The following is a 187,891-nucleotide window of genomic DNA, read 5'->3' as shown; positions in this document are numbered from 1 at the left end:
TTTAAAATCCTCCGAATAATGACGGCTCTTACGGATCTTTCCAAGACTTGCTTTCATAGTTTTCCACGTTTAAGTGGTCAACCTATATCAGGGACGTACAATCATTCATCATTCATCATTCATCATTAACCATTCATAATTACTAACCCACCGGTTTCCCCGCCTCCCCACCTCCCTATATCCCTACATCCCTAATTCCCACTTCCCCGTCTCCCTAAAAATTCCTAAGTTTAGACCACTCAAAGCCAAACCCTATGAAAAACTACCTTCTATTACTATTAGCTGCCTGTACGCTTACGGCAACCGCACAACAGAAGCAATCTTTTGACTATCTCGACGTTTTCGAACTTGAATATATTTCCGATCCACAGATCTCCCCGGATGGAAAACACGTGGTTTATGTCCGGAATTACTTTGACATCATGGACGATAAAAGAAAAGGGGACCTTTGGATGTACGATGTGGAGACTAAAGAGCACTACAAACTCACCCACGGAGCAGAAAATGAATACGGGGCGCGATGGTCTCCCGATGCTGATCGCATTGCATACATCAGCAGCACCGAGGAAGGCAGTGAACTTTTTGTTTATTGGGTGAATAAAGGCAATTCTGCCCGAATCTCCAGGCTGGAAAAAAGTCCGTCTTCCCTGAGCTGGTCTCCGGACGGACAATGGCTGAGCTTTTCCATGCTCGTGGAAGAGGCCGCCCCGGTGCTGGCAAAAATGCCGAAAAAGCCTAAAGGAGCCGATTGGGCAGGGGAAGCTCGTATCACCGACCGCCTCAAGCATGAGGCCGATGGCAGGGGCTACCTGTCTCCGGGCTTTAGTCACTTGTTCCTCATCCCGGCCAACGGAGGTACTCCGAGACAACTCACCTCCGGAAACTTTAATCATGGAGGGGAGGTTTCATGGTCGCCCGATGGAAATTCATTCTATTTCTCCGCTAACCGCAACGAAGATTGGGAATACGATTTTGTAAACAGCGAGATCTATCGCCTGGATCTAAACAGTGGAAATATTACCGCGATCACCAACAAAAAAGGACCGGATGAAAATCCGGTTATTTCTCCCGATGGGAAAACCATCGCCTTCAGGGGGTATGAAGATAAGGTTCAAACCTACCAGACCGAAGATCTGTTTGTAATGGACACCAACGGGGAAAACATCAGGTCCTTAACCGACGGGCTGGACCGGAGTGTCTTTGGACTTACCTGGAACAAAAAAGGAGATAAGATCTATTTCATGTACGACGACAAGGGAAACACGAAGATCGCCTATACCGACATGAAAGGAAACATCAAAACCATTTCCCATAACCTGGGAGGTACTTCTGTAGGACGACCCTATGGAGGAGGTTCATTTTCCATTTCCGACAAAGAGCGCATCGCCTACACCATGACCACCCCGGAACATCCCGCAGAATTGGCGCTTTCCGAAAATAAAAGCAATACTACTGTAAAGGTTTCCGACCTCAATGCAGACCTTTTGGGGCAAAGAACATTGGGCGAGGTAGAGGAAGTTTGGTACAAATCGTCTGTAGACGGCAGAGACCTGCAGGGTTGGGTGGTAAAACCGCCTTATTATGAGGAGGGTAAAACCTATCCCCTTATCGTGGAGAATCACGGTGGTCCCATTGCGAACTATGGTGATCGTTTCTCGGCAGAAATGCAGCTGTACGCGGCGGCAGGGTACCTGGTCTTCTATCCCAATCCGAGGGGAAGTACCAGCTACGGGGAAGAATTTGGGAACCTGCTTTATCACCACTATCCCGGAGACGACTACCAGGATGTTATGGACGGGGTAGATCACCTTATACAACAGGGCATCACCACAGAAGAGCAGCTATTTGTAACCGGGGGAAGTGCCGGTGGTATAATGACTGCCTGGATCATAGGCAAGAACAATCGTTTCGAAGCCGCGGTGGTAGCCAAGCCGGTGGTAAACTGGATCAGCAAGACCCTGACAGCAGATAATTATTACGGTTACGCCAATTACCGGTTCCCCGGACAACCCTGGGAAAATTTTGAAACCTACTGGAATTTCTCCCCCATTTCCCTGGTAGCCAATATTGAAACCCCGACCATGGTCATGGTAGGTATGGAAGACCTGCGGACCCCGCCAAGCGAAGCCAAACAGCTGTATCATGCGCTCAAGATCCGAAATAAGGAAACGGTGTTGGTCGAGATCCCAAAGGCATCACATGGTATTGCCGGGAAACCCAGCAACCTGATCTCCAAGATCGCTCATACCCTTGCATGGTTCGACAAATACAGAAAAGAGTAAGTGAGGAGTGAGGAGTGAGGAGTGATGTGTGATGAGTGATGAGTAACGAGGGTACGGGGGTACGGGGGTACGAAGGTACGCAGGTACGAAGGTACGCAGGTACGCAGGTACGAAGGTACGCAGGTACAAAGGTACGCAGGTACAGGGGTACGTAGGTACAGGGGGTACGGGGGAATAGCGTTACATAAGCTCGTATTTGGAGTTCATTTCAGGGATCTCGGTCTGAAAGCTGTACTTGTTTGCAATTGCGGTTTTCAATTCTTTGGCGGCCTCAGGTTCCCCGTGAACGAGAAAAACCTTTTCCGGTGCGGTCTCCAGGTCGCTTAACCAATCCAGTAACTCCCCCTGGTCTGCGTGGGCAGAAAGACTCTGAAGACATTCTGTCCTTGCCCGGACCACGTATTCTTTCCCAAAGAAACGCAGGGTTTTTGCACCTTCCAGAAGGTCTCTCCCCCGGGTGCCTTCGGCTTGGTATCCGGCCAGAAGGACAATGGTTTCAGGTTCGTCTATGAGTTGCTGAAGGTAGGTAAGTACCCTGCCTCCGGTGATCATCCCACTCCCTGCGATCACTACCTTGGGTTGTTTCCTGTCGATCACCCGCCAGGTATCCCTGTACGAATCGACCACCTCCACATAGTTAAGCATTTCCCCCAGCATGGCACCGTTGAGACGGTGCCAGTCGGGAAATTTAAAAAAACTGTCAAACACCTTATTGCTCATGGGACTGTCAATAACTACAGGAATTGCGGGTATCCTGTTCTTTTTATACAGTTGCCAGAAATAATACACCAGTAACTGCGCCCGTTCCACAGCGAAACTTGGAATGATCAAATTACCGCGGTGGTGCAATACCTCGTTCACCAATTGTATCAGGATATCCTCTACATCCTCATCCAGGTGTTCCCGGTCGCCGTAAGTGGATTCCATAATGATATAATCGGCCTTTACAGGCCGTTCCACAGGCCTTAGCAGCAGGTCGTTTTCCCGACCCAGATCTCCGGAAAACACGATGATCCTTCCAAATACTTCCAGCTCCAGCCATGTTGCCCCTAAGATATGACCGGCATAGTGATGTTTATACCTGATCCCGGGAGCCAGGTCTATAAAAACGCCCATAGGCTGAGGGTCGAGGTAATCGAAGGTTTGTTCCACATCCCTCTGATTGTAAAGCGGCAGGGCGGGATCGTGTTTGGAGTAGCCTTCCCTGTTGGCCTGGTCGGCATCTTCTTCCTGTATCTTCGCGCTATCTTCCAGGATGATCCTTGTAATGCTCAATGTGGGGGCCGTTCCATAGATCTTTCCTTCAAAACCCATTCGCACCAGCCTGGGAAGGTACCCGACATGATCGAGGTGGCCATGGGTTAACAGGACCAGGTCGATCGTTGAGGCATCGACCTCCAGGGGTTCCCAATTTTTATCACGAAGCGGCTTTTCCCCCTGGAATAACCCGCAATCGATCAGGATCTTCAGCTCCGGGGTTTCCACCAGAAATTTGGAACCCGTTACGGTTCCTGCTGCACCTAAAAACTGTATACTTACCTTTTGCTCCATCTTAACATTTACAAAGGTTCTTCATTTCATCCAGGATCTTTTCCTTACGTACCTCAGAAACCCCTGCATGATCCAGAAAAAAGGAATCCTCCAGGAGCTCCCTGCACAATACGATACCCTTATCCAGCAAAAAGTTCTTTTCTCTGGAAGTTAGAAGCGAGGATACCGTTAAGGGGTATAACCCCAGTCGGTCGATACGATCCCGGATGCTGTCACCTTCGGGATAGTCCCAGCTAAGCAGGTACATCCCCATACATTTCCCGTACTTCATTGCATCCAGGGTAAAACGCGTATTGGTTACCACCCAGATGGGTTCCAGCGTTTCCTCTTTATTCCAATGCTCCCTTATATCGAGATAGCGGGAGTGGATATAAAGCGGCACCTTTACATTGCAATTAATTCCCTGCTGTCCGTGAAATTTACATTCCACCAGGGTGAGCATTCCGTTTTTCCGGGCCTCTACATCTACTTCATGATTTACGCAATGCCCTGTAAAAATGACCCCGGTCCGGGTTTTATAGCCGGAATATTTGAGGATGGCTGCCACAAACTTCTCCAGCGGAAATCCCGTAGGGCCCAATTCGTAGATCGCTCTTTTAAGTTTATACCGCGAAGCGTATTCGGAACGCGATTGCTTGAGTAAGGCATAGGCCCGGTTATACACCTCCCTGGTAGTGATCCCTTCATAAACCTCATTGGCCAGCGTATTCAGGATCTTCTCAATAAGCGGGTCACCGGCCCCGGTTCGCCTGAGAGATGCTTTGATCTTGTCGAGAGAGAATGCAACCTGCTCTCCCGACGATTTGGTGATGAGTATATGACCGGCATCCACGTTGAGTTCCTTTTTCGCCCTTTATGAGGCATTATCAAAAAACTCCCGAACCAGGGCTTTTACCTGGTTCTCAGACATACTATCGGCCTTCTCCACTCCCCTTACACGGCTGGCCAGATCTTTTTGATGCTCCAGCAGGTAATTGTTGAATTTTTTATTGGTATCGGCCGGACCAAACAAAGCCAGTTGCCCGGCCTCCTTTAACTCCCCAGCTAGATTTTCAAAATACCGCTTCATCTGGTGCTTTTCCCGCTCCGTATATTTCCTGTCCTGAACCACGTCCTGAGGGCCCCATCTGGTCTTTGACCTGGAACCTCCCACCGCATTAAAATCTTCTACGTCACTTTCCAGGACAGTCATCTCTACCTCCTCGTCATTAAGTACAACGATCCAGGCTTTTTCCTTATCCATCCAAACTCCTACATTCTTCATATCCTTTGATTTTAAATTAATTATTGATGATGCATTACAAGCAGGGGTATCTTACTGTGGTATCCCAGTTCTTTCAGGGTTGATCTCTTAAGAAGACTTTCAAAGAAGGTATGCTTTCTGCTGATGATCCCTATAATATCTGTATTGGTATTCCCGACATATTCCATGATCGCCTGATCCACATGATCATTGTCCAGGGTGAAAACAGCCGGATCGCAGGCAGCGAGTTGCTCCTGAAGCCAGTCTCTGTTCTTTTTCTGTTTCTCATTTAGCCGCACCTCATCTGAGATATGAATGATGGTGATCTGTGCCTCATACCTTCCTGCCAGATCCCTGAAAGCGGCCAACTGGTCCGGTTTGGGCAGGTCTGTATGAGCGGTGGCCAAGGCGATCTTACGCGGTACTACCAACGGACTTGCTTCCGGGATGGCCAGCACAGCGGTTTCGGTTACCCTTTGCATGATGCGAACGGCATTACTTCCCAAAAAAATCTCCTTTGCTCCCGTTGCTCCCTGTGTTCCCATGGCTACTAAAAATGCTGGCTGTTCCTGTAACAGGGAATTAATGGCATCAGGGAGAAAATCATATCGTGTAAGAAGTGTATAAGAGCATCCGAACCCGTTATATTCTGATTGAAGCAGCGCCTTGAGAGAATCCAGTTTTCTTCTGCTATCCTCCAATTGGCGTTCCATTGCAGAGGTATCTGCCCGAAGCCCAAGGGTGGCGGCCGATGTATACACGTCAGCCCCGAAGGTATGCAGCAATACAAATTCCACTTCCTCCCCTAAAAAAAGGTTATGGCAATACCGTATTGCATGTAAGGCATTATCTGAGAAATCTGTTGGAATAACGATACGCTTCATAATTCACCAGTTTTAAACCACCTCCGGCATCACTAAAAAGGGAATTCTACTGTGAAAAGCCACCTTTTTGACCACCGGTTCCCTTAACAACTTGTCCAGGTTACTGTGCTTATTCTTTATCATGGCCAGCATGTTCACCTCTCCACTGGCCGTATAATCCTCTATAATATCACTCAGGAACTTATCCATGGGCATCTGCTGTTCCTCTACCGGGATCCCTTCCAATAATCTCAGCAATTCCTCCCTGTTCTTTTTCTGGTTCGACGTAAATTCATTCCCGTCATTTATATATAACAACGCAATACTCGACGTCGTCATCCTTGCCATAGAGGCCAAAGCCAATACTTCCTCAGCTTCAAAATTCCTTCTGAAATCATTGACAAAAAGAATTTTCCTCACCGGGACAAAGGAGTAACCTGCAGGCACCAACAGTACCGGACAGTCTTTCATCCTGTTGATCACCTTTACCGCGTTGCTCCCCAGAAAAACCTCCTTGAGCCCGGAAGCCCCGGTGGTCGCCATCACAATAAGATCGCCCTGCAATTCCAGTACACTCTGCCTGATCCCGTCGGTAAGGCTTTGGGCTGTTACAAATCCACGGTATATGTGAGGGTCTGCTTCATATTTCTTCTTTAATTCAAGAAGCATCTTGCGCATATCCTCCCTGGCTGCAGATTCGCTTTTCCGGTATTCCCTGGTCTCCGTATACTGCTTCCGCATGATCGCAAGCCCGGACCGGCTGAGACGGTAGGCGTGTATGATATGAAACTCACAGGCGTGATCATCAAATAATTTCGATGCGTATTCAATGGCCATGAGGGAAGATTCCGAGTAATCTGTAGGCAACAGGATCTTATTCATTCTTTATTTATTTAATACTTTCTCTTAATACCATAAAGGGGATCTCCACTTCAAAACCCAGGCTGTCTACATTTTGTCTTAACAGCAGCCGTTCCAGAAAGGAATGCTTCCGGTTGAGCATTACCAGCAGGTCATAGGGGCCTTCATCTATCATATCCTTAATGGCATCGGGCATATACCCCTCCTGAATCTCCAGGAAATCGTAATTGCAATCGGCCAGACGTTCATGCAGCACATATTTGTTGTGTTCCTGCTGCCGGGTCATTTCCCGGTCTTCCTGTACGTGCACTACATCCAGATGTGCATGATTATTCTTTAATAATTGCAGCAACGGTTTTAAAACCTCCTTGTCCGGAATCATCAGGAAATCATTTGGAAAAAGCACAGAAACCGGTTTTTTAAATGCGTAGGCACCCGGAATAACAATGAGGGGGACATCTATTTTTCGCATCATAAATACCGCATTAGACCCGAATAGAATCCTCTCGGCACCCGTAGCGCCCTTGGTACCCATGATCACCAGATCAATATCTTCCTTTTCACAAAGTTCCTTGACCTCATCTGTAAGAAGATTGAAGGCATAGTGCTGATGGTAGGTATGCTTGTCATTAGGGTATTCTTCCTTTACCCGCGCTACCGTATTTTCCAGTCCGCTTATGGTTGCCTGTATCATGGCGTCATCGATACCACTGTAGGCCGGTCCGCCAATGGCGTAATCCACACGGTAGAATGCAGGTACATAGGTATGTAAAAAATATAACTGGCATGTCTCATTTGCAAACAATTGCACGGCATAGGAAATAGCGTTCCAGGCATTGTCAGAGAAATCAGTTGGTAATACGATCCTTTTCATTATTTAGTGGTTTCAGGTTGATCAGGAAGATAGTACAAATAATAACCGCAAGACATGACAAACGTCAGTCAAAATGCGGAATATCAATAGCTTACAAGGAATCAATCACACTTTTAAGCCGCGAGGCCACTTCAGATGCAACGGCCTTCAGTTGTGGGTTGCCAACAGCGCTCATGGAGGCAACGGGGTCTACTGCCGACACTTCCACCTTGCCTTCCTCCCGCTCCTGAACGATCACATTACAGGGAAGCAAGACTCCGATCTTGTTCTCATGCTGCAAAGCCTTATGGGCAAAACCCGGATTACAGGCGCCAAGGATCCTGTATTTATAGATATCGGCATCCAATTTCTTTTTTAAGGTCGCCTGGATATCTATATCGGTAAGCACCCCGAATCCCTCTTCCTTCAGGGCAGAGGTTACCTTATCGATTACGGTCTCAAATGGGATATTCTTTATTTCTGTGGTGTAATAGTACATGTTTGAAGTATTCCTGGTTTGTCTCTTTAAATTTAATTAAAATAAAAACCTTAACCCACTCATTATTAAAAGAATATCCCGACACCTTACCAGTCCCTGCTTTTAAACAAAATGTAAAACCCCCTTTTCCTTACGAGAGGTAATGCTTAAATTTATAGTTGAAAATCAATTCATTATGAAAAGTAGTTTCAGTTCGATAATTAAGGGAGATACTCCGGTACTGGTAGATTTTTTCGCAGATTGGTGCGGCCCGTGTAAAATGCTGGCGCCCATTCTCAAAGAAGTCAAGGATGAGATGGGCGACAGCATAAAGATAGTTAAGATCGATGTTGACCAGAATTCTGAACTTGCAGCAAAATACCAGGTCAGAGGAGTTCCCACCATGATCCTTTTTAAGGACGGACAACTCAAATGGCGACAGTCCGGGGTACTACCCAAACAACAATTACTGCAAATTCTGGAACAACATCAGTGATATGTTCAGATCTTAAAGGTGATCACCGGTAATTCAGCGTGGTTGGCAAGGTCTTCCCCTATGCTGCCCATAAAGAAGTGAGAAATTCCCTTTCTTCCGTGGGTAGGAATAGCGATCAGGTCGGCCCCGACAGAATTACTGAAGTTATAGATCCCGTTTTCAATGGTATAATCGGAGTAATACGTCACCTTTGACAATTGGCTCAGATCCCCATTATCGGCCTCTGTAATAAATTCCTTAACCCGTTCCCTCATTTCTGCGGAATTCAGGAAATTCTGGTTAGGCAGGTTTACGTATAGCAAATGTACCTCGCTTTCAAAATCCTTAAAAAGCCGCATGGCCCGGCGATATGCGTGAATGTTCTCCTTGTCAAAATCACAGGCGAAAACCACCTTATCCATTTTAAAATCCGGACGATCCTTTTTGATTACCAATACCGGGAAATCACTGTTCCGAACTACTTTTTCGGTATTGGAGCCTACAAAGAAATCGTTCACCATACCTGTACCATGAGACCCCATAACGATAAGGTCGATACCATGCTCGTGAGCTACATTGTTTACCTCGGAAAAGATCTTGTAGTTCTGAATAAGTTCTTCCGTTTCGATGCCCTGCATATAATCCAGGCGCTTTAGATCGTCAAAACGCTTTTTAACCATCTTCATATAATAGATGGCCTCGGCACCTTCATTACTCTCATCCTTTCCTATAATGGCCTGGGAGATTCCCAGCATATGAAGCAAGTATAATTTCGCATGGTGTTGCTTAGCCAATTGGGCAGCCACTTTAAGGGCCTGAAGGGCATTTTCTGAAAAATCGGTAGGTACTAAAATTTTCTTCATGATTAAGTTCAAATAATTGGTTTAGGACTAAATTAATCTAAATTAGAAGTTTAAGTTATGATAAATATCATGAATAACCATCGCCTAATAACGGTAATTTAGGATCACAAAGCTTAGGATCATGAAATCCATCCTATGTTATATATTCATTATAGTGCTCTTATTTTCCTGCAAAAATAAGAGCGAGGGCATCTATCCGGATTCCGGGCCCCTAACCGAATCTGTCTATGCTACAGTTACGATAAAACCGGACAGTTTATACGAGGTATACGCTGCAGTTGCCGGAATTTTACAGCAAAACCTGGTAAAGGAAGGCGATACTGTAACAAAGGGGCAACCCCTTTTTCAAATCGTAAACAACACCCCTGTATTACAGGTAGAGAATGCCAAACTCAATCTTGAACTGGCCAGGAAGAACCTTCAGGGAGAAAACAATGTGCTGGATGAACTGGAAAATCAGATCCGGACAGCAGAACTGCAATTTCACAATGATTCGATCAACTTTTATCGGCAAAAAAGTTTGTGGGAGAAGAATATCGGTTCTAAAAATGCCTACGATCAAAAGCAGCTGGCTTTTGAGCTTAGTGCGAACCGGCTAAGCCTGCTCCTGCAGCAGTACCAGCGCACAAAGAGAGAACTGATCACCCACCTGGAGCAGGCCAGGAATAACTATGAGACCTCACGGATTTCCAAAGACGAGTATACCGTAACCTCCAGACTTAACGGGAGGGTCTATGCAGTGTATAAGGAACCGGGAGAATTGATCACCCAGCAACATGCCCTTGGAAATGTCGGGAGCGCCGGAAACTTTATCATTGAGATGATGGTAGATGAAAAAGACATCGTCAGGCTTGATACCGGGCAGGAAGTGGTACTGGTGCTGGACGCCTATGGTTCTGCCACCTTTACAGCAACCATCAGCCGGATCCTACCTGAAAAAAATGAAAGAAACCAGAGTTTTACCGTAGAAGCACTTTTCACCAATGTACCACCGCGATTGTACGCAGGCCTGGCCGGAGAGGCCAACATCATCATTTCCAGGAAAACGCAAACCCTTTCCATTCCAAGATCCTACCTGGTCAATGACAGCCTGGTACGCACCCCGGAAGGGATGCAAAAGGTAGAGACAGGCATGGAAAGTCTGGATCGTATTGAGATCCTTTCAGGGATCGAAGCATCCACCAGAATACTAAAACCGCAGTCATGATCAACTGGAAGGTCATCCTTGGAATTGCCCGTAAGCATCTTCTTTCGAAGTTCAAGAGCACGCTTACGGCCACCCTTGGGGTTACCTTTGGAATTACGGCCTATATTACCCTGGTAAGTTTTATGACCGGACTCAACGGGATGCTGGACGACCTCATTCTGAACCAGACCCCCCACATTCACATCTATAATGAAATACGACCCAGCGAGAATCAGCCCGTTACGCTCAGCAAGGCCCTGGAGCCCGGAGAACATATCGTAAGACATATCAAACCGCGTTCTGAAGAGCGCAATATCTACAACGGGATGCCCTTGCTGAAATACCTGAAAACGCAGCCCGAAGTACTGGGAGCCACCCCCAGGCTCAGCACGCAGATCTTTTACCTTTCCGGGTCTATTGAGCTCGGGGGCACCCTTACGGGAGTCGATATTCTGGAGGAGGTGCGCCTGTCCAGCATTAATGACTATATCATAGAGGGGCGCCCCCGGGACCTGAAAAATACTGAGAACGGCATTCTTCTGGGCGCCGGGCTGGCCAAAAAAATGTCGTTACGCCCGGGAGACCGGCTGCAGATCAGTACGGTTAAAGGAGAGATATACCCGCTTAAGGTGGTCGGATTTTACCAAAGCGGGATCGCCGACATCGACAACATTCAAAGCTATGTGAACCTGAAAACGGCCCAACGCATTCTTGGGGAAAACTCCGGGTATATCACCGACATCAATGTTAAACTTCAAAACCTGGAAAAGGCCCCGGTGATCGCCTCCGATATTGAGCGGCAGTTCCGGGTGGAAGCCAGGGATATCCAGGAAGCCAATGCACAATTTGAAACCGGATCCAACATCAGGAACCTCATCACCTATGCGGTGTCGGTAACCCTGCTTATAGTTGCAGGATTCGGGATCTACAATATCCTGAATATGCTCATCTACGAAAAAATGAATGATATTGCCATTCTCAAAGCCATTGGATTCACCGGAAAGGATGTGCAATCCATTTTTATGAGCCAGGCCCTGATCATCGGTTTCATCGGAGGAGCCAGCGGCTTGTTCTTTGGCTATATCCTCTCCCTGATCATAGACCGGGTTCCATTCAACACCGAAGCCCTGCCCACGATAAGTACCTACCCCATCAATTTTAACCCCTGGTATTATGTGGTGGGTATCGTCTTTGCCCTGGTATCGACCTTTTTTGCAGGGTATCTGCCCTCACGAAAGGCACGCACCATTGATGCCGTTAAAATAATACGAGGAAATTAACACCGGTATGGACCACGTTTTAAAAACTGTAAACATCAACAAGTACTTCCGGAAACCGGTAGATTTTCATGTGTTAAAGGATATCAACATGGAAATCAAAAGGGGCGAGTTTGCAAGTATCATGGGCAAGTCCGGATGTGGAAAAAGCACCTTGCTATACATCCTCTCTACCATGGATACGGATTACTCCGGGGAATTGTTCCTAAACGGCGGACTCATCACCGGCATGAAACACGAACAACTTTCTTACCTGAGAAACAAACATATAGGTTTTGTTTTCCAGTTCCATTATCTCCTGGGAGAATTCAGTGTTCTGGAGAACGTAATGCTTCCAGCCCGTAAGCTCGGCGACCGCTCAGAGCCGGAGATCAGGAAAAAAGCCATGGATATTCTGGAGATGCTCAATATCGGCCACCTGGGAAATAATCTTGCCCGAAGAATCTCGGGAGGAGAAAAGCAACGCGTGGCCATTGCCAGGGCCCTTATCAATGACCCCAGTATTCTGATGGGGGATGAGCCCACCGGGAACCTGGACAGTCATAATTCCGCCAACGTGCTCAGCATTTTTAAGAAGTTAAAACAAGAAAAAGGACTCTCCCTGCTTATCGTGACCCATGACGAAGATTTTGCCCGCGAAACAGACAGGGTGATCCATATGGAAGACGGCATGATTCTTCAATAATGACGAATGTCATACCACAAGACACTGACATGAAGTAACTTACAGGCTAAACAAGAGCTCATGGAAACTTTAATAAACAACGCCAACCTGCATTTTGAACACAAAAGCTGGTTAAATGAAATCGCATTCTGGCTCGACGAAACCCGGTCTTTCCAGAATCGGCTTGACGAGATCGAACAGCGGTGGACCAACGATATGGTCCTGGCTGAACTGGGGCAGTTTCAAAATCAGATGATCATTCACAAAGACCGGATCGTAAATCTTAAGGAAGAGATCGAAGCCCACGAACACGCTATTGCAGAAACCATTGACGAGGTCAATGAAGCGGTAGACCGCGTGGGATTTCGGTATCATATGGACATGCGGGAAAAAATGGAAACCGAGAGGGTAATGTTTCACGACCTGAAGAAGCGCTTCTTTTCCTTCCTTTCCAAATATATGTAAGCCGGATTCAGATGGTTAATCAAACCCTGGTAAGAGACGAACGGAGTTTCCTGGAGGGCCCTAAGCACTGGTTCAGGGAACTCCTGTTCACCTTCAGGGTTCAATATCATTTTATCAAGGGATTTCGAAGAATGCACTTTCTGGGACCCTGCGTAACGGTGTTCGGCTCTGCCCGATTTGAGGAGGGTAACCCCTATTACAAACAGGCAAGAGCCATAGGTGCCACGCTGGCAAAAATGGGATTCACGGTCATGACCGGGGGTGGCCCGGGTATTATGGAAGCAGCCAACAGGGGGGCCTATGAAACGGGAGGGTATTCTGTAGGATGCAATATTATCCTGCCTGAAGAACAGGAAGCGAATCCTTACCTGAACAAATGGATCGATATTCCCTATTTTTTTATCCGGAAATTTATGCTGATGAAGTATTCCTATGCCTTTGTGGTACTTCCCGGTGGCATGGGTACGCTCGATGAACTATTTGAAGCCCTGACCCTGATACAAAACCATATTATACAGCACTTTCCAGTGATCCTTTTCGGGACCTCCTATCACAGAGATCTATACGAACACATCCAGCTTATGGCCAGGGAAGACAGCATTGACCCTGAAGATATGAACCTGTTGTTCCTGACCGATTCCGTTCCCGAGATGGAAGAACACCTGAACCGGTATGCCATAGAAAGATTTGGTCTAAAAAAGCGACCCCATAAAAAGCACTGGTTATTCGGTGGGTGATCAGAAGTCTTCATAAAGTCGGAGCCGGTTTCTCAATTGCCGGATCTCTTCCTTCATATCGGTAACGCGCTCCAGTAAATGATGGATGGTATGTAAGCCTTCCTCATTAATGCCCAGGTCCTGATGAAGGCGCAGCATTCGTTCGAGAAACGGCAATTCTTCCACGGTTATAAAATCCTGGTTTCCCTCGCTGTAAAGGGTAATCAGATCGGCTTCGCATATAGAGATCACAAATGACCTTTCGATCTCATAGACCTCGCATAAACGCTGAATATTTATTTTGGTTTCCATGACTTCACACGTTTTAATTACAACCCGGTTTTCTCCAGTTCCTTAAACAGTTTTTCCTGTTCCGGGGTCAGTTGCTCAGGAATATGCACCTGATAGGTGATGAAAAGATCCCCGAACTGTCCGGACTTCTTATATATGGGAAATCCCTTCCCTTTCAGCTTTACACGTGTTCCGTTACCGGTACCCGGCTTCACACTGAGCTTCACTTTCCCGTCAAAAGTATCGGTAGTGATCTCCCCGCCAAGAACGGCTTTCGTAAGCGGAATCTCCACCTCCTTATAAAGATTGGCTCCCTCTCGTTTAAAAGGTGTGGTATTGTGAATCCGGAAGGTCAGATACAGATCGCCAGCCGGACCACCATTTACCCCGGGACCTCCATGCCCGTTGATCTTGATGGTCTGCCCGTCTTCGATCCCGGCAGGTACCGTGATCCTGATATTCTTTCCGTTTACAGTAAGGGTGCGCTTATGGGTGCTGAAGGCATCTCTCAGGTGAAGTTCCAGATCGGCGTTGTAATCCTGTCCCCGAAAACGGGTTTGCCGCTGCCTGCCGCCCCCAAAACCTCCACCCCCGAACATGGATTCAAAAAACTCAGAAAAGTCTTCTGCCCCTGCCCCGCTACCCGAGTAGGTAAAGGGACCTGACCCTGAGGAATACGACCGTTGTTGCCGGGCTTTGGCCTTTTCAAATTCCTCAGCATGCTCCCAGTCCTTTCCGTATTGATCGTACTTCTTGCGTTTTTCCGGATCGCTAAGTACGGCATGGGCCTCATTGAGCTGCTTAAATTTTACCTCAGCATCCTTATCATCAGGATTTACATCCGGATGGTATTTTCTGGCCAGTTTGCGGTATGCCTTCTTTATATCGGACGCTGTAGCCGATTTATCAAGGCCGAGCACTTTATAGTAATCAATGAACTCCATAATCTAAAAATCTGGATAGCAGTAATTTACCTCCCTTAAAATTAAGCAAGTTATACGGGGTATTCAAATAGAAAGAGTGCAGATTTCAGGGCCCCAGCAGGTGCTCCCTTCGTATCTCTTTAATGATCTCTCCAATCAATGAAAAAATATGCGCCTTAAGCATCCTGAACTTCTCATGGTGCTCCTGCATCTGAAGTTCCAGGTCACGATGTTCTTCCTTGACCCTGTCTTCCTTCTCGAATTCATTCTTCCCGTCCAGCAGAACGATCAGACGGTTGTTGTGAGCCGTTACATCCTCCAGGATCCTTTGGTTCTTTTGGCGGTTCTCTTCCAGTTCCTCTACAAGGTCCTTCCCCTGCCGAAAATGATCCTTGTTGGAAATCTTCATAAAATAGGTAGCCAGAAGGTCCTCAAAAAAATGGTGCTCACTGGTTATAAATTCCAGTTCGGACACCCACAATCTGGCATCTTCATGCATTTCGGCCCCGCTCTTCCATTCCTTCATTACATATTTTTTATCCGCTGCCATCTTCATATCTATTTACAAATTTCAATCCTTTAAATTACAGATTCGGAGCGGTAAAAAACATGACCTTCATCAACTTGACAAACAGGTCATTGGGGGGCATATCCAAAATGATCCATATGAAGTTCCCGATAGGTTTGCAGATCATCAATATCGCTAATGGGTTGATCGGTTGGATACAGGATGAGTTCCTCCCGGTTTTCTGAGAATAATTTCCTGGCTCCCCTGTCGCCTTCAAGGGTTGTAAGCGCCTGGATGTATGGCCCTGAGATAATGGCAGGAACACCGGCTTTTTCCCTGTATGCACAGGCGGTAAGATCTTTCCCGGAAAGCGCATGCGTACTGAGCATATCCCTTAGCATACCGGCATGCACGCCGGGCTGGTCTGCCAATACGATCATAACCCCTTTAATCTCGGGAAAATCCTCTACGATCCTTTCTATGGCAAAGGCGATGCCGGAACCCATTCCCAATTCCCAGTCGGGGTTTAGCAGGGGTATAAATCCGGTTACATCCACCTCTTCAAGAATGCGTTGCGCCCTGGCCCCTAACAGCAGGTACTTTCGTTGTATCGCAACATCAAGAACCTGTTCAAGCACGTGCCCCAACAGCGTTGTATCACCCCAGGGCAATAATTGCTTGGCCCTGCCCATCCGGCTTGACTCTCCTGCGGCCAGTACCAGGATAACCATATCTGTAGTATCTTCCCGTGGTGCCATTATATATATTTAATTACAGGTGCCAGCATTTTGTTCAGGATTCAGGGTTAGGAAATACGGGCCAGGTACGAGTTGATACCGCCCTCCAATTCATATAGAAATCCCGAATACCCCTCCAGGATCTCTGCAGCCTTCTTTGTTCGCACCCCCTGCTGACAGATCAGGCTGATCGAGCGATTTTCAGGGAGTTCATCCTTTCTCGCTTCCAACTCCCCCAAAGGAATGTTCACGGAATTCCCGATATGAAAGTCCTTGTATTCATCCGGGTTCCGCACATCGAGAAGAAAGTAATCTTTCGCACCGGTGAGTTCTTCCGGTTGCACAGCGGTGAGCTGAACACAGGAGGGCACATGATATGCCTCCCTGAGTGCGGTAATGGTCTTATAAGCCGGGTTTCTTCTGATCTTCATTTTTCGAAGGTCCATAGTAAACGTATCCAGCAGCAGCAGCTGTCCGCTCATTGCCTGGCCTACCCCGGTAATCACTTTGATCGCTTCCAGGGCCTGGAGGTTCCCTATAATTCCCGGAACCACGCCCAACACCCCATGGGTATTACAATCGGCAACAACGCCATCCGGCATTTCCGGGTACAGGCACCTGTAGGTTGGCCCACCCTGGTAATTAAAAACGCTCACCTGCCCCTCAAACCCGAAAAGTCCACCGTAAACAAAGGGTTTACCAAGAATTACACAGGCGTCATTCACCAGGTACCGGGTTGCAAAATTATCACTGGCATCCACTACGAGGTCATATCCTGAAATTATTTCCAGGGCATTTTCCCGGTCTAAGAAAACAGAATAAACCACTTTCTTAACCGTACTGTTCTGAAGTTCCAGGAAATTCCCAATCACCTCAGCCTTTTGCTTCCCAAGGTCCTTTTCGGTATACAGGGGCTGACGATGCAGGTTAGACAATGACACGGTATCGGCATCTACAATACCCAGTTGGCCGACCCCTGCAGCATTGAGATACTGCAAAACCGGTACACCGAGTCCGCCGGCACCGATCACCAAAACAGAAGCATCCAACAATTTTTGCTGGGCCTCCGGTCCAAAACCGGGAAGGGTGAGATGTCTGGCATAGCGTTCCATCATTATTTCAGGTATGAAGTCAGCACCTCCCTGTACTCTTCTTCCGAATTGGCATTAAACAATACCCGGTCATCCTGGGGATGCACCAGTTTGATGTCTGAATTGATCAGGTATTTCCTTGGACAGGTACCGTTTCCGGCGTCGAGGTACGCCATGGCCTGTTTCAGAGCGCGGGGTTCCCAGATAGCACAAAGGGGCTCAGGAAGCTCACTGCCCTGCAAGGCGTAGGCTGTTGCATATTTTTCCGGGTCTCTCATCGCAATAAGCTGTTTCAATGCCTCTTCATTTAAAAGAGGCATGTCACAGGCCACTACCAGCCACGCCGCATCTTCGTGCTTTTCATGGGCAGACAGTATACCGTTAAACGGGCCTCTGTATTTATTGTTATCGGCTATGACCTGGTATCCTGAAGCAACAGTATCGGTCTGATCGTCTCTGACACTTAGAAAGGTTCGGTCACAGACCCCTTCCAGTACCTTATACATATACTCGCGTTGGGGAATCCCGTGATAAGAAATGAGCCCCTTATCGTGCCCCATCCGGGAACTTTTTCCTCCGGATAATACCAGTCCGTAAATTTTATCTTTTGAAATCACTTTTTCCTCCTGATTTTTCCTCTAATTGAATATTGGTGATGTGTATATCATGCGAGAGTGCCTTACACATATCGTAGATGGTGAGGGCACTTACAGAGACTCCTGTAAGGGCTTCCATTTCCACCCCTGTCTTTCCGGAGCACTTCACCGTACATTCGATCTCCATACAGTTTTCTCCGGGCACAATATCTATGGAAATACTGTTTACAGGTAATGGATGACACATCGGAATAAGGGTTGAAGTCTGCTTAACACCCTGTATCCCGGCAATTACCGCTGTCTGTATGATACTGCCCTTCTTCCCTGCAAAACCGCTGTTCTTTAATTGCGTAAATACTTCCGGGGTAAAGACCACCCTTCCAAAAGCTTTAGCAGTGCGATCAGTATTCGCCTTATGGCCTACATCCACCATTTTGGCATTTCCATCCTTGTCAACATGACTAAGTGTTTTCTTCATCTGTTTATCTTCATCCAGAGGTCATTATTTGGTTAAAGCCCCCTTATGTGTATATGGAATTCTTAAAAGGCAATGTTCAGCCCCCGCTAACCGGGGGTATAAGGGCGATCTCATCCTGTGGCCGGATCACAGTATCCTCCCCTGCAAATTCATTATTTACCGCCACCTTTAAGGAAGTGATATTCCTTAAACCAGGGTAGCGTTCCATCAGGATACGTTTCAGCTCTCCCACATTTTCAGGCAGGGTTTCCTCACTCAAACTAAGGGTGACTCCTCCTATGATCTCCCGGGTAACCCCAAATAATAAAATATCATTCATATCTTTTCTTTCGTCTCCAGGTGCATTCCTGATTTTACTCAGGGAATTTCCTCCAGGGGCATGAATACCTAAGGTAAAATGCTGTTTGAATTTACTTAAAATTTAACCCATCCCACTGGCTTTTGCCATATTTTAACAATGTGTGGGCGGTCCTTACTCCATACTCCCATCAGCCTTTTACCTCAGACAGGGACGCTGATAATTCTTCCAGACTTTTCCCTTTGGTTTCAGGCATCATAAAGTGAACAAAGATGAGTTGGAGGACCATCATAAAGGCAAAGAACGCAAATACCGGTCCCGGACCTATGGCCGAGAACAACAGCGGTATTAAGGAGGGGATAGCAGCCGCGAGCACCCAGTGTACCGATGATCCGAATGATTGACCTGCTCCACGAAGGTGATTGGGAAATACCTCAGAAATAAACACCCATATCACTGCGCCCTGACCTATGGCGTGAGACGCGATAAAAAGAAATAAAAATATAGGCACGGCCATTCCGGTCCATTCTTTAAAAAATGCCAGGGCTACCAGGCTTAGGGAAATAATGTAGCCGATAGAGCCGAAATACATCAGCTGTTTTCTGCCCAGGCGATCGATCAGGAAAACCCCTAAAAGGGTAAACACAAGATTGGTTACCCCGATACCAATACTGCTTAGAAGGGCTGTACTTTCTCCAAGTCCCGCGGTTTCAAAAATTCTGGGAGCATAATACAGGAACGCATTGATCCCGGAAAACTGATTGAAAAATGCAAAGAGAAAAGCCAGTACTACCGGAAACCGGTATTTTTTCATGAAGATATGTTCCTTTACTGTCCCTCTGGAGGCCTCTTCCTGCCGGATCTCCCGAATCAGTTTCGAATGATCTGCAACGGGATCTATCATTTGGAGTACGGCCAGGGCTTCCTCGTCTCTGCCCTGGGTTAACAGCCAACGCGGACTATTGGGTACACGAAGCACCATCAGGAGGTAAATAAAAGCGGGTATCGCTTCCACACCCAGCATCCACCGCCAGGCATTCTCCCCTATCCCACTAAGCAGGTAGTTAGAGATAAATGCGATAAGAATTCCCAGAACGATATTAAACTGGTACAGGGCTACCAAACGCCCCCGGTCCTTGGCAGGAGCAATTTCAGACACATAGGCCGGTGCAGCAATGGTAGATGCCCCAACCCCCAGTCCGCCAAGGAACCGGAAAATCGCAAATATCACCGGATCGGTCGCCAGGGCCGAACCGAGAGCGGATACCAAATAAAATATACCTATCCAGACCAGGGTCTTTTTACGACCAAACTTATTGGCGGGATATCCTCCGAAGATAGCACCTGCCACGGTACCCCATAACGCCATAGACATGACCACAAGGCCGTGAAACGCATCGGAAGAATTCCATAAGGCCTGCAGTTTTTTATCGGCTCCCGAGATCACTACGGTATCAAATCCAAAAAGAAAACCCGCGAGAGCCACGGTAATAGACCAAAATATAAGTTTATTCATAAGCGGTAGTTTACCATACCCTGCTTATTTCAAAGATCTCCGGATTTTCGGGATTCTTTTCACTGGTAAAAAAATGGGTATAGGGTTGATTAGGAAATAATTGTTCTGTCATTACATACTGCCCTTTATTGAGGAAGATCTCCACTGAGGAGGCGTCAAGGATTATCCGCACCTCAAAAGAATGTTCGTCGGGTAAATTTGGTAGTAAAGCCTTATGAACCGTTTCAGAGAAGGAAGGGTCGAAGCTCACCCGGCCGCTGGCTGAGCGGTCTATCAATAACTCCTTCTTCCCGGCGTCCAGCAGGATGCGCAATTCCTCTCCGGCCTCATTATAGAAACGCCACTCCCGGTTTTCCAAAGTGGTTTCAAACCGCACCTCTGCCGCATTGAAATTTTCGTATTCATACGCTACACCGCCTGTGACGTCCTTCCCTTTTACTTCCACAGGTTTCAACAGGGACCGGAAGGACTCCACGGGATAATTCTTTAATTCATATTGCCCGTTTACTTTTTGCAGTGCCAATGTTCTCGGAAGGGTCATCGCACTTCGCCATACGGTTGTTGGGGTGGCCTGGGCATAATTCCAATTGCTCATCCATCCAATAAAAATACGATCCCCATCCGGAGTGTTATTGTAGGTAACCCCGGCATAGTTGTCTGCTCCCCAGTCGACCCAGCGGATGTCTTCCTGATCCGAGGTAAAGGTGGTTCCATCAAAATCCCCTACAAAATACTGGGTGGCAGAACCTCCGTTAGGCCCTCCCGGATTAATCGATATCAACAGCACCCATTTCTCTTCATCGCTGCCTTCCACCTTAAGCGGAAACAGGTCCGGGCATTCCCAAACCCCGCCATGTGCTCCGCGGTCGCGTCCAAATTCACTAAGATAGGTCCAGTTGATCAGGTCCGGCGAGCTGTATATCCGCAAATGATCTCCTGCCACAAGCAGCATCATCCACCTGGCCGAATCTTCATCCCAGTATACCTTTGGATCCCGGAAATCTTTAAACGTATCATTGGCGAGAACAGGGTTCCCCTGATATTTCTCCCAGGTATCTCCGTTGTCAAGGCTGTAGGCGATGCCCTGGGTCTGGTGGTCATTCCCTCCCAGGGGTTCCTTCTCCGGATCGTGATAGGTAAACACAGCTACCAGGGGCGCCTTCCCCCCTGAACCCAGTCCGCTGGTGTTATCGGTGTCGACAACAGCACTTCCTGAAAAGATATACCCCAGATCATCGGGATAGAGCGCTACAGGTTTATGTTGCCAGTGTATCAGATCCTCGCTTACCGCATGCCCCCAGTGCATCGGCCCCCAAACGATATCGTCCGGGTAATACTGGTAAAACAAATGATACACCCCCTGATGGTATACCAATCCATTCGGATCGTTCATCCATTTCTCCGGGGGGCTAAAGTGAAACTGAGGTCTGTATTGTTCGTTATAAAGAAGGTTATTTTCCATTGTGATCTCTGCAGAAGTTTCTTTTTTGGGTGGTTCCTGTTTACAGGATACGAAACCTAATACCATTATACTGCTCAGGAGTAGTTTTATACGGGTCATGATCTAGTATTTTTCCGGTCTTTCCAGGTCCATGGCCTTATGAACATCCAGGCTGGCCACAGAATCCACGATCATTTCCGGCTTAAAGGCGTAGTCGTTTATTTCCTCCCTTTTTGTAACCCCGCTCAGGGTAAGAATGGTGGTATACCCCAGCTGCACCCCTCCGAGAATATCAGTCCCCATGGTATCACCTATGATGATGGTTTCTGCAGCCTCCAGGCCGAGATACTTTCTGGCTGCCCGCATCATTACCGGGCTTGGCTTACCCACCGAAAAGGCCTGCTTCCCGGTAGCCTCCTCGATCATGGCAACCACAGCCTTGATCCCAAGATTCGACCATCCCTTCTTCTTAGGCGACGGATCCAGATTGGTGGCGATAAATTTGGCCCCGGAAAGGATCATATCCACCGCCGTATTGACCATCTCCAGGGTAAAATTGCGCCCCTCGCCCACCACCACAAAATCGGGTTTCTGGTTTACAAGGGTATACCCGTGTTGATGCAGGCTGGTAATAAGGCCGCCTTCCCCGAGAACGTAAGCGGTGCCGTTAGGATGCATAAACGAAAGGAAATATGCCGTTGCCATGGCGCTGGTATAGACATTCTTCTCTTCTACATCAATGCCCATTCCTGCCAGTTTGTTCACCGCATCCAGGGGCGTACGCTGACTGTTATTGGTCATAAACAGGAAAGGAATCTTCTCGTCCTGAAGGGTTTTAATAAATGTATCGGCTCCGGGAATCATTTTATCCCCGGAATAGATCACCCCATCCATATCAATTAAAAATCCCCTTTTCATATAAATTGCTTATGTTTCATCTACTTTTACGATGTGAAATTCTAATTTACAATAAATAATCAGTATCAATTGTAAAGATTTCGTACAAACACCGTCCTATTTGATAACCTGCACTTAAAAACATAATCACATTATGAGTAAGACTTATTATGATCCGGCCGACCAGAGAAAATTCGGTTCCATTACAGAATGGAGTGAGGAACTGGGAGAGAAGTTTTTTGAATACTACAATAAGGTTTTTGAGGAAGGGGCTTTAAGTGCCCGTGAAAAGTCATTGATCGCCCTGGCCGTTGCCCATGTAAAACAATGTCCTTATTGCATAGATGCCTACACCAAAGACGGTTTGCAGCGCGGCATTACCAAAGAGGAGATGATGGAGGCCGTGCACGTTGGGGCAGCCATAGAAAGCGGAGCCACCCTGGTTCACGGGGTACAGATGATGAACAAATACAATAAACTTTCGATGTAGTTTAAAGACAGATCCATGCCCACACAATCCTTAAAAAGAAGAAACAGTGACCTGGCAAACCCGATCCGGCAACTGGAATACCTCTCCGGGGGTATTTTTGCCGATGGGGAATTACCCACCTTCCGGGAATCACTCAAAAAATACGATCTGGGAGAATTGAAACCCGGAAAACTTGAGATCCTGCAGATCAACCTGGGGTATATGTGTAACCAGGTGTGTGAACATTGTCATGTAGACGCAGGACCGGATCGTAAGGAGATCATGACCCGGGAAACCATGGAGCAGTGCCTGGAGGTGCTCAGGTCTACCGGCGCCCATACCCTGGATCTTACAGGGGGAGCCCCGGAAATGAACCCGAACTTTCGCTGGTTCGTGGAAGAGGCCAACAGGATCGGTGTTCAGGACCTGATCGTAAGAAGTAACCTCACCATCATTAACGCCAATAAAAAGTATTACGACCTGCCGGATTTCTTCAAAGAAAATAAGGTTCACGTAGTATCGTCCATGCCACACTGGACACGCGGAAAGACCGACAAACAAAGGGGCGAAGGTGTTTTCGACCGAAGCATCCAGGCCCTGAAAGCACTCAATGAACGGGGCTATGGCATGCCGGAAAATGACCTGAAGCTCGACCTGGTTTACAACCCTGCCGGAGCCTTTCTACCGGCCAATCAGCAGGATATGGAGAAGGATTTTAAGAAGGCGCTGCTGGAAGATTTCGGAATACATTTCAATCAGTTGTTCGCCATTACCAACCTGCCGATCTCGAGATTCCTGGAGTACCTGATCGCCTCAGAAAATTACGAAGATTATATGTACAGCCTGGTGGAAGCCTTTAATCCCGGCGCCGCCGCCAGGGTCATGTGTACCAACACCATTTCCATAGGCTGGGACGGGTATCTCTATGACTGCGACTTTAACCAGATGCTGGACCTGAAGGTAAAACACCCCATAAAACACATTAGCGAATACCGGGAAGACCTGTTAAAAGACAGGGACATTATCATTTCTCAACACTGTTATGGCTGCACTGCAGGAGCAGGAAGCAGCTGTCAGGGAACCGTTGCCTAAATCCTGATCATGAGTAAAGAACTTCTTGTATTTGTAAAGAATCCTGTTGCCGGAAAGGTGAAGACCCGGCTGGGGCGTGATATCGGGGAAGAGGCCGCCCTTAAGATCTATCTGTATTTACTGCATCATACCCTGAAGGTATGCAGCAGGGTTAAGGTAAAAACAACTATTTATTTCTCTGAACACCTCAGCCAGGAGATCACCTCCCTTTACCCAGGCTTCAGCTACTGCCTACAGGAAGGAAACGACCTTGGGGAGCGCATGGAAAATGCCTTCAGGGATGCCTTCAGTCGGGGAACAAAAGAAGCCATTATAATAGGCAGTGACTTGTATACGCTTAATGAAAATGTCCTGACAGAGGGTTTTGAAACTTTAACGCAAAAGGATATGGTTTTAGGCCCTGCTAAAGACGGGGGCTATTACCTCCTGGGATTAAAACATATCCCAAGGGGAATTTTTGAAGAAAAAGCCTGGGGAACCGACACAATTTTAAAATCAACCTTGAATAACTTAAAAGGTTATGATGTAGCTTTGTTGGGGGAGTTGAATGATATCGATGTATTAGAGGATCTCATGGAATACCCCGAATTGCTAAAACTTGCAAAGTCTGAACAATATGGTAAAACAACTTGATGAGACCAGGGACTATTTAATCCAAAGAGGATTTGAAAATCCCGAGATCGGGATTGTACTCGGCACCGGACTGGGACAACTGGTGGAGGATATCGAGGATGCGATCGTCGCCCATTACAACCACATCCCGCATTTTCCGGTTTCCACCGTAGAATTCCACAAAGGAAAGCTTATTTACGGAACACTGTACGGGAAAAAAGTGGTGGTCATGCAGGGACGTTTCCACCATTATGAAGGTTACGATTTTTTTGAGATCACCTATCCGATACGGGCTATGGAGTCCCTGGGGGTGAAAAAGTTCTTTATTTCCAACGCCGCCGGAGCCATTAATCCCGACTTTAACAAGGGGGAGCTCATGATCCTGGACGATCATATAAACCTGCAGGCAGGGTCTCCTCTGGCATTTAAGGAAGTAAGCCTGTTCGGGGAGCGATTCGTCGACATGTATCAACCCTATGATCCCGACCTGTTAGAGGCGGCATTTAAGGTAGCAAAAGAGCATCATATCAAGTTAAACAAGGGGGTTTATGCAGCCGTAATCGGACCACAACTGGAAACCCGGGCAGAATACCGCTACCTGAAGATCATCGGAGCCGATGCCGTAGGTATGAGCACCGTACCTGAGGTGATCGTAGCCAATCAGCTCAAGGTTCCGGTTTTAGCCATATCCGTGCTAACCGACGAGTGCGACCCCGACAATCTTCAGCCGGTAAGTGTGGAAGAGATCATAGCCACCGCAAATAAAGCCGAACCCCAGATGATCAAACTCTTTAAAGAACTGATAAAAATTATCTGATGAGTTACCTTAAAACCACAGAAGACGTCTATAAGGAAGCAGCCCTGAAACCCGATGTAGGACTGTGCTGCACCACCAATCCTGTATGGGAGCTCCCGGGATTAAAGATCCCGAAGATCATGCAGGAAATGAACTACGGTTGCGGAAGCACGGTAAATGCTCGCGACCTGGTGAACAATCCCAAAATCCTGTATGTAGGAGTTGGAGGGGGAATGGAATTGTTACAGTTCGCTTACTTCTCCCGGCAAAAAGGAGGGGTTACCGGGGTGGATGTAGTATTGGAAATGCTGGAAGCCTCCCGAAAGAATTTTAAAGAGGCCGAGCAGTTGAATCCATGGTTTAAAAGCGAATTTGTAGATCTCAGAAAAGGGAATGCGCTGGACCTGCCCCTGGCGGACAGCTCAGTGGATGTGGCAGCCCAGAACTGCCTGTTCAACATCTTCAAGGAAAAGGAACTGCGACAGGCCATTGCCGAAATGTACAGGGTACTGAAGCCTCATGGCCGCCTGGTCATGAGCGATCCGGTTTGCGAGCAGGAGATGAATGAAAACCTGAGGGAAGACGAGCGGTTAAGGGCCCTTTGTCTTAGCGGAAGCCTCCCCCTGAACGACTATGTAAAAATGCTTACCGATGCAGGTTTCGGAACCATAGAGATCCGCGCAAAAAGACCCAACCGGGTTCTGGCACCCGGGCAGTACGATACCGAAGAACTGATCTATATCGAATCGGTAGAGGTGTGTGCCATCAAAGACCCCATGCCGGAAGACGGTCCCTGTGTATTTACAGGAAAGTCGGCCATCTATTTCGGAAAAGACGAATATTTCGATGATGGCAAAGGCCATGTCCTGTTGCAAAACCAGCCTCTTGCCGTTTGCGACAAAACCGCAGGTGCGCTGGAACGCCTGGGCCGGAATGACATCTTCCTCTCCCCGTCTACCTACCATTATGACGGCGGAGGGTGTTGCTGATATTGAAAGGAATACCTTTAGAAAACGACCATTATAGCGTATAAAACACCATCCATGCACGATTATCTCGAGATCATTAAAAATGCATATTCCGGTTATTTCGGGTACCTTATCGATGAGATCACCCGGTTTCACTGGTCCAATTATTTTTATGGGCTCATCCTGATATCCCTCCTGGTCTGGGGTCTGGAAATTGCATTTCCCTGGCGGAAGGATCAGAAGATCTTCCGGAAGGATTTTTTCCTGGATACCTTTTATATGTTCTTCAACTTTTTTCTACTCAACCTGATCGTGCTGATCGCCCTGAGCGAGGTGGCCGCCAAGTTCCTGAATGACCTCCTGGGGGTGATCGGACTTGAATTGAGCGACATCCAACTGGTGGATGTATCAAGCATGCCCATGTGGGCAGGGTTGCTGATCTTTTTCTTGGTGAGCGATTTTGTGCAGTGGAACACCCATCGCCTGCTTCACCGCGTACCCTTTCTCTGGAACTTCCACAAGGTGCACCATTCGGTCAAAGAAATGGGCTTTGCTGCCCACCTGAGATACCATTGGATGGAACCCGTGGTATACAAGAGTCTTTTGTATATCCCCATCGCCCTGATCGGAGGTTTTGCCGTAGAACAGGTAGCCATAGTGCACTTTACGGCTATTACCATAGGACACCTCAATCATGCGAACCTGGGCTGGGATTACGGCCCTTTAAGATACTTGTTCAACAATCCTAAAATGCATATCTGGCACCATGGAAAACAACTCCCTAACCGATACGGGGTAAATTTCGGGATCAGCCTGAGCCTTTGGGATTACCTCTTCAAAACCGACTACGTTCCTTATAACGGAAAAGACCTGGAACTCGGGTTTGAGGGAGATGAAGAATTTCCGGAAGACTTCCTCGGCCAGGAACTCTATCCCCTTGACATTCATAAAAAAGAAAACTCCTGAAATGCGCCTGCTGCTGGTCTTCCTGTTCATATCATCCACCTGGGCACAGCTACCGGACCACACCCTGTTTTCCCCAGTCCTGGAGGATCTCTTAAATGACAAGGGGCTCGTGGATTACCAAAAGTTGTCGACCCACCGGGAACCCCTGATCAACTACCTCAATGAACTTATCACCCACCCCCCAGGGAAAGACTGGAGTGAAGAAGAAGTGATGGCCTACTGGATCAATAGCTACAATGCCTTTACCCTGAAACTTATTGCAGATCATTATCCTGTAAAGAGCATCAGAGCCATTTCCAACCCATGGACCCGGGAGTTTATCCCCTGGAACGGTCGACAGATAAGCCTGGATTATATGGAACACCAGATTCTGCGAAAAATGAATGATCCCAGGATTCACTTCGCCATTAATTGTGCTTCTGTTTCCTGTCCGGTGCTTTTAGAAAAACCTTACCTGGGAAAATCCCTGAACGTTCAACTCGACCAGGCCGCTTTTAATTTTATAAATGATAAGGAACGCAACCACATCACCCCGGATCAGTTGCACCTTTCGAAAATCTTTAAATGGTTTCGAAAGGATTTTACTGGTGAGGGCAGTTTGTTGAAATTTATTTCGGATTACAGCAGTGTGGACATACATCCCGGGGCGGGAATCGATTATCTTGAATACAACTGGGACCTCAATGAACAATAAGATCTCAGTAATCATCCCCACCCTTAATGAGGCTTCAGGTATCAGGAAGCTGCTCCGGCATCTGGACGCACAATCTGGTTCCGGGCAGATTGAAGAGGTGATCCTCGCCGATGGGGGTAGTCGTGACATGACCTGCGACATGGCGGTAAATTACAGGGCAGACAACTTTAAAATTTTGGTTATCAAGGGGGACCGTGGACGCGCCAGGCAACAAAATCATGGTGCCTCCATAGCAAAAGGTACTATTCTGTATTTCCTGCATGCAGACTCCTTTCCTCCGGAAGGTTTTGACAACCGAATCCTTCAGGCTGTTGAACAGGGATATCATTCGGGATGCTTCCGGCTTAAATTCGATGAGGCCCATCCACTGTTAACCTTTTCCCAGTGGTTTACCCGCTTTAACTTACAGCTGTGCCGCGGTGGCGACCAGTCGTTGTTCATAAGAAAGGAGCTTTTCGACGCTATGGGAGGATTTAATGAAAACTTTGTGATCTATGAAGACGGAGAGTTTCACGACCGGATCTATAAGAATGGTACGCCTTTTAAGGTATTGAAACCCGCCATTACTACCTCGGCCAGGAGATACCGGGAAAATGGATTCTGGAATCTCCAATACCACTTTACCCGGGTACACCTCATGTACCGGATGGGGTATGGCCCGGAAAAAATTCATGAATACTACCTGCGAAACATCTGCTAACCTGGTATTTTCCTTTGACCTGGCCCATATTTGAGCTCTGGAAAAATTAATGCCCCGCTATTTAATTTTATCGGCCACCGGCGGCTGATAATCCTTAATACGACCCTGGTGAGGTCTATAGATCCTGAGAATTATATCGATATCCCCGTCCACCCGTGAAACAGGGAGCCAGTTCTCCTCTGGAACACCCTTCGGTTTTTCCGCTGCATTATTAATTTCTATTCCGTCCTGAGTTTTTAGCTTTATTCCCGTATTCGCTCCCACGCTGTATTCCCTGCTTCCAGGGGGTCAGATCTAATGACACATCAAGAGATCATACACAGGGCAGCACTGAAAAAAGTAATAGATTAGAAAGATCAGCCCTGATCTTCCGAACCAATAAATCCCGACCACTTGCCAAGGTAGGTGAGAAAGCGTTCTCCCACTCCTTCCTTTCTGAGCCAGGCCTTGGATACCGGAAGGGATACCGGACGGAATTCCGGGTTCTGCATGACCTGCTCCGGAAAATCATGATGCAGGATGGCCGACCGGCCAATGGTTACAAAATCGACCCCGGAATCCAGTACGCTTTGCACCTCTGATGCTCCGTAGATCTTACCTGCAACTGTAAGCTTGACCCCTCCACGATCGATCTCTGTAAAATAGTCCCGCAATAGTTTTTCTTCCCTGGCGGTATCGGCAGGATATTTAAATACGTCCCAAAGGGAAACATCGAGAAAGTCGGTATTCCCTTCTTTGATCAACCATTTACACACCTCAACGACCTCCCTGAGATCCATTCCGAATCGTTCGGGAGACAATCGCACCCCCAAAAGAAATTCGGGACCGCAGGCCTCGCGAATACCGTTGACGATCTCAAAGAGCAGTCGTGCCCGATTCTCTAAACTGCCACCATAGGCATCTTCCCGCGTATTGATCACGGCACTGAGGAACTGACACAAAAGATAGCCATGAGCCCCATGAACCTCCACCCCATCATAGCCGCAGGCCTTTGCCCTTTGAGCAGCAGCAATAAACTGATCCCGAACATCCCAGACTTCTTCCAGGCGCATGGCCCTTGCCTGGTGTTCGGCATTATCGGAAGGACACACCGGTTGTTCTCCGGTAAGTCCTCCATCACTGCGCATCCCGCCATGATGCAACTGTACGACGGCAAGACTTCCCTCATCTTTTATGGCACGGGCCAGTCTTTGATGCCCTTCCATCTGGGTATCCTCATAAATTCCCAATTGGCCCTGCCAGCATTTGCCATTGAACTTCACCAGGGTAGCGCAGGTCATCACCATCCCAAAACCACCCTGTGCCCGCATGGTAAGCCAGTGTAGTTCCGCTTCCGAAAGGGTGCCGTCTTCATGGCTCTGCGTATTGGTAAGTGGCGCCAGCATAAACCTGTTCTTCATCATCTTTCCGCAGGGAAATTCCAGGGAATTATCAACGGGACTCCTATGGGAGGTTGTAATCTTCATATGGTATTTGATAGCCGATTTCATCAAAACTAATGAAGATAAAAACCATGAGCAACCTCCTGAAGAACAAAGCCAAAGATCACGTTTAAAAAATTCGACCTGACTTCCTTCAATGGTTCATATTTTTAAATATTCAATCAGATTTTATACTACATTTACCTCATTAATTTTAGCATCGATCCGCGTCCTTATAAGAATGGTATCTTCTCCAATGTAATTGACAACCAGGGATCCCGAATCCCGGAATCCGGTTATTATTTAGCTTTTAAAACAGATCAATCAACTCACGAAATCCCAATGAATGCATCGGTAATCAGGATCGCTCAGAACATCAATCTGCGATCCTGTAAAGAAGTGATTAATGGCACCCTCCTGGTAAACGATGGCGACAAGTTATTCTACGCTATCGGAGAGGGACAATATTTATGCATGTTCAGGTATGGGGTCATCGGTTTTTTCGGAATCTCCGTACAGGAGGAGAAAGCGTTTGCAGACCAGGTAGTACCCTTTTGTACCCAGGTTTCTGAAGACCCTTTCAGGGAAGAGATGACCGTGGTGGTCACGGAGGAGACCGACCGGGTCGAGTTTAACCGGATCAGCCTGAAGAGTGCCGATCTTGGCGCCATCAAGATCGTAATGATCAACCTGGCGCATTCGGTGGTACTGGATGATTATACCCGGATCACCGAGAATCTCCTGGAAGACACCAATACGCATACCCGCTACCTGGAAGAAAAAGGGCGGATCAGTCTTAAAGGGAAAAAACTCATCCGCTATATTGCCAGGGTGATGAATATTAAGAACAGGATCGCAGAGAACCTCAACATCCTGGACAATTCAGACATTACCTGGGAAAATGAGCGATTGCACCGTCTGGACATGGAACTGAAGATCAATTTTGACATCAATGATCGTCACCGGTACCTGGAAGATCAGCTGGGCATTGTCAAGGAAAATCTGGAATTGTTTAAAGACATCATGCAGCACAGGGAAAGTACCATCCTGGAATGGATCATCATCATCCTTATCCTGATCGAGGTGATCGATACGTTCTGGCTTAAATTTTATTAGTATTTAAATGACATCAAAGAAGAAACTCCGGGTAAAAGCACCGGATCTGCACAACTTTCTTTTCGTTTCGCGCTATGGAGAATCGCTCGACCTTGCCTACGCAGTACAAAACGAGGGACACAAGGTGAAAATGTATATTGAAGAGTCCGGGTGCCGGGAGATCGGACTGGGTTTTGTTAAACGCACCACCAACTGGCAAAAGCATACCGACTGGGCCGATATGGTGGTTTTTGACTATACCGGGTACGGAGAGGAAAGTGAAGCCCTCAAGTCCTCAGGAAAATTGGTATTCGGAGGCAGTTCATATACAGACAACCTGGAACTCGACCGCAATTTCGGGCAGGAAGAGCTCAAAAGACACGGAATCCGCATCCTTCCATCACGAGAGTTCAACACCTTTGAGGAAGCGATCCAATTTATACGTAAACACCCCGATTGCTATGTTGTTAAACCTTCCGGAGAGACCCAGGAGCTCAAGCAGCTCCTTTTTGTGGGCCAGGACGATGAAGGGGCCGATGTGATCCGGATCCTCCAGGCATACGAACGCAGCTGGGGCAATGATTTCGGTACCTTCCAGCTTCAGAAAAAAGTAAAGGGTGTGGAGATCTCCGTTTCAGGATTCTTTAACGGAAAAGACTTTATAAGGCCATTAAATATCACCTTTGAGCATAAGAAACTCTTTCCAAGGGAGCTTGGAGTTTCAACAGGAGAGATGGGCTCCAGCATGTTCTGGACCAAGGATTCTCCCATATTTGACGCCACCTTGTCTAAATTTACACCCACCCTTCGCGCACAGGGGTTCATCGGTCATATCGACCTGAACTGTATTGTGAACGGGAATGGGATCTACCCACTGGAGTTTACCTCCCGATTCGGGTTCCCGCAGGTTTTTATTCAGCGGGCCGGGATCAATGAGGAGTTCGGACAACTCCTGCTTAAAGTCGCCCGAGGAGAAAACTTCACCATCAACGTTAAAAAGGGATTCCAGGTAGGCGCCTTTATTGTGGTACCTCCCTTTCCGTATGAAGACAAAAAGACGTTTCGACTGTTCTCTAAAGATGCAGTGGTTGTTTTTAAAAAGGATAAGAAAGAGGGGGTGCATCCCATGCATGTAAAACGTATCAATAATGAATGGCTCATTACGGGTGACACCGGAATTGCGGTCCTGGTAACCGGAACAGGGCTCACCATGAAGGACGCACAACGCATGATGCAGAACCGCATCAGCAATGTGATTGTTAATAACGGGTATTACCGGACCGATATAGGCGACCGCTGGCAGGAGGACTCCGACCGGTTGTGGTCATGGGGCTTATTATAAGATCGCTGTAAATGGAAACAATGGAGTTTACGCAACTTACCGGGAAAGAAGAGGTCAATACAGCATTTTCGCTGTATCCGGATGACTGGAAAGAAGTTCTGCTCCCGGTCTGGCCGGACTACGAGGGGACTGCCCGGGTATATGCGCTGTTACAGGGCCACCGCATTACCACCCTCGGGATCCTGTTTTATGAGAAAGCTCCGGAGATGGAGGCTTTTCCGGAAACCACCCCTCGCTATTTTAGCGAAGGAAAGCCCTATATCGGATTTTTATACACCCTCCCTTCATTTCGCGGCCGTGGCTATGCGTCTCTTTGGCTGAAGGAACTGAGGAATATCCTTCCCGGGACATCCTTCTGGTTAACGGTGGAAGACCAGGGGCTTATCCCGTTCTACGAAGCCAATGGCTTCTCCCTTGAGGGAAAGAGCAACACCAAGGAGGAATGGTTACTCCGGCTTCACTCCTGAAAAATTTTAACCCATAAAGCAAAAGCCCCGAAAAAACAGATTCCCGGGGCTTTTTTATGTGTTGAGATAGCAACAGATCAGGACAAGTGCTTCTTAAAAAACGCCATGGTTCTTTCCCATGCCAGTTCTGCAGCCTTCTCGTCATATCTTGGAGTTGATGTATTGTGAAATCCATGGTTTACATCCGGATATACAAAAGCTTCGTATGGCTTTCCATTCGCCTTTAATGCCTCTTCATAAGCAGGCCAGCCCGCATTTACCCGTTCGTCCAGTCCTGCAAAATGCAACATAAGGGGCGCGTTGATCTTATCGATATCCTCCTGGGGTTGCCCACCGTAGAATGGCACTGCTGCGGCAAGATCAGGTACTTTTACTGCCATCATATTGGAGATCCAGCCTCCAAAACAAAAGCCTACCACGCCAACTTTACCATTGCAATCTTCGTGATTCTTAAGGTATTCAAAGGCGGCTATAAAATCTTCGAGCATCTCATTGCGATCCCGTTCTCTTTGCATGGCGCGACCCTCATCGTCATTCCCCGGGTAGCCACCCAGGGGGGAAAGCGCATCGGGGGCCAGGGTGATGAACCCCTGCAGGGCGGCTCTTCTTGCCGTGTCTTCCACATAGGGATTTAAACCCCTGTTCTCGTGTACCACTACGATACCACCCAATTTCTCCTTATGCTCAGCAGGCTTCGAAAGCAGCCCCCGGATCTCTCCACCCCCTTTTTCGGAGGTATAGGTGATAAATTTTGAGTCCAGCTGCGGATCCTGGGCATTGGTAATAAGCGTGTTGGTGTAATCCGGCATGAGAAAGCTCATCAGGGATCCCACGGTGAGACCGCCAACGGCATATAAGCCCAGTTTTTCCACAAAATCGCGACGGGAAATCCGGTTATGAGCATAGGCATCATACAGGTCAAAAACTTCCTGTTTGATATCCTCCTTACGCAGTTTTTTCATGAAGGTATATGGTGTTTAGGTTATTAACGCGATCCGGGTTATCCTTTAAGGCTTCGCTCCTGCACAAAAGGCTGGTGGTAATGTCGTTTCCCAGTAGCTCTGTAAAGTGCGTTGGCCACAGCCCCCATGATGGGTGGAAATGGCGGCTCTCCCAACCCTGTAGGATCGATCTCATTTTCCACAAAATGCACATCGATCGCCTTAGGGGCCTCACTATTCCTGATCAGGCGATACCGGTCAAAGTTGCTTTGCTGCGGCTCTCCCTCTTTAAAGGTCATTCCGCTGTACATCGCATGACCAATGCCATCTACGATTCCTCCTTCTGCCATATTCACAGCAGCATCCGGATTCACCACGATCCCGCAATCAATAGCACAGGTTACCTTATCCACCACCGGCTTTCCACCTTCCATGGTCATGTCAAGCACCTGAGCTACGTAGGAATTGTGGCAATAGTAAGCCGAAACTCCCCGGTGTACTCCGGGCTGTTCTGTACTCCAGTTGGCCTTATCCTTAACCAGTTGCAGTACTCCTGCATAACGGGCCGCATCATAATCGTTTTCTTCTCCTACCGGCGATTTCTCGGCTTTGGCGAGCCACTCCAGGCGAAGGTCTATTGGATCTTTCCCCATTTCCTCGGCCACCTCATCCAGGAACGACTGTTCTGCTCCCGCGATAAAGTTAGATCGGGGAGCCCTGAAGGCGCCTATACTGATATTGGAGCCTACCTCCCAGGATTCTGCCAGGTAATTGTCTACAGCTCCGGCCGGGAAACGGTTGGCAAAGAGCGGACTCTCGGGAATACCCCCTGCCCTGACGTGGAATGCGGTCAGGTTGTTATTTTCATCAAACGCAGCCCGGTAAGTGGCCAGGTAGGACGGGCGATATACCCCGTAGGTCATATCATCTTCCCTGCTGTATACCAGCTTTACGGGAGCATTCATCTTTTTGGAGATCACAGCGGCTTCCACTAAAAAGTGTCCGTAAAGACGGCGGCCAAAACCACCTCCCTGCCGGGTCATCTGTATATCGATCTTCTCCAAAGGCAATCCAAGTCTGGCGGAAACTGACTTCTCCATATACTCAGGTGTCTGAATAGGTCCGATCAGCTTTGCCTCCTCATCGGTAACATGGGCAAAGAAATTCATAGGCTCCATGGTATTATGCGCAAGGAAGGGGCAGGAATACCTGCGTTCGATCACCCTGGCGGCATTCTTGAAAGCTGCCTCCGGATCTCCGTCCCGGCGTACCACTTTGGCCAGCTTAGCCCCCATGGTTTCCAATTTATTGTAATGTTCTGAAGTATTTTCCAATCCGGCCGGAACGATCTGTTCCCTGCCGTCATAGGCGTCCTTGTATTCTTCAAATGGTTCCCACTGCGCCTTCAGCGCTTTCTTGGCATTCATCACCTCCCAGGTGGAGGCTCCTACAACAACCACAAGCTCATCGAACACCGTGGCATCCGCCCAAAGCTTTGTATAATCGTCGGGATACACTTCAATACTAAAGACATCCTTAATGCCTGGCATGGCCTTTACCCCTTCTTCGTCAAAAGACTTGAGTTTCATTCCGAATGCCGGAGGGTGCTCGATCATGGCGATAAGCATTCCCTCTTCCTGGTAATCCAATCCGTACAGTGGTTGTCCGGTTACGATCTTTGGTCCGTCCACATTTTTACGGGAAGTTCCTATGATCTTAAACTCTGAGATTTCCTTTAGCTTTACCTCTTCCGGTACTTCAATGTTCACTGCAGCTGCAGCCATTTCTCCATATCCGGCAGTCTTTCCGCTGCCTTCATGTTTGATCTGACCTGCGTTGGTCGTGATCTCTTCGGCGGGTACACCCCAGGCCTGGGCTGCTGCCCCGATAATCATCTGCCTGGCCGTGGCCCCGGCCATCCTAAGACTTTGCCACCCCTGTCGGATCGACTGGCTTCCTCCGGCCAGCTGACGGGTAAATATATCTGTATTTAAGGGGGCCTGTTCCACGATCACATTGTTCCAGTCTACATCGAGCTCCTCGGCTACGATCATCGGCATGGAGGTTTTCACATTCTGCCCGATCTCAGGATTGGGAGACATAATGGTGACCACCCCGTTGTTACCGATCTTTAAAAATCCGTTGATCTCAAACCATTCATCCGGCATCTGCAATACAGCCTCTGCCTCTTCCGCATTCTTACAGGAAGCAAACCAGCTGAATCCCAGCATGAGTCCGCCGCCGGCCAATGCCGAGCTTCTAATGAATGATCTTCTGCCTATTTTTGTTCTTATGAGTGTCATTTTCAGTAATCTTTTGAAGTTAATGGATGGACCGTCCTATCAGGAATTCTGTGACTTATCAGCTGCAAGCCGGATAGCCTTCCTGATTCGTGTATAGGTCCCGCAACGGCAAATATTACCGCTCATGGTAGCTTCGATCTCCTCATCCGACGGATTGGGATTATGCTTCAATAGCGCAGATGCCTGCATGATCTGTCCGGCCTGACAGTAACCACACTGGTAGACATCCACCTCCATCCAGGCCTGTTGTACCGGATGATCGCCGTGCTCTGAGAGCCCCTCGATGGTGGTTATATTCTGTTCGCCTACAGAGGATACCGGGATCTGGCAGGATCGCACTGCCCCGTCGCCTATATGAACGGTACAGGCCCCGCACTGGGCAATCCCGCATCCGTATTTGGTGCCCACCAGTTTGAGATGATCGCGAAGCACCCATAGTAAGGGAGTTGCCGGATCAACATCTACCTGGGCTGTTTTACCGTTGATGTTCAGGTTATATGTTGCCATGATTGATTAAATTTTCCTGAATTTACAAAAATTTGATATAGCGGGGATTACAAAGGGAGAATTATTGGAATATCCCCCGCATCCCTGTATCCCCATATCCCTACATCCCTATATCCCTACATCCCCAAAAAATCCTATCTTTAATCCTAACCAATCCCTGATGCCATGAAAGTAAGAACCGGTCTGGACCTGCTCACCGAAAACACAGAACGCTGCGGTGAATTCAAAGGCAATGTTGCCTTGCTATGCCACAACGCTTCTGTTACCTCGCATCTTGAGCCAGCCGCCCTTGCCTTTAAAAGGTGTTTTGGAAACCGATTCGTAAAACTATTCGGGCCTCAGCACGGTTTCTCCACCGATGCCCAGGATAATATGATCGAAACCGACCACATTATCCACCCTTATCTCAACATCCCGGTCTATTCCCTGTATTCAGAAACCAGGGTGCCTACAGACTCCATGCTGGAAGGCATCGATCATTTCTTTATCGACCTTCAGGACATCGGCTGCAGAATGTATACCTACATATACACCCTCACCCTGATCCTGGAAAAATGCGCGGGGAAAGACATCGAAGTCATCGTCCTGGACAGGCCTAACCCCATAAACGGATCTGTAATAGAAGGAAATGTTCTCGATGAAGATTTTGCATCCTTTATTGGAAGACACCCAATTCCGGTGCGACATGGAATGACCATAGCCGAGGTTGCCCTCATGCATCAGAAGTACTGGACAAAAGTAAAGGCGAACCTTCGCGTTATTGAAATGTCGGGATGGAAGCGGGAGATGTATTTTGAGGATACCGGCCTCCCATGGCTACTGCCTTCCCCCAATATCGCCCGGCCCGAAAGCACCTTAACTTTTCCGGGCATGGTTCTTTTTGAAGGAACCAACCTGAGCGAAGGCAGGGGCACCACCCAATCCCTGGAGATCGCCGGACATCCGAAGATCGCCTCTTATGAACTGTTTGAGAAACACCTGGAAGACCGTTTTAAAGGATCAGGATTGCAGGGCATGGTCTTACGGCCCATAAATTTCATGCCGACCTTTCAGAAACATGCCGACCAGGTTTGTGGTGGATTCCAGTTGCATATTACCAACCGGAAAACTGCACAACCCTGGAGGGCCGGACAATTCCTGCTGAAAGAGCTGTATCATGTTCTTGAGGATGACTTCAGGTGGCTCTCGCCGCCTTACGAGTACGATTATACCCATACTCCGATTGATATCATAAACGGGACGGATCTGTTGCGAAACTGGGTGGAGCGAAACGGGCATATGGAAGAACTGGAGACATATGAAAAGGACCATGCCCCTTACCTGGAACAACTCAACTCCATTAAACGCTATTAAAAAAGATCATTATTATCCCCCTGCAGGGTCGGAGTTTCTGCGCTCTTCAGAATATGCGCTGCAGATGCAACCCCGGGAAGCTCATACTTGAAATAGTATTTCATGGTAAGGATTTTTCCCCTGTAGAAATCTTCCGGGTGACTGCCCGATCCTTCTTCAAGGGCCACCCCGGCATGAACAGCGGTTTCCAGCCATAACCAGGCGATCACACAGGTGCTGAAAAGCTCCATAAACACGGTGGCGTCGTAAAAAGTTCGTATTCCCCTTTTGTGGCAAAGGATGTCAGATGCTTAACAACCTCCTTAGCAGTTGCCACTGCTTCTTTTAACTGAAGGCTGTAAGCGTTCATGGTTTCCATTTCTGATGCCCGGGCAGTTGTAGTATCGATCAGCTCGAACAAGGCCTGTACCACCTTCCCGTCTTTCATCCCTATCTTTCTGCCAAGCAGGTCCAGCGATTGTATCCCGGTAGTTCCCTCATAAATGGAAAATATGCGAATATCCCGGAAATACTGTTGGAGTATAAAATCTGTACAATACCCATAACCTCCAAAAACCTGAAGCCCGTTGCTTACAGCCTTCATCCCCTTTTCGGCGGGCCATGTTTTGGTTACAGGGGTAAGCAGGTCCAGCAGATCCTTATATTTTTCGCGTTCCGATGCCTCCGGATGTGCCACAGAAAGGTCCTGGAATTTTGCCGATAACAGGACTAACTGCAGAGCGCCCTCCGCAACGGCCTTTTGCATGAGCAGCATTCGCTTTACATCGGGGTGATTAATAATAAGGGTCTGTTGTTCCTCCGGGTTCTTTTTACCGGTATCCCCCAATAGTCGGCCCTGGGGCCGCTCTTTGGCATAGGCAAGAGAAGCCTGGTAAGCGGCCATGGTAATGGCAGCAGCACCACGCCCTACAGCGATCCGGGCCTCGTTCATCATCAGGAACATATACTTCAATCCCTGATGGGGCGCTCCCACCAGCCAACCGCGACAATCCCCTTCGTCTCCAAAGGAAAGATGGGTGGTACAATACCCCTTTTGTCCCATTTTCTGGAAGTCACCAATGGTATTTACGTCATTAAAGGTCATCTCAGTTCCCTGATCAGGACGGTACTTTGGCACTACAAAAAGGGAAATGCCCTTAACCCCCGGAGGAGCCCCCTTGATCCGGGCCAGTAGCAGGTGTACCACATTCTCTGCCCCTTTGAAGTCGCCCCCGGAAATAAAGATCTTTTGGCCCTGGATGAGGTAATGATCGTTTTCAGGAATAGCAGTAGTAGTAATATCGGAAAGGGAACTTCCGGCCTGGGGCTCGGTAAGGCACATCGTACCGGTCCATTCACCGGTAAGCATCCTGGGGAAATAGGTTTCCTTTAGATGGGTATTTCCGAAATGCGAAATAAGGTTAGCGGCAGCCTGGGTAAGTCCGTGATAATTCGGGAGGTGATTATTGGCACATTCCTGTATCCATGCCGAGGCATGCACCAGGGTACCCGGTAATTGCATCCCTCCCTGATCATAATCGAAAGGTGCTGCAATGAGTCCCATGGCCCCGCTCTCCCGGATACATTTCTTTACCTGGGGGTGCACGATGATCTCCCCATCTTCATAATGCGCCGGATGTTCATCCATCTCCCGGAAATAAGGATAGAGCTCCTTGTCAGAAAAATCCTTAACCGCATTAATGAGCATGGTAACCGATTCCGTATCGTGATCCTGAAATCGCGGCAGCTTCAGAATTTCTTCCATCCCAAGCACTTCAAAGAGTAAAAATTCCAGGGTCCTTATATCTGTATATGTTTTCATTAGATCGTTATTTCTGATTCTGATGAGAAATGATCAGGGCGAATGCCCCATCACTGAGGCATTCCATCACTCTGAATACTCATGAATATCGCTGTTTCCCAATGCATTAAGTTAGACTTTTCTGATAACACAAGAGGATGTTCCCGATAATTAACCCATAATACCCTACATAACCAAAACAAAGGATGGAGCTCAAGGCTACTTTTGACCCTGTTTGTGTGTGTACCACCAATATCAACTGAACCTCCCTACGCCAATCCAAACCGCCAGCTACGAATTTATTCTACTTAACATTCCTTATTTTTCACAAAATATCCCTAGATTAGAAGTAAGCATCTGATATTCAGGACGAAATGAAAAATAGCAAACGCTCTCGGAAGAGGGAGATAATTCAGCCTGGCTGACAACCATAAAAAGTAAATGCAACTTAAAAATTTCAAAGGTCAACAGCCTAAACAGTTAATCTCTAGCCAAGGCAAAGGATGAAAAAATTTCCAAATGCATTCGTTATTATCATTATTGTAATCTTTTTTGCCTGGATACTCACCTATTTGATCCCCCAGGGGGAATATCAAAGGATCACTGATGAGGAAACGGGCATTACCCGTGTGATCAATGATTCCTACCAAACCACCTCGGCAGATCGGATAAGTGCCTTCGAACTTCTTCTCTCCATCCCCAGGGGCATTACGGGTCGCGCCAGCACCATCGTACTCATCCTTTTGATAGGAGGTGCTTTTTTTGTGATCGAGAAAACAGGTGCCTTTACCCAGGGCTTATCGGGGCTTATTCAAATTCTCAAAGGCAGGGAAGTCCTGGCACTGATCATGGTTTCGGCTCTTTTTGTCACCGCGGGAGCTACTATAGGTATGCAGGAAGAGCTAATCGCGATGATCCCTGTTCTGTTGCTCTTCGGTCGAAGCCTGGGTTACAATTCCTTTACGGTGATCTATATGAGTTATGGCTCTGCGGTTATAGGCAGTGCCTTTAGTCCGTCAAATCCCTTTGCCGTGGTCATTGCCCAAAGGGAAGCCGGCATACCCCTGCTTTCAGGTAGTGAATTGAGGCTGGTGGTATTACTTATTACTTTTGTGTTATGGGTACTCTACCTTACCTATTATGCCCGTAAAAACCGATTTAAAAAGATCCCGCTTTCCACCGAAGGAGACCGGATGCGTCCTGGTAGCAAAATAATTCTCGGACTAACTGCTATCACCTTCACGATTGTTACCTACGGCATGATAAAGCTGGATTGGGGATTTAATGAATTATCGGCATCCTTCTTCGGCCTGGGTATTGCTGCAGGCCTTATTGGTGGCCTGGGATTCAACAGAACCGGGGAATATTTTATTGAAGGATTCAGGGAAATGATCTTTGCTGCCATCCTCATCGGACTGGCCAACTCCATATCCCTGGTTTTAAAAGAAGGAACGGTGATCGATACCATCGTTTACCACCTGTTCACTCCGCTTGAAAAGCTCTCACCCGCTTTTTCCGGGGTGATCATGATGCTGGCGCAAAGTATACTGCATTTTCCATTGCCCAGCTACTCCGGACAGGCGGTGATGACCATGCCCATCCTGATCCCAATCTCCGATCTTATCGGACTCTCCCGACAGACCTGTGTGCTCGCATACCAGTACGGAGCGGTGCTTGCAGACCTTTTTGTACCTACCAACGGGGCATTAATGGCAGTGATCGCTATCGCCGGTATCCCATATAACAAATGGCTGAAGTTTATTCTTAAACCCTTGCTCATTACCCTGGCCGTGGGTGCGATCACCATCTTTGTTGCTGTAGCTATAGGATATCAATAGGGATACGGTGAAAAATTTCAGATGAAAGCTCATGAAAATTTCGGTTTTTGTTGACAAAAGCGCCTAAACCGTATCGATTTGATGACATTTTTCTCCATTTTTTATTTTCGATAAGCAATTCGCGGATTTTTTAAGTTCTTTTTAATCATATCCATTCTCCTTTGCATATAATTCCCTGAATTTCAAAAATTCCCGGGACCTCTTACCCATTCCGGATCTGTTTTTTAGTTTTGCCGGCTGAAAATGAGTTTAACATGATCTGCACACTGGAACAAAAAGGTATTGAAGAGTTGAATTCCACCAAGATTCTCCCACAAACCCCATTTTGGGGAAGGATCAAGAAGGAACAGGGATTTATTCCTGCTGCTTTTGAACTCACTGTTTCAAAAAGCCTTCTCGAGAGTGATGCAGAGCAGCTGTCAAAAAAAGGGGAAGACCTGCTGGTACTTATCAAGTACATCGACAGGGATACCTGCTATGCCTATGTGCCTTATGGCCCGAAAATGGAACCGGAATTCGAGAACCAGGGTGTCTTCCTGGAGCAGATCTCTGAGAATATCAAACCTCATTTGCCCGCCAATTGCATTTTCATCCGTTATGACCTGATCTGGCAAAATCAGTGGTCTGCCGAGGAAGAGTATTTTGACCTGCAGGGCAACTGGATCGGTCCGCCTCAAACCAACACCCAGGAATTCAGGGTTAACTACAAGACGCACAACTGGAACCTCAAAAAGAGCAGTAGCGACATCCTTCCTAAGAATACCTTTTTCCTCGATCTCACCCAGAGTGAAGAGTCGCTTATGGCCAATATGAGGTACAACACCCGGTATAACGTTCGTAAAGCACTCAGAAACGGGATTCAGGTGAGGGAATACGGGATCGAACATATAGCTTCCTGGTATAAATTGTATGAGGATACGGCATTACGACATAATATGCCTTTGCAGAACGAAGGATATTTTGCTTCCATCCTCAAGAACCAGGACAATCATAAAAAAGGGGTTACCATTAAAATGCTGATGGCCGAGCAGGACGGGAACTATCTTTCTTCCATGTTCCTGGTCCTTTCCGGAAACAGAGCCACTTACCTTTATGGCGCCTCTTCTTCAGGCCGCGGTAACATGATGGCAAGCTATGCCCTGCAATGGGAATCGATCCGGGTAGCCAAGGCATGGGGATGTACCGAATACGATATGTTCGGGTCGGCCCCCAACCTCAACCCTCACCATCCGCTTCACGGGGTACATATTTATAAAAAAGGATTCGGGGGCGACCTGTATCACCGAATGGGGTGTTGGGATTACCCGTATCACCAGGAACTGTACAATCAATTCAGGTTCCAGGAGCTGAATATGATGAATTAATTTCATCAATACCCCTTCTTTTATAAGTGACTGAAATAAAGGGAATTGTGTTATATTTAGAAGATAAACACTTCCCTGTATGAAATATACGTATGTACTATCCCTTTTTTCGTTGCTCTTCTGCATTAATTTTCTACATTCCCAAAGCTATGCAGACCCGGTAAAACGCTTTATCGCAGTTGATACTGCTGTAGTAGCCATAACCGGTGTAAAAATTATTGATGGAACCGGAAAGGGGGCCATCAGCGATCGAACCCTGATCATCCAGGATGAAATGATAAGGGATTTGGGGCATAAGGATTCCATTGTGATCCCGGAAGGAGCTCTGGTCATTTCCGGCGAAGGAAAAACGGTGATCCCGGGTCTGGTAATGATGCACGAGCACATTTTTTATTCCAATCCCTTTGAAAACTGGTTCAGTGTAGACCAGATGAGTTTTTCCTTTCCCAGGCTCTACCTGGCCGGAGGGGTTACTACCATGCGAACCGCAGGGAGCATTCAGCCGGAAACCGACCTCAACCTTAAAAAATGGATCGAAGCCGGTAAGATGACCGGACCGCGAATGGACGTGACCAGTCCGTTCATCGAACGGGAGGGCTATGAGATCGCTGAGCTCGGATTTGTGAGTAACCCGGAAGAGGTCAGGAAAATGGTGAGATTTTGGGCCGATCGTGGCGTCACCTCCTTTAAGCTTTACAATCATATCACCCGGGAAGACCTCAAGGCCTGTGTTGCGGAGGCTCATAAACTGGGCATGAAGGTTACGGGCCACCTCTGCTCCATTACCTATATGGAAGCCTCTAACTGGGGGATTGATAACCTGGAACACGGGTTCATGGTTTCCAGTGATTTTTTACAGGATAAAAAAGCCGAGGTATGCGATCCGTTCAAGGCTAGGGAAGCCCTTTTAAAACTTCCCGAAAACAGTCCGCAAATGCAGGAACTCATCGACCTCCTCATCAAAAACAAAACTGCGATAACCACCACCCCGGTGGTCATGGAACCCTATACCAACCACGAGATCATTCCGGGAGGCGGCGATGAGGCACTTGCCCCCCAGATCTTCGAAAGGGTGAAACAACAATACGACCGGATGCAGAACCGGGATTCTTCAAGTGTTGTCCTGTTCAGGAAGAACCTCTCCTGGTTAAAGCGTTTTTACGATAAGGGCGGACATCTTATGGCTGGCACAGATCCCACAGGTGCAGGTCGTACCGTTGCAGGTTATGCCAACCAGCGCACGGTCGAAATTCTGGTGGAACACGGTTTTCCGCTGGGCGATGCGATAAAGATCGTTACCCTTAACGGGGCGGCTTACCTGGATATGGCCTCCAGAACAGGGAGCCTGGAAAAAGGCAAATGGGCCGATCTCATCCTGATCGATGGCGACCTGGAAGAAGATATTCGCAATATCAGAAACATGGAACTGGTCTTTAAAAGCGGCGTCGGTTTCGATTCGGCAAAACTTTTTGAATCGGTGGAAGGCAAGGTGGGGATTAATTGAGTTTGGGTTTGAGGATGAGTTTGAGGATGAGTTTGAGGATGAGTTTGAGGATGAGTTTGAGGATGAGCTTGCCTGCCGGTGCGAAGCACGGTAGGTTTGAGAATGGAGAGTTTGCCATCCCTCATGGGAGAAAATCCTGCCGGTGGGCAACACAGCAGGTAGGGAATAAGAATTATAGATTATGAATTATAGATTACGGGGCTTTCATCCTTCTTCTCAGCGTAACCGCATAACGGGATAACCGTAAATCGTATAACCACTTAAAAAATGAAAGTTAAAATTGTAAGACCTTCAGACGGGCAGCACCTCAACGTGATCGGGGACCAGCAGACCATTCTGTTGACCGGGGAAGACACCAACGGACAATTCACCTCCCTGATCGAAGACAACCAACCCGGGATGCAATTACCCATGCATGTGCATGAAAACGAAGATGAGTACTTCAAAGTGATCAAGGGAGCGGTGGAGTTCACCGCCAACGGGAAAACAGAAACCTTAAAAGCCGGCGATTCCATATTTCTGCCCAGGGGTATTCCTCACGGATGGAAGATCGTGGGAGAATCCAATGCCGTGATGCACCTGGATATCTATCCGGCAGGACTGGAAAAGATGTTTAAAGAACTCAGCGATTTACCTCCCGGACCACCCGACCTGGAAAAGGTAGCCTCCATTTGCGGAAAATATGGGGTCAGGTTTGTTTAGCAGGCCCGGGTTTTTAAAAAACGGTACACCCAGGCACCTGAAAAGGACCTGGTATTCATAAGATCGAAAAAGAAGAAACTGTACGGGCATTTTGAGTTGCACCACCTTCCAAAATGCCCCGATGTACCTCATAGGCCCTTATTGTCCGAAATAACTTTTCTTATAGGCCAATCCTATCTCCTGCTCCATAAGCAGTACCTCCGGCTTGTCTTTACGAAGCCCCACCTGCCAGTTATTATAGATCTCCCAGGCTTCGCTTACGTACACGGGATCACCGAATTGTTCCTGCAGGGCTTTGCGAACCCGTTCTTCTTCCTGCTTCCCGGTAAGGATCCAGACGACATTAAGTTTATTATCCCCAAACCGGGCTTCCACCTTACGGGGAAATCCGAGGTAATCCACACCGAAACAATTTACCTGAAACTGAGCATTCGGATCAGAACCATCCAATTCCTCCCTTACGGTAAAGTCGCTGTGAGCCTCCATCCCGGACCTCAGGTCCTCATAAGGGGCTCCCATTGTTAAGAATTCCGGAATTCCTGTGTTCCCCACCTCTTCAATTTCTTGAGGACTGTCCTTTAAACAGGGATTATTCCATGTAAATAAATTAAGGTGTATGGCCTCCGGTGTAAGGATCCAGGCCACCTCTTCTTTGGTGTTAACGAACAATCCTGCATCCGGATACACTGCGTAATCCATATAGTAACTGGCCGTATCCTTCCGGCTGCTCATAAACACCTCCTCCACATTCCCGCGGATTTCAACATATTTCAGCCTGTTGTCTCCAAAGGTAAACACCGCACTTTCGAGCATTCCATATGAAGTATTCAGCTGCTTACATACCAGGTGATCCTCACGGTGTTCGGCCAGCGGGAAACGTACAGTTTCCGGGGTAATCATCTCCACCGAAGCCGCAATGCCTTCAAGGATTTTTTTGCAGCCGGATACCGAATCGTTTAGCTGTAAGTCATCAAAAACGGGAATCTCCTGAGCACAAATTCCGAGGGGAAGCAATACGAGTGCTAATAGAAATTTAATCTTCTTCATAGGTATAGAAATTGACTGGTGAATAGCATGTCTTTAAAGGTTGGTAAAAGAAAATATAAGGTAGATCAAGCTGATCATTTGCAATCTTCCTTCTTTCGTCCTCCTGCTTATTTTATATAAAGACTTCCAGACCTCCGAACTGTTACACCTGCACATTATTGCTTATCTTTGAAGTTCCCTAACCTCCTGATATACCCCTACCCTGTAGCCAAGTCAAAAAAAGAAAGTTATGAGTCAGTGTATCTGTACCAATTGCGACTGCAAAAAATGCAACTGCGGCGATTGCAGCAAGTACGATTGCCCCTGTGAGGTTTGTGAATGCAGCAAGTGCGAATGCTGCCGGGATGTAGCACATACCACGAGTGACCTTTAAGTATAACACCTGAGGAAAGCCCGGGTTCAGGAACCGGTGTGCTCTGGCCAGGCTAAAATGAACGCCTCCGGAAGTTTCCGGAACCATGGAAGTAAACGGAGTTTCAACTTCCACCATATTCCCATTCTCCAACTCAAACTCCTTGCTCAAACTCCATCTCCCAACTCAAACTCAAACTCCTTGCTCAAACTCAAACTCCATCTCCCTACTCCCTGTCCAGCGGATGATACCTTTCTTCCACCTGTTGCTCCAGGGCTTCGCGGGTAAATGGAATATCGCGCAGCTCATGATCTGTAAACATCTTCATCTGGTCATTGTAATGAGGCGAAGCTTCCTGTCCCTTGGCTGCACCATACTGATGAATTGCCCTGGACTGTTTGAGTCCGGTGCTGTCCCAGGCCACGAACATCGTATACCCGTCTCCTGCCTTTGCAACCATTTCCCCCTCTTCGTTGAGTCCGTCGGTATATACGGCCCTTAAAATATCCGGCCCTCCCGAAATGGGAAATTCCTTTTCTCCCCTCTGTAATTTCTGAATGTCGCCAAGGGCGATCGAAGTAGTGCCATAAAAACGCAAAAGATCATCCACCGCATTTTTGAAGGCTTCCACCAGCAATTCATCGGGAGCGTTCACATCAGAAATAAGAGGTTTCAGCGTAAGCAAGGCCAGGGCTGCTGTCTCATTTTTTTTACCTGTACTCAGGTCCCATCCGCGAAGTTGCTCCAGGGCAGCCCGGTAGGCAGGGGCCATCATTGCGTCCATATCCGACTGGGATAACCAGTACTGCAGTCTTTTTACCGGAGGGTATTCAGGATGATACCGCAGATCGTATTTCAGATCCACCAGATCCTCTTCCCCAATTATACTATCCCCGGAAGCGATGGCCTCGATCTGAAGAGATCGGTTGGTTTCCCTGGTTTCCAAACCCATGGTTTCCGAAAACGAGGCTGGTTGCGGATCGTCATCCCCGTCTGTAGAAGAGAACGGAGTGTTATTGGCATTATACACCAGTCCGCTCTCAGGGTTCACCGTTTTAGGCATTTTCCCGAAGGGCAGATACCCCTTCCAGATCAGCTCGGAACGATCGCCCGGAAGCACCGCATTCCAGTCCTCCCCTTCCGGTCGGTCCGGAAACATACCGTTGTAATAATGGGCAATATTCCCCTCCTTATCTGCGTAGATATAGTTAATGCTGGGCATGGCATTCATAGCCAGGGCAGACTCAAAGGCTTCCTGGTTTTTTGCCTTATTTATTCGATACATAAATTCCAGGGTACGCACTTCTCCCGCTCCGGCCCATTTAACGGCATAAAGGCCATGGTCTGTCTCCAGCACGGGTCCATGCTTCGAAATGAGGATCTCTTTCTCAAAGGTCCATCGCACCGGACCGAGAAACTTAACCAATATCTCTGCGGTCTTTTTCTGAAAATTCACCCATTGCCCATCCAGTTTATATTGCATCTCATTTTCAGGATTCACTTCTATCTCATAAAAATCGACCAGATCCGGCTTGTTTACGGTATTGGCCCATCCAAGATGTTCATTATGCCCATGAATAATTACAGGCACTCCCGGAAAGGTTCCCCCGGCCATATTAAGGCCTTCTTCAGAATGCAACCTGGCCTCATACCAGGCCACGGGTCCATCGAGGGGCTGATGGGAATTTACGAGCAACCGGGTGAATCCATCTTCCGACCGGTGGGGAGCAATGGCTATCCCCTGGCTCCCGAGAGGTGCCTTTTCCTCACTATTCCACATTAAGGCCGTTTCCCCATTGGTTTCCATACCTGACGGTTCCAGGGGCTCCATCATCTTCCCTAATGCACTGTCAAATCCATAGAACATCGGCGTCTTAAAGGTAAAACCTGCTACCACATCCCTTCCCGTTACGGGAAACAGGAAGCGCGACCAGATCCCGGGATGCTGGGCAGCGTACAGGTTGATTCCATCGGCAAAGGCCTCGGCAATGGTCTTTACGGAATCGGGCACCTCCTCCTCATACTTCGAATCTACCGCATCCCATACCCCCATGAAATTAACTACATAGTCTGTTTTAGCAGCTGTGTATCCGTATTTGGAGGCGATCCTTCCACGGGTAGCCAGCAAAACATCCTGAAGGGTCTCAAAATCGTCCTCACTTTGGGCATAGCCCATACCAAATGCCACATCGGTATCGGTTTTTCCGTAAATATGCGGCACGCCCAGGCTGTCCCTGAGGATCTCCACATTATAGGCAGCTGCTTTTTCAACGAATGCTCCCAGGTCGGGTTTCGAAGGAAGGGTAAGCAAAGCAACCAGGTAGATCAGAAGAAACACTCCGGAGAGGATGAGAAAAGGATAACGCAATTTTTTCATACCGAAAGATCATATTTGACCGGAAATTTAGGAATTATATGGTGTAACCCAACAATGCATGAACTTTGAAAAGACAAGTGCCACGGACAGCTCCGGATCTCAAGACTTCCGGCAAGTTCGGAGGACTTTCATAAATAACTGTTTATCATTACTTTTAAGTAATTATCCAACCTGTTGAATCCGGAAAAGCCATCACTATGAATAAAGCACTGCAAGCCATGATCGATAACATGCCTGAAAAAACAGGCCGGTCCTTAGAGGAATGGAAGAAGGTCCTGAAAGATCATTCCTTTGAAAAACATTCAGAAGCGGTAACCTTCCTTAAAGAAGAACACGGGGTTACTCATGGGTTCGCCAACACCATCGTTACCCTGTCCAATGAACAAGCTCCCAACGAAGTCGATCTCATTGCATACCAATACAAGGGCAGGGAAGGTTTATATCCCATTTATGAGGCCCTTATCGGGTTCGTAACCGGCCTTGGAGACGACGTAACGGTAACCCCGAAAAAGACCAGCGTAAGTATCATCAGAAAGCACCAGTTCCTGCTGATCAAGCCGGCCACCAAAACCCGTATCGACCTAGGATTCAAACTCAAGGATATTCCCGTTACCGATCGCCTGGAAGAATCCGGGCCCTTTGGCACCATGTGCACGCATCGGGTTCGGGTGAGCGATTTGAAAGATATCGATACAGAATTAAAGCAGTGGATCCAGCAGGCCTATGAGATGTCAGTCTGACCTCAAAATTTCGAAGTTTGTTCCCGGAATTTAATTGTCCATAGTTAAAAATGCAATTGCGTATTTTTAAAAGCCGGGAGTTTAATTTTATGCTCCACCAGACCCTTAAACGACTACCATGTTAAAAATTTTACGCAGCCTTCGCAAACAAATGCTTGACCAAAAAAAATTAACGAATTACCTGGTTTATGCCATCGGCGAAGTGATCCTGGTCGTGATCGGTATCCTTATAGCCCTGGCCATCAATAATACCCAGGAAAAAAAGAAGATCGCTGAAAAGGAAACCATCTATCTTTACGGCCTTCAAAAGGAATTCCAGACCAGCAGACAAAAACTGGAAACCCTGCTAAAGGTAAACCGGGAGAATTACCTGGGTGCCCGGGAGATCCTGACCCTGGTAAAGAATCCGGACGGTATTGCCGATGAAAAAGCGATCTCGAAACTGATCTACCGTTCATTTTCCAACGACATTGCCTTTAACCCTAACAATTCGCTGCTCATGGAGATGATCAATTCCGGAAGTCTCCGGGACCTGTCGGATCCAGAGTTGCGAAAAGCCCTGACTAACTGGCTGTCTACCCTTGAGGATATTGCCAAACAGGAAGCCGAACTTAAGGAACAAAGAGACCATGTGCTCGATATGGTGCGCACTAATGAACAAAGTCTGGCTGTAATTCTTTCGCAGGCAGGAGTTTGGGAAGACAAGCCTGGTCCCGATGATAAAGCTTCCCTGGAGAGTAATTTAAATTTATATCGGTCGAAGGCATTCGAGAACAACCTGATCTTTTTCATCCTTGCGGGAATAGCCACAGAAAATGCCCATTACCAGCCCCTGATGGAGGAATTGGAACATATACTAAACCTTATTGCACAAGACATCGAATAACCTTCAAAGCAATACCCATGAATGATCATAACGCTCCGAGAAGACGTTTTATTAAACAGGCAGGATTGGCTTTTGCATTCACAGCCCTTCTTCCGGATCCATTAAAAGCCCATTCCCTGAGCCTAACAGGTTGGCAGAAAAGAGCATCTCTTCCCTACCGCGTTCAGGAGATCTATTGTGCCGTGCTTCAGGGTAAGATCCATATGGCGGGTGGATTTATATTTACCCCAGGAGAGGCACAGGTTTCCAACGGTCACCTGAGTTATAACCCGGAAACCGATCTGTGGGATACCCTCACCCCCCTGCCGGAACCAAGACATCACCTGCAGCTGGCAGCCCATGACGGTAAGCTCTATGGCCTTGGAGGTTTTATTTCCAAAGGGGCCCATGCTACCTGGGTTATGCAGCAGCAGACCTGGATATTTAATCAGGCGAACAACCTCTGGGAGCAGGGAGCCAATGCCCCGATAGCGCACGGGGAAACCGTTGCTGCCTCTCTTCAAGACCGGATCCATGTAGTTGGAGGGCGCACTCCTAAAGGCACCTCCAATGCCACCTGGAATGATCATATTGATACCGCTCGGCACCTGGTATATCTACCCGACTCCGACCGTTGGGAGAATGCTGCCCCGGCCCCCACTGCGCGTAATAGTGCTGCGGGAGCAGTGATTGACAACAGGCTCTATATTACCGGGGGCCGCACCGTTTCCGGAGGAAATGCAAACACGCTGGAGGTATATGACCCCAGGGAAGACCGATGGCATACAGCCACCCCCATGCCTCAGGCGCAGGGCGGCCTTGCCGCAGCAGCAGTGGGTGGAAAACTCTATGCCTTCGGAGGGGAGTTTTTTGATAATGGCGGTGGGGTATATCCCCAATGCTGGATCTACGATCCGGAAAGGGACGAGTGGAACAAAGGCCCTGATATGCTGACCCCAAGACATGGATTAGCCGGCGCATCAATTGGCAACACCCTTTATGCCATTGCCGGAGCTAAAAAAGCCGGAGGCAATGAGACCTCGAATATCCTTGAGAGTCTGACGATTGGAGGGTGAGGTTGGAGTTGGAGTTGGAGTTGGAGCTTGCCATCCCTCACGGGAGGAAATCCTGCCTGTGCGAAGCACGGTAGGTTGGAGTTTGAGTTGGAGTTTGAGTTGGAGTTTGAGTTTGAGTTTGAGTTGGGAGATGATAACTTTACATCTTTTACGACTTCACGACTTTACTCATTTGCACCTTTGTAGCTTTGAAATTTGATATCTTTGCACAACTAAAAATAAGGGTTGCCTGATCTCCCCTTATTTAAAACCTCATTATACAAAAAACAATCCGCCATGTCTGACGAAATGAAACCCTGTCCCCAATGTGAGTCTCCCTACGGATATCTCAAGACCCAAGACCAGTACGCCTGTCCGGAATGCGGATACGAATGGGATCCCGCTGACGTGCCCGATGAAAATGAATTGGTGATCCTGGACTCAAATGGCAACCGCCTGGAAGACGGGGATGCGGTGATCGTGATCAAAGACCTGCCTGTAAAAGGGGCAAAGGGACCAGTCAAAGCAGGAACCAAAGTAAAAAATATCAAACTGGTGGAAGGCGATCATAACATCAGCTGCAGGATCGATGGCTTTGGGGCCATGGGACTGAAATCTGAATTCGTTCGCAAGGCTTAATTTGTTTATTTTACCAGGCAAAAAGGCTTTAGTACTTAGCCGAAGATCTTTGCAGTACCTCCATGTTCTTCAGAGGGTTTAAGTAATCATAATAGAGCAGTCTCAGGTAATTGGCCACCAAAAGTCGGTCTGCATACTTTTCAGACAAACAATCTTTGCCCTCTCCATCGGTCACAGTTAAAAGGATATACCATTTCCCTGTCCTGCTGGTGTAATTCTCCTCCAGAACCGGATCGATATCATTACTTTCCAGTACACCGTCTACAAGAACAGGGAAGAGGTTAAAGGTCTTTGTAGCCCGCTCCCGTTCAAATCCCGACAAATAATACACCTTACCATCGATCTCAAAAGGGATATTTACGAGGTGCTCTCCCCGGTGTTCCGGGTATTTATTCCGTAAATAATTTAAGAATACATCTGCGTCAAAAGGATCTTCGAACACCAGCGCATTCAACTTCGGCAGATCTCTTTTGAAGCGATTGGCTTTCACCAGTTTATTCCCATCGATATTTGGAGCCAGTGCATATGGAATACATGAGCTCATCAGTAATATAAAACCAAAGGAAATATACTTTACCATAGTAAGGAAATTAGTACCGCTTTCAGGTGGAATTAAAGTTAACAATAAACCATCAACACCGCGATCAAAACATCGCTTAAAACCCGATTTAACGATACCATACAACCCCGAAACCGGACTTCAGATAAGGGAATGAAGGCATTCCCGAAAATATTGAGTAACTTATTAGTACTGTAAACCGTCTACCGGTGGAACAACCACAAAAGCATAACAAATTCAACACCATACAGGGAGTTTTTATACCTACCCTGCTCACCATCCTGGGCATCATTCTGTTCCTGAGACTCCCGTGGGTTGTGGGAAATGCCGGGGTAGGCGGTGCCGTGCTCATCATCCTGATCTCCGTCTCGATCACCCTGTTAACCAGTTTATCCCTTTCTTCGATCATCTCCAACATCCGCATAGGTTTCGGTGGTGCTTTTTCCATCATTTCCCGATCTCTGGGCCTGGAGATCGGCGGGAGTATCGGCATTCCCTTGTACCTTTCACAGGCCATTGCCGTAGCCATGTATATTTTTGGTTTCCGCGAAGGATGGACCTGGATCTTCCCTGACCATCCACCCCTCCTGGTTGATATTGCCGTCTTTGCAGTAGTATTTGCAATTGCCTTCTTCAGTACGAAACTGGCATTTAAGATCCAATACGTTATCCTGGCCATTATCGTCCTGGCGATATCCTCCATCGTGATCGGTTTTTTCCTTGCTGACGATTACCAGCAACCGAAGATCATTGGCGATTTTGTTCAGGCGCGGGAAGGCGAGCTCATAGGGGCAAATTTCTGGATGGTCTTTGCCGTATTCTTCCCCGCCGTTACCGGGATCATGGCCGGTCTGAATATGTCGGGAGATTTAAAGAACCCCAGGAAAAGTATTCCCAAAGGCACCCTTTGGGCCGTAGGGTTAACCACCATTGTATATATCGTTTTGGGTATCATGGCCGCCTTTTTGGGAAATGCCGAAGAACTGGTGGAGAATTACACCTTCTTTATCGATCATGCATGGATACCCCTTATCGTACTTATCGGCCTTGCCGGCGCTACGTTTTCTTCGGCCCTCACTTCCTTTATAGGAGCCCCCAGGGTACTGGAAGCTATTGCACAAAAGAACATCCTGCCCTTTTCTGAAAGGCTTAAAAAAAGAAATAAGAGAGGCGAACCGGCTGCGGCCATTTTTCTTACCGGAGTCATTGTGCTGGCTGCCCTGCTCACCCGGGAGCTGAACCTGATCGCTCCCCTGATCACCCTATTCTTCCTGATCACCTATATGATGATCAACCTGGTGGTACTTATCGAACAAAGCCTTTCCTTGCCCAGCTTCAGGCCCACCTTCAGCATCCCCATTATCATCCCGCTGTTAGGCAGTGTTTCCTGCCTTTTTGTGATGTTTGTAGTAAATGCAGTATTCTCCCTGTTATCTATCATAACGGTTTTTTTTATCTATGCCTACCTGATGAGAAAACACCTGAACTATTCCGGAGGTTATGCCCGGAGCGGATTGTTTTCTGCCCTGGCCAAATGGGCAACCGAACGGTCTGTTTCCTTTTCCCAGCAAAATGAACCCCGCTCATGGCAGCCGGACCTGTTGGTCCCTGTGAGACAACCCCGGGAATTGCGCTCGTCCTTTCGATTGCTCTACTCTATCTTCCATCCCAAGGGTTCCCTGAAAGTGCTTGGTATTGGAACCGGTGGAGCCCTGGAAATCCTTAAAAAGGAAATCCCTCCTATCGTTCAAAAGATGAAACGATCGGGAGATTCGATCACCTATTCCTTTATCGAGAGCGATACTTTTGAAAAAAGTATCCGGATCAGCATACAGGCGTTGGACTCGGCCTATTTCAAACCCAATTCGGTATTCCTGCGTATTGATTCCAGGATCAGGGATCTCAAACCCTATGAAGAACTCATTAAACACCAGGTACATGAAAAAAGAGGGGTACTGCTTTATATCCCCTTTGCCCAGGTAGGCCTGGGGCTGGAGAAAACGATCAACCTGTGGTTACGCGATATTCCGGAGGACTGGGAAACCAAAAGAGAATTGGGAAATAACGACCTGGCCTTACTCATGGGACTTCTGCTGGAGGAAAACTGGAAGTCTGGACTCAATGTGATCGCCGAACTCAGGGAAGGCCAGACCACAGGCCAGGGGCAAACATTTTTGAATCACCTGAAGGAAAGCGCCCGCCTGCCAAAAAAAACAGGCTTATACCTGGTAAGGGAAAACACTCCGGACGTTTGGGAGCGGGTACCCCATGCCGACCTCAGCATTACCGCCTTCAGTACTGACACCCCTTTATCCAGGTTGTCTGCCATTGTGCGGAAACACCGTTCGTCATTTCTGTTTACTGCCGATTCCGGAAGGGAAAATGCGCAATTCTAAAAAACATGCCATCCTACTCCCCATCCTTATTGATTTTAAAAAGTTCAGGTTTTGTAACCTCCAGCGAATCAGGAAACCTTAGAAAATAATCCCCTAATTCCCGGTACATCTGTAAATGCCCCATGGTTCCAGTCCAGTCCCAAAGCGCGGTCACTTCATCCTCAGCGCTGTGAATCTGCCCAAAAGGTATGGGAGCAGCCCTTGTGCCATCAGGCAGCAGGTCTCCCTGCCAGAGGGTGATTGCCGGGACACCTCGTTCCAGGAAGGTCGCAGTATCAAACATCGTATTCATACTGTCTATCCAATCGGGCGATGCATACACCCACCCCTTATTTGCCAGGATTTCACACATTCGCTCCAGAAAATTAATTCCCTGCCTTGGAAAAATATAAAAGTCACTTCTAGGCCCTGAAACATTAAATCCATCAATATTCAGGCAAATAATGATCTCTTCTCGTGGAAAAACTGGATGATTCAAATAATAGCGACTTCCGTGAAGTCCGGATTCTTCTGCAGCAGTAGCAATAAAGACCATATTAAAAGGAGGTGGCTCCCCATTTGAATAGATCCTGGCCAGTTCTATCAGGGCTGCAACCCCTGCCGCGTTATCCCGGGCCCCGTTGAAAATGGAATCTCCCGTCGCTGTTTTTTTCCCTACCCCCAGGCCATCATAATGTGCTGTGAAAATTACAGACCTTTGGCTGGGGGAATTTCCCGGAAGATAACCCACCACATTCTGTTCGGGCACTTCCTGATGGGGGATGCGAAATTTCTGGTAGTACCCATCCTTTTCATAGGGCTCCAAACCGATCTCTTTAAATTTTCCTGCAATATAGGCCGCCGCTACCCCTAACCCTTTACTGCCGGATCCCCGGCCCATAAGGGAGTCAGAAGAAAGAAATACCGTATGCGACTGCATTCGTTCTTCTATCTGAGAATAAAGATTTTCAGGAGTCCTTAAGAATACAAGCAGGGCAATGCCTAACACGAGAACAGATTTCATAACTAGAAGACTTTATTATCTAAAGACCTGAAATCCTAACGTGCGTTGCAATAATGTAATAAACATAAAAAAGTATTCTTACCCTCACAGATCTCTCAAAACCGGATCCCGCCGGAATCTTTGTAGTTGGTATACATTTCAGGATACTGCTCGGTAAAAGTCTTCATGATAAATTCAAAGGGAACATCCTCGAAATGCCCGTAATCTTCCAGGTATTCCATGAACTGATCTCCCTGTTTGTTGAAGGCCTGTAGAAGCGCATCTTCCTCCCCGGTAAACTCCAGGGGAGCCACCCCGAATTTATCGCAGAGTTCCTTATTAAAGGTGGGGGATGCCTTTACCCACTTTTTCCCGTTAAAGACATCCACCATACCATGTGGTGCCAGTTCGTGACTCCCCAGAAGTTCGATGAGTCGTTCCACCGCGAGATGATTGGTGACCTTGGCAAGGTGGATCCGGGCCGGGATATGCAATGCCCTTAAAAAGGTGACCATGAGAATAGCCTTATCGATACAATGCCCCTCCTGCTTCCCCGCAATCGCACTTGCCCTGAAATCCTCCTTTTGAAAACTGATGTCATACGGATTGTAGCGCCACCCGTCACGAACCTTCAGATACACCGCCGCGATCTTTTCCCGTGTACCAGGCAAGGATTGGAAAGGAGACACGATGTCCGCGATCAGCGGATGATCGTAATTGATGTAATCGGTGGCTTCCAGGTTGTTCATGAGTTGCATTTTCCGGGTTTCATGGGTATACCGGCATTATATGCAGATACGCCAGTCCCTAAAGATAGAAAACAATATCCGTTATGCTGCAGGGTTGCGGGAAAGGCACAGCTAAAAAACGTACTTATTGGGGATCCCTTAAAATTGTTAAGGCAAATCGCCTGCAGGCTTATCACAAAATATTTATATTTGAGTAGCAATAAAAAATGTAACATGGCAGAGAAAAAAATCCAGGATAAAATAGACGCGGCCTTGCTCGATCAGCGCAAGGTATTTTTATGGGGACAGGTAGATGACAAATCGGCGAAACACGTGATCGACCGTTTGATGTACCTCGACTCCCTTTACCATGATGAGATCCAACTCATCATCAACAGCCCGGGAGGATATGTTACCTCCGGAATGGCGATACACGACACGATGAAAACCCTCAAGAGTCCTATTTCCACCGTTTGTACCGGACTCGCTGCATCTATGGGATCTATCCTGCTTTCGGCCGGAGAAAAGGGAAGGCGGTTCGTATACCCTTATGCCAGGGTGATGATTCATCAGCCCAGCGGTGGTGCCCGGGGCCAGGCTTCCAATATAGAGATCCAGGCCAGGGAGATCATCAAGACCCGGGAGATCGGAGCAAAGATCCTTGCCGAAAATTGCGGCCAATCTATGGAAAAGATCATGAAAGACTTTAACCGCGATTACTGGATGAATGCAGAGGAGTCTCTCGAATACGGAATTGTTGACGGTATTATGGAATAGCAGGTTACAACCCTGTTTTTAAAGAGGCGTACCTCAGGGTTCGCCTCTTTTTTTATACAGGTCGCGCACAACCTGCTGGGCAGGTTTATTCTGAATGGTAAACCGGTTATCCTCTGCCCCGCCTGCCCTCTTGTGAAAGGGGAACCATTTCCACAAAAAGCCACCGGCAAACCAATCTTCAAACCAGACCTCTTCTGCCATGGCTTTTATGGCATTGACCTGGGCCTGTAAATTTACAGACGTCAATTCCCTAGAACTGTCCCAGGGAGCCTTTGCATTAAAGTCGGTACTGCGATAGCCGTATTCTGCAAAGAGTATGGGTTTCCCGAACTTCAGCGCACAGTCTTCCAGCACTTCCTTGTGCCTGTCCCATTGTTCGCGAAGCTCTTCCACCGCAGGGGTTTTACTTTCAGATAGCGGGAAATAGGCATCCACCCCGATCAGGTCAAGATCATCCCAGAATTCGATCTTATCAAACTGGTCCCAATTTTCTGCATAGGTTAACTTACCGTGGTACACCTTTCTGACCTCCCGGATAAGTTTCCTGAAAAAATCCGGACGTTGCCTGGCAAAGCTGTGCAATTCGGTACCCACACAAAACATTTCCGCCTGCTCTTCTTCTGCAAGCACTGCATAGAACAGGATGAATTCCCGGTAGGCATTCTCCAACGCCTCCCAATCGACCTCCTTCTCCATCACCAGGTCTCCGGTAAAGTACCCCCTGCCGATCCATAAATGCGGCTTGACCATGACCCTGATTCCCTGCTGATGCAATTGTTCCACATACTGTCGCACCCCCGCATCCCGCTCTCCAAACCATTGCCTTGGGGTATTAAAAATGATCGCATTACTGTTTTCATCCCGAAGAAAACCATATGGCATCACCGAAGCGTGGGAGGCGTGGATATCCAGCAAAGGCGCTACCTCTTCCGGGCCAATACTGTCTCGCAGGGCCACATAGCTCACTCCGCGGATCTTCTCTCTGACCGCAAGATCTGCAGCACAGGAGCATAACATAACCGAGACAAGCATGAAAAAGTAAAGACGCATTGATCAGGAATTTAGACGATTCAAAATACAAAGAAGTTTAATAATACCACATAACGAAAATTCCCGTTACACGATAAGTTAGTATCTTGCCTCTCAACTTTGCTGTAACCACTTCACTCATGAAGAATATTGTAATCATAGGAAACGGAATAGCGGGAATCACAGCCGCCCGACATATCCGTAAGCTTAGCGATCATCATATCACGGTAATATCTTCAGAAACCGACTATTTCTTTTCCCGCACCGCCCTGATGTATGTGTTTATGGGCCATATGAAATTTGAACATACCCAGCCCTATGAGAACTGGTTCTGGGAGAAGAACCGGATCTCCCTGGTCAGGGACCGGGTCACGGAGGTTTTACCCTCACAAAACACCATTGTTCTTGAGAACGGAGGGGCTACTGCATTTGACACCCTGATCATCGCCACCGGTTCAAAACCCAACAAATTCGGCTGGCCGGGTCAGGATCTCAGGGGGGTTCAGGGATTGTATTCCAAACAGGACCTTGATCTGCTGGAAACCTATGCCCCTGATAACCGCCAATGTAAAAGGGCCGTGATCGTAGGGGGAGGCCTCATCGGGATCGAACTGGCAGAAATGCTGCACAGCCGGGAGATTCCTGTAACCTTCCTGGTGAGAGAAAACAGCTTTTGGAACAATGTGCTTCCCGAAGGCGAATCGGCCATGATCAATACCCAGATCAGGGAACACGGAATTGACCTGAGGCTCGATACCACCCTGAAGGAGATCCTGCCCGATAACCAGGGAAAGGTAAGAGCAGTGGTAACCGACAAGGATGAAGAAATACCCTGTGATCTCTGCGGGCTCACTGCCGGGGTCTCACCTAATATTGATTTTCTGAGATCCTCGGAGATCGAGACGGAAAAGGGCATTCTGGTAAACGAATACCTGCAGACCAATTTTGAGAACATTTACGCCATAGGAGATTGCGCCCAACTGCGGTCGCCTCAGAAGGATCGGCGACCGATAGAGGCTGTCTGGTATACCGGAAGGATGATGGGGGAAACCCTGGCTTACCATCTTTGCCGGAAACCTACGCCCTACCGCCCGGGGCCCTGGTTTAACTCGGCCAAGTTCTTCGATATTGAATACCAGACCTATGGGATGGTATCTCCGGGGACCTCAGCCTCAGAACACCACCTGTATTGGGAAAATAAAGAAAAGCAAAGGGCGATCAGGATCGCCTACCATCCGGAAACAGAAAGATTTATGGGCATCAACACCCTGGGCATACGCCTGCAACACCGCCAGTTTGATCATTGGCTCCGGAGTAATGCCAGGGTGGGCACAGTGATCGCCAATTTAAAAGAGGCAGGATTCGACCCCGAATTCTACCCCGACTTTTTAGACCAGGTCAAAGAAAAAACAGCTCAACAACTCAGCCGCAATTAACAAGAAATGGAAACCAAAACCTCAATGTCACTTTCAGCCAATCCACCTGCCTCTGTAAACCTGTTGCAAAAGATATGGGCCTTTACCGGGGTTTGCGCCCTTGGCATTCTGTTCCTGGCCGTTTTTAATTTTGAGTTCCCCAACAGACCGCTGTGGCTTGGAGCAAGTCTGGTATTACTCACCCTGAGCATCGTACTCTTCTCTTATGAGGAGTACAAGGGCCTGCCCGGGGGAATAAAAAATAATGGCGTTTGGACAAGTGCCCTGACCAATCGCGGACTATGGGGGTGGCTTCTCGGAATCGCCATTACTTTTTTTTACGTGATCCTTTACTTTTACCCACAATTCCTGGGGCTTAATGCAGAAGGAGACAATACAGGAGTGGTGGGTTTTTTCGACCCCTTGAGCAAAACCCTCAGTGGAAACCCCGCCAGCCAGTGGTTCGTATACGGAACACTTTATACCATTGCCATTTTGGCCTTTGGGATAAAGTTTTTATGGAAATACAGACACAACAGGTATGAGAAGATCAGAACCCTGAGCGTGATGTTCTTTCAGACCGCCTTCGCTTTCCTGATCCCGGAATTTATGGCGCGACTCAATACCGACAACTTCTCACTGCCCTACTATGACCTGAAAAATATCTGGCCCCTTAATTATTACAATTTCGAACAATACCGTATAGATCAGTTTCTCAATGCCGGAAATATAGGGCTTGCCCTGCTTATTTTCGGGATCATTTCGATATTCATCATCACCCCCATCCTCACCTACTACTACGGCAAACGGTGGTATTGCAGCTGGGTATGTGGCTGTGGCGGCCTGGCAGAAACCGCCGGAGACCCCTTCAGACATCTTTCGGATAAGAGCCTCTTTGCCTGGAAAGTGGAGCGCTGGGTGGTGCACAGTGTGCTGGTATTTGTAGTACTGATGACCACTGCCGTTGTACATTCCTATCTCGGGTATGACGCCCAAAAATACTGGCTGAATAAGGATGTATTTCTTATAGCCGTAGCCGTATTTCTTGGAGTGATCTTCGCCCTGATCTGGAAATTTAAAAAAGAAGAACTTCAGAAAGACGCCCAATACGGTGCCATCGGCTATCTCGCTATTGTTTTAGGACTTATTGCGATTCATTACCTGAGTGGGAGCAATGTATTTCTTTTCCAGGCCGAAACCCTTCGCAGTTGGTATGCCTTTCTCATCGGCGCCATCTTCTCCGGGGTTATTGGAACCGGATTTTACCCTATCTTTGGCAACCGCGTCTGGTGCAGGTTCGGATGCCCTATGGCAGCTATTTTAGGCCTGCAGCAACGCCTCTTTTCCCGTTTCAGGATCACCACTAATGGCGGTCAGTGTATTAGTTGTGGAAACTGTTCCACCTATTGCGAAATGGGTATCGATGTAAGGGCCTACGCCCAGAAAGGACAAAATATCGTGCGGGCCTCCTGTGTGGGATGCGGGATTTGCAGTGCCGTTTGCCCCCGCGGAGTGCTAAAACTGGAAAATGGTCCGCTGGAAGGCCGTATCAACAGTGACGACGTGTTAACCGGAAACGACCTGGACCTTCTGGACCTGATAAAAGAGCAAAGGAAGCATTAAAAAAACGACCCCGAAGCTATGGCAGTGATCAAGGTAATCATACCTGCCTACAATGAAGAGCGATCTATTGGTAAGGTTATTACGGATATTCCGGATATGGTAAACGAGGTGATTGTCGTGAACAACGGTTCTACAGACCAGACCTCCCTGGCAGCTGAGGCTGCCGGAGCCACAGTGCTCACGGAAGAACGAAAAGGATATGGCTATGCCTGCCTGAGAGGCATGGAACATGTGGAATTCTCGGAGGAGAAAGCTGATATTATTGTTTTTCTGGACGGAGACTATTCTGATTATCCCGAACAATTGCCGGAGCTCACCGAACCTATCCTCAATGGCTCCATGGATATGGTTATTGGATCCCGGGTAAGCGCCCACAGGGAGAAAGGTGCCATGACCCCACAACAGGTCTTCGGGAACCAGTTGGCCTGTACCCTGATGCGTTGGTTTTACGACGCCCGTTTTACCGACCTGGGCCCTTTCAGAGCCATACGGTATGAAACGCTCAAGTCGCTTCAAATGGAGGACAAGACATACGGATGGACGGTAGAAATGCAACTTAAGGCCCTGAAGAAAAACGTCCGGTACACCGAAGTGCCGGTGCGATACAGAAACCGGATCGGAGTTTCAAAGGTTTCCGGAACGGTAAAGGGAACCCTGATGGCAGGGTACAAGATCCTGGGATGGATCTTTAAATACAGTTTGACAAAATGATAGGGATTTTAGCACATATCGCAGTTTTCATTTATGGAACCGCCCTGTTTCTTATCCTGTTGTACAGCCTTGCCCAGCTCAACCTGCTGGTGAGCTACCTCAGACACCGGGAACAGAAAGAGCACATCCCAAAGTTTAATCCTTTTGATCCCACCCAGGTGCCCTTTGTAACGGTTCAACTTCCTATTTATAACGAAATGTACGTGGTAGAGCGGTTGCTGGACAACATCGCCCAACTGGACTACCCGAAAAACAAACTGGAGATACAGGTTCTCGACGATTCTACCGATGAAACCGTCGCCCTGTTACAGAAAAAAACAGCCGAGCTTCGGGAACAGGGTTTAAACATTAATTACCTCCACCGTACCAACAGGGAAGGCTTCAAGGCCGGAGCCCTGAAGGAAGGTTTGAAAACGGCCCGTGGCGAGTTCATCGCTATTTTTGATGCCGATTTCATGCCTGAACGCGACTGGCTCAGGCAAACTATCCCCTATTTCAGAGATCCAGGTATCGGGGTCGTGCAAACCCGCTGGGGGCACCTGAACAGAAATTATTCGACCCTCACACGTATCCAGGCCTTTGCCCTGGATGCACATTTCACCATAGAACAGGGCGGACGAAATGCCAACGGGCATTTTATCAATTTTAATGGTACTGCGGGGGTCTGGAGAAAAGCCTGTATCCTGGATGCCGGGAACTGGGAGGGCGATACCCTCACAGAAGACCTGGACCTGAGCTACCGGGCTCAGCTAAAAAACTGGAAGTTCAAATACCTGGAACATGTGGAAACCCCGGCCGAACTGCCCATTATCATTTCCGCAGCCCGTTCCCAGCAATTCCGATGGAATAAGGGAGGAGCGGAAAATTTCAGGAAATCGGTCCACCGGTTGCTTAAAACCCCAAACCTGAGTTTTACTACCCGGTTACACGGGATTGTGCACCTGCTTAACAGTTCTATGTTTCTTTTCGCCTTTATTGCCGCAGTACTGAGCTTACCGGTCATGCTGGCAAAAAATCATATCCCGGAGCTCGGGATCTGGTTCAAAGGCAGCAATATTTTTATGGTAAGTACTGTGATCCTGTTTATCTGCTATTGGTTTACCTATAAAAACATCCAAAAAGGCGGCCTCGGTGGTTTCCTCTCTTTTATCCCTATGTTCTTCACCTTTTTCGCCATCGCGCTGGGCTTTTCCCTGCACAACAGCTTCGCCGTGATCGAAGGCCATCTGGGTATTAAAAGCGAATTCATAAGAACCCCCAAGTTTAATATCGGGGAATTCTCAGGCAAGAACGTCACCAATAAATACCTGAACCGGAAATTGTCGGCCAACAGTTTCCTCGAGTGTTTTTTAACCCTTTATTTCATCTGTGGATTTACTATGGCATGGTGGCTTAAGGACTATGCTTTTATGATGTTTATGGGAATGCTGGCTTACGGTTTCGGGTATGTATGCCTAAACTCCATAACCTCCGGTAAATGAAACGCTTTTTCCAGGCCAATCACCTCCTCCTGTATGCAGCAGCAATAATTAGCCTGGTACTGTACTCCTTTTTCGGATATCACCTGGAACGAAGTGAATTCCTTAACCTGTGTAGTATATACTTCGCCCTCTTTGCTTTATTCCTTTTTTCCTGGAACATCGGCAGGGACTATTTCAAGGGCATGATGCTTGCCGGGATCCTGTTCAGGATACTCCTGTTGTTTTCTCTGCCGAATCTCTCCCAGGACTTTTACCGCTTTATCTGGGATGGAGAGCTCATGCTAAGCGGTATAAACCCCTACCTGCATACACCCACAGAACTTATAGAGACCCAAAAGCATAACATACCCTTTGCAAACAGACTTTATGAGGGAATGGGAATGCTAAGCGCCTCGCACTACAGCAATTATCCACCTGTAAATCAATTTTTTTTCCTGGTTGCCGCCCTTCTGGGAGGGACCACGCTTATGGGAAAGGTGGCGGTCCTTAAACTGGTGATGCTCCTGGGAGACCTGGGTGTGGTATATTTCGGGAAAAAATTACTGAGGCTTCTTAAAAAACCGAAGTCACTTATCCTGCTGTATTTTCTCAACCCCTTTATCATCCTTGAGATCAATGGCAATCTACACTTTGAGGGTGTCATGATGTGCTTCTTTCTTTGGGGGTTATGGCTGCTGTTTTCCCAAAGGTATACCGGTGCAGCAGTGATGACAGGCCTGTCCATTTCGGTAAAGCTGATCCCCCTGATCTTTCTGCCCCTGCTTATGATGTACCTTACCCGGGGAAGTTTCCTCCCCGCAAGAAAAGAATTCCTGCGTTCGCTGTCTTTTGGTGTGGTCTCCCTGGCGGTTTTCGGACTGAGCTTTTCACCTTTCTTTTCCTCCGAGAACCTTTCACATTTTACAGCTTCCGTAGGCCTGTGGTTCTCCACCTTTGAGTTCAATGCCAGCCTGTACTACCTGGTAAGGGAGGTGGGGTACTGGAATAAAGGGTACAATATTATTGGGAGTATAGCGCCCTGGATCCCTCTGCTTACCCTGATCAGCGTTTTAATCCTTTGTTTCAGAAGGGAAAACAAAACGCCTCAGGGCCTTATAACGGCTATGACCTGGGCCATTACCATCTACCTGTTTATATCCACAACGGTACATCCCTGGTACCTTACCACACCCCTGGTACTCTCCCTGCTCATCGATAAAAGGTATGTGTTGGTTTGGACTGCCCTGGTTATTCTAAGTTATTTCGCCTATAGCCTGGACCCCTATAAAGAATCGGCCGTATTGCTTATTATACAATACGGCCTGGTCTATTTTATGTTTATAAGAGAAATGATCCTGAAAAGAAAGATCAAAGCATTTTCAGGTTGATCACTTCCTGCTTGGAGAGTTTACGCCAGGTACCACGGGGGATATCTTTTTTGGTAAGACCGGCAAAAACCACCCTGTCCAGCATTACTATATTATACCCCAGGTGTTCAAAGATCCGCTTTACCACGCCATCCTTACTCCCGAACATCTTAAGTCCGATCTCTCTTTTATTCCCGGCATCGGTGTAGGTAACCTCTTCCACCTCTACCGGACCATCTTCCAGCCTGACTCCTTTCGCAATTTTTTCGAGGTCTTTTTCCTTAAGCGGCTTATCCAGTCCAATATGGTAGATCTGACGCAATTGGGTCCGCGGATTATTGAGTCTCTTGGTAAGATCTCCGTCGTTGGTAAATAGTAAAAGTCCGGTGGCACCTCTGCCCAGCCTTCCTATGGCCTCCGTGCGGGAGGAAGAGGCTTTTTTAACCAGGTCATATACGGTTGCCTTTCCCTTATCGTCTGGGGAAGCAGAGAATCCTTTGGGCTTATTCAGTAAGATATACTCCTTGCGCTCTGCCTTGATCAGCCTACCATCAAACTTCACCTGGTCCTTTTCAGGATTTACCTTGAATCCCATCTCAGTAATCACTTCCCCATTAACCTGCACATTACCCGACTGTATGTAGATATCGGCCTCTCTTCGGGAACAGATCCCACTATTGGAAATATATTTATTGAGGCGCATTTCATTAGATGCGAGCTGCTGGGATTTATTTTGTGGCTGGTTCTTCAAAGGAGCATTTCCCCTGCCGGATGCCGACTTATTCATCCTGCCTCCCTGGCGCCCGGAAAACCGGCCTTTATGACCACCCTGGCGTCCTGAAGATTTTTCATTTCCGCCCTTTTGCTGTCTGCTCATTTCGTTAAAAAATTTTTACAAAGATATGCGAAACAACACCAACATAAGAATAATTAGAGAAGCAATTAGATCCGGCGGTTACAGGAAGTCAAAAATCTCCCGAAACAGCGCAATAAACTCACCTGAAGCGATTTAATACCAGTCCCACATCAATGAGAAGAATACTGAAAACCCCTAATACAATGATGAATTTGAGAATGTTGTGAAGCATCAGGTATTGTACCCTGGACTCTGACCTCCACAGCATGATAAGAAAGGCCATTAACACAATCACACAGGCATAGAAAAAGTAATACATATGCCCGATCTCAAACTGCCGGATGAGCAACCAGGAAGGCAGGAGGGTAAGCCCTACCAAAAGGCTTATGATAAACTTGGAAGTTCTTTCCCCATAGATCACCGGTACGGTTTTGTACTGATACACGAGGTCGCCCTTCATGTTTTCCAGGTCCTTTACCATTTCCCTGATCAGAATCAGCAGGAAAAGAAACAGGGCATGGACAAAGATGACCAGGTCAAAGTTCATATAATAGATAAAAACCGCAAAGAAGGGAGTAATGGCCAGCATAGCAGAAACCAGATTCCCGAGAAGAGCCACCCTTTTTAATTTATGGGAATAGAACCAGATCCCGAAAATGTAGGCCGAAAAGAACAATACCGCCGAAAAGGAAACGTAACTGGCACAGATTACGGAGAGGAAATTAAGGATGAAATAGGTGGTCAGTTTAAAACGCTGACTTACCTGCCGGTCGAGAAAGGACTTCCGGGGCCTGTTGATCAGGTCTTTTTCTGCATCGTAAAAGTTGTTTATGATATACCCCGAGGCTATAGCAAGAGCCGAGGCCATGACCAGCGCCAGGAGATTAGGATCAAACAACACCTCTTTTGCAGGAATATCAGGAGACAGGATGTAAACAGAAGCAAGGTACTGAGCAAGTACTACCACCAAAACATTATATCCCCTGACCACCGAAAACAAGCTCAGCAGTTTTACCAGTAGGGTACGTTGTTTCCGGGTAAACATTAAGGGCGATCAGGTTTTAAAAGTGGTATACCACTTCCAGGTTGTAATCTTTGAGAGCTTTTCTCGCCTTTTCGATATCCTCCGTAAAACCTAAAATGTAACCGCCACCTCCGGAACCACATAATTTAAGATAGTAGTCGTTGGTTTTGATACCCTGCTCCCACAAGTTGTGAAACTGGGCCGGGATCATGGGCTTAAAGTGATCCAGAACTACGTGAGAAAGTTTTTTGATATTGCTGAACAAGGAATTCACATCCCCTTTCAGAAAGTCTTCTACACAGGCATCGGTATGTTTCACAAATTGATCCTTGATCATTTTGCGAAACCCTTCCTGCTTCATATTCTCCATAAAGATCTGTACCATAGGAGCGGTTTCCCCTACGATCCCGCTATCCAGCAAAAAAACAGCTCCTTTCCCGTTCAGGGTCTGGGATGGAATTCCCGTAGGTTCAATATTATCCTTGCTGTTGATCAGGATAGGCAGGCTCAAATAACTGTTTAAAGGATCCAGCCCGGAAGACTTCCCGTGAAAGAAACTTTCCATTTCTCCAAAAATAGTCTTCAGGGTGATCAGCTTATCCCGGGTCAGGTTTTCCAGTACCGTGATCTTATCTTCAGCGTATTTATCGTAAATGGCCGCCACCAGGGCACCACTGCTTCCTACGCCATATCCCTGGGGAATACTGCTGTCGAAGTACATCCCGCGGGAAATATCGGCCCTCATCCGACCGAGGTCGAAAGAAACGAGTTCCGGTTTATCGTGCTGAAGGGTATCCAGATAATCGGCAAATCGCTTTAATCCGGCATTGGACTTTGCTGCAAGCTCATCCAACTGCTCATCCACCTTCAACGCACCGTTATAAAAATTATAGGGTATAGAGAGACCTTTGGAATCTTTAATAATCCCATACTCTCCAAACAACAATATTTTGGAATAGAATAATGGCCCTTTCATAGCATTTTTAACTCAAATTTTGATGGGTTTGAGCTTTTCCCATTAGTTAAATATAATCAATATCAATAAGCAATTCAAAAATACCCTTAAAAAGGTAGCTGAACCCGGCTCCGGAACAACCTAAACCTGCAGCTTACAGCTGTTTGGCTCCTGTTCCAACCCGGTCGCAAATATACTGACCATGCTCACAATAACCAACCAACTCTGCCTCAATAAATTTCAGAACCTCCTCTTTTTCTGAAGCGGGGTACAACAGGTGGACATTGGCCCCTGCGTCCAGGGTAAAACAGAGTTTTGAGGTGTTCTCTTCCCTGAATTTCCAGATCCTGTTTATGATCTCCAGGGTATTGGGTTTCATAAGAATAAAATATGGTTGTGAACTCATCATCATGGCGTGAAGGGTAAGGGCTTCGCTTTCCACGATCCTAATAAATCCGTCCTGATCCCCGGCCGTAAGCACCTTCATAAGTTCGTCCAGGTTATGATGCGCCTGGCTAAACCGCGCATCTGCAAAAGGGTGACCGTGCATCAATCCATGTCCCACAGTGCTGCTCACCTGTTTCTGCCCCTTATCGACCAGCAGGATGGTATCCTGATATCCGGAAAACACGGGATGCATCCCGCCACGGTACGGAGTTCCGTACAGGTCTGAGCTCACAGGGATATTCCGATGTTCGCCCCAGCTTACCAGAGGACCTTCCAAACTTCTGCATGCACTTCCCGATCCCAGGCGTGCCAGAAAGGAGGCCTTTCTCCAAAAATATGCATCATCCATTTCCGGGAACAGGAATTTTTCCAGGCTCATCAAACACAGGGCCAGTGCACTCATCCCACTTGCAGAAGATGCAATTCCACTGGAATGAGGAAAACTGTTGGAAGTATTAATATCCATGGAATAGGATTCTAAAAATGGCATATAGGATGCAATTCGCTCCAGGAACTTTCCAATCTTGGGGTGAAATGACGGTTGTGGACTTCCTTCTAACAGTAACTGAAAATCAAATCCCTTGTCCGGTTTAGCCTTGAATTTCACGGTTGTTGTCGTGGCACAGTGGTCAAGGGTAAAACTGATGGATGGATTGGCAGGGATCTGTCCCTCTCTTTTCCCCCAATATTTTACAAGGGCAATATTACTGGGGGACTTCCAGGTACATTCATAGGATTCAGGAAATGCTTCCGGAAGGCCGGAAATAAAGTCATTTACCATACTGTTGGATTGAGGTTTGTGCAAATATAGATGAAATTCCGGGATGCCGGATAGCGGGGATACGGGGAGGCGGGGAAACGGGGAAACGGGGAGGCGGGAGGCGGGGATAAAGGCATACAGGGATACGGGGGAACAGGGAAGCAGGGAAGCAGGGAAGCGGGGAAGCGATGTGAGATTTCGAAAAACCGCTTTGGACACCCCAATTCCCATCCGGCAGATATCAAATATTTGATTATTTTAGTGATCACACCCATCACCTATGTCAAAAACTGTTACCCGCATACTCATCGCCGTTGCCGCTTGCCTCCTGGTAGGCTTTCTCTCAGGCTACGCTACCCAAAGCTCGGTAGACACCTGGTATACCACCCTGAACAAGCCTTCATTCAATCCGCCCAACTGGATCTTTGCGCCGGTTTGGACAGCGCTCTATATCGCCATGGGGGTGGCAGCAGGATTGGTATGGGCACGTGGTTTTTACCATAAATGGGTGCAGACAGCTTTGTATCACTTCGGATTTCAACTTATGTTCAACGCCCTATGGAGTATCGTGTTCTTCGGGTTTAAGCAGCCCTTCTGGGCCCTGCTGGTCATCATCACCCTGCTGGTGCTTATCGTTCTCACTATAAAGTGGTTTCGGGTGGTTAGCAAGGCTGCAGCATGGTTAATGGTGCCTTATCTGGCCTGGGTGTGTTTTGCCACTGTGCTCAATTACAACATCTGGGCACTCAACTAGGGAGCCTGTGCAATAGCCTTTGCAGCGATATAAGCTCCCGTCCAGGCATTCTGAAAATTAAAGCCTCCGGTAATCGCATCGATATTCAGGATCTCCCCGGCAAAGTACAACCCGGAGAATTTCCTGCTTTCAAAGGTTTTAAAGTCCACCTCCTTCAGGTCGATCCCTCCGGCGGTCACGAACTCTTCCTTAAAGGTACTCTTCCCATGAACATCCATGACACAATCGGTAAGTTCATCCACAAGACGGTTCATTTGTTTTCGGGAAAGATCGGCCCACTTAAGGCTCCTGTCTATACCTGAGGCTTCCACCAGGGACTGCCATAACCTTTTTGGCAGATCAAAGGTCTTACTGCGAAAAACGGTACGTTTTGGATTGGCTTCCATTTCTTCGCGTAGCAACTCAAGACAGCTCTCCCTGTTCTCAGGATACATCCAGTTCACGTGAATTTTGAAATGATAGTTCAGGGCGTTCAGGGCTCTTGCTCCCCAGGCCGATAAACGAAGAATCGCCGGCCCGCTCAATCCCCAGTGTGTTATAAGCACGGGGCCTTCGGCCTCGATCGCCGCTTCCGGGATACGGACCCCGGCAAACGAGCTCAATCCCATTAACCCCTGAATTCTCGGGTCTTTGATATTAAAGGTGAAAAGAGACGGCACCGGATCTACAATGGTAATCCCCATTTTGCTCAGCATACGCCACACCTTTTGACTGCTGCCTGTGGCAAGCAGGAGTTTACGACTTCTGAAGGTGCCACCGGCGGTATCGAGTTCCCAGTACTTTTCGAACTCCAGGACCTGGTTGACCCCACAATTGGTGATCACCTCTATCCCGAGTTTCCGGCACTCTTCCCGGAAACAATTGATGATCGATTCTGAAGAATCAGAAACCGGGAACATTCTTCCGTCCTCTTCGGTTTTGAGGGGCACCCCTCTTTTTTCAAAGAAGTCTACCGTATCACCACTGCAAAAGGTGTGAAACGGACCTCTCAATTCCCGCTCGCCCCGGGGATAGTTCCGGGCCAGTTCGTTCGGGATAAATTCGGCATGGGTAACATTGCAGCGTCCGCCACCGGAAATTCTGACCTTGTTCAATACATCCTTCCCCTTCTCCAGGATCACAAGATGTAAGGAAGGATCTTGTTGGGCAATCTGGATGGCTGCAAAAAATCCTGCAGCCCCTCCCCCTGCTATGATCACATCGTAGGTCATGTTTGTTGGTTTTAATCCATTACCCGGTCCGGATAATCTGTAATAATTGCATCTACCTCCAGTTCGAACATGCGTTCCAAATCCGGGAGCCTGTTTGCCGTCCAGCACCATACCTGGAGTCCAGCTTCCCTGATCTGTTTAACCGACTGCTCATTTAACAGGTGATGGTCTGCATTGATCGATAAAGCACCGAGTGTTTTTCCTTTTTCAATGGCAACTCCAAGATCGTTTTCAGTAAGCACCCCAATGGCCATCTCAGGATCCAGCGCTCTGTAGGTGTCCAGCTCTTTCCAGTTAAAGCTTGAGATCAGGATCTTATCGCGGCTCCAGTTGCTTTGCCTGTAAAAAGCGGTAAGCAGATCAAAAACCGGTCCGGCAGTTCCCTCGCCCTTCAACTCGATATTCAGCAAAACCTTTCCATCAAGTCGCTGCAAAACCTCTTCCAGGGTTGGAATGGGATATCGGCCCTTTACCCTTAATTTACGAACCTGCTCCAGGGTCTGGTCTTCGATCATCCCGTTGGCCCCGGTAAGGCGCCTCAGCTTTTCATCGTGAAAAACCACGATCTCCCCGCTTTTAATTCGGAACACATCAATCTCAATTCCATCCACCCCAAACTCAAGGGCCTTTTCTATAGATGCCATGGTGTTTTCGGCAACATGACCCTTGACACCCCGGTGTCCAATTATCATAGGCTTAGTTGTAAAAATGGCGGCAAAAATAAGCAACAAAACGCTAATTTTCAACACCTTAAAATACCCCATAGATTAAAAAATTGTTATCATTTAAAAGTGCATGGAATCGCATATACCTCCATCCTTAACAAACTGATTTACAACTACTAAAATAAAGAAAATTTCCTGAATATTGATAAGGCTTTTATTACATAAATTCCCTTCTGAAAAGTTCGGATAACCATCAAAGGACCTTCACCCGTGGAGCGTCTTCCTTTCCGGTGCGTTGGCTAAACGGGCGCTATCTACCGTAGCATCCTGAAGGGCGAAAAGAGAATGCGACACATACAAAAAACTTAAAAATCAAAAGATATTCTTTAAAACAAAAAGGAAGGCCGCAGCCTTCCTTTTCCCAACTTAAATTCCAATTCTTTTATTGAATTTCAAAAACCGCAGAGCCTAAAGGCGGAAGGATCATCTTTATGGAGACTGAGCCTCCTTCTGCCTGTAGCACCGAATTCCTTCCATTCAGTACATCTCTGGCAATTACCGGTCCTGAGGACTTTTCGAGAACGTCCCATGACCGGGCCAGTTCTTCGGGTATCCTGAGGACAAATTCCTTAGTTTGGTTTGCATCAAAATTACTTACGACAATCATTTGCTGATCTTCTGTCCAACGCGCGAAGCTATAGAGCCCGTCATCATATCCCAGGTCATGTTTTTCCAGGTTAAAAAGGTGCAGGTCCTGATAGGCCCCGGTAAAGGCAGGATAATCCGTACTGATATTGAGCAGTCGTTTATAAAAATCCCTGAGCCCTCGCTCTTCTTCAGACAATTGCCCCCCGTCATAAGCGCCTTCATTCACCCAGCGCTGATGGTGAGGTACGCCCACATAATCGAAGATGGAGGTCCTGGTTGGATCTCCGAATCCGGCATCTTCAGCTCCGGGTTCCCCTACTTCCTGTCCGAAATAGATCATGGTGGGAGACGTACTGATAAGTGCCGACACCACCATGGCAGGCTTCCCTTTTTGGGCGCTTCCTGCAAAATCCGGGCTGGCGATACGCTGCTCATCATGGTTCTCAAGGAAATGCAGCATATGATGCTCGATATCTTTAAGTCCCTCCTGTATGGCGGGAATATTCCTGGTGAGTCCCCTGTCCTGCAGGATATTCTTCAGGGTATCATAAAGTTCGACCTTGTCGTAGAGGTAATCCATTTTTCCAAGACGGATATAATCCCGGTAGAGCGCGGGCTGGTATACTTCCGCAAGGAGGAAGGCGTCGGGATTTTCCGTTTTAATCTGAGAGTTCAGGTAACTCCAGAATTCCACCGGAACCATTTCCGCCATATCAAACCGGAACCCGTCTACCCCCATCTTTGTCCAATACAAGGCTATATCCCGGAATTTCTTCCAGGAATCAGGAACAGACTTATCTTGCCAGAACGCAAAGTGTTCCTGGTATCCCTTACGGTCAAATCCTTCCGGAAGGGTATCGAAATCCTTAACCCCTTCCGGAGTTACCCCGTAATTGATCTTTACGGTTTCATACCAGTCATTCATAGATGGCTGAGTCTTCCTTGATCCGTTCCCGGTCCATTTGGCTGGATTTTCATCAAATTTTCCGTCGGCCATGGGGTGCGCTTCTCCCCCCAGAGGCTGGTACCCGTTTTCCCACTGAGGCACTTCGAAGGATTCGCCGGGGATATAATAAAAATTATTATCCCTGGAATAGGCTACCGACACATCGTCATCGGCCCCGAAGTCCCTGACCCCCTCAGGATTGGTTTTTCCCTCATAACTCCGGGCCACATGGTTTGGTACAATATCGATAAGAAGTTTTAAGCCGTTCTTATGGGTACGGTCGATAAGCTCCTTAAATTCTTGCAGCCGGTTTTCGGGATCCTCCGCCAGGTCCGGGTTCACATTGTAATAGTCTTTAACCGCATACGGCGATCCGGCCCTGCCCTTAACCACATCCGGATCGTCATTGGAGATATCGTAGGTGGTATAATCGGTGATCACTGCATGGTGAGGCACTCCTGTATACCAGATATAGGTGGCCCCGAGATCCCGGATTTCCTGAAGGGCTTTGTCTGTAAAATCGTTGAATTTTCCAACTCCGTTTTCTTCAATGGTTCCCCACGGCTTATTACGGGTATTGGTATTGCCGAATAACCGGGTAAACACCTGGTAAACCACTTCCTTTTGTCGTTCAGGTTTCATAGGTTCTTCCTGCTTTTCCTGCGATTCCGGGGCAGCTTGGCGGCATCCGCCCAGACCAAGAACCACACCCATTACCACGGGTATTATACGTTTCTTCATGTTAATTCTTAATTATAATGCTGTAGTCATGAGGAGGCACCGAAACGGTTTTTCCGAACACCTCTCCCGAGAATTCCTTATCCGTTTTATTAAAGATCACCGTTACCTCATCTTTAAGATAAGATCTTTTTATCGCCATAACCCGGTCCTGAGGCAGGCTTAATTCTGTGGTTCCGTAAAGCAATGCCATGTTCCCGGTGCGCATCTTCACCAGGTCACTAACCGTAGCCCTGAGGGCAGCTTCTTTATCGCTTAAACCTTTAAATTTCATCTGGCGGCGGTTGTCCGGATCATTACCTCCGGGCACTCCGTATTCATCCCCGTAATAAATACAAGGTACTCCGGGAATTACCAGGTTAAAGGCATGTAACATCTCCAGCCTTTTAAAAGCTGTCGAGTCGGAGATTTCGATATCCCGGGTCCAACCTGCGGCTTTAGCATCTTCATCGAAGCGCACATCCCCAGAGGCGTAGCTAATAAACCTGGCCCGGTCCTGGTTTCCGGTGATATTCCCCATCAAATGGTGACTTCCGAAATACTCCATACCCTGTTCCACCGCCCTTGCCAGGGCTCCGAAAGAAGAATCATCTTTTGCAAATGCCGCTACCGAGGCGTCGTAAAGATTAAAATCGAACTGGGCATCCAGCATCCCTGTGTTCACATAACTCCGGATCAGGTCATAGCTTCCGTAGGTCTCCCCGATCTGGTAGATCGGCCTGTCCACACGGCTTCTTACCTTATGGGTTAGGGTACGCCAGAAATTCTCCTGAATATGTTTGGTAGCATCGTGACGAAATCCGTCGAGCTCAAAATTCGTCACCCAGTAGGCAGCAGAGTCGGTCATTTTTTCCACTACTTCAGGCTGTGAAAAATCAAGAGTGGGTAAATGCGTATCAAACCAGGTGGTAAGACGGTGGTCGTCCCACCTCTCCGTATTCATCGAACCATCCGGCAGGTAAAGGGAGGTCGCCCATTCCGGGTGTTCCTTATAGAGGGGATGCTCTTTGTGTACATGATTGGCCACATAATCCAGGATCACATTCATTCCGTTTTCATGGGCCTTGGCAATCAGTTCTTTTAACACGGCTTCGTTTCCAAACCGGTAATCGATCCTGGTATTCGAAACCGGCCAGTACCCGTGATAGCCGGAAAACCGTGTATAAGGCTCCTTCCACAATCCGTAGGCCCCTTCCGTATTCTGGGTGATGGGCGATAACCAAATGGTATTAATACCCAGCTCCCGGAAATATCCATCATCGATCTTGTCTACTACCCCCTGAAGGTCGCCGCCGAAATAATTGGCAATGGGCAAAATAGTGTCATTATCCACCTTCCTGGTATTGGAAGGATCTCCGTCGCGAAATCGGTCTACCATCAGAAAGTACATGACCTGGGTATGAAAATCGGTCCGGCTAAGGTCTTCGGTATTGGTAACCACCTGCCCGTTCGCAAGGGGTATGAGCATATCGTTTGTCAACCCGTTTTGATCATAGGGATACACCCTTAAAAAACTCCTGCCCTCCCGGGTATGTTCAGGCAATTGGATCAGCACCTCCTTGTCTCCGACAGTTACCCGGTCTTCAGAAATGAGCTGGTTATCCAGGTAGACCAACACCCCCTCCAGAGGTTTATCGGCTCTCAGGGTAAGCTGCTTTCCTGTCAGGTTTGAAAATCCCACCAGGCCCCCGGTGGCTCCATTGCCAACGGTAAGGATAGAGTTAAATCCTCCGAAACCATTAGGCTGCCGGTTGGCATTCCCCGGATCGGTCATTTCCTGCCCGTCGGCTACAAAAAGATACTGGTGATCTCCGGGATAAAATACCGCTTTATATTGCCAGCTTCCATCCTTCCAGGTCATGGGGGAACGTTCCGGAACCCATCCGTTAAATGCGCCTTTTACCATAACCTGTTCATAGGTCTTTTCCGGGTCTTCAAAGGTAAAGTTCACCTCGGTGGCTGTACTTTTAAATACCGGAATATCATTGACCACTCCTCCCCTGGTATAGACCCTGAGGTTCGCTACCGGATGCATCCCTTTTGCTTCCGTTACCGTGAGTGCGGAGTGCGCCTCATTCCATCGCAGATCATACCCCTTGTTAGCAGCAACAGAGTCAATTTCACCCGGGCTGGTGAAATAATCCTGCATCACGATCACATTATTCTCCGGAGAGAGGTAAACCGGCGTAGCCAGGGATTCGATCACCGAATACTTATGTTCTTCCGCTGCCGGGGCACAATGGGTCATGACCAGACCAGCCAGAACCCCGCTAAACAGTGTATATAAATTCCTCATAAAAGTCTTTTACTTTAATTCCAGGATCATGGGGGTTTTCCCTTTTAACATGAGATAGCCTTCAGTAAGATCCACGGTAGATCCGGTAAGGACCTCCTCCCCAACTGTCGCCCTCTTCATCACCTCCGCAAACCTGTCAAAGTCAAGTCTGACCACATCAGGATTGTTATTGAGAATAACCATGACCTTTTCTTCATTATAGATTCTGAAGTACACATAAACGTCCTCCCAGGGCACAAAATGGATCATTTCGCCTTTGTGAACGGCCTCTGCGGTCTTTCGCCAGTTAAATAGTACCTGGCTGAAGAAAAGGTAAGCCGATTGTTTCCCCTTCCTGGTATCAGGGGTAAACGCATTATTCTTATCTCCTGCCCAGCCCCCGGGGAAATCTCTTCTGATATCGGCATCCCCTTTGGCCTTATCGCCCATCATGCCGATCTCGCTGCCATAGTAGATCTGGGGTATACCCCTGGTCGTGGCCAGCAGTGTCATAATAAGATTGTAATCCTCGAATTCAGGATACAGCTCATTGATACGCATGGTATCGTGATTTTCAGCAAAGACAAGGATATTATTGATATCAGGATACAGAAAATCATTCACAAAATTCTCATACACCCTGATCATTCCTTTGTTCCATGCGGCCTCTTCTCCAAACGCCTCTGTGATGGCATTATGGAGGGTGAAGTCCATTACCGAGGGCAGATGGGAATTAAAATTCTGGATAGCCCCCAGCTTACTGTCCTTTTGCCAGTAAGCGTTCTGTGCCTGATCGTGCATCCAGACCTCGCCTACGATATTAAAGTTGGGGTATTCATCCATAACGGCCTTGGTCCATGCAGCCATCCCCTCTTTATTTCCATAAGAATAGGTGTCAACCCGGAATCCGTCCAGATCCGCATACTCCACCCACCAGATCGCATTTTGCACCAGGTAGTTAAGCACCTTGGGGTTTCGCTGATTCAGGTCAGGCATACTTTTCACGAACCACCCATCTTCATTATACCGGGTATCGATCTGAGAGGCATGAGGGTCCATCTGCGTGGTCATGCGGTAATTGGTTTGTCCGTAACCGGGAAACTGGTGTATCCAGTCGTACTCCGGAAGGTCCTGAATGATCCAGTGCTGCAACCCCCAATGGTTGGTAACATAATCCTTGATAAGCTTCATATCCCTTTTGTGAAGCTCAGCGGCAAGGCGCCGGTAATCCTCATTGGTTCCGTAGCGCTTGTCTATCTGGTACACATCACTTTGGGCGTAGGTATGATAGGAATACACCGTATCATTATCCTCACATAAGGGGGTACTCCAAATGGCCGTTGCCCCGAGTTCTTTTATATAATCCAGATGATCGATGATCCCCTGGATATCCCCTCCGTGCCTGCCTCCGGGCAGATTCCTGTTGGCCCTCTCTATAAGATCGGGATGACTGTCGTTACCGGGATCGCCATTGGCAAACCTGTCGGGCATGATCAGGTAGATCAGGTCCGAAGAGTCGAACCCTTTTCTACCGGCCGATCCTTCCCTGCGGGACCTGAGTTCGTAGTCTACTGTATAGACCTGCTTCCCCTCCTGTTCCAGAACTATCGGGTACGTCCCAGGCTGCAGTCCTTTTGTTTCTAAAGTAATAAAAAGGTAATTCGGGTTTTCTGTCCGCTCCGTAGCAACTATAGTAAGCTGCTCTGAAACGGGTTCAAGAGCAGAAATTTCTTCTCCATAGACCAGAAGCTGGATCTCAGACCGGTGCATTCCGACCCACCAGTTAGGCGGTTCTACCTTTAACTGCTGCGAACAGGCCACGCCTGTCCACAACAGCAATAAGGCTTTAAGTAAATAAATTCGCATTTGGGATAGTATATAATGGTTTAAGCGGATACTGTTTTTTCAGGAGTAACCTCGAGCTTTTTACCATTCACCATCAACTGCATTGCCCCTCCTTTTTCGATCTTCACTACGGTTTCGTTTTGCTTCACTTCAACCTTAAGGATAGTATCCCTGAAATTCACTTTAAAGGAATAGGAATCCCACTGGGAAGGGATACGGGGTTCGAGCGACAGCATATCATTCTTAACCCGCATGCCTCCAAAACCTTCTACAATACTCATCCACGTTCCTGCCATAGAGGTAATGTGAAGTCCCTCGTGCACCTCCTTGTTATAATCGTCCAGATCCAGCCTGGAAGTTCTCAGGTAAAAGGTATAGGCCTGATCCATCCGGTTCAATACGGCGGCCTGAATGGAATGTACACAGGGCGACAGGGAAGATTCATGAACCGTGAAAGGCTCATAGAAGTCAAAATGCTTTTCAAGCGCTTCCTTACTGAAATGGTCTTCAAAGAAGTAGAAGCCCTGCAGGGTATCGGCCTGTTTGATGTATGGAGATCTCAGAATGTGATCCCATGACCAATGCTGGTTGATCGGACGCTGTGAAGGATCCAGATCGGCAACTTTTACCATCTCCTTATCCAGGAATCCGTCCTGCTGGAGGTAAACGCCATGCTCTTCCGAGTAAGGGAAGTACATATTTCCGGCTACCTTCATCCATTCGGCGATCTCGGCCTCGGTAAGTTTTGTTTTGGCAAGGATTCTCGAATGATCTGCACCGTAATCGGCTTTTACCCTGTCGAGTTGCTCCTTGGCGTATTCGATACACCATTTTGCAATGTAGTTGGTATACCAGTTATTGTTAACGTTGTTTTCGTATTCGTTTGGTCCGGTTACCCCAAGGATCACGTACTTATCTTTCTGAGCCGAATAGTTGGCCCGCTGATGCCAGAACCTGGCAATACCGATAAGCACCTCGAGTCCCATTTCAGGGACATAGCTGTAATCTCCGGTGTAACGCACGTAGTTGTAAATGGCAAAGGCTATGGCTCCATTCCGGTGGATCTCTTCAAAGGTGATCTCCCACTCGTTATGGCATTCTTCCCCGTTCATGGTAACCATCGGGTACAGGGCTGCACCGTTCTTAAAGCCGAGCTTCCCTGCATTCTCAATCGCTTTTTCCAGGTGGTTATACCTGTATTTGAGCAGGTTCCTGGCCACCTGAGCATCCTTGGTTGCCATGTAAAAAGGCAAACAGTAGGCTTCGGTATCCCAATAGGTACTTCCTCCATACTTCTCTCCGGTAAATCCTTTAGGTCCGATATTCAGACGGGCATCCCTTCCGAGGTAGGTCTGGTTAAGCTGGAAAATATTAAAACGAATTCCCTGCTGTGCCTTCACATCCCCTTCTATGGTAATATCGGCCATATCCCAGATCGCTCCCCAACTGGCTGCCTGCATATTCTTCAATTCCTCAAAACCGATCTCCACAGCCTTGTTCAACGCCTTTTCAGAGGCGCTACGCAAGGTGGCTTTGTCGTGGTTCAGGGAAGTTACATATCCTGCCATTTTAACCAGGGTCGCGGTGGTGTTTCTCAGCACCTTCGCCTTATAGGTCAGGCTTGACTTCAGGGCAGTACTTTCTGCTGCGGGTTCCTGGTTCTGCAATTTGCCGTCTACCATTAAGGCTGCACGCATTCCGGTACACACATGAAATCCGGTTTTCATGGTCATAGACATGACATAACCGTAATCCTTTTCGGTTCCGGCTTCATATACATCCCAGAACTTATCATCCCAGTTAGAGTCTTCATTGGTGATCCCTCCGTCTACATAAGGTGTAAAGGTGATCTCCGCATCCCCGTTCAAAGGCGTTACTTCGAATTTAATTGCACCCACCTCGTCGATATCAAGGCTCAAAAACCGCGTAGCACACACTTCGATCTCGGTACCGTTATTCAGAACGGCTTTAAAGCTTCTTTGGTACCACCCCCCCTTCATGTTCAGTTCCCGGCGGTAATCCGACACTTTTTTACAGGCATTGAGATCGAGTTGTTCCCCGTTAACCTGTACATCAATACCGATCCAATTTGGAGCATTGAGCACCTTGGCGAAATACTCGGGGTACCCGTTCTTCCACCAACCTACCCTGGTCTTATCCGGGTAGTATACACCGGCTATATAACTCCCCTGGAAAGTTTTCCCGCTGTAATGCTCTTCAAAGTTGGCACGCTGGCCCATGGCCCCGTTTCCGATACTAAACAAACTTTCTGACGACCGTACGCGATCGGGTTCAAAGCCTTCTTCAATTAAAGACCACTCACTTGGTTTGATATAATCCTGATTCATTTTACTTTAGGTTCTAGGTTAACAATAAATTCTGTGGAAAACTCGGTAAAGTTTCCAAAAACGTGATCGGCATGCCCCAGGTTCTCCGGGCTTCCGATTCCAATGGAGACCATGCCTGCATTATTTGCAGCGGTCACTCCGGCTTCGCTGTCCTCAAAGACCACACATTCTTCCCGGGCTACCCCCAGGTTTCCGGCAGCGATCACAAAAACTTCCGGATCGGGTTTCGCCTTTTTAACGCTGTTTCCGTCCACGATGGTGTCAAACAGATCGAACAGGCCGATCTTTTTAAGGATCCTGGGAGCATTTTTACTTGCCGATCCAAGTGCCACGGGATAGCCCTGGGATTTGATCTGCGTGATAAATGCTTCCACCCCCGGGAGAATATCTCCGGAGGTCATTTCCTCTACATAAGAGAGGTAATCGGTATTCTTTTCTGTGGTGAGTTTATCAAAATGGTCCTGGCTGATCTCCTTATCAGCCCAGGCCAGTATCTTTTTTAACGAATCGATGCGGCTCACCCCCTTCAATTGTTCGTTCATTTCTTCGGTAAGTTCAAGCCCGAGTTCATCTGCAGTTTTTTTCCAGGCCAGGAAATGAAAATGTGCCGTATCTACGATCACACCATCCAGATCAAATATAAATCCTTTCATATGCTATTTTTTTCATTCAGGGCTTTGGTGATGCGCCCTTTGTTTCAAATTCTTCATTATCGTCGACCTTAAGCGAAAGCAATCCGGCAAGTATCATGGAAAACCCACCGATAAGCAGGGCATAAACAGGTTGGCTCTCAAAAAATGTTGCGATCAGGAATCCCAGGATGGAAGCGGCTACCAATTGAGGGATCACAATAAAGAAGTTAAAAACTCCCATATAATACCCCATTTTCGAAGATGGCAGGGCTCCCGAGAGCATGGCATATGGCACAGATAGAATACTGGCCCATGCAATACCCACCCCGATCATAGGTAGTAGTTCAAGGTTAAAGAAGGTGGGGTCTTCCACAAAATAGACCCAGATAAGCCCCAGTCCTCCTAACAACAAAGCTACAAAATGCGTAAATTTTCTACTTGTTTTTTTGGCTAATAATGGCAATAAAAATGCTGCCATGGCTGCGATAAGATTGTAGTTGGCAAACATAGCCCCAACCTGGTTCGCCCCGGTATTATAGAGCTCGGAGGTGGTATCTGTTGTTCCGTAAATATGCTCGGTAACTGCCCCTGTGGTAAAGATCCACATGGAGAAAAGCGCAAACCAGGAAAAAAACTGTACCATCGCCAGTTGTTTCATCACCCTGGGCATGAACTGAAAATCATTCATGATGGTCACGAATCCATTGTCGGTTTTCTGCCGGGTCTGGTACCAGCCTGAAATGATCAGGGCCAGTCCGCCCAATCCCACCAAACCGAGCGACAATACATAAAGGTCTTTCTTGAGATCAAAGAGATACACGAGGTAGGAGAACGCCACTCCAATGGCAAGGGCGACCCCTCCGATAAGCTGATGCTTCTTTCCGTTACTCTGGTACCAGTCCCGGGAACGTTCCTCTTCCTGGTAGGTTTCATCTTCGCTTTCAAAAGAAGCGAGCTCTTCCGGAGAATATTCCCGGGAAAAGATCACCGTCCAGAGAACCGTGACGAAAAAAGCAGCACCTCCGATATAAAAGGAGTATTTTACAGAATCCGGGATCATTCCTTCAGGAGCGGTATTCGATACCCCCATCCATGTAAGTAACTGGGGTAAAAGGGAAGCCACATAGGCGCCAACCCCTATAAAGAACGCCTGCATAGCAAACCCTTTTGTTCGCTGCCTGTTAGGAAGGTTATCTCCCACAAAGGCCCGGAAGGGCTCCATGGAAACATTAATAGAAGCATCCATGATCCAGAGCATTCCTGCCGCAAACCAAAGTACCGGGGAATTCGGCATTACAAATAACGCCATAGATGCCAGAATAGCTCCCACTAAAAAATAGGGCCTTCTTCTCCCCAGGCGCGTCCACGTCCGGTCACTAAAATATCCGATGATAGGTTGCACGATGAGCCCGGTTAAAGGGGCGGCAACCCAAAGGATGGGAATATCCTCAATATCTGCACCCAAGGTCTGAAAGATCCTGCTGACGTTGGCATTCTGGAGGGCAAAACCCATTTGAATTCCCAAAAAACCGAAACTCATGTTCCAAATCTCCCAGAAACTTAATTTACGCTTTTTCATTATCGTAAGTGATTAATTATGACTACGATAAGCGCTACGACTTATCAAAACTTATAATAGGTGAGAAGTATAAGCATAAGTTTTGAGCCGCTAATATACAGGTTTTAAAGTAAAAACACTTTGATGCACGAAAAAACTATCGGGTAGATTCACGCAATTCCAGGGAGGTTTTGATCACCTCTGTACGGTAATGGTCTTCGGTTTCCCGCTCCTCCAGTTTATCGATAAGCATTTGTCCCGCCATGACCCCGATCTCAAATCCGTGCTGCACTACCGTACTTAAGGGCGGATTAGAGTACTTGGAAAGTATCCCATCGGTAAACCCGATCACCGCGATGTCTTCCGGCACCTTAAACCCCCGTTTAAGCGCCTCTCGCATGGCGATGATGGCAAACAGCTCATTAACTCCGAAAATGCCGTCAACCACCTGATACTTAAGAAGTTGATGGACCGCTTTTTCACACGCCTCTTCTCCATCCACTTTTACTACAAGGTTTTCGTTAAATGGTATTCCCGCGTCCTGAAGGGCATTCTGGTACCCCAGCGTACGCAATTTCCCGACACTCACATGATCTTCGGTGGTAATGATGGCGATCTTCCGACAACCCGTTGCAATAAGATGATTTACCGCATTATAGGCCGCCTGAGCATCGTCGATCACCACCTTATCGCAATAGATCTCATCGGCAACCCGGTCAAACATCACCAGCGGCATGCCCTGGTTGACCACTTCCCTCAGATGATGGTAGTCGCCTTTCTCCTGGGTTTCCTTGGATAAAGACATGATAAATCCGTCGATACTCCCATGAGCCAGCATCTCCATATTGACCACTTCCCTGGCAAAGCTTTCATTGGAAAGACAAACGATCACGTTGTATCCGTTGCTGTTGGCAACATTCTCGATTCCGCTGATCACCATGGTGAAAAAATGATGTACGATCTCGGGAATGATCACTCCGATATTCTTCGACTTTCTGTTCTTCAGGCTGATGGCAATATTGTTGGGCCGGTAATTGTAGAGTTTGGCAAAGGCCTGCACCTTCTCCCGGGTATCCAGGCTGATCTCTGAACTGTTGCGCAGTGCCTTGGAAACGGTGGATACCGAAACATCGAGTTCTTTTGCGATCTGTTTTAGGGTGACCTTCTTTTTCATAGTACCAATTTAGTTGATCCCGCAAGACTTTATTGCGATAATGGCAGAAAGATAACACCAGAAATAGCAATTCTCAAAAAGAAAAAAGTTTTTAACACGAAAACGTTTTCGCTCGAGTTTTAACTACGCAAACGTTTTCCTAACCTTCTCTTTACATACTTTTAGCCTTCGAGAAGTACTAGCATAACCATAGCACTAACACTAATTATTTAACTACTTATGAAGACAATGCAAAGATACATCACCATGTGCCTGCTGTTGCTCGGGTTAGTCGCCCATGCACAGGATACGGTAAGTGGTGTAGTAATGGAAGCAGGCTCGGGCATGCCTATGCCCGGGGTGAACGTGATCGTTAAAGGAACGACACGGGGAACTGCGACCGATTTTGATGGTAATTTTACCATAGAAGCCGGCACGGGCGATGTGCTGGTTATTTCCTATATCGGATTCGTTTCCCAGGAAGTAACCATAAACGGTCAACCCATCAGGGTAACCCTGTCTGAAGACGCCGAACAACTCGGAGAGGTTGTGGTGATCGGATACGGTACCGTTAAAAAAGAAGAAGCCACCGATGCGGTGGATGTGGTAACCACCGAAGACTTTAACCAGGGACCCATCGTATCTGCCCAGCAGCTTATCCAGGGTAAGGTAGCAGGGGTTTCGATCACTACAGGCAGTGGAGCTCCCGGAGAAGGATCCAACGTACTGATCAGGGGTATCAGCTCCCTGAGCCTGAATTCAAATCCACTTTTCGTAGTAGACGGCGTACCGTTGAATGACGGAGGAGTCGGAGGTTCAAGGAACCCGCTCAACCTTATCAACCCGAACGATATTGAGTCCATGAGCGTACTAAAGGACGCATCTGCTACTTCCATCTACGGTTCCCGTGCTGCCAACGGGGTGATCCTGATCACCACTAAAAAAGGTAAGGCCGGGGAGCTAAAACTGAATTACACCGGGATCACTTCGGTATACGAACCTGTAAATTATGTAGATGTGCTTACAGCAAATGAGTTTCGCGATGTGGTGAACACCTACGGAGATGCAGACGACATTGCCCGGCTGGGAAGTGCTTCTACGGACTGGCAGGACCTGATCTACGGTACTGCCTTTGGTGGAGACCACACGGTAAGTGCACAGGGAGGGATCTTCAACATTCCTTTCCGCGCATCTGTTGGTTACACCGACCAGGGAGGTATTCTTAAAGGGGATAACCTGGAGCGTATGACAGGTTCCTTTAACCTGCGTCCGCGATTGCTGGATGACAACCTTCTTCTGGAGTTCAACGCCAGGGTATCGCGCACCGATAATAAGTTTGCCAACCGGGGAGCGATCGGAGCCGCCAATTCCTTTGATCCTACCAAGCCGGTATACGATATCAATTCGCCTTTCTACGCCTTCACAGACGAGAATGGAAACGATGTGGGTTATTACACCTACCTGAATGCTTCAGGAACCCAACAGCTTAACCTGGCACCGACCAACCCGATCGCCCTGCTGGACCTGGTAAACGATCAGGCAACAGTAGATCGCTTTGTCGGAAACTTCAAAGTGGATTACAGCCTGCCATGGGCAGAGGGATTAACCGCTACCGTAAATGCCGGTTACGACTACTCCAGCAGTGAAGGGTTCAGTGAGACCCAACCTAATATCCCAACTTCGAACACCGGGTTCGACGGGTCCAGAAACGATTATACCCAGGAAGCCATCAACTCGCTTTTCGACGCCTACCTGACCTATAACCGCGATTTTGGAAGCAACAACCTGGAGGCTACTGCGGGTTACTCTTACCAGAAATTCGAGTTCGACAATTACTCCCTGAACACGGAGCGTATTCTCAAGGCCGATGGAAGCCTGGATGAAGAAGCTTCGATCAACCAGGAGTTTATCGACAAGTCGAGAAATGTGCTTCTTTCTTACTTCGGAAGGGTGAAATACGATTTTGACAACAGATACATCATTAAAGCTTCGCTTCGTGCCGATGCTTCCTCGAAATTGAATCCGGACGACCGATGGGGGTACTTCCCGTCTGTTGCTGCAGCCTGGAACATCCACAACGAGTCTTTTGCCACCGGAGGATTCTTTAACCAGTTGAAATTAAGAGTAGGTTACGGAGAGGTTGGTAACGTTAACGGTCTTGGAGATTACAACTTCCTTACCCGATACGTGGGAAGTACCAATACGGCCCAATACCAGTTCGGAAGCCAGTTCTACAACACCTTCCGTCCGGAACCTATCAATGAAGACCTGAGATGGGAAGTAGGTAGCACCTGGAACGCAGGTTTGGACTTCGCTTTCTTTAACAGCCGTGTGAACGGTTCGGTAAACGCCTACCTGAAGAAAACCAACGACCTGATCGCCAACACCATTGTTGACCCGTTCACCAACTTCGGGAACGTCATTCCTGCGAACATCGGAGATATGGAGAACAAAGGTATCGAGGTAGAACTTGGACTTACCCTCGTAGAAACTGAAAACTTCAGATGGAACCTGAATTACAACGTAGCCTTTAACGACAACACCATTACAAGGTTACCCGATACCCAGGATGTGGGAGGCATCTCCGGAGGGGTTGGAAATACCATCCAGCGCCACCAGGAAGGCATCTCTCCGTTCAGTTTCTTCGTATACAAGCAAATCTATGATGAAGACGGAAATCCGATCGAAGGTGCTGTTGCCGATATTAACGGAGACGGCCAGATCAATACCGACGACCGCTACTTCTACAAAGATCCTTACGCAGATGTGATCATGGGTCTTAACACCAGTATCAACTGGAAGAACTGGGATCTCCAGGCGGTTTCCCGTGCCAATATCGGAAACTACGCTTACAACAATATTGCGAGTACCTCTGCGATCAACAATGTGTTCCAGAACGATATTCTGACCAATACCCACTCTGAGATCCTCACTACCGGATTCCAGCAGTTTACCGAGGTGAATCTCATCAGTGATTATTATATTGAGAACGCCTCCTTCTTCCGACTGGACAACGTTACCCTGGGGTATACCTTCCAGGATGCCTTCTTTGGAAATCCGTTCCGTATCTATGGAGCTGCCAACAACCTGTTGGTGATCTCCAATTACAGCGGACTTGACCCGGAAATTACGGGAGGAATTGACAATAACTTTTACCCACGTCCACGAGTATTCGTTCTTGGGTTAAATCTTAATTTTTAAATAACAGGACATGAAAAGGATAAAATATTTAGTCTTAAGTTTGATAGCCGGTGGTATGATCACGGCCTGTCATAGTGACCTGGACCAGACGCCAATCGATCCGGACCTCTTTACCGAGATCGATGTGTATCAGAATATCGATGAGGCAAAATCGGCATTGGCCAAGGTGTATGCCTCCATGGCCCTCACCGGACAGCAAGGTCCTGCGGGCCAGGCAGACATTGCCGGGATCGATGAAGGGTTTTCACAGTTTACCCGTATGCTTTACAACCTGAACGAACTCACCACCGACCACTGTGTGGTGGGCTGGGGAGACCCTGGACTTCCGGACCTTCACGAGATGGACTGGGGAGCAGGGAACGACTTTACCGAAGCCATGTATTACCGCCTGGCCCAGGTAGTTTCTTTTTCCAATTCCTTTATCTCGAATGCGGGACAACTGGGTACAGAAAATGAAGAGGTGCGTTCTTTTATCGCAGAGGCCCGGTTTGTGAGAGCCTATGCGTATTACAACCTGATGGACCTTTATGCAAATGTGCCTTTGGTAACCGAGATTACCACCGAGTTACCTCAGCAAAGCAATCGGCAGGAGATCTTCGCCTTCCTGGAAAGCGAACTCACTGAGATCCAGGAAGACCTCAAACCTGCATTATCCAATGAGTACGGAAGGGTTGACCAGGCAGCTGCTCAGGCCTTACTTTCAAGAATGTACCTGAATGCAGAAGTATTTATAGGAGAGGCAAAATATACGGAAGCCCTTCAAAATGCCGAAGCTGTAATCAACAGTGCCTACAGCCTGAACACTAATGACGGAAACGGGAACGGGAACGCCTATGATGAGCTTTTCCTGGCCGATAATGATACCAACGGAGCCCAGAACGAGTTCATCTTTGTTTTGAACTTTGACGGGGTCAAGGGACAAACCTTTGGGGGGTCTACCTTTATGTGCCACGCCCCTGTTGGAGGAAGTATGGACCCTGCTTTCTTCGGTGTAAACGGAGGATGGGCAGGTTACCGTACCACAAAAGCCCTGGTGGAGAAATTTGATTATGCCGAAACCGCTACGGATGCAGATGGATTTCCGATCGCGTGGAGCGATGCCCGGGCGAACTTCTACACCGATGGCCAGAACTACGAGATCCAGACTATTGCCAACACTTTCGAAGATGGCTATGCCTTGATTAAATACAGAAACGTGGATGTTAATGGCAACCAGGGAAGTGATACTTCCGGAGATTTTGCCGATTCTGATATTCCGTTGATCCGTTTGGCAGAAATGTACCTGAACTATGCCGAAGCAGCCCTTAAGGGAGGTGGAGGGAGTCTTGGTACCGCCACTGCACTTATCAACGAGTTGAGAGATCGTGCAGGAGCTCCAAGAATAAGCCAAACCGAACTAAATGCACAATTTGTGCTCGATGAGCGTTCCAGAGAACTGCAATGGGAAGGATTCAGAAGAACCGACCTGATCCGTTACGGACAGTTTACCAGCGGAAGTTACCTGTGGCCTTTTAAAGGAGGAGCCCAGAACGGAAGACCTGTAGAGGATTTCCGCAAGATCTTCCCACTACCCAATAACGTACTTCAAATTAACACCAACTTAACCCAAAATCCAGGTTATTAAATTTATACATCATGAAAAAGGTATTTAGAACCATAAAATTATTGACCCTGGCCGCTGCCATGGGGCTAGGATTTAATTCTTGCGACAACGAGGATTACTTTGAAATTACTGCAATCACTCCCAGTGAGGACATCACCTTCACCAATAGCTTTGCCGAGCAATATCTGCTATCGCTACCTACTGCTAACAATGTAGCCGAGCGATTTGTGTGGAATGAACCCAATTTTGAAGCCCAGACACCTGTGAAATACATTCTCGAAGGGTCTGTTAATGCTGATTTTTCTTCCGTAGATTACAGCTCAGGTACTATTGAAGCCAATAACCAGGCGGTTATGGTAAGCAACCTTATCGCTATGTCCGAAATTCTCGGAGTTGATGGAGATCCTGCCACTACAGACGAAAACGGAAATGCCAACGACACCGGAATGGCTTATTTTAAAGTGACCGCGTTCGTAGGCGAAAATGGTGGAGCTAATACCATCACCAAAGAGTCTGAGCCGGTTTCCATCACTTTCAAAGTTCTGGAAGAAGGAGGAGAAGCTCCAATACCTACCATCGCTGTACCAGGTAACCACCAGGGCTGGAGTCCATCTAGTGCTCCTTTGCTGGCAGCTTCAGAAGCCGGAAAAACTGACTACCAGGGATTCGTATGGCTCGATGGAGGTCACAAATTTGTCGGACCTGATGCCGATGGTGCCTTTGACTGGGGTAACATTGATTGGGGTGACGACGGAACCTTTACCGGAAAACTGCTGGAACAGGATGAGAAGGATTGTATCGCTGAAGTAGCTGGCTACTATCTTGTTGAAGTAGATACCGATGCGCTTACATACAAAGAAACCCTGACTAGCTGGGGTATTATCGGAGAGGCAACTCCAACAGGATGGGACTCAGACACCGATATGACCTATGACAGTGAAACAGGAACATGGTCGATTACCATGGACCTTACTGCTGCAGCATTTAAATTCAGAGCAAATGACGGATGGGATATCAATGTTGGTGATAACGATGCAGACGGAAGCCTGGAGTTCGGAGGCTCAGACATCGTAGTAACCGAAGCCGGAAACTACACCATAACTCTTGACCTAAGCAATCCAAGAGCTTACACCTACAGCTTAACTAAAAATTAATCATATCTATTTTGAAAAAGGGCTGTTAAAGACAGCCCTTTTTTATTTTAATATGAAGATCTTATGAAGAAAATTTTACTCCTCTTTTTGTCGTGTTTCCTTCCTGCCTTTCTTATGGCCCAGGTACAGAATGCGACTGCCAGTATAGATCCACCCACCTTTAATGAGGATACAGAGATCACCATCACCATCTCCGATGTCGACGCCTCCCAATGGGGCGTATCCGATGTGTATCTTTGGATGTGGTCCTACGATGAAAATGATGCCAACTCCATCGACTCCCCTACCAACGGGACCTGGACCAATTCTAATGAGGCCCAGAAAATGACCGCCAACACCGATGGCACCTTTAGCTTTACCTTTACCCCTGCCACCCATTACAACCGAACGGGAATCGGACGCATCGGTTTTCTGGCCAAAGCCAAAGATGGCACGGGTGACAAAAAAACACAGGATTTCTATTCCGAAGTGGGAGGCTATCAGCTCTCTGTAACCAACCCCACGGGTAAGACCACAGAAGTCACCGCAGGAAGCTCAGTAACCATCGAGGCCGTGGCTTCCGTAAATTCCACATTCACCCTGAGTGCTAACGGCACCCAGGTAGATACGAAGTCAGGCATCACAGACTACGCTTACACTACTACCATAGATGCCACCACTAATTTCACCCTGGTGGCCACCGATGGCAATGAAACCCTTAGCGAAAGCTTTACCTATATTGTCCCTCCGGATGTGGTGGAAGAGGCCCTTCCAACAGGACTCAGTAACGGGATCAATTACGACCCTGCAGACGATTCAAAAGCCACCCTGGTGCTCTTCGCACCCGGAAAGAGCTTTGCGCATGTGATCGGAAGTTTTAACAACTGGGAGATCCGGGATACCTATCTCATGAAGAAAGATCCTGTCACAGGGCAGTTCTGGCTTGAAATTACAGGCCTTACTCCCGGTGAAAATTACAGCTTTCAGTACCTGGTAGATCTCAGCATCAACGTGGCTGACCCCTACTCGACCACCATCCTGGACCCTTTTAACGACCAGTATATTGACAACACCACCTACCCGGACCTGCCGGCCTACCCGGAAGGACAGAACGAAGCGGTATCCCTCCTGAGAACCGGGGATCCTGAATACAACTGGTCGGCAGCAACGCAAAACTTTACCCCACCGTCGAAATCGGACCTGGTGATCTACGAATTGCTCATCAGAGATTTTGATGAGAGACACAGCTTTGCCGCTGTCGAAGACCGCCTGGATTACCTGCAGACGCTCGGTGTAAATGCCATTGAGCTTATGCCGGTAAACGAATTTGACGGGAACGAAAGCTGGGGTTACAACCCTTCTTTCCACATGGCCCTGGATAAGTACTACGGCACCCCGGAAGCCTTTAAACAACTTATTGACGCCTGTCATGCACGAGGTATGGCTGTGATCATTGATGTGGTATACAACCACGCCACCGGACAGCACCCCTACGTACGACTCTGGAATTCCACCAACGGAACCACCAGCGGAGCGCCTTCACAGGACAATCCGTTTTTTAACACCCAGGCAAGACACAGCTACAGTGTATTCAATGATTTCGACCATTCTTCCGATTACACCAGGGATTATGTGAAACAAACCCTCCTTACTGGATCGAAGAGTACAAGATGGATGGTTTCCGATGGGACCTTACAAAAGGGTTTACCCAGAATTGCGGTGATTCCGATCAGAATTGCACCAACAGCACCCAGCAGGATCGCGTTGATGTGCTCAAACAATATGCAGATACCCAATGGGAAAAAGACGATGACTTCCTGGTTATTTTTGAACATCTCGGAGGTATCAACGAAGAAGAGCAATGGGCCGATTACCGGGTGGACGAAGGCAAGGGCATCCTGCTTTGGAACAAGATGACCGACCCCTACAATGAAGCTACGATGGGCTATAACGCCACCTCCAACATCTCCGGGGTGTCCTGGAAGACAAAAGGATTCAAGCAACCCTCGGCGATTTCCTACATGGAAAGTCACGATGAAGAACGCCTGATGTTTAAAAACCTGCAGTTCGGTAATTCATCCGGTACTTATAATGTAAAAGACCTCAACACCGCCCTCAACCGTATGCAAGCGGCGGGTGGAATGTTCTTTACCGTGCCCGGACCAAAGATGCTCTGGCAGTTTGGAGAATTGGGGTATGACATCAGCATCGACCAGGGCGGACGTACCGGGAACAAACCGATACTTTGGAATTACTTTGACGTTCCCCAGCGCAAGGCGATCTATGACAGCTGGAAAGACCTGATCAAACTAAGGATCGGAGAGCCCATCTTTGAAACCGAAGATTTCACCATGGCCGTAAGCAACAGCAATGGGATCAAACAGATCACCCTTACCGACCCCAATGCTGCCGGGGATGCCATTAGTCACGTTACCGTTATTGCCAACTTCGGCCTCACTGAGATCACCGTTACTCCCGATTTTGCAGAGACAGGCGCATGGTATGAGGTGTTGAAGGAAAACAAAAAATACGTGGTGGCAAGCCTGGATCAGACCCTGAAACTTGCCCCCGGCGAATTCCGACTTTTTGCCAATAATCCATCTACCTTATTCCCGGACAACAACATTCCGGATGACGATCATGATGGTGTTGCCAATGCCGACGACACTTGCCCCGACACTCCCCTGGGAGCAACAGTTGACCTCAACGGTTGTGCCGTATTTACCCTGCCTCAAAACAATTTCAGCATCTCCTCAAAAGGAGAAAGTTGCAGGGATTCTGATGATGGAAGTATTGCTGTCTCAACCACGCAAAACCTGGATTATACCGTAACCGTTAGCAGCACCGACCTCATGGTTACCGACAGCTTTACCGGAACCAGCTGGAGTATCGATATGTTACCCGCAGGGACCTATGACATCTGCTTCGGGGTAAACGGAGAACCCACGTATGAACAATGCTTTACGGTACAGCTCACCCAGCCGGAAGACTTGCTGGTAAGCAGTAAGCTAAACAAAGCCTCCGGGAACCTCGATCTTGAAATGAAAGGAAGCGAAAAATACATTATTACGGTTAACGGCTATACCTATGAAACCCGGGATGAAACCTTCAGACTTTCCCTGGAACAAGGATGGAATACCGTAAGTGTAAAAACCGCCCTCGCTTGCCAGGGCGAATACAAGGAGAACATTTTCGTAGGCGATGCGGCTATGGCGTATCCAAATCCGGCCAGATCTTTTGTAAACCTTGTTTTACCCACGAATACCAGGGTAAATTACCAGGTGTTTAACCTCCAGGGAAAACTCATGCAAAAAGGGGAGGTTGACGGGATGCTTTCACGCAACCCGCAGATCGATATAAGCAATCTTCCGTCAGGGCTCTACATGGTAAAGGTAGATGGTGCCAACCTGGAACAAACCTTTAAAATCGTAAAACAATGAAGTACCAAAATATCATCTCCATTCTGAACAAATCCTTCCCGGTTATTGCCCTGAGTGCTCTGCTTTCTTGTGGAGGCGGCGATTCGGAAAACCCTAAACCGGAACCGGTCCCTGATCCGGTGGCAGCCGTTCTCACCTTTCCGGCAAATAATGAGGTATGCTATGACGGAAACGTGATCTCTCCCACCCTGAGTGAGGTCACCTTTTCCTGGCAGCCGGCTGAACATACAGACAGTTACGAGCTAAAGGTGACGGACCTGAATACCAATACGGTGAAGACCTACCCGGTATCTGCCACCCAAACCACCGTAAGCCTGGAACGCGCCACCCCTTATAGCTGGGAGGTAACCTCCCTTGCAGGAAACACCAATGCAGAGGCCACCTCAGCTACCTGGAAATTTTACCTTGCCGGAGAAGGCATAACCACCTATGCCCCCTTTCCGGCAACCCTGGAATTTCCGGCATCAGGTAGCAGCCTTAATACCACAAAAGTAAACTTTGAATGGTCAGGAAGCGATGCCGACAGCCAGGCACTTTCCTATCAACTGTTCCTGGACAGTGTGGATGGCAAATCGGAAATGATCGCTGATACCGGTTCTTCTGAAAATTACGAAGTGAACGATCTGACCCCCGGAACCGAATACTTCTGGAGTGTGGCAACTACCGATACAGAGGGGAATACCTCCCGCTCGCAGGTCTATGTATTTAAAACAGAATAGCTTTAAGAAAATTCTTAAAAAAAGAATCAGAATAGACCAACAGTTAAAAATCTTCGATAAAAAGCAGCCCAAGGGACTTTCAATTGTGAAAGTCCCTTATTTTTAGGCGGTAGTGTTAAGAATTATTAAAAATGTTAGCATAATTTTATTATATTCACAACCTCTGCATGCCCTAAAATACCTACAACATTTCTGTTTAAGGTTTAAAAAGCATGCGGGAGCTAACTATTTGAACTTTAAATTTAACTGTATGAAAAACAATTTACTTAAAGGCTTGTTGCTTTTAGGGGCATTTATGTTTTTTGCCTTTTCACAAGCCCAAACTGTAAGTGGTACGGTTTCTGATCCAAATGGTCCTCTTCCGGGAGCTAACGTTCTGGTAAAGGGCACCACCATTGGAACACAAACCGATTTTGACGGTAACTACACCCTTGACAACGTCCCTTCAGACGGTGTGCTGGTGTTTAGTTACGTTGGTTTCATTTCCCGGGAAGTTCCGGTAAATGGCCAGACAACAATTAACGTTACCCTTCAGGAAGATGCCCAGGCATTAGACGAGGTAGTGGTAATCGGATATGGTACCCAGGCGGTACAGGATGCAACCGGCGCAGTAGACGTGGTTTCTTCCGACGACTTCCAGAAAGGGGTTATTTCTTCCCCCGAACAATTAATTCAGGGTAAAACTGCCGGGGTGCAGATCACCCAGAGCAGTGGTGAGCCGGGAGCTGGAGTGAACATCCGTATCCGGGGTTCTGCTTCTGTACGTTCTAACAACAACCCGCTGTTCGTTGTGGACGGTGTGCCATTGGCTGCAGACGATACCCAGAGTGGTGGTGGCGACCTTGGAGGTGGAGGTACCTCTGCCAGAAACCCATTAAACTTCCTGAACCCGAATGATATCGAGAGTATTTCGATCCTTAAGGATGCCTCGGCTACCGCGATCTACGGATCAAGGGGTGCTAACGGGGTTGTTCTTATTACTACCAAGAGTGGTAAAGCCGGAGAAGGCGGACGCTGGGAGGTAAACGCCAATATGGCTTACTCTGAGCCTGCGAACAGCTTCGACCTGCTCAACAGGGAGCAATATCTGGATGCTATCGCAGCCTACGGAGGAGATGCCGATGCCCAGGACTTTGGTTCTGATACAGACTGGCAGAAAGTAGTGACGCGTTCTCCACTTTCTCCGATCATGGACCTTGCATACTCCAACAACTACGGTTCCGGTAACATCCGAACTTCATTTGGTTACCAAAAACAGTACGGAGTTATTGAGAACTCTTCTCAGGAAAGAATTACAGGGAGATTGAATTTATCTCAACGCTTGCTAAATGATAAGTTAAAACTGGATTTTAACGGAACGCTTGCGCGAGTTAATGACGAACAACCCCTGATCACCAATAACGCAGGATCCCTGGGTGACTTACTTGGTGCCGCATATTTTGCGAACCCTACCTATCCGAACGATCCTACTTTCAATTCCGGGGCAGGAGACCTGAACCCGGCCAACCTTCTGGTTGCTTATCAGGATATAGGGAAAACCAACCGTGTTTTAGTAAATGCTTCTGCAGATTACGAAATCGTGGAAGGCTTAAATGCCAAGGTGATCTACGGATATGATTTCTCTAAATCAGACCGTTTACAAACTGCTTCTTCCGACATCATCGGATTCAATAACGGTACGCCTGGAAATGGTAGAGGTTCTTTATTCGAAGTAAACCAGATCAACCACCTTCTGGACGCTACCCTCTCCTATACCAAGGAATTTGAAAACTCTAAACTGAGTGCGTTACTTGGGTATTCGTACCAAAGTTTCCAACGTTACGGAAGCACCACATCCGGTTTTGGTTTCTCATCTTCAGAGCATGGAGACATGAGGGATGATCTTTACCAGGCTTCTGACCTGCTTCAGGGTCAGGTTTCCGGAAATTATCAGCAGATCATCAATTCTCCTGATCAGGACAACCTGGTGATCAACCGACTTTTCTCTGATACTGACCTGACCGCACCGAAACCAGGAGGATTCCCTATCCTGTCTTCAGGATACGATCAATTTGACTTTACAGATGAGTTACAGTCTTTCTTCGGAAGGGTGAATTACGATATTGCCAACAAATACTTGTTAACTGCCACCTTAAGGGTAGACGGTTCCTCAAGATTTGGACCAGACAATAAATATGCATGGTTCCCATCTGCGGCATTTGCATGGAAGCTTCATGAAGAAGATTTTATGGGTGACGCCTTCTCTAACCTGAAATTAAGATTAGGTTGGGGTAGAACCGGTAACCAGGATGGTCTGGGATACGGTAACTACCTGTTCCGCGAGCGTTATGCAGGAATCGGAATTCAGAACAACGGAAACATAGCCATCCCAGGTCTGGCCATTCAGGCATATCCTGATCCGGGTCTTAAATGGGAGGCTTCTACACAGTACAACATCGGTATTGATTTTGGTCTTGGACTGAACAGGCTTAATGGTACCATCGACCTGTACCGAAGAACCCTGACCGACCTTTTACTACGTACAGCAACCGCTGCTCCTGCATTCCAGGACTTTAACTTTACGAATCTTGACGCCAATGTTATTAACAAGGGTGTGGAATTTTCATTAAATTACGATATCTTAAGCAGTGAGGATCTGTTTTGGAATGTTGGATTTAACGTATCTTATAATGACAACATTGTAAAAGACCTGGAGGGAGTAAACATCCAGACAGGGGCGATTAACGGTAACGGACTTACCGGAGCCTTTGCCCAGTTGCTAACCAACAATGAACCACTTTACTCTTACTATTTAAGGGTATTTGATGGTTTTGATGCAGATGGTATATCCATCTATCCTGAGGGAGATGTTCAGAAAATTATCGGAAAATCTGCCCTTCCTGTATGGAACCTAGGTTTCAATACTTCCTTCTCCTGGAGAAACTGGAGTCTTGATGCCTTCATGACCGGACAATTCGGCCAGTATATATACAACAACACGGCTAATGCCTTCTTTACTGCAGGTATTATTGCCGGTGGTAAGAACGTAACAACAGATGTATTAACCAACGGAGAATCTCCGTTAAATGCACCTGATGTATCAACCAGGTTCCTTGAAAAAGGTGACTTCCTTAGAATGCAAACCTTGAGTCTGGGCTACGACATACCGCTAAGCGGAGAGGGATCTTTTGATTCCATGAGATTGTCGTTAACCGGGCAAAACCTGTTCGTGATCACCGATTACAGTGGTCTCGATCCGGAGGTGAATGTAGATAAAACGCTTAATAATGTTCCGTCTCTGGGTATTGATTACTCAAGTTATCCAAGACCAAGGACCATTTCTTTTGGCGTAAGTGCAACCTTTTAAAAAATTTGTAAAATGAAAAGACTTAATTTAAAACTATTATTCCTCTCACTCCTGGCGGTAGGACTTGGCAGTTGTACCGATCTGGAGATCGAGGAAACGGATTCCAGATTCGGTTCGCAATCGGGTGAGTTTACAGGTCTTGAAGATCCTCAGGGGTCTTTGGACAACATATACAATGATGTGCGTGGACAACTTGAAAACCAGGCTGACCTTTACGCGCTGGCAGAAGTGAGTACTGATGAGTTCCTGGTTCCTACCCGTGGGGTGGACTGGGGTGATAACGGGGTATGGCGTACCCTGCATTCCCACACCTGGGATGCCAACCACTCTTTTGTGTTGGCTACCTGGAACAATATGAACAGGAATGTAATTAATGCCACCGCGGTTATTGACTCCAGGAGTAACCCTACTGCACAACAGGCCGCCGAGGCGAAGTTCTTAAGAGCTTACAGTATGTTTTGGGTAGTAGACCTGTTCGGACAGGTTCCTTTCAGAAATCTTGATGACGCTGTAGATGTTCCGCCTATTGTATTAACCAGGGCAGAGGCTACAGATTTTATCATCAATGATCTTAGAGAGGCTATCCCGGATCTGCCTGCCGCTCCCTTTGGAGGGTCGGTTGCAGCCAATGCTGAAGCTGCAAAATTTCTTTTAGCCAAGGTACTGCTTAACAAGCATATTTTTACCGGATCCGGCACTCCCGACAACGGAGACATGGCGGAGGTGGTAAGCCTTGTGGATGAAATCGAGGCTGCAGGATTTGCCCTTTACGATGGCGATTACTTCTCTCTGTTTACGGATGAAGCCGACAGTGAAACCATTTTATTCACCACTTCCAGCGTTGGAAACCTGATGTGGAATGGTCTTCACTACAAGCAGAATTCACCGGATAACGAAGGTGGAGGATGGAATGGATTCTCTACCCTTGCTGAGTTCTACGATCTTTTCGAGGGAGATCCTAACATCAACGTTCCGGGATCGAACCAGGAAGATCGAAGAGGATTTGTACCTACTGACGGATCAAACTTAGGGATCGGATACGGATTCCTTATCGGACAGCAGTACGATGAAACCGGTACCGCCATGACCGACCGTCCTGGTAACCCACTGATCTTTACCAAGGAGCTTCCGGGCTTATTAGGTAACGATGAGCGTACTGGTATTCGTGTAATCAAGTATCACCCTGAGAATGGGGCTTTCGCAGGCCACAAGGTCATCTTCCGTTTCGCAGATGCTCATTTGATGAGAGCAGAGGCTAAATGGTATATGGGTGAAGATATCACTGCCGAGGTGAACGAGCTTCGTACCTTAAGAGGTGCAAGCGCACTTGGAAGTGTAGGAGCCCAGGAACTTCTCGATGAAAGAGGGCGTGAATTATACGCTGAGTTCTGGAGAAGAAATGACCTGATCCGTTTTGGTCAGTTCACCGCTCCGTGGTCATACAAGGAAATTTCAGGAGACAATACCAAAGCATTGTATCCGATTCCTGCAAATGCACTTACCTCGAATCCGAACCTCGTTCAAAACGAAGGATATTAGATCTTGAGTATATAAAGTAAAAAGAGGGCTTCATCGCCCTCTTTTTTATTTTATAAGATATCGATTTTTTTTAATCAGACACCCTGAGAATGAATCCCTCATTATGTATATTTTCAAGACTTACCGATGGATCCTTCTCCAGGTGCTTCCGCAGTCGGGTGATAAATACATTCAGGCTTTTCCTGTTGAAATAATCATTTTTTCCCCAGATGGAGGTAAGGATCTCCTTATGCCGGCTCACCTTATTGAGACGCTCCGTTAAGAACAGCAGCACTTCGTTCTCTCTGCTGGTTAGTCTGACCTCCTCCCCTTTCCAGATCAGCGACAAATTTCCCGGATCGTAAGCATACCCCCCTATTCTGTACTCCTGCTTCGTAACCGGCACTTCAGGTTTATTACCCACCAATCGAAGTAAATTATCAATTCGCACTACCAACTCTTCTTCATCCACCGGTTTTTTGAGGTAATCTATGGCGCCAAGGGAAAAACCCTTCAGCACGTCTATCTTAAGTGACCTCGCGGTCAGGAAAATAAAAGGCAGATCACTAAATTCTTCCTTGATCCTTCTTGCCAGGGAAAATCCATCCATTTCCGGCATCATAACATCCAGGATGGCCAGATCAAAGCTATGTCCTCCTAATACTTCCAATGCCTCCAGACCATTTTTAACCCAGGTAACAGTGAAACCTTTCATTCCCAGGTACTCCCTGAGCAGGTATCCCAGCGTCTGGTCATCTTCAACCAACAATATCGAAGCTTTATTCTCCATAATTATTTCAAAGGTAATTGTATTGTAAAAACTGAACCTGATCCGGGTTGACTTTCCACTGAAACCTTCCCGTCGTGCAGCTTAACGATATGCTTGACATAATGCAATCCTAAACCATACCCCTTTACCAGGTGAAGATCCCCGGAACCTATGCGATAGAATTTATTAAAGATCCTTTTCTGATCAGCCTCTGCGATTCCTATCCCATTATCCTCCACCCGGATCCAAGCGGTCTTTCCATTACACCGGTAGACCAGTTTCACCTTTCGCGGATCTTCAGAATACTTCCGGGCATTATCCAGCAGGGTATCTACAGCATTCTTTAAATGACCCCTGATCCCTTTGAGATCAACCTCCTGTTCCGAAATATCCATTTCAAAATGAATTCCTTCCAGTCTTGCTACACTTTCAAATTCTGCACCCACTTCTGTTACCATTTCCTGAAGGTTAAACTTCGTTTTCTGCAATACCTCCCCTTTCTCCTCCAGGCTGGCCAATTCCAGAACCCGGTCGATCTGCCCTTTTAACTTTTCCAGCTGCACTCTTATAATTTCCGCAACTTCTTTCTTGTTCACCTGCTCGCTCTCAGCCAGCAATTTGGTAGCCAGGCCGATGGAAAATACCGGAGTTTTTAATTCATGAGTAAGGTTATTGATAAATTCATTGGTAATGCTAATAAGCGACTGCTGCCTTAAAAACCCTTTAAGCACCCAAACAGTAACTCCAATGATGATAAGAATAAAAACAAGACCAGGGATGGTAAGCCCTCTTAACTGGGAAAGAAAATACGAATTCAGGTTCTGAAATTGCAATTCGAGCACCAGGTTTTCCCCGGTAACCTGTGGCAGGTACCCTTCCAGCTTCACCGGGAAAGACAAAGGCTTTTCAAAACCTCCGCTTCCCCTGGGAGAATGTAGGTACTCCACCGTGTCCCGATTTCGAAGCACATAGGTGTACGCGCTGTTGATCCCGTGTTTCACCAACACCTCCTTAAGGTAATCATCAAGAAAGTACCGGGAAGCATCCTGCACACTGTCGATACTCAGGTTAAAATAGGTGTCATCCTGAGCTACAGCCTTTCCCACCAAAAAACTCAGCTTATTCTCAGAAACCAAACCATCTTTTACATCGGTAACCACAGCCCCCATCTTCTCGTTAAACTGGACCGCCGCCAGGTTGAGTCCGATGCGCAGATACTGGTATTGTACATAAATGAGCCCTAAAACGGCAAGCACAAACAAGGTTATAAGAATATTCCTCAGCTTCATAGCCTCTAATATCCGTAAATTTTACCTGCCGGAATAAAGGTTTTTACCAATCGTTAACCTCATTAATCTTTCGTTAATCTTTTTGACCTATTATTAACCTCCATGCTTGCTGTATTGACCTATATTTACCATGGAGTTCAAATAGTTACAACAACCTGATTAAAAGCATAAGAAAAGCTAACCAATTCGTTAGCTTTTTTTTGTTTAATCCGTTAAGTTTGGATTCCCCAATCACCACCTTTCAGATCGGTCGTTATGACCGACACGGGGATGCAACCAAAAATGAGAACACTACTTATCCGACATATTTACCTGGTGCTAACCCTTGCACTCCTGGGCTGTAAGGAAGACCCTTCTGTATGGTCCTACCTGGATTCCCGGGAAACCGGAATTTCCTTTTCCAATTCGGTCAAAAACACCGAAGAGCTCAACATTCTCAATTACCTCTATTTCTATAATGGCGCCGGGGTTGCCGCAGCAGATTTTAATAACGACGGATTCATCGACCTGTATTTTACCGCCAATAAGAATAGCGACGCCCTGTATCTCAACAAGGGTGCGATGACTTTCGAGGAGGTTACGGATCAGGCCGGGATCAAAAATAACACCGGATGGACTACGGGGGTAGCCACGGCAGATGTTGACGGCAACGGATTTCCCGATCTTTATATCAGTAAAGTAGCCCCCTTGTCTCCCGAGGGAACCCACAACCTGCTTTACCTGAACCAGGGACCTGACGAGCATGGCATACCTGAGTTCCTCGAAGCCGCTGCTGCTTATGGCCTTGACTTCAAAGGATATTCCACCCAGGCCGCCTTTTTTGACCAGGACCTGGATGGCGACCTGGACATGTTCCTCCTGAATCATTCCGTTCATCCCAACCAGAATTACGGCCGGGGAACGCTCCGGGATATTCCCGACAGCCTTTCCGGAGACCGCTTTTTCAGAAACCACGATGGCTATTTCAGAGATGAGACTACCCTTTCGGGCATCCACTCTGGAAAGATCGGATACGGATTAGGCATCAGTACCGGCGACCTGAACCAGGACGGATATCCCGACCTCTATATCGGTAATGACTTTTTCGAAAACGATTACCTCTACATGAATCAGGGCGATGGCACCTTCAGGGATGTCAACCTGAATACAGAAGTTCTCGGTCACACTTCTCACTTCTCCATGGGAAATGCTATCGGAGACATAAACAACGACCAGCTGCCCGATGTCTTTTCGGTGGATATGCTCCCGGAAGATCTGACCACTTATAAGAAATCCGGCCTGGAATTTCCATACCAGATCTATTCGAACTACCTCAAAAACGGGTATCAACCGCAATTCATGCAGAATACCCTGCACCTGAATACGGGAAGAATACAATTTAAGGAAACCGCCCACCTCAGTGGGGTGGCAGCAAGCGAATGGTCCTGGAGTGCCTTGCTTGAAGATCTGGATAACGACGGATACCGCGATATCTTTATCACCAACGGCATCCCCGGAGCGACCAACGATATGGACTTCGTGAACTTTATCGCCAATGAAGAGATCCAGAAAAAGCTCGGGGCCGATATGGGGAAAGATGAACTGAATTTCATCCGCCAGCTGCCGGAGAAAAGAACCGCTAACTACGTGCTCCTGAATAACGGACAAAAAAGATTTTTAAAGAATCGCATCTGGAATCAACACCCGCCCTCATTCAGTAACGGAGCCATCACTGCAGATCTGGATAATGATAACGACCTGGACCTGGTAGTAAACAACCTCAATGAAGGTGCCTTTATCATCAGGAACGATCTGAACACCGGAAATTCCATTGCGGTAAAATTCCATGGGAAAGGCCGCAACACCATGGGTATTGGTGCCCGCCTCCTCGCCTATCTTCCGGACGGGAGAACACTGCTGGCCGAGAACTATACCACAAGAGGCTACCTCTCTTCCCAGCCGGCAATAGTGCACCTGGGTACCGGTCAACATACCGCCATAGATTCCCTGAGGATACTATGGCCTGACGGCAGTTCTGAGGTAAGACTCAACGTGCCGGTAAACACTCAAGTGCTTTTTAAACAGGAAAACGCTGTCAAACAAGGCTTTTTACAACCTGCATTACCACCTTCTCTTGTGCAAAAGGTTGATATTTCACTGGAATATGAACACATCGATCAGGGCAGCCTGGAATTCAACCACAACCCGCTGATACCTTTCGCATCCACCAACCTCGGGCCTTCGGTAGAAACAGGAGACCTGAACAATGACGGCTTAACCGACCTGTGCTTCGGTGGGGGTAAAAAACAGGAGACTACAGTTTATCTGCAGACCTTTGAGGGGGCATTTCAAAAAATGGAAATCCCTTCGTTTGAGGCTGATGCCATCTGCGAGGATACCGACCAGCTGATCTTCGACGCCAACGGCGATCATCAAAACGACATCCTTATCGTATCCGGGGGGAATGAGTTTAAAGCAGGAATACCTCTGCAGCCCCGACTCTACATTCGCAGCGGGAAAAATTTCACGAAAAAAGAAGATGCTTTTCAAAACCTGGAGCTGAACGCCTCTTCCGTGAGCAATGCCGATATTGACAGGGATGGCGACCAGGATATCCTGATCACCTCTAACCTGGTGCCACTGGAATTCGGGAAGACCCCGAAACAATACCTGCTAAGCAATGACGGGAAAGGCTACTTTAAGGATATCACAGACAGCTATGCTCCGGAACTGAGAGGGATCGGGAATATTCAGGACGCAGCATGGGAAGACCTGAATCATGACGGACTACCGGACCTGGTGGTTGCCGGTCACTGGGGCCCGATATCGGTATTCATAAATACGGGGAACGGTCTGGAATTACAAACCAACACCGGCCTTGAAAACGCTTCGGGATGGTGGAATACGGTAAAAATCGTTGACCTGGACCTGGATGGCGACCTGGATCTGGTAGCCGGGAACTGGGGAGAAAACACACGCCTTACGGCCTCAGCAGAAGAACCAATAAAACTATACCGAAAAGACATGGACGACAATGGCTCCATAGAAACCATCGTAAGCCATTTCTACCAGGGCGTTGAAACGCCATTCTCATCAAAAGATGAACTCGCAAAACAGATGCCTTTTCTGAACAAGAAATATTTGTCCTATAAAAAATTTGCCGAAGCCGGAATGGCTGAACTTTTTGGCAGGGAGCATCTCAACAATGCCGAGATAAGAGAAGTTAAGGAGTTACGCAGTTGTTATTTCATCAATAACGGGGAGGGAACGTTTTCTCTTAGGACGCTTCCTTTCGATGCCCAAACCTCCTGTATAAATGATATTGCGGTATCCGATCTCAATAAGGATGGTTACCCCGATCTCATCCTTACCGGAAACCTTTTTGAAGTGTCTACCCAGTTAGGCCGTGCAGACAGCAACCGCGGAACCCTGCTGATCAATGACGGGAAAGGAAACTTTATAGAAGGCGGAGACGCAGGCTTGCATGGCGCCATGAGAAAGATCGTTCCACTTTCCATTGGCAGCGAACCGTATTGGATCATTACCCGAAACAACCAAACACCTCTTTTCATAGAACCCTCAAAGTTGAAAAACTATGACCATAAAAAATAATATCATCCTGGCTGCAATAGCAGTATCACTGCTTTCCACTTCCTGTAATCAGGACAGTACGGCCGAAAAAGCCACTCCGGAAAACGAAAATACCCTGTTCTCGCTTTTGGGACCTGAGGCTACAGGAATTGATTTCTTCAACAAGGTGGAGAATCAAAAGAATTTCAATATTTTCAAATACCGTAATTTCTACAACGGAGGCGGAGTGGCCATAGGAGACATCAACAATGATGGCCTTGCAGATATCTATATGACCGCCAATATGGGGCCCAACAAACTCTACCTAAATAAAGGAGACCTGACCTTTGAAGACATTTCAGAGAAGGCCGGGGTACAGGGAAATAAACCATGGTCTACCGGGGTGAATATGGTAGATATCAATAACGACGGGTTACTGGATATTTATGTGAGCAATGCCGGAAACCTGGAAGGCAACAATCACGACAACGACCTCTATATCAATAACGGAGATCTCACCTTCACCGAGAAGGCAGAAGAGTTCAACCTGGCCAAAACCGGGTTTAGCACCCATGCCACATTCTTTGACTACGACAAGGATGGCGACCTGGACGCCTACATCCTGAACAATAGCAATATCCCGGTAAGCAGCCTTGGGTATGCCCATCAAAGAGATGTAAGGGCCCAGGACTGGGAAGGGGTGCCCTATATCTTCCGGGGTGTTGGAGATATGTTGTTACGCAATGACAACGGAAGATTTACCGACGTCAGCGAGGATGCAGGAATCTACGGTAGTCTCATCGGATTTGGCCTGGGGGTGGTTATCAGCGATGTGAACCAGGACCTGTATCCCGACATCTACGTGTCAAACGATTTCTATGAAAGGGATTATTTATACATCAACAACCAGGACGGCACCTTTACCGAAGACATCAAGAACTGGACCTCCCACCTTTGCCTTTCGGCAATGGGAGTCGATATGGCCGACATCAATAATGACGGGAATTCTGATATTTTCATTACCGACATGCTTCCGGAACCGGAGGAACGGGTTAAATCGGTCATGACCTTTGAGGGCTATAACGTATTTAAGCTGAAGCAAAGCAAGGATTTCTATCAGCAATATATCCAGAACACCCTCCAGCTTAATAACGGGAACGGCAGTTTTTCCGAGGTCGCTTATTTCAGCGGGGTTGCCCGTACCGACTGGAGCTGGGCCGGTCTTATTTTTGACATGGACAACGATGGGTTTCGCGATATCTATGTAACTAACGGGATCAATCACGACCTTACCGACCTGGATTTTGTTGATTTCTTTGCCAATGACATCATTCAGAAAATGGCGCTTACCGGGAAAAAGGAGGCTATTGATACCATTATCAATAAAATGCCCCGGGTTCCCATCCCGAACTACGCTTTCCATAACCAGGGCGATATTACTTTTAACAATGCTTCTGCAGACTGGGGTATGAATATCCCGAGCATGTCCAACGGATGCGCCTACGGCGATCTGGATAATGACGGAGACCTTGACCTGGTAGTCAATAACGTTAATATGGATGCTTTCCTGTTCAGGAACAATTCAGAGAAGCTCACCGGCAACCGTTATATAAAACTCGGGTTTAACGGTCCTGAAGGCAACACCTTCGCTATAGGAACCACAGTAAGATTATACTTTGACGGCAACCACTATATGCAGGAGTTGAATCCGTCCCGTGGCTTTCAGTCATCCATGGAATACGGTATGACCATTGGCCTGGGCAAAGCTGAAAAGATCGATTCGTTACGGGTGGTCTGGCCTGACGACAAAACCCAGCTGATCACCAATATTGAGCCTAACCAGAACCTCCTTCTGGAATACGACCAGGCAAAAGAGCAGTACAGGCCTGCAGATCGCCAGAACAAAACTCCGGGACTTCTGAACGAGGTGGAAGGACTGCAACTAGCATACCATAAGGAGAATGTTTACAACGATTTCGACTATGAGGGTCTGATCAGTTCCAAACTGTCGCAGGAAGGTCCGTCCCTCGCTGTTGGCGATATCGACAATGACGGAAATGAAGACCTGTTCATCGGTGGAGCTGCCGGGCAACCAGGCATGATCTATTTGCACAAGGCAAGCGGAAAGGTAACTCATGTACCCCAGCTAAGTCTTCAAAACGATGCTGCCCTGGAAGATACCGCCGCAGCTTTCGTTGATATTGACGGGGATGGCGATCAGGACCTTTTGGTAGGATCCGGAGGAAACCAGGTAGGGCAACAAAACACCTATGTAACCAGGGTATATGAGAATAACGGCAAGGGAAGTTTTTCCCGGTCTTCCATCACGCTTCCTTCCAGATACAAGAATATTTCGGTGATAGCCCCCTGCGATTTTGACCAGGATGGCGACCAGGACCTCTTTATTGGCAGCAGGAGTGTAGTAGGCACCTATGGGGTAAATCCGGATCACCTTTTCCTTGAAAACAAGGGCAATGGTGAATTTAACGATGTTACCGAAAGACTCGCCTACGACCTTAAGGATGCAGGTATGATCACCGATGCCAAATGGACCGATATAGACGGCGACGGAAAGAAGGATCTTGTTACTGTTTCTGAATGGGGGGCTGCCATGATCCTGAAAAATAATGGCAGGCGACTGTTTAAGGAAGAGAATAACCTCAGTGCCCTGACAGGCTGGTGGAACACGGTAGAATCTGCTGACCTGGATAAGGATGGCGACCAGGACCTGATCCTTGGGAACCGGGGTTCAAATATTATTTACCGTCCTTCCGAAGAATCTCCCTTGGTATTATACGTGAATGACTTTGACAATAACGGAACTATCGAGCAGATTCTTACCCAAAGGGTAGAGGGAAAAGATTACCCGATACACATGAAAAAGGAACTGACCGCCCAGCTGGTTTCCCTCAAAAAAGAAAACCTGAAAGCCTCGGATTATGCCACACGGTCTATAGATGAACTGTTTCCCGAAGACCTGATCAATAATTCCATAGTAAAGGAGGTGAATACCACCCAGACCCTTCTGGCGATAAACAACGGGAATGGAACATTTGAGATCAAAGCATTGCCATCGAGGGTACAACTGTCCTGCGTTTGCGGCATAAGTTGCGAAGACGTCAATAATGACGGAAACACAGACCTTATCATGGCCGGGAATAACTTTGAATTCAAACCGCAATTCTCCCGTCTTGATGCGAGCTACGGAAATGTCTTATTAGGTGATGGCCAGATGAACTTCACCTGGACAGATTACCAGAACAGTGGCTTTTTTGTAAAAGACGAGGTGAAACACCTGAAAATGTTCCGCGACAAGAACGGTCATCGTTACCTTGTAGCCGCCATTAATGATAATAAACCAAAAATATACCGCCTCAATGAAACGCTTTAAGCACAGCCCTTTTAATGTACTGTTCGCATCCATAGCACTATGCGTGTTCTCTTCCTGCGATTCAGACCAGGAGGTTTTCAGGGAGGTGACTGCTCAAAAATCGGGTATAGAGTTTTCCAATACCCTGACCCCTACAGAAGATCTGAATATCCTGGATTACCTGTACTTCTATAACGGAGGGGGTGTGGCGGTAGGCGACATCAACAATGACGGGCTGGCGGACATCTATTTTTCAGGAAACCAAGCACCAAATCGTCTGTACCTCAACAAGGGGGACATGAAGTTTGAAGATATTACAGAGACCGCCGGGGTTAGCGGAAACAGCAGCTGGAATACCGGTACGGTCATGGCCGATGTTAATGGAGACGGCCTGCTGGATATTTATGTGTGTGCAGTGGTGGGCCTAAAGGGACTTCGCGGTCACAACGAACTCTTTATCAATAACGGAGACAATACATTTACAGAAAGTGCTGCCTCCTATGGGCTGGACCTGGACACCTACAGTTCTAATGCAGCATTTTTTGATTACGACCTCGATGGCGACCTGGACATGTACCTGCTCAATCATGCGGTGCATACCCAGGAATCTTTTGGAAAAGCCAGTCTCAGGGAGACGTGGTCTTATGAATCCGGAGACAGGTTATTCCGAAATGATGGATCGCGGTTCACAGATGTAAGCCGGGAAGCTGGAATCTATGGCGGTGTAAACGGATACGGACTCGGCCTGGCCGTAGCCGATTTTAACCGGGATGGATACCCTGATATTTATGTGGGCAATGACTTTCATGAAGATGATTACTACTACCTAAATCAGGGCGACGGCACATTCAAAGAGTCCATGAAGGACTATTTCGGACATATCTCAAGATTCTCCATGGGGAATGACGTTGCCGATATCAATCACGATGGCTATCCTGACCTCCTGTCCCTGGACATGCTCCCGGAAGATGAAATACCCCTGAAGGCATCAGAGGGAGACGACAATGTGCAGATGCTTAAACTGCGTACGCAAACCCTGGGCTATCATTACCAGTTTACCAGGAATATGCTTCACCTGAACAGGGAAGGGGAATTCTTTTCTGAACAGGCCCTGATGTCCGGAATTGCTGCTACCGACTGGAGTTGGAGCGCATTACTGGAGGATTTTAACCTGGACACGGAAACCGATGTTTTTATCGCGAACGGCATCCCGAAACGACCTAACGATCTGGACTACATCCGCTATGTATCCAGTGATCAGATACAGAATAAGATCAGTAATACCTCCCTTGTAGATCAAAAGGCTTTAGACATGATGCCCTCCGGAAAGGTTCCCAATTACATTTTCGAAGGAAGTCGAAACCTGGAATTTAAGGACCGAACAGGAGCATGGACCCCAAAAAAAGACCGGATAACCACCGCTATTGCCATGGGTGACCTGGATAATGACGGCGACACCGACCTGGTATGGAACAACCTCAATGAACCGGCAGTGATCCTCGAAAATCAAAGTGCCGGAAAGGATAAAAACCATTACCTGAGCGTTGCCCTCAGCTTTGAAGACCACAACCCTTTTGCCGTGGGGGCCAAAGTTGTGGTATGGCATGACAATACCCTTTCCTACCGGGAATTATTTCCCGTAAGAGGTTTCCAGTCGTCCTCTCAATACCGGCTGAATTTCGGGCTGGGAGCATCAAACCGGGTTGACTCCCTGCAGGTGATCTGGCCAGACAACACCTCAGAGGTGGTGAGAGACATTAAAGCCGATCAGCTGCTTATGCTGACTGCAGGAAACCAACGGCAGCGCATGTCTTCCCGAAAACACAGGGGTGAGGTACTATTTGAAAGAGACAGCACCCGAACAGGTATTGCTTTTAAACATGAAGAAGACAACTACCTTGATTTTAACAGCCAAAAGCTTATCCCCTATCGCATTTCAGATCGTGGACCCGCTACAGCAGTTGGCGATCTTAACGGGGACGGACTGGAGGATATTTATTTCGGGTCTTCAAAATTTAATCCCGCACAGGTTTACCTGCAAACAGACAGCACCTATACCAGAAATACAACTATGGAGTTCCTGAAAGATTCGGTGAACGAAGAGGTAGCTGCGTTAATACAGGACCTTAATAACGATGGCAAAAACGACCTCTACCTGGCTACCGGGGGAGCGAATTTTTTTGGGAAAAGTGCCCCCCTGCTCGATCAGCTTTTCACAACCTCCGGGGATTCCCTGCAAAAGAGTCCTCTTCCGGAATGGTATTCAAATTCTTCCGTGATCTGCCCGTATGATTACGACAAGGACGGAGATACGGATATTTTTGTAGGTAACCAGGCCATCACCTACGACTTTGGAAACCTACCCTCTTCCCTGCTGTTAAACCAGGAAGACGGAACCTTCCATAAGGAGGAAATGGCACTTTTTGAGAAAGCCGGTATGATCACCGATGCCCTATGGCAGGATGTGAATAATGACGGTTGGTCGGATCTCATCGTTATCGGGGAATGGATGCAGCCCCGGTTCTTTATCAACCACCAGGGGAAACTTAAGGAAGAAGACCTGCTGGACACCCCCGTTTCGGGCTTATGGCAGAAGATCCATCCTTTTGATATCGATGGAGACGGCGATCAGGACCTGCTCCTTGCCAACTGGGGTACCAACTCCAAGTTCCAGGCTACGAAGCAATACCCGCTTCTGATGCATTATGGCGACCTTGATGGAAACGGCGCAACAGAAACTATTGTAAGTACCGCTAAGGAAGGGGCATATTACCCGCTGGAAAATTTTGATGAACTCGCATCCCAGCTGAACAGTCTCATGCGGAAATCCTTTCCCGATTACAAATCTTTTGCGGGGAAAACAACCGAAGAGATCTTCGGAAAGGCGCTTGATGAGTATGCTGCCACCCTTGAGGTAAACGAACTTCGTTCGGGGTACCTGCTCAACGAGAACGGAAGTTTCCGATTTGTTCCGTTTTCCCGGGAACTCCAGGAGTCGCCCCTGACCGCCTTCCTTACCTTTGACTTTAACGGAGACGGGAAAGAGGAGGTGCTCATAGGAGGGAATTACTTCGGAGTAAAACCTTATCACGGACGTTTTGACGGCTTTCCCGGCGCCCTGATCAGCAGTGCAGATGATGTGAAACTAACCCATACAACCGGCCTAAACCTCAGCGGCAAATCGGTAAGACACCTCAATATTATACGACTTAATAAACAACCCTTTCTATTGGTAACCGTGAACAACGGACCTGCAGAGATTTACCAGTTAAAAGCAATACAATCATGAAAAGACTATTTTACAGCATCCTGGCAGCATCAGGACTTCTTGTAGGAGCCTGTACCGAAGACCAACCGATCTCCATCAATGCAGAGCATCTGCACCAATCGGTGGAGCAGGTTACCGAGATCATGATACACGATATATTTTCACCTCCTGTGGCCAGCCGGATCTTTGCATATCCAAATATTACCGCCTACGAGATCATGGCTAAGAATACCGGGAACTATCCCAGCCTCTATCAGCAGATCGGGCATTTACCCGAGATACCTGTGAGCACTGACCCGGAGGTAAATGCAGAGCTGGCAGCTTTGATCGCACATATGGAGATCAGCAAGAGCCTGATCTTTTCGGAAGAGCGCATGGAATCCTTCCAGGACAGCCTTTACCACGTCTGGTCGGGCATGAATGAAGGAGAGTTCGCGGCCTCCAAAGCCTATGCCGAAGAGGTCATCGGGGTCATCAGGCCATGGATAAACTCCGACAATTACAAGGAAACACGTACCATGCCTAAATTCACCGTAAACAGTGAAGACCCTTCCAGGTGGCAGCCTACTCCGCCGGCCTACATGGATGGAATAGAACCGCACTGGATGAAGATACGCCCCCTGGTGATCGAATCTGCAGATCAGTTTAAGCCTGTACCTCCCCCGGCATTTTCTATGGAAAAAGACTCGGATTTTTACAAAGAACTTATGGAAGTTTATGAGACCGGGAATAGGATCACCGACGACAATTCCGAAGAAGTGGCCATCGCACAGTTCTGGGACTGTAATCCTTATGTATCAGTTACCCGCGGACACCTTATGTTCGCCACCAAAAAGATCACTCCCGGAGCACACTGGATAGGCATATGCAAGATCGCTTCCAGGGAGTCGGAACTGGATTTTGCAGCCACGCTTCAGGCCTACACCAAAACCTCTATTGCCATATTTGATGGCTTTATCAGCTGCTGGGATGAGAAGTACCGCAGCAATCTGATCCGTCCGGAAACGCTGATCAACCAGCACATCGATGAGAATTGGAAACCTATACTACAAACCCCGCCGTTTCCGGAATACACCAGCGGACATTCTGTGGTTTCCGGAGCAGCCGCTAAAACCCTCACCTCCATCTTTGGAGAGAATTTTGCCTTCGCCGATGATACCGAAATTCCGTATGGCTTGCCTGTGAGAAGTTTCAATTCTTTTAATGAGGCCGCAGAAGAAGCCGCTATCAGCAGGATGTACGGTGGGATTCATTACCGGGCCGCTATTGAAGTAGGCATCAAACAAGGCCGTGAGCTCGGTGACTTTGTAGTGAATAGACTAAACATGAAAAAAGAACAACCCCTGGCACAAAATCAGTAACCCCCTATGAAACGAGTTTTGCAGATCCTTATCCTGCTTTTTGGCATCTTTTTGGTCTGGTATTTTATCATCAAACCCAACGATTACAATATTCACTTTAAGGCTCAAACCAGTGCAGGTCTTGCGTATGATGAGCTCCTGAACTGGAGCGCCGTATCCGATCTTCCCGAGAGCTCTGCCATTAAAGACCCGGAACTGTACAAGGAACTCACCCAGGAAGTAGACCTCCATGGAGCAACCTATGTTTTAAACTGGACCATCACCAGGATCAACGATTCGATCACGGGAATAAATGCGGGAATCAAACAGCCCGGAAAATCCTTGATCAACAGGCTACTTATCCCCTTCAGCAATACCCGGTACGAAGAGCAAACCCTGGAACTGGTGAAGAACTACAAATAGTTTCTCGATGAAAGTATCAGGCAGTTTCATCTAAGTATCGAAGGAGAGACCCAGTCTCCCGGAAAATTCTGTGCCTGTACAAGGGCAAAGGCTACTCCGGAAAGGAAGGCCTTCCGAATGATGAGAGACTACAGCTACCTGAGCGGATTTATTGCCTCAGAAAACCTTACCCCCGATGGTTTTCCGATGATCAAGATCCGTGACTATGACGAAAAAAACAGGATAATTGAGTTTGATTTTTGCTTTCCCCTGGTGGAACAGGATTCGCTCCCGGAGAGCCCGGACATCTTTTTCCGAAGGATTGAACAAGCTCCTGCCCTGAAAGCAGTATACAACGGGGATTACCGTTTTTCCAACAAAAGCTGGTTTGAGTTGTTTGAGCATGCTGAGAAAGAAGAGATCCCTTTCAGCAAGACGCCCCTGGAGATCTATCACAACAATCCGAACATGGGAGGGGATGCCCTGCAGTGGACGGCCGAGATCTACCTGCCTATTGACAGGTCATGATCAGGCCGATTCCCGTTTTACCAAAGTGGTGCTCACAACCTCCTTGGTATATGGAGGCTCCTCATCACCCTCACTTTCCAGGCGATCGATCAATAACCGGGCAGCCCGCTCCCCGATCTCTTCCCCGTGCTGACTTACGGTAGTGAGAGAAGGACTGCTGCTTTTGGAGATGATCCCGTCTGTAAAAGCGATCACAGAGATATCCTCAGGGATCCTGTACCCCGCCTTTTGGGCGATCTTCATAGCCGACACGGCAAAGAATTCGGTTACAGCAAACACCGCATCCACCTCCTGGTCTCTGAAGAGGGCTTCCACCGGTTCGAATCCGCTGTAGAAATCCTCCAGCTTTAAGATCAGGTTTTCATCCAGGGCGATCCCGGCATCGAGAATGGCCTTTTTATAGCCTTCGGTCCGGAGTTTGCCCACACTGCCCATGTAATCAGGCATGGTAAGCATGGCGATTCGCCTTTTACCCTTTTCTATAAGATAATTTACCGCATCGTAGGTCCCCTTAAAATCATCGATCACGACCTTGTCACATTCTACCTGGTCGGTAACCCTGTCGATCATAACAACCGGCATCCCACGGTTGATCACCTCATTGATATGGTGAAAGTCCCCGGCTTTTTCAGTACCCTGGGAAAGGGCCATAATAAACCCATCGATGCTTCCGTTGGCAAGCATTTCCATATTGATCACCTCCTTCTCGAAGGTTTCGTTTGAAATACAAATGATCACGTTATACCCTCTTTGGGTAGCATACTTTTCGATACCAGTGGTAATGGAAGAGAAGAAAAAATGCTGGATCTCAGGCAGCACGATCCCAAGGTTCTTGGTTTTTTGATTCTTGAGGCTCAGTGCAATATTATTAGGCTTGTAATTATGTTCCCTGGCAAATTCCTGGATAATCTTCCGGGTCTTTTCACTGATTTCCGGACTGTCTTTCAGGGCCTTGGAAACTGTGGAAATGGAGACATTAAACCGTTTGGAGATCTCTTTTAATGTAATCTTCTTTTTCATCTTTCGTAAGAAAACTTTGGATTCCATCAAAAATAGGGTTTAATATCGAAATTGCTTTTAATTTTATAATGTTGTTTGTAATTTTTAGTGATGAAAACACATACCCTCGCACTTGGCATCACCCTCCTGATCTGGTGTTGCAAAACACCCCTTCCGGAACATCTGGAACTGCTTACCTATTTGCCGAAATCCATGGAAGAAAATTCAGGTATGGAGACCATTCCCGGTTCTCCCCTGGTCTGGTTTATCAATGACTCGGGGAATAAGGACCACCTGTACGGTATAAATCTTCAGGGGAAAATAGAGAAGGATTTCAACATCAAAGGGGCGAGTAATGAGGATTGGGAAGATCTCGCTGCCGACGAACAGGGCAACATCTACATTGCAGATATCGGTAACAACAACTTTAAAAGAGATCAGTTATATATTTATAAACTCCCTAATCCTGCTACCATATCCGGAGACAATATCGAAGCGGAAGAAATCGAGATCACTTATCCGGGACACGACAAAAACCAACCTTTTAATGCAGAGGCCCTTCTGTACTATAAGGATCGACTGTATATTTTCACTAAAAATGTAAAGAAAGACCAGGGTCCGGCCACCCGTTTATTTTCTGTTCCTGCTTCCCCGGGGAAGCACGAGGCTACTCTGATGGGCGATATCACCACCTGCAAGAATCAGGAAACCTGTGAGATCACCGCAGCGGATATCAGTCCGGACGGAAAAGTGCTCCTCCTCCTGGGATATGATTCCCTGTGGATCGCCCCCAATTTCCTGGAACAGGATTCCATCCCTCCCTTCCGGAGAATTGCATTGCAACACCGCACCCAGAAAGAGGCTGTTTGCTTCTTTGACAACCAAACCCTGTTTATCTCGGATGAACGCAACAGCACCGGAGGTGGCATCCTTTATCGCTACATCTCGGATCAGCTGAAAGCGGAAGTCGAATAGTAGAATTCCTGATGAGCAAACCATCCCTTCGGGAAAACTGTATGGATGAATAGACTAATGTGAGATCAGGGCATGACTCAAATGCTACAGGACCATCAGGTTACACCCCCGGATATCTGAATTATCAAACCGCCCAAGAACTTCGAATCCTTCCTCCTTTGCCCTCCCCAGGTCCTGGGTAGCTAAAAAGGAACAACTGTGAATATTGGCCAGGTCGATCACGTTGATTCCCCCGCCCCTGCCTTTGCCGAGGTAAGAAAAAGGGTCTTCCATATCTCTGACCCGTATCTGCATCCATGGTGGCGTATTAAAAATTCCATCGCCCTTAGAATATGCCTGGCTTAGCAGTTCGGTCATTCCATATTCCGAATGGATCTTTGACACCCCGAACCCCTGCTTCAGGATTCCGTGCAATTCATCCCGTATCAACTCTTTACGACGGCCCTTCATTCCTCCCGTTTCCATTACCACGGTATGCTTCAGGGAAAAATCAAAGGATTCCACCAGGTCCAGTAAGGCAAAGGAAACGCCAATGAGCAACACCTTCTGTCCTGCACTGTCCAGGGCTTTTAACAACCCGGCAAGGCCTTCCAGATCATTGAGAAAAAACCCACTGACCTCATGACCGGACTTTTCGATCATATCATTCACCATATAGATCAGGGAAGAACCGGTACGCTCCAGGTAAGAAGGAAGAAGGGCCAGCACTACATAATCCTTAACAGGGCCGTAAAAGTGTTCGAATCCCCGTCTGAAACTTTCTTCATACCAACTCAGGTCATGTACATAATGCTTACTGGTTTGCATTCCTGTGGTACCACTGCTGGAAAAGGTTTCGGCAACGTCGAGGTTTCCCCCCAGTACCCGGTGACTTTTAAAGAACTCTATAGGCATAAAGGGGATCTCCCGGACCTCTTGGATATCTTCAGGGGCGCGGTTCAGCAAATCACAGAATTTGCGGTAAACAGGATTATTACGATACTGAAACCGAAACACCTCCAGGGCTGTCCTGGTGAAATCAGCCTCGTCTTTTATGTTAAAAATGCTTTCCTTTTTCATGTACTGATCAACCTTGCAAAAGTAGCTAAAATAAAAAAGCACCCCGAAGGGTGCTCATTCATATTCTTTAAATGCCTGATCCTACAAGGTGGCGTCTTTCCAGCTCCATCCTGAGATATCAAGAGGTGTCCCGTTGGCGAATACATCATCTGTAGCATTCTGCACCGGATTCCCATCGATGATCACATTGGTAGTCGGGCCATCATTTGGCATATCCAGGTTGGTGTCATATCCTTCCACATACAGGTTGGAGAAGGTGGCCCCGGACTGCTTTTTGAATTGCAGGGCGAGTCCCCCAACACTGGAAACAGCGGTAAAGTTAACCAGCTGTGGATTGGCGTTATCTCCATCAGCCTCAACTGCGGTTGAAAAACCTGCAAGAGTATGACTTACATAGGTGTTCTCTACGGTTCCACTCCATCCTTCAGTCCAGTCAACTGCATCATCTTCCAGGTTCTCCAGGTAGATATTTTTAGCGGAAACCGTTCCTCCGAAGAATTCCACCCCATCGTCAGAACCGTTGTAGATGGCGATGTTCTCAACAGTGGTTCCGGACCCTACCGCATAGAAGGAGATCCCGTTATACTGTGACTCGGAGTTGATCTGTGCCCCTGTCCCGTAAAGTACGAGGTTTCTGATGCTACCTGAATTATCGGCGTCGTCATTCCCTCCGTAAAGGAATCCTCCGATCTCTGCCTGAACATCGGCTGCACCAGCGGTAGTGGTGGCATTACCACAAATTACAAGTCCACCCCAGTCTCCAGGATTTCCGTTTGCTGAAGCCATGATCACGGGATTGGTTTCGGATCCCTGAATATCGATGGTTCCGCCCTTAAGTACAGCAATATAAACTGCAGTACCGCCGTCACGGGCAGTGATCTTAGTTCCTGCAGGAATGGTTAGTGAACCTCCATCTGCGATGATATAAGAAGAGTTTAGTTCGTAAGAAACGGAAGCATCCAGGACCACATCTCCGGTCACAGTTCCCTGAAGAAGGTTTGCTTCAACTTCTCCGCGGTTAGCTACCCAGTCAAAATCGTTCACATCCACGGTAGGAGTAGTGGTATAGGTTTTTCCGGGATCTGCATTCTCTCCTTCGATCTTGATCACAGAAAGTTCTGCTTCGGTAGGATTCTGAGGATCTGCAGCATTCGGCAGATCTACAGAGGTATCGTATCCCGTTAGGGAAAGCCCGGTAATGGTTGCTCCGGACTGCTTCTTAAACTGAAGGGCAAGACCGCCGGTTTCAGATACCGCAGTAAAGTCGGTAATAGTTGGGTTTGCATTGTCTCCGTCAGCCTCAATAGCGGTAGAAAATCCTTCTATGGTATGGAGCACATAGGTATTGGTAACACCCCCGTCCCAGCCTTCGGTCCAGTCTACGGCATCATCTTCGTTATTCTCGAGATACAAATTGGTAATTGTCACAGATCCTCCGAAGAACTCCACCCCGTCATCAGCTCCGTTAAGAATGGCCACATTGGAGATCGACGTCCCGGATCCCACTGCGTAAAGGGAAAGTCCGTTATACTGTGATTCAGAGTTGATCTGGGCACCGGCACCTTCGATGATCAGGTACTCGATAGATCCGGAATTATCTGCCGGATCATCACCCCCGTACAAAAGTCCGCCTACCTCAGCAACCACATCAGAGGCTCCTGCCGTAGTCTGAGCGTTTCCACAGATCACCAGGCCTCCCCAATCTCCGGGAGTACCGTTCTGTGAGGTAAGCACCACCGGATTGGAAGCCGTACCCTGGATATCGATCATACCCCCTTTTTGAACAACAATATATTTGTCGGTACCTCTTTCTGAGGTTATGGTTGTTCCTGCAGGAATGGTCAGGGTAACCCCGGCCTCAACGCTAAGGATTCCAGTAAGATCGTAAGGCACAGTGGCGTCCAGGGTAAGGTCTTCGGTGACCTCTCCCTCTAATTCATTTTCGGCCTCAATGACCGGCGGCTCCGTTATGGTTCCTTCGTCGTCACTACACCCGACAACTGCAAAAGCAGCGAACAAAGCGGCAATTGCATTAATTTTAAGAAATGATTTTCTCATGATAAAAGATTAATTTGAAGATTAAGATTTATTGAATATTAATTAAGTTTAAAAGGTGTATTGAACGCCCAGGGAAAACACAGATCCGTTGGTATATGACCTCACGGTCTCCTCGGTCTCTATCCCGGTCATTCCTGGTTTTACAAATTGCGTTCTTCTGATATCAGGATTCAACAGGTTCAGTCCCCGGAACTGAAGGTTCCAGTGTTCTCCCAGTTGCTTTCCTAATACAAGGTCCAGGGTCACAAACCCTTTCTCAATGATCTCGTCATTATAATCCACAGCACTGTTCTGCTGATTAAGCGGTGCTCCCCCTAGGGAGAAGATCTTGTCTGAAGAATAGTTTGCGGTAAGGGCTGCAGTAAAAGGGTTTGCAGATTTAGCCTCAAAATTCAGGGTACTGTTAAAGATCCAGTCGGCCGCTCCCTGTAATCCGGTTTCGGTTTTTCCTTTGTAACGGAAGGTCTGGATAATTCTTCCTGAAGATTCATCCACAAGTTCCCTGAGATCCTGGCTGTGCCACATACGCGTAGCGTTCAGATTAAGTCCCAGATCAAAACCTGCCATTTCCTCTGCTGATTTTATCAGATCCAGGCGACTTTCGAACTCGAGTCCGTAAACCTCGGCCTGATCACTGGTGTTGAAGTAGGAAAAGATTCCTGAGGCCCCTCTGGTGATGGTTCTGTTGATCGGGTTCTCTATCTCCTTATAGAAGGCCGCCAGAGAGACCAGTTGGGTTGCACTTGGAAAATACTCCCATTTCAGGTCGTAATTGTAGTTGGTAGAGGCTTCCAGGTCCGGATTACCCCTTGTGATCTGCCCGGTTTGAGAAACATATTCGAAAGGAGCGATCTCCTTGAATTCCGGAAGGGTGATGGTACGGCTGGTCGCAAATCGGATCGCACTCTTCTCGCTGAAACTGTACTTCGCGTTAAAGCTCGGATAGATATTCTGGTAAGCCTTATCGCTCTCTCCCAAACGTCCGGGAATGTTCCCCACGTCATATCGCACTTTCAGATCGTCATCCTGGTAACGGAATCCAAGGTTAAAGTTCCATTTGCTCAATCCTACGTTCAGGCTGGTAAAAGCAGCAAGCGATTGCAGGTCGGCCTCATAACGGTCTACAGGCTGCACATTGAAATCAAGCAAGCCGTTGGCGAAATTAGACCGGATAAAAATGGCACTCAGATCGTCAATAGATGGAGGATTTACTGCATCGGTAAAGGCTTCTTCCACCCCATATACCTGGGAAACAAAGTTCCGTTCCTTATAACGGAAACTTCCTCCTATGGCAAGACTGATCTGTGTATCTTCTTCATCCTTGAATGTTATTACGTCTTTTAAACGGGCATTGTACTCATCATCCCCGATTTTCTGAAGCGACTTACGCTGCTGGAACCCTCCGGTTCTGGCCAATTGCACTTTTTCTTCATTAAAGTTTACCTCATTACGGATACGGTTAGGCTCATCGGCATCTACGCGGTTGTAACCCAATGCCCAATCGATCTGGTTGTTTTTAAACAAGGGGTGGGTACCTGATAATTGATTTACCCAGAGGCGGGTTTGTTTGATATTCTGATCGCGAATAAACTGAGACAATCCTTCCGCAGGGTTGGTCTCCTCAAAGATCAGTCCGGTACCGTCCCGCCCTGCCTCGTATACCTGATCTCTCAGGGTATTGATAAGCAGGGTATTGAATTTGATCTTATTGTTATAATCAAAGGCATAGGTAGCATCAAACAGCCCTGAAGTGGTTATATTCCGGTTAAATTCCGTCACATCGTTCAGGCTGTCATCCAGGAAGTTCTGATCGTATTGTTTGAAGATCCCCTCGCGGTACTGATGGGAGATGGATTGAGATCCGGCAAAAAACAGTTTTAATTTGTCTCCGATCTTTTTCCCGGCAGTTACTGCGATGGTCCCGTTGTATGGAGCAGACTCCTTTTGAGTATTCCAGGACTGATCAAGTATATTATTAAAGGTCAGGTTATCCTGGTTGTAATACCCCAGGGTAACATTGTTCTGCATTGGGGAGACCCTGAAATCTCCGGAAGCATTTGCCATAACGTTAGAGTTGGCGCCTCCTCGAAGACGTACGCTGAACTCCTGGTCACCTACCAGTTCTCTCGAAGAAATATCAACGGTTCCCGAGGCCTGGTCGGCATAATTCTCCACACTATAGGTTTTACTCACCCCCACATTCTGAATAACCCGGGTAGGGAACAATCCCAGGTCAATATTCTTTCTTTCCACATCATCAGAAGGGATGGGAAGTCCGTTCAGGGTCGTACTCAGGTATCGATCCCCCAGCCCGCGTATAAACACGTCACCGGAACCTTCTGTAGTGGTTACACCCGATATTTTTGTGGTAGCGGTTGCGGCATCCGACACTCCTATTTTCGTAAGCTGCTGCGCCCCGATACTCTCCTTGATCTCTACTGCTTTTTTCTGTTCCAACAACAAAGCGGTCTCTGAGTCGCGTCGTACCGTCGTGGTTACGACCACCTCATCAAGACTGACACTTCCTGCTCCCAGAGCGGTGTTCACTTCGGTTACTTTTCCGGCCTCAACCACTACATCGGGAAACTCCAGGGTTTCATAACCCACAAAACTGATCACCAGGGTATAGGTTCCCGGCGCTACATTGGCCAGCTCGAACAGCCCGTCAAAATCGGTTGTTGTTCCTTTGGCAGATCCGGCGATCTGCACGTTGGCAAAAGGTAAGGGTTCATTGTTCATTTCCTTGTCGAGGATCTTCCCGACTATAGAACCATTCTGGTCCTGGGCGAAATTTAAAGCGGAGCATAATAACGCCGCTAACAATAAAATACTTCTCATTACTTCGTTTTAAATTCTGCTGCAAATTAACAGCAGGATCACCGGCCTGATGTTACAGCCGGATTAAACTAAGACGGGATCATGTTACCTTTTTGTTATGATATTAAATGATTGTTAAGCGGGTTTGAGAATTAGTTTTATCTTTACTTTTGAGCAGAAATTCAACTATTAATCGTATGAAAAAGAAGGAAATAAAAATCCTTTTAGTAGACGATGAGCCGGATATCCTGGAAATCGTAGGCTATAACCTTTCTTCCGAAGGATATAACGTAAGTACCGCCGCGAACGGGGTGGAAGCCATTAGCAGTGCTAAGAAAGAAAAACCACACCTGATCATCCTGGATGTGATGATGCCTGAAATGGACGGTATCGAAACCTGCGAAAAGCTTCGGAATATCCCTGAATTGCAAAACACCATCATCACCTTCTTAACCGCCAGGGGGGAAGATTACTCCCAGGTAGCGGGGTTCGATGCGGGAGCAGACGACTATATCACCAAACCCATCAAACCTAAGGTACTGGTAAGCAAGGTCAAGGCCCTGCTTAGACGACTTAAGGAACAGGAGGAACAGGAAGATGATGTTGTAAAAGCCGGAGATATCATTATCAACAGGGACGAATACAAGATCATTCAGGACGGGAATGAGATCATTCTTCCCCGAAAAGAATTTGAGCTGCTTTCCCTGCTCGCTTCCAGGCCGGGTAAGGTATTCAAGAGAGAGGATATCCTTGACCAGGTATGGGGAAATGAAGTTGTGGTAGGAGGTCGCACCATTGATGTCCACATCAGGAAACTCCGGGAAAAGATCGGCGACGACCATTTCAAGACCGTCAAGGGGGTAGGCTATAAATTTGTACAGTAGGGCCGCTATTCTCCTGTACTGAATCCCTCTAAATTTCCCTAAATTTGAGGAAATCCCTTTTCTTTTGGCAACAAAACTAAAAAGATCATACCGGTTCGCACTGCGCTCCTCCGGCTATATTACGGGCCTGAGCAGTTTGCTGCTTGCCATTTTCCTGAGGGTATTCGATATCTTTAATCCGTGGGCCGTACTGGCGTTTGCCCTGGCCTTGTTTCTCATCTGCTTTTTTATCATTCAGATCAGGGTAGAGCATTTTATCTACAAGCGGGTAAAACGCATCTATGACGACGTCTCCCTTCTGGAGAAGGAAGACTTTCGCGACCAACCCGTAACCACCGATATGCAAACCCTGACCCGGGAGATTGAGCGCTTTGCCAACAACAAAAAGATCGAGATCGAAGCCTTAAAGATCCGGGAAACCTATCGTAAAGAATTTTTGGGAAATGTTTCTCATGAACTGAAGACCCCGCTGTTTACCGTACAGGGCTATATCGAAACCCTGCTTGACGGGGCATTAGACGACAAGGCGGTACGCAAGAAATACCTGCAGCGTGCAGCCAAGGGCGTAGAGCGACTTATCTACATCGTGCGGGATCTCGACATGATCACCAAACTGGAAACGGGAGACCTTCACCTGGAAAAGGAGGCCTTTGATATTGTGGAACTGGTACAGAACGTATTTGACATGATGGAAATGAAGGCGGCCAAAAAGAATATCAACCTCACCTTCGACATGAAATACACCAAGCCGGTCATGGTCTATGCCGACCGCGAACGCATACAGCAGGTGATTACCAACCTGGTGGTTAATTCGATCAAATACGGTAAGGAAGACGGAACTACCGAGGTGAGTATTGAAGACCTGATCAAAAACAAGGTCATCATCCGGGTAACAGACAACGGGGAAGGCATCCAGCAACAGAATATCCCGCGATTATTTGAGCGCTTTTACAGGGTAGACAAAAGCGGAAACCGGAAAGAGGGGGGCTCAGGCCTTGGGTTGTCTATTGTAAAACACATTATCGAAGCCCATAAGGAAAGGATCTATGTGGAAAGTGTCTTCGGAGTAGGATCTGAGTTCTCATTTACCCTGGAACGTGCCAAAGACATCAAAGATCCCGTCAGGGTCAAAAAGGGCGTTAAAACCGCCTAACCCTCTAAAGGTGGTCGTCCTGTCTAGCATTTCTATCTTAAATTCATCCTGGGTCGCAAAGGGAACAAGTCCCTGCTCTTCCATTCGCTGAGCCAGGTACTCCTGTTCAAATTGCCCCGGCGTCGGTATAAAAAATGCCTTTTTATCCAGTTTGGCGAGATCCATAATGGTGGTATACCCGGACCTGCATAGCACCAGGCTGCTCTTACTAAAGGCAACTTCCAGCTGTTCCGAGTTCATGAAATTATAGATACGGTTATGTCCCATGGTTTTAACCGTCTGCCTCTCCTCTACCTTTCCTCTGACCATTAGAATTTCCCCGACATAAGAGCGCAACTCCTCCATGAGCTTTTCTTCCAGCATGGTTCTCTGGGGCTCAGGTCCTGAAAGCAACACCAGGAGATCGTATTTTACCGGCAGGTTTAACTTCTCTAGCCGGCTTAACGGTCCCAGATAACGCACATTTTTAAAACCCCCGGAAGCATGTCCCAGCTCTCCGCTAAGGTTAGGTTCCCCTTCCACATCGGGAACCCAGCAAACATCGAATTTCGAGATATAGCGCTGATGAAGGGCAGTACTGATGGAACTGGTATTTCCGCTTAAAACATGGAGCTGATGGGTCATAAATACGCTGGGCACTTTTTTGGAATACACCCCAAGACGGTTGTCCGAGATAATTCCGTCGAGCGCCAGATAATCTACCAGTTTTTTTGTGTACTTATGTTCCTTGGCAATCGCCCTCAGGATCTTTGGAGAATCGTAAAGCAGTTTCCATTTAAAATATTTCGCTTTTTTGGCATATTCAATATCGTAGGCCGGCAATTCGACAAACTCCAGGTCCGGAAATTCATTCTTAAGCAATTCCAGAGCATCCCCATCGGAACCGATCACCGGATCAAAGCCATGCGCCTGCAATTCCCTGATCACCGGAATACATCGGGTGGCATGTCCGAGCCCCCAATTCAGGGGTGCAACCAGTATTCTTTTCATCTTTCTCATTTTATGTAAAGAAACCGCATTTTCAGAAGAGAAAGATTTACTTAATTTTGCCTTTAATTTAAATAATTGTTGTGGGGAGTAAGAACAAGCTTAAACGGTTCAGGGAAAACGAGACTTTTTCCAATGTTATACAGCCAAACAGAGAGGCTGTAGTATCCGATAACTTTGAATACAAAGGCAAATGGAAGGAGAAATACTTTAAGAACAATAACCCTGTTGTTCTGGAACTGGGCTGCGGTAAGGGCGAGTACAGTGTAGGCATGGCCAGGAAATATCCTCAAAAGAACTTTATAGGGATCGACATTAAAGGAGCCCGGTTCTGGAGGGGTGCCAAGACGGCCCTGGAAGAAGGACTCAGCAATGTTTGTTTTCTCCGTTCACAGATCGAACTTATCGATAAACTATTTGACCACCATGAGGTCGACGAGATCTGGATCACCTTCCCGGATCCTCAGATCAAGTACAAGCGTACCAAGCACCGGCTCACCAACGAAGACTTCCTTGACCGCTACCGGTGGATACTCAGACCTGACGGGGTAGTCCATCTGAAAACCGACAGCGAGTTCATGCACGGGTATACCCTTGGTCTTTTGCACGGCCTGGAAGAGGAGGTCCTGTATTCGAACCACAACGTCTACAAAAACCAGGGCAGCCCCGAAGAAGTTACCGAAATTCAGACTTTTTACGAAAAACAGTATCTTGAAGAAGGAAAACCCATCACCTATATCAAGTTTAAACTCAGCTAATGACCCATCTTATCATCCTGTTCTTCGCCACCTTCTCTGCAGCCCTTATGGGAGTGGTATTTCCGGGATTAGTCAATATTACTGCAGCGCGAACCGGATCTAAAAAAGGAAAACAGGGTGGAATCATCTTTTCTGCAGGGGCTTCGGCCACTGTTATGATCCAGGCTTATATCGGGGTCCTTATCTCCAAATACCTCTATAACAATCCTTTCGTGATCGATATCCTGCTTAAGATCGCCCTGGGTGTTTTTGCTTTTTTTTCGATTTACTTTCTGGTTACCGCCCGAAAGAACCAGGAAAAGAAAAAACGGGTAGTGGCGGTAAAAAGAAAGAACCTCTTCTTCAAAGGGATGCTGATCTCCTTTCTCAATGTGCTGCCTATTGCGTATTTCTGCGGACTTAATGCCGCATGGAAGGTTTCCGGATGGATCAAGTTCGAACTGCCCGATATCCTCACCTTTATCTTAGCAGCGGGTCTTGGTACCTTTGCCATGTTGTACATGTATGTATTTTACTTTGACAGGCTGGAATCCAGAACCGATTATTTTTCGAGATACTCCGATTATATTTTAAGCGCCCTGATGGGTGTACTGCTTATCATCACCCTGATCCGTCTGTTCTATGTCGAAGGCTAAACCCGATAAGGAATCCTTTTTTGAAAGGGTATACGAGGTTGTCCGGAAGGTCCCTTTCGGCAAGGTTACCTCATATGGGGCCATCGCCAGGTACCTGGGCGCTGCCGGAAGTGCACGCATGGTGGGCTGGGCAATGAACGCCTCCCATGGAAAAGAGGATGTACCGGCCCACCGGGTCGTAAATCGCAAAGGTCTGCTCACCGGAAAACATCATTTTGACGGCACCCGCCTTATGCAGCAACTGCTGGAGAGTGAGGGTGTGGAGGTTATCGATGACCAGATTCAAAACCTGGAACGTTATTACTGGGATCCATCAAAGGAATTAAACCCTTAGAAAATAGCTACTTACATCTCTTTTTTTCTTTAAATTTGCGCCGCCCTTTTCATAAGGAAACCCCTATTACCCGATAAACGCAATTGATACACCTGCTTTTATTATGTGACCTTTAAAGTGTATCTTTGCAATTTAGAATGAGTTTAAAAAAGAAACTTTAAAAATTGCCAGGAAAAGATTCCATGAAACTGAACAAGAAAGATATTATTGCCGCTCTTGAAACCATCTCAGCTCCCGGAGAGGGGAAGAACATGATCGAAAGCGGAGCTGTAACCAATGTGGTTTGTTTCGGAGACGAAGTGGTGGTAGACATCACAATAAACAACCCGAGTTTACAGGCAAAAAAGAAGACCGAAGTTGAGATCCTGAAAACCATTCACGATAAGGTTTATCAAAAAGCCAAAGTGAAGGTCAATGTCAAAGTGGAGGCCCCGGAGAAACCTCAGATAAAGGGTAAGTCCATTCCGGGCATCAAGAATATCGTTGCTGTGGCCTCAGGAAAAGGAGGGGTAGGTAAGTCTACCGTCACGGCAAACCTGGCGGTATCTTTAGCCAAAATGGGCTTCCAGGTAGGTTTACTGGATGCCGATATCTACGGTCCCTCCATGCCTATTATGCTGGATGTTGACGGACAACGGCCCCTTGCGGTTAACGTAGAGGGAAAATCAAAAATGAAACCGGTGGAGAATTACGGGGTAAAGATCCTCTCTATCGGGTTTTTCACCCAGCCCAACCAGGCGGTGATCTGGAGAGGGCCAATGGCGGCGAAAGCACTCAATCAAATGATCTTTGATGCCGATTGGGGAGAACTGGATTTCCTCCTCATCGATCTTCCCCCGGGAACTGGAGACATCCACCTGAGTATCATGCAGGCCCTTCCTATTACCGGATCGGTAGTGGTTAGTACTCCTCAGAATATCGCGCTTGCTGATGCTAAAAAAGGAGTTGCGATGTTCCAGCAGGAAAGTATCAATGTGCCCGTGTTGGGTATTGTTGAGAACATGGCCTATTTTACCCCGGAAGAATTACCGGACAACAAATACTATATATTCGGAAAAGAAGGCGCAAGGAACCTGGCCGCTGATCTGGAAGTGCCTTTCCTTGGAGAAATCCCCATTGTTCAGAGCATAAGGGAAGCAGGCGACTATGGAAGGCCTGCCGCCCTGCAAACCGCTACCCCGATGGAATCTGCCTTTGAAGAACTTACCCGGAATATCGTTCGGGAGGTAGTGCGCAGAAATGATCAACTTCCTCCAACCGAAGCAATAAAAATAACCACCATGGCCGGATGCGCTGCCGTTAACAAAAAATAAACATGACCTCTGAAGAAATTAAGACCAATGTAGAGAAAGCGCTTGATGAGATCAGGCCCTTCCTGCAGAATGACGGGGGAGACATTTCCCTGGTTGCCATTGAGGACGACAAGTTCGTAAAGGTAAGACTGGAAGGTACCTGCGTAGGATGCGGTGTAAACCAGATGACCCTTAAAAATGGGGTGGAGATGACCATTAAAAAGTATGCTCCCCAGATCGAACAAGTAGAGAACGTTAAGTAATTCAATACCCTGCTATGGAGGGCGCGTCCTGTCTGGATCTGAAAGTCCGTGGTTAACCTCCTTTGACCAGCCAGACCTTACAGGCCCTAAATGATTTATTTATGATTAAAACAGATATCTTAATTATAGGAGCCGGCCCAACGGGACTTTTTGCCGTATTTGAAGCCGGATTGTTAAAGTTGAAATGTCATCTTATCGATGCCTTACCTCAACCAGGGGGGCAATGTGCAGAGATCTATCCTAAGAAACCCATTTACGATATTCCCGGTTTTCCGGAAGTGCTGGCAGGCGACCTGGTGGACAATCTCATGGAGCAGATCAAGCCCTTTGATCCCGGGTTCACCCTTGGAGAACGTGCCGAAACCATCGAAAAACAGGAAGACGGCAGTTTTATTGTAACCACCAACAAGGGCACAAAACACCATGCCCCGGTGGTGGCTATTGCCGGCGGACTGGGTAGCTTTGAACCCAGGAAACCCCTGCTGGAGAATCTCGATAAATTCGAAGACAAAGGGGTGGCCTATATCATCCGGGACCCTGAGGTCTACAGAAACAAAAAAGTGGTTATAGCAGGCGGAGGAGACTCTGCACTGGACTGGAGTATTTTCCTGGCCGATGTGGCAGCAGAAGTAACCCTGATCCACAGACGGAATGAATTCCGCGGCGCCCTGGATTCAGTGGAAAAGGTGGAAGAGCTCAAAAAACTGGGCAGGATCAACCTGATCACCCCGGCAGAGATCACCTCTCTTCAGGGTGGAGATCACCTGGAAGGGGTTACCATTAGCAGGGAAGATGAGGAGATCTTCCTGGAAACCGATTATTTCATTCCCCTTTTCGGTCTTTCTCCAAAACTGGGACCTATCGGAAACTGGGGACTGGAAATCGAAAAGAATGCCATCAAAGTAGACAACACCCTGGATTACCAGACCAATATCCCAGGTATTTATGCCATTGGAGATGTAAACACCTATCCGGGTAAGCTTAAACTTATCCTTTGCGGATTCCACGAGGCCACCCTGATGTGCCAGAGTGCCTATAAGCGTATCTACCCCGATAAGCGTTATGTCATGAAATACACCACCGTGAGCGGGATCGATGGCTTCGACGGCAGCCGTAAGGAAGCCGAAAAGGCCGTGATCAAATCGATCAACTAAGCCCCGGTTTACAATATCCTTTCAAGCCCTGTTCATCAGGGCTTTTTTAATTACTTTTGCTTTTATTTTACAGATACTATGTCGGATATCAACATCAAGATCACAGACCGGGAAGGAAAAGTACATGAGGTGCTGGCTCCTACCGATATGGGCATGAACCTTATGGAACTCTGCAAAGCCTATGAACTTCCTGTGGAAGGCACCTGCGGAGGGATGGCCATGTGTGCATCCTGCCAGATCTATGTACATACCGATCATACGCTTCCCGAAATGAGCATGGATGAAGACCTGATGCTTGCCGAAGCTTTCCATGTGAAGAACAACAGCAGACTGGGATGCCAGATCCAGATCACAGAGGAGCTCGAAGGCCTGGAGATCGAGATCGCTCCTGAGGTGTAGCCCTAACCACCTAACGCGAAAGATCCTTAAAACGTTTGGGGTTATTGACTCTTCGCAACATCCGGAAGGGCAAAGGCGAGGATCTGGTTCCCTGACGGGGTCCCCAATTTTTCTCCTCCACAAGCCACTACGATATATTGGCATCCATTAACAACATAGGTGGCAGGGGTTGCAAATGCCGGTGCAGGAAGTTTATACTTCCATAACAAAGTGCCATTATGCCTGTTGAAAATCCGGAAGTAACCATCCCTGCTGGCCGCTATGATCAACAGACCATTCGCTGTTATTACTGGTCCGCCATAGTTTTCAGTTCCGGTGGGCTGAGCAACCGCCATATCGACCCGATCTTCCTCTCCGAAGGGGATCCTCCAGAGATACTCACCCGTATTCATATCTACAGCACTTAGCGTACCCCAGGGTGGAGAAATTGCCGGCAAACCATTGGCATCCAGAAATTTCCTGTACCCCATATGCCTGTATCTTTGACCTGTTCCCGGAGCTGGATCCTCACGGATCACCTCCTTTTTATCGCCCCCACTCTGACCTCCTATAAAAGCATACAGATCTGTTATCTCTTTATCCTTGAGCTGTGGGTATCCCGGCATCATTCCCTTTCCGGCAGTCAATAATTCACGGAAAGCATTTAAGGTGAATCCCCGGGAGACATCCTTAAGTTCCGGATAACCACTTTCGGGAATACCCTCCAGGGAATTCAGATGACAGGCTGCACAATACATTTGATACAGTTTCGCTCCCGAAGAGATCAAAGGACGATCCTCGGAGGCGAGGTCCTTCAGCTGATGTATCCATGCCATTTCATTGGAATTGATGTATAAGATCCCGTTTTCTGGGTCTGCTCCGGCCCCTCCCCATTCGGCTCCGCCATCATATCCTGGCAATAAAAGCACCGGAGAGGTATTTCCCGGCGCATACCACCGGCGATCTGTGGTTTTAAAAAAACGCAGTAAACTATCCCGGTCCGGAGCGTAAGGGCTGATATCATTTTCTGTAAGCTCATACGCCTGCCTTGCGAAAGGCCTGGGTTTCACGGGCCTTGGCTGAGTAGGCCAGCTCACTTCCCCCGACAGTTCGGAAACGGGCACCGGCTGTTCTTCCACCTCAAATAAGGGCACTCCGGTAACGCGGTCAAAGAGGAAAATATCTCCCTGTTTGGTGATCTGTGCCACTGCAGGAATCGGTTTCCCGTCCCGCTTCACTGTGATCAGGTTGGGAGGGGCCGGCAGATCCCGGTCCCAGATATCGTGATGGGTAAACTGGAAGTACCAGAGGAGCTTTCCGGTTTCTGCTGAAAGGGCTAATAAGCTGTTGGCATACCTGTTATCTCCCGGCCTGTCGCCCCCGAAAAAGTCAGGCGAAACACTCCCGGTGGGAACATATACGATACCCCTTGCCTGGTCAAGGGCCATTCCGGCCCAGCTATTGGCACCTCCGATACCATTATTCAGGTAGGCCTCCTTATTATCCCATGCCTCATAGCCCGCTTCTCCGGGATATGGCAGGGTATGAAAGGTCCATTGTATTTCCCCTGTTCTTACATCGAAAGCCCTGATATCACCGGGAGCTGCATCGGCACCTTCTCCCACCCTAACCGGCATGATGATAAGGTTCCTGTACAGGGTTCCGGGGGTGGTCGAAGCAATAAATTTATTCCTGGCCACTGCAGGCAATCCATTGTGAAGATCGATGCGCCCATTTTTTCCAAACGCATCTACAGGCCTTCCCGTTTGCGCATCCAACGCATAGAGATAAGGCCCCAGGGCCACCAGGACTCTTTCAGCACCGTCCTCCCCTGTCCAATAAGTGATTCCCCGGTGCGTACTGTGCCAGGTTTGGGTGGTATCTTCGAACCTCCAAATTTCTTCTCCGGTTGCCGCATCCAGGGCAAAGGGACTTACCCGGGCATCTACCCCAAAAAGCTTCCCATTTTGAATAACAGGATTCATCTGCATCTGTCCGCTATCGGGAGCATAATACCTCCATGCCACCCTGAGCTCCTCCACATTATCAGGAGTTATTTCTGCCAGGGTGGTATAGTGATTTCTGTCTGCTCCCCCGAGGTAAGACTCCCATGCCAAGGTGTTCCCCTTTTCTTCCATAGAGGTGGGGTTTGGCTGGCAGGAATGTAGCCCGGCAAGACAAAGGATAACGTAAAAGGTGGATTTCATATCAGTAGGTTTCGTATGCTGAAATATGCCTTGGGCCTTCCAAAAGATTTCTTTTTACCTGCAGATACCCTTCCTCGGTAGTATCAAAACTCCAGCGAATAAGGCTGAGCTCCCCCTCGGTTAGCTCCAGCCCGGTAATACTTCGCGGATGCACACAACTACCGTCGTTAAACAATGCCGGCTCTCCGGGCTCCGGAAAACGCGGGCGATGGGTATGCCCGATCACTGTGATCATATTGCCCCTGGAGGCGATCCATTTCTTGGCGCGGCGTTCTACCTTAAAAAGCTCCTTATTATTCTTAGCCGGACTGGTAGGATCGGAGATGCCAACTACCTGAAGAGGTTTCCACAACACCCTCACCATAAAGCGGGCCAAAGGCCACATTACATAATTAAACCAATCGGCCTGGTGGCCGTGAACCAGAAATATCTCCTTTCCGGTTACAGTGTGCTTCAGAATGATCGCTTCATGGATCTCCAGACCAGGCATAAATGGCTCCTCCATCCGGGTCTGAGGATTCAGCCAGTTCTCATAATGCTTTTTAACCACTTTAGGATTTTTATACACAATATCGTGATTGCCATAGAGCATATGCAACCTGCCCTGATCATAGAAATCCTTCATCAGGAAATAGATATTCTTATGGGCCTCAAACAAGTCTTTGAACCGCAGGTTTTCCCATAATTCATCCCCATCCCCAAGCTCGATATAGGTATACCCCCTTTTAAAATATTGTTTCAGGGCGTGATAATAGATGTTGCGCTTATTGGCAAATTCATCAGCGAAGCTGTTATCACCCCGATGACAGTCGCTAAAAAAAATGAACCGTGAAGTGTCGTCAAACGGAATGACCTTTGCGTTCTGATACGCCATGTTCATTCTTTTTATGGTAGACATTTGGCGAGTTATTTATTATGTGATTTCCCGATATTCAAGCTGAAATCCACTGGCAATGGAAAATCGCTATAAAAAGATCGGCTAAGACGAACATTCTTTAACAGAAAGATACAAAAGTTAAACCAGAGTATTTTTTCAAAATACAGGCGAAGGATATTTAAAGGATCAACCCCCCCATTCAACTCCGCACAACTTGCCGTTCGGGAATTGCATGGAGTTCACCATTCATGCATTTCACCGATAAAAACTCCATTTAAACCTTAATGACGGAAGTTTAAAAGTCCAGTTAAGACAAAGTATGCCTTATCACGTATTTTTGCAGTATGAAGAAAGCACTACTCCAGGAGTCGCCCCTGACCATGAAGATCAGCTTTAATTTGCTGATGCAAAGTTATGAAGTCCAGGTAAAGGAATCTTCGGATCCGGATGCGGTGAGTCATGCCAGAAAGGTACTTGCCCTTGGAGAAAAGTACCCGGAGCTAAGGGAGGGAATAACCGACCTGGAAAGACTACAGGAGTTAAAGCCTGAAATTGATCTTATCCTAAGGGATGCATTTAGTCCCATTTTAACACATAACGAGATCAAAACAGCGGGCATTCCATTTGAAGGGCTTACCTTCAAATCTTCCAGACGCTTTGATGCTATTATAGGTGACACTCCTGAAGAATTTGAACTCGATATCAGAAATATGCCGGAAGGGCATATTTACATCATGGCCTGCAGCGTCATTCTAAAGGCGCATTACGGGGTAGATGTACAGTTCAGAAGACCTTTGTACTTTGACATTCCCGATCGCAAGGGTGTTATGAAGCACTACCGGATCACCTACAATGCCGATTTCGTAGAACTTCATCCTACCGAAAACGCACGTGAACTCAGCCCAAAAGACATTGACGAACTCATTGACGGTTTTGACGATCTCGACCTCTGGAAAGAAAAATTCCCACCTGGAAGCTGGGTCTTTAAGGGGTTTGTGATCTCCAATTTGTTCGATGTTACCCTGGACAGCGCAATATCGGAATTAAAAACATGGTTACTAAATACCAATTCCAACCGGTTCATGGGATTGCAGATCTTTCAAAACATTTTTCAATCCCTATTCAATGTGGAAGACCTTCAGGTGGGATTCCTGAATTATGACGAAGACCTGGATGTCTTCGAGAAGGTCAACAAAGACACCCCGTGTTTCATGCTGCAGGGCGTTAACAAAAACTGTGAATCGGTCATGTGCCAGCGGTTCAGGGAGAACATCCTGAAAAGGCACGACTTTTTTGCCATATCAGACATTGAGAAATACTACCGTGTTTCCGGCCAGAAAGAGCCCTATGCCTCCTACTGGAAACAAGGTTTCAACAGTGTGATCCTGGCTCCCATTGCCCATAACGATACGCTTATAGGGGTACTGGAATTGCTTTCACCCCAAAAAAAGGCCCTGAACAGCGTGAATGCCAACAAGCTTATTGATGTGATGCCATTTATCGTTGCTGCCGGGATCAGGACCAAACAGGAAAAGAAGAATGAGATCGAAGCGGTCATCCAAAACGAATACACCTCACTTCACAAAAGCGTGCGATGGAAATTCGTAAAAGAAGCCAAGCGATACCTTCAGGAACAAAGAGAAGGAAATCCGGCTTCTCTTAAAGACATTACCTTTAAGGATGTCTATCCGTTATACGGCCAGATCGACATTAAAAACTCATCGGTGGCCCGTAACGATGCAGCCAAGAAGGACCTTGGCGACCAGCTTAAAGACCTGAAACTTCTTTTTAAGGAAGCATTTAACACCCAGGGACTACCCATTTACGAGGAATATATTTTCCGGATGGAAAAACATCTCAAAGAGATCAACAGCCATTTCAGAACCAACTCTGAACAGGTGATTTTCGAATTTATTCAGGACGAAATACACCCGGCCCTGGAGGCCGTGGAAACACTCAACAGCAGCTTAAAGAAAAAAGTAGAGGTATACCGGAGTCACCTCAATGAGCAGCTGGGATTGTATTATTCTGCGAGGGAACGGTACGATCAGACCGTAAAAAGGATCAACAAGGAAATGGCCAGGGTGATCGATCAGAAACACGAAGAAGCTTACCAGATGTTCCCCCACTATTTCGAACGTTATAAAACAGATGGGGTAGAGCATAACATTTATATAGGGCAGTCTATAGCCCATTCCAGAAAATTCACAGAGGTCTATCTACAGAACCTCAAGCTCTGGCAACTCCAGACCATGTGTTATATGGAAAATGTATACTACAACCTGAAACCGGAACTGGATATGGATCTGGACGTCACCTCTTTGCTTCTGGTGCACAATACCCCATTATCGATACGTTTCAGGATGGATGAAAAACACTTTGATGTGGATGGCACCTATAATGCCCGCTATGAGATCATCAAGAAAAGGATCGATAAGGCCTACATAAAAGGCAGCAAGCAGCGCATCACACAACCTGGAAAAATAACCATTATCTATTCGCAGAAACAAGACGAGATCGAATACCTCAGATACATACGCCTGCTTCAGTCTAAGGGGATCTTATCCAATGAGATCTCCCTGCATGAGTTGGAGGAACTTCAGGGTGTGAGTGGATTAAAAGCAATTTCTGCAGGAATGCTTTACACCAGGGAAACCGGGAAAGACCTGATGAGCTTTGAGGAGCTTATGAAAGAGCTATCCTAATCCAAAAATTGAGCCTGGTAATAAGTGTAACCAGTTCCAGAGGTTCAGGCCACGTAACGCGCATAAGCCAGGACAAAGGCAATAACCGATATAATGGTTCCGATGAGGAAAACGGTGTAGGTGGTACGCAATAATTTGTATTTGCGGGCGAGAACTTTTCCAAGATAGTACAGGTCCCTTGTCAGGGCCTCGTAGATATCATCATTGTTTCGGATCAGGTCATTCAGGGCCGCCTCGTACCTGTCGTATGGCATGCTGTAAAATGTACCGAAGAACAACAGGTTCACCTTCTTATCCTTCAGATCTTCTTCTGTAAAACGCCCTGTGGTTACATTGGGCCGGGTAGACATGATCGCGAAAATAATAGAGATCACGCTGAAAAGGAGCAACACCATCGTAGGTAACACCAGGAATTTATTGCTGGGGTTATCCAGTTTCGGGATCAGATTGGAAAGGGCCACCGATATAATAATGGCATTTACAGAAAGCAGGATGTTCGCCTTGGTATCGGCTATAGAACTCAGCCGAAGATGATTGTTCAGGGCAATCCTGTACATGGTTTGTACTCCGCGATCGGAATGCTGATATTTGTATTTGGCCTTAATCTTTTCTTTTTTCTCCCTTTTGATCTCCTTTTTTTGCTCTTCCAAAAGAGCCTTGAGATTTTCATCTTTACCTTCCTGCCAGTTCGCTGCAGCATAAGGGGTATAATAATGATGGCTTTTGGACAATAACCTGATATTTTCTGTACGCCAGTCCTTAACCGAATAATCTGCCTGCCCGGTAAGCTTGAGTTCCTGCCGTAACAATTCGGTGGTATCTACATAAGAGGGGCGGGATAGATGTGAACAATCGGCATCGCGAAGAATCTTTTGAGGAAGGGTTTCCGGGGTATTTCCCAGATCCGTCGCCATCACGATATCACACACATGAGCAATACGCTTCGGGCTAAATCCCGCTTTGCTCAGGTAATCCCTGGCTATCTCGCAGCTCCTGGCCTCATGCCCTAAAGCCGCATCTGCGTAACCGGCATCGTGGAACCACGCGGCCAGCAGGATATCTTCCTTATCGGCCTCCGTTAATTCCGGAGTGTTTTCAATAAGAACTTTCGTATTTTTAACTACCCGTTGCGTATGCCTCAGATTGTGATACAAAAAGTTCGGATCCAACTCTTCAGACAGGAGGTCTGTAATATAAGCTTCGGCTTTTTGTACGAGATCAGTCATGCAGATGGCAATTTAAAAGAGTTATAATATTACGAAATTATTAGATAAACCACTCCATGAATAAAGGTACTGTCCTGTTGTTCGCCGGACTATTCGTCCTTTTACTTTCCTGCGCTACCCATGAATTAAAGGTAAGCGAAACTGCCCTACCGGCGGCTACCGCAAACCAGACTCCGGTTAGACGGGTGTTTCTTCTTGGGGATGCGGGAAATTCAGCATTTGGAGAGCAAGCCCCCGGCATCATTGCCTTTAAGCAGGGTATTTCCCGTGCCGGTGCGAACGATATCGCCATCCTGCTGGGAGACAACATCTACGACAAAGGTATGCCCGGGAAAGGACACCCCCAGCGAGCTCTTGCCGAACATCGTCTGCGGGTACAACTGGAGGGGATGAAAGATTTTCCCGGTAGAATAGCCGTGATTCCCGGGAATCACGATTGGTATTTTGACGGCTTGGAAAGCCTCGAAGAACAACAGGAATTCGTTGAGCAATACCTTGATCGCAAAAACAGCTTTCTCCCTGAAAACGGATGTGGGTTAACAGAGGTTGATATCGATGATATGGCGCACCTTATTGTTATTGACTCTCAGTGGTTCCTTGCCGATTGGGATGAACACCCCACCGTGAATGACGATTGTGATATCAAAACCCGGAAACGCTTTTTTACTGAATTCGAGAGCGCCCTTAAAAAACAGGAAGGAAAAACGGTGATCATTGCCATTCACCACCCCATAGACACCTATGGACCTCACGGGGGATACTTCGCGGCAAATAAACATTTGTTTCCGTTCCAGAAAAAGATCCCACTGCCCGGAATAGGAAGCCTGATAGCCCTGTTGCGGCAAAACGGCGGGATATCGTCACAGGACCTTCAAAACAGCGCCTACAGGGATTTTACCAATCGGATAAAGACCATTATACGGGAAGCCCCTGTTAAGGCTGTTTTTGTTTCAGGACATGAGCATAACCTGCAATACATCGATGGTGGGTTTTACAGGCAGATCGTTTCGGGTTCAGGATCCAAAACCTCAGCAGCAAAACTCACCAACGAGGCCGATTTTACCTATGGCCAACAGGGCTATGCTGTTCTTGACTTGTACAAAGACGGCTCCTCCGCCGTTCATTTTTACGATCAGGGTTCCCCTGATACACCGGTATTCACTGCCGGGGTATACCAGAAGCGAAAGTCGGTGACTCCACTAACCCTTCCGGTTGCATACCCGGATTCCATTGCTGCTTCGATCTACAGCGAAGATGCCTACGAGGTATCAGACCTGCATCGCACTACCTGGGGTGAACATTACAGGGCCTTGTACGGAATAAAGGTAAAGGCCCCTGTTGGCAGGCTGGACACCCTTTACGGAGGGCTTACCCCCATACGTATGGGAGGCGGGCATCAATCTGAAACCCTTAGATTAAAAGATACCCTGGGACGGGAGTTTAATATGCGGGCCTTAAAAAAAAGCGGGGTTAAATTTCTGCAAACAGTAGTGCTCAACGATAAGAACCTGGGAACAGATGACCTTACCGGGACCCTTCCGGACCGGCTTCTGATGGATTTCTTTACTGCAGCCCACCCCTATGCGGGGTTTACCATACCCGTCCTGTCCAGGGCCGCCGGGATCTACCACACCAATCCGGAGTTGTTCTACATCCCCAAACAGGAGGCGCTGGGAAAATACAATGAGGCCTATGGCGATGCATTGTATATGATCGAAGAGCGGCCGGACGATGCGCACTCGGGCAACCCGAGTTTCGGGACTCCTGACCAGATTGAAAGTACCGACAAACTATTCGAAGAACTAAGAGAGGATGAAGAAAACCGCCTGGACGAAGCGGCCTACCTCAGAGCGAGGATCTTTGACATGCTTATTGGAGACTGGGACCGGCATACCGACCAATGGAGATTTTCTGAGTTTCATATGGACGACCAAAAGATCTACCGCCCCATACCCCGTGACCGCGACCAGGCCTTTTCCGACTTTGATGGTGCCCTGCTCTCCACGGCCAGAACCCTCTCTGCTCCTGCACGGATGGTCCAACGTTATGAACCCGAACTGAAAAATATCGAATGGTTCAATATTGAGCCTTTACCCATGGACCGCGTTCTGATACAGCAAAGTACACGGGAAGATTATCTCAGGGAAGCCAAACACCTTCAAGAAACCTTAACGGACGAGGTGATCGGGCAGGCGTTTGCCAAAATGCCAAGGGAGATCCGGGAACATTCCAGCACCGAGGAGATCATTCGCATTCTCAAGGAAAGGCGGGATGGATTACTGACTATTGCCAATGACTATTACGACCTGCTTTCGGAGCTTGTCGTGCTCCGGGGAACGGATAAAGATGATCACATCCTTGTGGAACGGATGCAGGACAAAAAAACCCGAATTCTCATCAGACGCATAAAGGACGGGGTTCCTGCAGACACCCTGGTCAATAAGGTTTTTGACGCCAGGGAAACCAGGGAGTTATGGATCTACGCCCTGGATGACGATGATGTAATTGAAGTAACAGGCAATTTTAAACCAGGAATACTTGTCCGCCTTGCAGGGGGACAGAACAATGATATTTATAAGATCGCCAATGGAAAAAAAGTAAAGATCTATGATTACCGAAGCAAGCCCAATACCATCGCCTATAACAAGGGAGCTTCTGTAAGGCTTACTGACCGTTATGATCTCAATCACTTCGATTTCAATAAAAACAAGAGCAACACCCCATCGCTCTTCCCTGCTGTTGGATTTAATCCGGATGCCGGTATCATCGTAGGGGCTGCATTCTCACTAACCAACCTGGGATTTGAAAGAAACCCTTTCACCAGCAAACACAATATCGGCGGGTTTTATCATTTTGCAACCGATGGATTTGAACTGAATTATGACGGGGAGTTCGCCGGAGTATTCAAGGCTGCTAATCTTATCGCAGGGACCCGGTTTACCAGTCCTACCTTCACCCGTAATTTCTTTGGCTTTGGCAGTAATACTGAAAACAACGGGGCGGAATTGGGATACGATTATTACCGGGTAAATATGAGCCGGATGAGCGCCTATGGGGGAATATCAGACCGATCCAAATACGGAAGTACCTGGAAGGCCGACCTGGCATTTGAAGCCTTCGAGATCGAAGAAAACAACGACCGCTTCCTGGACGACTATAACAACACTCCCGAATTTTACGACTGGAAGTTTTATCTAAGCCTCAACGCTGACTACAGTTTTGAAAATTATGACGAACCCTTGAACCCACGAAGAGGAATGCTTTTTAACCTGGCCACGGGATATATCGCTAACCTGCAGGAATCCGGAGAAGATGTTTACTATTTAAAACCAAGGCTTTTGATGTACCAGAATATCACTCCGGACAAAGCCCTTGTGCTTAAAACCAATATCGCAGCCCATTTGAATATTGCGAATGACCTTACCTTTTACCAGGCAGCAACCCTTGGGGGCAATACAGGCTTAAGGGGGTACCGTATCAACCGGTTCACTGGCAGAAATGCCCTTGTTTTCAACGGGGATCTCCGGTACAATTTTAAACCTTTCAAAACCGGATTTCTTCCCCTCCAACCCGGAATATATGGAGGGTATGACTACGGAAGGGTTTGGCACCCCAATGACCCGTTCAACAGCTGGCACGACTCCTGGGGAGGAGGGGTATATGCCGTAGCGGGAAAGATCCTTTATCTGGATCTCAGCTTTTTCTTCTCAGACGAAGACCAACGGTTCGGGTTTGGATTTGGGGTTAATTTTTAACGGGTAACCCGGTTTCTGCCCCATCCAGAGAGATCAGGTTCTTATTCTTCCAGTAGGCTTGAATTCCCTCTTCACCCAATTCTTCGGCCCAGGTACGAAGTTCTTCCCGTTCCCCCTGGTACTCCATAAACGGAACACCCATTCCACAAGAAGTTTGCACGAGATCAACTTCAACATCAAAGAGTTGCCGTGTACCTGCAATATCAGGGAAAAGACCGATATGCTCCTGGAATTCGCTATCACCGGGATGATAGACCCTTGCTTTACCATAGAGTCTTAGTATCATGGGAGCACCCTCAAAGGCACAGAACATGATCGTGATCCTGTTCTTTTGCAGTAAATGAGCCGCTGTTTCGTTACCGCTTCCGGTAAGATTAAGCCACATGACCCGATTGGGGCCCAGAACCCGGAATGCATCCATACCCTTGGGCGATACATTTACCCTGCCATCCTCCATAGCGGTTCCTGTAAAAAACAGCTTTTGCTTTGCGATAAAATCAGAGATCCTGGGCGTGATCTCTTTCAACTTCTTTCCCATAACCAAAATTTGCCTTAAAGGTAACTAATAATCAGACATTGCTTTTCTGCTGGGCGTAAAATGCATCTGCCTGCACCTGAAAGATCGCCCTTGCCTTTTCATGCTTGTAGGCAAAAAGCGCTTCGTCTTCCCGAAGGTCTTCATAGACCCGGTCGTTAATGGCTGCATCGGTGACCTGATGCTGCCTTCGCTGGTAGGCTTTTTGAGCTGCCCATACCCTTAGCGTTTCTTCCTGATCTTCCAGCTTCATATCGTATTCTCCCCTGGGGGCCAGTAATTTTGAAATAATGGGGGTGGTTTCTATGGCAAGGAACAAAAGAAAAATAAAGAATGAGGGAAGCCATGGGAGTTGGTCTAATGCATTCACCCGGGCCATAAGTCCATCAAACCCGTCAATAACAGGCTGGGTACTTCCTACCTTCCTTTCGTAATTCGCCTTCAGGGTCTTTATAGCCTGAAGCTTTTGTGCGATCCGGGCGTTATTGGTTAACCTCAGCGCCTGCAATTCGGCCAGGGCCGCATCGTGCTTCTCCCTTTTTTCCTTGTATACCGGACCCTTCCCGATCTTAAGGGTCCCTTCCCTTCCTTCAGCCTCAGCGATAAAAGTGGCATACAGGGTATTCACTTCCGCCTCCTTATCGGCTATTTCTGCTTTAAGAGCACGGACCTCTCCTTCCAGTTTTTCCATTTCAGGAAGGTATTGAAGGGCTAATTGCTCCCGGTTATCCAGGGTCATTTGATTTTTTTCCTCCAGCAGCACCCTGTCGATCTCCTTTTCAAAGATCTTTATTTCCAGAGGTTTTGAAATGACCACGGCAATGATCACAGCAAGAAGAAGCCGGGGAACAGCCTGGAGTACTTCCTGGTAAAACCGCTTTCTTTTCTTAAGGGTAGATACTATGAAGCGGTCGAGATTAAAAATGAGCAACCCCCAGACCAGGCCAAAGCCCAATGCGATCCAGGCGTTATCAAATACGGTAAATAGGGCGTAGGAGGCGGCAATAAAAGCCATGACAGCGGTAAAGAATACGGTGCCTCCGATTCCGGCTTGTTTGATCTGTTCAGTACCCGAGCATTGCTCCAGCAATCGGACATCTGCTCCTGAACACATCCAGAAGAATTTTTTTAACATAACTGCAGTTTGATTGATGAATGTACCCCTATATAACGCAGGCTACATCAAATTGTTACGCACAGTACTGTTAATTCTTATGAGATCCCCCGGGATTATTCCGAAGGATTAAAGGATTCATGAACATGCACCACTTTCCATTGTCCGTCCAGCTTCTTGAATACCGCGCTCCAATACCCGGCCACTGTTACGGTAGTGTCATTGGCAAGCTGCATTGCATTGGTGAATTCTGCCAGGTGCATGGCGGCATGGCGGTCCAGAACAACGATCTCTTCCGCAGTTAATTCCAAATTGGTGTTTTTTCGGGTCTCCATACCCTGGCTAAAGCCGTTCATGATCTGATCAAAACCCTTCATTTGCACTCCGTTCAGAAAAAACGTCGCACTATCTGATCGCCAAAAATCACGAAATAATTTTTCAGGATCATTCGTTTCAATCCCTTCGACAACCCCCTCCATATGCTTCATGATCTCCTGCCGTATTTGGGTAACCTCTTCCTGGGTAAGCATCTCAGGTTTCACCGTCGATTGTTCCTGACTGCAACTTCCCAAAAGCACTCCTGAAAGGATAAATAAGCCTAAAAATGTTCTGCGCATACTATAATGTATTGATGATTAGTGCTTTAAAAGTTACGAATCCAAGCGCTAATCTGCACCAAAATTAATGTGGATTACAAAAGAAATATAAAAAAAGCCCCGTTTGAAACGGAGCTTTCCTTATTACCTGTCCAGGGAGAATCCAGCCGGAGGATCGGTGTCCTTAAGATGTTTCACAAAGTAATCCCAGCGTTTCCTTGTCATATAATTGGTCATATCGCCGTAACCGTGCCGTTTATTTGGAAAGATGATCATATCAAAATCCTTATTGGCTTTAATCAGGGCTTCCACCACCAGCATGGTATTTGACGGATGCACATTATCATCCAATTGCCCGTGGGTGATCAAAAGATGACCTTTTAAACGATCTGCCATGAGTTGGTTCGCCTGGTCACTGTAATTGTTTATGCCTTCGGCATTTATTTCCAACAATCCCTGCCATTTTTCTCCCCAGTCGTCCTCGTAATTCCTGTTGTCGTGATTTCCGGATCCGGATACTGCCACGTCGTAAAAATCAGGATACCTAAGCAGGGCATCGGTAGAGGCAAAGCCACCTCCTGAATGGCCCCAGATCCCGATTCGGGTGGTGTCCATTGCGGGGTATCGCCGGGCCAACTGACGGATCATGGCTATGTTATCGGGTAGTCCGTTGTCGCCCATATTTCCATAATAGGCATCGTGGAAGGATTTAGATCTCCTGGGGGTTCCCATGGCATCCACCCCTACCACGATAAAACCTAATTCGGCCACGGCCTGCCTGTCGCTTCGGGTTTCGCGGAATGCATAATCGTTAACACTTCCCGACTGGGGTCCGGGGTAGATATAGTTCAATACCGGGTAGGTTTTATTCTTGTCGTAATTGCTGGGCAAGAACATGATCCCGTAGAGATCGGTTTCCCCATCTCTTGCCTTAACGGTAAATTCCACCGGGGCCATCCAACCTGCTTCAAGGAGTTTAGTGGCATCCGCCTTTTCGAGATCAGCAAGTTTATTTCCATCCATATCCCTGATCACAGAAACCGGGGGTGTCGCCACCGTTGAATAGGTATCCACCACGTATTTGAAATCCGGAGAAATTTGAAAATCATGATCGCCCTTCCCGGGAGTAAGACAGGTCATGTTTTCGCCTTCAAAATCCACCTTATACAGGTATTCATAGTACGGATTTCCTTCTTCTTTTCCCCCGGCGGTAAAGTAGATCACCCGGTTTTGCTCATCCACATGAACCACCTGTCTCACCTGCCACTCACCCTTGGTGATCTGATGCTTAAGCGCCCCGGATTTCAGGTCATAAAGGTAGAGGTGACCCCAATTGTCTCTTTCTGAATACCAGATCACCTCATTGCTGCTATCGAGAACGCTCCAGCACGCATCGCCAACCCCGGACTCGTAATAGGTGGGTACAGTTTCCTCCAGTACTTCACTTACTTTACCCGTAACAGGGTCTGCTATGTTCAGTTCTGCAGATTTATGATCTCTTGACGAGGATACAAAGGCCAGCTGAGACCCATTGGCATTCCATTCCACATCCAGAAATTCTCCTCCCCGACCTGCAATATGATCGGTAGTTGTAGAGCGCTGGTAATCGGGATCCATCTTCAGGCGTACCACCGTGGGTTGAGGCTCGAGATGCACAACCACTCTTTCGATCATAAAGACCGTACTGTCTCCCGGCAAGGGATACTTCCAGGCCTCCAGTTCGGGGTGGCCTACCTGCGTATTTACGAGGTACATTTCCTCCACACCCCGGGCATCCTGTTTGAAAGTGGCGATCTTTTTAGAATCAGGCGACCATTTTAACACTGCCTGGTCACTATGTGTCCAACCCGCATTGTCTGTAGCATAGCCGTAATTAACTGTGCCATCAAAGGTAAGCTGAGTCTCTCTCCCGGTCTCTATGTGACGAACCCACAGGTTATACTCCCTTATAAAAGCTGCTTTGGTGCCGTCTGGTGATACATGCTCATTTCGATTAACCCCTTTTGAATTTTCTTCCGATACGATCTCGCTCACCACTCCGGTTCCAGGGGTAAAACTGAATTTTCTTCCAAAGGTCTGGAAAACCACATCACCTTCAGGAGTTATAGAGATATTCCGGAAAGGCAAACTGTCTGCAATGATCTCTCTCCCCGTAATTCCGGACAAGCCCACTGCAAGCTTCGCATGATCAAAGGCAGGAGATTTTGTTTTGGTTCGGGTATTGAAACTTTTGAATTTCCTGCCCTCCGGTGTTTGTATCCTATAGGTGAAAAGGCTGTCTCCCATCCATTGTCCACCCTGTACTTCCTGATGAACCAGGTTAGACATTCGGGGGTACATGTAACGGGAAGCCCGCTGATAATCTTCAAGGGTTACCTTTTCCTCGGTGTTTTGTTCCGAGCAGCCGGTAAGCCCCCATAACAGTAATAAACCCAACAGGGTTCTCAGGGTTAATCTCATAGTTCAGGGTTTGAATTAAGTGGATCTGTCAAATGCCCTCAGGATGACAGCTCGGTAAAATATTTATAAAAATACGGAATGGTCTCAATGCCTTTCAGGTAATTCCAGATACCGTAATGTTCATTTGGAGAATGAATGGCATCACTATCCAGACCGAATCCCATAAGTATGGTTTTGCTTTTTAATTCCTTCTCAAAAAGAGAAACGATCGGGATACTTCCACCACTTCGCTGGGGAACAGGAGTTTTCCCGAAGGTTTGCTCATAAGCCTTACTCGCAGCACGGTAACCGTCACTGTCTATAGGCGTAACATAAGGGTAACCGCCATGATGGGGTTTTACCTTTACCTTAACTCCTGCAGGCGCAATAGATTCGAAATGATCCTTGAACAACCGGGTGATCTCTTCCCAGTCCTGGTCAGGTACCAGTCGCATGGAGATTTTCGCATAGGCCTTGGAAGGGATCACTGTTTTTGCGCCTTCTCCTGTATATCCTCCCCAAATTCCATTGACATCCAGCGTAGGACGGATGGAATTCCGTTCATTGGTAACATATCCCTTTTCCCCGTAGACATCTTCGATATCAAGGGCCTTTTTGTATCCCTCCAGGGAGAAAGGAGCCTTTGCCATCTCATCCCGTTCTTCCCTGCTCAGCTCCTGTACTTTATCGTAAAATCCGGGAATGGTAATATGGTTATCTTGATCCTGCAGGGATGCGATCATTTTTGAAAGGATATTGATCGGATTTGCAACAGCACCTCCGTAAAGACCGCTGTGCAGGTCGCGATTAGGTCCGGTCACTTCGACCTCTACATAGGAGAGTCCGCGAAGTCCCGTCGTAATGGAGGGGGTCTCTTTCGAGATCATTCCCGTATCAGAGATCAGGATCACATCGTTGGCCAGTTTTTCCCGGTTACGCTCCAGGAACCACCCCAGGCTTTCAGAGCCAACTTCTTCCTCCCCTTCGATCATGAATTTCACATTGCAAGGCAGGGTGTTGTTAGCAACCATATATTCCAGGGCCTTTACATGCATATACATCTGCCCCTTATCGTCGCAGGCCCCCCGGGCAAATATGGCACCTTCAGGATGCAATTCCGTAGTTTTTATCACTGGCTCAAATGGAGGCGAATCCCAAAGTTCGACCGGATCCGGCGGCTGTACATCGTAATGCCCGTATACCAATACGGTCGGCAGATTGGCATTGATCATTTTCTCTGCATAAACAATGGGATAACCCGGGGTTTCGCAGATCTCTGCATGATCACATCCGGCCTTTTCCAGGGCAGCCTTTACCGCCTCGGCCGTATTGAGCACATCTTCCGAATATGCCGGATCAGCACTTACCGATGGCATGCGAAGAAGTTCTATAAGTTCATCAATAAATCGTTGCTTGTGTGTCGAGATATACGACGTTATATTTTCCATGGAATGTCTGTTGTATTGCTCAAAAGTACAAAAATTGAAAATTTTATTATCGGTTCTTTGTAATATCAAAATTTGATTTATCTTTGCACCCACAATTCGCGGGTGTGGTGGAATTGGTAGACACGCTAGACTTAGGATCTAGTGCCGCAAGGTGTGAAGGTTCGAGTCCTTTCACCCGCACGAAAAGCTCTTCAGAACGAAGGGCTTTTTTTATGCCTTAAAATCAAAATATTCCTCATATCAAGGTGTAAAGGTTCCCCCGAGGCGTCGGGGCTTTTGTTTGGATGAAAGAGGAAAGACCCAAGAGGAAAGACAGTTCAACTGAAGGCAGTAGGCAAAGAAACAGAAACCCGGCAGAAGCCGGTAACTTTTATCACCTTCATCATTTGCATCATTTTCATTCAAAATCGGGCATCACCGTATTACTACATGACCATATCACTGCACCTCCTTCATAAGCATCAAAAGACATTTCTTGATTAATAGTTAGAGGAAGCATTCTCATGGAGTTCTTCTTGAATGATGCTATGGTTTTCTTGAGCTAAACCGTAAAAACTTGTAAATACAAAAACAGAGAAGTAAAGATTTCCGGTTCGTATCGATTTGATTCTTAGGATTACCTATTAGCTCCAAATTATATTTAGAGGCGGGTTTGAGCAATGGTAATAATGCTCGGAGGGATTCTATTAGAAGTCAAAATAAAAATGTGATCTTTTACGTCATAAATTATTAACTTGTTTTCCCCACGGAAAGAAAAAAAAACTGTTTTCGCAATCACTTAAGGGACTAACCAAGCATGTTTTCCAGAACGGGCGTATTGATTTAAACCTGAAAAATGCATAGAAGAAGTTTTATCAAACAAAAGGCGATGCTTGCAGCCTCTATCGGCTTGGGAGCTACCCAGCTCTCTGCAGCCGGCAAATCCTTTTTTGAAGTTAAAAACAATTCTTTCAACCTGAACTATGCGCCTCACCTCGGTATGTTTAAAAACTTAGCAGGCGACGACCCTATTGACCAACTTAATTTCATGGCAGACCAGGGATTCACTGCTTTCGAGGATAATGGAATGAAAATGCGGACTCCGGAGTTGCAAGAAAAAATGGCTAAAACCATGACCGAAAGGAATATCCAAATGGGTGTTTTTGTGGCACATGAAATATTTTGGAAAGAGCCCAACCTTACCAATGGTGATCAATCATTGAGAACAAAATTCCTCAAGGAGATTGAGGAATCGGTAGTTGTTGCAAAGCGGGTAAATGCGAAATGGGTAACGGTAGTTCCGGGCCACGTGGATTTGCAGATCAATCCGGCAACACAATCTGTGAATGTGATTGAATCTTTAAAAAGGGCTTGTGAGATCCTGGAACCCCATGGGATTATCATGGTCCTGGAACCACTAAATTTCAGAGACCACCCCGGTCAGTTTTTAACGGAAAGTCCACAGGCTCATGCCATCTGTAAGGCTGTAAATAGTCCTTCCTGTAAAATCCTTTTTGACCTCTATCACCAACAGATACAGGAAGGCAACCTTATACCCAATATCGATGCGTTTTGGGATGAGATCGCTTATTTTCAGGTAGGCGACAACCCCGGCAGAAAAGAACCCACAACCGGAGAGATCAACTATGAAAATGTCTTTAAACATATCTATTCCAAAGGCTTTAAGGGCATTTTGGGCATGGAACACGGCAACTCTTTAGAGGGAAAAGAGGGGGAAATGGCAGTACTCGAAGCATACAGGAAAAGTGATTCCTTTAAATTGGTGCACTAATCATTTAAATTGCAAAACCCCTATTTCAAATTACCACCTCATGATTCCAGGGAGGACCAGGATATCGAAGGTTCCCCCGAAGCGTCGGGGCTTTCACCCACACGAAAAGCGCTGCAGAACGAAGGGCTTTTTTATGCCTTAAAATCTTATTAACACTCATAACAAGGTGGGAAGGTTCCCCCTAAACCTCGGGGCTTGCTGATACCATAACCTGTGAAATACCTAAAATATCTCCTCCCCTTTACAGGGGGAGCTGTAAAGTCAATACACTGCAAATCACCCACCTGCTTTACTGTTTACTCAAAACATAAACACTCCTTATCGATTACATTAAAAACATAAATATTTATATATAAACAATATTCCACACTTTTGTATCGTAAGGAATCGCTAACACAAAAGACATGGATGTTATTATCAGTAAACTTCTCATTTCCCTGACGATCTTCGGACTTATTTTTCTGGCCCACCACCTGGGTAAAAAAACTACTTACAGCAAAGAAAATCTCGATCAGAACAGGGATGCTGCCTGATCATCCTGCTGTAATAATCCCGGATTAAAAGGCTAACTTCTACGTGGGTTGGAAAATACAAATCCGTTCATCTCTAACAGCCAGTTTCTCCGTTTCAGGAGCCTATCAGCCTTCAGAGCATTCCCGTCGGCTCAAAAAAGCTGTTAACATGCTAATTATTAAATATTTAGACGATATTCCCTATCTTTAAGGTATAATCCACATAACCGGAATTCCTTAAAGTGAAACTACGCATCCTCTTCCTTTCGCTCTGTTGTCATTTCATAGCCTTTGGGCAGCCCTCTGCCGATTCCCTTCACCTCCGGTTTGAACCGTATACCAGCTTGCGTTCACACTTCGCCATCATCGAAGATGAGGCGGAGTTTCAGGACAACGCCAGCCGGGTGGGCTTTACGGCAGGCGTAAAAACCACTTCCTCTTCCATAGAATTCTTCGGACATGTAGAGCTAAGCATTCGGTTAATAGAGAGTTCGGTTAATCTGAACACCGATTCCAGGACCTCCTCTGGTTTCGTGATATTAAACCGGGACCAGGAAAGCCAGGTGTTTGCCGCCAGACTGGGTTACCTGGGAGTTGATTTCGGGAGATACGGGCTGTTAACCCTGGGCAAGCAATGGAGCACCTATTACGATGTGTCAGGTATCACAGACCGTTTTAACGTTTTCGGAGGAACGGCCAGCAACACCTATGTAGGAGCTACCGACGGAAGTATAGGAACCGGACGGTCTGACCAGGCGATGATCTACCGAAACAGGATCGGAAATTTCAATATGGGGGTCCAGGTATTGTTCAGCAATACTCTTAACGACAATTTTGTAGATGGGTACGGCGCATCCCTCAGGTATTACCTTACCCCATTCATGAGTCTGGGCGCCGCCTTTCAGACGGCCATTATCAGAAACAGTCTTATTGAAAATACCATTGGATTTGACGGGGACCCTAAGTATTATTGTTTTGGTATACGCTACTTCAAGGACAATCTGATGCTGGCGGCGGTTTATGCGCAACAAAACAATGGAGATCTAACTACGGGAGATATTGACGAGGAAGAGTTTCCTACCGTGATCTATGATGACCAGGGGCTGGAATTGGCAGGAAAGTATTTCTGGAATAATTTCCGCTTTCTGGGCGGTATTAATTTTGAATGGCCGGATACAGCAGGTCTTCCTGTCAACGAAGATTTCGTCACCAGGGATTATATTTTTGGGGTGGAATATCACAGTTCAAAGTTATCCTATCTCTACGCAGAATATCGTGTAGAAAGCGGGTATGATGTCCAGGGAAAATCTCCTCCGGATGTCTTTACTATAGGCCTTCGAATAGACCTGTCGCATATCGGCGAGAAAACCATGGCACTCGATGACTGACTCCCGCCCGACATCCGTTCTGAAGCACCTGACCATTTTGTTAATGATCTTTTTGATTTGTACAGATATCCATGCCCAAAAAGAGACTTCTGAAGAGGATAAAGGGTTCAAATTTATCCCCATGCCCTACCTAAGCTACAGTAGAAATCTGAAATTCGAAATAGGCGCCCTACCCATGGTGATGTTCCCCCTGAGTAAAAAAGACACGATCTCTCCCGACTCGATGGCCGGAGCAGTACTTGTTTACACGACCAATGGGTCATTTTTCAGCTTTGCATTTTCCAGGTTATTCCTTGACCGGGACCGTTGGAGAATAACTTTGGGCCTGGGAACGGGAAATCAGAATTCGCAGACTTATATTGAATCTTTGGACATACCTCCGGGATTTTATGACTATGCCAGCCGGTTCAATATAATTCACCTGGGTGCTTTACGAAAAATCAGGGGTAAGATCTACGGAGGTCTTTCTTTCACCCATTCGGCCGGGAAAACCTCCTTTGAAGACAACATAAGGGCCCCAACGAACAACATCAATAATGGCATTAGCCTGATCATCAATTCAGATACCCGCGGTAATATCTATTACCCGAACCAGGGACACCTTCTGAATGTAAAATGGACGACTTTCCCTGAGTGGCTTGCCAATGACTCCCCTGCCAATCGCATCAATATCTCCTTTAACCGCTACCTGGGCCTGAAGAAAAACAACGATATCATTGCCCTACGCGGCACCATACAAGCGGGGTTAGGTGATATCGACTTTGAGCAACAGGAAGTGATCGGGCAGAAAGACATCCGGGGGTATTCTCTTGGAGAGTACCGGGGCGATGGAAAACTGGCCCTTCAGGGCGAATACCGGAAAAATTTTAAATCGCGCCTGGGCCTTGTTGGATTTTTCGGTCTTGCTACCCTATACGGATCGGAAACGGAGAGCCAGAACTGGCATCTTTATCCCGGTGTAGGCACAGGAATACGATACACGGCCTTTAAGAGAAACAATATGAACATTGGCCTGGATGCAGCTATTGGTGATGGCGACTGGGGCATCTATTTCAGAATAGGAGAAGCCTTCTGATACCGTATTTTTTTATTCCATGATTCCGAAATTCAGATCAATGTGGCATCATCCGAAATCGCTGGTAAGATTAACTTTCAAATTCCCTGAAGTTATTGACGCGCATCATAATTCATTGATTTATAAATCATTAACTTAGATGGCTTTAAATAAACGATCTAAAAAAATTCATACCTCATGAGTTACGAAAAGAACATTGGAGCCCTGCTGTTTGGAGCACTTGCAGGGTTTGGAATCGGAATCCTGTTCGCACCGCAAAAAGGCAGTGAAACCCGTAGAAAAATTGCCAGGAATACTGCAGCTGCCAAAGATAATATCTCATCTGAAGCGGTATACTTAAAAGATGCACTTCTGAGCAAAACCCAGGACTTAAGGGACACCCTAACGGGATCGATTTCTGATAATAAAAAATCCTTCGATGAAAGGCTAATCGCCCTGTTATCTGAGGCAAACTTCAAAACAGAAGATGTTATCCATAAGTTGGAGAAGCACCTGGAAACCCTTAAAAAAAATAAAAAGAAATTCCGCGGTGGTAAATCAGCCTGATACGCCTCCCCCAAATACAACAGCAGTCCTGCAATGCCTGTGGGGTTAACCCGTTTGTAAGATTATCATTAACCCATAGCCCAACCTCTGTCTTTAGGGAGTGTCTGGGTCCATGGGCGATATCCCCTTTTCATCGAATATGCACGGATGACCGGGCTTTATATGAGCATGTATCCTTCCTATCCTGAATACCCTTGCATAGGGTTCAGCTTTCCATTCCTCTACACTTCTTAAATCACTACAACCCGGTCCTTTCAAGAAAGAGATCAGTTTTCGGCACAGAAGAACCCAGATGGTCCCGCAGCAATCCGGAAGAGATACTTATGAGATCTCCATTCATCCCTTCAAAAATAAAATGCGGATAACCCTTGGTGCCCACGCTTAGTTCTGTTCCTGTAATAAGATCATAGAAATAACCCTTTTTCTGGTGAGGATAAGATGTTGAAAAAGCGTTTGTGGGATCGTTATTGGAGCCCAGGATCTTACCCTGACTCCTGCCAGCCCCATAGGTGAACACAGGAAATGAATAACTTCCTGTAACTTCAAAGGTTGCCTCATCAATTATGGTCTGATCATTGCCGTTTACGATCCGGTTCAGGCCGGGATAATAGTAGAGGTTACTCATAACCAAAGGCACCTCGCTCCGGGTCAGGGTTAACCCTCCCTGCCCATCCAGCTCATACTCCCTGGATGTTCCTTCATTCGGGTGCCCCACAAGAAACCTGCCATTGGCCAATTCCAGGACCCCATATGCTCCGAAGCTTTGAAAGGTGGCAAAATGCGCCTTACTGTCTGTAATAGTGAGCTGATCCTGCTGGTGGTCGAGGGCATAGATCAGGTTCTGGTCTGTGATGAGCCAGGTACCATTCCCGGTCACATGAAATTCCTGCACCCCGGAAATTCCAGGTTTCAGGGTATACTTTAATGCAAGGTTCGCAGGGTCATAGACCAGGAAATCACTCCCTTGAGGAAATATCAGTTCCTCGCCGGATGACGTCTGTATTATTTTCATATTCATGTCCGTGAAGATCTCCGGAACCACATCACTGCACACCGTTCTTGCCCCTGTCTGGTAATTATAAGCACAAAGTGAATATTGCCCATTGTCCTCCCTGCCATACAAATAAACAAGGGGCTGTGTTTTGCTTACTGCAACCTTAGTGATCGCAGTAAAGCCCAACAGCTCAGGACGGCTATACGCCACCTCCCAGCTGTGAAGTCCCATTTGCCATTGGGTACTCCTGTTCCCGAAAATATCTATCGCATAAACCGTATAAACCGGGTTTTTAAAATATGGTGGATCCGTATCTGTATAGCTCAAAGTGGTGCGTTCGGGAATCGTATCGATAATGACCTCCTGGTACCCGTAACCCGATCCGGAGGTGAAATTCCTGGCAGCAATCTCATAGTGTGAAAAATAATATCCCTTATAGGATTCCCATGACAGTGTAATGGCATTTCCATTAACCTCAGGCTGGCGCATTTGTACCGAGGCCACCGGAAACCCATTTGTATCCACAGACCTCAGTTCACTCTCGCCTAAGAGTCCCTCCGCAGTATACACCCTGAAGAAATAACACAATTCTTCGGCTGCAGGTGGATTCTCATCTATAAAATAATTGATCTCGCGCTGCGTAAGGGTTGCCACAAGGGTTGCATTCTCCTTAGCACACCCAACCGCACTTCGGTAGATCTCATAGCGTGAAAATTGATTTGGACCCCGGTACTCCTGCCATTCGAACCGGATCTTATCGAGGTGTTCCTGATAGGGATTACGGGCAAATGTCTCTGAGTAATAATCGCTGTCCAGGGGTTCATAAGGGTAAGCCGTGAGTTCAAAAATATCATCCTTACCATCTTCATCCAGGTCGAATTTCATTCTGAATATCAACTTTGAAAGGCCTTGTTCTACCACCACCATTTCTAATGTGCCCCCTGATGCATCATTGAGGGTGATCACCCCATCGGCATCCTTCCATTGAAATGCCGAAGACGTATAGGAACAATTGTACTCGTAATCCAGTACATAATCGCGATAGACCCCGTTTGCGTCGAACACAAAGAAGTCCCTGCCACACTCCTCACTGTTTTCAGGTACCGCTTCTCTCTGACCTTCCCACTCGATATAATGTATGGCCCAGCTACCGGAGAGCAGCGTCTTATCGACCTCTCCTACCCTGCCGGCATAAAAGGGATCTTCCTGAGGTGGCTCCCCATCATCCTTGAAGCAACCTGCAAGCAACAATCCAAGTATAAAAATGGTTGTCCAGTGTAATTTACGCAGGGCAAGCATGGCAGAAGTATTCATATTGAGGCATCAGGGTTTATATTCGAAGCGCCAAGTTACATAATTTGTAAGTGATTACGCAGGGCAAAAAAACCTCCCCTTCCGGCCATACAAGAAAGGACCCGCATCCCGATTCAGTATGGCATTCAGCAAAAAGCTCCCGAAAAGGGAGCTTTTTTTATTGTAAAAACTGATGCCTGCTGTTACCTGGAGGAGGTGAGCATTTCCTTAGAATCGTAAAATTTCTTTTTTAACCAAAAGGATACCCGTACCAAAAGGATCAGGGCCGGTACTTCCACCAACGGACCAATTACCCCGGTAAATGCCTGACCGCTGTTTAACCCGAACACTCCTATTGCCACCGCTATGGCCAATTCAAAATTATTGCCGGCTGCCGTGAAGGAGATGGATGCATTTTTCTCGTAGCTGGCACCCATGATCTTACTAACAAAAAAGCTTATAAGAAACATGACCGTAAAATAGATCACTAAGGGAACAGCTATGAGCAATACATCCCCCGGAAGCTCCACGATCAATTCCCCTTTAAGGGAGAACATCAGAACAATGGTAAGTAGTAAGGCAATGAGGGTCAGAGGCGATATCGCCGGAATGAATTTTTCCTTATACCAACCTTCACCCTTCAAAGGCTCTAAAATGGTCCGGCTAAGAATACCCAGGAGAAAAGGGATACCCAGATAGATGGCTACACTTTCGGCTATTGTGGCAATAGAGATATCCACAATGGCGCCCTCATACCCAAATAATGGCGGAAGTTTTGTAATAAAAAGCCATGCGTAGAAGCTATAGGCAAACACCTGGAAAATACTGTTTAAAGCCACCAGTCCGGCCCCGTATTCACTGCTCCCGTCGGCCAGGTCATTCCAAACCAATACCATCGCGATACACCGGGCAAGCCCTATCAGGATAAGGCCCACCATATATTCCGGATACTCTTTGAGGAAAACAAGGGCCAGCACGAACATTAGCACCGGGCCTATCACCCAGTTCAGCACCAGGGAAACGGAAAGCACCTTTACATCTTTAAACACCTTTGGCAACAACCTGTAATTCACCTTGGCCAGGGGTGGATACATCATCAGGATCAATCCTGCCGCCAGCAGATAATTTGTAGACCCGGAACCAAAACGCTGTATGCCTTCGGCAAAGGCCGGGAAAAGGTACCCGAGTCCTACCCCCAAAGCCATGGCCGAAAATATCCAAATGGTCAGGTTTCTATCCAGAAAGCTTAATTTCTTATTGCCCATAGGTAAAGTCACTTTTTAATTGATTAAACACCCAAAACATCTCTGTTGCGATCTGTTCACTACGCTCCTGATATTTACTTAATTTCTCAGGCGTATCGTCAAATTTTTTAGGATCTTCATACGTTACCGATACCCTGGCTGCAGCACCGGTAACCACCGGGCAGGCCTCACTGGCCTGGTCACAGGTCATAATGGCAATAAAGCCTTCTGCAGGGTTAAAGGTATGGTGATATTCTTTGGAGAAGCCAATAACGGCCGGTTGGTTAAAGCCATATTTTATACTGTATATAGGATTCTCCCCTTCACTCAGCCGGTCAATATGAAATCCGCTTTCCGAAAGCACCCCGGCCACAGAAAGGTACATGGCCGTAGCTTCGGTGCCTCCCGAATAACACCTGATATTCCTTCCGAATCCATAATAATAAGCTGCACATTGAGCCCACACCTGGGCCAGATGACTCCTGCGTGAATTATGCGTACAAATAAAATTCAGGTTAACTTCTCCTTCTTTCCGGAGCATGGCCAGCACATAATCCCTTAGTGTAAGCAATGCCTCCTTTCGATCTTCAGACACCTTCCCGGTATCGATATTTTCTATAAAATGCTGTAAAGGTTCAAATAGCATAAGTAGTGTATAAAGTCTTTAAAAGAATGTTATTAACAGCAGTCCTTGGTTTTTACTCCCCGCTTCAGGAATTGTTCTAAAAATGAGCTCATTTCCTGCCATCGATCAGCATCAATACAGTAACAAACACTGGTGCCTTCTATGGTTCCCTTGATGATCCCCAGCTGCTTAAGCTCCTTGAGGTGTTGAGATATGGTGGGTTGCGCCAACCCGATCTCCTGCACAAGGTCGCCACAGACACAGGAATTGATCCGGAAAAGATGCTCCAGAATAGCGATTCGGGCAGGATGAGCAAGCGCCTTTGCCATCCTTGCGAGTTTATTCTGATCGCCGGTAAAGATCTCTGTTTTTGTTAAACCCATAAATGAAATTTTTTTAAGATACCGCGAAGGGGAATGACACCCCTGCTCCTGCAAGGCTGTTTACGGCACTAATTACCATCCGTATTTAACACGATACTTAAAAATCTAATGATTGCAATATTACAATAAAAGCTGATTACCGGACACTCATAAAAACGGAAGTTTACCTAAACTTAACAGGGGGAAGTATATTAGAATTACTTCCATCAATTCTCTCCGAAGACCACCCGATCAAAATAATACGTGAACCCGAGAAGAATTCCTGCAGAGAAATAATTCGCCTCGGTAATGGTGATAGTTCCTGTTAACAGGTTATTTTCTCCCGGGTTCCCAAAATTACCCCGTTGCTCATAACTATCGTCTTTCCCGCTACTCAACAGGAGCCCCATACTCATACTGGTTCTTTCATTTTTCAGGGTAACCCCCGTAGTCACGTGATAAATATCCCAGCTGCTGATAGTGGTTTTTATACCACCCCGGTCATTAACATCCTTATCAAAATAAGACATATCATTACGGCCACTGAGATAATAGGTCCATTGTTCGTTAATGAAATACTCATAGGCCAGGGCAATATTGAACACAGGCTTCGCGCTGGATGGGGTATTGAGAAACACATCACTTCCCAGGTTCGGAGCCAGGGAGGCTGGGCGGACAAAAGCGCCGGGAGCCGGTTCCATGATGGTATAGGGAGATACGGCCCCAAAATATTCCATAGCCATTCCAAATCCATTGCGTCCGCCTCTGTAATTTACCCCCAGGGCTATCGAGAGTGGCGACTTGAATTTTGTTTTTAGCTTAGACTGTCGATCGGTTCCAACTCCTGATACCCGCTCCTCGCTCCCGCTAAGTCGCAGGTCGCGCACACTTATATTGGTGGCAGAGGTGCCCTTTCCGAAAAAATTCAGAGAAGGCGTGGTCAGGGTTAATCCCCCACTCCATGGACCATTTCGATAAGCCAATCCCAGCTTGGCATAATAACGCACATTAAAAAAATCGACATTCTCAATCCGGTTTCCGCCGATCATTTCGGTAAAACCATTTGTCGGGAAGACATAGGCAGACAAGCTCCGGTTATAGGTCTGCGACCTGACATTGAACATATTGGTAACCCCCACAGACCAATGGTCACTTATGCGATAACCTCCCCCCAATGCGATCAGTAGTTCCCGGACCTTGGTAGAAATCCCGGACTCCGCCACCAACTCTTCGGCTCCGGGACTTTCGGAGTTATCGATAACGTCAAAATCCCCGTCAAGCCTGGCTATGCCCTTAAAATCAAAATCGACAGGGGCCATGAACCCATATCCGATCTTCATTCTTTCATTCTTCAGCTTGACCATACCCCCTGCCAGCAAAGGTACAGACCCTAACTGGTCACTTTGGAAATCCGCCTTGTCTCCAAGAGCATTTTTGATGGTAATGGCCTGGATGCGATAGGCGTTGGCGTTCACAGAAACTGAAGTATTTTCCATGAATCCCATGGCTCCGGGATTGTAATAGATCATGGTATTATCATCGGCTCCTCCCAGAACTGCACCCGACATCAAGGCAGAGCGGGTTCCAAACTGCTGGGACCAGTAATGGGTATCCTGGGCAGAAAGAGGTAAGACGAACAAGAGAAGCATGTTACAAAGTAGTAACCTGGATTTATTTGGCATAACATCAAACGTTTATAAAATACACCAGAGAATAAGGAGAAAGTAGTGGTCTTGGGAAAATAGTTTACCTGTTTTATAAAATTACTTATTTGTTTTCAATAAATTAGTATACGGTATTGAATTTCAATTACTTACGACAAGCCCCGGAATTAACCTCACAAAAGCGAGCAAACTAAAAAACCAACATTCTATGTACAGATCATCGCTCTTGCGGCTTCTGATTTTAACAATGCTGTTTTCCGGGATCACCCGCATTTATGCCCAGCAGGACCAGGTTATGGATTCTATCAGCGAACAGGGCAAACAACTGGACTCTTTAGCAAAAAGAACGCGAATACTGGATTCCCTGGCCTTCAACATCCATCTTCAGGCCCATGTTTCCTATTACTCAGACATCTTTGAATTAGGAGAGAACGTACCCCGCTTTGGCACTTCCCTCTTCAGAAATGTCGGCAATAACACCCGGGTTTTTGCCCGGCTGGAATACGGGTTGAATCTTTCAAAGGAGACCAGGTTTAACAACAATGCCAACACCCCTTCCGATTTTGTTCGTGACCCCCTGCAGGAGCCTGATCCCTTCTCTTCAAGGTTGGGCTATCTGGGAATAGCACATGAGACCTTAGGGTCGATCGCCCTTGGAAAACAATGGGGGGTGTATTATGATATCGGTGGATACACCGACGGTTTCACCGTTTTTGGAAGCAGCGGGGTAGATGTTTATGCCGGGAGCACCGATGGGGGCTGGAAAGGTACCGGACGGGCGGATGTGGCCGTCGTTTACAGAAATCATATTGGTAAACTGCATTTCGGGCTTCAAACCCAGCTATTCGGTTCACATACCAATTACGGTGCCTCCCTGACGTATCGCTTTAACCCCCGACTGAGTACAGGAGTGGCCTGGAACCGGGCCTCTATCCCCCCGGAGTTCCAGGATCTGCTTCAAAATGTAAATACGAAGTCAGACAATCTTATCGTCGGCTACCAGTATGTAGATAAAAAACTCTATTCCGGACTTACCATAGCCTATATAGAGGATGAATACCGGATCGTTGATGAGACTACCATCATCTCATTTCCGGTTGTGGGTACCGAATTTCTTAACCGGTATACCCTTAACCCGAGAATCAAGGTGGAAGCAGGATTTAATGCCCAATGGGAAACCAAAAACAACACCTATTTTAACGGGGATTACCGGTTACTTCAATTTTATGCGGGCATGAATTATTACTTCGGGGAACTGTTTTCCATTTACATCCAGGGACGTCTGGACGACTCCCGATTCCTTCCCCCTGTTAAAAGTGCTAATGTTATCATCATTGGCCTGAGCTTTGACTTCATTAAAGGGGTAGGGTAAAGATCGTTAGTTCCAGACAGAAGGCCGGCAGGAAGAAATGCTATATTTTATACATATATTTAGCCGGAATAAAGCCTGTACCCATCTCCTGCCCTATGAAGAAGTTGTTTTCCCTAATCTGGTTACTCATCATTTTCATATCTCCGGTGATCCTTGCCCAGGAGCTCCCGCCTATAAATACCTTTAACCCCATAGACTACCGTGCCGGGAACCAGAACTGGATGATCGATCAGGATCGCGAAGGCTGGATGTATTTTGCCAATAATGACGGTCTTTTAGTCTTTAACGGAGCCGAATGGACTACCTACCCCTCACCTAACAACACCATTCTAAGGTCGGTTAAGGTAATCGATAATCGCATATACACAGGGTGTTATATGGAATTCGGATACTGGGAAAAGACCGATACAGGAAGGCTTCATTACACTTCTTTATCAGGAAGAAATCCGACTGACCTCATCGAAGACGAACAATTCTGGAACATTACTTACCAAAAACCATTTATCCTTTTCCAGTCACTTAACAGGATCCTGGTCCTCAATGAGAATACCGGAGCTTTAAATCCCATTAAGGCTCCCTCAGGCATCACCCGGATGTTCCACCTGAACAACACCATTTTCTTTCATTCTGCAGGTTCGGGATTATTCCGGATCGCAAAGGGAAAACCGGAAAAAGTCATCGGAGATCCCCAGATCGCAAATGCCAGGATTGCGAAGATGTTCGCGTACAAAGAAGGGTTTTTACTGATTACACAGCAAGGCGAATTCTTCCAATTTAACCCTGACACAGGCATCACAAACGCACTGACACCTGACTTTTCTCTGGAAAACACCGGGATCTATAATGCCCTTGCCCTAAGTAACGGCAATATCGCCATTGGCACCATATCTCAGGGACTCTTTATCACCGATCCCAACCTTAAATTCCAGTATCATATTGATCAATCGTCTGGACTGAGCAACAATACGATTCTTTCCCTGTTTGAAGACCGGGACCACAACCTCTGGTTAGGTCTCGACAATGGTGTGAACAGCTTAAACATGGAGGCACCTTTTAAGCGGTATCTTGAACAGAACGGAAAGATAGGCACCGTATACACCTCCGCCAAACAGGGAAATGCCTTATACCTTGGCACAAATCAGGGATTATTTTATAAAAATAAAGAAGATCAGTCCTTCAAACTTGTAGAGGGCACCAAATCGCAGGTATGGTCGCTCTTCCCATACGATAACGTGCTTTTCTGCGGACACGATTCGGGCACCTTTATCATTGAAAACGGAAAAGCAAGCCTTATCTCAGATGTTCCCGGCACATGGGATTTCCGACCGGTTCCGGGTAGAGATGACCTCTTACTACAGGGAAATTACAATGGTTTCAACGTGCTGATAAAAACCAACGGCACCTGGAAATTCAGGAATCACATCCAGGGCTTCGATTATTCGTCCAAGCATTTTGAGATCACCAAAGACTTCCGGATCTATATGAGTCATGAGTACAAGGGCATTTTCGAGCTTAAAACCGACCCGAACCTGTCTGAGATCATAGAATATAAAAGGCTCGAACATCCGGAAAAAGGGAAAAACTCAGGCCTCACCAGATTTGGGAATATGATCTATTATGCCAATAAAGAAGGGGTCTATAGCCTTAACGAGGAAGGCGAGGATCTATTCAGAAAAGACAGTTTATTAAGTAAGGTGGCCAGCGGAGAACAGTTCGTTTCCGGAAAAATGATCAATGATCGCAAAGAAAATCTCTGGTTGTTTACCAGGGATAATCTGCTGCAGGTGAACCAAAGTGAACTCAGCAACACTCCAAGGGTCACCAAAGTACCCATTCCTTACAACGAGATAAGAACCATTGCAGGGTATGAACATGTCTTGTGCACCGGAAACGGTACCTACCTGGTGGGATCTAAAGACGGATACCTGGCCTTTGACGTCAATCGCGTTGACCCTGAGATCCATAAAATATCCCTTCAACAGGTATCTTACCAATATTCCATGCAACAGGATTCCCTGTTGACCTTATCGGAGAATGCAGAATTACAATACAAAAATAACAACATACACTTCAGGTATACCGTACCGGAATACAGCAAATACATCAAAACCCAGTATCAATATCAACTCTCGGGGCAAAATGACACCTGGAGTTCCTGGTCTGAATCTCCGACAGTGAGATTTGAAAACCTTCCATTCGGGAAATATACATTTAAGGTGAGAGGCCGCATTGGGAACCGGGTCACCTCCAACGAGGCTACATATACCTTCCGCATTCTGCCTCCATGGTATTTTTCCAACCCGGCTTTAGCCATCTATTTCATCCTTCTGGTATCTCTTGCATTCCTGATCAACTACCAATACAAGCGGTATTACAGGAAACAACAGAAGAAGCTTTTGAGGACTACTGAGGAAAAACACCGTTTGCAGCAGCTGGAGAACGAGCAGGAGCTCGTGAAACTGCGCAACGAAAAGCTGCAGCAGGATGTGGAGAGCAAGAACCGGGAACTTGCCGCTTCTACCATGAGCATTATAAAGAAGAATGAGTTCCTTATTGAGATACGTGATAACTTAAAACAACTGAACGGAAAAGGCGAAAAGCAGATCAAATCCATTATTGCAGACATCAATAAGGACATTAACGAGGATGATAACTGGAACTTATTTAAGGAGGCCTTCAATAATGCCGACAAGGATTTCCTGAAAAAGATCAAAGACCTGCACCCTAACCTGACACCAAACGATCTTCGTTTATGCGCCTATTTGCGATTAAACCTGTCGTCTAAGGAGATCGCCCCCTTATTAAACATCTCGGTAAGGAGTGTAGAGATCAAACGATATCGATTGCGTAAAAAGATGGAACTGGAACACGAAAAGAGTCTAGTCGAGTATATTCTTTCGGTCTAGAACCTCAACGCAGGGCATTTCTACCTATACATCACCTATACGAAAACGTTTTTTACCTGTAAATCAACCCGTTTTCTGACAGATTGCCCTTACCCGTTAAAACCTTTAAAATCGGGCTTTTGAAAAGGTTTTCGCTAACAATTTCTGTAATACAACCCTGTTTTTTTACGATGTATGAATTTTGTTGAGGTCTATTTTAAGAATTCCTTAATAAATCAGATTAGTTTTAGCTTACAAAATCATTTCTATGAACGCTAGACTAATTTTCTTCACTATTTTCCTCTTTTCGGGGTTCCTGATGGCTCAGGAAGTCGATCTGAGCGGTACGGTGAAAGAAGCAGAAACGGGGATACCCATCCCCGGTGCCAACATCACCATTAAAAACACAACCCGGGGTACCAGTACCGATTTTGATGGAAACTGGACTTTAACCGATGTTTCTAAAGGGGCTACACTGGTAGTTTCCTACATCGGATTTCAAACCCGCGAGGTTACGGTAGGCGATGCCACCGTATTGAACATTGACCTGGTAACAGACACCCAGGCTTTAGATGAGGTCGTCGTGGTAGGATACGGCACACAGACCAAGAAAGAGATCACCGGTGCGGTGGCGTCGATCGATGCGGAGTCGATCCAGGCCGTGAATCCGCAACGGGTGGAACAGGCCCTGCAGGGGCAGGTAGCCGGGGTAAATGTAACCACCACCTCGGGATCTCCGGGAGCCGCTTCCAACATCCGGATCCGTGGTATTTCCACCAATGGAGACAACCGGCCACTGATTCTCGTAGATGGTAACGTTATCGAAGACCTTTCGGTGATCAACCCATCCGATATTGAATCCATGAGCGTTTTGAAAGATGCGACGGCGGGTATTTACGGGGTTAGAGCAGCAAACGGGGTGATCCTGATCACCACCAAATCCGGAAAGAAGAACACCGATCTGAAATTTACGTATGATGCTTACGGAGGTTTTCAGCAAACCAGCAGAAAGCTCCCTGTACTCAACGCCACTGAATACGCGGTGATCGTTAATGAGGCTCACGCAGCAGGAGGAGAGGCACTGCCCTATCCAAACATAAGGAACCTGGGAACCGGAACCGACTGGCAGGATGCGGTATTCGAAAACGCTCCTATTTTCAATCATAACCTGAGTCTTTCGGGAGGATCCGAAAAGATTCGTTACTCTGCCGGAGTGGGATATCTTACCCAGGACGGTATTGTTGGAGGTGACAAATCGAATTTTAACCGAACTACAGTCAGGCTTAATTTAAATTTTGAGCCTGTAGAAAAACTGCAGATCACAACCAACGCTCTATATACAGGTACCAACAGAAGAACCCTGCCCGAAAATGCAATTGGTTCTGTGCTGTTTAACGCCCTGAATAATGCGCCAACCTTCAGTATCCGAAATCCTGACGGAACCTTCAGCCTTTCTCCTGGTTTGGGAGCAGAAGTTATCAACCCTGTAGCCCAGATCGAGAATACTTTCAACAAAACCGATGTGTTCAGAATAAGCGGTAAGATAGGAGCGCGCTATGAATTCCTAAAGGGGTTTGCTGCAGAATCCAGCCTGCAGTTCAATTACTCGGAGGTCGATGGGATCGGTTTCCAGCCCATTGTTGATTATGGCGGCGAAAAAGTATTTACCATCACCCGTAATGCAGTTACGGAGACCTTTAATATTTTTAAAGATTATACCTGGGACAACTTCATTAGTTACGACAAGGATTTTGGAGATTCCCACAACCTGAAAGCCACCCTTGGTATGTCGGTTTTTAGGACACAGGGAAAATTCAACGGATTTATCGGTTTTGATATTCCCGGAAATTCCTTTGCTAATGCCAGCATTGACAATGCAACAGACGTAGAAGATTTCTTCCGTGGCGGAGGAGACCGATTTGACTCCAGGCTACTCTCCTATTTTGGAAGAGTGCAATACAATTACCAGAACAAATACCTGCTATCCGCTATCGTAAGGCGTGACGGATCCAGCGCTTTCGGACCGGAAAACCGGTTTGGCTACTTCCCTTCCGGATCTCTGGGATGGGTGATCAGCGAAGAGGGCTTTTTCAACGACGAAAGCTTCATGAATTTCCTTAAGCTAAGAGCGAGTTACGGTATTATCGGTAACGACAGGATCCCTGCCAACAGATTCCGATCTACCCTGGAAGGAGAAGGAGAATATGTTTTTGACGGCAACCTCGTAATCGGGGAAGCTATCGGAGCCTTATCCAACCCTTCCATTCAATGGGAAGAGCAAAAGACCCTTGACATTGGTTTGGACACAAGAATGCTGGACAGTCGACTCACCCTGACTGCCGATTACTTTAAAAAACGTACCGAAAACCTTCTGGTAGACCCTCCTGTTTCGGGAATTCTGGGAGCCGGTGCCCCCGGATCAGGATCTCCTACGGTGAATGCCGGTACGGTAGAGAACGAAGGTTTTGAATTCGTGCTAAGCTGGCAGGAAAATCCGAGTGACGACTTCAGCTACAATATCAGCTATAATGCCACCTTCCTTAGAAACGAAGTGCTTTCTGTAAATAACGGGGTTGGATTTATACCCGGAGGGCAATTCGGGATTGGCCAGGACCCGCCTTCCCGTATGGAAGACGGAATGCCGCTTGGATTTTTCTACGGATTGGAGACCGATGGTATTTTCCAGAGCCAGGCTGAAGTCGATGCCCATGCCACACAGGCCAATGCAGCTCCCGGCGACCTGCGATTTATAGATCAGAATAACGATGGGGTGATCGACGTGAATGACCGGACCATGATCGGTAATCCGATTCCGGATGCCACCATGGGATTCAATATGAGCTTTAACTTCAAGCGTTTTGATTTCAGCGCCTACACCTTTGCCTCTCTGGGCAATGAGATCGTCAGGAACTACGAACGAAATCAAAAACTTGTAAACAAGATGAACTACGTACTCGACCGTTGGACCGGTCCGGGAACCAGCAACAGCGACCCAAGGGTAACCACCGGCGCCACATCGAACATCCTCTTCTCTGATTATTACGTAGAAGACGGGTCGTTCGCAAGGATACAGAACGTACAGTTGGGCTACAGCATCCCTGCTGAGACCCTGGAACAGGTAGGAATCAGCCGCTTGCGCTTCTACGCATCGGTGAACAACCTGTACACCTTTACCAAATACCGCGGTTACGATCCGGGCGCCTCAAACGGAGCACCCATCGGTGGCGGTATCGACCAAGGGTTCTACCCCGTTCCAAGAACCTATCTGCTGGGTATTAACCTTAACTTTTAAACACTCTGATCATGAAATTTAAAACCTTTAGATACATTTGGATATTCAGCCTTGCTGCTCTGCTTATGGCTGCTTGTTCAGACGACTTTGTGGATGTAGACTCGTTTGACCCGGATTCAGAGAGTTTCTTCAACTCCGAACAAGAATATTACGACGCCCTGGTGGCAGCATACGATTTGCTGCAATCGACCTACCTGAATGTGATGCTGGGCGAGATCGCCTCAGACAACACCCTTGCAGGAGGAGAAAGTGCCACCGACGTACCGGGCATCCAGGAGGTAGACGATATGATCCACACCCCGGTAAACCAGCAATTACGGGATATCTGGAGCTGGATGTTCGCCGGTGTGAACCGCGCTAACTACATCCTGGAATTCAAGGACAAAACTGATTTCCCCGGGAAGGAAACCATCATTGCAGAAGCTACTTTTTTACGGGCATATTATTATTTCGAACTCGTAAAATGGTTCGGAGATGTACCATTAGCGGTAGACAAGCGCTTCCTTTTCGGAGACCAGGAGGTGGTTGAACGAACCCCTAAAGCAGAGGTTTACGCCCAGATCGAGGCCGACTTCATCTATGCGGCCAGTGTACTAGATTACACCGCACCGCAAACCGGAAGAGCCACCAAAGGGGCGGCACAGGCCCTGCTTGGTAAGGTATACCTATACCAGAATAAGTTCCAGGAAAGCGCTGCCGTACTGGAAGACCTGATCAATAACGGGCCGTATGACCTGGTAGCCGATTACAGTATCCTTTTCGAACAGGAAGGAGAGAACAGCATTGAATCGGTTTTTGAAGTTCAATATACCGACCAGCAGGGCGCCGGATTCGGATGTCTTCAATGTAGTGAAGGGAATGTAGCGGTTGGATTTAACGGGCCGCGTACCTACAACGGACCTCTGTTCGATTCAGGATTCAGTTTTAATGTACCGGTACAGGAGGCCTACGATGCTTACGACGCAGATGATATCCGAAAAGACCTGGCCATCCTCAATATTGTGCAATGGGCCGAAGAGACCGGAGCGACCTACACTGAAGGATTTGAACACACGGGGTTCTTTAACAGAAAATACATTCCTCGTCAGGGCGACAGCAATATCGGGGATAAAAACCTGACCAACCCTAATAATTATCGTTCCATTCGGTTTGCCGATGTGCTGCTCATGGCAGCCGAAGCGCTGAACCGCGGAGGCATAAGTGACACCCGCGCCCAGGAGTACCTGAACCGGGTGCGAAACAGGGCCGGACTGGGAGACATCACCGAAACCGGAAACAACCTGACCGAGGCCATCTTCCAGGAAAGAAGACTGGAACTTATGGGAGAAGGACACCGCTTCTTTGACCTGGTAAGAACCGGAAGGGCTGCCGATAACATCGACGGTTTCGTAAGCGGAAAGCACGAATTGTTCCCTATCCCTTCTATAGAGATCGAACTGGCGGGTAACCGTTGGTCACAAAACCCCGGATATTAATTAAAAATAAATTCACCCATATATGAAAACGCTAAAATCATTATTCATTCATATCTTCTCCATGGCGGCCATCCTGATGGTGACGTCGTGTGTGAAGGAAGAAACATCCTATGCATTCCAGGATGTATCTGCCCCCACCGACCTGGCCGTAGCCTTTGACATCGCACAGGACGATAGTGGAAACGTTACTGTTACCCCAACCGCATCGGGAGCCACCAGCTTTATGATCTATTTCGGAGACACCGAAGATGAAACTCCGGTAGTAGTGGCTCCCGGAGAAAGCGCAGACCACACCTATGCCGAAGGAGTATATACCATGAAAGTGGTAGCAGAGGGGATGACCGGACTGACGAGTGAACTCAACAAGGAGGTAAACATTTCCTTTACCAAGCCGTCTAACCTGATCCTTGACATTCAAACAACAAACCTTACCGCCAACATCACGCCTTCGGCTGAAAATGCTGCTGCCTATGATGTGTATTTCGGAGCGGCCGAAGATGAGGAACCGGCGACCATCATGGATGGAGAAACCGCTTCTTTCACCTATGCGGAAGAGGGTGCCTACACCATACGCGTTGTGGCACGAGGAGCAAGCTCACAAACTACTGAAACCAGCATAATTCTAAACATCAGCATCACCACCAGCGAGACGCTGAGTCTGCCTTTGAATTTTGAATCAGAGACCCTAACGTACCCATGGGGCGGATTTGGAGGTGCTAATCCTTCAATCGTCTCCAACCCGGATGTAAGCGCCGGAAATGCAAGTAACACGGTACTTCAGCTTGAAAAAACTGCGGGATCAGAAGTATGGGCAGGAGCCTCCATGGCACTGGATGAGCCCATGGATTTCTCTGCCGGAACAGAAGTTGCTATCAACGTTTGGTCGCCAAGAGCAGGCACACCGATCCTCCTTAAGATCGAAAACTCATCAAATCCCGATATCAATGCCGAAGTAAGCGTATCTACTACCAAGGCCGGAGAATGGGAGACGCTGGTTTTTGACATGGCTACCTCTGCGGTAGGTGTCTTTGACGCCGCCAATACCTATGATGTAGTCGTAGTCTTCGGAGATTTTGGAACCAATGGACAGGGAGAGAACTTCTATTTTGATGATTTCCTTATTCCATCTTCTTCAAGTATTCCGGTTGGCCTGCCCCTGTATTTTGAATCGCCTGTGATCAATTACGCCTGGGGAGGTTTCGGAGGAGCTAATCCTTCCATTATCGACAACCCTGATATGAGCGGCATCAACACCAGTGGCAAAGTATTGCAACTGGAAAAAACCGCAGGTTCTGAGGTTTGGGCAGGAGCTGCCCTTGCGCTGGACGTGCCTATGGACTTCTCGGCCGGTTCAACAGTAGCCATGAAGGTTTGGTCTCCAAGAGCAGGAATCCCGGTACTTTTCAAAATGGAAAAAACAGGTGACCCCAATACTTCTGCTGAAGTTAGCGTTAACACGACCAAAGCCGGAGAATGGGAATTACTCATCTTCGATATGTCGACTTCGACTGTAGGAACCTTTGATCCGTCTATTGATTATGGCGTAGCTGTAGTATTTGCCGACTTTGGAACCAATGGCCAGGGAGAGAACTTCTACTTTGACGACATCCTGGTACCTTCTGCAACTCAGTATCCCTTAGGATTGCCATTAGGATTTGAATCTTTGATCCAGGAATATCCATGGACCGGATTCGGAAATGCCAATGCCAGCATTGTAGACAATCCGGATATGAGCGGTGAGAACACCAGTAACAGAGTATTGCAACTGGAGAAAACAGCAGGTGCCGAAGTTTGGGCTGGAGCTGTAATGGGACTTGATCGTGCCATCGATTTCTCTACCAGCTCGGTGATCACCATCAAGGTTTGGTCACCAAGAGCAGGCACCCCGATCCTGTTTAAGATGGAAGACTCTTCAGACCCTTCAAACCTATTTGCAGAAGTAAGCGTCTCCACTACCACAGCAGGTGCCAGGGAAACCCTCTCCTTCGACATGTCAAATCCTTCCAACGGCTCTTTTGATGCTGCTAACAGCTACGACACCATAGTAGTTTTCGGAGACTTCGGAACCGCCGGACAGGGAGAGAACTTCTATTTTGACGACATTCAAAAACAGTAATCTATGCATATGCAAAATATTATAAACAGATTATCAGTACTATGGCTTCTTGCTATGGTACTGGTATCCTGTCACGAAGACAGAGTTAGCCTGGATCCCATTACCGTACCCTCCAACCTGGAGGTTACGGTGGAGATCGTAGGGGCAGACGCAGAGAACCCTTACGGGGATGGCAGCGGAGCTGTAAATTTCACAGCTACCGCAGATAACGCCCTGAACTACCAGTTCATTCACAACGGATCTGTATCCACAGTTCCCAGTGGAAAACACACTATTAACTTCAGCAAAACAGGACTGTTTACCTACAATGTAACCGTTGCGGCCATAGGTTCGGGCGGAGTTCCGGCGAGCAAACCTGTACCCGTGGAAGTCCTGGTCACCTATGAACCACCGGCCGATCTTTTACAGATGCTCTATGGGGATGGAGAGCGTACCTGGAGAATAAAAAATGAGGCTCCGGGGCATTTCGGACTTGGCCCCGTTGGAGGAACCACTCCTGTAGAATGGTATGCTGCCGGTGCGAATGAAAAGGTGGACAGAGGAATGTATGACGACCGTTATATCTTTAACCAGGATGGCACCTTCACCCATATTACCAATGGAGATGTGTTTGGCCGCGGTGGCCTCATCGAGGAACTTGGCGGTTCCGGTGGCGAAGCAGAAGGCGCCGACATTATCAACTACTCCTTTGGGGATTACCAGGAAAACTGGAGCCTGAGCGAACCAAACGGACAGGAAACCCTGTCGCTTACCGGAATCGGTTTTATCGGGTATTACACAGGAGGGAATCACAGTTACCAGATCTTTAGTCGAAATGCCAATGAAATGGTTTTAAGAACTACAGATGGAAATGGAGAATTCGACTGGTGGTTCACTCTTGTTGCGGAAGACGCAGGCTCCGGAGGCGGTGACCCGGGTAATGAAACCGCTTTTACGGAACTCATCTGGTCAGAGGAATTTGATACCGATGGCGCCCCGGATAGTGCCAACTGGAATTTTGCACTTGGAGACGGCTGCCCCGACCTTTGCGGGTGGGGAAATAATGAGCAACAATGGTATACCGATGCCCCTGCCAATATTGCAGTAGAAAACGGAAACCTGCGTATTACTGCCATTAAGGAAGCCATACAGGGAAAAGAATACTCCTCCGCAAGGATCAACACCAAAGGGAAGTTTGAATTCACTTATGGAAAAGTAGAAGTACGTGCCAAACTCCCTGAAGGGGGCGGCACGTGGCCCGCCATCTGGATGCTCGGAGGCGATATCGACACCAATCCATGGCCCGGTGCCGGGGAGATCGATATCATGGAACATGTGGGCAATAACCCGAACGTGATCCTGGGAAGCACCCACGACCCGAATAATTCGGGAGGCTCTGCCAGGACAGGGAGCACCACCATAGCTAACGCAACCTCAGAATTCCACACCTACAGCATAGAATGGACAGAAGATTCTATCGATTTCTTAATTGACGACTCTCTGTTTCACTCTGTCACCAACGACGCCAGCCTGCCTTTTAATAAGGATTTTTACCTTTTGCTCAATATAGCTATGGGAGGAAATTTAGGGGGTGCTATCGATGTCGGTTTCACCTCGGCATCCATGGAAATAGATTATATCAGGGTTTATCAATAAAACCATAAGTTACAAGATCAGGGCAACCGTAATTCACCATTTATCATGAGAAGTTCTCTCCTCTTATTCGCGTTTTTATGTTATCTGTCCCGATGCGGGGCACAGGAATTGGTGCTTTTTGAAGATTTTTCAGGAGACACCCTCAACGAGGAGGTCTGGAACGTGATCCAGGGAAACGGCTGCCCCGACCTTTGTGGCTGGGGCAATAACGAGCTACAGGTTTATACCGACACCAACCACGAGCTTCGGGATGGAAAGCTGGTGATCACCGCCCGAAAAGAGGGGGAAAAACATACCTCTACCAGGCTAAACACCAAAGGAAAACTGGAGTTTCAATATGGAACTGTAGAGATCAGAGCACAGTTACCCCGGGGAAAAGGTCTCTGGCCAGCCTTCTGGATGCTGGGATCTAATATTGATACCGTTGGATGGCCTGCCTGCGGAGAGATCGACATCCTGGAATATGTAGGCAGGGAGCCCGGAATGGTCTTTACCTCCCTACACACCACCTCCAGCCATGGGAATACTGTGAACACAAAAAAAACAGCCCTCGAAAACATTGAAGAAGGGTATCATGACTATTCCATGACCTGGACGCCGGAGCATATCAGCTTCAGTGTGGATGGAGAAACGGTTTATAAATACAGTCCGGAGCTAAAAAACAACGCCACCTGGCCCTTTGACCAACCATACTACCTGCTGGTTAACCTGGCTATTGGAGGCAATTTTGGCGGACATGAAGTTGACGACACCATTTTTCCGGCCAGCTATGTTATAGATCACATTAAGGTGTGGCAGGATTAACACCGGCAGTATCCAATTACCGGGAAACGTTCTTTGAAAATTCCTGTCCGGCGAACGACAGGAAAAGACTTTAACGGAAAAATAAAAGCTTTAACCCTACAGGGGCTTATATTTCTTGTTCTTTATGGTCATCACCTTCATGATCAGGTCGGCCCTTTCCTGGGAAATTCCGATCTCCTCTCTTATCAGGGTAATATAATCTTCTTCGTCGTACGTAAAATGGTCATCCGCCGCTACCCCGTCTATTAACCAGGCAAAAACAGTTTCCCGGTATTTCGGGCGAATCACACTGATACAATCTTTGATAATAATATCATTCTTGTGGTCCCGAAGCATATCGTGAAATCTGGACTTGCATTGCATCAGGTCAAGTTCGGCACTGCAGAACTTTTTAGCCATGGCCTGGTAGCTGATGATCTCTTCAGGGGTGAAGTTATGGGTCCCCATTACTATATAAGCCAGGCACATGATCGCCTCCTGCTCTTCCAATCCGCAAAGACTACTTACCTTTGATATGGACGCATCGTCGTTTGAAGGTCTTTTTATATCCATTTTAAATTCGATTGTAAGGTTAGTACCTGCATACAGTTAAGACGGTTCGAGGGGCTGATTCGGGGATGAGACACTTCCCTGAAGCGAACCTAAATTTAATAAATGTTTGTGAATCAAAATCATAGAACATGAAAAAAGACATGATGTCCACGGGAATCAAAGCATTGAGCCGCAAGAAGTAAAAGTCACCTGATTTCCGGATGCAGATACCGGAAACACTAAATTTGATAAAAAATATTCGCTAAATTAAGCATGCTTTCATCTTAAAAATGAAAGATTAAATCAATTACTAATGAAGAAATTAAGTCTGTTGCTGCTACTTTCAGCAACCCTCATATCCTGTAACAACAACAGTATGAGCACCAACACCAACGATATCGACCGGAAAGTTGACTCCCTGCTTTCCCTGATGACCCTCGAAGAAAAGGTAGGTCAGATGAACCAGTACAACGGTTTCTGGAACGTCACCGGACCGGTACCGGAAGAAGGGGATGCGGCAAAAAAATACGACGACCTGAGAAACGGACGGGTAGGCTCTATGTTAAACGTTCGCGGGGTGGAAGAAGTCCGGAAAGTTCAGCAGATCGCAGTTGAAGAATCCAGGTTGGGCATCCCCCTGATCATTGGTTTCGACGTGATTCACGGATACGAGACCATGAGCCCGATCCCCCTTGCCGAAGCAGCGAGCTGGAACATGGACCTGATCAAGAGGTCTGCAGAGGTTGCTGCACGGGAGGCCGCAGCCAGCGGTATCAACTGGACCTTTGCTCCCATGGTGGATATCTCCCGTGATGCCCGATGGGGCCGTGTCATGGAAGGTGCCGGGGAAGACCCTTACCTGGGGAGCCTGGTGGCTGCAGCACGGGTAAAAGGATTCCAGGGAGAAGACCTCTCCTCTCCCCTAACCATCGCTGCCTGCGCAAAACACTTTGCTGCCTACGGCTTCTCGGAGTCCGGAAAAGATTACAATACCGTTGATGTGGGTACTGCCACCCTCTACAATACGGTATTCCCGCCTTTTAAAGCGGCCAAAGAGGCCGGGGTCCGCACCTTTATGAATGCCTTCAACGAACTCAACGGAATTCCCGCAACCGGCAATGCTTTCCTTCAAAGGGAGGTATTGAAAGGCGAATGGGAATTTGACGGTTTTGTGGTTTCCGATTGGGGTTCTGTAAATGAAATGATTATACACGGTTTCGCCAGAGATGGACGTGATGCTGCCTTGAAGGCTGCAACTGCCGGATCCGACATGGACATGGAATCCTATCACTACGTGAATCACCTGGCGAAACTCGTGGAAGACGGCGAGGTGGAAGAAAGCCTGATCGACGATGCGGTAAGGCGTATCCTCAGGGTAAAATTTGAGCTCGGACTTTTTGAAGACCCGTATAAATACTGTGACGCCCAAAGAGAAAAAGATATTATCGGGAGTGAGGAACATCACCAGGCTGTTTTGGAAATGGCAAAGCACTCCATTGTACTCCTTAAAAATGAAGGAGGCCTGCTTCCCCTCAAGAAAGAAGGGCAATCTCTTGCGATCATTGGTCCGCTGGCCGACGATAAAACCTCCCCCCTGGGAAGCTGGAGAATCGCCGCCGAAGACGGAACGGCCGTTTCTGTACTGGAGGGTATGACCACATATGAGGGCAACACCATAACCCACCGCCAGGGCGTTAAGCTCACAGAAGGCAGCCCCTCCTTTACGATGGAAACCAAGATCAACACTACAGACCGCACCGGAATCCCAGAGGCGGTTGCCGCTGCCAGGGGCAAAGATGTTGTGATCATGGTGCTTGGAGAACACGGATTCCAGTCGGGAGAAGGCCGAAGCAGGACTGCTCTGGACCTCCCGGGATTGCAACAGGAGTTACTGGAGGCCGTTTACGAGGTAAACAAGAACATCGTACTCGTGCTTATGAACGGGCGTCCGCTGGCTATTAACTGGGCCGACGAGCACGTTCCTGCTATTGTAGAAGCCTGGCACCTGGGTAGCGAAAGCGGAAACGCCATTGCCCAGGTATTGTACGGCGACCACAATCCAAATGGAAAACTCCCGATGACCTTCCCGAGAGATGTCGGACAGGTACCGCTTTATTACAATCACAAGAATACCGGGAGACCGGTGATCCCGGCGCCCGACCTGGTGTTCTGGAGTCATTATATCGATCAGACCAACCAACCCCTCTATCCTTTTGGCCATGGACTTTCCTATACCGATTTCACCTATGAAGAACTTACGGTAAGTAAAGACACTCTTAAAGGAGATGAGGTATTGAATGTATCTCTTAAATTAACCAACACCGGGGAGGTTACCGGTACGGAAACCGCCCAGCTCTATCTCAGGGATATGGTAGCCAGCAGGACCCGTCCGGTGAAAGAACTTAAGAAGTTTACCCAGGTAACCCTGGCGCCTGGAGAAAGTCAAACCCTCACCTTTGAGATCAAAGAGGAAGACCTGGCATTTTACACCGGAAATAACACCTGGCAGGCAGAAAGCGGAGATTTCACCCTTTTTGCAGGAGGTAGTTCTAATACTGTTCTGGAAGCGACTTTCTATTTTGAAAAATAATTTTCCCCTGACCTTTCCCGGCCTGACTGCTTAAAAAAGTGTGTCAAGGTCGGGATATTTTTTTTCCATCAGGATCTCCTCCCTGTTTGAATCCACTGCAGTGCGATACAGGTCCTTGCTCACAGGATAGGCCTGAAAAGGGTCATCCCTGCGCCCTTCTCGAAGAAGGGCATGTACGGCCCCGGCATCCAGTTGGGGATTGAGCCATTCCTTTTCCAGGGATGTGGGAATAATAACCGGCTGTCGTTTCTTCACATTGTGGATACGCGCAAAAAAGGGAGAGGCTTCCGTGGTTAGCAAGGCCATGGTCACATAACCATCACGGCTTCGGTTATAGATACCGGCAATGGCAAAACTCTCACGGTCTTTTCGGTGGATGTAAAATGGAAACTTCTTTTTCTGGTGTTCATGAGGTTCAAAAAACCCATCAACAGGAACCAGGCAGCGACGGGAAAGAGCTGCGTGTTTATATATGAAATGATCGAATAACTTCTCTGAACGGGCATTAAGGCCACTGCCAAACCGAATACTCTCTTTGTAGTATTGCTTATGAGTAATCCCCAACCTGTCTTCCGGAATAATCCCCCACATGGCCGGACTAAGTAATGTCGCAGCTTCCTGAGGGATCATCAAAAGATTCTGATGCGCAAAACCATTGGAATGGTAGAAGGTAAAATCGCGCTCCCCAATTTCAAAGGCCGGATCGCGTTTTGCCTTGAAACGCGTTTCCAGCTGGGAGGTGGTCCGGGTCTGGCTGGTATGGTAACACATAAATACCGCTTTGTCTACCCTAAAATAAGCAAATCGAACCAGAATATTCCCCAGACATTATGGCAAAAAAAAGGCCCTGCAATGCAGAGCTCAATTTTTTCAGTTAGTTAGAAGGTCTATTTTGGATTACTCCTGAGTAAGACTATCTACAGCTTCCTCAACAGCCTCTTCACCTTCTTCTACAGCTTCTTCAACTGCTTCACCAGTTTCTTCAGCAGCCTCTTCCATAGCGTCACCAGCTTCGTCTGCTGCCTCCTCTACTTGCTCAGTAGCATCTTCAACAGTAGTCTCAGCGTCTTTTTTGGTTTCTCTACAAGAAGTTAATGAAACTCCCATTGCTAGCACTAGGGCAAGGCTTAAAATAACTTTTTTCATGGTTTGTGTTTTAGTTTTACTAAATAAAAGTTGCACTACGAAAAAACGATTTTCTTCGATACTCTGCAAAAAATATTTAACATTTTTTTTAATAAAAATCCGTTAAATACTATCTGATTAATGTACGCACATACTCCCCTATTTGGATCACGGCACCCCTGTTTTTTTCTATAAATTCTTTATTTATAGCCCCTTTTTTTCTTACAACTTCTTCATTTACAAGAAGTTGATCAACCGTTTTAGCAAAAGAATTTTTATCGGTGGCCACCACGATCCCGCCGTACTCAACCAATAGTTCGGCTTCCCGAAAGCCCTGATAATGAGGGCCTGTTATTACCGGAATACCAAATACAGCGGGCTCAAGGGTGTTATGAAGTCCTGTTTTTCCCATGCCTCCTCCTACATAAGCTATATCTGCATAGCTGTACACCTTGGTTAAGAGGCCTATGGTATCGAGAATCAACACCCTGGCCTGCTCCAGATCGGAGTCCTTCATCTGTGAATAACGAACTGCATCTTTCCCGGCTTTTTGAGCCAGCTCTTCCATAGCCCTGGGTTTAATGTTGTGCGGGGCGATCACATATTTAAGATGGGGGTGATCGTGACCGTTGATGTAGGGAAGTATAACCGCCTCATCCTCCGGCCAGGTACTGCCGGCCACAAAGAGATGCGCCTGACCTTTAAAACGTTCCATGAACTCCAGGGAATTATCCCTGGAAAGGATCTCATACACCCGGTCAAAACGGGTATCGCCGCTTACACTTACCCTGTTGACTCCAACAGACCTGAGCAGAGCTTCCGAGTTTACATCCTGAACAAAAAGATGGGTAAAAGCCTCAAGAGAATTTCTCAAAACAGTGCCATAAGGCTTAAAAAAAGCCTGGTCTTTCCTGAAGATGGCAGAAATAAGAAGGGTATCGATATTGCGGCTATGCAATGCCTTCAGGTAATTCGGCCAGAATTCGTATTTCACAAAAATTGCCAACTCAGGTTGCACGATATCGAGAAACTTCCGGGCATTTGCTTTTGTATCCAGGGGCAGGTAACACACCACATCTGCTGCAGGAGTATGCTTTTTAACCTCATAACCTGAAGGGGAAAAAAAGCTCAGCACGATCTTATGTTCCGGAAAATCCCTTCGGGTTTGTTCCATCACCGGCAAACCTTGTTCAAATTCTCCCAGGGAAGCCGTGTGAAACCAGATCACCCTGTCGCCGGCATGGATCTGCTTTTTAAGATCATCAAAAACATGCTTCCTCCCCTTCACAAAAAGGGAAAGCTTTGGACTGAATACAGCCAGGATCCGTATAAAAAAACCGCTTAAATATACCAGTAGGTCGTAAACAAAGAGCACTTTTTCGAGTTTGGGGCTAAATTACGGTTCTTTCTCATAATTCATTGATCCCAGTTCCTTAATTTTGCAGGTATAGTAATCATTAAGATGTTGATTGGATGAGGAAAATTCAGATGGTTGACCTGCAGGGTCAATACGAATTCATAAAAGACCGGGTAAATAATTCCATAAATGAAGTGCTTGAAACGGCCACTTTTATCAATGGCCCTGAGGTGAGGGAATTCCAGAAAGAACTGGAGGGATACCTGGATGTTAAACACGTAATCCCCTGCGCAAACGGAACCGATGCTCTCCAGATCGCAATGATGGGATTAGATCTTCAACCAGGCGATGAGGTGATCACGGCCGACTTCACCTTTGCAGCTACCGTTGAGGTGATCGCCCTATTACAGCTCACCCCTGTGCTGGTAGATGTAGATGAAAACAATTTCAATATTGATATCGAAGCGGTAAAGAAAGCTATTACCCCTAAAACCAAAGCCATTGTTCCGGTGCATCTTTTCGGTCAGTGCGCCAATATGGATGCGATCATGGAGATCGCCAGAGAGCACAACCTTTATGTTATCGAAGATAATGCACAAGGTATTGGGGCTTCCTACACTTTTGCCGACGGTACAAAGAAAAAATCCGGGACCATCGGACATGTGGCTGCCACATCCTTCTTCCCCTCCAAGAACCTGGGGTGTTACGGAGATGGCGGAGCCATTTTTACCAACGATGACGACCTTGCGCATACCATACGGGGTATCGTAAATCACGGGATGTACGAACGCTATCACCACGATGTTGTAGGCGTGAATTCGCGACTGGATTCTATCCAGGCTGCCGTGCTGCGCGCCAAACTCCCACTGCTTGATCTGTATAATAACAAGCGTCGTGATGCGGCCCGAAAATACAATACTGCCTTCCGCGAAACCGAACATGTGAAGATCCCTCAGATGGCTAACGGGTGTGAAAGCATCTGCGATCAATGCGATTGCCATGTCTTCCATCAATACACCCTTCGTATCACCAACGGGAAGCGGGATGCATTGGCCCAGCATCTTGTGGAAAAGGGAATTCCGTTTGGTATTTATTACCCGATTCCGTTACACAAGCAAAAGGCCTATACCGACACCAGGTATAAAGAGGAGAATTTTAAGGTAACCAACACCCTGGTGCAGGAAGTGATCTCTTTGCCCATGCATACCGAACTTGATGACGAACAGATCAATTACATCACCAATACCATAAAGAATTTCCTGAGCTAAACATCCTAAACTACCCTATGAAGATACTTGTTACCGGAGGACTCGGTTTTATCGGTTCCCATACCGTTGTTGAATTACAAAACAAAGGCTTTGATGTTCTCATCATTGACAACCTTTCTAATGCGGGGATCGAAGTTCTCGAAGGGATTACAGCCATTACGGGTATCCCTCCGGAATTTGAGAAACTGGACCTCAGAGACAGGAACAAGGTTTCCGATTTTTTCCGCAGAAACCCCGATATAGAAGGGGTGATTCACTTTGCTGCCAGTAAGGCGGTAGGAGAAAGCGTCGAAAATCCGTTATTATATTACGAAAACAACATCAATACCCTGGTATATGTACTCCAGGAATTAAGCAAGAAGGAAAAAGCCAATTTCATATTCAGTTCTTCCTGCACGGTTTACGGGCAGGCAGAAGAACTCCCTATCACGGAAAATGCTCCCGTTAAACCAGCAGAATCACCTTACGGCAACACCAAACAGATCGGGGAAGAGATCATTAAGGACACCTGCAGGGTAAACACTCAGCTCAATGCGATCTGTCTGCGTTATTTCAATCCGATCGGCGCCCATCCCACTGCTCATATCGGAGAACTCCCAATAGGCGTACCTCAAAACCTGGTGCCCTTTATTACCCAAACCGCCATTGGTCTCAGGGAACAGCTGGCCGTTTTCGGAGATGACTACCCCACTAACGACGGGACCTGTATTCGCGATTACATCCATGTGACCGACCTGGCGAAAGCCCATGTGGTGGCTCTGGAACGGTTGCTTCATAAAAAGAACCCCGACAACTGTGAGTTCTTTAACCTGGGAACGGGAAAGGGAAGTTCTGTACTTGAAGTTATTGAAAGCTTCGAAAGGGTGTCCGGTAAAAAGCTGAATTACCGCATTACAGACCGTCGTCCGGGAGATGTTATAGCTGCTTATGCAGATACTTCCAAAGCAAACGACATTTTGGGATGGAAGGCCGCCTCCACATTAGATGAGGCCCTGGCTTCTGCCTGGAAATGGGAACAAAAAATCAGAAAATAAGTTTATCTTAGAAGCAGTTTTCTCACCCCTGCCCCGGCAGGGGTGTTCTTAACGAACCAAATACTACTGCTTTTATGAAAAAACTACTGCTAATTGCAGGCTTCCTGCTTGCCTCTTTATCCGGTTTTGCTCAGGACATATATCTTCAGTGCGGAAAAGTACTGGATGTGACCTCCGGAAAATACCTGCAAGAACAAACCCTTATTATTTCGGGTAATCAGATCGCTTCCATCAAAAAAGGATATCTCACCCCACAGGATGCAAGCATCCGGGTAATAGACCTTAAAGAAATGACGGTACTGCCCGGACTCATCGATTTCCACGTGCATATCGAAGGCGAAACGAGCCCTTCGGCTTATTTGGAAAAATTCACTTTGAGTGAAGCCGATATCGCATTCCGGGCCCAGGAAATTGCCTCCCGGACCCTGCAGGCAGGATTTACCAGCGTAAGAGATCTCGGGGGAACAGGAGTAAATATTGCCCTGAGGGATGCCATCAATCGTGGGCTGGTAACCGGACCGAGGATCTTCACTGCCGGAAAGGCCATCGGAACAACCGGTGGACATGCAGACCCCACCAATGGGTACCGCCCGGATCTTGCCGGAGACCCGGGTCCAGAAGAAGGGGTGATCAATGGGGTTGCAGACGCCAGGAAAGCGGTAAGACAACGCTATAAGAACGGAGCCGATTGCATCAAGATCACCGCTACCGGGGGCGTGCTAAGTATGGCTCAAAACAGTCAGAATCCGCAATTCACCCTTGAAGAGATCAAAGAGATCTGCAAAGTGGCAAGCGACTACGGCTACCATGTGGCTGCACATGCTCATGGGGATGAGGGAATGCAGCGTGCCGTTCTGGGTGGGGTAAAGACCATAGAACACGGCACCCTGATGAGTGAGGAGACCATGGACCTGATGGTCGAGCACGACGCCTATCTCGTACCCACCATTACGGCTGGAAAAGATGTATCGATGAATGCCGAAAAACCCGGTTACTTCCCCCCAAGAATTGCCGAAAAAGCCCTGGAGATCGGCCCAAAGATCCAGAACACATTTACCAAGGCCTATAAAAAAGGAGTGGGCATCGCTTTTGGAACGGATGCCGGGGTATTTACCCACGGGGAGAACGCCCGTGAATTCGTATACATGGTGGAGGCAGGTATGCCCGAACTGGAGGCTATACAAAGTGCTACCCTTACCAATGCCATGATCCTTAAGAAGGAGAAGGAGCTGGGTCAGATCAAGGAAGGGTTTCTGGCAGATATCATAGCCGTGAACGGAGATCCTCTGAAAGATATCGCTGTACTGGGTGCGGTGCAGTTCGTGATGAAAGATGGTGAGGTGGTTAAAAAGAGATAATTGAAATGCTACATCTCCAACAAAAACACCTAAGAAACCTGATCTTATTATCCGCTCTACACCTGCTTTTGGGTTGCCGGGGCGAACTAAAGATTACAGCGAACGATAAGGAAAAGATCTTATTGGAATTGGAAGAAATTCAAGCACTGGACCAAAAATATGCCGGTCTCCCACCGGCTGATTTAACAGCTCAACATGGCAATAAAAAAGCCTGGGAAATATTTAAAGAGAAAAGAGACAGTATTGGATTGGCAAACCAAAAAAGAATTAAAGACCTTTTCGAACAATACGGTTTTCTTGGAGTGGAAAAAATTGGTGAAGCAGGAGCCACAGCCTTTTGGCTACCCATTCAGCATGCCGATAATGACATTCCCTTTCAGCAGGAAATACTCGAGGCCATGGAAAAAGAAATCGAAAATGGCAATGCAGACAAGTACCATTACGCCATGCTGGAAGATCGGATCAATGTTAACCTCAACCAACCTCAGCGCTTCGGGAGTCAGGTAACCTATAATGAGGTTGGCCAGGCCATACCCAAGTTCGGACTTGCAGACTCTGCAAGTGTCGACAGCCTTAGAAAAGAGTTTTCACTTCCAGCTTTAAAGGAATATTACAATCAGATGACCATGATGCATTTTGAAATGAACAAAGAAATGTTCCTTGAGCAGGGAATTACCGAGCCTCAACTATACAAATAACCATGATCCAGCTTCCTGTTAAAATCTAAAAACAAAGCCATTTGTCTATGTTTCAGCGCTTATTTGCAATTGCTTTCCTCTCTTTATTATGTATTCTGAGCTCATGTAAACAAGGTCATTCCCTTAAGTCCCGGGAAGGCACCATTGCCGTTGAGGGAGGAAACCTGTGGTACAAGGTGATCGGGGAAGGCAGTAAACCTCCGATTCTTATGATGCACGGCGGACCGGGAGGAACCCACCGCAATTTCTATTTCCTGGAACCCCTGAGCAGCGACAGGTCCATTATCCTGTTCGACCAACTGGGCACAGGGCGGTCAGGCTACCATACCGACACTACCCTGATGAAGGTGGAAAAATTTGTGGAACAGGTTTATGAGTTAAAGAAAAGCCTGAACCTTACCGACTATTACCTGATGGGACACAGCTGGGGCGCAGCCCTGGAACTGGAATACTTCGAAAAATACCCGGAGGGTGTAAAAGGTATCATCTTCAGCAGTCCATACCTGAGTACCCCGGTTTGGGAAGCCGATGCCGATACCCTGATAGCCACCTTGCCAGATTCCATTCAGACCATGATCCGGGAGGCAGAGGCCATAAACAACTTTAACACCCCTCAATACCGTACCGCCGATTCGGTGTATTGGTCGAAGTTTGGAAACAGGCACCCCGCAGCTCCGCATCCATGGGATACCATTGATGCCCCGGGAAACCGATTCATGTACAATTACATGTGGGGACCCAGTGAATTTACTGCCCGTGGAACCCTGAAAACTTATGATAATATGGAAGGCCTGGCTTCCGTTTCTGTACCCGTACTTTTCGTAACAGGAGAATTTGACGAGGCGCGTCCTGCCACTATGAAACGTTTTCAGCAGAGGATTCCAAATTCCCATGTGGCTGTAGTTTCCGATGCCGGGCATTCGACCATGAAAGATAATCTCCCGGAACTTCTACAAAGTATTCGCGAATTCCTGGACGCAGTTGAATCGGAAAAATAAGGTTTTCCCGGGGCGCGACACCCATCGTAAAAATCGCATCCCAGCAGGGATCCCTTCCTGGAATCAATCAACACAAAAAAGCCGAAGAACTTATCTCCGGCTTTTTATCTAAAATATTGATCTTTATTACGATTTCACCTCGGCTTCTTCCAGGGTGGGATAATCGATATACCCCTTTTTCCCGGGAACATAGAAGGTATCTTCATCCCAATCAGATAATGGGGCTTTTAATTCGAAACGCTTTACCAGGTCGGGGTTCGAAATAAAGGGTTTCCCATAGGCCACGAGATCCGCCTCCCCATCTTCTATTACCTTATTTCCGCTTTCCCGGTCAAACCCACTATTGATCATCAGGGTACCTTTATACATCGGACGGTAGCGCTTTGCGATCTCTTCCACCGCAAAAGGAACCTCTGAAACATCGTTGAATGGTTCAGACAAATGCACATAGGAAAGATCGTATTCATTAAGTTTTTTAATGATATGGTCAAAGGTCGGGATGGTCTCCTCATCCATCTCCATTCCGAAGATCCCGTGAAGGGACGGATTGAACCGAACTCCGATACGGTTTTCGGGCATCACCTCCTTCACCGCATCCAGCACCTCAAAGAAAAACCTGGACCGGTTCTCGATACTGCCCCCGTATTCATCTTCACGGGTATTAGAGGTTCCGTTAAAGAACTGATGGAACAAATACCCGTTGGAAGAGTGGATCTCTACACCGTCGAATCCGGCTTCCATGGCATTGCGGGCCGCATTCTTAAAATCTGCTATCGTAGATCGGATCTCTTCTTTGGTCATCGCCTTTGGCGTAACCGTATCCTTAAATCCCTCCGGAGTATAAGACTGTGCCCCGGGATTAATGGCCGAGGGCGCTAAAGGTAATTCTCCGTTGTGAAAATCGGGATGCGACATCCTTCCCACATGCCAGAGCTGAATAAAGATCTTCCCGTCTTTCTCGTGTACCCTTTTGGTCACCTTCTTCCATCCTTCGACCTGTTCCGGAGTATAAATTCCGGGAGTATTGATGTACCCTACAGCCTTTGATGACACCTGTGACCCCTCGGTAATAATAAGTCCGGCTCCTGCCCGTTGCCCGTAATACACCCCGTGGAGTTCATCGGTGGGCACATTCCCTTCATTATCGGCCCGACTTCGCGTCATAGGGGCCATAACTACCCGGTTTTTAAGGGTTATTCCATTCAGATTATAAGAAGTTAAAAGCGGTTGCTTACTCATAGTATATTTTTTTAAACGATTATTTTTTAGCCGCCCCCCGTTGCGAGGACCCTTAAATAGGTACGATTCTTAGTGACAAACATAACAGAAATGAGATAACGATTATGTATCGCGGTATTTACTGAATCTATCAGGCTGCACAACTATTTGTCGTATCCTTTTACCGAGCTGTCTACTTAAATAACCACCCCTTAACCCCAATCCAACAGGTCGCTGAACATCACCCTTGGGCCACTCCCGACAATGACTGAAGAATCAAATTCCAAACTTCATCACTTTAAATTATCTTTGCTGTAAAATTGCCGTTTAAGTGAGTATTGAAAAGATCTCCCAAGCATTTTACGGGTCCTCTCAAAGAGCCGACCTGCAAAACGCTATTGCCCCGGATCAGGCCAGGGTTCACCTCAAAGGCCTGGTAGGGTCTTCCCTGTCGTTCCTGATCTCCTCAACTTTTAAAGAAGCAGAAAAGCCCTTTCTTCTCATCCTCAACGATAAGGAAGAAGCTGCCTATTACCTCAATGACCTGGAGCAGCTCATCGGAGAGGAACGCGTGCTTTTTTATCCCGGAAGCTACCGCAGGCCATACCAGATCGAGGAAACCGATAACGCCAATGTGCTTTTACGGGCAGAGGTCCTGAACCGATTGAATTCGCGTAAAAAACCGGCGGTGATCGTCAGTTATCCGGATGCCCTTTTTGAAAAGGTGGTGACCAGAAAAGAACTCGACAAGAATACCCTGAAACTGGCCATTGGCGATCAGATCTCCCTGGACTTTCTCAATGAAGCACTTTTCGAATACCATTTTAAACGGGTTGACTTTGTTTCTGAACCAGGAGAATTCTCGGTGCGCGGAGGTATCGTGGATGTGTTTTCTTTCTCTCATGATGAACCCTACCGCATTGAATTTTTCGGAGACGAAGTAGACAGTATCAGAACCTTTGACGTGGCTACTCAGCTCTCTACTGAGCGCCTGAAAAAGATCTCCATTATGCCAAATGTGGAGAACAAGCACCTGGAAGAGCACCGTCAGAGCTTCCTGAAATACCTGAATACCAAAACCGTGGTCTTTCTAAAAAATGCCGAAATGGTATTCTCCAGGGTCGACGGCCTTTATAAAAAGGCAGAAGAGGCTTTTGAACAGATCACCGGAGAGGTGAGGCACCAGGCACCTTCCGAATTATTTTCGGACGCCCGTGCCGTAAAGCAAGACTTGCTAAACCTGAGCATTGTTGAGTTTGGCACCAACGCAGTCTTTAGAAGTGATCCCGGCAACAGTACGATCATCAGTTGCACCACTGCCCCGCAACCAGCCTTCAACAAACACTTCAACTTGCTTATTGAAGACCTGCAGCTAAAGCACCAGGAAGGGTATTCGAATTATCTGGTATGTATCAGTGAGCAGCAGGCAAAGCGCTTTCACGACATCTTCGAGGATATGGGCGAAGAAGTACATTACCAGACGGTGGTATTCTCCATGTACCAGGGCTTTATTGACCAGGATAAAAAGATCATCTGCTATACCGACCACCAGATCTTTGAACGCTACCATAAATTTCATCTCAAGAACGGATACTCGAAAAAACAGGCCATTACCCTAAAGGAGATCACCAGCCTCGAAGTTGGCGACTACGTCACCCACATGGATCATGGGATCGGAAAATTCGGGGGATTACAAAAGATCCAGGTTGAGGGAAAAACCCAGGAGGCGATCAAGCTAATCTATGGGGAAAGGGATATCCTCTATGTGAGCATTCATTCGCTTCATAAGATCTCGAAATACAACGGAAAAGACGGCAAGCCCCCTAAGATCTATAAACTGGGGTCCAATGCCTGGAAAAACCTTAAAAAGAAAACCAAGACCAAGGTCAAGGAAATCGCCTTTAACCTGATCCAGCTATACGCAAAAAGAAAGACGAAAACAGGATTTCAATACGGCCCCGACAGTTACCTGCAGAATGAGCTGGAGGCTTCATTCCTTTACGAAGACACCCCGGACCAAAGCAAGGCAACGGCAGATGTTAAAGCAGACATGGAAAGCGAACAACCTATGGACCGGCTGGTGTGTGGCGATGTAGGCTTTGGAAAAACCGAAGTAGCCATCAGAGCAGCCTTTAAGGCGGTAGATAACGGCAAACAGGTAGCCGTTCTCGTACCAACCACCATTCTGGCTTTTCAGCATTATAAAACCTTCAGGGAGCGCCTGGCAGATATGCCCATCTCCGTGTCTTACCTAAATCGCTTCCGAACAGCAAAAGAGAAAAAGGATACCCTCCAGCGACTGGAAGAAGGGAAAGTAGATATTATCATAGGAACCCACCAGCTGGTCAATAAGAATGTAAAGTTCAAGGACCTCGGCCTGCTCATTGTAGATGAGGAGCAAAAGTTCGGGGTGGCCGTAAAAGACAAGCTCAAGACCCTGAAGGAAAACGTGGATGTTCTTACACTGACCGCTACCCCAATTCCGCGTACCCTTCAATTCAGTCTTATGGCAGCCCGGGACCTTTCGGTGATCACCACTCCTCCGCCGAACCGCTACCCCATCGAATCGCATGTGATCCGGTTTAGTGAAGAAAGCATCAGGGATGCGGTGAGCTATGAGATCCAGAGGGGCGGCCAGGTATTCTTTATCCATAACCGCATCGAAAATATCCGGGAGGTGGCAGGCATGATCCAACGCCTGGTGCCGGATGCAAAGATCGCTATCGGACATGGACAGATGGAAGGAAAGAGCCTGGAAAAGATCATGCTGTCCTTTATGAATGGAGAGTTTGATGTTCTGGTATCTACCACCATCATCGAGAGTGGCCTGGACGTACCCAATGCCAATACGATTTTCATCAATAATGCCAACAATTTCGGACTGTCGGACCTGCACCAAATGCGCGGAAGGGTAGGTCGAAGCAATAAGAAGGCGTTCTGTTACTTCATCACCCCGCCATACAGTGCCATGACCGAGGAAGCCCGGAAACGTATCCAGGCCCTGGAACAGTTCTCGGAGCTCGGCAGCGGGTTCAACATTGCCATGAAAGACCTGGAGATTCGCGGGGCCGGAGACCTTCTCGGAGGAGAGCAAAGTGGATTTATCAATGAGATCGGTTTTGACACCTATCAGAAAATCCTCAATGAAGCGATTGAAGAGCTTAAAGATGAAGAGTTCGCCCACTTATACGAGCATGAAAAGGAATCCAAAGTCTATGTAAAAGACACCCAGCTGGACACCGATTTCGAGATCCTTTTCCCCGACGATTATATCAACGCCATCACAGAGCGTTTAAATCTTTATAACGAACTGAGCAATCTCAAAACGGAAGCGGAACTGGAGCAATATGAAATACGCCTTCAGGATCGTTTCGGAGAACTCCCGGAAGAGGCAAAAGATCTTTTAAACAGTGTCCGTATCAAATGGATCGCCGCCTCCATGGGGCTGGAACGTATCGTACTGAAAAAGGGGAAAATGGTTGGATACTTCCTTGCCGATCAGCAAAGCAGTTTTTACCAGAGTCCCGCCTTTACCCGGGTATTACAATTGGTGCAAACCCATCCGCATCTCTGTAAGATCAAGGAGAAGGAAACCCGGAACGGATTGCGACTGCTACTTACATTTGATAAGATCCATTCTGTGGACAAAGCACTCAGGGCCATTCAGACGTTTAGTCAGCGCGAAACAGTACAATCGTAATCCCTGGATACCAGGAAAGCCATAGTTCCTTGCACCTTTCCGTATAACCGTGGAAAAACAGCCTTTTAGAAGTTGACATACCTGAAAACAGGCTCCCGATAAGTGCATCCTGGTTCTACCAGGGTAAAATTACCCTCTTGCCGGGAAAAACTTTTACCAGATACCCGGAAGCAATGAATAACCGGAGATGTATTCCAACAGCGTTTCCGGGTTTGAAAACCTGCTAAATCATTTGGGCGGAAACATGATAAAACCGAAAGTGAAAAATCTCAGTTTTGGTCTCCAAGGTCATCCATGGAAATAAACTATAATCCCTTTAAGTCCTTGATCACCTTAAAGGCCTTATCGATCTGGTCTTCGCTCACAATAATGGTGAATTCATTGGTCGTAGAGATCACCTCGTTCAGGATGATCCCTTCCCACGCCAGTCGCTG

151 protein-coding genes and 1 tRNA gene (1 of these 152 running past the window's edge) are annotated in these 187,891 nt (G+C 47.4%); 81 read left to right on the top strand and 71 right to left on the bottom strand.

Going from position 1 to position 187,891, the window contains the following annotated elements:
* Window positions 1-254 precede the first annotated feature (254 nt).
* Window positions 255-2,282: a S9 family peptidase gene (locus K7R11_RS14170; RefSeq protein ID WP_224491447.1), complete on the top strand. Its 2,028-nt coding sequence runs from the start codon at window positions 255-257 to the stop codon at window positions 2,280-2,282.
* A 180-nt stretch (window positions 2,283-2,462) separates the two neighbouring features.
* Here the strand turns inward: K7R11_RS14170 and K7R11_RS14165 are convergent, their stop codons facing one another.
* From K7R11_RS14165 to K7R11_RS14135, 7 genes are all read right to left on the bottom strand, one after another.
* Window positions 2,463-3,833, bottom strand: a complete 1,371-nt coding sequence (locus K7R11_RS14165) for an MBL fold metallo-hydrolase RNA specificity domain-containing protein (RefSeq protein WP_224491446.1) — start codon at window positions 3,831-3,833, stop codon at window positions 2,463-2,465.
* Window position 3,834: 1 nt separating this feature from the next.
* The gene (locus K7R11_RS14160; protein ID WP_224491444.1) at window positions 3,835-4,665 is read right to left on the bottom strand and encodes an ATP cone domain-containing protein; all 831 of its coding nucleotides are present in this window, start codon (window positions 4,663-4,665) and stop codon (window positions 3,835-3,837) included.
* Window positions 4,666-4,686: 21 nt separating this feature from the next.
* A complete protein-coding gene (locus tag K7R11_RS14155) occupies window positions 4,687-5,097 on the bottom strand; it encodes a hypothetical protein (protein ID WP_224491443.1) in 411 nt (136 codons plus the stop codon).
* Window positions 5,098-5,117: 20 nt separating this feature from the next.
* A complete protein-coding gene (locus K7R11_RS14150) occupies window positions 5,118-5,960 on the bottom strand; it encodes a universal stress protein (protein WP_224491441.1) in 843 nt (280 codons plus the stop codon).
* A 12-nt stretch (window positions 5,961-5,972) separates the two neighbouring features.
* Window positions 5,973-6,821, bottom strand: coding sequence for a universal stress protein (locus K7R11_RS14145; protein ID WP_224491440.1), 849 nt, complete (start codon window positions 6,819-6,821; stop codon window positions 5,973-5,975).
* A gap of 7 nt (window positions 6,822-6,828) precedes the next feature.
* Window positions 6,829-7,674 carry a universal stress protein gene (locus K7R11_RS14140; protein ID WP_224491438.1) on the bottom strand — a complete coding sequence of 282 codons (846 nt, stop codon included), beginning with the start codon at window positions 7,672-7,674 and terminating at the stop codon, window positions 6,829-6,831.
* A gap of 91 nt (window positions 7,675-7,765) precedes the next feature.
* Window positions 7,766-8,152, bottom strand: coding sequence for a DUF302 domain-containing protein (locus K7R11_RS14135; RefSeq protein ID WP_224491437.1), 387 nt, complete (start codon window positions 8,150-8,152; stop codon window positions 7,766-7,768).
* Window positions 8,153-8,327: 175 nt separating this feature from the next.
* On the opposite strand from K7R11_RS14135, the gene trxA reads away from it, so the two are divergent.
* Window positions 8,328-8,627, top strand: a complete 300-nt coding sequence (gene trxA, locus K7R11_RS14130) for a thioredoxin (RefSeq protein ID WP_224491436.1) — start codon at window positions 8,328-8,330, stop codon at window positions 8,625-8,627.
* Window positions 8,628-8,632: 5 nt separating this feature from the next.
* Here trxA and K7R11_RS14125 read toward each other — a convergent pair whose 3' ends face one another.
* Complete coding sequence (locus K7R11_RS14125) at window positions 8,633-9,469, bottom strand: universal stress protein (protein WP_224491435.1); 837 nt, start codon at window positions 9,467-9,469, stop codon at window positions 8,633-8,635.
* A gap of 121 nt (window positions 9,470-9,590) precedes the next feature.
* Here K7R11_RS14125 and K7R11_RS14120 point away from each other — a divergent pair, with 121 nt between their 5' ends.
* From K7R11_RS14120 to K7R11_RS14100, 5 genes are read left to right on the top strand one after another with little or no spacing between them, the layout of a single operon-like run.
* Window positions 9,591-10,676 carry an efflux RND transporter periplasmic adaptor subunit gene (locus K7R11_RS14120; protein ID WP_224491433.1) on the top strand — a complete coding sequence of 362 codons (1,086 nt, stop codon included), beginning with the start codon at window positions 9,591-9,593 and terminating at the stop codon, window positions 10,674-10,676.
* Entirely contained in the window at window positions 10,673-11,935 is a 1,263-nt protein-coding gene (locus K7R11_RS14115) for an ABC transporter permease (RefSeq protein ID WP_224491430.1), read from the top strand. Before K7R11_RS14120 ends, K7R11_RS14115 begins: the two co-directional genes overlap by 4 nt.
* Window positions 11,936-11,942: 7 nt before the next feature.
* On the top strand, window positions 11,943-12,617 hold the full coding sequence (locus tag K7R11_RS14110) for an ABC transporter ATP-binding protein (protein WP_224491427.1): 675 nt from the start codon (window positions 11,943-11,945) through the stop codon (window positions 12,615-12,617).
* 60 nt (window positions 12,618-12,677) lie between these two features.
* The gene (locus K7R11_RS14105; protein ID WP_224491426.1) at window positions 12,678-13,061 is read left to right on the top strand and encodes a hypothetical protein; all 384 of its coding nucleotides are present in this window, start codon (window positions 12,678-12,680) and stop codon (window positions 13,059-13,061) included.
* An 11-nt stretch (window positions 13,062-13,072) separates the two neighbouring features.
* Entirely contained in the window at window positions 13,073-13,798 is a 726-nt protein-coding gene (locus tag K7R11_RS14100) for an LOG family protein (RefSeq protein ID WP_224491423.1), read from the top strand.
* On the opposite strand, the gene K7R11_RS14095 is transcribed toward K7R11_RS14100, so the two are convergent.
* The 11 genes from K7R11_RS14095 to K7R11_RS14045 all read right to left on the bottom strand — a co-directional run bounded on the left by K7R11_RS14095 (window position 13,799) and on the right by K7R11_RS14045 (window position 22,574).
* Window positions 13,799-14,089, bottom strand: coding sequence for a chaperone modulator CbpM (locus K7R11_RS14095; protein ID WP_224491420.1), 291 nt, complete (start codon window positions 14,087-14,089; stop codon window positions 13,799-13,801).
* A gap of 17 nt (window positions 14,090-14,106) precedes the next feature.
* Window positions 14,107-15,012 carry a DnaJ C-terminal domain-containing protein gene (locus tag K7R11_RS14090; RefSeq protein ID WP_224491419.1) on the bottom strand — a complete coding sequence of 302 codons (906 nt, stop codon included), beginning with the start codon at window positions 15,010-15,012 and terminating at the stop codon, window positions 14,107-14,109.
* An 85-nt stretch (window positions 15,013-15,097) separates the two neighbouring features.
* Entirely contained in the window at window positions 15,098-15,541 is a 444-nt protein-coding gene (locus K7R11_RS14085) for a hypothetical protein (RefSeq protein WP_224491417.1), read from the bottom strand.
* Between the two features lie 86 nt (window positions 15,542-15,627).
* Entirely contained in the window at window positions 15,628-16,257 is a 630-nt protein-coding gene (locus tag K7R11_RS14080; RefSeq protein ID WP_224491416.1) for a nucleotidyltransferase family protein, read from the bottom strand.
* A 47-nt stretch (window positions 16,258-16,304) separates the two neighbouring features.
* Window positions 16,305-17,351: a HesA/MoeB/ThiF family protein gene (locus K7R11_RS14075; RefSeq protein WP_262899826.1), complete on the bottom strand. Its 1,047-nt coding sequence runs from the start codon at window positions 17,349-17,351 to the stop codon at window positions 16,305-16,307.
* Complete coding sequence (locus tag K7R11_RS14070) at window positions 17,351-17,944, bottom strand: NTP transferase domain-containing protein (protein ID WP_224491414.1); 594 nt, start codon at window positions 17,942-17,944, stop codon at window positions 17,351-17,353. Before K7R11_RS14070 ends, K7R11_RS14075 begins: the two co-directional genes overlap by 1 nt.
* Window positions 17,928-18,401 (bottom strand): cyclic pyranopterin monophosphate synthase MoaC, encoded by a 474-nt coding sequence (moaC, locus tag K7R11_RS14065; protein WP_224491412.1) that lies wholly within the window; start codon window positions 18,399-18,401, stop codon window positions 17,928-17,930. The genes K7R11_RS14070 and moaC overlap by 17 nt, the downstream gene beginning before the upstream one ends.
* 76 nt (window positions 18,402-18,477) lie before the next feature.
* Window positions 18,478-18,720, bottom strand: a complete 243-nt coding sequence (locus K7R11_RS14060) for a MoaD/ThiS family protein (protein WP_224491410.1) — start codon at window positions 18,718-18,720, stop codon at window positions 18,478-18,480.
* 169 nt (window positions 18,721-18,889) lie between these two features.
* A complete protein-coding gene (locus tag K7R11_RS14055) occupies window positions 18,890-20,215 on the bottom strand; it encodes a sugar porter family MFS transporter (RefSeq protein ID WP_224491409.1) in 1,326 nt (441 codons plus the stop codon).
* Between the two features lie 10 nt (window positions 20,216-20,225).
* The gene (locus K7R11_RS14050) at window positions 20,226-21,776 is read right to left on the bottom strand and encodes a glycoside hydrolase family 32 protein (protein ID WP_224491408.1); all 1,551 of its coding nucleotides are present in this window, start codon (window positions 21,774-21,776) and stop codon (window positions 20,226-20,228) included.
* Window positions 21,777-21,779: 3 nt separating this feature from the next.
* Window positions 21,780-22,574: an HAD-IIA family hydrolase gene (locus tag K7R11_RS14045; protein WP_224491407.1), complete on the bottom strand. Its 795-nt coding sequence runs from the start codon at window positions 22,572-22,574 to the stop codon at window positions 21,780-21,782.
* Window positions 22,575-22,707: 133 nt separating this feature from the next.
* Here K7R11_RS14045 and K7R11_RS14040 point away from each other — a divergent pair, with 133 nt between their 5' ends.
* The 8 genes from K7R11_RS14040 to K7R11_RS14005 are packed head-to-tail and all read left to right on the top strand — an operon-like array spanning window position 22,708 to window position 28,850.
* The gene (locus K7R11_RS14040; protein ID WP_224491405.1) at window positions 22,708-23,043 is read left to right on the top strand and encodes an arsenosugar biosynthesis-associated peroxidase-like protein; all 336 of its coding nucleotides are present in this window, start codon (window positions 22,708-22,710) and stop codon (window positions 23,041-23,043) included.
* A 15-nt stretch (window positions 23,044-23,058) separates the two neighbouring features.
* Window positions 23,059-24,114 carry an arsenosugar biosynthesis radical SAM (seleno)protein ArsS gene (gene arsS / locus K7R11_RS14035; RefSeq protein WP_224491403.1) on the top strand — a complete coding sequence of 352 codons (1,056 nt, stop codon included), beginning with the start codon at window positions 23,059-23,061 and terminating at the stop codon, window positions 24,112-24,114.
* 9 nt (window positions 24,115-24,123) lie between these two features.
* Window positions 24,124-24,747 (top strand): TIGR04282 family arsenosugar biosynthesis glycosyltransferase, encoded by a 624-nt coding sequence (locus tag K7R11_RS14030; RefSeq protein WP_224491401.1) that lies wholly within the window; start codon window positions 24,124-24,126, stop codon window positions 24,745-24,747.
* Complete coding sequence (locus tag K7R11_RS14025; protein WP_224491400.1) at window positions 24,731-25,543, top strand: purine-nucleoside phosphorylase; 813 nt, start codon at window positions 24,731-24,733, stop codon at window positions 25,541-25,543. Before K7R11_RS14030 ends, K7R11_RS14025 begins: the two co-directional genes overlap by 17 nt.
* On the top strand, window positions 25,543-26,511 hold the full coding sequence (gene arsM, locus K7R11_RS14020; RefSeq protein ID WP_224491398.1) for an arsenosugar biosynthesis arsenite methyltransferase ArsM: 969 nt from the start codon (window positions 25,543-25,545) through the stop codon (window positions 26,509-26,511). The genes K7R11_RS14025 and arsM overlap by 1 nt, the downstream gene beginning before the upstream one ends.
* A 54-nt stretch (window positions 26,512-26,565) precedes the next feature.
* Complete coding sequence (locus tag K7R11_RS14015; protein ID WP_224491396.1) at window positions 26,566-27,456, top strand: sterol desaturase family protein; 891 nt, start codon at window positions 26,566-26,568, stop codon at window positions 27,454-27,456.
* The gene (locus K7R11_RS14010; protein ID WP_224491393.1) at window positions 27,428-28,150 is read left to right on the top strand and encodes a DUF547 domain-containing protein; all 723 of its coding nucleotides are present in this window, start codon (window positions 27,428-27,430) and stop codon (window positions 28,148-28,150) included. Before K7R11_RS14015 ends, K7R11_RS14010 begins: the two co-directional genes overlap by 29 nt.
* Window positions 28,140-28,850 (top strand): TIGR04283 family arsenosugar biosynthesis glycosyltransferase, encoded by a 711-nt coding sequence (locus tag K7R11_RS14005; RefSeq protein ID WP_224491392.1) that lies wholly within the window; start codon window positions 28,140-28,142, stop codon window positions 28,848-28,850. The genes K7R11_RS14010 and K7R11_RS14005 overlap by 11 nt, the downstream gene beginning before the upstream one ends.
* Before the next feature lie 57 nt (window positions 28,851-28,907).
* Here the strand turns inward: K7R11_RS14005 and K7R11_RS15140 are convergent, their stop codons facing one another.
* Both K7R11_RS15140 and K7R11_RS13995 read right to left on the bottom strand, forming a co-directional pair.
* Window positions 28,908-29,114 carry a DUF1214 domain-containing protein gene (locus K7R11_RS15140; protein WP_224491387.1) on the bottom strand — a complete coding sequence of 69 codons (207 nt, stop codon included), beginning with the start codon at window positions 29,112-29,114 and terminating at the stop codon, window positions 28,908-28,910.
* A 92-nt stretch (window positions 29,115-29,206) separates the two neighbouring features.
* Window positions 29,207-30,316 carry an NADH:flavin oxidoreductase gene (locus K7R11_RS13995; RefSeq protein ID WP_224491386.1) on the bottom strand — a complete coding sequence of 370 codons (1,110 nt, stop codon included), beginning with the start codon at window positions 30,314-30,316 and terminating at the stop codon, window positions 29,207-29,209.
* Between the two features lie 297 nt (window positions 30,317-30,613).
* Between K7R11_RS13995 and K7R11_RS13990 the strand changes: the two genes are divergently transcribed.
* Genes K7R11_RS13990 through K7R11_RS13980 form a run of 3 tightly spaced genes read left to right on the top strand, consistent with a single transcriptional unit; the run spans window position 30,614 to window position 33,175 of the window.
* The gene (locus K7R11_RS13990) at window positions 30,614-31,387 is read left to right on the top strand and encodes an RMD1 family protein (RefSeq protein ID WP_224491385.1); all 774 of its coding nucleotides are present in this window, start codon (window positions 30,614-30,616) and stop codon (window positions 31,385-31,387) included.
* Between the two features lie 7 nt (window positions 31,388-31,394).
* Entirely contained in the window at window positions 31,395-32,708 is a 1,314-nt protein-coding gene (locus K7R11_RS13985; RefSeq protein ID WP_224491383.1) for a phosphoribosylamine--glycine ligase, read from the top strand.
* A gap of 20 nt (window positions 32,709-32,728) precedes the next feature.
* Window positions 32,729-33,175, top strand: coding sequence for a GNAT family N-acetyltransferase (locus K7R11_RS13980; RefSeq protein WP_224491379.1), 447 nt, complete (start codon window positions 32,729-32,731; stop codon window positions 33,173-33,175).
* A gap of 77 nt (window positions 33,176-33,252) precedes the next feature.
* Here K7R11_RS13980 and K7R11_RS13975 read toward each other — a convergent pair whose 3' ends face one another.
* Genes K7R11_RS13975 through K7R11_RS13965 form a run of 3 tightly spaced genes read right to left on the bottom strand, consistent with a single transcriptional unit; the run spans window position 33,253 to window position 36,926 of the window.
* The gene (locus tag K7R11_RS13975) at window positions 33,253-34,137 is read right to left on the bottom strand and encodes a dienelactone hydrolase family protein (RefSeq protein ID WP_224491378.1); all 885 of its coding nucleotides are present in this window, start codon (window positions 34,135-34,137) and stop codon (window positions 33,253-33,255) included.
* Window positions 34,138-34,175: 38 nt separating this feature from the next.
* Entirely contained in the window at window positions 34,176-36,419 is a 2,244-nt protein-coding gene (locus K7R11_RS13970) for a xanthine dehydrogenase family protein molybdopterin-binding subunit (protein ID WP_224491377.1), read from the bottom strand.
* 39 nt (window positions 36,420-36,458) lie between these two features.
* Window positions 36,459-36,926 (bottom strand): (2Fe-2S)-binding protein, encoded by a 468-nt coding sequence (locus K7R11_RS13965; RefSeq protein ID WP_224491372.1) that lies wholly within the window; start codon window positions 36,924-36,926, stop codon window positions 36,459-36,461.
* Between the two features lie 165 nt (window positions 36,927-37,091).
* Between K7R11_RS13965 and K7R11_RS13960 the strand changes: the two genes are divergently transcribed.
* Window positions 37,092-38,279 carry a DUF1343 domain-containing protein gene (locus K7R11_RS13960; RefSeq protein WP_224491370.1) on the top strand — a complete coding sequence of 396 codons (1,188 nt, stop codon included), beginning with the start codon at window positions 37,092-37,094 and terminating at the stop codon, window positions 38,277-38,279.
* On the opposite strand, the gene K7R11_RS13955 is transcribed toward K7R11_RS13960, so the two are convergent.
* Both K7R11_RS13955 and K7R11_RS13950 read right to left on the bottom strand, forming a co-directional pair.
* Window positions 38,276-38,509, bottom strand: coding sequence for an acyl-CoA dehydrogenase C-terminal domain-containing protein (locus K7R11_RS13955; RefSeq protein WP_262899825.1), 234 nt, complete (start codon window positions 38,507-38,509; stop codon window positions 38,276-38,278). The genes K7R11_RS13960 and K7R11_RS13955 overlap by 4 nt on opposite strands.
* Complete coding sequence (locus tag K7R11_RS13950) at window positions 38,485-40,080, bottom strand: acyl-CoA dehydrogenase family protein (RefSeq protein WP_224491367.1); 1,596 nt, start codon at window positions 40,078-40,080, stop codon at window positions 38,485-38,487. Before K7R11_RS13950 ends, K7R11_RS13955 begins: the two co-directional genes overlap by 25 nt.
* A gap of 482 nt (window positions 40,081-40,562) precedes the next feature.
* Here K7R11_RS13950 and K7R11_RS13945 point away from each other — a divergent pair, with 482 nt between their 5' ends.
* The 4 genes from K7R11_RS13945 to K7R11_RS13930 all read left to right on the top strand — a co-directional run bounded on the left by K7R11_RS13945 (window position 40,563) and on the right by K7R11_RS13930 (window position 45,467).
* A complete protein-coding gene (locus tag K7R11_RS13945) occupies window positions 40,563-41,897 on the top strand; it encodes a YfcC family protein (protein ID WP_224491366.1) in 1,335 nt (444 codons plus the stop codon).
* Window positions 41,898-42,151: 254 nt separating this feature from the next.
* A complete protein-coding gene (locus K7R11_RS13940) occupies window positions 42,152-43,261 on the top strand; it encodes a lipid II:glycine glycyltransferase FemX (RefSeq protein WP_224491365.1) in 1,110 nt (369 codons plus the stop codon).
* Between the two features lie 79 nt (window positions 43,262-43,340).
* The gene (locus K7R11_RS13935) at window positions 43,341-44,765 is read left to right on the top strand and encodes an amidohydrolase family protein (RefSeq protein WP_224491364.1); all 1,425 of its coding nucleotides are present in this window, start codon (window positions 43,341-43,343) and stop codon (window positions 44,763-44,765) included.
* A gap of 267 nt (window positions 44,766-45,032) precedes the next feature.
* Window positions 45,033-45,467 (top strand): cupin domain-containing protein, encoded by a 435-nt coding sequence (locus K7R11_RS13930; protein ID WP_224491362.1) that lies wholly within the window; start codon window positions 45,033-45,035, stop codon window positions 45,465-45,467.
* 138 nt (window positions 45,468-45,605) lie between these two features.
* On the opposite strand, the gene K7R11_RS13925 is transcribed toward K7R11_RS13930, so the two are convergent.
* Both K7R11_RS13925 and K7R11_RS13920 read right to left on the bottom strand, forming a co-directional pair.
* Complete coding sequence (locus K7R11_RS13925; protein ID WP_224491361.1) at window positions 45,606-46,514, bottom strand: hypothetical protein; 909 nt, start codon at window positions 46,512-46,514, stop codon at window positions 45,606-45,608.
* A 578-nt stretch (window positions 46,515-47,092) separates the two neighbouring features.
* Window positions 47,093-49,243, bottom strand: a complete 2,151-nt coding sequence (locus tag K7R11_RS13920) for a penicillin acylase family protein (RefSeq protein WP_224491358.1) — start codon at window positions 49,241-49,243, stop codon at window positions 47,093-47,095.
* A gap of 197 nt (window positions 49,244-49,440) precedes the next feature.
* Between K7R11_RS13920 and K7R11_RS13915 the strand changes: the two genes are divergently transcribed.
* The 4 genes from K7R11_RS13915 to K7R11_RS13900 all read left to right on the top strand — a co-directional run bounded on the left by K7R11_RS13915 (window position 49,441) and on the right by K7R11_RS13900 (window position 52,542).
* A complete protein-coding gene (locus K7R11_RS13915) occupies window positions 49,441-49,983 on the top strand; it encodes a DUF4287 domain-containing protein (RefSeq protein WP_224491356.1) in 543 nt (180 codons plus the stop codon).
* Between the two features lie 118 nt (window positions 49,984-50,101).
* Window positions 50,102-50,869: a DUF6090 family protein gene (locus K7R11_RS13910; protein ID WP_224491354.1), complete on the top strand. Its 768-nt coding sequence runs from the start codon at window positions 50,102-50,104 to the stop codon at window positions 50,867-50,869.
* 17 nt (window positions 50,870-50,886) lie between these two features.
* Window positions 50,887-51,924 carry a Kelch repeat-containing protein gene (locus K7R11_RS13905; protein ID WP_224491353.1) on the top strand — a complete coding sequence of 346 codons (1,038 nt, stop codon included), beginning with the start codon at window positions 50,887-50,889 and terminating at the stop codon, window positions 51,922-51,924.
* A gap of 276 nt (window positions 51,925-52,200) precedes the next feature.
* Window positions 52,201-52,542, top strand: a complete 342-nt coding sequence (locus tag K7R11_RS13900; RefSeq protein ID WP_224491352.1) for a zinc ribbon domain-containing protein YjdM — start codon at window positions 52,201-52,203, stop codon at window positions 52,540-52,542.
* 28 nt (window positions 52,543-52,570) lie between these two features.
* On the opposite strand, the gene K7R11_RS13895 is transcribed toward K7R11_RS13900, so the two are convergent.
* On the bottom strand, window positions 52,571-53,122 hold the full coding sequence (locus K7R11_RS13895) for a hypothetical protein (RefSeq protein ID WP_224491351.1): 552 nt from the start codon (window positions 53,120-53,122) through the stop codon (window positions 52,571-52,573).
* A gap of 188 nt (window positions 53,123-53,310) precedes the next feature.
* On the opposite strand from K7R11_RS13895, the gene K7R11_RS13890 reads away from it, so the two are divergent.
* Window positions 53,311-55,497, top strand: a complete 2,187-nt coding sequence (locus K7R11_RS13890) for an amino acid permease (RefSeq protein ID WP_224491350.1) — start codon at window positions 53,311-53,313, stop codon at window positions 55,495-55,497.
* A 13-nt stretch (window positions 55,498-55,510) separates the two neighbouring features.
* Here K7R11_RS13890 and K7R11_RS13885 read toward each other — a convergent pair whose 3' ends face one another.
* Window positions 55,511-56,500, bottom strand: a complete 990-nt coding sequence (locus K7R11_RS13885) for a M28 family peptidase (protein WP_224491349.1) — start codon at window positions 56,498-56,500, stop codon at window positions 55,511-55,513.
* Between the two features lie 95 nt (window positions 56,501-56,595).
* Entirely contained in the window at window positions 56,596-57,228 is a 633-nt protein-coding gene (locus tag K7R11_RS13880) for a transglutaminase-like domain-containing protein (protein WP_224491348.1), read from the bottom strand.
* A gap of 213 nt (window positions 57,229-57,441) precedes the next feature.
* Between K7R11_RS13880 and K7R11_RS13875 the strand changes: the two genes are divergently transcribed.
* Complete coding sequence (locus tag K7R11_RS13875; RefSeq protein ID WP_224491347.1) at window positions 57,442-57,984, top strand: ClpP family protease; 543 nt, start codon at window positions 57,442-57,444, stop codon at window positions 57,982-57,984.
* Between the two features lie 33 nt (window positions 57,985-58,017).
* Here the strand turns inward: K7R11_RS13875 and K7R11_RS13870 are convergent, their stop codons facing one another.
* A complete protein-coding gene (locus K7R11_RS13870) occupies window positions 58,018-59,034 on the bottom strand; it encodes a glycoside hydrolase family 113 (protein WP_224491346.1) in 1,017 nt (338 codons plus the stop codon).
* Between the two features lie 119 nt (window positions 59,035-59,153).
* Between K7R11_RS13870 and K7R11_RS13865 the strand changes: the two genes are divergently transcribed.
* Genes K7R11_RS13865 through K7R11_RS13845 form a run of 5 tightly spaced genes read left to right on the top strand, consistent with a single transcriptional unit; the run spans window position 59,154 to window position 65,610 of the window.
* Entirely contained in the window at window positions 59,154-60,449 is a 1,296-nt protein-coding gene (locus K7R11_RS13865; RefSeq protein ID WP_224491345.1) for an NAD(P)/FAD-dependent oxidoreductase, read from the top strand.
* A 24-nt stretch (window positions 60,450-60,473) separates the two neighbouring features.
* Window positions 60,474-62,051 carry a 4Fe-4S binding protein gene (locus K7R11_RS13860; protein WP_224491344.1) on the top strand — a complete coding sequence of 526 codons (1,578 nt, stop codon included), beginning with the start codon at window positions 60,474-60,476 and terminating at the stop codon, window positions 62,049-62,051.
* Between the two features lie 18 nt (window positions 62,052-62,069).
* A complete protein-coding gene (locus tag K7R11_RS13855; protein ID WP_224491343.1) occupies window positions 62,070-62,762 on the top strand; it encodes a glycosyltransferase family 2 protein in 693 nt (230 codons plus the stop codon).
* The gene (locus K7R11_RS13850; RefSeq protein WP_224491342.1) at window positions 62,759-64,243 is read left to right on the top strand and encodes a cellulose synthase family protein; all 1,485 of its coding nucleotides are present in this window, start codon (window positions 62,759-62,761) and stop codon (window positions 64,241-64,243) included. Before K7R11_RS13855 ends, K7R11_RS13850 begins: the two co-directional genes overlap by 4 nt.
* Entirely contained in the window at window positions 64,240-65,610 is a 1,371-nt protein-coding gene (locus K7R11_RS13845) for a glycosyltransferase 87 family protein (protein WP_224491341.1), read from the top strand. Before K7R11_RS13850 ends, K7R11_RS13845 begins: the two co-directional genes overlap by 4 nt.
* On the opposite strand, the gene K7R11_RS13840 is transcribed toward K7R11_RS13845, so the two are convergent.
* The 4 genes from K7R11_RS13840 to K7R11_RS13825 form a co-directional block, all read right to left on the bottom strand.
* The gene (locus tag K7R11_RS13840) at window positions 65,591-66,466 is read right to left on the bottom strand and encodes a pseudouridine synthase (protein WP_224491340.1); all 876 of its coding nucleotides are present in this window, start codon (window positions 66,464-66,466) and stop codon (window positions 65,591-65,593) included. The genes K7R11_RS13845 and K7R11_RS13840 overlap by 20 nt on opposite strands.
* 118 nt (window positions 66,467-66,584) lie before the next feature.
* A complete protein-coding gene (locus K7R11_RS13835; protein WP_224491339.1) occupies window positions 66,585-67,490 on the bottom strand; it encodes a geranylgeranylglycerol-phosphate geranylgeranyltransferase in 906 nt (301 codons plus the stop codon).
* A gap of 16 nt (window positions 67,491-67,506) precedes the next feature.
* On the bottom strand, window positions 67,507-68,445 hold the full coding sequence (locus K7R11_RS13830; RefSeq protein ID WP_224491338.1) for a mevalonate kinase family protein: 939 nt from the start codon (window positions 68,443-68,445) through the stop codon (window positions 67,507-67,509).
* Window positions 68,446-68,578: 133 nt separating this feature from the next.
* Window positions 68,579-69,652 carry a diphosphomevalonate decarboxylase gene (locus K7R11_RS13825; RefSeq protein ID WP_224491337.1) on the bottom strand — a complete coding sequence of 358 codons (1,074 nt, stop codon included), beginning with the start codon at window positions 69,650-69,652 and terminating at the stop codon, window positions 68,579-68,581.
* A gap of 259 nt (window positions 69,653-69,911) precedes the next feature.
* Here K7R11_RS13825 and K7R11_RS13820 point away from each other — a divergent pair, with 259 nt between their 5' ends.
* On the top strand, window positions 69,912-70,385 hold the full coding sequence (locus K7R11_RS13820) for a TspO/MBR family protein (protein WP_224491336.1): 474 nt from the start codon (window positions 69,912-69,914) through the stop codon (window positions 70,383-70,385).
* On the opposite strand, the gene K7R11_RS13815 is transcribed toward K7R11_RS13820, so the two are convergent.
* The 9 genes from K7R11_RS13815 to K7R11_RS13775 all read right to left on the bottom strand — a co-directional run bounded on the left by K7R11_RS13815 (window position 70,382) and on the right by K7R11_RS13775 (window position 84,425).
* A complete protein-coding gene (locus tag K7R11_RS13815) occupies window positions 70,382-71,596 on the bottom strand; it encodes a BaiN/RdsA family NAD(P)/FAD-dependent oxidoreductase (RefSeq protein WP_224491335.1) in 1,215 nt (404 codons plus the stop codon). The two genes, K7R11_RS13820 and K7R11_RS13815, sit on opposite strands and share 4 nt — an antisense overlap.
* 11 nt (window positions 71,597-71,607) lie before the next feature.
* Window positions 71,608-72,288 (bottom strand): glycerophosphodiester phosphodiesterase, encoded by a 681-nt coding sequence (locus K7R11_RS13810; RefSeq protein WP_224491334.1) that lies wholly within the window; start codon window positions 72,286-72,288, stop codon window positions 71,608-71,610.
* 415 nt (window positions 72,289-72,703) lie between these two features.
* Window positions 72,704-74,596, bottom strand: coding sequence for an alpha-amylase family protein (locus K7R11_RS13805; RefSeq protein WP_224491333.1), 1,893 nt, complete (start codon window positions 74,594-74,596; stop codon window positions 72,704-72,706).
* 1 nt (window position 74,597) lies between these two features.
* A complete protein-coding gene (locus K7R11_RS13800) occupies window positions 74,598-76,889 on the bottom strand; it encodes an alpha-amylase family glycosyl hydrolase (RefSeq protein WP_224491332.1) in 2,292 nt (763 codons plus the stop codon).
* A 9-nt stretch (window positions 76,890-76,898) separates the two neighbouring features.
* A complete protein-coding gene (locus K7R11_RS13795) occupies window positions 76,899-78,734 on the bottom strand; it encodes a glycoside hydrolase family 13 protein (protein ID WP_224491331.1) in 1,836 nt (611 codons plus the stop codon).
* Between the two features lie 20 nt (window positions 78,735-78,754).
* Window positions 78,755-81,061 (bottom strand): glycoside hydrolase family 65 protein, encoded by a 2,307-nt coding sequence (locus K7R11_RS13790; protein WP_224491330.1) that lies wholly within the window; start codon window positions 81,059-81,061, stop codon window positions 78,755-78,757.
* On the bottom strand, window positions 81,058-81,714 hold the full coding sequence (gene pgmB / locus K7R11_RS13785; protein ID WP_224491329.1) for a beta-phosphoglucomutase: 657 nt from the start codon (window positions 81,712-81,714) through the stop codon (window positions 81,058-81,060). Before pgmB ends, K7R11_RS13790 begins: the two co-directional genes overlap by 4 nt.
* 16 nt (window positions 81,715-81,730) lie before the next feature.
* Window positions 81,731-83,272, bottom strand: a complete 1,542-nt coding sequence (locus K7R11_RS13780) for an MFS transporter (RefSeq protein ID WP_224491328.1) — start codon at window positions 83,270-83,272, stop codon at window positions 81,731-81,733.
* Window positions 83,273-83,408: 136 nt separating this feature from the next.
* On the bottom strand, window positions 83,409-84,425 hold the full coding sequence (locus K7R11_RS13775; protein WP_224491327.1) for a LacI family DNA-binding transcriptional regulator: 1,017 nt from the start codon (window positions 84,423-84,425) through the stop codon (window positions 83,409-83,411).
* A 228-nt stretch (window positions 84,426-84,653) separates the two neighbouring features.
* Here K7R11_RS13775 and K7R11_RS13770 point away from each other — a divergent pair, with 228 nt between their 5' ends.
* The 8 genes from K7R11_RS13770 (at window position 84,654) to K7R11_RS13735 (ending at window position 99,385) form a co-directional block, all read left to right on the top strand.
* Window positions 84,654-87,605, top strand: a complete 2,952-nt coding sequence (locus tag K7R11_RS13770) for a SusC/RagA family TonB-linked outer membrane protein (protein ID WP_317196485.1) — start codon at window positions 84,654-84,656, stop codon at window positions 87,603-87,605.
* A 10-nt stretch (window positions 87,606-87,615) separates the two neighbouring features.
* Window positions 87,616-89,229: a RagB/SusD family nutrient uptake outer membrane protein gene (locus K7R11_RS13765; RefSeq protein WP_224491325.1), complete on the top strand. Its 1,614-nt coding sequence runs from the start codon at window positions 87,616-87,618 to the stop codon at window positions 89,227-89,229.
* Window positions 89,230-89,240: 11 nt separating this feature from the next.
* Window positions 89,241-90,362: a SusF/SusE family outer membrane protein gene (locus K7R11_RS13760; protein WP_224491324.1), complete on the top strand. Its 1,122-nt coding sequence runs from the start codon at window positions 89,241-89,243 to the stop codon at window positions 90,360-90,362.
* Between the two features lie 63 nt (window positions 90,363-90,425).
* Complete coding sequence (locus K7R11_RS13755) at window positions 90,426-92,258, top strand: alpha-amylase family glycosyl hydrolase (RefSeq protein ID WP_224491323.1); 1,833 nt, start codon at window positions 90,426-90,428, stop codon at window positions 92,256-92,258.
* Window positions 92,255-93,781, top strand: a complete 1,527-nt coding sequence (locus K7R11_RS15120) for a T9SS type A sorting domain-containing protein (protein ID WP_317196486.1) — start codon at window positions 92,255-92,257, stop codon at window positions 93,779-93,781. Before K7R11_RS13755 ends, K7R11_RS15120 begins: the two co-directional genes overlap by 4 nt.
* Window positions 93,778-94,500, top strand: coding sequence for a fibronectin type III domain-containing protein (locus K7R11_RS13745; RefSeq protein WP_224491322.1), 723 nt, complete (start codon window positions 93,778-93,780; stop codon window positions 94,498-94,500). Before K7R11_RS15120 ends, K7R11_RS13745 begins: the two co-directional genes overlap by 4 nt.
* A 250-nt stretch (window positions 94,501-94,750) precedes the next feature.
* Entirely contained in the window at window positions 94,751-97,846 is a 3,096-nt protein-coding gene (locus K7R11_RS13740) for a SusC/RagA family TonB-linked outer membrane protein (RefSeq protein ID WP_224491321.1), read from the top strand.
* Between the two features lie 12 nt (window positions 97,847-97,858).
* Entirely contained in the window at window positions 97,859-99,385 is a 1,527-nt protein-coding gene (locus K7R11_RS13735; protein WP_224491320.1) for a RagB/SusD family nutrient uptake outer membrane protein, read from the top strand.
* A gap of 70 nt (window positions 99,386-99,455) precedes the next feature.
* Here K7R11_RS13735 and K7R11_RS13730 read toward each other — a convergent pair whose 3' ends face one another.
* Together K7R11_RS13730 and K7R11_RS13725 are read right to left on the bottom strand one after the other, a co-directional pair.
* Window positions 99,456-100,154, bottom strand: coding sequence for a response regulator transcription factor (locus tag K7R11_RS13730; RefSeq protein WP_224491319.1), 699 nt, complete (start codon window positions 100,152-100,154; stop codon window positions 99,456-99,458).
* A gap of 2 nt (window positions 100,155-100,156) precedes the next feature.
* Window positions 100,157-101,422, bottom strand: a complete 1,266-nt coding sequence (locus tag K7R11_RS13725) for a sensor histidine kinase (RefSeq protein WP_224491318.1) — start codon at window positions 101,420-101,422, stop codon at window positions 100,157-100,159.
* A gap of 282 nt (window positions 101,423-101,704) precedes the next feature.
* Between K7R11_RS13725 and K7R11_RS13720 the strand changes: the two genes are divergently transcribed.
* The 6 genes from K7R11_RS13720 to K7R11_RS13695 all read left to right on the top strand — a co-directional run bounded on the left by K7R11_RS13720 (window position 101,705) and on the right by K7R11_RS13695 (window position 113,879).
* Window positions 101,705-105,013 carry a VCBS repeat-containing protein gene (locus K7R11_RS13720; protein ID WP_224491317.1) on the top strand — a complete coding sequence of 1,103 codons (3,309 nt, stop codon included), beginning with the start codon at window positions 101,705-101,707 and terminating at the stop codon, window positions 105,011-105,013.
* Window positions 104,997-108,362, top strand: coding sequence for a VCBS repeat-containing protein (locus tag K7R11_RS13715; protein ID WP_224491316.1), 3,366 nt, complete (start codon window positions 104,997-104,999; stop codon window positions 108,360-108,362). The genes K7R11_RS13720 and K7R11_RS13715 overlap by 17 nt, the downstream gene beginning before the upstream one ends.
* Entirely contained in the window at window positions 108,349-111,630 is a 3,282-nt protein-coding gene (locus K7R11_RS13710) for a VCBS repeat-containing protein (RefSeq protein WP_224491315.1), read from the top strand. The genes K7R11_RS13715 and K7R11_RS13710 overlap by 14 nt, the downstream gene beginning before the upstream one ends.
* Window positions 111,627-112,970 (top strand): vanadium-dependent haloperoxidase, encoded by a 1,344-nt coding sequence (locus K7R11_RS13705; RefSeq protein WP_224491314.1) that lies wholly within the window; start codon window positions 111,627-111,629, stop codon window positions 112,968-112,970. Before K7R11_RS13710 ends, K7R11_RS13705 begins: the two co-directional genes overlap by 4 nt.
* 6 nt (window positions 112,971-112,976) lie before the next feature.
* Window positions 112,977-113,372, top strand: a complete 396-nt coding sequence (locus K7R11_RS13700) for a hypothetical protein (RefSeq protein WP_224491313.1) — start codon at window positions 112,977-112,979, stop codon at window positions 113,370-113,372.
* Window positions 113,373-113,489: 117 nt separating this feature from the next.
* The gene (locus K7R11_RS13695) at window positions 113,490-113,879 is read left to right on the top strand and encodes a hypothetical protein (RefSeq protein ID WP_224491312.1); all 390 of its coding nucleotides are present in this window, start codon (window positions 113,490-113,492) and stop codon (window positions 113,877-113,879) included.
* Here K7R11_RS13695 and K7R11_RS13690 read toward each other — a convergent pair whose 3' ends face one another.
* A complete protein-coding gene (locus tag K7R11_RS13690) occupies window positions 113,880-114,899 on the bottom strand; it encodes a LacI family DNA-binding transcriptional regulator (protein WP_224491311.1) in 1,020 nt (339 codons plus the stop codon).
* Window positions 114,900-114,989: 90 nt separating this feature from the next.
* Here K7R11_RS13690 and K7R11_RS13685 point away from each other — a divergent pair, with 90 nt between their 5' ends.
* Complete coding sequence (locus K7R11_RS13685) at window positions 114,990-115,853, top strand: hypothetical protein (RefSeq protein ID WP_224491310.1); 864 nt, start codon at window positions 114,990-114,992, stop codon at window positions 115,851-115,853.
* A gap of 84 nt (window positions 115,854-115,937) precedes the next feature.
* Here the strand turns inward: K7R11_RS13685 and K7R11_RS13680 are convergent, their stop codons facing one another.
* The 3 genes from K7R11_RS13680 to K7R11_RS13670 form a co-directional block, all read right to left on the bottom strand.
* Window positions 115,938-116,912: a LuxE/PaaK family acyltransferase gene (locus K7R11_RS13680; protein WP_224491309.1), complete on the bottom strand. Its 975-nt coding sequence runs from the start codon at window positions 116,910-116,912 to the stop codon at window positions 115,938-115,940.
* Between the two features lie 81 nt (window positions 116,913-116,993).
* The gene (locus K7R11_RS13675) at window positions 116,994-118,970 is read right to left on the bottom strand and encodes a hypothetical protein (RefSeq protein ID WP_224491308.1); all 1,977 of its coding nucleotides are present in this window, start codon (window positions 118,968-118,970) and stop codon (window positions 116,994-116,996) included.
* A 48-nt stretch (window positions 118,971-119,018) separates the two neighbouring features.
* Entirely contained in the window at window positions 119,019-121,808 is a 2,790-nt protein-coding gene (locus K7R11_RS13670; protein WP_224491307.1) for a TonB-dependent receptor, read from the bottom strand.
* A gap of 176 nt (window positions 121,809-121,984) precedes the next feature.
* Here K7R11_RS13670 and K7R11_RS13665 point away from each other — a divergent pair, with 176 nt between their 5' ends.
* Window positions 121,985-122,671, top strand: a complete 687-nt coding sequence (locus K7R11_RS13665; protein WP_224491306.1) for a response regulator transcription factor — start codon at window positions 121,985-121,987, stop codon at window positions 122,669-122,671.
* A gap of 64 nt (window positions 122,672-122,735) precedes the next feature.
* Window positions 122,736-123,824 carry a sensor histidine kinase gene (locus tag K7R11_RS13660; protein ID WP_224491305.1) on the top strand — a complete coding sequence of 363 codons (1,089 nt, stop codon included), beginning with the start codon at window positions 122,736-122,738 and terminating at the stop codon, window positions 123,822-123,824.
* Here K7R11_RS13660 and K7R11_RS13655 read toward each other — a convergent pair.
* Window positions 123,753-124,814, bottom strand: a complete 1,062-nt coding sequence (locus tag K7R11_RS13655; protein WP_317196484.1) for a glycosyltransferase — start codon at window positions 124,812-124,814, stop codon at window positions 123,753-123,755. The genes K7R11_RS13660 and K7R11_RS13655 overlap by 72 nt on opposite strands.
* Window positions 124,815-124,894: 80 nt before the next feature.
* Between K7R11_RS13655 and trmB the strand changes: the two genes are divergently transcribed.
* The 7 genes from trmB (at window position 124,895) to K7R11_RS13620 (ending at window position 129,646) form a co-directional block, all read left to right on the top strand.
* Window positions 124,895-125,569 (top strand): tRNA (guanosine(46)-N7)-methyltransferase TrmB, encoded by a 675-nt coding sequence (gene trmB, locus K7R11_RS13650; protein WP_224491303.1) that lies wholly within the window; start codon window positions 124,895-124,897, stop codon window positions 125,567-125,569.
* Window positions 125,569-126,204 carry a LysE family transporter gene (locus K7R11_RS13645; protein WP_224491302.1) on the top strand — a complete coding sequence of 212 codons (636 nt, stop codon included), beginning with the start codon at window positions 125,569-125,571 and terminating at the stop codon, window positions 126,202-126,204. The genes trmB and K7R11_RS13645 overlap by 1 nt, the downstream gene beginning before the upstream one ends.
* Complete coding sequence (locus K7R11_RS13640; protein WP_224491301.1) at window positions 126,191-126,538, top strand: MGMT family protein; 348 nt, start codon at window positions 126,191-126,193, stop codon at window positions 126,536-126,538. Before K7R11_RS13645 ends, K7R11_RS13640 begins: the two co-directional genes overlap by 14 nt.
* 182 nt (window positions 126,539-126,720) lie before the next feature.
* The gene (locus K7R11_RS13635) at window positions 126,721-127,851 is read left to right on the top strand and encodes an Mrp/NBP35 family ATP-binding protein (RefSeq protein ID WP_224491450.1); all 1,131 of its coding nucleotides are present in this window, start codon (window positions 126,721-126,723) and stop codon (window positions 127,849-127,851) included.
* A gap of 2 nt (window positions 127,852-127,853) precedes the next feature.
* Entirely contained in the window at window positions 127,854-128,093 is a 240-nt protein-coding gene (locus K7R11_RS13630; RefSeq protein ID WP_224491300.1) for a NifU family protein, read from the top strand.
* A 101-nt stretch (window positions 128,094-128,194) separates the two neighbouring features.
* Window positions 128,195-129,247 (top strand): NAD(P)/FAD-dependent oxidoreductase, encoded by a 1,053-nt coding sequence (locus K7R11_RS13625; protein ID WP_224491299.1) that lies wholly within the window; start codon window positions 128,195-128,197, stop codon window positions 129,245-129,247.
* Between the two features lie 78 nt (window positions 129,248-129,325).
* Window positions 129,326-129,646, top strand: coding sequence for a 2Fe-2S iron-sulfur cluster-binding family protein (locus tag K7R11_RS13620; protein ID WP_224491298.1), 321 nt, complete (start codon window positions 129,326-129,328; stop codon window positions 129,644-129,646).
* A 41-nt stretch (window positions 129,647-129,687) separates the two neighbouring features.
* Here K7R11_RS13620 and K7R11_RS13615 read toward each other — a convergent pair whose 3' ends face one another.
* Together K7R11_RS13615 and K7R11_RS13610 are read right to left on the bottom strand one after the other, a co-directional pair.
* Window positions 129,688-131,832 carry an outer membrane protein assembly factor BamB family protein gene (locus K7R11_RS13615; protein ID WP_224491297.1) on the bottom strand — a complete coding sequence of 715 codons (2,145 nt, stop codon included), beginning with the start codon at window positions 131,830-131,832 and terminating at the stop codon, window positions 129,688-129,690.
* 1 nt (window position 131,833) lies between these two features.
* Window positions 131,834-132,730, bottom strand: a complete 897-nt coding sequence (locus K7R11_RS13610) for a metallophosphoesterase (RefSeq protein ID WP_224491296.1) — start codon at window positions 132,728-132,730, stop codon at window positions 131,834-131,836.
* A gap of 323 nt (window positions 132,731-133,053) precedes the next feature.
* Between K7R11_RS13610 and K7R11_RS13605 the strand changes: the two genes are divergently transcribed.
* Window positions 133,054-135,414: a GAF domain-containing protein gene (locus K7R11_RS13605; protein ID WP_224491295.1), complete on the top strand. Its 2,361-nt coding sequence runs from the start codon at window positions 133,054-133,056 to the stop codon at window positions 135,412-135,414.
* Window positions 135,415-135,458: 44 nt separating this feature from the next.
* Here K7R11_RS13605 and K7R11_RS13600 read toward each other — a convergent pair whose 3' ends face one another.
* On the bottom strand, window positions 135,459-136,640 hold the full coding sequence (locus K7R11_RS13600; protein ID WP_224491294.1) for a Pycsar system effector family protein: 1,182 nt from the start codon (window positions 136,638-136,640) through the stop codon (window positions 135,459-135,461).
* A 56-nt stretch (window positions 136,641-136,696) separates the two neighbouring features.
* Between K7R11_RS13600 and K7R11_RS13595 the strand changes: the two genes are divergently transcribed.
* Window positions 136,697-140,395, top strand: a complete 3,699-nt coding sequence (locus K7R11_RS13595) for a metallophosphoesterase (protein ID WP_224491293.1) — start codon at window positions 136,697-136,699, stop codon at window positions 140,393-140,395.
* Here the strand turns inward: K7R11_RS13595 and K7R11_RS13590 are convergent.
* From K7R11_RS13590 to K7R11_RS13570, 5 genes are all read right to left on the bottom strand, one after another.
* Complete coding sequence (locus K7R11_RS13590; protein WP_224491292.1) at window positions 140,385-140,933, bottom strand: pyridoxamine 5'-phosphate oxidase family protein; 549 nt, start codon at window positions 140,931-140,933, stop codon at window positions 140,385-140,387. The two genes, K7R11_RS13595 and K7R11_RS13590, sit on opposite strands and share 11 nt — an antisense overlap.
* A 31-nt stretch (window positions 140,934-140,964) precedes the next feature.
* A complete protein-coding gene (locus tag K7R11_RS13585) occupies window positions 140,965-142,065 on the bottom strand; it encodes a DUF4407 domain-containing protein (RefSeq protein ID WP_224491291.1) in 1,101 nt (366 codons plus the stop codon).
* 95 nt (window positions 142,066-142,160) lie between these two features.
* Window positions 142,161-142,661, bottom strand: coding sequence for a YybH family protein (locus K7R11_RS13580; protein ID WP_224491290.1), 501 nt, complete (start codon window positions 142,659-142,661; stop codon window positions 142,161-142,163).
* Between the two features lie 123 nt (window positions 142,662-142,784).
* Window positions 142,785-145,100 (bottom strand): S9 family peptidase, encoded by a 2,316-nt coding sequence (locus K7R11_RS13575; protein ID WP_224491289.1) that lies wholly within the window; start codon window positions 145,098-145,100, stop codon window positions 142,785-142,787.
* A gap of 38 nt (window positions 145,101-145,138) precedes the next feature.
* Entirely contained in the window at window positions 145,139-146,527 is a 1,389-nt protein-coding gene (locus K7R11_RS13570; protein WP_224491288.1) for a dipeptidase, read from the bottom strand.
* A 98-nt stretch (window positions 146,528-146,625) separates the two neighbouring features.
* On the opposite strand from K7R11_RS13570, the gene K7R11_RS13565 reads away from it, so the two are divergent.
* The 6 genes from K7R11_RS13565 (at window position 146,626) to K7R11_RS13545 (ending at window position 151,819) form a co-directional block, all read left to right on the top strand.
* Window positions 146,626-146,707, top strand: a tRNA-Leu gene (locus K7R11_RS13565).
* Between the two features lie 655 nt (window positions 146,708-147,362).
* Window positions 147,363-148,298 (top strand): hydroxypyruvate isomerase family protein, encoded by a 936-nt coding sequence (locus K7R11_RS13560; protein ID WP_224491287.1) that lies wholly within the window; start codon window positions 147,363-147,365, stop codon window positions 148,296-148,298.
* A 404-nt stretch (window positions 148,299-148,702) separates the two neighbouring features.
* Window positions 148,703-148,831: a hypothetical protein gene (locus tag K7R11_RS15050; RefSeq protein WP_262899824.1), complete on the top strand. Its 129-nt coding sequence runs from the start codon at window positions 148,703-148,705 to the stop codon at window positions 148,829-148,831.
* Window positions 148,832-149,052: 221 nt separating this feature from the next.
* Entirely contained in the window at window positions 149,053-150,198 is a 1,146-nt protein-coding gene (locus K7R11_RS13555) for a porin (RefSeq protein WP_224491286.1), read from the top strand.
* Entirely contained in the window at window positions 150,191-151,273 is a 1,083-nt protein-coding gene (locus K7R11_RS13550; protein ID WP_224491285.1) for a BamA/TamA family outer membrane protein, read from the top strand. Before K7R11_RS13555 ends, K7R11_RS13550 begins: the two co-directional genes overlap by 8 nt.
* 177 nt (window positions 151,274-151,450) lie before the next feature.
* Entirely contained in the window at window positions 151,451-151,819 is a 369-nt protein-coding gene (locus K7R11_RS13545; RefSeq protein ID WP_224491284.1) for a YtxH domain-containing protein, read from the top strand.
* Window positions 151,820-152,057: 238 nt separating this feature from the next.
* Here the strand turns inward: K7R11_RS13545 and K7R11_RS13540 are convergent, their stop codons facing one another.
* The 5 genes from K7R11_RS13540 to K7R11_RS13520 all read right to left on the bottom strand — a co-directional run bounded on the left by K7R11_RS13540 (window position 152,058) and on the right by K7R11_RS13520 (window position 158,019).
* Window positions 152,058-154,127 (bottom strand): fibronectin type III domain-containing protein, encoded by a 2,070-nt coding sequence (locus K7R11_RS13540; protein ID WP_224491283.1) that lies wholly within the window; start codon window positions 154,125-154,127, stop codon window positions 152,058-152,060.
* A 182-nt stretch (window positions 154,128-154,309) separates the two neighbouring features.
* Window positions 154,310-155,371: an ACR3 family arsenite efflux transporter gene (gene arsB / locus K7R11_RS13535; RefSeq protein WP_224491282.1), complete on the bottom strand. Its 1,062-nt coding sequence runs from the start codon at window positions 155,369-155,371 to the stop codon at window positions 154,310-154,312.
* The gene (locus tag K7R11_RS13530) at window positions 155,361-155,996 is read right to left on the bottom strand and encodes a low molecular weight phosphatase family protein (protein ID WP_224491281.1); all 636 of its coding nucleotides are present in this window, start codon (window positions 155,994-155,996) and stop codon (window positions 155,361-155,363) included. Before K7R11_RS13530 ends, arsB begins: the two co-directional genes overlap by 11 nt.
* A gap of 32 nt (window positions 155,997-156,028) precedes the next feature.
* Complete coding sequence (locus K7R11_RS13525) at window positions 156,029-156,358, bottom strand: ArsR/SmtB family transcription factor (RefSeq protein WP_224491280.1); 330 nt, start codon at window positions 156,356-156,358, stop codon at window positions 156,029-156,031.
* Window positions 156,359-156,564: 206 nt separating this feature from the next.
* The gene (locus K7R11_RS13520) at window positions 156,565-158,019 is read right to left on the bottom strand and encodes an outer membrane protein transport protein (RefSeq protein WP_224491279.1); all 1,455 of its coding nucleotides are present in this window, start codon (window positions 158,017-158,019) and stop codon (window positions 156,565-156,567) included.
* 190 nt (window positions 158,020-158,209) lie between these two features.
* Between K7R11_RS13520 and K7R11_RS13515 the strand changes: the two genes are divergently transcribed.
* The 7 genes from K7R11_RS13515 (at window position 158,210) to K7R11_RS13485 (ending at window position 171,580) form a co-directional block, all read left to right on the top strand.
* Window positions 158,210-159,373, top strand: a complete 1,164-nt coding sequence (locus K7R11_RS13515; RefSeq protein WP_224491278.1) for a porin — start codon at window positions 158,210-158,212, stop codon at window positions 159,371-159,373.
* Window positions 159,374-159,468: 95 nt separating this feature from the next.
* On the top strand, window positions 159,469-162,279 hold the full coding sequence (locus K7R11_RS13510) for a triple tyrosine motif-containing protein (RefSeq protein WP_224491277.1): 2,811 nt from the start codon (window positions 159,469-159,471) through the stop codon (window positions 162,277-162,279).
* A gap of 247 nt (window positions 162,280-162,526) precedes the next feature.
* Window positions 162,527-165,550 (top strand): SusC/RagA family TonB-linked outer membrane protein, encoded by a 3,024-nt coding sequence (locus tag K7R11_RS13505; RefSeq protein WP_224491276.1) that lies wholly within the window; start codon window positions 162,527-162,529, stop codon window positions 165,548-165,550.
* 11 nt (window positions 165,551-165,561) lie between these two features.
* A complete protein-coding gene (locus K7R11_RS13500) occupies window positions 165,562-167,025 on the top strand; it encodes a RagB/SusD family nutrient uptake outer membrane protein (protein ID WP_224491275.1) in 1,464 nt (487 codons plus the stop codon).
* Between the two features lie 22 nt (window positions 167,026-167,047).
* A complete protein-coding gene (locus K7R11_RS13495) occupies window positions 167,048-169,141 on the top strand; it encodes a hypothetical protein (protein ID WP_224491274.1) in 2,094 nt (697 codons plus the stop codon).
* Window positions 169,142-169,150: 9 nt separating this feature from the next.
* The gene (locus tag K7R11_RS13490) at window positions 169,151-170,776 is read left to right on the top strand and encodes a glycoside hydrolase family 16 protein (RefSeq protein WP_224491273.1); all 1,626 of its coding nucleotides are present in this window, start codon (window positions 169,151-169,153) and stop codon (window positions 170,774-170,776) included.
* Between the two features lie 45 nt (window positions 170,777-170,821).
* Window positions 170,822-171,580 (top strand): glycoside hydrolase family 16 protein, encoded by a 759-nt coding sequence (locus K7R11_RS13485; protein ID WP_224491272.1) that lies wholly within the window; start codon window positions 170,822-170,824, stop codon window positions 171,578-171,580.
* 96 nt (window positions 171,581-171,676) lie between these two features.
* Here the strand turns inward: K7R11_RS13485 and K7R11_RS13480 are convergent, their stop codons facing one another.
* Window positions 171,677-172,132 (bottom strand): tellurite resistance TerB family protein, encoded by a 456-nt coding sequence (locus tag K7R11_RS13480; protein WP_224491271.1) that lies wholly within the window; start codon window positions 172,130-172,132, stop codon window positions 171,677-171,679.
* A 292-nt stretch (window positions 172,133-172,424) separates the two neighbouring features.
* On the opposite strand from K7R11_RS13480, the gene bglX reads away from it, so the two are divergent.
* On the top strand, window positions 172,425-174,701 hold the full coding sequence (gene bglX, locus K7R11_RS13475) for a beta-glucosidase BglX (protein ID WP_224491270.1): 2,277 nt from the start codon (window positions 172,425-172,427) through the stop codon (window positions 174,699-174,701).
* Between the two features lie 30 nt (window positions 174,702-174,731).
* Here bglX and K7R11_RS13470 read toward each other — a convergent pair whose 3' ends face one another.
* The 3 genes from K7R11_RS13470 to K7R11_RS13460 all read right to left on the bottom strand — a co-directional run bounded on the left by K7R11_RS13470 (window position 174,732) and on the right by K7R11_RS13460 (window position 177,114).
* Window positions 174,732-175,472 (bottom strand): SOS response-associated peptidase, encoded by a 741-nt coding sequence (locus tag K7R11_RS13470; RefSeq protein ID WP_224491269.1) that lies wholly within the window; start codon window positions 175,470-175,472, stop codon window positions 174,732-174,734.
* 126 nt (window positions 175,473-175,598) lie between these two features.
* On the bottom strand, window positions 175,599-175,847 hold the full coding sequence (locus tag K7R11_RS13465) for a hypothetical protein (RefSeq protein WP_224491268.1): 249 nt from the start codon (window positions 175,845-175,847) through the stop codon (window positions 175,599-175,601).
* 109 nt (window positions 175,848-175,956) lie between these two features.
* On the bottom strand, window positions 175,957-177,114 hold the full coding sequence (locus K7R11_RS13460; RefSeq protein ID WP_317196483.1) for a 3-deoxy-D-manno-octulosonic acid transferase: 1,158 nt from the start codon (window positions 177,112-177,114) through the stop codon (window positions 175,957-175,959).
* Between the two features lie 185 nt (window positions 177,115-177,299).
* On the opposite strand from K7R11_RS13460, the gene K7R11_RS13455 reads away from it, so the two are divergent.
* The 5 genes from K7R11_RS13455 to K7R11_RS13435 all read left to right on the top strand — a co-directional run bounded on the left by K7R11_RS13455 (window position 177,300) and on the right by K7R11_RS13435 (window position 182,539).
* Complete coding sequence (locus K7R11_RS13455) at window positions 177,300-178,451, top strand: DegT/DnrJ/EryC1/StrS family aminotransferase (RefSeq protein WP_224491266.1); 1,152 nt, start codon at window positions 177,300-177,302, stop codon at window positions 178,449-178,451.
* A 17-nt stretch (window positions 178,452-178,468) separates the two neighbouring features.
* Window positions 178,469-179,485 (top strand): UDP-glucose 4-epimerase GalE, encoded by a 1,017-nt coding sequence (gene galE, locus K7R11_RS13450; RefSeq protein ID WP_224491265.1) that lies wholly within the window; start codon window positions 178,469-178,471, stop codon window positions 179,483-179,485.
* A 74-nt stretch (window positions 179,486-179,559) separates the two neighbouring features.
* Window positions 179,560-180,843 (top strand): metal-dependent hydrolase family protein, encoded by a 1,284-nt coding sequence (locus K7R11_RS13445; protein WP_224491264.1) that lies wholly within the window; start codon window positions 179,560-179,562, stop codon window positions 180,841-180,843.
* Between the two features lie 5 nt (window positions 180,844-180,848).
* Window positions 180,849-181,541, top strand: a complete 693-nt coding sequence (locus K7R11_RS13440; protein WP_224491263.1) for a DUF6624 domain-containing protein — start codon at window positions 180,849-180,851, stop codon at window positions 181,539-181,541.
* 47 nt (window positions 181,542-181,588) lie between these two features.
* Complete coding sequence (locus tag K7R11_RS13435; protein WP_224491262.1) at window positions 181,589-182,539, top strand: proline iminopeptidase-family hydrolase; 951 nt, start codon at window positions 181,589-181,591, stop codon at window positions 182,537-182,539.
* Window positions 182,540-182,665: 126 nt separating this feature from the next.
* Here the strand turns inward: K7R11_RS13435 and K7R11_RS13430 are convergent, their stop codons facing one another.
* The gene (locus tag K7R11_RS13430) at window positions 182,666-183,778 is read right to left on the bottom strand and encodes an alkene reductase (RefSeq protein ID WP_224491261.1); all 1,113 of its coding nucleotides are present in this window, start codon (window positions 183,776-183,778) and stop codon (window positions 182,666-182,668) included.
* A gap of 310 nt (window positions 183,779-184,088) precedes the next feature.
* Here K7R11_RS13430 and mfd point away from each other — a divergent pair, with 310 nt between their 5' ends.
* On the top strand, window positions 184,089-187,457 hold the full coding sequence (mfd, locus tag K7R11_RS13425) for a transcription-repair coupling factor (RefSeq protein ID WP_224491260.1): 3,369 nt from the start codon (window positions 184,089-184,091) through the stop codon (window positions 187,455-187,457).
* A gap of 305 nt (window positions 187,458-187,762) precedes the next feature.
* Here the strand turns inward: mfd and K7R11_RS13420 are convergent, their stop codons facing one another.
* Window positions 187,763-187,891 carry the 3' portion of an aspartate kinase gene (locus K7R11_RS13420; protein ID WP_224491259.1) on the bottom strand. Its footprint extends 528 nt past the window's final position, so the window shows 129 of its 657 coding nt (coding positions 529-657); its start codon lies beyond the right edge, outside the window — the gene reads right to left on this strand; its stop codon occupies window positions 187,763-187,765.

It is taken from the genome of Robertkochia flava, from assembly GCF_020166515.1.
In the GTDB taxonomy this organism is placed as follows: domain Bacteria; phylum Bacteroidota; class Bacteroidia; order Flavobacteriales; family Flavobacteriaceae; genus Robertkochia; species Robertkochia flava.
This window is presented reverse-complemented; position numbering and strand designations above follow the sequence as displayed.

Coding starts and splice junctions, on each gene's coding strand:
- K7R11_RS14170 (WP_224491447.1), top strand. CDS start 255: ATGAAAAACTACCTTCTATTACTATTAGCTGCCTGTACGCTTACGGCA.
- K7R11_RS14165 (WP_224491446.1), bottom strand. CDS start 3,833: ATGGAGCAAAAGGTAAGTATACAGTTTTTAGGTGCAGCAGGAACCGTA.
- K7R11_RS14155 (WP_224491443.1), bottom strand. CDS start 5,097: ATGAAGAATGTAGGAGTTTGGATGGATAAGGAAAAAGCCTGGATCGTT.
- K7R11_RS14150 (WP_224491441.1), bottom strand. CDS start 5,960: ATGAAGCGTATCGTTATTCCAACAGATTTCTCAGATAATGCCTTACAT.
- K7R11_RS14145 (WP_224491440.1), bottom strand. CDS start 6,821: ATGAATAAGATCCTGTTGCCTACAGATTACTCGGAATCTTCCCTCATG.
- K7R11_RS14140 (WP_224491438.1), bottom strand. CDS start 7,674: ATGAAAAGGATCGTATTACCAACTGATTTCTCTGACAATGCCTGGAAC.
- K7R11_RS14135 (WP_224491437.1), bottom strand. CDS start 8,152: ATGTACTATTACACCACAGAAATAAAGAATATCCCATTTGAGACCGTA.
- trxA (WP_224491436.1), top strand. CDS start 8,328: ATGAAAAGTAGTTTCAGTTCGATAATTAAGGGAGATACTCCGGTACTG.
- K7R11_RS14125 (WP_224491435.1), bottom strand. CDS start 9,469: ATGAAGAAAATTTTAGTACCTACCGATTTTTCAGAAAATGCCCTTCAG.
- K7R11_RS14120 (WP_224491433.1), top strand. CDS start 9,591: ATGAAATCCATCCTATGTTATATATTCATTATAGTGCTCTTATTTTCC.
- K7R11_RS14115 (WP_224491430.1), top strand. CDS start 10,673: ATGATCAACTGGAAGGTCATCCTTGGAATTGCCCGTAAGCATCTTCTT.
- K7R11_RS14110 (WP_224491427.1), top strand. CDS start 11,943: ATGGACCACGTTTTAAAAACTGTAAACATCAACAAGTACTTCCGGAAA.
- K7R11_RS14105 (WP_224491426.1), top strand. CDS start 12,678: ATGGAAACTTTAATAAACAACGCCAACCTGCATTTTGAACACAAAAGC.
- K7R11_RS14100 (WP_224491423.1), top strand. CDS start 13,073: ATGGTTAATCAAACCCTGGTAAGAGACGAACGGAGTTTCCTGGAGGGC.
- K7R11_RS14095 (WP_224491420.1), bottom strand. CDS start 14,089: ATGGAAACCAAAATAAATATTCAGCGTTTATGCGAGGTCTATGAGATC.
- K7R11_RS14090 (WP_224491419.1), bottom strand. CDS start 15,012: ATGGAGTTCATTGATTACTATAAAGTGCTCGGCCTTGATAAATCGGCT.
- K7R11_RS14085 (WP_224491417.1), bottom strand. CDS start 15,541: ATGGCAGCGGATAAAAAATATGTAATGAAGGAATGGAAGAGCGGGGCC.
- K7R11_RS14080 (WP_224491416.1), bottom strand. CDS start 16,257: ATGGCACCACGGGAAGATACTACAGATATGGTTATCCTGGTACTGGCC.
- K7R11_RS14075 (WP_262899826.1), bottom strand. CDS start 17,351: ATGATGGAACGCTATGCCAGACATCTCACCCTTCCCGGTTTTGGACCG.
- moaC (WP_224491412.1), bottom strand. CDS start 18,401: ATGAAGAAAACACTTAGTCATGTTGACAAGGATGGAAATGCCAAAATG.
- K7R11_RS14060 (WP_224491410.1), bottom strand. CDS start 18,720: ATGAATGATATTTTATTATTTGGGGTTACCCGGGAGATCATAGGAGGA.
- K7R11_RS14055 (WP_224491409.1), bottom strand. CDS start 20,215: ATGAATAAACTTATATTTTGGTCTATTACCGTGGCTCTCGCGGGTTTT.
- K7R11_RS14050 (WP_224491408.1), bottom strand. CDS start 21,776: ATGACCCGTATAAAACTACTCCTGAGCAGTATAATGGTATTAGGTTTC.
- K7R11_RS14045 (WP_224491407.1), bottom strand. CDS start 22,574: ATGAAAAGGGGATTTTTAATTGATATGGATGGGGTGATCTATTCCGGG.
- K7R11_RS14040 (WP_224491405.1), top strand. CDS start 22,708: ATGAGTAAGACTTATTATGATCCGGCCGACCAGAGAAAATTCGGTTCC.
- arsS (WP_224491403.1), top strand. CDS start 23,059: ATGCCCACACAATCCTTAAAAAGAAGAAACAGTGACCTGGCAAACCCG.
- K7R11_RS14030 (WP_224491401.1), top strand. CDS start 24,124: ATGAGTAAAGAACTTCTTGTATTTGTAAAGAATCCTGTTGCCGGAAAG.
- K7R11_RS14025 (WP_224491400.1), top strand. CDS start 24,731: ATGGTAAAACAACTTGATGAGACCAGGGACTATTTAATCCAAAGAGGA.
- arsM (WP_224491398.1), top strand. CDS start 25,543: ATGAGTTACCTTAAAACCACAGAAGACGTCTATAAGGAAGCAGCCCTG.
- K7R11_RS14015 (WP_224491396.1), top strand. CDS start 26,566: ATGCACGATTATCTCGAGATCATTAAAAATGCATATTCCGGTTATTTC.
- K7R11_RS14005 (WP_224491392.1), top strand. CDS start 28,140: ATGAACAATAAGATCTCAGTAATCATCCCCACCCTTAATGAGGCTTCA.
- K7R11_RS13995 (WP_224491386.1), bottom strand. CDS start 30,316: ATGAAGATTACAACCTCCCATAGGAGTCCCGTTGATAATTCCCTGGAA.
- K7R11_RS13990 (WP_224491385.1), top strand. CDS start 30,614: ATGAATGCATCGGTAATCAGGATCGCTCAGAACATCAATCTGCGATCC.
- K7R11_RS13985 (WP_224491383.1), top strand. CDS start 31,395: ATGACATCAAAGAAGAAACTCCGGGTAAAAGCACCGGATCTGCACAAC.
- K7R11_RS13980 (WP_224491379.1), top strand. CDS start 32,729: ATGGAGTTTACGCAACTTACCGGGAAAGAAGAGGTCAATACAGCATTT.
- K7R11_RS13975 (WP_224491378.1), bottom strand. CDS start 34,137: ATGAAAAAACTGCGTAAGGAGGATATCAAACAGGAAGTTTTTGACCTG.
- K7R11_RS13970 (WP_224491377.1), bottom strand. CDS start 36,419: ATGACACTCATAAGAACAAAAATAGGCAGAAGATCATTCATTAGAAGC.
- K7R11_RS13965 (WP_224491372.1), bottom strand. CDS start 36,926: ATGGCAACATATAACCTGAACATCAACGGTAAAACAGCCCAGGTAGAT.
- K7R11_RS13960 (WP_224491370.1), top strand. CDS start 37,092: ATGAAAGTAAGAACCGGTCTGGACCTGCTCACCGAAAACACAGAACGC.
- K7R11_RS13955 (WP_262899825.1), bottom strand. CDS start 38,509: ATGGAGCTTTTCAGCACCTGTGTGATCGCCTGGTTATGGCTGGAAACC.
- K7R11_RS13950 (WP_224491367.1), bottom strand. CDS start 40,080: ATGAAAACATATACAGATATAAGGACCCTGGAATTTTTACTCTTTGAA.
- K7R11_RS13945 (WP_224491366.1), top strand. CDS start 40,563: ATGAAAAAATTTCCAAATGCATTCGTTATTATCATTATTGTAATCTTT.
- K7R11_RS13940 (WP_224491365.1), top strand. CDS start 42,152: ATGATCTGCACACTGGAACAAAAAGGTATTGAAGAGTTGAATTCCACC.
- K7R11_RS13935 (WP_224491364.1), top strand. CDS start 43,341: ATGAAATATACGTATGTACTATCCCTTTTTTCGTTGCTCTTCTGCATT.
- K7R11_RS13930 (WP_224491362.1), top strand. CDS start 45,033: ATGAAAGTTAAAATTGTAAGACCTTCAGACGGGCAGCACCTCAACGTG.
- K7R11_RS13925 (WP_224491361.1), bottom strand. CDS start 46,514: ATGAAGAAGATTAAATTTCTATTAGCACTCGTATTGCTTCCCCTCGGA.
- K7R11_RS13920 (WP_224491358.1), bottom strand. CDS start 49,243: ATGAAAAAATTGCGTTATCCTTTTCTCATCCTCTCCGGAGTGTTTCTT.
- K7R11_RS13915 (WP_224491356.1), top strand. CDS start 49,441: ATGAATAAAGCACTGCAAGCCATGATCGATAACATGCCTGAAAAAACA.
- K7R11_RS13910 (WP_224491354.1), top strand. CDS start 50,102: ATGTTAAAAATTTTACGCAGCCTTCGCAAACAAATGCTTGACCAAAAA.
- K7R11_RS13905 (WP_224491353.1), top strand. CDS start 50,887: ATGAATGATCATAACGCTCCGAGAAGACGTTTTATTAAACAGGCAGGA.
- K7R11_RS13900 (WP_224491352.1), top strand. CDS start 52,201: ATGTCTGACGAAATGAAACCCTGTCCCCAATGTGAGTCTCCCTACGGA.
- K7R11_RS13895 (WP_224491351.1), bottom strand. CDS start 53,122: ATGGTAAAGTATATTTCCTTTGGTTTTATATTACTGATGAGCTCATGT.
- K7R11_RS13885 (WP_224491349.1), bottom strand. CDS start 56,500: ATGAAATCTGTTCTCGTGTTAGGCATTGCCCTGCTTGTATTCTTAAGG.
- K7R11_RS13880 (WP_224491348.1), bottom strand. CDS start 57,228: ATGAACAACCTGGAAGCCACCGATTACATCAATTACGATCATCCGCTG.
- K7R11_RS13875 (WP_224491347.1), top strand. CDS start 57,442: ATGGCAGAGAAAAAAATCCAGGATAAAATAGACGCGGCCTTGCTCGAT.
- K7R11_RS13870 (WP_224491346.1), bottom strand. CDS start 59,034: ATGCGTCTTTACTTTTTCATGCTTGTCTCGGTTATGTTATGCTCCTGT.
- K7R11_RS13865 (WP_224491345.1), top strand. CDS start 59,154: ATGAAGAATATTGTAATCATAGGAAACGGAATAGCGGGAATCACAGCC.
- K7R11_RS13860 (WP_224491344.1), top strand. CDS start 60,474: ATGTCACTTTCAGCCAATCCACCTGCCTCTGTAAACCTGTTGCAAAAG.
- K7R11_RS13855 (WP_224491343.1), top strand. CDS start 62,070: ATGGCAGTGATCAAGGTAATCATACCTGCCTACAATGAAGAGCGATCT.
- K7R11_RS13850 (WP_224491342.1), top strand. CDS start 62,759: ATGATAGGGATTTTAGCACATATCGCAGTTTTCATTTATGGAACCGCC.
- K7R11_RS13845 (WP_224491341.1), top strand. CDS start 64,240: ATGAAACGCTTTTTCCAGGCCAATCACCTCCTCCTGTATGCAGCAGCA.
- K7R11_RS13840 (WP_224491340.1), bottom strand. CDS start 66,466: ATGAGCAGACAGCAAAAGGGCGGAAATGAAAAATCTTCAGGACGCCAG.
- K7R11_RS13835 (WP_224491339.1), bottom strand. CDS start 67,490: ATGTTTACCCGGAAACAACGTACCCTACTGGTAAAACTGCTGAGCTTG.
- K7R11_RS13830 (WP_224491338.1), bottom strand. CDS start 68,445: ATGAAAGGGCCATTATTCTATTCCAAAATATTGTTGTTTGGAGAGTAT.
- K7R11_RS13825 (WP_224491337.1), bottom strand. CDS start 69,652: ATGGTAAATGACTTTATTTCCGGCCTTCCGGAAGCATTTCCTGAATCC.
- K7R11_RS13820 (WP_224491336.1), top strand. CDS start 69,912: ATGTCAAAAACTGTTACCCGCATACTCATCGCCGTTGCCGCTTGCCTC.
- K7R11_RS13815 (WP_224491335.1), bottom strand. CDS start 71,596: ATGACCTACGATGTGATCATAGCAGGGGGAGGGGCTGCAGGATTTTTT.
- K7R11_RS13810 (WP_224491334.1), bottom strand. CDS start 72,288: ATGATAATTGGACACCGGGGTGTCAAGGGTCATGTTGCCGAAAACACC.
- K7R11_RS13805 (WP_224491333.1), bottom strand. CDS start 74,596: ATGAAGAAACGTATAATACCCGTGGTAATGGGTGTGGTTCTTGGTCTG.
- K7R11_RS13800 (WP_224491332.1), bottom strand. CDS start 76,889: ATGAGGAATTTATATACACTGTTTAGCGGGGTTCTGGCTGGTCTGGTC.
- K7R11_RS13795 (WP_224491331.1), bottom strand. CDS start 78,734: ATGCGAATTTATTTACTTAAAGCCTTATTGCTGTTGTGGACAGGCGTG.
- K7R11_RS13790 (WP_224491330.1), bottom strand. CDS start 81,061: ATGAATCAGGATTATATCAAACCAAGTGAGTGGTCTTTAATTGAAGAA.
- pgmB (WP_224491329.1), bottom strand. CDS start 81,714: ATGAAAGGATTTATATTTGATCTGGATGGTGTGATCGTAGATACGGCA.
- K7R11_RS13780 (WP_224491328.1), bottom strand. CDS start 83,272: ATGAAAAAGCGTAAATTAAGTTTCTGGGAGATTTGGAACATGAGTTTC.
- K7R11_RS13775 (WP_224491327.1), bottom strand. CDS start 84,425: ATGAAAAAGAAGGTCACCCTAAAACAGATCGCAAAAGAACTCGATGTT.
- K7R11_RS13770 (WP_317196485.1), top strand. CDS start 84,654: ATGCAAAGATACATCACCATGTGCCTGCTGTTGCTCGGGTTAGTCGCC.
- K7R11_RS13765 (WP_224491325.1), top strand. CDS start 87,616: ATGAAAAGGATAAAATATTTAGTCTTAAGTTTGATAGCCGGTGGTATG.
- K7R11_RS13760 (WP_224491324.1), top strand. CDS start 89,241: ATGAAAAAGGTATTTAGAACCATAAAATTATTGACCCTGGCCGCTGCC.
- K7R11_RS13755 (WP_224491323.1), top strand. CDS start 90,426: ATGAAGAAAATTTTACTCCTCTTTTTGTCGTGTTTCCTTCCTGCCTTT.
- K7R11_RS15120 (WP_317196486.1), top strand. CDS start 92,255: ATGACCGACCCCTACAATGAAGCTACGATGGGCTATAACGCCACCTCC.
- K7R11_RS13745 (WP_224491322.1), top strand. CDS start 93,778: ATGAAGTACCAAAATATCATCTCCATTCTGAACAAATCCTTCCCGGTT.
- K7R11_RS13740 (WP_224491321.1), top strand. CDS start 94,751: ATGAAAAACAATTTACTTAAAGGCTTGTTGCTTTTAGGGGCATTTATG.
- K7R11_RS13735 (WP_224491320.1), top strand. CDS start 97,859: ATGAAAAGACTTAATTTAAAACTATTATTCCTCTCACTCCTGGCGGTA.
- K7R11_RS13730 (WP_224491319.1), bottom strand. CDS start 100,154: ATGGAGAATAAAGCTTCGATATTGTTGGTTGAAGATGACCAGACGCTG.
- K7R11_RS13725 (WP_224491318.1), bottom strand. CDS start 101,422: ATGAAGCTGAGGAATATTCTTATAACCTTGTTTGTGCTTGCCGTTTTA.
- K7R11_RS13720 (WP_224491317.1), top strand. CDS start 101,705: ATGAGAACACTACTTATCCGACATATTTACCTGGTGCTAACCCTTGCA.
- K7R11_RS13715 (WP_224491316.1), top strand. CDS start 104,997: ATGACCATAAAAAATAATATCATCCTGGCTGCAATAGCAGTATCACTG.
- K7R11_RS13710 (WP_224491315.1), top strand. CDS start 108,349: ATGAAACGCTTTAAGCACAGCCCTTTTAATGTACTGTTCGCATCCATA.
- K7R11_RS13705 (WP_224491314.1), top strand. CDS start 111,627: ATGAAAAGACTATTTTACAGCATCCTGGCAGCATCAGGACTTCTTGTA.
- K7R11_RS13700 (WP_224491313.1), top strand. CDS start 112,977: ATGAAACGAGTTTTGCAGATCCTTATCCTGCTTTTTGGCATCTTTTTG.
- K7R11_RS13695 (WP_224491312.1), top strand. CDS start 113,490: ATGATGAGAGACTACAGCTACCTGAGCGGATTTATTGCCTCAGAAAAC.
- K7R11_RS13690 (WP_224491311.1), bottom strand. CDS start 114,899: ATGAAAAAGAAGATTACATTAAAAGAGATCTCCAAACGGTTTAATGTC.
- K7R11_RS13685 (WP_224491310.1), top strand. CDS start 114,990: ATGAAAACACATACCCTCGCACTTGGCATCACCCTCCTGATCTGGTGT.
- K7R11_RS13680 (WP_224491309.1), bottom strand. CDS start 116,912: ATGAAAAAGGAAAGCATTTTTAACATAAAAGACGAGGCTGATTTCACC.
- K7R11_RS13675 (WP_224491308.1), bottom strand. CDS start 118,970: ATGAGAAAATCATTTCTTAAAATTAATGCAATTGCCGCTTTGTTCGCT.
- K7R11_RS13670 (WP_224491307.1), bottom strand. CDS start 121,808: ATGAGAAGTATTTTATTGTTAGCGGCGTTATTATGCTCCGCTTTAAAT.
- K7R11_RS13665 (WP_224491306.1), top strand. CDS start 121,985: ATGAAAAAGAAGGAAATAAAAATCCTTTTAGTAGACGATGAGCCGGAT.
- K7R11_RS13655 (WP_317196484.1), bottom strand. CDS start 124,814: ATGAAAAGAATACTGGTTGCACCCCTGAATTGGGGGCTCGGACATGCC.
- K7R11_RS13645 (WP_224491302.1), top strand. CDS start 125,569: ATGACCCATCTTATCATCCTGTTCTTCGCCACCTTCTCTGCAGCCCTT.
- K7R11_RS13640 (WP_224491301.1), top strand. CDS start 126,191: ATGTCGAAGGCTAAACCCGATAAGGAATCCTTTTTTGAAAGGGTATAC.
- K7R11_RS13635 (WP_224491450.1), top strand. CDS start 126,721: ATGAAACTGAACAAGAAAGATATTATTGCCGCTCTTGAAACCATCTCA.
- K7R11_RS13630 (WP_224491300.1), top strand. CDS start 127,854: ATGACCTCTGAAGAAATTAAGACCAATGTAGAGAAAGCGCTTGATGAG.
- K7R11_RS13625 (WP_224491299.1), top strand. CDS start 128,195: ATGATTAAAACAGATATCTTAATTATAGGAGCCGGCCCAACGGGACTT.
- K7R11_RS13620 (WP_224491298.1), top strand. CDS start 129,326: ATGTCGGATATCAACATCAAGATCACAGACCGGGAAGGAAAAGTACAT.
- K7R11_RS13615 (WP_224491297.1), bottom strand. CDS start 131,832: ATGAAATCCACCTTTTACGTTATCCTTTGTCTTGCCGGGCTACATTCC.
- K7R11_RS13610 (WP_224491296.1), bottom strand. CDS start 132,730: ATGTCTACCATAAAAAGAATGAACATGGCGTATCAGAACGCAAAGGTC.
- K7R11_RS13605 (WP_224491295.1), top strand. CDS start 133,054: ATGAAGAAAGCACTACTCCAGGAGTCGCCCCTGACCATGAAGATCAGC.
- K7R11_RS13600 (WP_224491294.1), bottom strand. CDS start 136,640: ATGACTGATCTCGTACAAAAAGCCGAAGCTTATATTACAGACCTCCTG.
- K7R11_RS13595 (WP_224491293.1), top strand. CDS start 136,697: ATGAATAAAGGTACTGTCCTGTTGTTCGCCGGACTATTCGTCCTTTTA.
- K7R11_RS13590 (WP_224491292.1), bottom strand. CDS start 140,933: ATGGGAAAGAAGTTGAAAGAGATCACGCCCAGGATCTCTGATTTTATC.
- K7R11_RS13585 (WP_224491291.1), bottom strand. CDS start 142,065: ATGTTAAAAAAATTCTTCTGGATGTGTTCAGGAGCAGATGTCCGATTG.
- K7R11_RS13580 (WP_224491290.1), bottom strand. CDS start 142,661: ATGCGCAGAACATTTTTAGGCTTATTTATCCTTTCAGGAGTGCTTTTG.
- K7R11_RS13575 (WP_224491289.1), bottom strand. CDS start 145,100: ATGAGATTAACCCTGAGAACCCTGTTGGGTTTATTACTGTTATGGGGG.
- K7R11_RS13570 (WP_224491288.1), bottom strand. CDS start 146,527: ATGGAAAATATAACGTCGTATATCTCGACACACAAGCAACGATTTATT.
- K7R11_RS13560 (WP_224491287.1), top strand. CDS start 147,363: ATGCATAGAAGAAGTTTTATCAAACAAAAGGCGATGCTTGCAGCCTCT.
- K7R11_RS15050 (WP_262899824.1), top strand. CDS start 148,703: ATGGATGTTATTATCAGTAAACTTCTCATTTCCCTGACGATCTTCGGA.
- K7R11_RS13550 (WP_224491285.1), top strand. CDS start 150,191: ATGACTGACTCCCGCCCGACATCCGTTCTGAAGCACCTGACCATTTTG.
- K7R11_RS13545 (WP_224491284.1), top strand. CDS start 151,451: ATGAGTTACGAAAAGAACATTGGAGCCCTGCTGTTTGGAGCACTTGCA.
- K7R11_RS13540 (WP_224491283.1), bottom strand. CDS start 154,127: ATGAATACTTCTGCCATGCTTGCCCTGCGTAAATTACACTGGACAACC.
- arsB (WP_224491282.1), bottom strand. CDS start 155,371: ATGGGCAATAAGAAATTAAGCTTTCTGGATAGAAACCTGACCATTTGG.
- K7R11_RS13530 (WP_224491281.1), bottom strand. CDS start 155,996: ATGCTATTTGAACCTTTACAGCATTTTATAGAAAATATCGATACCGGG.
- K7R11_RS13525 (WP_224491280.1), bottom strand. CDS start 156,358: ATGGGTTTAACAAAAACAGAGATCTTTACCGGCGATCAGAATAAACTC.
- K7R11_RS13520 (WP_224491279.1), bottom strand. CDS start 158,019: ATGCCAAATAAATCCAGGTTACTACTTTGTAACATGCTTCTCTTGTTC.
- K7R11_RS13515 (WP_224491278.1), top strand. CDS start 158,210: ATGTACAGATCATCGCTCTTGCGGCTTCTGATTTTAACAATGCTGTTT.
- K7R11_RS13510 (WP_224491277.1), top strand. CDS start 159,469: ATGAAGAAGTTGTTTTCCCTAATCTGGTTACTCATCATTTTCATATCT.
- K7R11_RS13505 (WP_224491276.1), top strand. CDS start 162,527: ATGAACGCTAGACTAATTTTCTTCACTATTTTCCTCTTTTCGGGGTTC.
- K7R11_RS13500 (WP_224491275.1), top strand. CDS start 165,562: ATGAAATTTAAAACCTTTAGATACATTTGGATATTCAGCCTTGCTGCT.
- K7R11_RS13495 (WP_224491274.1), top strand. CDS start 167,048: ATGAAAACGCTAAAATCATTATTCATTCATATCTTCTCCATGGCGGCC.
- K7R11_RS13490 (WP_224491273.1), top strand. CDS start 169,151: ATGCAAAATATTATAAACAGATTATCAGTACTATGGCTTCTTGCTATG.
- K7R11_RS13485 (WP_224491272.1), top strand. CDS start 170,822: ATGAGAAGTTCTCTCCTCTTATTCGCGTTTTTATGTTATCTGTCCCGA.
- K7R11_RS13480 (WP_224491271.1), bottom strand. CDS start 172,132: ATGGATATAAAAAGACCTTCAAACGACGATGCGTCCATATCAAAGGTA.
- bglX (WP_224491270.1), top strand. CDS start 172,425: ATGAAGAAATTAAGTCTGTTGCTGCTACTTTCAGCAACCCTCATATCC.
- K7R11_RS13470 (WP_224491269.1), bottom strand. CDS start 175,472: ATGTGTTACCATACCAGCCAGACCCGGACCACCTCCCAGCTGGAAACG.
- K7R11_RS13465 (WP_224491268.1), bottom strand. CDS start 175,847: ATGAAAAAAGTTATTTTAAGCCTTGCCCTAGTGCTAGCAATGGGAGTT.
- K7R11_RS13455 (WP_224491266.1), top strand. CDS start 177,300: ATGAGGAAAATTCAGATGGTTGACCTGCAGGGTCAATACGAATTCATA.
- galE (WP_224491265.1), top strand. CDS start 178,469: ATGAAGATACTTGTTACCGGAGGACTCGGTTTTATCGGTTCCCATACC.
- K7R11_RS13445 (WP_224491264.1), top strand. CDS start 179,560: ATGAAAAAACTACTGCTAATTGCAGGCTTCCTGCTTGCCTCTTTATCC.
- K7R11_RS13440 (WP_224491263.1), top strand. CDS start 180,849: ATGCTACATCTCCAACAAAAACACCTAAGAAACCTGATCTTATTATCC.
- K7R11_RS13435 (WP_224491262.1), top strand. CDS start 181,589: ATGTTTCAGCGCTTATTTGCAATTGCTTTCCTCTCTTTATTATGTATT.
- K7R11_RS13430 (WP_224491261.1), bottom strand. CDS start 183,778: ATGAGTAAGCAACCGCTTTTAACTTCTTATAATCTGAATGGAATAACC.